General features: G+C 38.0%; 202 protein-coding genes and 2 tRNA genes (1 of these 204 cut by a window edge). 93 read left to right on the forward strand and 111 right to left on the reverse strand.

The window, feature by feature from the left end:
• A partial coding sequence (locus U0R11_RS08955) for a T9SS type B sorting domain-containing protein (protein ID WP_406751364.1) occupies nt 1-1,866 on the forward strand: 1,866 nt, incomplete at its 5' end.
• Between the two features lie 286 nt (nt 1,867-2,152).
• Nucleotides 2,153-6,202 carry a T9SS type B sorting domain-containing protein gene (locus U0R11_RS08960; RefSeq protein WP_406751365.1) on the forward strand — a complete coding sequence of 1,350 codons (4,050 nt, stop codon included), beginning with the start codon at nt 2,153-2,155 and terminating at the stop codon, nt 6,200-6,202.
• Between the two features lie 249 nt (nt 6,203-6,451).
• Here U0R11_RS08960 and U0R11_RS08965 read toward each other — a convergent pair whose 3' ends face one another.
• The 3 genes from U0R11_RS08965 to U0R11_RS08975 all read right to left on the reverse strand — a co-directional run bounded on the left by U0R11_RS08965 (nt 6,452) and on the right by U0R11_RS08975 (nt 10,075).
• Complete coding sequence (locus U0R11_RS08965; protein WP_406751366.1) at nt 6,452-7,291, reverse strand: metallophosphoesterase family protein; 840 nt, start codon at nt 7,289-7,291, stop codon at nt 6,452-6,454.
• Between the two features lie 110 nt (nt 7,292-7,401).
• On the reverse strand, nt 7,402-9,012 hold the full coding sequence (locus U0R11_RS08970; RefSeq protein WP_406751367.1) for a DUF5060 domain-containing protein: 1,611 nt from the start codon (nt 9,010-9,012) through the stop codon (nt 7,402-7,404).
• Nucleotides 9,013-10,003: 991 nt separating this feature from the next.
• Nucleotides 10,004-10,075, reverse strand: a tRNA-Arg gene (locus tag U0R11_RS08975).
• A gap of 1,280 nt (nt 10,076-11,355) precedes the next feature.
• Here U0R11_RS08975 and U0R11_RS08980 point away from each other — a divergent pair.
• From U0R11_RS08980 to U0R11_RS08990, 3 genes are all read left to right on the forward strand, one after another.
• Nucleotides 11,356-13,728 (forward strand): heavy metal translocating P-type ATPase, encoded by a 2,373-nt coding sequence (locus U0R11_RS08980; RefSeq protein WP_406751368.1) that lies wholly within the window; start codon nt 11,356-11,358, stop codon nt 13,726-13,728.
• 157 nt (nt 13,729-13,885) lie between these two features.
• Nucleotides 13,886-14,884: a virulence RhuM family protein gene (gene rhuM, locus U0R11_RS08985; RefSeq protein WP_406751369.1), complete on the forward strand. Its 999-nt coding sequence runs from the start codon at nt 13,886-13,888 to the stop codon at nt 14,882-14,884.
• A gap of 1 nt (nt 14,885) precedes the next feature.
• On the forward strand, nt 14,886-15,371 hold the full coding sequence (locus U0R11_RS08990; protein WP_406751370.1) for a dual specificity protein phosphatase family protein: 486 nt from the start codon (nt 14,886-14,888) through the stop codon (nt 15,369-15,371).
• A gap of 287 nt (nt 15,372-15,658) precedes the next feature.
• Here the strand turns inward: U0R11_RS08990 and hflX are convergent, their stop codons facing one another.
• Genes hflX through atpA form a run of 4 tightly spaced genes read right to left on the reverse strand, consistent with a single transcriptional unit; the run spans nt 15,659 to nt 20,297 of the window.
• Entirely contained in the window at nt 15,659-16,930 is a 1,272-nt protein-coding gene (gene hflX / locus U0R11_RS08995) for a GTPase HflX (RefSeq protein ID WP_406751371.1), read from the reverse strand.
• Nucleotides 16,931-16,990: 60 nt separating this feature from the next.
• Nucleotides 16,991-17,815: a DUF2911 domain-containing protein gene (locus U0R11_RS09000; protein ID WP_406751372.1), complete on the reverse strand. Its 825-nt coding sequence runs from the start codon at nt 17,813-17,815 to the stop codon at nt 16,991-16,993.
• Between the two features lie 5 nt (nt 17,816-17,820).
• Nucleotides 17,821-18,702, reverse strand: coding sequence for an ATP synthase F1 subunit gamma (gene atpG, locus U0R11_RS09005; RefSeq protein WP_406751373.1), 882 nt, complete (start codon nt 18,700-18,702; stop codon nt 17,821-17,823).
• A 14-nt stretch (nt 18,703-18,716) separates the two neighbouring features.
• Nucleotides 18,717-20,297, reverse strand: coding sequence for a F0F1 ATP synthase subunit alpha (gene atpA / locus U0R11_RS09010; protein ID WP_406751374.1), 1,581 nt, complete (start codon nt 20,295-20,297; stop codon nt 18,717-18,719).
• Between the two features lie 240 nt (nt 20,298-20,537).
• Here atpA and U0R11_RS09015 point away from each other — a divergent pair, with 240 nt between their 5' ends.
• The 10 genes from U0R11_RS09015 (at nt 20,538) to U0R11_RS09060 (ending at nt 29,531) form a co-directional block, all read left to right on the forward strand.
• Nucleotides 20,538-21,314 (forward strand): FKBP-type peptidyl-prolyl cis-trans isomerase, encoded by a 777-nt coding sequence (locus tag U0R11_RS09015; RefSeq protein WP_406751375.1) that lies wholly within the window; start codon nt 20,538-20,540, stop codon nt 21,312-21,314.
• Nucleotides 21,315-21,332: 18 nt separating this feature from the next.
• Nucleotides 21,333-23,462 carry a carboxy terminal-processing peptidase gene (locus U0R11_RS09020; protein WP_406751376.1) on the forward strand — a complete coding sequence of 710 codons (2,130 nt, stop codon included), beginning with the start codon at nt 21,333-21,335 and terminating at the stop codon, nt 23,460-23,462.
• Nucleotides 23,462-24,262, forward strand: a complete 801-nt coding sequence (locus U0R11_RS09025; protein WP_406751377.1) for an inositol monophosphatase family protein — start codon at nt 23,462-23,464, stop codon at nt 24,260-24,262. The genes U0R11_RS09020 and U0R11_RS09025 overlap by 1 nt, the downstream gene beginning before the upstream one ends.
• A gap of 7 nt (nt 24,263-24,269) precedes the next feature.
• The gene (locus U0R11_RS09030; protein WP_406751378.1) at nt 24,270-24,422 is read left to right on the forward strand and encodes a FeoB-associated Cys-rich membrane protein; all 153 of its coding nucleotides are present in this window, start codon (nt 24,270-24,272) and stop codon (nt 24,420-24,422) included.
• 3 nt (nt 24,423-24,425) lie between these two features.
• Nucleotides 24,426-26,183, forward strand: coding sequence for an ABC transporter ATP-binding protein (locus U0R11_RS09035; protein WP_406751379.1), 1,758 nt, complete (start codon nt 24,426-24,428; stop codon nt 26,181-26,183).
• Between the two features lie 39 nt (nt 26,184-26,222).
• The gene (locus U0R11_RS09040) at nt 26,223-27,113 is read left to right on the forward strand and encodes an outer membrane protein assembly factor BamD (RefSeq protein WP_406751380.1); all 891 of its coding nucleotides are present in this window, start codon (nt 26,223-26,225) and stop codon (nt 27,111-27,113) included.
• Between the two features lie 56 nt (nt 27,114-27,169).
• Nucleotides 27,170-27,487 (forward strand): DNA-directed RNA polymerase subunit omega, encoded by a 318-nt coding sequence (locus U0R11_RS09045; protein ID WP_109325079.1) that lies wholly within the window; start codon nt 27,170-27,172, stop codon nt 27,485-27,487.
• Between the two features lie 24 nt (nt 27,488-27,511).
• Nucleotides 27,512-28,420 carry a type IX secretion system protein PorD gene (gene porD, locus U0R11_RS09050; protein WP_406751381.1) on the forward strand — a complete coding sequence of 303 codons (909 nt, stop codon included), beginning with the start codon at nt 27,512-27,514 and terminating at the stop codon, nt 28,418-28,420.
• Nucleotides 28,421-28,738: 318 nt separating this feature from the next.
• Entirely contained in the window at nt 28,739-29,194 is a 456-nt protein-coding gene (locus U0R11_RS09055) for a hypothetical protein (protein ID WP_406751382.1), read from the forward strand.
• The gene (locus U0R11_RS09060; RefSeq protein WP_406751577.1) at nt 29,145-29,531 is read left to right on the forward strand and encodes a Fic family protein; all 387 of its coding nucleotides are present in this window, start codon (nt 29,145-29,147) and stop codon (nt 29,529-29,531) included. The genes U0R11_RS09055 and U0R11_RS09060 overlap by 50 nt, the downstream gene beginning before the upstream one ends.
• Before the next feature lie 807 nt (nt 29,532-30,338).
• Here the strand turns inward: U0R11_RS09060 and tilS are convergent.
• Nucleotides 30,339-31,685 (reverse strand): tRNA lysidine(34) synthetase TilS, encoded by a 1,347-nt coding sequence (gene tilS, locus U0R11_RS09065; protein ID WP_406751383.1) that lies wholly within the window; start codon nt 31,683-31,685, stop codon nt 30,339-30,341.
• Between the two features lie 52 nt (nt 31,686-31,737).
• Between tilS and U0R11_RS09070 the strand changes: the two genes are divergently transcribed.
• Complete coding sequence (locus tag U0R11_RS09070; protein ID WP_406751384.1) at nt 31,738-33,282, forward strand: OstA-like protein; 1,545 nt, start codon at nt 31,738-31,740, stop codon at nt 33,280-33,282.
• A gap of 96 nt (nt 33,283-33,378) precedes the next feature.
• Nucleotides 33,379-33,984, forward strand: coding sequence for a T9SS type A sorting domain-containing protein (locus tag U0R11_RS09075; RefSeq protein ID WP_406751385.1), 606 nt, complete (start codon nt 33,379-33,381; stop codon nt 33,982-33,984).
• A gap of 74 nt (nt 33,985-34,058) precedes the next feature.
• Here U0R11_RS09075 and htpG read toward each other — a convergent pair whose 3' ends face one another.
• Nucleotides 34,059-35,876: a molecular chaperone HtpG gene (htpG, locus tag U0R11_RS09080; RefSeq protein WP_406751578.1), complete on the reverse strand. Its 1,818-nt coding sequence runs from the start codon at nt 35,874-35,876 to the stop codon at nt 34,059-34,061.
• A gap of 94 nt (nt 35,877-35,970) precedes the next feature.
• Here htpG and U0R11_RS09085 point away from each other — a divergent pair, with 94 nt between their 5' ends.
• The 5 genes from U0R11_RS09085 (at nt 35,971) to lpdA (ending at nt 43,859) form a co-directional block, all read left to right on the forward strand.
• Nucleotides 35,971-36,915, forward strand: a complete 945-nt coding sequence (locus tag U0R11_RS09085) for a DUF3667 domain-containing protein (RefSeq protein ID WP_406751386.1) — start codon at nt 35,971-35,973, stop codon at nt 36,913-36,915.
• Between the two features lie 9 nt (nt 36,916-36,924).
• Nucleotides 36,925-37,860 (forward strand): type IX secretion system membrane protein PorP/SprF, encoded by a 936-nt coding sequence (locus U0R11_RS09090; protein ID WP_406751387.1) that lies wholly within the window; start codon nt 36,925-36,927, stop codon nt 37,858-37,860.
• A 245-nt stretch (nt 37,861-38,105) separates the two neighbouring features.
• Nucleotides 38,106-40,835 carry a 2-oxoglutarate dehydrogenase E1 component gene (locus tag U0R11_RS09095; protein WP_406751388.1) on the forward strand — a complete coding sequence of 910 codons (2,730 nt, stop codon included), beginning with the start codon at nt 38,106-38,108 and terminating at the stop codon, nt 40,833-40,835.
• A 22-nt stretch (nt 40,836-40,857) separates the two neighbouring features.
• Nucleotides 40,858-42,405, forward strand: a complete 1,548-nt coding sequence (gene odhB / locus U0R11_RS09100) for a 2-oxoglutarate dehydrogenase complex dihydrolipoyllysine-residue succinyltransferase (protein ID WP_406751389.1) — start codon at nt 40,858-40,860, stop codon at nt 42,403-42,405.
• A gap of 47 nt (nt 42,406-42,452) precedes the next feature.
• Complete coding sequence (lpdA, locus tag U0R11_RS09105) at nt 42,453-43,859, forward strand: dihydrolipoyl dehydrogenase (protein ID WP_406751390.1); 1,407 nt, start codon at nt 42,453-42,455, stop codon at nt 43,857-43,859.
• Nucleotide 43,860: 1 nt separating this feature from the next.
• Here lpdA and mscL read toward each other — a convergent pair whose 3' ends face one another.
• The gene (mscL, locus tag U0R11_RS09110; protein WP_406751391.1) at nt 43,861-44,214 is read right to left on the reverse strand and encodes a large conductance mechanosensitive channel protein MscL; all 354 of its coding nucleotides are present in this window, start codon (nt 44,212-44,214) and stop codon (nt 43,861-43,863) included.
• A 223-nt stretch (nt 44,215-44,437) separates the two neighbouring features.
• Between mscL and U0R11_RS09115 the strand changes: the two genes are divergently transcribed.
• Nucleotides 44,438-45,598 carry a sialidase family protein gene (locus U0R11_RS09115; protein WP_406751392.1) on the forward strand — a complete coding sequence of 387 codons (1,161 nt, stop codon included), beginning with the start codon at nt 44,438-44,440 and terminating at the stop codon, nt 45,596-45,598.
• Between the two features lie 159 nt (nt 45,599-45,757).
• On the opposite strand, the gene U0R11_RS09120 is transcribed toward U0R11_RS09115, so the two are convergent.
• From U0R11_RS09120 to asnS, 5 genes are read right to left on the reverse strand one after another with little or no spacing between them, the layout of a single operon-like run.
• A complete protein-coding gene (locus U0R11_RS09120) occupies nt 45,758-47,131 on the reverse strand; it encodes an MATE family efflux transporter (protein ID WP_406751393.1) in 1,374 nt (457 codons plus the stop codon).
• The gene (gene murA, locus U0R11_RS09125) at nt 47,132-48,439 is read right to left on the reverse strand and encodes a UDP-N-acetylglucosamine 1-carboxyvinyltransferase (protein ID WP_406751394.1); all 1,308 of its coding nucleotides are present in this window, start codon (nt 48,437-48,439) and stop codon (nt 47,132-47,134) included.
• 9 nt (nt 48,440-48,448) lie between these two features.
• Nucleotides 48,449-49,105 carry a DUF4290 domain-containing protein gene (locus U0R11_RS09130; RefSeq protein ID WP_275613749.1) on the reverse strand — a complete coding sequence of 219 codons (657 nt, stop codon included), beginning with the start codon at nt 49,103-49,105 and terminating at the stop codon, nt 48,449-48,451.
• 15 nt (nt 49,106-49,120) lie between these two features.
• Complete coding sequence (locus U0R11_RS09135; RefSeq protein WP_406751395.1) at nt 49,121-49,498, reverse strand: diacylglycerol kinase family protein; 378 nt, start codon at nt 49,496-49,498, stop codon at nt 49,121-49,123.
• 1 nt (nt 49,499) lies between these two features.
• Entirely contained in the window at nt 49,500-50,930 is a 1,431-nt protein-coding gene (asnS, locus tag U0R11_RS09140) for an asparagine--tRNA ligase (protein WP_406751396.1), read from the reverse strand.
• A 150-nt stretch (nt 50,931-51,080) separates the two neighbouring features.
• Between asnS and rpoN the strand changes: the two genes are divergently transcribed.
• Nucleotides 51,081-52,520 (forward strand): RNA polymerase factor sigma-54, encoded by a 1,440-nt coding sequence (rpoN, locus tag U0R11_RS09145; protein WP_406751397.1) that lies wholly within the window; start codon nt 51,081-51,083, stop codon nt 52,518-52,520.
• Between the two features lie 48 nt (nt 52,521-52,568).
• On the opposite strand, the gene U0R11_RS09150 is transcribed toward rpoN, so the two are convergent.
• Nucleotides 52,569-52,910: a four helix bundle protein gene (locus U0R11_RS09150; protein ID WP_406751398.1), complete on the reverse strand. Its 342-nt coding sequence runs from the start codon at nt 52,908-52,910 to the stop codon at nt 52,569-52,571.
• Nucleotides 52,911-53,123: 213 nt separating this feature from the next.
• Between U0R11_RS09150 and U0R11_RS09155 the strand changes: the two genes are divergently transcribed.
• Together U0R11_RS09155 and U0R11_RS09160 are read left to right on the forward strand one after the other, a co-directional pair.
• A complete protein-coding gene (locus U0R11_RS09155; RefSeq protein ID WP_406751399.1) occupies nt 53,124-53,903 on the forward strand; it encodes an enoyl-CoA hydratase/isomerase family protein in 780 nt (259 codons plus the stop codon).
• 85 nt (nt 53,904-53,988) lie between these two features.
• Nucleotides 53,989-54,062, forward strand: a tRNA-Arg gene (locus U0R11_RS09160).
• 107 nt (nt 54,063-54,169) lie between these two features.
• On the opposite strand, the gene U0R11_RS09165 is transcribed toward U0R11_RS09160, so the two are convergent.
• Together U0R11_RS09165 and U0R11_RS09170 are read right to left on the reverse strand one after the other, a co-directional pair.
• A complete protein-coding gene (locus U0R11_RS09165; RefSeq protein WP_406751400.1) occupies nt 54,170-55,363 on the reverse strand; it encodes a nucleotidyltransferase family protein in 1,194 nt (397 codons plus the stop codon).
• Nucleotides 55,363-57,126 carry an ABC transporter ATP-binding protein gene (locus tag U0R11_RS09170; protein WP_406751401.1) on the reverse strand — a complete coding sequence of 588 codons (1,764 nt, stop codon included), beginning with the start codon at nt 57,124-57,126 and terminating at the stop codon, nt 55,363-55,365. The genes U0R11_RS09165 and U0R11_RS09170 overlap by 1 nt, the downstream gene beginning before the upstream one ends.
• 125 nt (nt 57,127-57,251) lie before the next feature.
• Here U0R11_RS09170 and U0R11_RS09175 point away from each other — a divergent pair, with 125 nt between their 5' ends.
• From U0R11_RS09175 to U0R11_RS09190, 4 genes are read left to right on the forward strand one after another with little or no spacing between them, the layout of a single operon-like run.
• Nucleotides 57,252-58,169, forward strand: a complete 918-nt coding sequence (locus U0R11_RS09175) for a hypothetical protein (protein WP_406751402.1) — start codon at nt 57,252-57,254, stop codon at nt 58,167-58,169.
• Nucleotides 58,159-59,010: a sulfotransferase domain-containing protein gene (locus tag U0R11_RS09180; RefSeq protein ID WP_406751403.1), complete on the forward strand. Its 852-nt coding sequence runs from the start codon at nt 58,159-58,161 to the stop codon at nt 59,008-59,010. Before U0R11_RS09175 ends, U0R11_RS09180 begins: the two co-directional genes overlap by 11 nt.
• 23 nt (nt 59,011-59,033) lie before the next feature.
• Entirely contained in the window at nt 59,034-59,306 is a 273-nt protein-coding gene (locus tag U0R11_RS09185) for a PqqD family protein (RefSeq protein ID WP_166375088.1), read from the forward strand.
• Nucleotides 59,299-59,724: a lasso peptide biosynthesis B2 protein gene (locus tag U0R11_RS09190; protein WP_406751404.1), complete on the forward strand. Its 426-nt coding sequence runs from the start codon at nt 59,299-59,301 to the stop codon at nt 59,722-59,724. The genes U0R11_RS09185 and U0R11_RS09190 overlap by 8 nt, the downstream gene beginning before the upstream one ends.
• Before the next feature lie 51 nt (nt 59,725-59,775).
• On the opposite strand, the gene U0R11_RS09195 is transcribed toward U0R11_RS09190, so the two are convergent.
• From U0R11_RS09195 to cysC, 16 genes are all read right to left on the reverse strand, one after another.
• The gene (locus U0R11_RS09195; RefSeq protein WP_406751405.1) at nt 59,776-59,928 is read right to left on the reverse strand and encodes a hypothetical protein; all 153 of its coding nucleotides are present in this window, start codon (nt 59,926-59,928) and stop codon (nt 59,776-59,778) included.
• 67 nt (nt 59,929-59,995) lie between these two features.
• The gene (locus U0R11_RS09200; RefSeq protein ID WP_406751406.1) at nt 59,996-60,460 is read right to left on the reverse strand and encodes an SET domain-containing protein-lysine N-methyltransferase; all 465 of its coding nucleotides are present in this window, start codon (nt 60,458-60,460) and stop codon (nt 59,996-59,998) included.
• Between the two features lie 70 nt (nt 60,461-60,530).
• Entirely contained in the window at nt 60,531-62,414 is a 1,884-nt protein-coding gene (locus tag U0R11_RS09205; RefSeq protein WP_406751407.1) for an asparagine synthase-related protein, read from the reverse strand.
• A 213-nt stretch (nt 62,415-62,627) separates the two neighbouring features.
• A complete protein-coding gene (locus U0R11_RS09210; RefSeq protein ID WP_406751408.1) occupies nt 62,628-62,792 on the reverse strand; it encodes a hypothetical protein in 165 nt (54 codons plus the stop codon).
• A gap of 276 nt (nt 62,793-63,068) precedes the next feature.
• A complete protein-coding gene (locus U0R11_RS09215; RefSeq protein ID WP_406751409.1) occupies nt 63,069-63,242 on the reverse strand; it encodes a hypothetical protein in 174 nt (57 codons plus the stop codon).
• 141 nt (nt 63,243-63,383) lie between these two features.
• Complete coding sequence (locus U0R11_RS09220; protein WP_406751410.1) at nt 63,384-63,554, reverse strand: hypothetical protein; 171 nt, start codon at nt 63,552-63,554, stop codon at nt 63,384-63,386.
• A gap of 153 nt (nt 63,555-63,707) precedes the next feature.
• A complete protein-coding gene (locus U0R11_RS09225; protein ID WP_406751411.1) occupies nt 63,708-63,878 on the reverse strand; it encodes a hypothetical protein in 171 nt (56 codons plus the stop codon).
• Nucleotides 63,879-64,254: 376 nt separating this feature from the next.
• Nucleotides 64,255-64,422: a hypothetical protein gene (locus U0R11_RS09230; protein ID WP_406751412.1), complete on the reverse strand. Its 168-nt coding sequence runs from the start codon at nt 64,420-64,422 to the stop codon at nt 64,255-64,257.
• A 650-nt stretch (nt 64,423-65,072) separates the two neighbouring features.
• Nucleotides 65,073-65,225, reverse strand: coding sequence for a hypothetical protein (locus tag U0R11_RS09235; RefSeq protein WP_406751413.1), 153 nt, complete (start codon nt 65,223-65,225; stop codon nt 65,073-65,075).
• A gap of 84 nt (nt 65,226-65,309) precedes the next feature.
• Nucleotides 65,310-65,462, reverse strand: a complete 153-nt coding sequence (locus tag U0R11_RS09240) for a hypothetical protein (protein ID WP_406751414.1) — start codon at nt 65,460-65,462, stop codon at nt 65,310-65,312.
• A 78-nt stretch (nt 65,463-65,540) separates the two neighbouring features.
• Nucleotides 65,541-65,693 carry a hypothetical protein gene (locus U0R11_RS09245; protein ID WP_406751415.1) on the reverse strand — a complete coding sequence of 51 codons (153 nt, stop codon included), beginning with the start codon at nt 65,691-65,693 and terminating at the stop codon, nt 65,541-65,543.
• An 84-nt stretch (nt 65,694-65,777) separates the two neighbouring features.
• Entirely contained in the window at nt 65,778-65,936 is a 159-nt protein-coding gene (locus U0R11_RS09250; RefSeq protein WP_406751416.1) for a hypothetical protein, read from the reverse strand.
• Between the two features lie 70 nt (nt 65,937-66,006).
• The gene (locus U0R11_RS09255; RefSeq protein WP_406751417.1) at nt 66,007-66,162 is read right to left on the reverse strand and encodes a hypothetical protein; all 156 of its coding nucleotides are present in this window, start codon (nt 66,160-66,162) and stop codon (nt 66,007-66,009) included.
• Between the two features lie 435 nt (nt 66,163-66,597).
• The gene (locus U0R11_RS09260; protein ID WP_406751418.1) at nt 66,598-66,774 is read right to left on the reverse strand and encodes a hypothetical protein; all 177 of its coding nucleotides are present in this window, start codon (nt 66,772-66,774) and stop codon (nt 66,598-66,600) included.
• 778 nt (nt 66,775-67,552) lie between these two features.
• Nucleotides 67,553-67,711 carry a hypothetical protein gene (locus U0R11_RS09265; protein ID WP_406751419.1) on the reverse strand — a complete coding sequence of 53 codons (159 nt, stop codon included), beginning with the start codon at nt 67,709-67,711 and terminating at the stop codon, nt 67,553-67,555.
• 192 nt (nt 67,712-67,903) lie between these two features.
• Nucleotides 67,904-68,476, reverse strand: coding sequence for an adenylyl-sulfate kinase (cysC, locus tag U0R11_RS09270; protein WP_406751420.1), 573 nt, complete (start codon nt 68,474-68,476; stop codon nt 67,904-67,906).
• Nucleotides 68,477-68,646: 170 nt separating this feature from the next.
• On the opposite strand from cysC, the gene U0R11_RS09275 reads away from it, so the two are divergent.
• From U0R11_RS09275 to U0R11_RS09295, 5 genes are all read left to right on the forward strand, one after another.
• On the forward strand, nt 68,647-69,510 hold the full coding sequence (locus U0R11_RS09275) for a bestrophin family protein (protein WP_406751421.1): 864 nt from the start codon (nt 68,647-68,649) through the stop codon (nt 69,508-69,510).
• 451 nt (nt 69,511-69,961) lie between these two features.
• The gene (locus tag U0R11_RS09280) at nt 69,962-71,158 is read left to right on the forward strand and encodes an AraC family transcriptional regulator (protein WP_406751422.1); all 1,197 of its coding nucleotides are present in this window, start codon (nt 69,962-69,964) and stop codon (nt 71,156-71,158) included.
• 322 nt (nt 71,159-71,480) lie between these two features.
• The gene (locus U0R11_RS09285) at nt 71,481-71,789 is read left to right on the forward strand and encodes a hypothetical protein (protein ID WP_406751423.1); all 309 of its coding nucleotides are present in this window, start codon (nt 71,481-71,483) and stop codon (nt 71,787-71,789) included.
• 557 nt (nt 71,790-72,346) lie between these two features.
• The gene (locus U0R11_RS09290; protein ID WP_406751424.1) at nt 72,347-72,895 is read left to right on the forward strand and encodes an outer membrane protein; all 549 of its coding nucleotides are present in this window, start codon (nt 72,347-72,349) and stop codon (nt 72,893-72,895) included.
• A gap of 134 nt (nt 72,896-73,029) precedes the next feature.
• Nucleotides 73,030-76,248: a PAS domain S-box protein gene (locus U0R11_RS09295; RefSeq protein ID WP_406751425.1), complete on the forward strand. Its 3,219-nt coding sequence runs from the start codon at nt 73,030-73,032 to the stop codon at nt 76,246-76,248.
• 26 nt (nt 76,249-76,274) lie between these two features.
• On the opposite strand, the gene U0R11_RS09300 is transcribed toward U0R11_RS09295, so the two are convergent.
• The 9 genes from U0R11_RS09300 to U0R11_RS09340 form a co-directional block, all read right to left on the reverse strand.
• Nucleotides 76,275-76,616 (reverse strand): DUF6370 family protein, encoded by a 342-nt coding sequence (locus U0R11_RS09300; protein WP_406751426.1) that lies wholly within the window; start codon nt 76,614-76,616, stop codon nt 76,275-76,277.
• A 10-nt stretch (nt 76,617-76,626) separates the two neighbouring features.
• Complete coding sequence (locus U0R11_RS09305; RefSeq protein WP_406751427.1) at nt 76,627-77,061, reverse strand: CopD family protein; 435 nt, start codon at nt 77,059-77,061, stop codon at nt 76,627-76,629.
• A complete protein-coding gene (locus U0R11_RS09310; RefSeq protein WP_406751428.1) occupies nt 77,061-77,828 on the reverse strand; it encodes an ABC transporter permease subunit in 768 nt (255 codons plus the stop codon). The genes U0R11_RS09305 and U0R11_RS09310 overlap by 1 nt, the downstream gene beginning before the upstream one ends.
• A 6-nt stretch (nt 77,829-77,834) precedes the next feature.
• A complete protein-coding gene (locus U0R11_RS09315; RefSeq protein ID WP_406751429.1) occupies nt 77,835-78,533 on the reverse strand; it encodes an ABC transporter ATP-binding protein in 699 nt (232 codons plus the stop codon).
• Complete coding sequence (locus U0R11_RS09320; RefSeq protein WP_406751430.1) at nt 78,530-79,774, reverse strand: nitrous oxide reductase family maturation protein NosD; 1,245 nt, start codon at nt 79,772-79,774, stop codon at nt 78,530-78,532. The genes U0R11_RS09315 and U0R11_RS09320 overlap by 4 nt, the downstream gene beginning before the upstream one ends.
• Nucleotides 79,771-80,769: a nitrous oxide reductase accessory protein NosL gene (locus tag U0R11_RS09325; RefSeq protein WP_406751431.1), complete on the reverse strand. Its 999-nt coding sequence runs from the start codon at nt 80,767-80,769 to the stop codon at nt 79,771-79,773. The genes U0R11_RS09320 and U0R11_RS09325 overlap by 4 nt, the downstream gene beginning before the upstream one ends.
• A 16-nt stretch (nt 80,770-80,785) precedes the next feature.
• Nucleotides 80,786-81,346, reverse strand: coding sequence for a fasciclin domain-containing protein (locus U0R11_RS09330; protein WP_406751432.1), 561 nt, complete (start codon nt 81,344-81,346; stop codon nt 80,786-80,788).
• Between the two features lie 62 nt (nt 81,347-81,408).
• Nucleotides 81,409-83,388 (reverse strand): Sec-dependent nitrous-oxide reductase, encoded by a 1,980-nt coding sequence (gene nosZ / locus U0R11_RS09335; RefSeq protein ID WP_406751433.1) that lies wholly within the window; start codon nt 83,386-83,388, stop codon nt 81,409-81,411.
• 23 nt (nt 83,389-83,411) lie between these two features.
• On the reverse strand, nt 83,412-83,891 hold the full coding sequence (locus U0R11_RS09340; RefSeq protein WP_166375119.1) for a c-type cytochrome: 480 nt from the start codon (nt 83,889-83,891) through the stop codon (nt 83,412-83,414).
• A 241-nt stretch (nt 83,892-84,132) separates the two neighbouring features.
• On the opposite strand from U0R11_RS09340, the gene U0R11_RS09345 reads away from it, so the two are divergent.
• From U0R11_RS09345 to U0R11_RS09365, 5 genes are all read left to right on the forward strand, one after another.
• On the forward strand, nt 84,133-84,732 hold the full coding sequence (locus U0R11_RS09345; RefSeq protein ID WP_406751434.1) for a Crp/Fnr family transcriptional regulator: 600 nt from the start codon (nt 84,133-84,135) through the stop codon (nt 84,730-84,732).
• Nucleotides 84,733-84,741: 9 nt separating this feature from the next.
• Nucleotides 84,742-85,968, forward strand: a complete 1,227-nt coding sequence (locus tag U0R11_RS09350) for a hypothetical protein (RefSeq protein ID WP_406751435.1) — start codon at nt 84,742-84,744, stop codon at nt 85,966-85,968.
• A gap of 48 nt (nt 85,969-86,016) precedes the next feature.
• A complete protein-coding gene (locus U0R11_RS09355) occupies nt 86,017-86,394 on the forward strand; it encodes a hypothetical protein (protein ID WP_406751436.1) in 378 nt (125 codons plus the stop codon).
• Nucleotides 86,395-86,457: 63 nt separating this feature from the next.
• The gene (locus U0R11_RS09360; protein WP_406751437.1) at nt 86,458-88,830 is read left to right on the forward strand and encodes a TonB-dependent receptor; all 2,373 of its coding nucleotides are present in this window, start codon (nt 86,458-86,460) and stop codon (nt 88,828-88,830) included.
• Nucleotides 88,830-89,987: a hypothetical protein gene (locus U0R11_RS09365; RefSeq protein ID WP_406751438.1), complete on the forward strand. Its 1,158-nt coding sequence runs from the start codon at nt 88,830-88,832 to the stop codon at nt 89,985-89,987. The genes U0R11_RS09360 and U0R11_RS09365 overlap by 1 nt, the downstream gene beginning before the upstream one ends.
• A 68-nt stretch (nt 89,988-90,055) precedes the next feature.
• On the opposite strand, the gene U0R11_RS09370 is transcribed toward U0R11_RS09365, so the two are convergent.
• From U0R11_RS09370 to U0R11_RS09385, 4 genes are all read right to left on the reverse strand, one after another.
• Entirely contained in the window at nt 90,056-92,623 is a 2,568-nt protein-coding gene (locus U0R11_RS09370; RefSeq protein WP_406751439.1) for a TonB-dependent receptor, read from the reverse strand.
• 275 nt (nt 92,624-92,898) lie between these two features.
• Nucleotides 92,899-94,257 carry a neutral/alkaline non-lysosomal ceramidase N-terminal domain-containing protein gene (locus tag U0R11_RS09375; RefSeq protein WP_406751440.1) on the reverse strand — a complete coding sequence of 453 codons (1,359 nt, stop codon included), beginning with the start codon at nt 94,255-94,257 and terminating at the stop codon, nt 92,899-92,901.
• Complete coding sequence (locus tag U0R11_RS09380; RefSeq protein WP_406751441.1) at nt 94,254-95,549, reverse strand: hypothetical protein; 1,296 nt, start codon at nt 95,547-95,549, stop codon at nt 94,254-94,256. Before U0R11_RS09380 ends, U0R11_RS09375 begins: the two co-directional genes overlap by 4 nt.
• 11 nt (nt 95,550-95,560) lie before the next feature.
• Nucleotides 95,561-96,934 carry a DegT/DnrJ/EryC1/StrS family aminotransferase gene (locus U0R11_RS09385; RefSeq protein WP_406751442.1) on the reverse strand — a complete coding sequence of 458 codons (1,374 nt, stop codon included), beginning with the start codon at nt 96,932-96,934 and terminating at the stop codon, nt 95,561-95,563.
• Between the two features lie 367 nt (nt 96,935-97,301).
• Here U0R11_RS09385 and U0R11_RS09390 point away from each other — a divergent pair, with 367 nt between their 5' ends.
• The 3 genes from U0R11_RS09390 to U0R11_RS09400 are packed head-to-tail and all read left to right on the forward strand — an operon-like array spanning nt 97,302 to nt 100,384.
• The gene (locus U0R11_RS09390; RefSeq protein WP_406751443.1) at nt 97,302-98,606 is read left to right on the forward strand and encodes a sugar MFS transporter; all 1,305 of its coding nucleotides are present in this window, start codon (nt 97,302-97,304) and stop codon (nt 98,604-98,606) included.
• Nucleotides 98,607-98,628: 22 nt separating this feature from the next.
• Nucleotides 98,629-99,654 (forward strand): Gfo/Idh/MocA family protein, encoded by a 1,026-nt coding sequence (locus tag U0R11_RS09395; RefSeq protein ID WP_406751444.1) that lies wholly within the window; start codon nt 98,629-98,631, stop codon nt 99,652-99,654.
• A 13-nt stretch (nt 99,655-99,667) separates the two neighbouring features.
• A complete protein-coding gene (locus U0R11_RS09400) occupies nt 99,668-100,384 on the forward strand; it encodes a 3-keto-disaccharide hydrolase (RefSeq protein ID WP_406751445.1) in 717 nt (238 codons plus the stop codon).
• Here the strand turns inward: U0R11_RS09400 and nagA are convergent.
• From nagA to U0R11_RS09430, 6 genes are all read right to left on the reverse strand, one after another.
• Nucleotides 100,379-101,572: an N-acetylglucosamine-6-phosphate deacetylase gene (gene nagA, locus U0R11_RS09405; protein ID WP_406751446.1), complete on the reverse strand. Its 1,194-nt coding sequence runs from the start codon at nt 101,570-101,572 to the stop codon at nt 100,379-100,381. The genes U0R11_RS09400 and nagA overlap by 6 nt on opposite strands.
• The gene (locus U0R11_RS09410) at nt 101,572-102,336 is read right to left on the reverse strand and encodes a glucosamine-6-phosphate deaminase (RefSeq protein ID WP_406751447.1); all 765 of its coding nucleotides are present in this window, start codon (nt 102,334-102,336) and stop codon (nt 101,572-101,574) included. The genes nagA and U0R11_RS09410 overlap by 1 nt, the downstream gene beginning before the upstream one ends.
• 11 nt (nt 102,337-102,347) lie before the next feature.
• Nucleotides 102,348-103,469: an acyltransferase family protein gene (locus U0R11_RS09415; protein WP_406751448.1), complete on the reverse strand. Its 1,122-nt coding sequence runs from the start codon at nt 103,467-103,469 to the stop codon at nt 102,348-102,350.
• A 4-nt stretch (nt 103,470-103,473) separates the two neighbouring features.
• A complete protein-coding gene (locus U0R11_RS09420; RefSeq protein WP_406751449.1) occupies nt 103,474-104,817 on the reverse strand; it encodes a Gfo/Idh/MocA family protein in 1,344 nt (447 codons plus the stop codon).
• A 276-nt stretch (nt 104,818-105,093) separates the two neighbouring features.
• On the reverse strand, nt 105,094-105,351 hold the full coding sequence (locus tag U0R11_RS09425; protein WP_406751450.1) for a hypothetical protein: 258 nt from the start codon (nt 105,349-105,351) through the stop codon (nt 105,094-105,096).
• Between the two features lie 412 nt (nt 105,352-105,763).
• Nucleotides 105,764-106,021, reverse strand: coding sequence for a hypothetical protein (locus tag U0R11_RS09430; protein WP_406751451.1), 258 nt, complete (start codon nt 106,019-106,021; stop codon nt 105,764-105,766).
• A 565-nt stretch (nt 106,022-106,586) separates the two neighbouring features.
• On the opposite strand from U0R11_RS09430, the gene U0R11_RS09435 reads away from it, so the two are divergent.
• The 3 genes from U0R11_RS09435 to U0R11_RS09445 all read left to right on the forward strand — a co-directional run bounded on the left by U0R11_RS09435 (nt 106,587) and on the right by U0R11_RS09445 (nt 112,633).
• Nucleotides 106,587-108,038, forward strand: coding sequence for a Gfo/Idh/MocA family protein (locus U0R11_RS09435; protein WP_406751452.1), 1,452 nt, complete (start codon nt 106,587-106,589; stop codon nt 108,036-108,038).
• A gap of 102 nt (nt 108,039-108,140) precedes the next feature.
• On the forward strand, nt 108,141-111,299 hold the full coding sequence (locus U0R11_RS09440; protein ID WP_406751453.1) for a PVC-type heme-binding CxxCH protein: 3,159 nt from the start codon (nt 108,141-108,143) through the stop codon (nt 111,297-111,299).
• 149 nt (nt 111,300-111,448) lie between these two features.
• Nucleotides 111,449-112,633, forward strand: a complete 1,185-nt coding sequence (locus tag U0R11_RS09445) for a helix-turn-helix transcriptional regulator (protein ID WP_406751454.1) — start codon at nt 111,449-111,451, stop codon at nt 112,631-112,633.
• Between the two features lie 301 nt (nt 112,634-112,934).
• On the opposite strand, the gene U0R11_RS09450 is transcribed toward U0R11_RS09445, so the two are convergent.
• Nucleotides 112,935-114,638, reverse strand: coding sequence for a hypothetical protein (locus U0R11_RS09450; RefSeq protein ID WP_406751455.1), 1,704 nt, complete (start codon nt 114,636-114,638; stop codon nt 112,935-112,937).
• Nucleotides 114,639-114,810: 172 nt separating this feature from the next.
• Here U0R11_RS09450 and U0R11_RS09455 point away from each other — a divergent pair, with 172 nt between their 5' ends.
• From U0R11_RS09455 to U0R11_RS09465, 3 genes are all read left to right on the forward strand, one after another.
• Nucleotides 114,811-115,788, forward strand: a complete 978-nt coding sequence (locus U0R11_RS09455; protein WP_406751456.1) for a glycosyltransferase family 9 protein — start codon at nt 114,811-114,813, stop codon at nt 115,786-115,788.
• Nucleotides 115,789-115,791: 3 nt separating this feature from the next.
• On the forward strand, nt 115,792-117,090 hold the full coding sequence (locus tag U0R11_RS09460; protein WP_406751457.1) for a GntP family permease: 1,299 nt from the start codon (nt 115,792-115,794) through the stop codon (nt 117,088-117,090).
• 88 nt (nt 117,091-117,178) lie between these two features.
• Nucleotides 117,179-117,868 (forward strand): hypothetical protein, encoded by a 690-nt coding sequence (locus tag U0R11_RS09465; protein WP_406751458.1) that lies wholly within the window; start codon nt 117,179-117,181, stop codon nt 117,866-117,868.
• On the opposite strand, the gene U0R11_RS09470 is transcribed toward U0R11_RS09465, so the two are convergent.
• The 5 genes from U0R11_RS09470 to rsmA are packed head-to-tail and all read right to left on the reverse strand — an operon-like array spanning nt 117,865 to nt 121,808.
• On the reverse strand, nt 117,865-118,809 hold the full coding sequence (locus U0R11_RS09470; RefSeq protein ID WP_406751459.1) for an NAD(P)-dependent oxidoreductase: 945 nt from the start codon (nt 118,807-118,809) through the stop codon (nt 117,865-117,867). The genes U0R11_RS09465 and U0R11_RS09470 overlap by 4 nt on opposite strands.
• Entirely contained in the window at nt 118,806-119,135 is a 330-nt protein-coding gene (locus U0R11_RS09475; RefSeq protein WP_406751460.1) for a nucleotide pyrophosphohydrolase, read from the reverse strand. The genes U0R11_RS09470 and U0R11_RS09475 overlap by 4 nt, the downstream gene beginning before the upstream one ends.
• Nucleotides 119,135-119,587, reverse strand: a complete 453-nt coding sequence (gene dtd, locus U0R11_RS09480; protein WP_406751461.1) for a D-aminoacyl-tRNA deacylase — start codon at nt 119,585-119,587, stop codon at nt 119,135-119,137. Before dtd ends, U0R11_RS09475 begins: the two co-directional genes overlap by 1 nt.
• 1 nt (nt 119,588) lies before the next feature.
• The gene (gene mgtE / locus U0R11_RS09485; protein WP_406751462.1) at nt 119,589-120,965 is read right to left on the reverse strand and encodes a magnesium transporter; all 1,377 of its coding nucleotides are present in this window, start codon (nt 120,963-120,965) and stop codon (nt 119,589-119,591) included.
• Between the two features lie 60 nt (nt 120,966-121,025).
• Nucleotides 121,026-121,808 carry a 16S rRNA (adenine(1518)-N(6)/adenine(1519)-N(6))-dimethyltransferase RsmA gene (gene rsmA / locus U0R11_RS09490; protein ID WP_406751463.1) on the reverse strand — a complete coding sequence of 261 codons (783 nt, stop codon included), beginning with the start codon at nt 121,806-121,808 and terminating at the stop codon, nt 121,026-121,028.
• Nucleotides 121,809-121,868: 60 nt separating this feature from the next.
• On the opposite strand from rsmA, the gene U0R11_RS09495 reads away from it, so the two are divergent.
• Nucleotides 121,869-125,180 (forward strand): PAS domain S-box protein, encoded by a 3,312-nt coding sequence (locus U0R11_RS09495; protein ID WP_406751464.1) that lies wholly within the window; start codon nt 121,869-121,871, stop codon nt 125,178-125,180.
• A 115-nt stretch (nt 125,181-125,295) separates the two neighbouring features.
• Entirely contained in the window at nt 125,296-127,899 is a 2,604-nt protein-coding gene (clpB, locus tag U0R11_RS09500) for an ATP-dependent chaperone ClpB (RefSeq protein WP_406751465.1), read from the forward strand.
• Nucleotides 127,900-128,009: 110 nt separating this feature from the next.
• Here the strand turns inward: clpB and U0R11_RS09505 are convergent, their stop codons facing one another.
• Genes U0R11_RS09505 through U0R11_RS09515 form a run of 3 tightly spaced genes read right to left on the reverse strand, consistent with a single transcriptional unit; the run spans nt 128,010 to nt 130,948 of the window.
• Nucleotides 128,010-129,500: an aldehyde dehydrogenase (NADP(+)) gene (locus U0R11_RS09505; protein ID WP_406751466.1), complete on the reverse strand. Its 1,491-nt coding sequence runs from the start codon at nt 129,498-129,500 to the stop codon at nt 128,010-128,012.
• The gene (locus U0R11_RS09510) at nt 129,500-130,339 is read right to left on the reverse strand and encodes a fumarylacetoacetate hydrolase family protein (RefSeq protein WP_406751467.1); all 840 of its coding nucleotides are present in this window, start codon (nt 130,337-130,339) and stop codon (nt 129,500-129,502) included. Before U0R11_RS09510 ends, U0R11_RS09505 begins: the two co-directional genes overlap by 1 nt.
• 18 nt (nt 130,340-130,357) lie before the next feature.
• Complete coding sequence (locus U0R11_RS09515; RefSeq protein ID WP_406751468.1) at nt 130,358-130,948, reverse strand: IMPACT family protein; 591 nt, start codon at nt 130,946-130,948, stop codon at nt 130,358-130,360.
• Between the two features lie 26 nt (nt 130,949-130,974).
• Here U0R11_RS09515 and U0R11_RS09520 point away from each other — a divergent pair, with 26 nt between their 5' ends.
• The 5 genes from U0R11_RS09520 (at nt 130,975) to U0R11_RS09540 (ending at nt 137,072) form a co-directional block, all read left to right on the forward strand.
• Nucleotides 130,975-132,531: an NFACT RNA binding domain-containing protein gene (locus U0R11_RS09520; RefSeq protein ID WP_406751469.1), complete on the forward strand. Its 1,557-nt coding sequence runs from the start codon at nt 130,975-130,977 to the stop codon at nt 132,529-132,531.
• A 97-nt stretch (nt 132,532-132,628) separates the two neighbouring features.
• Nucleotides 132,629-134,302 (forward strand): sodium/sugar symporter, encoded by a 1,674-nt coding sequence (locus U0R11_RS09525; protein ID WP_406751470.1) that lies wholly within the window; start codon nt 132,629-132,631, stop codon nt 134,300-134,302.
• 9 nt (nt 134,303-134,311) lie between these two features.
• Nucleotides 134,312-134,962: a hypothetical protein gene (locus U0R11_RS09530; protein ID WP_406751471.1), complete on the forward strand. Its 651-nt coding sequence runs from the start codon at nt 134,312-134,314 to the stop codon at nt 134,960-134,962.
• 4 nt (nt 134,963-134,966) lie between these two features.
• Nucleotides 134,967-135,884: a tRNA (adenosine(37)-N6)-dimethylallyltransferase MiaA gene (gene miaA / locus U0R11_RS09535; RefSeq protein WP_406751472.1), complete on the forward strand. Its 918-nt coding sequence runs from the start codon at nt 134,967-134,969 to the stop codon at nt 135,882-135,884.
• A gap of 270 nt (nt 135,885-136,154) precedes the next feature.
• Nucleotides 136,155-137,072 (forward strand): alpha/beta hydrolase fold domain-containing protein, encoded by a 918-nt coding sequence (locus U0R11_RS09540; RefSeq protein WP_406751473.1) that lies wholly within the window; start codon nt 136,155-136,157, stop codon nt 137,070-137,072.
• A 287-nt stretch (nt 137,073-137,359) separates the two neighbouring features.
• On the opposite strand, the gene U0R11_RS09545 is transcribed toward U0R11_RS09540, so the two are convergent.
• From U0R11_RS09545 to U0R11_RS09590, 10 genes are all read right to left on the reverse strand, one after another.
• Nucleotides 137,360-138,424: a nucleotidyl transferase AbiEii/AbiGii toxin family protein gene (locus tag U0R11_RS09545; protein WP_406751474.1), complete on the reverse strand. Its 1,065-nt coding sequence runs from the start codon at nt 138,422-138,424 to the stop codon at nt 137,360-137,362.
• Between the two features lie 3 nt (nt 138,425-138,427).
• Nucleotides 138,428-139,204, reverse strand: a complete 777-nt coding sequence (locus tag U0R11_RS09550; RefSeq protein WP_406751579.1) for a DUF6577 family protein — start codon at nt 139,202-139,204, stop codon at nt 138,428-138,430.
• A gap of 727 nt (nt 139,205-139,931) precedes the next feature.
• A complete protein-coding gene (locus tag U0R11_RS09555; RefSeq protein WP_406751475.1) occupies nt 139,932-140,096 on the reverse strand; it encodes a hypothetical protein in 165 nt (54 codons plus the stop codon).
• Between the two features lie 453 nt (nt 140,097-140,549).
• Entirely contained in the window at nt 140,550-141,335 is a 786-nt protein-coding gene (locus U0R11_RS09560) for an MvaI/BcnI family restriction endonuclease (RefSeq protein WP_406751476.1), read from the reverse strand.
• Nucleotides 141,335-142,117: a DNA-methyltransferase gene (locus U0R11_RS09565; RefSeq protein ID WP_406751477.1), complete on the reverse strand. Its 783-nt coding sequence runs from the start codon at nt 142,115-142,117 to the stop codon at nt 141,335-141,337. The genes U0R11_RS09560 and U0R11_RS09565 overlap by 1 nt, the downstream gene beginning before the upstream one ends.
• A gap of 235 nt (nt 142,118-142,352) precedes the next feature.
• Nucleotides 142,353-142,634 carry a rhodanese-like domain-containing protein gene (locus tag U0R11_RS09570; RefSeq protein WP_269004077.1) on the reverse strand — a complete coding sequence of 94 codons (282 nt, stop codon included), beginning with the start codon at nt 142,632-142,634 and terminating at the stop codon, nt 142,353-142,355.
• 1 nt (nt 142,635) lies between these two features.
• Nucleotides 142,636-142,935, reverse strand: coding sequence for a rhodanese-like domain-containing protein (locus tag U0R11_RS09575; protein ID WP_406751478.1), 300 nt, complete (start codon nt 142,933-142,935; stop codon nt 142,636-142,638).
• 4 nt (nt 142,936-142,939) lie between these two features.
• Nucleotides 142,940-143,710, reverse strand: a complete 771-nt coding sequence (locus tag U0R11_RS09580; RefSeq protein ID WP_406751479.1) for a PASTA domain-containing protein — start codon at nt 143,708-143,710, stop codon at nt 142,940-142,942.
• A gap of 143 nt (nt 143,711-143,853) precedes the next feature.
• Nucleotides 143,854-145,188 carry a Gfo/Idh/MocA family protein gene (locus U0R11_RS09585; RefSeq protein WP_406751480.1) on the reverse strand — a complete coding sequence of 445 codons (1,335 nt, stop codon included), beginning with the start codon at nt 145,186-145,188 and terminating at the stop codon, nt 143,854-143,856.
• A gap of 29 nt (nt 145,189-145,217) precedes the next feature.
• Nucleotides 145,218-146,579, reverse strand: a complete 1,362-nt coding sequence (locus U0R11_RS09590) for a 3-keto-disaccharide hydrolase (RefSeq protein ID WP_406751481.1) — start codon at nt 146,577-146,579, stop codon at nt 145,218-145,220.
• Nucleotides 146,580-146,785: 206 nt separating this feature from the next.
• Between U0R11_RS09590 and U0R11_RS09595 the strand changes: the two genes are divergently transcribed.
• The 7 genes from U0R11_RS09595 to U0R11_RS09625 all read left to right on the forward strand — a co-directional run bounded on the left by U0R11_RS09595 (nt 146,786) and on the right by U0R11_RS09625 (nt 154,989).
• Nucleotides 146,786-147,949, forward strand: a complete 1,164-nt coding sequence (locus tag U0R11_RS09595) for a trans-sulfuration enzyme family protein (RefSeq protein ID WP_406751482.1) — start codon at nt 146,786-146,788, stop codon at nt 147,947-147,949.
• 3 nt (nt 147,950-147,952) lie between these two features.
• Nucleotides 147,953-149,041, forward strand: a complete 1,089-nt coding sequence (locus U0R11_RS09600; protein ID WP_406751483.1) for a complex I subunit 1/NuoH family protein — start codon at nt 147,953-147,955, stop codon at nt 149,039-149,041.
• Between the two features lie 61 nt (nt 149,042-149,102).
• The gene (locus U0R11_RS09605; protein ID WP_406751484.1) at nt 149,103-151,514 is read left to right on the forward strand and encodes a TonB-dependent receptor; all 2,412 of its coding nucleotides are present in this window, start codon (nt 149,103-149,105) and stop codon (nt 151,512-151,514) included.
• 2 nt (nt 151,515-151,516) lie between these two features.
• Nucleotides 151,517-152,671, forward strand: coding sequence for a DUF4249 domain-containing protein (locus tag U0R11_RS09610; RefSeq protein ID WP_406751485.1), 1,155 nt, complete (start codon nt 151,517-151,519; stop codon nt 152,669-152,671).
• Nucleotides 152,672-152,707: 36 nt separating this feature from the next.
• The gene (gene hemH, locus U0R11_RS09615; RefSeq protein ID WP_406751486.1) at nt 152,708-153,718 is read left to right on the forward strand and encodes a ferrochelatase; all 1,011 of its coding nucleotides are present in this window, start codon (nt 152,708-152,710) and stop codon (nt 153,716-153,718) included.
• A gap of 61 nt (nt 153,719-153,779) precedes the next feature.
• Nucleotides 153,780-154,589: an EamA/RhaT family transporter gene (locus U0R11_RS09620; protein WP_406751487.1), complete on the forward strand. Its 810-nt coding sequence runs from the start codon at nt 153,780-153,782 to the stop codon at nt 154,587-154,589.
• A 10-nt stretch (nt 154,590-154,599) separates the two neighbouring features.
• Complete coding sequence (locus U0R11_RS09625) at nt 154,600-154,989, forward strand: DUF6941 family protein (protein WP_406751488.1); 390 nt, start codon at nt 154,600-154,602, stop codon at nt 154,987-154,989.
• Between the two features lie 118 nt (nt 154,990-155,107).
• On the opposite strand, the gene U0R11_RS09630 is transcribed toward U0R11_RS09625, so the two are convergent.
• From U0R11_RS09630 to pdxA, 7 genes are all read right to left on the reverse strand, one after another.
• A complete protein-coding gene (locus U0R11_RS09630) occupies nt 155,108-156,274 on the reverse strand; it encodes a hypothetical protein (RefSeq protein ID WP_406751489.1) in 1,167 nt (388 codons plus the stop codon).
• Between the two features lie 363 nt (nt 156,275-156,637).
• Nucleotides 156,638-157,528: a YicC/YloC family endoribonuclease gene (locus U0R11_RS09635; RefSeq protein WP_406751490.1), complete on the reverse strand. Its 891-nt coding sequence runs from the start codon at nt 157,526-157,528 to the stop codon at nt 156,638-156,640.
• Between the two features lie 4 nt (nt 157,529-157,532).
• On the reverse strand, nt 157,533-159,968 hold the full coding sequence (locus U0R11_RS09640) for a YfhO family protein (protein WP_406751491.1): 2,436 nt from the start codon (nt 159,966-159,968) through the stop codon (nt 157,533-157,535).
• 9 nt (nt 159,969-159,977) lie between these two features.
• The gene (locus U0R11_RS09645; RefSeq protein ID WP_406751492.1) at nt 159,978-160,406 is read right to left on the reverse strand and encodes an FKBP-type peptidyl-prolyl cis-trans isomerase; all 429 of its coding nucleotides are present in this window, start codon (nt 160,404-160,406) and stop codon (nt 159,978-159,980) included.
• A gap of 83 nt (nt 160,407-160,489) precedes the next feature.
• The gene (locus U0R11_RS09650; protein WP_406751493.1) at nt 160,490-162,931 is read right to left on the reverse strand and encodes an endonuclease MutS2; all 2,442 of its coding nucleotides are present in this window, start codon (nt 162,929-162,931) and stop codon (nt 160,490-160,492) included.
• On the reverse strand, nt 162,928-163,854 hold the full coding sequence (locus U0R11_RS09655; protein ID WP_406751494.1) for an NAD(P)-dependent oxidoreductase: 927 nt from the start codon (nt 163,852-163,854) through the stop codon (nt 162,928-162,930). Before U0R11_RS09655 ends, U0R11_RS09650 begins: the two co-directional genes overlap by 4 nt.
• A 1-nt stretch (nt 163,855) precedes the next feature.
• Nucleotides 163,856-164,863, reverse strand: coding sequence for a 4-hydroxythreonine-4-phosphate dehydrogenase PdxA (pdxA, locus tag U0R11_RS09660; protein WP_406751495.1), 1,008 nt, complete (start codon nt 164,861-164,863; stop codon nt 163,856-163,858).
• A gap of 213 nt (nt 164,864-165,076) precedes the next feature.
• On the opposite strand from pdxA, the gene U0R11_RS09665 reads away from it, so the two are divergent.
• From U0R11_RS09665 to U0R11_RS09685, 5 genes are all read left to right on the forward strand, one after another.
• Nucleotides 165,077-168,937 (forward strand): pyruvate carboxylase, encoded by a 3,861-nt coding sequence (locus U0R11_RS09665; RefSeq protein ID WP_406751496.1) that lies wholly within the window; start codon nt 165,077-165,079, stop codon nt 168,935-168,937.
• Between the two features lies 1 nt (nt 168,938).
• On the forward strand, nt 168,939-169,685 hold the full coding sequence (locus U0R11_RS09670; protein WP_406751497.1) for a PI-PLC domain-containing protein: 747 nt from the start codon (nt 168,939-168,941) through the stop codon (nt 169,683-169,685).
• A gap of 40 nt (nt 169,686-169,725) precedes the next feature.
• Nucleotides 169,726-170,628 (forward strand): sugar phosphate isomerase/epimerase family protein, encoded by a 903-nt coding sequence (locus U0R11_RS09675; protein WP_406751498.1) that lies wholly within the window; start codon nt 169,726-169,728, stop codon nt 170,626-170,628.
• A gap of 19 nt (nt 170,629-170,647) precedes the next feature.
• Nucleotides 170,648-171,868: a TCR/Tet family MFS transporter gene (locus U0R11_RS09680; RefSeq protein ID WP_406751499.1), complete on the forward strand. Its 1,221-nt coding sequence runs from the start codon at nt 170,648-170,650 to the stop codon at nt 171,866-171,868.
• An 84-nt stretch (nt 171,869-171,952) separates the two neighbouring features.
• Nucleotides 171,953-172,690, forward strand: coding sequence for a LolA-like protein (locus U0R11_RS09685; RefSeq protein ID WP_406751500.1), 738 nt, complete (start codon nt 171,953-171,955; stop codon nt 172,688-172,690).
• Nucleotides 172,691-173,110: 420 nt separating this feature from the next.
• Here the strand turns inward: U0R11_RS09685 and U0R11_RS09690 are convergent, their stop codons facing one another.
• From U0R11_RS09690 to U0R11_RS09700, 3 genes are read right to left on the reverse strand one after another with little or no spacing between them, the layout of a single operon-like run.
• Nucleotides 173,111-174,031 (reverse strand): sugar phosphate isomerase/epimerase family protein, encoded by a 921-nt coding sequence (locus tag U0R11_RS09690; RefSeq protein WP_406751501.1) that lies wholly within the window; start codon nt 174,029-174,031, stop codon nt 173,111-173,113.
• 3 nt (nt 174,032-174,034) lie between these two features.
• The gene (locus U0R11_RS09695; protein WP_406751502.1) at nt 174,035-174,394 is read right to left on the reverse strand and encodes a transmembrane 220 family protein; all 360 of its coding nucleotides are present in this window, start codon (nt 174,392-174,394) and stop codon (nt 174,035-174,037) included.
• An 18-nt stretch (nt 174,395-174,412) separates the two neighbouring features.
• Nucleotides 174,413-175,144 (reverse strand): tetratricopeptide repeat protein, encoded by a 732-nt coding sequence (locus U0R11_RS09700; RefSeq protein ID WP_406751503.1) that lies wholly within the window; start codon nt 175,142-175,144, stop codon nt 174,413-174,415.
• Between the two features lie 181 nt (nt 175,145-175,325).
• On the opposite strand from U0R11_RS09700, the gene fsa reads away from it, so the two are divergent.
• Nucleotides 175,326-175,985: a fructose-6-phosphate aldolase gene (gene fsa, locus U0R11_RS09705; RefSeq protein WP_406751504.1), complete on the forward strand. Its 660-nt coding sequence runs from the start codon at nt 175,326-175,328 to the stop codon at nt 175,983-175,985.
• Between the two features lie 8 nt (nt 175,986-175,993).
• On the forward strand, nt 175,994-176,665 hold the full coding sequence (locus tag U0R11_RS09710) for a cell division ATP-binding protein FtsE (protein WP_406751505.1): 672 nt from the start codon (nt 175,994-175,996) through the stop codon (nt 176,663-176,665).
• Nucleotides 176,666-176,730: 65 nt separating this feature from the next.
• Here U0R11_RS09710 and porX read toward each other — a convergent pair whose 3' ends face one another.
• Nucleotides 176,731-178,296: a T9SS response regulator signal transducer PorX gene (porX, locus tag U0R11_RS09715; RefSeq protein ID WP_406751506.1), complete on the reverse strand. Its 1,566-nt coding sequence runs from the start codon at nt 178,294-178,296 to the stop codon at nt 176,731-176,733.
• A gap of 138 nt (nt 178,297-178,434) precedes the next feature.
• Between porX and U0R11_RS09720 the strand changes: the two genes are divergently transcribed.
• Both U0R11_RS09720 and U0R11_RS09725 read left to right on the forward strand, forming a co-directional pair.
• Nucleotides 178,435-178,731, forward strand: coding sequence for a HesB/IscA family protein (locus tag U0R11_RS09720; protein ID WP_406751507.1), 297 nt, complete (start codon nt 178,435-178,437; stop codon nt 178,729-178,731).
• Entirely contained in the window at nt 178,728-179,618 is an 891-nt protein-coding gene (locus U0R11_RS09725) for a Ppx/GppA phosphatase family protein (RefSeq protein ID WP_406751508.1), read from the forward strand. The genes U0R11_RS09720 and U0R11_RS09725 overlap by 4 nt, the downstream gene beginning before the upstream one ends.
• 182 nt (nt 179,619-179,800) lie before the next feature.
• Here the strand turns inward: U0R11_RS09725 and U0R11_RS09730 are convergent, their stop codons facing one another.
• Genes U0R11_RS09730 through U0R11_RS09755 form a run of 6 tightly spaced genes read right to left on the reverse strand, consistent with a single transcriptional unit; the run spans nt 179,801 to nt 184,301 of the window.
• Nucleotides 179,801-180,691 carry a DUF3078 domain-containing protein gene (locus U0R11_RS09730; protein ID WP_406751509.1) on the reverse strand — a complete coding sequence of 297 codons (891 nt, stop codon included), beginning with the start codon at nt 180,689-180,691 and terminating at the stop codon, nt 179,801-179,803.
• Between the two features lie 26 nt (nt 180,692-180,717).
• Entirely contained in the window at nt 180,718-181,677 is a 960-nt protein-coding gene (locus U0R11_RS09735) for an aldose 1-epimerase (RefSeq protein WP_406751510.1), read from the reverse strand.
• Nucleotides 181,668-182,450 (reverse strand): TIGR02757 family protein, encoded by a 783-nt coding sequence (locus U0R11_RS09740; RefSeq protein ID WP_406751511.1) that lies wholly within the window; start codon nt 182,448-182,450, stop codon nt 181,668-181,670. The genes U0R11_RS09735 and U0R11_RS09740 overlap by 10 nt, the downstream gene beginning before the upstream one ends.
• A 4-nt stretch (nt 182,451-182,454) precedes the next feature.
• Entirely contained in the window at nt 182,455-182,619 is a 165-nt protein-coding gene (locus U0R11_RS09745) for a hypothetical protein (protein WP_166375595.1), read from the reverse strand.
• Nucleotide 182,620: 1 nt separating this feature from the next.
• Nucleotides 182,621-183,556 (reverse strand): septal ring lytic transglycosylase RlpA family protein, encoded by a 936-nt coding sequence (locus tag U0R11_RS09750; RefSeq protein ID WP_406751512.1) that lies wholly within the window; start codon nt 183,554-183,556, stop codon nt 182,621-182,623.
• Entirely contained in the window at nt 183,546-184,301 is a 756-nt protein-coding gene (locus tag U0R11_RS09755) for a hypothetical protein (RefSeq protein ID WP_406751513.1), read from the reverse strand. The genes U0R11_RS09750 and U0R11_RS09755 overlap by 11 nt, the downstream gene beginning before the upstream one ends.
• A gap of 72 nt (nt 184,302-184,373) precedes the next feature.
• Here U0R11_RS09755 and kdsB point away from each other — a divergent pair, with 72 nt between their 5' ends.
• From kdsB to metF, 3 genes are all read left to right on the forward strand, one after another.
• Nucleotides 184,374-185,126: a 3-deoxy-manno-octulosonate cytidylyltransferase gene (kdsB, locus tag U0R11_RS09760; RefSeq protein WP_406751514.1), complete on the forward strand. Its 753-nt coding sequence runs from the start codon at nt 184,374-184,376 to the stop codon at nt 185,124-185,126.
• Nucleotides 185,127-185,226: 100 nt separating this feature from the next.
• Nucleotides 185,227-188,988, forward strand: coding sequence for a methionine synthase (gene metH, locus U0R11_RS09765; RefSeq protein ID WP_406751515.1), 3,762 nt, complete (start codon nt 185,227-185,229; stop codon nt 188,986-188,988).
• Nucleotides 188,989-188,991: 3 nt separating this feature from the next.
• Nucleotides 188,992-189,945: a methylenetetrahydrofolate reductase [NAD(P)H] gene (gene metF / locus U0R11_RS09770; RefSeq protein ID WP_406751516.1), complete on the forward strand. Its 954-nt coding sequence runs from the start codon at nt 188,992-188,994 to the stop codon at nt 189,943-189,945.
• 35 nt (nt 189,946-189,980) lie between these two features.
• On the opposite strand, the gene U0R11_RS09775 is transcribed toward metF, so the two are convergent.
• Nucleotides 189,981-190,550, reverse strand: a complete 570-nt coding sequence (locus tag U0R11_RS09775; RefSeq protein ID WP_406751517.1) for an NUMOD4 domain-containing protein — start codon at nt 190,548-190,550, stop codon at nt 189,981-189,983.
• 558 nt (nt 190,551-191,108) lie between these two features.
• Here U0R11_RS09775 and U0R11_RS09780 point away from each other — a divergent pair.
• Nucleotides 191,109-191,465 carry a CoA-binding protein gene (locus U0R11_RS09780; protein ID WP_406751518.1) on the forward strand — a complete coding sequence of 119 codons (357 nt, stop codon included), beginning with the start codon at nt 191,109-191,111 and terminating at the stop codon, nt 191,463-191,465.
• A gap of 42 nt (nt 191,466-191,507) precedes the next feature.
• Here the strand turns inward: U0R11_RS09780 and purS are convergent, their stop codons facing one another.
• The 6 genes from purS to selD are packed head-to-tail and all read right to left on the reverse strand — an operon-like array spanning nt 191,508 to nt 195,663.
• On the reverse strand, nt 191,508-191,759 hold the full coding sequence (gene purS, locus U0R11_RS09785; RefSeq protein ID WP_166375587.1) for a phosphoribosylformylglycinamidine synthase subunit PurS: 252 nt from the start codon (nt 191,757-191,759) through the stop codon (nt 191,508-191,510).
• Nucleotides 191,756-192,478, reverse strand: coding sequence for a CDP-alcohol phosphatidyltransferase family protein (locus U0R11_RS09790; RefSeq protein ID WP_406751519.1), 723 nt, complete (start codon nt 192,476-192,478; stop codon nt 191,756-191,758). The genes purS and U0R11_RS09790 overlap by 4 nt, the downstream gene beginning before the upstream one ends.
• Nucleotide 192,479: 1 nt before the next feature.
• Nucleotides 192,480-193,121, reverse strand: coding sequence for an MBL fold metallo-hydrolase (locus U0R11_RS09795; RefSeq protein ID WP_269009509.1), 642 nt, complete (start codon nt 193,119-193,121; stop codon nt 192,480-192,482).
• A 23-nt stretch (nt 193,122-193,144) separates the two neighbouring features.
• Entirely contained in the window at nt 193,145-193,867 is a 723-nt protein-coding gene (locus U0R11_RS09800; protein WP_406751520.1) for an SAM-dependent methyltransferase, read from the reverse strand.
• Nucleotides 193,864-194,625: an alpha/beta fold hydrolase gene (locus U0R11_RS09805; RefSeq protein ID WP_406751521.1), complete on the reverse strand. Its 762-nt coding sequence runs from the start codon at nt 194,623-194,625 to the stop codon at nt 193,864-193,866. Before U0R11_RS09805 ends, U0R11_RS09800 begins: the two co-directional genes overlap by 4 nt.
• Nucleotides 194,626-195,663 (reverse strand): selenide, water dikinase SelD, encoded by a 1,038-nt coding sequence (selD, locus tag U0R11_RS09810; RefSeq protein WP_406751522.1) that lies wholly within the window; start codon nt 195,661-195,663, stop codon nt 194,626-194,628.
• A 264-nt stretch (nt 195,664-195,927) separates the two neighbouring features.
• Here selD and U0R11_RS09815 point away from each other — a divergent pair, with 264 nt between their 5' ends.
• Nucleotides 195,928-199,236 (forward strand): TonB-dependent receptor, encoded by a 3,309-nt coding sequence (locus tag U0R11_RS09815; protein ID WP_406751523.1) that lies wholly within the window; start codon nt 195,928-195,930, stop codon nt 199,234-199,236.
• Between the two features lie 237 nt (nt 199,237-199,473).
• Here U0R11_RS09815 and U0R11_RS09820 read toward each other — a convergent pair whose 3' ends face one another.
• The 4 genes from U0R11_RS09820 to U0R11_RS09835 form a co-directional block, all read right to left on the reverse strand.
• The gene (locus U0R11_RS09820) at nt 199,474-200,448 is read right to left on the reverse strand and encodes a UDP-glucuronic acid decarboxylase family protein (protein WP_166375582.1); all 975 of its coding nucleotides are present in this window, start codon (nt 200,446-200,448) and stop codon (nt 199,474-199,476) included.
• A gap of 9 nt (nt 200,449-200,457) precedes the next feature.
• The gene (locus tag U0R11_RS09825; RefSeq protein WP_166375581.1) at nt 200,458-201,771 is read right to left on the reverse strand and encodes a UDP-glucose dehydrogenase family protein; all 1,314 of its coding nucleotides are present in this window, start codon (nt 201,769-201,771) and stop codon (nt 200,458-200,460) included.
• A gap of 86 nt (nt 201,772-201,857) precedes the next feature.
• Nucleotides 201,858-203,495, reverse strand: a complete 1,638-nt coding sequence (gene pafA / locus U0R11_RS09830; RefSeq protein ID WP_406751524.1) for an alkaline phosphatase PafA — start codon at nt 203,493-203,495, stop codon at nt 201,858-201,860.
• The gene (locus U0R11_RS09835) at nt 203,492-203,953 is read right to left on the reverse strand and encodes a type I restriction enzyme HsdR N-terminal domain-containing protein (protein WP_406751525.1); all 462 of its coding nucleotides are present in this window, start codon (nt 203,951-203,953) and stop codon (nt 203,492-203,494) included. Before U0R11_RS09835 ends, pafA begins: the two co-directional genes overlap by 4 nt.
• Nucleotides 203,954-204,019: 66 nt before the next feature.
• Between U0R11_RS09835 and U0R11_RS09840 the strand changes: the two genes are divergently transcribed.
• The gene (locus U0R11_RS09840) at nt 204,020-204,793 is read left to right on the forward strand and encodes an AMP nucleosidase (protein WP_109323234.1); all 774 of its coding nucleotides are present in this window, start codon (nt 204,020-204,022) and stop codon (nt 204,791-204,793) included.
• Nucleotides 204,794-204,795: 2 nt separating this feature from the next.
• On the opposite strand, the gene U0R11_RS09845 is transcribed toward U0R11_RS09840, so the two are convergent.
• From U0R11_RS09845 to argS, 4 genes are all read right to left on the reverse strand, one after another.
• A complete protein-coding gene (locus tag U0R11_RS09845) occupies nt 204,796-206,142 on the reverse strand; it encodes a tetratricopeptide repeat protein (protein ID WP_406751526.1) in 1,347 nt (448 codons plus the stop codon).
• Nucleotides 206,143-206,179: 37 nt separating this feature from the next.
• Nucleotides 206,180-207,094 carry a 1,4-dihydroxy-2-naphthoate octaprenyltransferase gene (menA, locus tag U0R11_RS09850; protein WP_406751527.1) on the reverse strand — a complete coding sequence of 305 codons (915 nt, stop codon included), beginning with the start codon at nt 207,092-207,094 and terminating at the stop codon, nt 206,180-206,182.
• 65 nt (nt 207,095-207,159) lie between these two features.
• Entirely contained in the window at nt 207,160-207,786 is a 627-nt protein-coding gene (locus tag U0R11_RS09855) for a glutathione peroxidase (protein WP_406751528.1), read from the reverse strand.
• A 1-nt stretch (nt 207,787) separates the two neighbouring features.
• Nucleotides 207,788-209,575, reverse strand: coding sequence for an arginine--tRNA ligase (gene argS, locus U0R11_RS09860; RefSeq protein ID WP_406751529.1), 1,788 nt, complete (start codon nt 209,573-209,575; stop codon nt 207,788-207,790).
• Nucleotides 209,576-209,682: 107 nt separating this feature from the next.
• On the opposite strand from argS, the gene U0R11_RS09865 reads away from it, so the two are divergent.
• Both U0R11_RS09865 and U0R11_RS09870 read left to right on the forward strand, forming a co-directional pair.
• Complete coding sequence (locus U0R11_RS09865; protein WP_406751530.1) at nt 209,683-210,249, forward strand: L-threonylcarbamoyladenylate synthase; 567 nt, start codon at nt 209,683-209,685, stop codon at nt 210,247-210,249.
• Nucleotides 210,246-211,691 (forward strand): CCA tRNA nucleotidyltransferase, encoded by a 1,446-nt coding sequence (locus U0R11_RS09870; protein ID WP_406751531.1) that lies wholly within the window; start codon nt 210,246-210,248, stop codon nt 211,689-211,691. Before U0R11_RS09865 ends, U0R11_RS09870 begins: the two co-directional genes overlap by 4 nt.
• Nucleotides 211,692-211,731: 40 nt before the next feature.
• On the opposite strand, the gene U0R11_RS09875 is transcribed toward U0R11_RS09870, so the two are convergent.
• From U0R11_RS09875 to U0R11_RS09885, 3 genes are all read right to left on the reverse strand, one after another.
• Nucleotides 211,732-212,364 (reverse strand): NAD(P)H-dependent oxidoreductase, encoded by a 633-nt coding sequence (locus U0R11_RS09875; protein ID WP_406751532.1) that lies wholly within the window; start codon nt 212,362-212,364, stop codon nt 211,732-211,734.
• A 66-nt stretch (nt 212,365-212,430) separates the two neighbouring features.
• Nucleotides 212,431-213,006, reverse strand: coding sequence for a YceI family protein (locus U0R11_RS09880; RefSeq protein WP_406751533.1), 576 nt, complete (start codon nt 213,004-213,006; stop codon nt 212,431-212,433).
• A 76-nt stretch (nt 213,007-213,082) separates the two neighbouring features.
• Nucleotides 213,083-213,532, reverse strand: coding sequence for a MarR family winged helix-turn-helix transcriptional regulator (locus U0R11_RS09885; protein WP_406751534.1), 450 nt, complete (start codon nt 213,530-213,532; stop codon nt 213,083-213,085).
• A 113-nt stretch (nt 213,533-213,645) separates the two neighbouring features.
• Between U0R11_RS09885 and U0R11_RS09890 the strand changes: the two genes are divergently transcribed.
• Nucleotides 213,646-214,257, forward strand: coding sequence for a Maf family protein (locus U0R11_RS09890; RefSeq protein ID WP_406751535.1), 612 nt, complete (start codon nt 213,646-213,648; stop codon nt 214,255-214,257).
• 7 nt (nt 214,258-214,264) lie between these two features.
• Here U0R11_RS09890 and U0R11_RS09895 read toward each other — a convergent pair whose 3' ends face one another.
• Complete coding sequence (locus U0R11_RS09895) at nt 214,265-214,591, reverse strand: HesB/IscA family protein (RefSeq protein ID WP_109323223.1); 327 nt, start codon at nt 214,589-214,591, stop codon at nt 214,265-214,267.
• 146 nt (nt 214,592-214,737) lie between these two features.
• Here U0R11_RS09895 and sufC point away from each other — a divergent pair, with 146 nt between their 5' ends.
• The 6 genes from sufC to U0R11_RS09925 are packed head-to-tail and all read left to right on the forward strand — an operon-like array spanning nt 214,738 to nt 219,209.
• Nucleotides 214,738-215,490: a Fe-S cluster assembly ATPase SufC gene (gene sufC / locus U0R11_RS09900; RefSeq protein WP_406751536.1), complete on the forward strand. Its 753-nt coding sequence runs from the start codon at nt 214,738-214,740 to the stop codon at nt 215,488-215,490.
• A 3-nt stretch (nt 215,491-215,493) separates the two neighbouring features.
• Nucleotides 215,494-216,768: a Fe-S cluster assembly protein SufD gene (gene sufD / locus U0R11_RS09905; RefSeq protein WP_406751537.1), complete on the forward strand. Its 1,275-nt coding sequence runs from the start codon at nt 215,494-215,496 to the stop codon at nt 216,766-216,768.
• Between the two features lie 4 nt (nt 216,769-216,772).
• Complete coding sequence (locus U0R11_RS09910; RefSeq protein WP_406751538.1) at nt 216,773-217,993, forward strand: aminotransferase class V-fold PLP-dependent enzyme; 1,221 nt, start codon at nt 216,773-216,775, stop codon at nt 217,991-217,993.
• Between the two features lie 7 nt (nt 217,994-218,000).
• A complete protein-coding gene (locus tag U0R11_RS09915) occupies nt 218,001-218,420 on the forward strand; it encodes a SufE family protein (protein WP_406751580.1) in 420 nt (139 codons plus the stop codon).
• Between the two features lie 3 nt (nt 218,421-218,423).
• Nucleotides 218,424-218,762 carry an iron-sulfur cluster assembly protein gene (locus tag U0R11_RS09920; protein WP_166228624.1) on the forward strand — a complete coding sequence of 113 codons (339 nt, stop codon included), beginning with the start codon at nt 218,424-218,426 and terminating at the stop codon, nt 218,760-218,762.
• A gap of 33 nt (nt 218,763-218,795) precedes the next feature.
• Nucleotides 218,796-219,209: a BrxA/BrxB family bacilliredoxin gene (locus U0R11_RS09925; protein WP_406751539.1), complete on the forward strand. Its 414-nt coding sequence runs from the start codon at nt 218,796-218,798 to the stop codon at nt 219,207-219,209.
• Between the two features lie 92 nt (nt 219,210-219,301).
• Here U0R11_RS09925 and U0R11_RS09930 read toward each other — a convergent pair whose 3' ends face one another.
• Entirely contained in the window at nt 219,302-222,157 is a 2,856-nt protein-coding gene (locus tag U0R11_RS09930; protein ID WP_406751540.1) for a M16 family metallopeptidase, read from the reverse strand.
• 98 nt (nt 222,158-222,255) lie between these two features.
• Complete coding sequence (locus tag U0R11_RS09935; RefSeq protein WP_406751541.1) at nt 222,256-223,659, reverse strand: tetratricopeptide repeat protein; 1,404 nt, start codon at nt 223,657-223,659, stop codon at nt 222,256-222,258.
• Between the two features lie 104 nt (nt 223,660-223,763).
• On the opposite strand from U0R11_RS09935, the gene U0R11_RS09940 reads away from it, so the two are divergent.
• The 6 genes from U0R11_RS09940 (at nt 223,764) to U0R11_RS09965 (ending at nt 229,913) form a co-directional block, all read left to right on the forward strand.
• The gene (locus U0R11_RS09940) at nt 223,764-224,711 is read left to right on the forward strand and encodes a Ppx/GppA phosphatase family protein (RefSeq protein ID WP_406751542.1); all 948 of its coding nucleotides are present in this window, start codon (nt 223,764-223,766) and stop codon (nt 224,709-224,711) included.
• Nucleotides 224,712-224,781: 70 nt separating this feature from the next.
• Entirely contained in the window at nt 224,782-225,528 is a 747-nt protein-coding gene (locus U0R11_RS09945; protein WP_109323214.1) for a MotA/TolQ/ExbB proton channel family protein, read from the forward strand.
• Nucleotides 225,529-225,533: 5 nt separating this feature from the next.
• A complete protein-coding gene (locus tag U0R11_RS09950; protein WP_406751543.1) occupies nt 225,534-225,935 on the forward strand; it encodes an ExbD/TolR family protein in 402 nt (133 codons plus the stop codon).
• 1 nt (nt 225,936) lies between these two features.
• Nucleotides 225,937-226,449 (forward strand): DUF421 domain-containing protein, encoded by a 513-nt coding sequence (locus U0R11_RS09955; protein WP_166375560.1) that lies wholly within the window; start codon nt 225,937-225,939, stop codon nt 226,447-226,449.
• A gap of 64 nt (nt 226,450-226,513) precedes the next feature.
• The gene (gene thrA / locus U0R11_RS09960; protein ID WP_406751544.1) at nt 226,514-228,976 is read left to right on the forward strand and encodes a bifunctional aspartate kinase/homoserine dehydrogenase I; all 2,463 of its coding nucleotides are present in this window, start codon (nt 226,514-226,516) and stop codon (nt 228,974-228,976) included.
• A 1-nt stretch (nt 228,977) separates the two neighbouring features.
• Nucleotides 228,978-229,913 carry a homoserine kinase gene (locus U0R11_RS09965; protein ID WP_406751545.1) on the forward strand — a complete coding sequence of 312 codons (936 nt, stop codon included), beginning with the start codon at nt 228,978-228,980 and terminating at the stop codon, nt 229,911-229,913.
• Here U0R11_RS09965 and U0R11_RS09970 read toward each other — a convergent pair.
• Nucleotides 229,910-230,686: the 3' portion of a tyrosine-type recombinase/integrase gene (locus tag U0R11_RS09970; RefSeq protein WP_406751546.1), read on the reverse strand. Its footprint extends 102 nt past the window's final position; the window shows 777 of its 879 coding nt (coding positions 103-879); its start codon lies off the right edge, out of view; its stop codon occupies nt 229,910-229,912. The two genes, U0R11_RS09965 and U0R11_RS09970, sit on opposite strands and share 4 nt — an antisense overlap.

Genomic DNA, 230,686 nt, shown 5'->3' on the forward strand with positions numbered 1-230,686 from the left:
GACAAGGATGGATCACCCGACTTCTTGGACTTAGATTCAGACAATGACTGCATCCGTGATGGAGTAGAAGGTGGAGCAGATTGGGATCAAGATAAATTGGCCAACTTCCGTGATACAGATTCAGACGGAGATGGAATTTTAGATATCGTTGAAGTAGGAGATTGCACTAAACCATGGGATACGGATGGGGATGGCTTGAAAAACTTTGAGGATACAGATTCGGATGGTGATGGTGTTCCAGACGCTATTGAAGCAGGAAAAGATCTATCAAAACCAGTGGATACGGATGGCGATGGCATTCCAGATATGTTAGAATTGGATGCGGATAATGACAGCATTCCAGACAAAGTGGAAGTAGGTAGCGACGTATGGAAACCTTTGGATTCGGATAAAGATGGAAAATATGACTTCCAAGATACCGATTCTGATAACGATACAGTTTCTGATAAAATGGAAGTTGGACCAAATCCAAACATGCCTAGAGATTCAGATAATGATGGTTTAGCCGATTTCCGTGATGTGGATTCAGATAATGACACCATGCCAGATGGCGTGGAAGTAGGTATCATTAACGGAGCTCCAGTGGATACAGATAAAGATGGTCTTGCGGATATGTTGGATGTCGATTCAGATAATGACACGATACCAGATAGCATAGAAGCAGGAAAAGTACCATTAGTGCCTTTGGATTCTGATGGAGATTTATTACCAGATTACCGCGACATTGATTCGGATAACGATGGTATGCTAGATCGTATTGAGGTTGGTACAGATGTGAACAATCCTTTGAATACGGATGGAGATGTACTGGCAGATGGTACTCCTAAATACGATTACCGTGATACAGATTCAGATAATGACGGTATCCCAGATTTCATGGAAGCAGGCGCTGACCCATTGAAACCACAGGATTCAGACGGTGATTTAGTGCCAGATTACCGTGAATTAGATGCTGATAACGACGGTATACCGGATAGTGTAGAAGCGGGCAAGGATCCAATGATTCCAGTGGATACTGATAAAGACGGTAAAGCAAACTATACGGATACGGACTCTGACAATGATACCATTTCGGATAAAATAGAGGCAGGTGATAGCCCTAAAGTTCCAGTAGATACCGATAAAGATGGCTTGCCAGATTACTTAGATCTAGATACCGATGGAGATACCATACCTGATAAAGTGGAGGTTGGTTCTGATCCGAATAGACCAGTAGACACGGATAAAGACGGTATGTATGATTTCCGCGATTTGGATTCTGATGCTGATGGTATTCCAGATAAGATGGAAGCAGGGCTTAATCCAAATATCCCAGATGATACCGATGGCGATGGTTTAGCCGATTACCGCGATGTAGACTCAGACAATAACGGAATCTCTGATAAAGAAGAAGTGGGTCCAGATCCATTGCGTCCAATTGATACGGATGGAGACGGAGTACCTGATTACAAAGATCCAGATGATGACGGAGATAGTATCCCAGATAAGTTGGAAGATGATTTGAACTACGGTGCATTACCAGATTGCGATAAAGATGGTATACCTAATAGTAAGGATAAGGATATTTGCGAACCGTTTGTGACGCAAGGTTTCTCTCCAAATGGGGATGGTGTCAACGATAAATTTGTGATTCCTGGCATCATGAGTATGCCAAGCCACCACTTAAGCATCTTTAACCGTTGGGGTAATATTGTTTACGAAACCGACAATTATAAAAATGATTGGGGTGGAGAAATACCTAAAGGTGTAGGTGCCGTTCAAGGTGAAGGTACAATTACCGATGGTGTTTATTTCTACATCATCGACTTCAAAGGAGCGAAACCAAATATTCAATCATTCATTTATGTGAACAGATTGGATAAATAAAGAGATTGAAATGATGTCCTATACATCAATTCAATAAGAGGGAAACCTCAAAAACATTAGAACACGGATTGCAGAAAGTCGGGACTTTTTAAGTTTCGACTTTTTTATTGGGCTAAAATTGACCTAAAAATTCCTATAAAAACGAGAACAAATTTTTAACCATTTAATAAGTATTATTCTATCAATCTTTAGATATTTGTGGAGCAATGAATAATTGCTCATTCTAACCACTAATAGCCAGACTAAACACCCAAGCATTTGGGTATTAAGTTTGTGCACATAAAAAATGTGTTCTAATCATCCTACCCATCAAAAAGCCATAGGCTTTTTAGGCCATTCGCCTAAGACAAGTTTTTCATTCTTCTTTTGTGTATGTATTCCATTGATTTTCTTAAGCCTTGGGGCTAAAGCAGAAAGGATTCATGATAATGGATCACATGCCTTAATTCCGCCAAAGGAATGGAAACAAAAAGTGGAATCCCCTAGAAATAATCTAAACACTGGCTTGTCTACTAAATATGTAAGTACGGCTACCCGCTTAAAAATAACAGGAGAAGCTCAGCAAATTGCTGGAACTAGCCAAGATATCACCATCACGGCATTAGATGATAACGGGAATGTTGATGTGAGCTATACAGGTACAAAAAACCTTTATTTTTCTGGAGCAAGTACCGTTTTTGAGGTTGATTCCAGTGAATTAATAAGGCCAGGTGGAAAGGTTATAGTATTAGCGGATCTAAAACCAACAGTGAATGAAGAAATTTTGGGATCAACGGAATTTAGCGGCATTTTTGTAAATGGAATGGCTACTTTGTCTTTAACCTTATATAAAGTTGAAAATGCAACAATAACTGTTACAGATACAAATTCGGGAATAGTATCCTCGGGATCGGATCAACTTCAAGTCAATGTGTCCCCCGATAATTTTAATAATTTTCGACTTTATATTAGTCAAGAACAGTTTAATCGAATTCCCTTTTTGGGGAGAAATTTAGTGAAGGCTGTGGATAGGTATTATAATACTATTGTAGATTTTGATGCAAGTGTGGAACCTGTATTCATAAGACTTTCCAATTTACCAGGAACATTTGTTAGAGCCTCTGGTTCAAATATATTGAACTTGAAATCAGATTTTGTCCATGGAATAGCTGATTTAACAACCATAGGAATGGTTTATGCTGGTAAAGTCGACGTTATTGGAAATTTAGTTGTTGGTTTATACAATAATCAAAATGTATACAATGCTATTCCCATGTATTATAGAGGAGGAGATGGGGCAAGTTTAAAAGTAGTAGTCTCTACTTCTGGAACTTCTATTTCTTCTCGATTTGCAGGATTAGATATTGGAATACTTATCAAAGCTATCGATTTGGATGGTAATCCAGCTGAATATTATCGAGGTAATAAATCCATCACTTTTTCTGCTAGTGCAAGTCCTGCCAATACAGGCCAGATCCCTCAAATTAATGATCGCAATATAGGTGAAGTAAATACTTTATTATTTGCCAATGCCCAGTCACCAAGTTCGGGTATTCCCTCAGTTTTTTATAAAGTAGAGGAGTTTTATATTTCTGCTACTGATGGTACAATTTCTTCAACCAATATTTCAGATAAATTATTGGTTAGAATCAACCCTAATCCTACTTTGGGCCGCTTCAAAGCCCAACTATACAGTCCTCAGACCTCAGGAGAATCATTTATTGGAGAAAATACTGTCACGGCTTTAGATATTTACGGCAATGTCATTACCAATTATAATGCTGGAACCTCAGTAAATAATGTCCGAGTTATAACCAGTTTAAACGGAACCATCACGGGTTTGTCAGGAGTCAATGTATTGAATCGAGCGGGTGATTTTGTCGGTGGTGTAGCCAATTTAACCCGATTGGGATTAAAGTTTACAGGTAAAGAAGGGTTGGGAACTTTTACCTTTACCAGAACCCTGAACAATATATCAGGCACCAGCAATGCCATTATCATGTATTCAGGCGATCGGGATCAAGATGGATTATTAGACACCTATGAAGTAGGTAATAATACCGAATTACCCAATGATACCGACCAAGATGGCTTAGTCGATTTCGTGGATAAAGATTCCGATAATGATTCGCTATTAGATGTACTTGAGGGTGGGGGAGATACGGATCATGACGGTATTCCTGATTTTCTAGATCTAGATTCAGACGGAGATTGGTTGGGTGACAGTGATGAACGAGATGGCGACAATGACCTGGACGGTAAGCCCAATTACGTAGATGATGATTCAGATAATGATGGTATTCCCGATGCTTGGGAAGGTAAAAATAAATGTACTACTTGTCTATCCAAACAAGATGATCAAGGTGATGGATGGGATGATCGAGGGCAGTTTGTAACCCTAATAGATACCGATAAAGACGGCACGCCTGATTTCCTTGATCTGGATTCAGATAATGATCAAATACCCGATCGTGTGGAATTGGGAGCGGATGTGGACGGAGATGCTACTCCTAATTTCAGAGATTTGGATTCCGACAATGACGGTATACCTGATACATTAGAAGCAGGAAATTTCGAACATCCTAGAGATAGCGATTTTGACGGAATAGCTGATTTTGAAGATGTGGATTCAGATAATGACGGTTTATCTGATCGAGTGGAAGTTGGCCCAAATCCTAACTTACCATGGGATACTGACCAAGATGGAATACCAAACTACCTCGATTTAGATGCGGATGGTGATGGAATTTCAGATGTTAGAGAACTAGGTAAAAATCCATTACAACCAGTGGATACAGATGCGGATGGTCAACCCGATTATTTGGATCAGGATGCTGATGGCGATGGTATTCCCGATGCAATAGAAAAAGGAGCCAATGCAAATCCTCAAGACTCAGATCAGGATGGTATAGCCGATTTTCAAGATACAGATTCTGATGGAGACAGTATTTCAGATAAGCTAGAAGCGGGAGCCAATCCCTTGAAACCTGTTGATACCGATACGGATGGTATAGCTGATATTTTGGATTTGGATTCAGATAATGATGCTATTACAGATCAAATCGAAGTGGGAGAAAACCCGCTTCTCCCACTCGATACTGATTTAGACGGAATCGCCAATTATCGTGATGTCGATTCCGATGCAGACAGTATTCCGGATCAAATAGAAGTAGGTCAGAACAAAGCAAAACCCCTAGATACCGATTCAGATGGGAAAGCAGATTACCTAGATGCAGATGCTGATAATGACGGAATCCCAGATCAAATCGAGGTGATTTTCAAAGGGGATAAGCCCGTGGATAGCGATGCGGATGGCAAGGCAGATTATATAGACTTAGACTCGGATGGGGATGGTATTGCTGATTTGTTGGAAGCTGGCCCTAATCCGCTCAAGCCTTTGGATACAGATCAGGATGGTTTGCCTAATTTTCAAGACGTTGATTCAGATGCGGATAGTATTTTAGATGCCCTAGAAGCAGGATTAAATCCAGAAATTCCAGCTGATTTTGATGTAGATGGTATTCCCAATTACATGGATGTAGATTCGGATAACGATACAATACCCGACAAAGTTGAAGCAAAACCGGCTTTGGCTGGCCCAGCAGATACGGATCAAGATGGATTTGCCGATTATTTGGATGTAGATTCGGATAATGATACCATTCTAGACCGTTTGGAAGTAGGAAAAGATGTGAATAATCCACTTGACACCGATCAAGATGGATTACCCGATTACCGAGATTTAGATTCAGATGGAGATAGAATTCCTGATACCGTGGAATTAGGAAAAAATCCATTAAATCCAGTTGATACGGATGGAGATGGTAAGCCAAATTATTTGGATATAGATTCTGATAATAATGGCATAATCGATACGGAGGAAGTTGGGCCAGACCCTTCAAATCCTCTAGATACGGATGCCGATGGAATGTATAATTATTTGGATGCCGATGATGATGGCGATGGCTTAGCGGATTTATTAGAAAATGACTTAAATTTTGGGGCACTTCCAGACTGTGATCAAGATGGAATCCCTAATCAATTAGATGCAGATATCTGTGATACGTATTTAACCAGTGGATTTTCTCCGAATGGCGACGGAGTGAATGATTACTTTGTCATACCCGGAATAAAGTCTTTGCCTGACCATCATTTGAGTATTTTTAATCGATGGGGTAATCTGGTATATGAAACAGATAATTACCAAAATAATTGGGATGGACAATCCCCCAATATGGAGAGTCTTATGCTTATTGACGGTAAAATTGTGGATGGTATTTATTTTTATCTGATTGACTTCAAGGGTCTTCGGCCTACGATTTCTTCCTTTTTATATGTCAATCGATTAAAAAAATAGAATCTTAAGTGGTTTATTAAATGTAGAAAGTCGAGCGGTTATACTGCTCGGCTTTTTTTTAGAACCCATACTTGTTTATTTTTCTATTTTCAGGAAATGGAATATCAATTTCTTGGACAATTTATATGAAATCTCATTCGTTAAACGGCTGATTAAACCTGCTCCCGCAACGCTGGCAGGGTTTCGAACCCTGACAGCGTTAGGAGTTTCGCTATTTTCCTGCGTGAAAACACGGTTTAATCCTGGCGTTTAGAAGCTTAATTCCTCCATTTTTACTTCAGGATTCATCATGTAAGTGATTAATGTACCATCATTCAATACTTCTCCCACACGGTAACCTTTATACGGAGTACCCCAATTCCCCCCAATATGGGAATCAAATAAAAACGGAGTATTGTTCATCATTTTTACCCCATCTTGATCATGCTCATGTCCATGAAAGGCAGCCTTCACATTCGGGTAATTTTTCAACAAATCAAAAAACTCGGGATGGTCAATCCCATGCTTGGTCCACTTGGCCTGAGGGATATGCAAAAACACTAAAACCTGCTTGTACTTTTTATGCGCATCTAATTGCTCTTTCAACCAAGTTAAATCTGGGCAAAGGTACTTGCCCTGCTCATTGGATGTGTCACCTAATAAAATTCCTACTTTTTTATGTACTACTTGGTGATTCAATGGTGTTCCCCAAATATCTTTCCAGTATTCTGGACTCACTAAATCATGGTTACCTCGGGTAACATAATAAGGCATTTTTAATCCGTCTATTTTCAGTTTGGCTTTGGGCATCCAAGTCTTATCATCGTGAACGATATCCCCGTTCATGACACAGAAATCCAATGGATTTTCTGCATGGAACTGGTTGATTTGTGCAATGGCCTTGTCCAACATTTCTTCAAAAGCGGTGTTCGGCTGACCATAATGTATGTCAGAGGCTACGATAAAACGTAATTTTACTTTCTTACGATACGCCTCGACTTCACTAGCACTTAATGCCTTTACTTGTCCAGAAAGTAAAAATATGGAGGCAAAAGAAACTTGTTGTATGAAATTTCTTCTGCTAAGGGATAGCTGTTCTTTTTTTGACATAGAGGTTTAGATTGAAAACTCAATTTATCTTTTTTTAACTAAAAAATTATCCTTGTCAAAGATTCTTAATACTTTCTTAATTACAATATGCCAAGTAATTTTCGTTTTCTTTATCGGATTTCTCTAATCCTTAATGCCAAATAGGGTTTTTCTGGTAACCTGATTTTCTTGTAATCCTTATCGAAAAAGCGGTAATCTCTTTCTTTTTCTGTTTCAAAGATCTCGGGCAAAGTCTGTATCGTCATGCCATAGGTATCAATAATATCTACCTTAAAACGAGTTCCAGCAGTCAATTTACCAAAGGCTCCGTTATTGATCGGTAAATTAAACATCCAATAATCTTGAATTTGTTTGCCAAAATAAACTAAATAATGACCCTTACCGCCCGACGATGTAACATTGTCGCGAGATACATCCGACAAACTCATAGGGCCAGGACCTTCTTCCAAGATTTGCTTTAGAAAGCCCACTCTTTTCCAACTTTCCCCGTTGAATTTCCCTCCTTTGGCCCAGAATATCGTATCTCGGTGGTCCTTGAACATATAGGATTCCCCATGAGTCACATAGGTACCCCCGACGACTCCGTTCCAGATCAAATGTGTCATCGTTTCAGGACTATAACGACCCCAGCGTGATGTAAGATTGCCCTCATAGCCAACTTCATCCAAGACGATTGGCTTATGATAAACATTTCGAAGCATAGCAGCGGAATTGGGACTTTGAACGGGCGACTCATCTTGTACGCTCACGTGGCTAAATTCAGGTTTCCAATAATCATAATAAGAGGCTGTAGCTCCATGAATGGAACATAAATGACGGTAAGGGTCTGCTTTGACCACTGTTTTTGTTAATTCATCCCAGTCCGCAATCGTTTTAGATTTGACATAATCCCACTCATTGGCCATGGACCACCAGACATTTCTAAAAGATGAGATGCGAGCCAACAGATACTGAATATAGCGAATATTGACTTCCTTGGGCATGGCATCAAATCCCCATCTACCTTTATCGTAGGGATGAAAAAGTATCAAATCCGCTTCGATTCCCATGTTTTGCAAAGCATCAATTTGTTTTTCCAATTGTTGAAAAAAGGCTGGATTAAACTGAGTATAATCCCAAATTTTCACTTCATTTCCTTGAGCATCGCGTTTGGTTTCTTGCAGGACAAAGGGGTAAAGACTGGGTTCTTCTTTGACCAAATCATAGTTTTTGGGAAAAACACACATCCGTATTTTATTGAATCCTGATTTTTGTAGGGAGTTCAACGTCAATTGTTGCAATTCAGCACCCATGTGATTCCAGGCATATGCTGTAGTTCCAAAAGGGTAATAGACCTTGCCATCAGCATAACTAAAATGTAGTGAACCATTAGTGCCTACTATACCATGATTTTTAGTCGAAGGGGCAATACATTGCACAGTACCTGTTTTTTTAGCTAATCCGGGGACATTACTTTGGGTGCTATATTTCCAAGTTCCTAATCGAGTGGGCATGAATCGTAGTTTGAAATGATTGTCGCCATCATAAAAACCAGAAACGGTTAGCGTTGTATCTTGGTGAACAAATATGGCTTTGAATTCCACATCTTGAAATCCATTTCCTTTAAATATGGTCTGAAATGATAATTCCACTCGATTCCAGCGTTCAATTTTCTCTTGAGCTATTAGTCCAAATGAAAGGCTAAATAGGACGCTAATACCAAAAAGAAATGATTTTTTCATTTAGAATTTTTTTATTTTGATAGGTTTTAGCTTAGAAAAACAAGTATTATTTTGTTCCTTTTTTACAAAAAATGAAAAGGTATTAGTATATGCTGAAACGTAGTGTTATTTTGAAACATTAAGAAAGAGGCCTACAAAATAGCTTTACTGAAGATTTAATTCATAAGGTATTTCTTTTTTTGAAAAAAAAGAAACAAAAAAAACAGAAGAAATACGGTTAATCCTAAGACGAATTCCGCTATGCGGAACCGATTGTCTCTCCGCATACGGCTTTAATCTTTGACGCTAATGCCGCACATGGCCTATGCGCAGGGTCAAATATCCGCCTTCCGCTTCGCTCAAGCTTCGTTCCAATCTTTCGTTGGGATTAACAGTTCAATGTAGAATTTAAAATGAAGAATGTAGAATTTTTGATAGAACATACCGTCGTGCAGCCCTGCGAAAGGTGATGAACGCAGCGGTAGACGAGGTTTTGACCTCAGCATTGGCGATGTGCGTTGGCGTCAAAAATATAGGCGTTAGCGAAGTGAATCACGGTTCCGCAAAGCGGAATTCGCCTTGGCTGAACGACAAAAAAAGAAGTTTTTTTCTTTCTTTTTTTTCAAAAAAAGAAAGACCTCAGTAATTGATAAAATGGTAAATGGTTAATTGTAAATTTGTTTTATTTTCTTTATTTCATTAGCATTTCTGGAATAAACATTTTCGTGGTATTTCTTTTTTTGAAAAAAAAGAAACAAAAAAAACATAAAAAATACGGTTAATACTAAGACGAATTCCGCTATGCGGAACCGATTATCTCTCCGCTTACGGCTTTAATCTTTGACTCCATCGCACATGGCCTATGCGCAGGGTCAAATATCCGCCTGCCACTTCGCTCAAGCTTCGTTCCAATCTTTCGTTGGGATTACAATGTAGAATCTAAAATGAATAAGGTAGAATTGCGAACAATACCTCATTTATAAATTATAACCTATAATTTAACATATCATAGTGGCCCCAGCGGGAATCGAACCCACATCTAACGTTTAGGAAACGTCTATTCTATCCGTTGAACTATGGCGCCAAAATTAGGCTTGCAAATTAATCATTTTAGAACAAAAATCTTGATAATATTTGATGAGGAGTTTCCTAATCTTGTAGCATTGATTAATCTTTTACTTGGGTAAAAACCTATCTCTATGAATATCCTTCCAACAAATCAAATTTATTACCTAAACGTTTGATGTGCCGGGGTCGCGTTCGACTCGATTCCCGCTGGGGCCACTATGAAATGATAAATTATAGGTTATAAATGGAGATTATTCAATTCTACATTCTACATTTTCCATTCTAAAATTTCCGGTTAATCCAACGAAAGATGGGAACGTAGCATGAGCGAAGCGGCAGGCGGATATTTGACCCCGTGCGTGGGCCTGAGTGTAAGCGTCAAAGATTAAAGCCGTATGCGGAGAGAACATCGGTTCCGCGTATGCGGAATTCGTCTTAGGATTAACCGTATTTTTTATGTTTTTTTTGTTTCTTTTTTTATGAAAAAAAGAAATTCCAAAGAACGTTAAAGTAAGAAAATGTGATTGCTTATAAAATGGAAGAGATCATCCTTTATAAGTTAAATTAATTACTAAGGCATTTCTTTTTTTGAAAAAAAAGAAACAAAAAAACTTCTTTTTTTGTCGTCCAGCCAAAGCGAATTCCGCTTTGCGGAACCGTGATTCACTTCGCTATCGCCTATATTTTTGACGCCGACGCACATCGCCCATGCTGAGGTCAAAACCTCGTCTACCGCTGCGTTCATCACATTTCGCAGGGCTGCACGACGGTATTTTCTATCAAAAAATCTACATTCTTAATTTTACATTCTACATTTTACATTCTACATTCTACATTGAGAGGTTTAACCGCATGGTCATGTCGAATGACAGATAATAGGGATTTGCAATCTCATGTTAAATGTTGGCTTCGAGAGCCTCAGCCAACTTCGAGAACCTCAGCCAACATCGAGAGCCTCAGCCAACATCGAGAACCTCAGCCAACATTATTCGCAAACAATAGCATTTTACACATGCTAAACACTAATAACAAAACCCTATTAACTAATTACTACCGCTGCTTTCATCACATTTCGCAGGGCTGCACGACGGTATTTTCTATCAAAAATTCTACATGCTACATTTTCCATACTAAATTGAACGGTTAATCCCAACGAATCTTAGGAGCCTAGATTTTTATTAATCATTTTACCGCAAAATTCTTGCTTATATTTGAATGCTTAGTACCTGAATTTTGTTTTGTTGTTTTATCCTTCATGCAAAATTCTACATTCCTAATTCTACATTCTACCCTGTCATGAAACACACCTACCCCATATCCGGAATGACTTGCCAAGGCTGCCGGAGCCACGTGGAGAAAGCACTCAACTCTGTCGAAGGAGCTGTGGCAACTGTCAACTTAGAAAAAGCAGAAGCGACCATTGAGATGGAACATCATATTTCCACGGAGGTCTTTGAAAAGGCACTGCAAGCCAGTGGAGGCAATTACCACATTGGGCAAAGTCCGCAGCCCATGATGGCTAAGCCTAAACCTGTCGCTATTCAAGGGGCTTTGTACTATTGCCCCATGCATTGTGAAGGAGATAAAACCTATGATAAACCCGGTTCTTGCCCTGTTTGTGGTATGGATTTAGTCGCTCAAGCGGGCAGCACAGAGGATGAAAATAGTACCTATCAAAAGCTACTGTTCAAACTAAAAATAGCTATCGCTTTCACCTTACCCATTTTCATCATTTCCATGACGGACATGATTCCTGGGAATCCTTTGTTCCAATGGGCTTCCATGACAACTTGGAATTGGGTGGAATTGGTCTTGTCGATTCCAGTCGTCTTTTATGCCACGTGGATGTTCTTTGAACGTGCTTGGCAATCCTTGATAAGTCGGCATTTTAATATGTTTACCCTAATTGGTATTGGTGCTGGTGCGGCCTGGTTATTTTCGGTAATTGCGCTGGTTTTTCCTTCTATTTTTCCGCATCAATTTCATTCTCACCACGGAACGGTCTATGTGTATTTTGAAGCGGCTACCGTAATTTTAACCTTGGTGCTTTTGGGACAAGTCCTAGAGGCCCGCGCCCATGGTAAGACTAATGCCGCCATTCGGGAACTATTGAAATTGGTGCCAAACGAGGCAACTCTTTTAAAGGATGGCAAGGAAATGATTGTGCCAATTGACCAAATACAAAAACTTGATTTAATTCGAGTAAAACCGGGGGAGAAGATTCCGGTCGACGGGCATATTCAGGAAGGACATGCTTCCATCGATGAGTCCATGATTTCTGGGGAGCCGATACCAGTTGACAAGCAAGTGGGAGATGTCGTGCGGGCGGGTTCTATTAATGGGAATACCAGTTTTATCATGCAAACGGATAAGGTGGGGGCTGAGACTTTATTGGCTCAAATCATCGATTTGGTCCATCAGGCTAGTAGTTCCAAAGCACCCATCCAAAAAATGGCGGATACTATTTCTTCTTATTTTGTGCCTGCAGTGGTACTTTCTTCGTTGCTTACTTTTATAGCTTGGGCTCTGTTGGCCGATGAAAACGCCTATACTTTTGCCTTTGTCAATGCCATTGCGGTCTTGATTATCGCTTGTCCATGTGCGCTGGGTTTAGCCACACCGATGTCGGTGATGGTTGGAGTAGGGAAGGGGGCTCAAAACGGGATTTTGATTAAGAATGCCGAAGCTTTGGAGAAATTGGCAGAGGTGAATGTGGTGATTATTGACAAGACAGGTACCGTGACAGAAGGGAAACCTTCCTTGGAGAAAATGTTGGTTAGTTCTGAGGAGATTATCGAGAAAGAAGTTTGGCAAAAAATCCTTTCTTTGAATGTCTTGAGCGAGCACCCTTTGGCCAAAGCCAGTGTGGTTTTTGCCAAGAATTTAGGGATAAGCCCTGTCAAAGTCAACCAATTTGAAGCCTTATTGGGCAAAGGAGTTTTGGGACAAATAGAGGGAAAGACCTATGCCATTGGCAACCAAAAACTGATGGAAGAACGAGGCATCAATATTCCTGTGGATTTATTTAAGCAAGTGATAGCGGAGCAAAAACAGGGCAAAACGATTTCCTATTTTGCGGATGAAAAGGAGGCCCAAGTAGCCTTGGTGATTAGTGATAAAATCAAAGAATCTAGTCAGGAAGCCATTCAAGACTTGCAAGCAGAAGGTTTACAGGTAATCATGCTGACGGGCGACAACCAAGAAACAGCGGATTTGGTAGGTAAGAAATTGGGTTTAGATGCTTGGAAAGCACAGATGTTGCCACAGTCAAAACTGGATGAAATCGTACGTTTACAGGCCGAAGGCAAAAAAGTAGCCATGGCAGGAGATGGAATCAATGACGCCCCGGCTTTATCTCAGGCAGATATTGGCATAGCTATGGGTACTGGTACCGACGTAGCCATAGAAAGTGCCGAAATAACCTTAATCAAGGGAGATTTACGGGATATTGCCAAAGCCAGAAAACTAAGCCAGATGGTCATCCGAAACATCAAAGAAAACTTATTCTTTGCCTTAGGTTACAATGTACTGGGTATTCCCATTGCCGCCGGAGTTCTTTACCCATTCTTTGGTACACTTTTATCCCCCATGCTCGCCGCCCTTGCTATGAGCTTCAGTTCCGTATCGGTGATTTCGAATTCACTTAGGTTGAAAGGGAAGGTGTTGTAAATAGAGTTTAGTTTTAGATGGGGTGATAAATGAACTATTTTCTATGCAACTCGCAGGCTTAAAAATGTAAATTAGAGAACTATTAAGTAAATAGAGCGAATTTTTATTATCATTTTCCGAATATCAGGAAGACGATTTAAATCAAAATACTCATGAAATGGAAGAAAGTAAAATAATCATATACCAAACCGAAGACGGGAATACCAAAATTGAAACTCGTTTGGAGGATGAAACAGTTTGGCTAACCATTGACCAAATTGCTGAATTGTTTCAAAAATCCCGTTCAACTATAAATGAGCATATTTTAAATATTTACGAAGAAAAAGAACTTGAAAGGCAATCGTCTATGAGAAAAATCGGAATTTCCGATTTTTCTACAAAACCTACCAATTATTATAATCTTGATGTGATTATTTCTGTGGGCTACCGAGTAAAAAGCCATCAGGGTACAAAGTTTCGCCAATGGGCTACGGCAAGGCTTCGTGAATACATTGTCAAAGGATTTACAATGAACGATGAATTGCTGAAACAAGCAGGTGGAGGTAACTACTTTGAAGAACTTTTGGCTCGTATTCGGGATATACGATCTTCGGAAAAAGTATTCTGGCGAAAGGTATTGGATATTTATGCAACCAGTATTGACTATGATCCTAATTTAGAAATGTCCATACAATTTTTCCAAACAGTACAAAATAAAATGCACTGGGCAGCACACGGACATACAGCAGCCGAAATTATTTTCCAACGCATTGATGCAAAAAAACCAAATTTAGGTTTAACCCACATCAAAGGAAATAAGCCAACCAAACAGGAGACTGAAATAGCCAAAAACTATTTAAAAGAAGATGAACTTAATGTGCTAAATCGAATGGTAACCGCTTATTTAGAATTGGCTGAATTGCAGGCACTCAATCGTAATCCAATGTATATGAAAGACTGGGTAGAACGACTTGACGATTTTGTGAGAATGACGGGCAACAATATTTTACAAAACGCAGGGACAGTAAGCCACCAACAAGCTTTGAAAAAAGCCAATGCTGAATATGAAAAATTTAAAGAGCAAGCAAAAAAAGAACTATCAGAAGCAGAGAAACACTTTGTAAAACAAATAGAAAGTACTGCCAAAAAACTAAACCTCAAAAAACCTCATAAATAGAATGATTCAAATAAAGGATATTTCGCTATTTGTTGGCATAAAAGAACAATACTCCATTGCCAAAAAAAAAGGAATGAAAATCGTCTGTGCCTTGAATCGAGCCAATGGTTTTGTTACTCACCAATCTGTTGTTGGATGGCAAGGTAGGGGTTGCGATCCAAGTCACCCACATTATTTGTTCAGACGTGATGAAGATGCTATTTACTTAAATATGATTGATGGAGATGACCCAAAGTATGTAAATGATGCAATGATTAATCCTGCATTGGATTTTATACACCAAAATTTGAGTAATGGCAACGAAGTTTTTGTGTATTGTAGTTTGGGAGAATCAAGAAGCCCTTCTATTGCTTTGATGTATTTATTGGAAAACAACCTGATTGAAAAATCTGCTAATACTATTAACATTTTTCAAAGTGAATATTACCCAAACTATTGGCCTAAAAGGGGAAACTTATTATACATAAAAAGAAGATGGGGGATCTAATTAATATATTTGAATGAGGTATCCCCATTGCCACCGGAGTGCTTTACCCATTCTTTGGCACGCTTTTATCCCCCATGCTCGCCGCCCTTGCCATGAGCTTCAGTTCCGTATCAGTGATTTCGAATTCCTTGAGGTTGAGGGGGAAAACGTTGTAATGTAGAATGAAGAATGTAGAAAATTTAAGACTAAAAATTCTTGCCTGTTTAATTTTTTACTGTTCCAATCAATTCACAAATTACAATTATTAATAAATTCTCCATTCCTAATTCTACATTCTACATTAATATTTACTCCGGCACATACTCATCACTATGCCCCATCAAGTGATTACCGCTTAACCAGTTCGGGAAGATTTGCATGTGCTTTTCTTTGATTAGGTTCATGACGGTTTCACGCAATTCGTTCAAATTGCTCTTTTGCTCGGCAGAGATAAAGACAGTTTTGGGCTGGTTGGTTTGCCAGTGAGTTTGTTTCAAGAACTGGGTTACTCGATCCATCTTACTCAATTCAGGTTCTCCATCCTCATTCAAGGCTGCGCCTTCAAAGAAAACGTCTTCTACCGGGAATAAATCAATCTTGTTGAACACTAAGATGGTTGGCTTATCGCCAGCTCCCATTTCATTCAAAATTCCTTGAACTATCTCAATCTGCTCCTCAAAATTCGGATGGGAAATGTCGACCACGTGCAAAAGTATATCGGCCTCTCTCACCTCATCCAAGGTGGATTTAAAGGATTCAATCAACAGGGTAGGGAGTTTGCGTATAAATCCTACGGTATCGGTTAAAAGGAAAGGAATACCTTCCCAGCTGACCTTGCGTACCGTGGAGTCTACCGTGGCAAATAATTTATTCTCGGCAAAAACATCGGCCTTGGCCAATTTCTGCATCAATGTCGATTTACCTACGTTGGTATATCCCATCAAAGATACGCGCACCATGCGGTCGCGGTTCTTACGCTGAGTATAGGTTTGTCGGTCTATAGCCTCCAACTTTTCTTTCAAAAAGGCTATGCGGTCATTGGCAATACGACGGTCAGTTTCTAATTCCTTTTCACCAGGACCACGCATACCCACACCACCTCGTTGCTTGGAAAGGTGAGACCACATGCGGGTCAAACGAGGCAACATATATTGGTACTGCGCCAGTTCCACCTGGGTTTTGGCTTGTACCGTTTTGGCTCTTTGAGCAAATATGTTCAAGATCAACAAACTACGGTCCAAAACTTTCATTTCTTTACCGCACAATGAAATCTCGTATTCAATGTTCCTAACCTGTGAGGGCGACAAATCATCGTCAAAGATGATCATATCTACATCTTTGTCAATCACATACCGAATCACATCATCCAATTTACCTTTACCCACATAGGTACGGTTATCTGGCTTGGCTAGTTTTTGAGTAAAACTTTGCAAGGTCAAAACCCCTGAGGTAGAGGCCAAAAAAGCTAGTTCGGCCAAGTACTCGGCCGTTTGCTGTGCATTTTGTTTTTGAGTAGTCACGGCCACTAAGACGGCGGTTTCTTGCTCTTTATCAGTACTATATCCCTTTTCTTCTCCCATATATAAGCTAAAAAAAGCCTTCCTGTTAAGAAAGGCTTTTTCAAATTAAGCAATTCTATTTTATAAGCTCTTAATTAATTTCTCATTAAGTGCTACGTAATCATCATTTTTTGCGGCTTTCGCCAATTCAATGGATTTCAAAGCCGTTGCTTTGGCACCCGCTTTATCTCCCATTTTCGCTTGAATCTTCGCTTTTAAATGGAATACCCAAAAAGCTGTTGGATTTGAATCCGTTGCTTTTGTAGCCCATTCCAAAGCCTTGTTTAAATCACGACCTGTCTCAAAATAGTAGGAAGCAGATTCAAAATAGGGTTTAGTATCAGCACTCATCACCTTTTCAATGGAAGCAGCAATCTTAGCATCAATCTCTGTTTCTACCGGAATAGAGACGAAAGTCTTTTCCCAAGATATCTGTATGAACATCTTATTAGCGGCAACTAGTTCAAATTGGTAGGCCAAAGATTCCACAGGATATTGCAAAGTAGCTGTTGGTACGGATACTGTCAATACATTTTCCTCCGGGTGGTAATTAAAAACACCGTCTGTTCCTTTATTCAAGATAATCTCCCAAGATTTCTCCGTAGGATTAATCATCAATTGGTAAGAGCCAGCTTTCAAGCTTTTGCCCATGATTTTCACATCTTCACCAAAAGTGATTTTGGTAGGAGCATTGGCACCCGCTCTCCATAATTTGCCAAAAGGAACAATATCACCAAAAATCTTACGGCCACGTAGGGCAGGACGAGAATAAGTAATCTCTACAGATGAAAGAGAAAACTCTTGTTTGATGGTTTGTGTAGGACTTGGAGTCGGAGTTTTGAAAGATTGCGCTTGGGCATTCATTCCTAAAACTGACAAAACCAGAAGCAATATGATCTTTTTCATTGGATTTAAGCAGATAAGGCCTCAGCTCCACCTACGATCTCAAGGATCTCGTTGGTAATTGCGGCTTGACGTGAACGGTTGTATTCTAATTTCAATGCTTTAATCAATTCACCGGCGTTGTCCGTCGCCTTATCCATGGCTGTCATACGAGCACCATGCTCAGAAGCATTGGACTCTAATAAAGCACGGAAGATGGACAATTTGATGGATTTCGGAATCAATTCGTTGATGATTTCTGCCTCTGATGGTTCAAAAATATAATCCACAGCAGAAGGTTTTACATCACCCGTATTGCTTTCTTGCAAAGGCAACAATTGTTCCGTGCGAATGATTTGAGTCGCTACGTTTTTGAATTCGTTGAAAACGATTTCTACTACGTCGTATTGTTTTTCGGCAAAGCCATTCAATACATCTTCACCAATCAAACGCACATTGCCAAAATTCAATTTGGTATAAATATCTTGGTGAGCGGCGTTCAGCTTGTAGCCTCTCCGACCTAAATATTCACCACCTTTTTTACCCAATGGCATCACGGTTACATGACCCGCTTGGTTCAAAGCCGCATATTTTTGTTGAATTAATGCGATGGTTGCTTTACCAATGTTCGCATTAAAAGCACCACATAAACCACGGTCAGATGTTACCACCAAAATCAATACGTTTTTGATTTCACGTACTTCAGTGAATGGATTCTCTTTTCCTGCATCCGTACGTCCTGATACTGTCGCAATCATTTCTGATAACTTTTTGGAATAAGGGCGCATTTGGACTATGGCATCAGTGGCACGACGCAACTTCGCTGCCGAAACCATTTTCATGGCCTTGGTGATTTGTTGCGTCGAATTAACTGAAACGATTCTATTTCTTACTTCTTTTAAGGAAGCCATACGATTCTAATTTTTTAAACTGCGTATTTAGCTGCTACTTCATTTCCTACACGCTTCAGTGTAGCTGTCAAGGTATCATCAAATTTACCTGCTCCTAAAGCATCCAATGTTGCTTTTTCAGTAGCGCGTAATACTTGAATATAATCTTTTTCAAATTCACGTACTTTATCTACAGGTACTTTATCCAAGTTACCAGTAGTAGCCAAGTAAATCATGGCTACTTGATCTTCTACACGTTGTGGAGAGAATTGAGGTTGTTTCAACATCTCTAAGTTACGACGACCACGGTCGATCGTTAATTTAGTAGAAGCATCCAAATCAGAACCGAACTTAGCAAAAGCTTCCAATTCACGGAATTGAGCTTGATCTAATTTCAGAGTACCTGCTACTTTCTTCATCGACTTAATCTGTGCGTTACCACCTACACGAGATACCGAGATACCTACGTTGATCGCTGGACGAATACCCGCGTTGAATAAGTTAGACTCTAAGAAAATCTGACCGTCCGTAATCGAAATTACGTTGGTAGGGATATAAGCAGAAACGTCACCTGCTTGTGTTTCAATAATCGGAAGAGCAGTTAAACTACCACCACCTTTAACCAAATGCTTGATGGAATCTGGTAAATCGTTCATCGAACGCGCAATAGCATCCGAAGCATTTACTTTAGCTGCACGCTCCAATAAACGAGAGTGAAGGTAGAATACGTCACCTGGATATGCTTCACGTCCTGGTGGGCGACGAAGTAATAAGGACACTTCACGGTAGGCTACAGCTTGCTTAGAAAGGTCATCATATACAACCAAGGCAGCTCGACCAGTATCACGGAAGAACTCACCAATCGCTGCACCTGTAAATGGAGCGTAGAATTGCATTGGAGCTGGATCTGCCGCACTCGCCGAAACGATTACAGTATACTCCATAGCACCTGCTTTACGCAATGTTTGTTCTACTTGTTTGATGGTAGATGCTTTCTGACCGATGGCTACATAGATACAGAAAACAGGCTCACCTTTATCGTAAAATTCTTTTTGATTAATAATCGTATCAATACAAACAGCTGTTTTACCTGTTTGACGGTCACCAATAACTAACTCACGCTGACCACGTCCTACGGGGATCATAGCATCGATCGCTTTGATACCTGTTTGAAGAGGTTCTGTTACTGGTTGACGGAAAATTACCCCTGGTGCTTTACGCTCCAATGGCATTTCGTATAAATCTCCCGTGATAGGACCATTTCCGTCGATAGGCTCACCTAAGGTGTTTACTACACGACCTAAAATGCCATCACCCACTTTAACCGAAGCAATTAACTTGGTTCTCTTTACGGTATCGCCCTCTTTCACCAACGTGGATTCGCCTAATAATACGGCTCCCACATTGTCTTCTTCTAGGTTCAATGCCAAGGCTTTCAATCCGTTTTCAAATACGATCAACTCACCTGCTTGTACATTGGATAACCCGTAAATACGAGCTACACCATCACCCACTTGGAGTACGGTACCTATTTCTTCTAATTCTGCTTGGGTCTTAGCCTGAGATAATTGCTCCCTAAGGATGGCTGAAACTTCGTCTGGTCTTACTGATGCCATGTTAAAATGGAGTTTTCTGGGATGTTAAATACTTATTTTGAACTAAATTTTCGGGTGCAAAATTAGTTATGAAATTTCAATATTCCCATAACTATTGCAAAAAATGTATGAATTCATAAGACTTTTTTTAGATACTTATCATTAGGTCAATATCTGTTCCGTTAAATGGCGTTAAAATAATTGAGAAAGAACCATTTTTCTGTATCTTAGAGGCTTTGTTTGACTATATTAATAAAATCTATGAAATTTCCATTGACACGATTAACGACTATTCTTACGCTTACTGTTCTATCTTTTTCCACTTTTGCTCAGACAAAACCTGCCGCCAAAGCTAAAGTAGTGGCTAAACCTGCTGCTTCAGCTCCTAAAGCAAAAGCCGCCATGCATGCTGGATCTCATTTTGCAAGTACGCTTGATTCTGTTTCTTATGCCGTAGGTGTATTGGTCGCTCAAAATTTCAAATCACAAAATGTTGTTTTGAAACCTGAAACCGTCGCCAAAGGTTTTGCTGCAGCCACACAAGGTAGCACTTTAAGCCTCAGCGAACAAGATTGCCAAAAAATAGTCAATAATTTCATGATGCGTAATCAGGAAAGACAAATGGCGGAAGGAGCCAAGCAGTTTTTGCCTAATAAAGAGGCTGGCGAAAAGTTTTTAGCCGAAAACAAAAAGAAAGCTGGTGTGTTAGTCACTCCAAGTGGTTTACAATATGAAATTATCAAAGCGGGTGATGGCCCTAAGCCAGCTTCCTCGGACAAGGTAAAAACCCATTATCATGGAACTCTGATCGATGGTACCGTGTTTGATTCTTCTGTGGACCGTGGAGAGCCAATCTCTTTCCCCGTTACAGGTGTAATCCCGGGTTGGGTAGAGGCTTTGCAAATGATGCCAGTAGGTTCTAAATGGAAACTGTACGTTCCTCAAGAACTAGCCTATGGTATCCGCGGTGGTGGAGCAGCCATTAAACCTTATTCTGCCTTGATTTTTGAAGTTGAATTGATTGCCATCGAAAAATAACATAACGCATTCAGGTATATGAAAAAGATACTGCCTATTTTAATCCCATTGTCACTTCTAGTGGTTTTGTTTTTACACGGCAAAAATCAGACTACTTTTCCTTCCACCAAATCCGTGGTGTATCAGGAAGGTGATTTACAACCCACCGATACCCAGCGCAAGGTGGAGCGATTGGTCTTTGGTATCTTAAGTAATTACCATTACCGCAAGATTCCGGTGAACGACTCGCTGTCGTCCAAAATCTACGATGCCTATCTCAAAGAGTTAGACCCTAATAAGGTGTTCTTCTTAGCTTCTGACATTGATGAATTGGAGAAATACCGTTTAACCATCGACAACCAATTGAACGATGGCGATTTGACTTCTGCATTCGCTATTTACAATCGTTACCAGCAACGGATGAAAGAGCGTTATGCCTATATCGATCAAATCTTGCAAAAAATACCAGATTTTACTGTCGAGGAGACCTATCAGCCTGGTAGAGAAAAAGCCAAATATGCGGCATCTAAGGAAGAGCTAAACGACTTTTGGCGCAAGGACGTGAAAAGACAATTGCTGGATTGGAGAATATCTGGAAAAGCGGATACCACAGCATTGCGTGAGTTGAAAGAGCGTTATAAGCGTTCCGAAAAATACATGGCACGTACTCGCTCAGAAGATGTGTTTCAAGTTTTTATGAATGCCTATACCGAAAGTATTGACCCGCATACCTCGTACATGATTCCGCGCACGGCTCAAGCTTTCAATACCGATATGGCGCAGAGCTTTGAGGGTATTGGTGCTACGCTTCGTTTGGAAGGAGATTATGTGACCATTCAAGATTTGATTCCAGGAGGCCCAGCCTTTAGAAGTAAGCAAATCAATCCCAAAGACCGAATTATCGGTGTGGCCCAAGGAGATGATGGAAGTTATGTGGATGTAATTGGTTGGTTTACTGATGATGCTGTCAAGCTGATTCGTGGACCGAAAAGCACCGTGGTTCGTTTAAAATTATTGCCAGCAGGAGCTGGTGCAGGTTCTCCGGGTACGGAGGTTCGTTTGGTACGTGAGAAAATTAAGTTGGAAGAACAAACAGCCAAAAAAGAGATTTTGACCTACAACCAAGGAGATAAGAAAATTAAATTAGGTTTAATCACTATTCCCATGTTTTACCGCGATTTTGAAGGAGCGCGCAAAAGAGAATCGGATTTCAAATCTACTTCAGCTGATGTGAAAAAATTCTTAACGGAGTTTAAAACAGAAGGTGTAGATGGTTTAATCATTGACCTAAGAAATAATGGAGGTGGTTCATTGATCGAAGCGGTGGATTTAACGGGTTTATTCATTCCAAAAGGTCCTGTGGTGCAAAGAAAACAATCCGATGGTAAGATTACTCAGGAAATAGACAAAGACCCGGAGCAATTTTACGACGGACCTATGGCGGTATTGATTAATCGTTTCTCGGCTTCAGCTTCGGAGATTTTTGCAGCTGCTATTCAAGATTATAAGCGCGGTATTATCGTAGGAGAACAATCGTACGGTAAAGGCACGGTACAGTCGGTGGTGGACTTGGATAATTACATGAACAACGAGAAGGAGCCTGTAGGTCAATTGAAAATTACCTTGGAGAAATTCTATCGTATCAATGGTAGCTCGACACAGCATAAAGGAGTAAGTCCAGATTTCGCTTTACCTTCTGCATTTTCTGCCGAAGAGTTTGGAGAAAGCTCACAGCCTAGCGCATTGCCTTGGGATATGATTCCAGCAACGAATTATCAAATCACATCAAATATCAATCTAGGATTAATCAATAAGATGCAATCTAGCTTTCAAGCACGTTTGAAATCGAAACCTGATTTAATCAAATTGAAAGATGATTTTGAACGTTGGAAGAAGATTAAGGAATTGAATTCTATTTCCTTGCAAATCGACAAGCGTAAGAAGGAGTTGGATGAGCAAAAGAAAAAGCCAGATGAGTCACAAGCTGTAATGGATAATATTTCAGGTTCAGCAGCTGATACTCCAGAGGGCGATAAAGACAAAAAAGCATCAACGGCAGATAAGCATGCGAAAGATGTGTATTTAAAAGAAACACAACAATTATTGGCAGACTGGGTCTTAGGTCCACTACCCACTAAAGTAGCGTCTAAGCCTTCTGCAAAGAAATAATGGCTGATTTATCAAAAATTTTAGAGCAATCATTGCCTCTGGTTCGGGAAACGGGCCAGTGGATACAATCCATGGTGAATCAGATTGCCATGGAACACATTCAATACAAAGGCAAAAACGATTTAGTTTCTTTTGTGGATCAGACGGCTGAAGTCCGATTGAAAGAAGGACTAGCTGCCATTTTTCCCGAGGCGGGTTTTATTGCTGAGGAATCTGCATCCGATTTTTCGGAAGTAGGAGATGGCTATTATTGGGTAATTGATCCTTTGGATGGAACGACCAATTTCTTGCATCAATTACCTATTTATGCAGTATCGGTTGGTTTGATTTATCAGAAACAACCCGTGTTAGGCATGATTTATGAGCCTAATCGGGACGAATTATTTTATGCCGTTCAAGGAGCTGGGGCACATTTGAATGGTTTACCTATTCGGGTTTCTTCACAGCCTACATTAGAAAAGAGCTTGTTAGCAACGGGTTTTCCTTACCATGATTTCTCTTACCAAGACAAATATTTAACCCTCTTGAAGGAACTCATGCAAAAAAGTCATGGTTTACGAAGAATGGGCGCTGCCGCCATTGACTTAGCCTATACAGCCTGCGGAAGATTTGAAGGTTTTTTTGAAGCCAATCTAAAACCTTGGGATGTAGCAGCAGGTAAAATCATCATTGAAGAAGCAGGAGGCAAAGTAAGTAACTTTTCAGGTGGTTCGGATGTGATTTTTACGGGTCAAATTATTGGAGCAGGGGCTATTTTTGAAGAATTTTTAGGAACTTTACAAACGCATTGGGAAAACTAATATGCTCATGGAAAAGATCATCATCAGTCTCGTATTTGTTGGAGCACTTTTTTATTTAGGGAGAATGGTCTATCGGATGTTTTTTTCCAAACAAGTGGGTTGTGCCAAAGGTTGCGGAACTTGTTCGGCAATGCCCACGGAAACCAGCAACCCCGTTTAAGCTTTGAAAGAGACGTCCAGCGGTAAAATAGTAGACCTACACATCATTCGCAGAATTTATGGGTTTATACAGCCGTATAAATTCCGTTTTTGGTTATTGGTATTTTTGATTCTTTGCATGGCAGGTGTTTCCCCTGTAGTTCCATTACTCATTCGTTATACCCTTGATCATTATGTAGATGTAACACACATCCAAGATCTCTTGCGCATGTTTTTTATCATGCTTGGGGTATTATTTTTACAAACAGGTTTACAATTTTCTACTAGTTATTTAGCGGGTTATTTAGGTCAAACAGTGATCCGCGATATTCGGGTAACCTTGTATCAAAAAATCATCAACCTGCGATTGGCCTTCTTTGATGCCACACCCATTGGTCGCTTGGTCACTAGAACCGTTTCCGATATAGAAACCTTGAACGATGTTTTTTCAGAGGGTTTAGCTTCCATTGCGGGGGATTTATTGCAGTTGTTTTTGATCGTTGGCGTCATGTTTTATACCGATTGGCGTTTGACCTTGATCATTTTAGCGACGGTTCCTTTCATGGTTTTGTCGACCTACATATTCAAAGAACACATCAAAAAATCCTTCAATGAGGTTCGTTTGGCAGTGGCAAATCTGAATTCCTTTGTACAAGAGCATATTTCTGGGATGATGATTGTGCAATTATTTCATGCCGAAAAAAGGGAATTAGTCAAGTTTCAAGAAATCAATAAGGACCATCGGGATGCCAATATCAAGAGTATTTGGGCTTATTCGGTCTATTTCCCAGTAGCGGATGTGATTGCTGCTGTGGGTACGGGTTTGGTAGTTTGGATGGCTTCAACCTATATTTTGAAAGAACAACAAAGTGTTGGTACTTTGACGGCTTTCATCATGTTCATCAACTTGTTCTTTAGGCCTATCCGTATGTTGGCCGACCGTTTCAATACCTTGCAAATGGGGATTGTTTCTACCGAAAGGATTTTGACTCTCTTGGATTCAACGGATTATATTCAAAATAATGGTACACATTTAGCCGATCAATTGGAAGGGAATGTGGAGTTTAAAGACGTGACTTTTGCCTATAATGAGCCAGAATGGGTGGTTCGGAATGTGAGTTTTGAAGTGGAGGCAGGTAAAACCTTGGCCATTGTAGGGGCAACAGGGGCAGGTAAATCTTCCATCATTGGTTTATTAAGTAGAATGTACGATTGTCAAGCTGGAAAAATACTGATTGATGGTATTGCTTTGACCGATTATGAAATTGGAAGTTTACGTAAAAATATTGCGGTGGTATTGCAAGACGTGTTTTTGTTCAGTTCTACGATTGCTTACAACATTAATTTGGGAGATGAATCCATCAGTCAAGAAAAGATGGAGGAGGCGGCCAAAGCCGTTGGGGTACATGATTTCATTATGTCCTTGCCAGGAGACTATCAGTATCAAGTCATGGAAAGAGGGGCAACCCTGAGTGTGGGTCAGCGACAATTGATTTCCTTCGTAAGAGCATTGGTACATGATCCTAAGATTATCATTTTGGATGAGGCGACTTCTTCGGTAGATACTGAAACAGAATTGATGATTCAAGAGGCCATCGCCACCTTAATGAAGGGGCGTACTGCTGTGGTGATTGCTCACCGATTGTCCACGATTCGACATGCCCATCAAATTTTAGTGATGGACAAAGGAGAGATAATGGAAAGAGGAAATCACGATAATTTGATTAAAAAAGACGGTTTATACGCTCAATTATATCATTTACAATTTAGTAAAGCAGTTTAATTCGGACGTACGCACAATTATGATTATCTTTGCGCTCTTATGAAGTTGAAAAATTTAGTATTGATTCTTTCGGTGGCCTTGATTGGCTTAAGTTCTTGTGGGAAATTTGAAAAATTCCGTAAGAGCGCCAATGTGCCTGCCAAATATAAGGCCGCTGTAGATTATTATAAAAAGAAGGATTTTGCGAAGGCAGGGATTCTTTTTGATGAGATTCTACCCTTGTTAAAAGGCGATTCTACTCAAGAATTAGCCACTTTTTACCAAGCATATTGTGATTTCAATACAGGTAATTATACCTTAGCCAATTCGCATTTCAAGAAATTTGCGGAAGTATTTTCTCGTAGTGAATATGCGGAAGAAGCGATATACATGTCGGCATTTGCTTTGTACAAAGACTCGCCTAATTACAATTTGGATCAAACAGGGACTTTATCGGCTATTAACGAGATTCAGAGTTATTTAAATAATTATCCAGATACCAAGTTTAAGGAAGAGTGCAGCAATATCATTCGGGAATTGCGTAAGAAATTAGAGCGTAAAGCTTATGAAAAAGCGCGTTTGTACTATAAGACATCGCCTTTCAATATTGCTACCTTGAAATCGTCAGTAATCGAAATCACCAATTTTCAGCGTGATTTCCCTGATTCAGATTATAATGAGGAAATGGCATATTTGAAGGTTTTATCTCAATTTGAGTTGGCGAATAGCACCATTGAGATGAAGCAAAAGGAACGTTATACGGATGCATCCAAGTTTTATTTAGAGCTAGTGGATAAATATCCGAACAGCAATTATTTGAAATTAGCTGAGAAGATGTACACGAAAAGTGTCGAAGAGGTAGCTCGAATCACCCATTTGGAAGAGGAGTACAAGGCAGCTGTGGAAAAGGAGAAGGCGAAAACCTCCAAATTGGCCACCAGTCCTCAATAGTTTTTACCAAAAATTTAGTCTAAATTTGCAATCTTAAATTTATAGAGATGTCTAAGATCCAAACAAACCCATCGATCATCACCCGTGATGTAGATAAAATTGCCGAAAAGACGGGAAATGTGTACGAATCAATTTCCATTATTTCGCAAAGAGCGCGTCAAATCTCTAGTAAAATGAAGGAAGAATTATCGGGTAAACTTTCTGAGTTTGCATCTTCAGTAGATAATTTAGAGGAGATATTTGAGAACCGCGAGCAAATTGAAATTTCCAAATATTACGAGCGTATGCCTAAGCCTTCGGCTTTAGCTATCGACGACTTTATGGCAGATAAAGTTGATTTTCGTATCCGTGAAGAAGGTACAGACGAAAAATAATTTTATTTCGTTTGATTTCTAACCATGAAATCTACTCCCTTTTTTCTGAGCTTAATCTTGTTGCTAACTTCCTGGGGACTTCGTGCCCAGGAGTTACAAGCAACGATAACCATCAATACCGAGCAATTACAGCTCGATCAGCAGCGCGGAAGCAATCAAATATATCCGGAATTACAAAGGACCATGCAAGAATTCTTGAATGGTAGACGTTGGTCCAATGATAATTTTGCTCCGGAGGAAAAAATTAAAGTCAATATCAATTTACTTTTGACCAAAGCTACCTCGCAGGGAGACTTTGAGGCCAATGCTCGTGTGCAAGTATTGAGACCAGTTTTTGGGACATCCTACGAAACCATCGTATTGAACATCATTGATAAGAACTTCAATTTTAAGTATTTATTGGGAATGCCTTTGACTTACAATGACAATTCCTATATCGAGAATTTAAGTGTGATGCTGGCCTACTATGCCTATTTAGCCTGTGCTTATCAATATGATTCCTTTGGTAAAATGGGAGGAGATGTATTCACTCAGAAGTTGTTTAACCTAACCAATTTGGCTCAGACATCTGGCACAGGCTGGGGAGTAGTGAGTGACGTGCGTAGTCGGGTAGCCATATCAGAAAGTTTAATGAATCAGCAATTGCAGGGTATCCGAGAAGTAAATTATACGTATCACAGATTATTATTGGATACTTATAAAGATCAGCCAGATGAAACCCGAAAAGGAATCTTAGAGTTGTTGAATCAAATTCGTCAAATCAACCAAATTCGTCCAGGTGCGGCTAACATTCGTATTTTCTTTGATGCCAAGGCTGATGAAATCTTCTCCATCATGGATGAAGCTAGTCCTAGCGAGCGCCAGCAAGCTTTTGCTTACCTCAGTTTATTGGACCCTATCCGTACGGAGACGTATAGGAAGTTGATAAGGTAGGGAGATTTTTTATGTAATCTTTTCTTGGAATTTATCAAGTCAACCTGTCAAGGTAATTTGTTAGGAGAATTGTCATGTTGATTTGGCATTGACGTTGATAATGAAATTGACGTTGGCATTGACATTGGGATTGGCATTGACATTGTCCCAGAGATTTGTCAAATCTTCAAGATTTGACAAATCTAAGCGTAAACTACGTTATTTTCAATCAAAGGAATCTCCTCGGAAATCATTATCAAGTAAATGATTTATGGTAGAACATTTATTCTTTTGGATGGTTAAATGCTTAATGTGTATTGTAATTAACTATTGAAATCGATGGAACTAATACCAATTGAAAATATTCGAATTAATGCGCGTAAAATAGCCGAAATCGATAACATAGTGAAGTCCATTTATCGCTTAATCATTTATAGCAGATACCATTTAGATGATGATTTGTTGGATATTTATGTGACAGGCGTCAATGATTTGAAAGAACAATTAAGCATTAAAAATGCTCAAATGGAAGCTCAAAATGAGGAGGAAGCAATAGAGTACGTCAAGAATTTGAAAGTTTCACTTGATTTTGTCTTTTCGGAAATAGTACTTCATCAAAACTTGTGCAAGGAGATTCAATTGTTCCAATTGCTTCGCTTAGTTTCTCCCGAAACGAATGCCCTGCATCAATCGTTATCGACATACCATGGTACAAATTGGTGCGCATATTTGTCCAGACCCTTTGATGGTACCAAGTTTTGTGTCCGAACTATTTTATCGAATTCAACACATTGATAATCCCATTATTCGAGCTATTTACTTCCATCATGAGTTAATTCGTATTCATCCATTTGCTGATGGAAATGGGAGAGTTACCCGTATTGCAAAAAATTGGATGCTTATGTATGAATTGTATCCTCCCATTTTTATAAATGATGCCTCCCAAAAAAAAGAGTATATTTCTACCTTAGCCAAGAGTTTTAGAGAATTGGAAAAATTGCCCAATCAGTGGAATAGTCATACAGAATTGTTTTTTGAACAAGAATTGGACCGGCTTCTGATTAATGCTAATTGGCTTTATGAAAGTATCAACTTGAAAGGTTTATCAAGGGAAAGTCTAAGTACAAAATAATTTAATCAAGCAAGGTTATTGATGGCTGAGGTTCTCAAATCCACAAATCCCATCCACTGGTGGCTGAGGCTCTCGATGTTACCATTTTCATTTACTCAGGTGGCTGAGGCTCTCGATGCTACCATTTTCATTTACTCGGTGGCTGAGGCTCTCGATGCTACCATTTTCATTTACTCAGGTGGCTGAGGCTCTCGAAGCTACCATTTTCATTTACTCAGGTGGCTGAGGCTCTCGATGCTACCATTTTCATTTACTCGGTGGCTGAGGCTCTCGATGCTACCATTTTCATTTACTCAGGTGGCTGAGGCTCTCGATGTTACCATTTTCATTTACTCAGGTGGCTGAGGCTCTCGAAGCCACAATGCCCATTTACTCAGGTAGCTGAGGCTCTCGAAGCTACCATTTTCATTTACTCAGGTGGCTGAGGCTCTCAAAGCCACAATTCCCCATCTTTCGGTGGCTGAGGTTCCCGAAGCCACGATTCTTCATCTTTTGGAGGCTGAGGCTCTCGAAGCCACCACATGAGGCTCTCGAAGCCACCACATGAGGCTCTCGAAGCCACAACTCCTAATTTTTTGGTGGCTGAGGTCCTCGAAGCCACCACATGAGGCTCTCGAAGCCACAACTCCTAATCTTTTGGTAGCTGAGGTTCTCGAAACCACACTATGAGGCTCTCGAAGCCACGACTCCTAATCTTTTGGTGGCTGAGGTTCTCGAAACCACACTATGAGGCTCTCGAAGCCACGACTCCTAATCTTTTGGTGGCTGAGGTCCTCGAAGCCACCACATGAGGTTCTCGAAGCCACACTATGAAGCCACGTGCTTATTTTCCAATGTCAAAATGCATAGCCCTTCTGTTTTATCTGTCACCTTATTTCGGTTATCTATTCTATACCCCATGACCCACACCACAGAACCTTTACTCAAGACCAATTGAACATTTTTCTTCAAATTCAACGGCACTTTTTTATCCGTTAAAAAATCAGAAATCAATTTCTTTTGATTCATACCCAAAGGACAAAACCAATCTCCTTCCTGGTATTTTCTGATTTCTAGTGGGAAATGCAAGGTCTCAGCATCTAAACAGGCCACGTGGGAACCTGTAGGAGGAGTGAATTCTTTTTCATTTTCTCCAAAATCAATATGCAAAATCTGATGTCCTAAATCTACTTCCTCTGCTTCTTCATCCACTAGGATAGGTTTAAATTCAGATTGATCTTTTGGACTAATTACCCATTGTTGCCGATCAATGTTCAAGATATGACTAGGTGATTCAAATATTTTACCAATTTGTTGATCTCCAGCTGCTAAAATATGCCCCATGGCATCTGCCGTAAAATGATAAGCCAATAAAAGCTGCTGCCGCATCACCAACTCTTTTTCAGCTAAACCCTGTTCACTTAATTGTATAAATAGGTTTCCTTGTGCGTCTGTTTTGCAACGTTCTTGTTTCCAGATTTGAAATTCAGCTTGCATCCATTTTTCAATGGAAGCTATGTTGGCACTACTTTGCGCAACGCTCTGCTCAAAATGTGCATTTAATTCGATGAACTTTGGAATAATCTCATGCCGAATGAAATTTCTTTGGTATTTCGTGGATGCATTGGACGAATCTTCTCGCCAAGCCAATTTGTGACTAACCACAAAATCAAAAATTTGCTCCTGATTCGCAAAAGCCATCGGGCGAATGATGTATCCATGCTTAACTGGTATCCCATGAAAGCCGGCTAGACCACTTCCTCGACTCAAATTCATTAATACAGTTTCTGCACTATCCATCTGATGATGCGCAGTGGCTATAAAATCATAGCCTTCCCTTTGACGAATCTCCTCAAACCAATCATATCTCAATATTCTGGCAGCCATCTGTGTAGAGAGTTTTTCTTTCTCAGCAAAAGCTTTTGTATCAAAACAAATGGTATCGTAAGGAACTTTTAAGGTCTTGGCCATTTTTTTGACAAATACCTCATCCGTCAGCGATTCCTCACCACGCAAACTGAAGTTGACATGCGCAATCCCAAAATTGAATTTGGCCAAAGAAAATAGTTTGGACATGATTACGGAGTCAATTCCGCCACTGACAGCCAACAATATTTTTTGATCGGCTTGGAATAAATTCTCTTTTCGGACAAATTGGATGAAATCTTCCAGCATAAAAATGGTAAATTGCGTGATAAAGCCACGAAATTAACGATTCGCTTTCAAGATGCGCTATAAATCGCCTATTTTCCTGTTTATTCTACTTCTTTTACCTGTCTTTGCTTGGAGCCAAAGTCAAGTTCAGGTGATTTCAGCAGATAGTCTGAATTTTATTCAAGTAGAATCATCCATGATTAGAAAATTAATCGGGAAAGTAGTCCTTCGTCAAGGTACCACCACATTATCTTGTGATCAAGCCATTCTTAATAGTACCACCAATAATGTAGAGGCCTACGGTCATGTGAAAATTATCCAAGCAGATACGGTGACCATCACAGGAGATTCAGCCTTGTATAATGGTGACCTCCGACAAGCCTATATGTTGGGACGCGTGAAATTAGATGACCATACCATAGTATTGAATACCAATAAGTTGGATTATGATATGAATACAAAAATGGCCGTCTATCATACTGGAGCCAGAATTTTGGATAAGAAAACCACGCTTACAAGTAAAGAAGGTTTTTATAATACAGTGACCAAAAACTTTTTGTTCAAAGAAAAAGTTCGTGTGCTTGATAAAGAGGGTGGAGCGCTTAAAGCAGATTCCTTGCGCTATAATACTGCTTCCAAAGAGGCTTTTTTCATTTGTCCGACGGAAATTATCAATAAGAAAGATACTGTTTATACCAAATCTGGCTTTTATAATACGCAAACCAAAGTCTCCAATTTTACAGGCCGATCAACGGCCAAAATGGAAGATTATACCTTAACAGCAGATACATTGTTTTACGATAGCCCTACCAAGATTGGGGTGGCCAAAGGTAATGTAGAATTTTTAAGCCAGAAGGATAAAGTTGTTTTAACGGGTAAGAATGGACGATACAACGGTAAAACAGGAATAACTCGTGTCTATGGAAATGCTTTAATGCGAAACATCATGGAAAAGGATACCTTGTATTTAACAGCCGATACCTTGGTTTCTTTTGATAATAAACAAGATTCTGTGCGCAAGTTATATGCCTACAAGCATGTGCTGATTTATAAGTCGGATTTATCCGCTCGATGCGACTCCTTGGGATATGATATGCGAGATTCTGTGATACATTTTTATCAAAAGCCCATTATTTGGACCAATGATTCCCAATCTACCGCTGATTCAATATCCTTATTTATGGTGAATCAAAAGCTCAAGGAAATGCGCCTACGCGGTCATTCTTTTGTGATTTCAGCAGATTCTGCTTCACATTTTAATCAGATCAAAGGTCGAAAGGTCTGGGTCTTCTTCAAGGACGATTCTAAACTTCGACGAGTCAATGTGGAAGGTAATGGGGAGAGTATTTATTATGTCATGGACGACAAAAAAGTAACAACAGGATTGAACCGTGTGGAGTGCAGCCGAATGAACCTGTTTTTTGAAGAAAATAAAGTCAAGCGTATTACGTTTATCACTAAGCCAGAAGCGAAGTTTGTTCCACCCAAAGAATGGAACGAAGATTTACAAGTTTTGGATGGCTACCGATGGCGAATCAATGAAAAGGTTACTTTCAAAAAGTTAATGGAGGCGGTGAATGCACCGGAATTGTCCATTCCAATTGTTAAAAATCCTTAAAATTGGGCCTTTGGTCATTCAAAATGTACCATTTGACCTATTTCCATTTTTCTAACACAATAACTGTCTTATTTTTGTTTCACCTTTGTTGAAATAATGAACCGTTTTTTACCTGTATTGATTTCTTGTGTACTTTTTTTACTCTTCGTAGAGAGTTCATGGAATGTTAGTGCTCAAGGTGAAAGTAAATCTCGCTCGCGTTTAGAAATGAAATCAAAGCCAAATCCAGTTAGATTACCTATTTTATTAGCTAAGAGAAGTTTCAAGATTAATCCCCAGTTACAAACCAATTTAAATATTCAGGAGAATACATACATCAGTCAGTTTTTGAAAAATACGTATGCGCAGGCTAGCACAACCAAATCTGCTGAACCGATTGGTATGGAGCGTAAAGTATATGAAGAGACAGGGACCAATGATAACTATTTGTTCCAGTCGGACCGCCTTGTAGTTTCCAATTTATACCCCAATCCGGCCAGTGATTATGCCGACATTGATTTTCAAATGCTTACATCTAACCAAGAGGTGAAAATTGTGATGTACAACATTTTAGGTCAAGAAATCAAGGAGTTGATTTTAGATAAAGATCAACGAAATGCGCGTATTTCCTTACGCGACTTCAATAGTGGGATGTATATGTATCAACTAATGATTGATGGTCGATCCATTGTTACCAAGAAGTTGATTGTCAGAAAGCAATAAATTCAATTTGAAATTCGTTCGTTTAAACAACGTCGGCAAGGTTTCAAACCTTGACGACGTTGTTCTCTGCATGATTAAAATCCACTCACCGTTCTCTTAATGAAAGCTGTTAAATCAGCTCCTGTAAGTAGATTTTGAGATAATAAGGCTAAATCAGCAATTTGCTTCGCTAAATTTTTCTTTTCATCTTCAGAAGGTAAATCAATCAATTTATTGATCAGTGGGTGGTTGGCATTGATGGTGATTTGATAGGTCATTGGCATATTACCAAACATCCCCATTCCTCCGCCACCTGTTTTTGACATATCACTCATACGGCGCATGAACTCATTTTGCGTTACGATAGCAGGTAATTCCTCGGGCGACATGGCTTCAACAACTACTTGTTTTTGCTTGTCATTTAACGTTTCTTCGAAAATAGCTTTCACAGCGTTCTTTTGATCATCCGTCAAAATAGCCTCTAGTTGAATCCCTGTATCGATTAATTTATCAATGGAATCCGCATCTACGCGTTTCCATTGTGTCTTTTCTATTTTTGACTCCATTTGATTGATAAAGTGAGCATCAATCATCGAATCCATTTTTAATACAGAGTAACCTTTTTGTATGGCAGATTGAATAAAGGCATCTTGTTGCTGTACATCTGTCGTATATAAATAGACTTTTTGTCCATCTTTATCCGTTTGTAATGCTTGAACTTCCTCCGCATATTCATCCAAAGTAAAGAGCTTGTTGGCAGTAGTTTCTACCAAACAAAAATCTTTTGCCTTCTCAAAGAATTTTTCATCTGAAATCATGCCATACTTGATAAATAGACCAATATTGGTAAATTTATCTTCGAATCCTGGACGGTCAGATTTGAACAATTCTTGTAATTTATCCGCCACTTTTTTGGTGATGTAGCTATTGATTTTCTTGACATTGGAATCTGCTTGTAAGAAACTACGAGATACGTTCAATGGAATATCGGGTGAATCAATAACCCCGTGCAATAGCATTAAAAATTCCGGGACGATGTCTTTGACTTCGTCGGTAATGAAAACCTGGCGACTGTACAACTGGATTTTTTCTCGTTGTAATTGAAATTCGTTTTTTACTTTTGGGAAGTACAGAATTCCCGTCAAATTAAATGGATAATCTACATTTAAGTGAATCCAAAACAAGGGTTTCTCTTGGAATGGATATAATTCCTCATAAAATGTAAGGTAGTCTTCGTCTGTTAATTCTGAAGGCGATTTAGTCCAAAGGGGAGAAGGATTGTTGATGATTTTATCTTGAAATTCAATCGGGATTGGCAAGAATTTACCATATTTCTCCAAGATGCTTTTTAAACGGAATTCATCTAAAAATTCTTCCGAATCTTCTGCAATGTGCATGATGATGTCGGTACCTCTTTCTGCTTTTTCCGTTGAATTGATGGTATATTCAGTTGATCCATCGCAAATCCATTGAGCAGCTTCTGCGCCCTCTTGGAAAGATTTTGAGATGATTTCTACTTCTGAGGCAACCATAAATGCAGAATAGAAACCTAATCCGAAATGGCCAATAATGCCTTTGTCATCCCCTTTGTCTTTATATTTCTCGACAAATTCAGTGGCCCCAGAGAAGGCAATTTGATTGATGTATTTTTTTATTTCCTCAGCCGTCATACCAATACCATTATCAGAAATAGTGATGGTTTTGGCTTCTTTGTCAAAACTTACTTTGACTTTCAATTCTCCTAATTCGCCATTGAATTCACCAATGGAGCTTAATCTCTTAATTTTCTGACTGGCATCTACGGCATTGGAGACTAATTCACGAAGAAAAATTTCGTGGTCCGAATAAAGGAATTTTTTGATGATCGGAAAAATGTTCTCGGTGTGAATGGAGATATTACCTGATTCTTTCATAATGTTCATGAGGAGTGATTAAAAATCTTTAATTTGTTGCAGAAATAACAATTTCAAGTCCAATTTTAGTTGAGGTGTCATATTGTCAGGAATTATGTCGAATATAAACTTACGAAGTGAAACAGATTGTCTCAATTGTGGAAATGAGGTGATGGAACGTTACTGTTCACATTGTGGACAAGAAAATAGAGAACCCTATGAATCCTTTTGGTCATTGCTGGTTCATTTCATCGAAGATATCACCCATTTTGATGGAGCCTTTTTTCGGACCTGCAAGACATTGTTTTTTTCACCTGGGGCATTAACTCAGGCATATTTGGCAGGGAAAAGAAATAGCTTTCTTCATCCTATACGTTTTTACTTATTTACTTCTGCCTTTTTCTTCTTGACATTGTTTTATGTTTTTCAACCATTACAGTTTAAACTGAACAAAGATCTAAAAGCCATAGAAGTTGCTTCATTTCAGGTGAAAGTGGATAAACGTGATGCCTATTTGAATTCAAACGAAATTCAATCGTACAAAAAAACTCAAATGGCTAAGCCTGAATCCGAGCGAGATTCTCCTTTGTTTCAAAACATCATTGTTCATTTTTTTGAGCTCCAAAAAAAGTATCCAGAAAGCAAGCAATTTTATGAAGCATTATATGATGGGGGCACCCATAAAATGTCGCAGGTCTTGTTTTTGACAATTCCTATTTTAGCTTTGATTTTACAATTAGTATTCATTCGAAGGAAGCATTTTTACTTCATGCACCATGGAATATTTGTATTACATGTAGCCACTAGTTGGTTTATTGTATTGTTTATAAGAAACGTATTAGATATAGTACAATTATCGTTATCATGGGAATTCGTTGATGTAATAAAAAGTTTCTTGATGCTTGCATGGATTTATTTTTATTATCGAGGCTTTAAAAACTTTTATCAATTGAAAGCAGTTAAATCTGTCGGATTGTTTTTGACTTCTTTCATTGCTCAATTGATATTAGTTTTAATCGTTTTTGTGTCTTTGGTTTTATTCTCATTTTTTAGTTTATAAATGATTCTTATGCGTCATCTTTTGCTTGGATTAATGTGTTTGGGTACTATATCTCTTTGGGCACAGCAAGAATCATTACGAATGGTCTACCCTTTTATTCCTTTGTCCATTAATCCTGCGGAAGCAGGTGGCAAAGGAGTAGCTTCTGTGACTGGTATATTTAGAAGAAAGCCCTTATTTCAGCAAACAGGTGGAGCTTCTTCTTCCCAACAGTACTTCAGTTTTGATATGCCGATTCAACAAGAGAAATGGGGAATTGGTTTTTTGGCATATAATACGGATCAATCCTATGGTCCATTAGGAGGGGGCATAGCGGCAAATTTGGGATTTGCAGGACTGTTGGCTAAGCGATTTGTCATAGGAAAAGGGCAGGGGCTACAATTGGGACTTAATTTAGGGTTGAATCAATATCCTGTTTTAGGAAGGAATGGTACTTCCGAATTTGGAGGGAGTATCGGTTTTGGTATATCTTATCAATACGATAAATTAGAATTGGGGCTGAGTCGACCAACCCAAAGTTTAAGGACTTTGGAATGGACAAACCCAAATCCAATCTATGCTAAAGTGGCTTACCAGTTAGTTCCAGGGCAAGGGAATTTATTGAAATTAGGAGCCTTGATGCGACTTCAATATTCGGAAACACGGTTTGATTTGAATGCGGTATTTTGGTGGCAAGAAAAATTTGGTATTGGTATTTGGTGGCAAAACACAGGTTCTGAATTTTCGAATGAGGCTCTCTTAGGAAGTTTGGAGGTACCTTTAGGAAGAAATTTTCGAGTAGGTTATGCCTATGATTTTTTAGGAAAAAACTCGGTGTATTTAAGTCCTGGAATGACCAATACGGGAACAAGTACAACTCAAACAGCGGTCTCCGCTTACCATCAGATTTTTATGCGTTATGAAATTGATTTAGGGAATGGGAAAATTGCGAATTTTAGACCCTAGGTATTCTGCTAAATAATTTGATTATCTATAGATATAATGATAAATTTTAAAGATTTTTTTAGGGGAATACCAAACAGTGCGAAATCCTTGGAAATTTGTGCTCCAAACGGGAAAAAACCCCAATTTTTTTGGGGATAATTATAATCCCCTTTGTAAATTGCGAAGATTTTTTAGACTAGAATAAATAAATTTTAACCAATCAATAACGTTTGAAACTTTTCTGGATTTAGGCCAGATTTTACATTATGGATTCATTTTCCTACGTTGCCAATGCTGATACACAAGTTATTTCTGACTTGTTTGATGCGTATAGAGTTGACCCCAATTCAGTAGACAGTTCTTGGAGAGATTTTTTCAAGGGATTTGAGTTTGCTCAAACTTGGCAAGGAGAAGGCACTTCGCCTTCAGGTGCCGTCTTGGACCAATCCCATATTCAGAAAGAAATGTCGGTCATCAGTTTGATCAAAGCATTCCGTTCAAGAGGACACCTACTATCCAAAACCAATCCTGTACGTGATCGTAAAGATCGTCAACCTCGCTTAGAGATCAAGGATTACTCCTTATCTGAGGCAGACTTGGATACCGTATTTCAAGCGGGAAGTTTTTTAGGTATTGGGCCGGCTTCTTTACGCAAGATTTGTGACGTATTAGAAAAAGTCTATGCTGGATCCATTGGTTTTGAGTATTCATATATTCGTGAGGTTCGCGTTAAAGAATGGTTAAGAAATAAAATTGAAAAGGAGGCATTATCTTTTACGCCTTCTATCGAAGAGAAAAAACAGATTTTGCAAAAGCTGAATGAAGCGGTTGTATTCGAAAATTTCTTAGGTACAAAATATTTAGGTCAGAAGCGTTTTGGTTTGGAAGGCGGGGAAAGCACGATAGCTGGTTTAGATGCCATTATCAATAAAGCAGCTGATTTTGGGGTGAAGCAAGCGATGATTGGAATGGCTCACCGTGGTCGTTTAAATGTGTTAGCGAACATCATGCACAAATCCTATGAAGCCATTTTTGATGGTTTTGAAGGTAATGTACCAGATCAGATTCATGGCGATGGTGATGTAAAATATCATTTAGGTTATTCAAGCCAGCATACCAGTCCTAATGGAAACGAGATTTCTTTGAAATTAGCACCCAACCCTTCTCACTTAGAGGCAGTTAATCCATTAGTTGAAGGGTTTTGTCGGGCTAGTGCCGATGCGCATTATGATGGAGATTACTCCCAAGTATTACCCATTTTAATTCATGGAGATGCTGCTTTAGCGGGTCAAGGTATAGTTTACGAAGTAACTCAAATGGCCAAATTGAAAGGTTATTCTACTGGAGGAACCATTCACTTTGTGATTAATAACCAGGTTGGTTTTACGACCGACTTTGAAGATGCTCGTTCAGCTATATATTGTACAGATGTAGCTAAAATCATTGATGCCCCTGTATTTCATGTGAATGGAGATGATCCTGAGGCAGTGGTATTTGTGTCAAGAATGGCAGCTGAGTTCCGTCAGGAGTTTGGTCGTGATGTCTTTGTGGACATGGTTTGCTACCGTAGAAATGGTCATAATGAGTCGGATGAGCCTCGTTTTACGCAACCTACTTTATATGCGAACATCACCAATCATCCAAATCCAAGAGAGATTTACACCCAAACTTTAATTAAGCGTGGTGATATAGACGCTAAATTGGCGAGTCAAATGGATTCTGAATTTAAAGCGGAATTACAGGCTCGTTTGGACATGGTAAAACAAAAAGTTAAACCTCCTTATGTTCCATTGAAATTGGATAATAAGTGGTCAAACTTACGGTTCTCTAAGGCAGAGGATTTTGCTTCTTCGCCGGACACAGCAATTAGTAAAGCTGCGATTGATATGGTAGCGAAGGCTATTACTTCATTACCAACAGGTTTTGTGGCATTGAAGCAAATTGAGAAAGTGATTTCAGACCGTAAAGGCTATTTTGAAAAAGGAGAATTGAATTGGGCTACTGCCGAACTATTAGCATATGGCTCTATTTTGGCTGAAGGAAAAATGGTTCGTTTGTCAGGGCAAGATGTACAAAGAGGTACTTTTTCTCACCGTCATGCTGTTTTGCATGATGCCAATACCAATAATAATTATTGTAATTTAGATCATATTAAAGAAGGACAAGAGAAGATGCAAATCTTTAACTCTTTGCTTTCAGAATACGGTGTTTTAGGGTTTGAGTTTGGTTATGCTTTAGCTAATCCAGATGCATTAGTGATCTGGGAAGCTCAATTTGGCGACTTTGCCAATGGTGCTCAAACCATGATTGATCAATTTGTGAGTTCTCATGAATCGAAGTGGGGAACACAAAATGGATTAGTGATGCTTTTGCCACATGGATACGAAGGTCAAGGCCCAGAACACTCCAATGCTCGTCCGGAACGTTTCTTGCAATTAGCTTCAGAGAACAATATGGTAGTCGCTAATTTGACTACTCCAGCTAATCTTTTCCATGCATTGCGCCGCCAAATGACTTGGGAATTCCGTAAGCCGTTGGTCGTCATGTCGCCAAAATCAATATTCCGTCATCCTAAGGTGGTTTCACCAATTGAAGCATTTACCAAAGGTAAATTCCAAGAAGTGATTGGTGATGCTTATGTTGAAAAAGCAAAAGTTAAAAAAGTGTTATTGTGCAGTGGAAAAGTGTATTTCGACTTATTAGAGAAACAAGAAAAAGATGTTCGTAAAGATGTAGCCATTATTCGTTTAGAACAATTGCATCCACTACCTACAGCTCAAATAGATAAGGAAATTGCCAAATACAAAAATGCCGATGTGTATTTTGTCCAAGAAGAGCCCGAAAATATGGGTTATTGGTCATACATTATTCGTGAATTTGGTTGGTCTAAATTCAAGGGATTGGTTGCACGTAAGAAGAGTGCATCTCCTGCAACAGGATTCTTAAAGGTGCATGCAGAAGAGCAAGCAGCCTTGGTTAATAAAGCATTTGAATAATTAAAATAAAAGCCGAACAACAATGGCCATAGAAATGAAAGTGCCCGCTGTGGGTGAATCGATTACGGAAGTTACCGTTGCTACTTGGAATAAGAAAGAGGGTGATGTGGTGAAGTTGGACGAAGTTCTTTGTGAATTGGAGTCAGATAAGGCAACTTTTGAATTGCCGGCAGAAGCAGAAGGTATTTTACATATCGTAGCAAAAGAGGGTGATGTTTTACCCATTGGAGCTGTAATTTGTACGATAGAGGTACTTGGTGCTCAAGCAACTACCGCCACTCCAGCACCAGCAGTCACCGTAGCTGAAAGTTCAGCACCCGCTCCAGTAGCGGTTGCACCAGAGGCACCTGTTGCTGTAAGTAAAGTATTGGAAGTAAAGGTTCCTCCAGTGGGAGAATCTATTTCTGAGGTGACAGTTTCTGTTTGGAATAAAAAATCGGGCGATACGGTTGCCTTAGATGAAGTTTTATGTGAATTAGAGTCGGATAAGGCTACGTTTGAATTACCAGCTGAATCAGCGGGTGTGTTACAAATTATAGCAGAATCAGGTGCTTTAGTACCTATTGGTGGTGTTTTGGCTACCATTACAGTCATTTCTGGTGCAAGCACAGTTGTTGCACCAGCAAGCTCAGTCGTTGCAACTGCAACGACCCTACCAGCAACTGAATCCTATGCAGCAGGACATCCATCTCCAGCAGCAGCTAAAATTTTAGATGAAAAGGGAATTGCAGCTTCGCAAGTAGCTGGAACGGGTGTTGGTGGAAGAATTACCAAAGATGATGCTCAAAATGCACAAGCAGCTGCAGTTGCTCCAGCAGCGCCTGCGCCATCAGCACCGGCAGTTGCAGCAGCTACCATTGCCTCAGATGCACGTGGCTCCCGTCGTGAAAAGATGAGTTCATTGCGCAAAACAGTCGCTCGTCGATTGGTCGCTGTGAAAAATGAAACAGCCATGTTGACTACCTTTAATGAGGTAGATATGAAGCCAGTGATGGATTTAAGATCTAAATACAAAGATAAGTTTAAAGAAAAGCATGGTGTCGGATTAGGCTTTATGTCATTCTTCACTAAGGCGGTTTGCGTAGCTTTGAAAGAGTTCCCTTCGGTGAATGCTAAGATTGATGGAGACGAAATGGTTTTCCATGATTTCTGTGATATTTCCATTGCTGTTTCTGCACCTAAAGGTTTAGTAGTACCCGTGATTCGCAACGCAGAGAATTTAAGTCTTGCTGGAATTGAATCAGAAGTGGTTCGTTTGGCTGTCAAGGCACGCGATAATAAATTGAGTTTGGAAGAAATGACAGGAGGAACTTTTACCATCACCAATGGTGGCGTATTTGGGTCTATGATGTCTACTCCTATTATCAATGCCCCTCAAGTAGCTATTTTGGGTATGCATAATATCGTGGAGCGCCCTGTAGTCGTGGATGGTCAAATTGTGATCAGACCGATGATGTACTTAGCTTTATCATACGATCACCGTATTATCGACGGTCGTGAGTCAGTAAGCTTCTTAGTACGTGTGAAGCAGTTGTTGGAAGATCCTGCTCGTTTATTATTAGATATTTAACAACGTGAATAGGCCTTAAGGGGCCTATTCCTTTTTTCCATTGCCTTATGTTAGAATTTGATGTTGTCGTTATTGGTTCAGGTCCTGGTGGTTATGTAGCAGCTATTCGTGCGGCACAATTAGGATTCAAAACTGCCATTATTGAAAAATACGCCGTTATGGGTGGAACCTGCTTAAATGTAGGTTGTATTCCTTCTAAAGCACTTTTAGATTCTTCGGAACATTATTACAATGCGATTCACCATTTTGAAGAACATGGAATAATAGGGGGAAAGCCCAAAGTAGATTTAGAAAAGATGATTGCTCGTAAGGCAGGTGTGGTGGAAAAAATGAATGGCGGGATATCCTTTTTAATGAAGAAAAACAAAGTGACTGTTTTTCATGGTTTGGGCTCATTCGAAAGCGCAAAAGTAGTGAAAGTCACTCAAGCAGATGGAAAAGAGGAATTACTAAGTGCAAAAAATATTATTGTAGCTACAGGCTCTAAGCCAACGAATTTACCATTCATTCCAATTGATAAAACACGAATCATAACTTCCACGGAAGCTTTGAAGATGAAGGAAATCCCTAAACATTTAATCGTAATAGGGGCAGGAGTGATTGGCGCTGAATTAGGTTCTGTATATGCACGTTTAGGTTCTAAAGTTAGTTTTGTTGAATATGCAGATGGCATGATTCCAACCATGGATAGAACCATGGGAAAGGAATTACAAAAATCAATTGCTAAGATGGGAGCTGATTTTTATCTCTCTCACCAAGTTACTGGTGCCGAAAACAAAGGTAAGGAAGTAGTCGTTAAAGCGAAAAATGCAGCTGGGGAAGAAGTAGAAATAAAAGGAGATTATTGTTTGGTATGTATTGGCCGTAAGCCATATACGGAAGGTTTGAACTTAGCAGCCGCAGGTTTACAAGCAGATGAGCGCGGAAGAATAGCCGTAGATGAACATACTTTACAAACTTCTGTTCCAGGAATATATGCCATTGGTGATATAATTCGTGGAGCTATGTTAGCTCATAAAGCAGAAGAAGAAGGGGTATTTGTTGCCGAAGTAATAGCAGGTCAAAAGCCACATATTAATTATAATTTAATTCCAGGCGTAGTTTATACATGGCCAGAAGTAGCTTCTGTTGGTAAAACTGAACAAGAGCTCAAGGCTGCGGGAATAGCTTATAAAGATGGGTCTTTTCCATTTAAAGCCTTAGGACGTGCCGTGGCTTCCATGGATGTAGACGGATTGGTGAAGGTTTTAGCAGATGCCAAAACAGATGAAATTTTAGGCGTTCATATCATTGGAGCTCGTGCAGCTGACATGATAGCCGAAGCGGTGGTAGCCATGGAATTCAGAGCGAGTGCGGAAGATGTGGCACGCATGTCACATGCCCATCCCACCTACACCGAAGCCATGAAAGAAGCTTGTTTAGCTGCTACCAGCAAAAGAGCTATTCACTCCTAATTTATTCGCTCGCTTTTTCTTCGGAAGATTTTAAGCGGTTGGTCATTTTAATCAGTAAAAACATCACAAATGCGACTAAAACAAAGTCGATAAAAATGGTGATGAAATTACCATATTGAATCGCATTTTCTGGAGAAAGAATTTTACCAGTTGCATCATATTGAGCTTCACTCAAGACATATTTCATGGCTTTGAAATCTACTCCTGTGGTAAGTTCTCCTACAATAGGCATGATGACGCCATCAATTAATGCGGTCGTGACTTTACCAAATGCAGCTCCCATTATAAAGGCTACCGAAATTTCGATTAGACTGCCTTTCATGGCAAATTCTTTGAACTCTTTGATCATACTCATAGTAATAAGGGTTTAATGGATTAAGGAATGGTATACAAAAGGGTAGAATTATTTCGTTGATAATGAAATGTGACAAAGTTAAAAAACTTGTCAAACACATAGTCTTACAAAATTCACCTCCAAGAACTTGATTTTTTTTTAAATTTCAATCAAAGACGGAGAATTGTTTCAAAACATATTCCTATTCAATAATTGAGTAAATTTGATTTTATCGTTCTTCGTCATGAAAACATACCTCATTTTTTCGTCTTTATTTTTATTTTCCTGTGGACTTTTAGCGCAAAAGTCGGAGAAAGTAAGCGTTTTTACAGCTGGTCAGGATTCCTATGCCAGTTTTCGTATTCCTGCTATTATTAAACTTCCTCATGGAGAATTATTGGCTTTTGCAGAAGGCAGAAAGAAGAATGCGGAAGATTTTGGTAATATAGATATCGTTTCCAAAATCAGTAAAGATGGTGGTAAAACCTGGTCTGCGATTCAGAAGGTGGTGGATGTAGATTCTTTGCAAGCTGGAAATCCAGCACCCGTGGTGGATTATTGGGATCCAGAATATCCACAAGGACGGATTTTCTTATTTTATAATACAGGTAACAATCACGAAAATTTAGTTCGACAAGGGAAAGGGCTTAGAGAGGTTTGGTACAAAACCTCCACCGATGACGGTAAGACTTGGTCAGTGCCTGTCAATATAACCCAATCAGTTCATCGTCCACCTCAGGAGCCATATAAGTTTACAGAAGATTGGCGCTCCTATGCCAATACACCTGGCCATGCCATGCAAATTAGTTCAGGAAGATACCGTGGTAGAATATATGTAGCAGCGAATCATTCTTCTGGTGCTCCCAAATCAGATTTTACTGATTATGTGTCACATGGTTTTTTTACGGATAATCATGGTCAAAGCTTTCAATTAAGTCAATCTTTGGGGCTGCTTGGAAGCAATGAAGCGACAGCCGCTGAGTTATCGGATAATCGATTGTTATTGAATGCTAGGAATCAAAAAGGAGATGTCAGGACACGTATTGCGGCTATAAGTTCAGATGGTGGAAGTACATGGGATAAAACGTATTATGAGACATCATTGCCAGATCCGGTTTGTGAAGGCTCCTTACTATCTATAGGATACAGACAAGGAAAAAGTGTATTAGCTTTTTCTAATGCCGCTGACCAAGAAAATCGGAATCATCTAACCTTGCGTATTAGCTTTGATGAAGGTTTAACTTGGCCAATCAGCCATGAAATAGATGGTACGAATGATCCTGTTAAGTATCCTGATTTTACAGCTTATTCTGATATAGTGAAATTGGATGAAGACCGAATAGGTGTTTTATATGAACGAAATGATTATACTGAAATCGTTTTTGTCAGTATCAAATGGGAGTAAAATTGCATTTTTTTGGCTAAGTCTAGCCAACGCTGTCAAGGTTTGGAACCTTGCCAGCGTTAGCTATTTAGCTCAAGAAATTTCATGGAAGGCTTTCCTTAGCCAAACGAATTAAAACTCAAAAAATGTATAGTAAGTTGAAGACTATCAAGTTCTTGATTAATCTTCCACTTGAAGTGAATCGAAATCAATCACTTTGGTGCGGGCATAAAAACGCCAGGATAACAGTGCCGCTGAACAAATCAGGCTACACGTTAATCCAATCCAGATTCCAACAGCTCCTAAGTCACCATAAATACCTAAGTAATAACTTAAAGGTATCCCAACACCCCAATAAGAAATAACGGTTATTGCAGTGGGGATTTTGACATCTTGTAGTCCTCTTAGTAAGCCTAAAGAAACAGCTTGAATACCATCAAATAGTTGAAATATGGCCCCCCAAGTAACTAATGAAACAGCAATGACGATCACATCTGCTTCCTGCGTGTATCCACGTACCAACCATGGTTTGAAAGTAAACATAATAATAGCACAAATACCCATAAATAGAATCGAAAGAAGCAAGGCGGCATTTCCTGAAATAAAAATCCCTGCTCGATTTTTCTCTCCAATATCTGTACCAACATGAATTCCTCCAGCTGCTGCTATGCCGGTGGCCATCATATACGTTAAAGATGCCATGTTGATGGCCACAATATGTGCAGCTTGGGCAGTCGAGGAAATCCAACCCATCATTACCACAGCCATACCAAAGGTAGCTATTTCAAAAAATCCTTGGAATCCAGCAGGAATACCTACTTTTAAAATGGTCTTTTCCTGTACCCAAGTATGATGCTCAGAACCCATGTGAGCAAAATATTTAGTAAAAGAGGGAGATTTGAAGATGTATAAGCCTAGAGTAAGGGCCATAAAAATACGACAAAGCAAAGTAGAAATACCTGCCCCAAATAAACCCATGGCAGGAATGGGTCCTAAGCCATTGATGCAAATATGATTGCCAATCACATTTAAAACCAAGGCTATGATCGTGATGTTCATTGCAATACTCGTCCTTTTTAAGCCATCCGAAAAGCTCTTGAATGCCGCAAATAAAAATGTTGGAATAACAGAAATGGCAATCAACACCAAATAGGGTAGGGTTAACTCCTTATTAATGGCACTTTGTTGGAAAAGGTCATAATTCCAACCAATAAGGGCAATAATAAAAATAGTTATTACTGAAAGGATTAAAGCTACTCGAATTCCTGCCCGCATTAAATTCCCACATTCAGCGTCCTTATTTTCCGCCACTGATTTAGAAATCATAGGTGAAATGATTTGTAAACAGATTAATCCAATAATGGCAATCGTAAAAAATATGGAGTTGGCCATTCCTGAAGCCCCCAAGCTTTCTGCCACTTGCGACTGCATTTGACCCACTTGGATGGTATCGGCTAAACCCATCAACATAACACCTAATTGTCCAATTACAATAGGTAAGGCTAATTTGATCGTGCTTTTAATTTTACCTCCAAGGCTGACGTCCTGCATCATTTAGATTCGAATGATTTCTGCTCCTAAGGCATTTAATCGAGTATCAATATTTTGATATCCTCGGTCGATTTGCTCAATATTATCAATGATGGACGAGCCTGTTGCAGACATAGCAGCGATTAATAAGGATACACCGGCACGAATATCGGGAGACGACATGCGTATTCCTTTTAGGTTTTGCTTTCTGTCGAAACCAACCACCGTAGCCCGGTGAGGATCACAAAGAATGATTTGAGCACCCATTTCAATTAATCGGTCAACAAAGAAAAGTCGACTTTCAAACATTTTTTGGTGTATCAATACCGTTCCTTTAGCTTGAATGGCAGTCACTAAAATAATCGATAGTAGATCTGGCGTAAAACCCGGCCATGGATGATCTGAAATGGTCAGCATAGAACCATCAATGAAGTTTTCTAATTCATAATGTTCTTGAGCCGGTACATATATATCATCTCCACGAAACTCTAGTTTGATTCCTAGTTTGCGGAAAACATCTGGAATGATTCCTAATTCAGGAATTTTACAATTTTTGATGGTGATTTCTGACTGAGTCATCGCAGCCATTCCAATGAATGAACCAATTTCGATCATGTCAGGTAACATGGTATGCTCGGTGCCTCCAAGAATTTCAACTCCTTCTATGGTCAATAGGTTGGAGCCGATACCTGAGATTTGGGCTCCCATACGGTTCAACATCTTACATAATTGTTGAATGTAAGGTTCGCAGGCGGCATGGTAAATGGTCGTGGTACCTTTTGCTAGAACGGCAGCCATCAGAATATTAGCTGTTCCAGTAACTGAAGCTTCATCCAATAACATATAGGCACCCGTTAAGTGAGAAGCATCTACTTCGTAAAACCCTCCATCTTCGGCACTATAATTGAATTTTGCACCTAATTTCATGAACCCCGTAAAGTGAGTATCCAATCTTCTACGACCAATTTTATCTCCGCCTGGTGAAGGAATACGTCCTTTTTTGAAACGGGCCAATGTCGGTCCTAATAACATCACCGATCCACGAAGGGCTGCTGCTTTAGCTTTGTATGTTTCAGATTCTAAGTAGTCAATATTGACCTGAGAGGCATCAAATTCAACGCTAGATTCACTTAAACGACGAATTTTTACACCCATGTCGCTCAATAAATCAATTAATTGATTGACATCACGGATGTTAGGAATATTATGAATGGTGACAGGTTCAGCAGTTAATACTACGGCACAAAGAATTTGTAATGCTTCGTTTTTTGCACCTTGAGGAGTAATTTCCCCTGACAATTTTCTGCCACCTGTTACTTTAAATGAGGCCATAAGGGTCAATTATTTTTTATGATTTCTTGGATTGAAATTCCGATTGTTTCTGAAGTTTTTTCTGTAATTATTTCCACCACGGTTATTACTTGGGCCGTTTGGATATTCAGGTGCATTGTATGCATTCCGGGCATTATTGGCTACTTTGGCATGACCTAAACCTTCTTGAGACAATTCATCAACAATAGAACCTAAAAGGTTTTCAGACATTTCTTTGATGTTTTGCCAAATGACCTGATCGTCTACCGTGTCTTTATTCCAAGTAACATAAAAACCTTTCATTAAACGAGCAATGTAGGCAACTAGGATTTTTTTATCCTCCATTTTTTGTTCGGCAATAGCCCGAAGAATTAACAATTCTACGTTACGACCATAATGTTTGAACTTCAAATGGTGTTGGTTGTAATTGACTTTTTTCGGTGCTTTACCTACTGATTCAGGTGAGGGAGGAGGGTAAGGTCCTTGTACATCCAATTGGAAGTTGGACATGATGTACAAGTCATCCCAAAGTTTTTTGGAATAATCCTGACTATTATCCTTCATCCCCGGATGTATCTGTTTCATGAGTTCAATCATGAGGAAAGCATATTTGGTTCTTTTCTCTCGATCTTGAATCGTCAGAATGTAGTTGACCAATTTTTGTACACTAGACCCGTATTCTTTCATAATGTTGTGTCAATCTTAATTACTAAATACCAATCGCATCCAAAGATGAGGAAAGGAAATAAGGCAAAAAACAAAGGCTGCCCAAATTGCCATGACTAAAACGGCACCAGCTGCGAAATCCTTTGCTTTTTTGGCCAAAGGATGATGTTCAGGTGCTACCATATTTGTGATATTTTCTAAGGCTGAATTAATCAATTCTGCCATCCAAACGCCCGCAATAGCTAAACTAATCCAAAGCCATTCAATGGCCATAAAGCCTAAGTTCATCCCTACGACTATGACTAAGATTGTAGAAGCGAGGTGAATTTTAGCATTGTTTTCTTCCTTAATCAAGGTAATGATACCTGACCAAGCAATGGAAATACTGCGAAAAGCTTTGGCTATATTGAACATATTAAAATTCTGCCGATTTAGGTGTTCTAGGGAATGGAATAACGTCGCGAATGTTGCTCATGCCGGTTACAAATAATACTAAACGCTCAAAACCTAAGCCGAAGCCAGCATGAGGGGCAGAGCCAAACTGCCTAGTTTGCAAGTACCACCAAATGGAATTTTCTTCGATACCCACGTCTTTCGTGCGTTGAAGTAGTTTTTCGTAATCATCTTCCCTTTGTGATCCTCCAATGATTTCACCAATACCCGGAAACAAAACGTCCATAGCACGAACCGTTTTACCGTCATCTTCTAATTTCATGTAGAAGGCTTTGATTTCTTTCGGGTAATGAGTTAATATAACCGGCTTTTTGAAATGTTTTTCTACCAAATAACGCTCATGCTCACTTTGTAAGTCGATACCCCATTCCACAGGATAATTGAATTTCCCCTGTTTGTGAGCTTTAGATTGCAATAAAATGTCAATGGCTTCGGTATAAGTTAATCGTTCAAACGTATTTTCAGATACAAATCTCAATTTCTCAGAAAGAGTCATCTCCGATTGCTCTTCTTTTTTCTTCATTTTTTCCTCATCCAACAAGCGTTTTTCAAGGAAAGCAATATCATCAGCACAATTTTCTAAGGCATAACGAATCAAACTTTTAGTGAAGTCTTCTGCCAAATTCATGTTGTCAATCAATTCAAAAAATGCCATTTCCGGCTCCACCATCCAAAATTCAGCGAGGTGACGTGTCGTATTGGAGTTTTCAGCACGGAAAGTGGGTCCAAAAGTGTAAATTTTTGAAAGCGCCATAGCACCTAATTCCCCTTCTAATTGTCCAGAAACCGTTAAATTGGTTTCTTTTCCAAAAAAGTCTTCCTTGTAATCAATTTTACCTTCTTCTGTCAAAGGAGGATTGATGGCCGGTAAAGTAGTTACTCTAAACATTTCTCCAGCTCCTTCTGCATCAGAGCCAGTAATAATAGGCGTGTGCAAATAAAAGAAACCATGATCATTGAAATATTGATGTATGGCAAAGGCTAAAGCATGACGAATACGTAAAATGGCCGAAAAAGTATTGGTTCTAGGACGAAGATGAGCAATCTCACGTAAAAATTCTAAGGAGTGTTTTTTCGGCTGTAAAGGGTATTTTTCAGGATCAGCAGTTCCGTAAACTTGGATAGAAATCACTTGAACTTCTACGGATTGGCCTTGTCCTTGCGAAGGAATCAACATTCCTGTTATAGCAATGCATGAACCGGTAGTCACTAATTTCAAGGTCTCTTCTGAAACAACACCGTCAGAAACTACAGCTTGAATATTATGAATGGTAGACCCATCGTTCATCGCGATGAATGCTACAGATGAAGATACACGTTTGGTACGAACCCAACCTTTTACCGTGACCATTTGTTGGTTCGGGGATTGAAGCAGTAATTCTTTAATTTGCATATAAATAAATGGTCAAATGGCCCCCAATTGGGGCAAACTAGTCTCAAAATTACGTACAAAAAACGGAATAATTTTATTTATTTATGAATTACAAGTATTTTTAAAAACAGGCCATCAAATCAGCGTATATTTGTTTAATAGATTATAGATATGCAGGGATTATCACTCAAAATTTCTCAGCAACAGCGCCTTTCTCCACAACAAATTCAGTTTGTTAAATTGCTTCAAATACCTACTGCAGAATTGGCAGCTAGGATCGAGGAGGAATTGGAGGAGAATCCGGCTTTGGAAGAAGGTGTAGAAATTCGGGACTCGGATGAATTCGATGAAAAGGAAAGAGAGACTGTCGAGGATTTAGAGCGGGAGGAATTGGAGATTGGCGATTATTTACAAGATGATTATGCGGGCTATAAAATGGCTGGCGATTCTTATGATTTCAATGAGGAGTCAAAGGAAAGACCTATGGCTACCGCGGCTAGTGCAGAGGAATATTTGTTGATGCAAATAGGTTTTGTGTTAAAAGATGAGCGGGAAGAAATGATTGCCCATCAATTGATAGGTTCCCTAGAAGAGGATGGTTATTTGAGAAGGAATATTGAAAGTATTGTCAATGATTTAGCTTTCACCCAGGGATTTAATACCGATTTTGTGGAGGTTGAAAATATATTGAAAAAAATCCAGGCATTAGATCCAGCGGGGATTGGGGCGAGAGATTTGCAAGAATGTTTATCCATTCAATTGCATCGACGAGAGTCAGACCACCCTACTTGTTTATTGGCTATTCGTTTGATTGATGAGTACTTTGAGGAGTTTTCAAAAAAGCATTTTGTTCAGTTGCAGCAAAAATTAGGTATAGATGAAAGTGAATTAAAAAAGGCTATTAACCTAATCAAGCGCCTAAACCCTAAACCAGGGGGGGCAGAAGGAGGAAATTTAGCGCCATATTTACAACCCGATTTTGTCGTGACCAATCAACATGGAAAATTGGATATTAAGTTGAATGGAAAAAATGCCCCTGAACTACGAGTTAGTAAATCATTCCAGGAGATGTTACAAACCTATGATCAAGGAAATAAGCAGCAAAAAGAGATTAAAGAGGCTGTCACCTTTATCAAACATAAATTAGATGCCGCTTCTTGGTTTATACAAGCCATTCAACAAAGGCAAGGGACATTGCTGAAAACGATGCATAGTATTGTGACTCAACAATACGATTTCTTTCTGACGGGAGATGATTCAAGTTTGAAGCCGATGAAGATGAAGGAAATAGCGGCATTGATTGAGATGGATGTTTCCACGGTTTCTAGGGTTGTTTCTGCGAAGTCGGTACAAACAGATTTTGGTATATACCCTTTAAAGTATTTCTTTTCTGAAGGAATTACTCATGAATCTGGGGAGGATGTTTCTACGAGAGAAGTGAAAAATATATTGAGGGATATCATTGAACAAGAACCTGCACATGAGCCTTATCCAGATGAAACCTTAGAATTACTTTTAGCGGAAAAGGGCTTTGTGGTCAAACGCCGTACCGTTGCTAAATACCGAGAGCAACTGGGTATACCGGTAGCGAGACTTAGAAAGAAATTATAATTTGTAAATTATAATTTATAAATTTTTTAGTTTTCGATTTTAGTTATCCTACCTTTCTTTGAGAGTTTTTAATATTCTTGCAATAAGGTAATAGATAGATTTTGCTTCAGCAAATACAGTAGGCTCAACATGTAAATTGATTGATTCTAGCAATTCAAGCCAATAAATGGTTTCATTTATTTCTTTTTGTGCAATACTAAGTTTATGAATAAAATCTGCTTTTGATTCAGCATGCTGAGCTTCTCGAACCATTGCTCCAACACTAGTACCAGACTTTAATAATTGATTTGTCAAAGTATATTCGCGATTTGATTCTTGAATTGCTTTGCAAACCGATATGATGGATTTAGCAAATTCAAATGTTTTAAATTTTAGGATATTGTTTTTCATGTATAATGGTTAGATTTAGTGAATTAAGGTTCAAAATACGTGTCTAATTTAAATGCACAAAAGAATGAAGCGATATTATCAAATGTCTTATATTCATATATGGAAATAAACTTTAATACTAATCAAGTATAAATGACATAAAACGGTCAACCTATATCAGGACAAGACATTTACAATTCATCATTTATAATTTATAATTCATAATTCACTCCCATGTCTTCTTACCACTTTCTCAGCCTTAGTCAATTGAATGGAGTTTGGACAATCCATTTAAAACGTCCAGAAGTGTACAATGCATTAAATGCAGGTTTGATTCATGAGATTCGAGATGTAGCTGAAAAAGCCAAGGCTTCCGAATCTGCTCGAGTTTTGGTCATTACAGGAGATGGAAAAGCATTTTGCTCTGGGGCCGATTTAAAGTCAGGAGCCAGTGATTCAGATTTAGGAGCGGTATTGCGTGCGACATATAATCCGATGATTTTGGCATTAAGAGGATTGGATAAGCCGGTCATTGGGGCAATTAATGGTCCTGCAGCTGGAGCGGGATGTTCTTTGGCATTAGCCTGTGACTACATAATAGCGAAGGAAGGAGCATATTTTGCGGAGTTATTTGTGCAGATAGGTTTGACTTTAGATGCGGGGAGTACAGCCTTTTTAATGCAGTCATTAGGTTATCATAAGGCATTTGAGTTAGCTGCAACGGCAAAAAAAATCTCAGCCAATGAAGCAAAAGTATGGGGATTAGTGGCAGAAGTGGTTTCAGAAGAAAATTGGGAGAAACGGGTCCAGACTATTGGAGATGAATTTGCCCAACGACCGACCTTGGCCTTAGCCCTGATAAAAAGAGAATTACAAAGGGCTCACCATCAGGATTTAGCAACCGTTTTAGAAATGGAAGCAGAAGCACAGCGACAAGCCGGGTATTCCAAAGATTTCAAAGAAGGTGTTACTTCATTTCTTGAGAAACGTGCGCCTAAATTTGTAGGCAAGTGAAAATTGGAATAAAATTGATTTTTTTTCAGCAAGGTCTTTTCATATTCCCAAAGAAATTCTACCTTTGCAGTCCCGAATGGGAATTGGTTGCGTAGCTCAATTGGATAGAGCATCTCACTACGGATGAGAAGGTTTGGGGTTCGAATCCCTACGCGACCACTTAAATTAGATTGGATAGCCTGTGAATCATTGATTTACAGGCTATTTTGATTTTAGGGTAACGTACAAGTTTAAGGTAGTAAAGTTTCTTCATTCTAAAGAAATTCTCATTCTTTTTTAATTAATCGTTTTAGTAACAAAAAACTAGAATTTAAAAAACCCGAGAATGAATAAGCATTTGGATAATGATCCATTCGTTTTAATGTTTTAAAATATTTTAGATAGACTATTATATGTTTGAAATAAGCGAAATCTTTATCTTGAAATTGGGTTGTTAAATATAAATGTCTTAACGTTAAAGCTCTATTACTACCCCAGTAGGAGGCTTTTTCCCATTCCTTAACGATTAAATCAATTTTAGAGCAATCAAAGTTATCCAAGTAATTATCTAAAATGGGCGGTAATTTGTAATCTAAATAAGATTTCAAGATGGATAAAGCATTTTTGAATGCTGTTGTTAATCTGTAATCATCAACTAGTGATATAACTAATTCCCAATTGATTTTTTTATCATATTGATACATGAATGCATGAAAGTCTTGAATGTGTCTTAGTCTAAACCAAGATTCTTTTCCTCCATGGTGTGCTAATAACATCCAAAATAAGCCTTCTGAATTAAGCTGTTGAGTTTCAATGCCATTAAATTTCAATTTTTCGGTTAAATCAAATACTCGATCTATTAATGGTTTTTTCTCTTGATACTTTTGATAAAAAAAGTGCTGAAATAAATCCCAATGAAAATCTAGATTTATGATTCCTTTTTGTAAATGAATTTCATTGTGTAAACTTTGATTGACAATTAACTCTTTTAAATCTTCAGGAAGAATATTTAGATGGCTAAGATTAGGTGAATTGATTCTGTAACCATCTTGAAGTAAAATTTCTAATCCTTGGATAAGATGTTTTTTTTCAATTAGAACATCTAAATCTGAAGTAGTTCGTACTTGTTTGTTTTGATATATCCCTTGAATCAAGATATTTCCCTTTAATACCAATAAGGGAATCTGATGTTCTGAAAATAGTTTTAAAAGTCGAGTTGTCTCCGCGGCATATTGCAAATTTTTAACAACTTGCTGAGCCATAAATAATTTCACCTCAGTTCGGATGCTCTCAGCCATGAATTTTTCCTTTCTTTCATAGGAAAATATAAGCGCTTGAATTCCGTGATAACGATACAATTTTGATAATCTACCCGTATCGTAGGGTAAATCAGTAAAAATAGGTGCAAATCCTTCCTGTTCAAATTGATTTGTGATTGCCTGGATAAGTATGTCTAATTCGGGGGAAAACTCTTTTTTCATCACACCAGTTGTTGGTCATATAGTTGTTTGAATAGGCCATTCTTGTTTTTTAACTCATGAAAGCTTCCCTTTTCTACAATTTTGCCTTCATCCATGACATAGATATAATCAGCTAGTTTTAGGTTGTAAAGTCGATGTGTAATAATAATGGTCGCTCTATGAGCAGCTATTTTTTTAAAATTTTGAAATATGGTTGCTTCTGAAATGGCATCCAATGCACTAGTGGGTTCATCTAAGACAATGAGATGAGCTGGTCTATAAAAAGCTCTAGCGATGGCTAATTTCTGCCATTGGCCTCCACTGATCTGTTCGCCACCTGCAAAAATTTTCCCTAATCTCGTCTCATATGATTGTGGAAGTTGTTGGATGAATTCGTCAGCGTCCGCTAATCGTGCAGCTTCTTGGATTGCCTCCATATCGATAGGCTGATCTAAATTGCCCATGGCAATAATTTCTTTGATTTGTAAAAAGTATTTTTCAAAATCTTGAAAGACAAATAGGCTGTTTTGCTTAAATTGGTCAGCATTTAATTCCTGATAGCGATGACCATTCCAAGTGATTTCACCTTGACTTGGACTATATAATCCAGCTAGTAGTTTGATTAAAGTCGTCTTTCCTGCTCCATTCATCCCTACAATAGCAATAGTTTGACCTATCTGACAGGTTAGATTAATCTGTTCTAATGTTTTTCGAGTTGATCCTGGATATTGGAAATCTACATGCTTAATTTCTAGGCCTTGTCCTGTATTTTCCATTGGTATTGTTCCATGGATAGGTTTATCCCGATCCAATGTGAGGAATTGGTTAAAATCTTGTATGAATCGACGCTGTTGGAATAACTGGAGTAATGAATTTAATAGATTTTTTAGGGTACTTTGAATTCTTTGAATACCCTGGATATATACGATGAATAAACTTATACCAATGGATTGTGTAAAAGCCATTTGAGCTAGTTCGTACAGAATATAAAACAAGATGGACAATTCAAGTAGTTCTGTCAAAAAACCTAAACTGATTAACTTCATTTGAAGCGAATTCTTTTTAAGGAAAATGAAGGTTTTTATTTCCTTTAAACGACTTAGAAGATAAGTTCCAAAATTGAGTGTTCGCAATTCTTTGGCATAAGCGCTGCCTGTCAGTAAATGTATTAAATAATAAGACTCTCTTTCTTTGCTAACTAATTGTTTATCAAGTCGATGTAAAGCAAAACCTGAATACCATTTGATCATGCTTAATGGAGCAGCGACAAATAATATTAACCACGCATAAGTTTTGATAAGGGTAAAAAAATAGAACATTAGTACGGTAAAAGTCAACAATTGCGTCAAGAATGATTTGAAGTTTTGGTAAATCAAAGGCAGATTTTGTTGTGATTGTTGCTGCGCTATATGTAAGGAGTCTTGATATTGGGCTTCTTCGTAATACGTATAGGGTATTGCGATAGCCTTGTTTAAAATTTTATAAACGATTTCATTCGTTATTTTTTGCTCTTGAATAAATGAAATGTAGTTATCTACGTTAGTTAATAATGATTGAAAAATTTGTAATACAATCAATAGTGCAATCCAAGTTAAAATAGAATTAAAACTAGTCTGAGAAAGGTGGTTAAAATGATCAAATATGTTTTTAGTTACAAATAAAAGTGCCGTTGGAATCAAAGCTGAAATCACAGCTATTAGAAACTGGAATAGCGTATTCTTCTTATTTAATCCAAATAATAGCTTATAAACCAGTAAGAAATCTCGAATGATGTTGAATTTCAATAGTGAACAGATTTGTTTGTTTTACAAAGCTATCTTATGTCATTGATTTATCTACAATCATGATAGATATTCATTCATATATTTGATATTATCATTAGTTTTGTAGAATAAATTTAACCTGTTCCATGTATAAATACGTTGCATTGGGAATGCAAATTCAATCTGAAATTGAAATTCCAGGCTTGTTTCCTTTTGACTTCCAAGAAAGTGGGGACACCGTTATTGTCAAAATAGGTACTGTACCAGAGACTCTTCAAAATGAAATATTAGAAGTAAAGCCTTTTTCTTTCTTCAACGAGCGTGAGTTTATATTTCATATTCCAGAGGCAGCAAAATTTTATATTACGAATGGGAATAAAATACTAATAGAGCCATTAACGGATAATTTGGATGAAGTGTTTTTTTATCTATACACTGGTGTATTGGCTACTGTATTATTTCAAAAAAATATACTTCCTTTTCATGTTTCAGGTGTAGTTCTTAAAAACAACACAGTTTTGCTTTTTGCAGGACACCAGAGAGCAGGGAAGTCTTCTACTTCTATCATGCTTCAAAATAGAGGTTATTTGCCATTTACAGATGATACGGCTGTATTACAAGTTAAAAATGGACTTTGTTATGCAACTTCCTCATACCCGATTATTCGGGCAATGGAACGAACTTTAGAGAAGCAATCGGTCTATTCAGATGACGAAATAACGCCGAAAATTAAAGAAGGCTTTAAGTTTGGAATAAATTTTCATAAAAAGTTTACTCCTGAGCAGTTACCCGTTAGTGGTATCGTTTTTTTAAGTGAAGATGGGGATGAGGTGGAGATTTCGCCAATGAAATCAACAGAAGCCATTAAATTGTTAAAGTTTAATATTTACAGAAAACAGTGGGTCAATGGTATGAAAAAAGAACTTCTTGAATTTCAGACGATTTCACAAATTGCTCAGAGTAAATTACATTTTTTTTCAGTTAAGCGCCCTTGGGAATCCGATAGTTTTGAGATTTTAGCACAAGCCATAGAAGATCAAGTCATTCATCAAATTGGAAAATAAAAAGAATATAGTTTGGCTTGCTTCTTATCCTAAATCTGGGAATACTTGGTTTAGGAGCTTTATTTCAGCACTTAGAAATAAAGGAGAAGTCGATATCAATGCTATTTCTACTGAAGGGATATTTTCTCAAAAAAGAGGGTTGGAAGAATGTTTGGATTTGGATGCAGATGAAATACCTGTGTCTAAAATGGATCAATTTAAGCGCATATCTTTTGTGCACCAATCAAATACTTCTGCCAAGAAGTGTTTTGTGAAAATCCATGATTTGTATTCCATGTCAAAAATTGACCATCAACCTATTGTACCAGAAGAGTCTACATTGGCTGCTATCTACTTTGTGAGAAATCCGCTGGATGTAACTATTTCAATGGCAAATCATAATGGACAAACCTTGGATGAGACCATTGCCAAAGTGGTGTGTAATGAACATGCAAATTTGGTTCGATCAGAAAAACATGCGCAAGATCAGTTTCAGCAATATTTAGGCACATGGAATATGCATGTGGAAAGTTGGAAAAAGGTCACAGCTTTTCCCGTAATTTTTATTCGATATGAAGACATGAAAAAGAATCCCCAAGATTCATTTTCACAAGCTCTGAAACAGATTGAATATGAGGCAACTGAAGAAGAAATACAATTAGCTTTAGAAGCTTCCCAATTTGAAAAATTAAAAAATCAAGAAGTTGAGTTTGGATTTAGAGAAAAACCAAAAGCCTGTAAGTCATTTTTTAATAAAGGAGAGGTTGGTCAATGGAAAGAGCAATTAAATCAAGTACAAATCAATAAAATAAGACAATTTAATGAACCTATGATGCGAGAATTCGGATATTGGGAAGAATAATAAATATGGAAAATATGGAAAACATGACATACGTTTTTAATGAAGAAAGAGTATTATTAACCCAATTAGGAGAAGAAGGAGTTTTATATGATATTCAATCCAATGAATATTTTACCTTAAATGAAACCTTGTTTTATATCGTAGATGGGATTAAAAAGGGACTAACTTTGGTAGAAATCGGCGAAATATTAATGAGCAAATACGATATCGATGAGAATTTGTGTTATCAAGAAATAGCCAAAGCTATCCAACAATTGGTAGAAAAAAATATCCTATTAGAACAAAATAATGCTTAGGGTAATTAGTCTTTTTTTAAAATTAAGTTTTCGTAACCAGAGTCTTATTTTGGGGACAATCATCCTATCTGTTTATTGTTATTTTTTATTTAAAATAAAGCCGACCTGGATTAGATTTGGCCGGATTCACCAAGTTAAATTGGAAACGGGAAAAATTGATTGGAGACTAGTTAAGGATATTCGGGAGTCAATTCGATTAGTAAGTAAAAGATTACCTCTTCATTTAGTTTGTCGCCATGAAGCTTACATTGCTAAAATATGGTTGAATTATTATAAAATCCCCTACAAGATTTATATTGGATTCAAATATGGGGATGATAAAAGCATTCTGGGACATGCTTGGACAGAAGTGCAAGGCAGACAAATCACGGGGTTTTGTGATCCCCAGGATTATGTGATTCAGGCTATATATACTTGAAATAGGAGTTTAGAGATTGAACATTGATTTCAATAATAAATCAATGATTCATTAGTAACCCAACATATGATCAGAATCAAGTAAGAATTTGAGTGGATTCAAATCGATTATTTCTTCGGTATTCCACTTTTCTAATTTAGGACTTTCCCATTTTTTGAGATCGGGAGAATTCGTGTCATCATTCAATAATACTTTCTTCTTCATTTTTCAATTGTTAGAGCTACATGGGGAAATGAAATAATAAATTATCTAACTTCTATATAATGTACATTTATTTGTATTTCAATGGACTTATTTTTTTCATTAGATTTCTGTAAAGCCAATAGTTTTCTCCATAAGAAACAAAAATTTCTTCATTTGGGGGGATATCATCTCTTGCAATAATGGTCATAGTTTCTAGACGAAAATCAAGCTTTTGTATCGTGTTGGGTTTATTAGCATGGTTGTATAATGAACCATTCCCCAACGCTAAATAAACTTTGTTTCCATGTGTATTACATACTTCGCACTTGCAACTTTGATTAGCCCAAATGTAATCTAACATGGTAGGTTCCGATAAATAGAATGAGCGCCATTTTAAAGCCAATAGTCTGGCTTCTTCAATTAACTCCCCTTGTTTGATTAGTTCATTGGAAAAAACACCAAATCCATGAATTGAAGATTGACTTAATCTAATTTTAGATGATATACCAGCTATATCATATTTAGGTTCAGAAATTTCACAAGGATTTAACACGGTAAATATTTTTTGTTTGAAGTAATAAATATACAAAAAATGAACTTTCTTTATTCAATACAAAAATCGCCTAAACAAATTTGTTTGGGTGAGATTGGATAAATAGCGCACAACTTATTGACCTTGTTAGATAAATGGAGTTATTGTATGCATTTTTGTTTCTAGGATCTTTAATGATGCTAGCAAGGCTATCTTTCATTTTTTGAATATCCAGATAATAGGTAATCGCCTTATTTTGATCGAAAGACTCTAATAATTGTTCAAACTCTTTTGCTTCATTTGCGATTCTAAGCGAAAGATCAGTAGCCTGTCTACCTTTCTTTTTTTGGTGAATTAAATCATCTAACAATCTACCTTTCATGGCTGTTTTTATTAACCACTTTGGTGTGTCATATCGGTAATAGTATTCGTTGGGAACTGATAGGCAAAATTCTACTAAATTTTTATCGGCACTCGGATCAAAGGTTTTGATATCAAAATAGTAGGAAAGGTCATGCCATACGGCTCCAATTTTACTGAATTGAGGATTAATAAATTGAATTTGTTTTTTTTCATTTGGAACTAATTGACGAAAATAGGGATCATGGCCAGATTCCAACATCCTTTTTTCTAAATCAATATCTTCAGCAAATTTGGAGTTTATGTGAGAATAAGAATCCCAAATTTTGGATTGATCAATACCCATGTATTTTTTAAATTTTTGGGACATGAGCCCAATGTAAGAGGATATTGTTAGCTTTTCATTGCTATCAAAGCCAATAAGTTGTTTAATTTTTTCTTTGACGGAATTTTTTTCTGTATAACCCGTCCAAGAAATAGTTGAGTTTCCAAATTGACCTATCAACATGGTGTCAATTCCCTCTTTTCCGGCATTTCGATAAATTTCATAGATCCAAAAAAGATTTCCTGCTGCATGCAAAGGGCTATGATGCAGATCAGTCATCTCTTTGAGATTTTGAACAATGGAAACCTGCTCACTCCGAATTAATTGTAAATCTACATTACCTAAAAATTGAGCAGTTGGTATGGTTAGGTATGATTCATTGGTGGCAGTTAGTGGATTAAATAAATCAGAAGTATCCTCTTTTGGAATGGATGTAAATGCTGTTAAAGACTTTCCTTCTTTTTTTAAGATTTCAGATGCTACCGTGGTGATGGTACTGGAATCAAATCCTGAACTTAATTGGCTTCCGATTTTATTTGCTCCTTGTATTCTATTTCTTACCGACTGTTCCAATTTTGCATTAAAGCGAGTCACATATTCCATTTCAGTATTCAGCTGTAGTACAGGAGTGTTTTCAGCTATCCAATATCTTTTGAACTCAGTTTTGCCATTAATAATTTTTAAGTAATGCGCAGGAAGTAAAAAATGAATGTCTTCAAAGGCTGTTTCATCATTTAATCTATCCCAAACTGTCAAAATGCCAGCTATATAGCTTTCGTTAATTTTTAGATGGCTTTTGTCAAAATCAAGAAGTCCTTTAAGTAAAGAAGAGAAAGCTATATAATCATGTCCTTTTCTATAATAGATCGTACCAATTCCAAATGGATCTCTGGCAAGGAATAATTCTTTAGAATTACCATTCCAAATAACTAAAGTCCATTCACCGTCAATTTTTTTTACAAAATCATCTCCTAGCAATAAATATAATTTTAGGAGAAGTATGTTGTTAGGAATAGACTCATCTATTTTCATTGACAAAAGGGTAAATAAGTCCTTTCGGTTGTCAATTCGACCAGTGGAAATAATCTGGCAATTATTTTCTGAGTATAGTAATTCTTGAGCTTGAAATTCTGTATGGAGAGATCTGGTTTGTACACCAATGTGACTACCATGGTCTACTGAATCTGATATTAGGCTAGGGGCAAATTCACTTAAGGAATTTTGTATGATGGGAAATAGATCAGAATTAGTATCTGGGTCAAATGATACTAAACCGTACAAAATATTCATTGTGGAAATAGGTTATGGATAAAAAATATCACGTTTGTGTTTGCATGATTCAATACTTGTATCTAGGCATATTTAGCAACAATTTACAAGTATTTAATACTTCTAAATTGTTTATATTTAATATAATTGAGTACAGATTTGATGTTCTTATGAATGAAACTAATACTATTTAACTCGATTCAAATGGAGCTAATGCGGGTTAAAAATCCTTTTTTATTGGTTATATGTTTTCACGCCACCGTCTACACCAACACCATATTTTAAGCCCAAATTGACATATTCCCAAATGATGATTTGAGGGTCTATCCAATTCTTTTTTTCATAGGACAATTGAGAGTCTATTTTATTTGACTGTAGGGTAAAATGTTCATTTTCCATTTTGTATTAGATTTTTTGGAATTTTGGGTCAAACTTCTAAAAGCTATATCACTAAATTTTGAATTTTTTTTTGCAAGACTTAATTGTCATCTTCAAGACCTATTGGACCAAATGCCATATTTATTGATTCCTAAGACTGAAAATAAGTAAAAATCTAATTTCTTTTATTGGTTGAGAGGAATAGACTTTATTTAAATTTTCAGAATAATGGTTGAGTTATTTTTTTTAATATTAGGTAGTTTGGAGGTGAAATTTTAGTATTTCCCAAGAATAGAATTAACCATTATTTAGATATGATTGAGCTCCAGCATCTACAAATTTTCCAGCTGCATTTTCTATTTGATCGGTAAGCCAACGAACTAATTGAGGACTAATCCAAATTTTTCGATTATCAGTTAAGTTTAACGTTTCTAAATTATTCACTCGGGATTCATTTAGCTTGTTTTTCATGACTTTCATTGGTTTAGAAATAAGTTATATAAAAACTAGGAATTAATATCAGCTAATTATGATAAATAAGTTACCCTTGCTTAGGAAAAACAACTATATCAAATGAGAAGTAAACCTCCTTGCTGTCTAAATAGTCTAATTTTAGAAATCTAAATAAGTTTTAGCTCCTCCATCTACAAATTTTCCAGCTGCATTTTCTATTTGATCGGTAAGCCAACTAACTAATTGAGGACTAATCCAAATTTTTTGATTATCAGTTAAGTTTAAATGGTCTAAATTATTCACTCGGGATTCATTTAGCTTGTTTTTCATCATGACTTTCATTGGTTTAGAAATAAGATATATAAAAACTAGGAATTAATATCAGCAAATTATGATAAATAAGTCTGTCTTTTTACCCTTGCTTAGGAAAAACAACTATATCAAATGAGAAATGAACCTCCTTGCTGTCTTAATAGTCTAATTTTAGACATCTCCATAAGTTTTAGCACCACCATCGGCTCCTACACCTTTAGCATTTTCTAATTGATCTGTAATCCAATGAACCAGCTGAGGACTAATCCAAATTTTTCGATTTTCTTTTGAAATAAATGTATCTAAATTATTTGTTTGGGATTCATTTAAGATGTTTTTCATGATTATAATCGATTTAGAAATTAGGCTTATAGTAAATTTAGTTTTAAATCATTTACATTTTTAATGAGTGTTAGTCTGTAGTTTTTTTAATTACAAATCTAATATTTAGTCAACTTAGGATTTTACTCCAACAATCTCCAAGTAATCCAAAGGAATTTTTTAAATGGCCTCTTTCTCATGTTTAGAGAAGGGACTCTTTGCAATTCTTTTATGTAATATTATATGATTTCACGCCACCGTCTGCACCAGCACCAAATGTTAAGCCAAAATTGACATTTTCCCAAATGATGATTTGAGGTTCTATCCAATTCTTTCTTTTACTAAATTAAGGTCTTACTATATTTCAAATTAGTACTGAATAAGTTGGGATAAAATATTAAACAGCATATGCTTGTGCAGAACCATCTCCACCTTTTCCTCCAAAAAGCTCGATGTTTTCAGCATTCCATATTTGTATTTCTGGCTTTATCCAATCTTTTTTAACATCAGAATATTCCAAGTTGTCAAAGTTTTTTTGAGATATTTCGTTATGATTGTCTTTCATAATGTAGTTAATGAATTAGTTAATTTGGATTTAAAATTATTGATTGAATACTTGAATTAATACCTTAAACTGATTGTTTTTTTTCTCAAATCCAATTATTTGGATGTGAAATATATTGAATTACACATGTTTAATAGGGTATTCATTCTTTAAGTTGATTAAATAATTGTTATTTACATCCATGCTTAATTTAAATAAAGAGATGGTAACTCCTGCCATCTGAACTATACTCTCTTGCAAGTTCAATTTTATCAGCACTCCAATCAGGTATTTTGGGAGAGATTTAATTTCTTTTTTCTAAAATGGCATTCGATTTCTATAGATTTATAATCAATACTTTAATTATATTGTTTACAAGTTCTACATCTGTTTGAAATCAACCTTATTTTAAATTTCTGAAAGAAATTGGGGATTTAGTTAATATCATATGCCTTAGATCCACCATCGGCTCCTATACCTACTGAATTTTTTATGATATCATTTTCCCAATTTGATATTTCTGGTGATACCCAATTCCTTTTTTCTGGAGTTTCAATCAATTTTTCTGTTTTTGATTTCTATTTATTCACAACCCCGAATTTTTCCAAATAGTATAATACTTTTATCACAGTTTGATAACCCTATTTTATGTTTTGATTGATCTTTGGGATTTAGGTAGCATATGCCTTAGATCCACCATCGGCTCCTATACCTACAGAATTTTTTATGATATCATTTTCCCAATTTGATATTTCTGGTGAAACCCAATTTCTTTTTTCTGGAGTTTCATCCGATTCTTCTGTTTTAGATATTTGTGTATTCATAACCTTGAATTTTTCTAAATTTTGGACTACTTATAAGATTGGTTGAAATCAACCATATTTTATGATTTGAATGATCTTTGGGACTTAAGCTGCATATGCCTTAGATCCACCATCGACTCCTATACCAAAGGCTATTTCTATGTTATCATTTTCCCAATTTGATATTTCCGGTGAAACCCAATTTCTTTTTTCTGGAGTTTCATTCAATTTTTCTGTTTTAGATTTCTGTGTATCCATGATTCTTTTTTTTCAAATTTTGCAAGACTTTTTTGACAGTTTGATAACCTTTTTTCGTTTTTGAATGATATTGGGAATTTAATCACCATATGCCTTAGTACCCCCATCAGCTCCTAAACCTCCAGCATTTTCTATGTTTTCATTTTCCCAGTTTGTTATTTCTGGAGAAACCCAATTCTTTTTTTCTAAATTATCATTTAACTTTTCTGATTTCAACTCCTGAGGATTCATGGCTATAATTTTTATATAGGTTTAATTGTTGAATAAATATTTGAATCCAACATGATTGTACATCCTTTGAAGGATGTTTTGAAATTAACCAGCATATGCCTTGCTTCCACCATCGGCTCCTAGTCCACCTCCATTTTCTATGTTATTATTTTCCCAGTTTGTTATTTCTGGAGAAACCCAATTCTTTTTTTCTAAATTATCATACAATTTTTCTGATTTCAGCTCCTGTAGATTCATGGCCATTTTTTTTTATTTATATGTTTTAATTGTTGAATAACTATTTGAATCCAACATGATCTTACATTTTTAGAAATTAACTAACATATGCCTTGCTTCCACCATCTGCTCCCAAGCCACCAGAATTTTCTATGTTTTCATTTTCCCAAAATGCTATTTTGGGTGAAATCCAATTCTTTTTTTCTTGTGTCACATTTGAACTACCTAAGTTGTCATTTTGAGAATCTTTCATGGAATAAAAGAGATTTAAAGGATAGATATGTATGATTGATGTCAGGAATTTACTAAAATAATTGGTCATTGTTAACCTGATTGAAAATTAAATTAGATGATTCTACAATGGATAATTGTGTTGTATTAATGGTCACCTCGACTTATTTACAATGAATAGTTATCCCTTGTAAATCACTAAATAGTAGATTTTTCACTGTTTGTTGTAAACTATTTGAATGATTTTTTCGCTGTCCTTCTTTTGATTTTAATAATTATAAAATACAATTTTTTGGAAATATGTATAAGTGATTTATTACGTAAAATATGATGACAATATTGATACTTTAATTGCTCCGCTATTACAAATATTTAACCCTCTTAAAAATTATCAACCAATGAAAAGCTTACATTTCTTGATAATCTCTTTACTAAGGGTATGAGTGATAAATTATATTTATAAATAAGTCTGTGCTCCTCCATCAGCGCCCGCACCTCCAGTATTTTCTATGTTTTCATTTTCCCAATTAACTATTTCTGGTGAAATCCAAGTTCTTTTTTCCTTGAAATTCGCGCTAGAATCTTCAACAAGAGAAGGAGATTCTGTCGGTCTGTTTTTGGGAGTATTAGTCATGATTTAGAATTTTATGGGTTGTACTAATTATCCTAAAATTAAAAAAATGTATGTATTTTCCAAATTTTCCAATAGACTCTTTTACCGAATCTAATCTTCTATCAATGACAAAATGAGCATGTTGGGGTCATCAAAAAGGGAGACTATCCCGGTGAAATTTTTGATTTGCGTTTCTTTTATTTATTGATATAAGCCCTTAGGATCTGCTTCCAAGCAAATTTCCAAAGAGTATTCACAAATACTTCTTCATATTGATTTTGTAAAATAGGCCAAAATTTCACTTGACAGCTTTAGTAGATAATTTCATAGCTATAAAGGCCCAATTATTGACTAGGGGCTAAAGTATCTTCTTGTGAGTTACTTTATTTATTTCACTTTTACCTTCTTGAATAATAGCTAGGTAAACTTCTGAACTGAATAATTTCTATCAATTTTTGTAAACTCCCTATTTAAGTAGTTCAAAACTCTTTTTAAACTTTAATCCAATTTATTATGGAGGTAAAAAAACATAAGTTTGTGCTCCTCCATCTCCGCCTGGGCCTGGTTGAAAATCTATGTTTTCATTTTTCCAATGGGTTATTTCTGGTGAAATCCAATTTCTTTTTCTGCTTACGAAATTGATTTTTCAACAGATGTTTTTTGTTCATTATTGTTCATATATGTAAATTGTATAAAACCATTATTTATTGGACAAACCACTATATACTATTCAAATCTAGTTTTATTTATCTATAGTAATATAGTTTTAGAAGCTTCTCGGCCACGTGAAAATTTGATTTTATGGGATATATGATTGAGCTCCACCATCTGCTACACCTCCAGGATAGGCACCTATATTGGCAGATGCCCAAACATTTAACTCGGGCGAAATCCAAACTCTTTTTTCTACTTTCGAATTTGATTTTTCAGCAGGATTATTTTGTTCATTATTGTTCATATATGTAAATTTTGTGAAACCATTATTTATTGGACATACCACTATAAACTATTCAAATCTAGTTTTATTTATCTTTAGTAATATAGTTTCAGAAGCTTCTCGACCACGTGAAAATTTGAGAATCTTTCATGGTACAAAAAGGGGTAATAAAGAACTATAGATGTGATTAATATCTACAAGTTACTAAAATTATCAGTTTTCAATAACCTGATTGAAAATTAATTTAGCGGATTCTTCAATAGAAAAATAGGCTGTTTCAATACTTAAATGAGCATGTTGGGGTATTTCAAAAGGGGAATCTATCCCAGTGAAATTCTTAATTTGTTTTTCTTTTACTTGTTGATACAAACCCTTAGGATCTCTTTCCATACAAACTTCAATGGGGGTGTCTATAAAGACTTCCACGTATTGATTTTGTAATATCTGGCGCGAGTTTTTTCTCATTTCTTCCATGGGAGTAATCATCGCCACGACGACCCAATAACCTTCTTCCATAAATAATTTGGCAATTTCAGCTGCCCGTCGGATATTTTCAAAACGATCCGCTTCTGTAAAACCCAAATTTGAATTAATTCCTTTTCTTAAGATGTCACCATCTAAAATAAGGCATTTTAGGCCTTTGGAAATGAACAATTCTTTTAGTTCTAAGGAAATACTACTTTTCCCAGCACCCGACAATCCTAGTAGCCAAATACATTTGTTCATACGTTTTTCAAAACTCCTTGTTCTTTGTTTGGATGAAATAAAGCAAATAAAATTATTCATGCATCATTCAATATAGGGTTTTAGGGTATTTTTTTTTCGTATTTTCATTTTGCCAAATAGTAGTAGGTCAAATGCTTGAACGAATTAGCTAACGCTATTGGATATACTATTTCGTTTAGTCTACATTTGAGTTTTATTTGCTGACTTTTATTTTATTAATTTCCCATTCCATGGTACAATACAACACAAAAGACTGGATCATATTTATATTCAGATTTCATAAATCAGATACCTTCAGACAGCTATTGCCTTTGATGATTTTTATTGGAATCTATTGTGCGATCATTCGATTTTTGGAAATCGAATATTGGAAACTAGGTGAGGAAAGCTTGGTGAGGAATGTTTCGCTGATGCATGGGATGCTGGGTTTCGTTATTTCCTTGTTATTGGCCTATCGAACCAATACTGCTTATGATCGCTGGTGGGAAGGCCGAAAATTGTGGGGGGCTTTGGTCAATAACTCTAGAAATTTGGCTATGAAATTGTCCGTCATGTTGGAGCATGAGTCCGACAAGCATTTTTTTCAGAAAGTGATTCCTGCCTATGCTTCCATTTTGTCCAAGCATTTGAGTAATGAAGAATCTGCGCTCGTTTTGTTCGAAGGGCTTGATTTACATATTGATCACCAAAAGCATAAGCCCAATCAAGTCGCTAAAATGTTGTTTACGAAAGTGAAAGATTTATACCAAAGTAAAAAACTGACTGGAGATCAACTGATTGTGATAAATAGTGAATTACAGTCTTTTACAGATATTTGTGGTGCTTGCGAAAGAATCAAAAATACCCCAATACCTTATTCCTACAGTGCCTTTATCAAGAAGTTTATCTTCTTTTATATCATGACATTACCGTTCGGTTATGTATTTAGTTTGGGCTATCTAGCTATTCCTGTAGTGGTATTTACTTTTTATGTCTTAGCCAGTTTAGAATTGATTGCTGAAGAAATTGAAGACCCGTTTGGACTTGATGCCAATGATTTACCTACAGCTAAAATTGCAGCGAATATCAAAAAACAAGTGGAAGATTTGATGTAAATGAGTCAAGATTAAAGCTTTATAAAATCTAGCGGAAAAATTGTTTGGGTCTAATAATTCAGAATAATATTTTGAAAAAGCTTATATAGCATCAGTAATATATGGATGTTGTAGGGTAAACCTCTAACATATATTTGTAATAATTTATGTAATTAGAATATTTTTGACAAAAATCATCGCTTAAAATTAGTCTAAGAAAGAATTGTCAGCTAATTTTAAGCACTATTTTAATTGGTAATTTGAAATGGGGTATTATACTCCGTGTTCTTTATAAAGCTGAAAAATGATTCTCCTGATTTTAGGATGACGTTTTATCGAATGAATTACCAAAATCTCCTGTTGTTCTAGCAATTTTTTTTGAAATAAATTTGATGAGTTTTCATCATCTACAAGCGGCTTGTACCTAGTAGTATATATTGAATGATAATTAAAAAATAATTGGCCTAAAAATTTGAATCACTTTATGGATGGCATGTTGATCTTCTTGGTCTTATTTAAATTAGTGGTTTCACTCGTTTTAGCTGTCTTTAATTTTAGAGTCAATCGTAATACCATTTACTTGTCTGGAGTTTTGGTGGTTATAGCGCTATTCGGTTTACTCCATTACAGTATCTTCGCCAGTAATTCACCTACCATGTTGATTTTCATGGGGGTATATAGTATTCCAACCTATTATTTAGTAGGCCCTTTTTTATATTTCTATTTCCGAAGTACCCTATTAGATAATTCCAAAATCTACCCCATTGATTATTTACACTATTTGCCCTTTTTCATTGCCTTAATTAATGTATTTCCAAGTTTTTTAAGACCTTGGATTGAAATGTTGGATATCTCGAATCAAATATTGGAAGACCCTAACTACCTAAAAACGTTGAATTTAGGTTGGATTTATCCCAGTAGATTTAATATGATAGGTCGGCCAATATGTATGTTGATTTACATCGCTTTGATTTTCAAAATGTACCGCGTGCATAGTAATGAATTATACCGAAATGCGCTACCAGATAGTCATCGTGTATTAATGAAGAAGTGGTTAATCTTGCTACTTACTGTGGTCACTTTTGCCGCTTTAAGTTATTTGGCAGGGGCAATCATCTTCATGAACACACCACATGTTCCCAAGCAAACGGTGATGCATTCGCCGCTTACTTTGATTGTCATGATATCCTTTTTGATGATACCTTTGCTCATTGTTATCTTTCCACAGGTATTATATGGTATCCCGATTGTCAAAAAGAAACGGAAATCGTTTGATCATTTTTTAAATGCATCTGAAATCTATAAATATGTGAATAAGTCGGACGATTCACTTAAAGAAGATGCCATACGTATTTTAGATAGTATACATGAAGAGAAATGGTTTTTAGATCCTGACTTTAATGTGGATATTTTAGCATCTAAATTAGATCTTCCCAAGCACCACATTTATTATTGTTTTAACTACATCATCAAGTCGAAGTTTACAACATTAAGAAGTCAACTTAGGATTGAGTATGCCAAAAATTTATTGAACTCTGACCAGGAATTGGATATCGATTTGATTGCGCAACAGTCAGGCTATAGTTCTGTACAAAGCTTTAACAGGGCATTTGTGGAAGAGGAGGGTCTGAATGTTTATGAGTATATCAATAAAATGAAAAAGAGATAGTTTCAGGCTTTTATAGAGCCAATTTTGAATACGGCGTTTCAAGCTGTTGTTTCTACAAATACTAAATTAAATCTGATAAAAATCAAAAAAGCCTTCACTGAGGACTTAATCTGTCCTGATTTAAGACCGCACCATCATTGAGTTTACCAAGCACAAAAAGTATAAGAGACAAACCACATGTAAATTCATTATTTAGCTTTTTGAATCTGCCTTTCACATGTTTGATTAACCTAAAAAGCAATCAATTGTACCATCGTGCCATTGGTTACCAATTTACCATTCTTTGTCGAGACATCACCTTTCGTAGGAAGTTTGACCACTCATGCCATTAGAAGCATTGGCTAGTCCTTACGAAAATGATTCGAATAGGAGAGGGGCAATATGGGTTCGGTATCTGTACCTATTTCTACAAGAAAAAGACATTCTTTTAAATCCTTATATGTTCGTTGGTTTTAGCTATGAAGTCAACGAGATAAAGCATGTTAGCTGTTCTAAGCGTGGAAACAAACTGAACTTTAGGATGTCATTACTGGATTCAGCTGCTCCATTGACCTTATTTATTTCCCAGATGAATGGTTCTAATTTGGATGGTAGCTCCTACTATTTTTTGTATCAATTATTCCTTTGGTGATATAGTTTACTATTCCCAATAAAGGGGTAAAAGCAGTCGTAAAGTGTTGAAAATATAAAACCTGACGAAAGTCATGAAAATTTATTATTAGCAGTAAAATTGAACAATTCAAGCTATTCTTGAAAGGTTTCGTCGGCATCAAAATGCTCCTTTTGACTGAATGGGCATGGTTGTCATCTTGATGATACGCATTAAATTGTAAAGCTAAATCTATATTTTAGCTATTTTCATTGATTTAATGGCTGGTTTTAGCTAGTTCTGTAAAGCAAAATTTAAATAGATGCTATTTTAGTTTCATTTTCTCACTTCAAGGAATGATTTCTAATCTCTCCAATTAAAATATTAAATAAGCGTGTAATTTTTGCATTATTCCGTTTAAATGGTAAGGCTTCAAATTTTATACATCGACTCGTAGGTACACAAATCGTGTTTTTATGATTTTTTATCCTTTATTTTTGGCATCACATTTAGAATTAAGTTTCTAAGTGAATTTCCTTTCGGTTATGTGTTGATCTACTCTCCGATTGGGTTTTTGTTAACCTATAAATTATAAAACGATGAAAATTCTAGGAATGACCGCCTTATCAAAGGCGACGATGTTGGCTTGCGCCCTAGTTTCACATGTACCATTATCCACCTCCGCTAGTTCGGACCCTTTTGTGAATGGAAGGGGGGCTCCCAAAAACAGTTTTGGAATTCGTTATTCTTATTCTTGTATGGGGCTGACTTGGAGGTATGCTTTTAATCAGTTGAACCAGTTTGAAGCATTTATTCAGCCTATGTCAACAGATGCAGTCAAGGAGTTTAATTTTTATGGTGGAAGGTTTCTACATCAATTTCCACAAACAGAATTTCCTTTTACACCTTATGTTTTTTTAGGAGTAGGATTGGCGACCTATCAAAACAATTTGCCTAATCCTACTTTGCAAGAGAGTAATAAATCGAGTAAGTGTTTGGGTTATGCTTTAGGGCAGGGAGTAGAAACAAAAATATCAGGTAATTTGAGTTTAACAGGTGATGTGGCCATCACACGATTGAATAATGAACCCGACCAAATGTTAGGTATCATTCGGCTGGGCATGGGAATGCATTATACACTAAAATAGCTCTCCATGGAGAGCTATTGATTTCTATCGAAAATATTTGATAGAAGCTTTTATCCATTTTATAGTTATAAAACTAGTTTAATGGTTAGATTAGGATATCCTTTCTCAATGTGTGTCATGAATTCACTCTTGTTATGAAAAAACAATCATTTCCAATACCTGAAAATGAAGAGGACAGGCTAAGTGCTCTTTATGAATATCAAATACTAGATACTTTAGCTGAGAAGGAATTTGATAAAATTACTTCTTTGGCTTCCTACATTTGCCAAGTACCCATTGCTATTATTTCATTGGTGGATAAAGACCGACAATGGTTTAAATCAGAAGTTGGATTAGGAGCAAAAGAAACAACTCGGGAAGTTTCTTTTTGTCAATACACCATCATGGGAGACCAAATCTTCGAAGTGCAAAACGCATTAGAAGACAGTCGATTTGTTGATAGCCCATTGGTAACAGGAAATCCACATATTCGATTTTATGCGGGAGCTCCATTGACGACTCCCGATGGATTTCAGATAGGTTCTTTATGTGTCATTGATCAAGTTCCAAGAGAATTGACCAAAGAACAGCGAGATGCATTAACTACGCTTTCCGAGCAAGTCATCCAAACCTTGGAGCTTCGGATTAAGAATCGAGAATTGAAGCAGCAAGTTAATCGCTTGACAGAGGAAAAAGTGGCCCGAGTTACCTTGGAGTTAGGGCGCTACAAAGAGGCATTGGATGAGGTGTTGGCTGTATTCATTATGGATGCGAATGGAATTATCACTTATGCCAATGAGGCAATTTGTACCTTAAGTCAGTATCCTCGAGAGGAGTTAATTGGACAACATAAACGAATTTTACATCCAGAGTTTAGTTCTTCTTCCGAATCGGATGCATTTTGGGGAACCATTCAATCGGGTGAAGTTTGGAAAGGGGAGATACAGAACCGCGCTAAGGACGGATCAGCTTATTGGTTGAATATCACGTTTGTCCCATTTAAGGGAAAGAATGGGAAAGTCACGCAGTATTTGGCCATTAGTAGTGATATCACGGAACAAAAAATTAAGTCGATAGACCTCGAATTATTTTTTGAGTTATCTCAGGATTATTTGACGGTAGCTAATATGAATGGATTTTATGAAAAGGTAAGTCCTTCATTTTATAAAGGTTTAGGTTATCCTGAATCAGAAATGTTACACCATTCAGGAGCACATTTTGTGATTCAAGAGGATTTGCCACTTAGGGATATCCTTCGAGCCAAGATGTTGAAGGGAGAGGGTGTTAGGGACTATGAATTACGGTATAAATGCAAGGATGGAAGTGTCAAGGTATTGAGTTGGAATTCATCTCCTAATGAGCAGACAGGTAAATTATATGGAATTGCCCGAGATATTACGGGAAGTAAAAAAATTATTGAGGAAAATAAAAGATTATCCTGGGTAGCTAGAGGAACAGATAATATTGTGGTGATAGCTAACCCTAAGGGTCAAATAGAGTGGGTGAATCATCCATTTGAAAAGTTGACAGAATATACGTTAGATGAAGTAATTGGTAAAACGCCTGGTAGTTTTTTACAATATGAAGGCTCGGATCCAATGACGGTCCAAGCGATGAAAGAGGCTATAGCTGAACGTAAAACGTTTAGAGGTGAGATTAGGAATCGCTCTAAATCGGGGAGAGAATATTGGTTAGAAATATTCTTGAATCCTATATTTAATGAACAGCAGGAACTTATCAACTTCATAGCGATAGAATCCGATATTACGGAAAAAAAGGAAAAAGATTTAGAGATTTCGGATTTATTAGCTACCCAAATTGCCATTTTCAATGGTGTAAGTTTGGCGATCATTTTTACCGATGTACAGGGTTATGTGAAAAAAGTGAACCAAGCTACTTTGGAGATTTTTGAATATGAATCAAATGATATTGTAGGCCAACTTTTAAGTCAGATTCCATGTTTTGATATGGATGAAATCATTCAATATAACCAGGAGTTGAGCGAGGAATATGGGGTAGATTTCGTCCCGAGTTTTGAAACTTTTGTGATGCGGACCAAGTCCTCAGGAAAACCTGAGCGTAGAGAGTGGACCCTTATTTCTAAATCAGGAAAGCGAATTCCTATTTGGCTGGGTGTTACCTGTGTGAATAATGAACGGGGTGAGATTATTGGTTATTTGGGTGTTGCGGAAGACTATACAGAGCACAAGCAAGCTCAGAATGAGTTAATTCAGGCCAAAGATGATGCTGAAATGGCTGTGAGGGCCAAAGATAGCTTTTTGACCAATATGAGCCATGAGATTCGCACTCCTTTAAATGCGATCATTGGATTCACGGAATTATTACAAAGTAGTCAATTAGTGAATCCAGAATGTGAATATGTGGACAATATTCAAAAGGCTGGGGATCATTTGCTTCTATTAATCAATGATATCTTAGACTTATCTAAAATTGATTCGGGCAAAATAGAATTGGAAGTTCAGCCTTTCCAATTAAAAGAATCGCTCAAACATGTACATGATTTACTCAAAGTTAAGGCTACCAAAAAAGCCATTGATTTTAGTTTGTTTTTAGACTCTGAATTGCCTGAGGTGATCATAGGGGATAAAGGACGCTTAAATCAAATACTCATTAATTTGGCAGGTAATGCGATAAAATTTACTGAAGAAGGGGAAGTGAGTATTTCTGTCAAAAAAGCACAAGAAACGGAAAGTAAAATTAGTTTGCGTTTTTCCGTGAAGGATACGGGTATTGGTATTTCAGAAGAAAAAATTCAAACCATTTTTGATCGATTTATCCAAGCAGAAGCCAGTACAACCCGCAAATTTGGTGGTTCAGGATTAGGCTTGAATATTGCCAAGCAATTGGTGGAATTACAAGGGGGTAAGATTGAATTAAAAAGTAAGTTAGGCCGAGGTTCTGAATTCTATTTTGTTTTGGAATTTGAAAAGGCCAAACAGCTGGAAGAGAAACGTAGTAAAAAGGAAAATATAGGATTACGTGTAGACCACTCCGTTTCTATTTTAATGTGTGAGGATAATGAAATGAATCAGCGATTGGCAAAGACGGTCATTCATAATTTTGGTTTTCAGTTGGACATTGCCAATAATGGGAAAGAGGGAATTGAGCTCTTGCAGAAAAAAGACTATGATTTAGTCCTAATGGATCTTCAAATGCCTGAAATGGACGGTTATCAAGCCACCATGTACATTCGGAATGAAATGAAATCGGATATTCCCATCATTGCTATGACGGCACATTCTTTAGTAGGAGAACAGCAAAAATGCTTTGATATAGGAATGAATGGTTATGTTTCTAAGCCTTATAAACAGCAGGAATTGCTCCAAAAAATACAAGAATTTATTCGTGAATAGTTTAGGCTATTCACGAGTAAATGAAATTAAGGTAGTAATTTGAAATAGGTCGCCACAAATTTGTCATCGACAATTTTACCTTGTACTTGGGCTTTTCTTACTACTTTACAAAAGCCATTTTTCGAGTGACTCCCGCCATAATCATTGATGTTGGGTCCCTCTACGTAGTATTTTTTGTCTTCAAGTTTGATGGCCAGTTGGCATACATCACCCGGCATATCAAAATTGCAGGAACCACAACTTGCTTCTACTGTGTACAGTGTTTGTTTTTTGTCTAGCTGCAGGTATTTAGGCTTAGTGTTGGGTACAAAGCCTAAACTAAGACCGATAAAGGTCCATGACATCAAAAAATAAATGATCTTTTTCATATGTTTATGTTTAAAGTCCTCCAAATCTAAATTGTAAGCCGAAAAACATCATCAGGAGGGCAACTAGGGTGATGAGTCGGATGTGGAATACCATCAAAGGAAGTTTCTCTAAACTTAGATTAGGAATGATGAAAATACGGGCATGAAGGGCCAGTACTAGGCTAAGTACAAGTAAACTTAATTTGATGATGATATTTCTTTGTATGGCATTATCCAAACTAAATTGAATGCCATATTGAAAAATGGCCATCCAAACCCCAGTGATAATCTGTATGATTAAACTAGGTATTCCGATGGGTTCAAATGTTTTTTCAAATTGCTGAATAAGCAGAATGTCTTTTTTGAAAAGGGCTTTGGGCACAATTTGTAAACTCAAAATGAGGTGTCCACCTACCCAGACGCAGGCACCCACCAAGTGTAACAAGAGTAAAGTGTGGTATAACATTATAAATCTTTCTTTTTAAAATAACGTAAGGAGCACATAAAGGGAATCATTACCCATAAAATCAAGGTGGTAAATGAGATGGCAATTCCACCTGAAGTGCCAAAGAAATCTTTGAAAATAGCCCCTGTATATCCCATCAAAGCCGATACGTCCATTTGCATGAGAATTAAGATGCGGGCTAAATCGATGGGGTTCAACATACTTATGAGTATCATGAATTTTTCAATAGGGTAGTCGGCCCACTGAAACAGCATGAATAAGACGATTCCATCAAAAATAATGGAATAAAATAGCCATAGGATAATGGAAAGACCGATTCCCTTGGCTTTGTCTTTGGTTAAAACTGCTGCCAACAAGGCTATGGCCGTAAAAATAAAAGTTAGTAGGAGTCCACAAATCACGAGCATTAAACCGAGAAAACTGGGTTCGAAAATGAGGATGACGATACCCGCGCCAAAAAAAAATGCGAGTCCAAGGGACGTCATTAATCCAATAAATAAGCTCCACCAAATGGTATTTCTTTGTAAGGGTTGGCTGAGTAATAGTTCAATGAATTCAGTGCTATTGTACATATAAATGGTAGAGAATATCAAACAGACCAAAGGGACAATCATGAGTATGATGTTCAGCATGCTCAATAGGCCCTTGGAAGAAGTATCTTCTAGACTAAAAACACTTAATGAGGCTAGCAATAAGATGAGGGTGTAAAACAATACAATTCGATTTCGGATGATGTCAGCGATGACATGTTTATATATCTTGTTCATAGGCTTCTAGGCAATGATTTTGGCGATCATTTTGGATAATTTCACTTCCTGGGTCTCTTGTTTTAAATCCTCTAAAGTTTTTTGAAATAAGACCTGTCCGTCTTGCATGTAAATTACTTCGGTGATCATTTCATCCAATTCACTTAGTACGTGGGATGAAATGATGGTGGATTTACCACGAGCTTTTTCTTTTAGAATTTTTTGTTTCAATATTTCAGAAGAAAGAGGATCTAATCCTGCGGTGGGTTCATCCAAAATCAACATATCAGGTTGAAATAAAAAAGCAAGGCAAGCCCCTACTTTTTGGCGCATTCCTCCAGATAGAGCCCCCATTCTTTTATGGTAAATTTCTTTTAAGTGGTATTGTTCAATCAATTCTTCATCTAAGTTTTTTAGATCTTTTCGGATATCAATCATCATGGACATGACCTCCCCGATACGCATGTTTTCTGGATAACGGGTCATTTGCGGCATAAATCCGATTTTTGCTCGGTAGGCCCATTGGCCAGTGATATCCTCTCCTTGAAAAATGACTTTCCCCGAATCAGGAATAACCATTTGTAAAATACTTTTAATCAAGGTAGTTTTTCCACTACCGTTTGGACCAATCAAGGCGATGCAAGCACCAGGGCGACATGTTATATGTATATCTTGAAGTACCTGCTGATTTCCAAAGCGTTTGCTGATATGTTCGGTAATGATCATAATTTGACCGGTTTAATGAGTGGAAATTGATCTTTTAATTGTTCCGGAGTTAAGCTTGGGATTAATTTTTCCGTCTTATCCATTAAGGCAGAAATGAAACTTCGGAACATGATAAGCGTGGTTGGGTTTTTTTCTAAAATGATGGAAAATAAACTAACAGGTCTAAAAGGGATATCTCCAACCTGATCTCGGTTTAAATCATAGCCATCGTATTTATCCCAATAATTACCATCGAAATTGTTTAGAACTAAGGTACCATTGGTACTTACATCAAAAGTATTGTTCAAGAAATTATTCTGATGGATAGTCATGTCTTGGCAGCTGGCTTGGATTTTAAGTCCCCAGCCATTATTGGAAAAGGTATTTCGGTTCATTTTAACCCGACTAACACCTTCTAGGTAAATGCCAGTGGTGTTTTTTTCAAAGTGATTTCCTTGTATGATACCATCTGAGATTTCTTTGAGTAAGATTCCATAGGAGGCGTCCCCCCAATTTTGATGAAAGGTATTGTAAAACATGTTGACATGATTGGAAAACATGACGGCTACCCCAGCACCATTGTTGGTGAATACATTGGAAATGTAGGTGTCATTATTGGAAAACATAAAATGTAAACCATAACGTAGATTACGGAAGGAACGGTTGTTCTTGATGATGGAATGAGTGACAAATTCAAAATAAATCCCGTCACGGTGACCCTTTATCACATTATTTTGAATCTGTAAGAAGCTACTATTCCAGCAGTGAATACCATTACCACTTTGTTGCTCTTCAACACCATATGCGATAATCCGGTTGTTTTTAATGGTACAATGTTTCCCATATTGAACATATATGCCAAAGAAGGAATTGGTTAATAGGTTATTGATAATCTGTACGTGCTGAGCATCATAGATTTTGATACCTGCCAAATCTTTTAAACTGGAAATGCCTGAGTTGCGAATATGAAAGCCCTGGATAGTCACATGTGAGGCTTTGATGGATAGGACTTCGTATTTACCCTCACCGTCCAATACAGGTAATCCTTGGCCTATGATGCATAAGGATTTATCAACGATGAGGTTGTGTTCATGATATACCCCTTTTTTAACCAAGATGCTATCCCCAGATTGGGCATGTTGGATGGCATGGGCTAAGGTTGTAAACCTTTCATTTTTTCCTACCTTCCAAGTACTTGCTTGGGCCGTGGGAAGAAACAAAATGATTAAAAGAAGTAATATCAGGTAAGGTTTATGAATCATTGGCGAATACTTTCCCAAGTTTTTTCTTCTCCAGCTAAAGCTTGGTTATTTTTGGTTAATTCATTTTTATCGACAAAAGCAGCAAAATTACCTGCCATAGGACTTCCCAAGGAAGGACTTGTCATGAAATAGGCTTGAGTAGCAGGGACTAACTCATGTTTCCCCGTATAAGTACTGACATAAATATCTTGGACTTGAATCTCCTTATTGATTTGTAAATAACTCAATAAGCATTTCAAATCATCAAAAGGTAAGGTCTTTCCTTGCTGGGTAAGTATGGCTGAGGCGAATCGCATATCGCTAATGCCCATTTTACAAAAATGACAATGATCCCGACCTAGTTGAATGGGTTTTACTTCAATCGTGCAAGCTTGAAAAAAGAATAACACGGGTAGGAAGAATAAAACTGATTTGGGGTTTTTGGATAAACGCCATTCCAAAATAACCCCAGTCAGTAACATCAAACCAATACCAATAAATATCCAACCACCCACATCTGGGATGGAATAAGCTCCAAAATTTAAAAGTTGTTTAAAACCTATAAGGGGAGGCTGATAAGCCATACCTGGAACTTGAATAGCGGCATTAGGATCTAAATCATGCCCATAATCGTATTCCCATTTCCAGAAATCTACCATGGCAATAATGCCAAACAATACAAAAGCTGAAAATAGAAAATAGAGTACTTTTTTACGGTTGATCCAAGCTCCAACTAAAAACAAAATGGAAAACCCCACGATAATATATGGCAATACAGTAAATTCGATGAAGTCCTCTTTGTGCATGGTCTTCATTCCTATGTAGTGGTTTAGCCCATTGATGATGTCCACGTTTCCACGGATATCATTGGCATGAATTTGAAGGCTCAATCCTTCCGGATATTGAGGTGCATCTAATTCAATTCTCCAAATGGGTAAATAAACGACAAAGGGTAATAATATGGAGGAGAGGAACAGCAGCATGCGTGCTGGTTTTCCCATTTGTTGCGTATTCATATAAAGGCAATTTAAACTATTTACTTGGAGGCAATAAGACACCATCAATCACGTGAATGATGCCATTAGAAGCAGGAACAGATGCGATGATGGTCGCTGAATTATTTAACATGATTTTACCATTTTTGATGCTCACGGTGACATTGTCGCCATTGACCATGCCCAGTACTTGCCCATCTTGTAAGTAATCCGCTTTTAATGCAGAAACCGTAACATGGTATTGAAGTATATTTTGTAAATCAGCCTTTTTTTCATCTGTCATTAAGGCGGTTAAAGTAGCTTTATCTACTTTATCAAAAGCAGCATTAGTAGGAGCAAAGACAGTAAATGGTCCTGCATTGGATAAAGATGTAACTAATTCCGCTTGTTTTAATGCGGCTACTAAGGTGCTATGATCCTTAGAACCTACGGCTACTTTCACTACATCTTGTTGAGAATCATCGTCTTTGACATTCTCTTGACCACCAGAGGAAGCTGTGGTTTCAGTCGTATTGGAAGTAGTATCCGCTTCCGAACTTGAACAGGCTGCTGTCAATAAGAACATGGCAGCTAATAAACTAATGGATAAAATTTTCATGATGGTTCACTTTTTAATGGAAGAATAAGGAGAGCATGGAAAGCCATACTCTCCCATGTTGATTAGTTTTTAGCGAGGGCTTTAGTTTTACCCAAACTATAGCTGATAGGAACCTTACTTCCTTTAGGAGATACTCGGATGTAGCCCGACATTTCTTGGTGCAAGGCACTACAGAAGTCAGTACAGTACATAGGAAAGATACCTACCTTATCAGGCTCCCATTTCATGGTTTGGGTTTCACCTGGCATAATCAATAATTCGGCATTGGTGGCACCTTTGATGGCAAATCCATGAGGAACATCCCAATCTTGCTCTAGGTTGGTCACGTGGAAATACACCACATCACCCATTTTAATGCCTTCTATGTTGTCCGGAGCAAAGTGAGAACGAATGGACGTCATGTACACATGAACGACATTTCCTTCCCTGACTACTTTGGCTTGGCCTTCTCCTTTGGTTACATACTTGTTCTCATTCTCATTGATCTTATAGAATTTGATGGAACGTTCTTTAATTAAATCAGCTGCAATAGCCTGGGCATAGTGAGGTTCTCCAATGGTAGGGAAATCCAGAATCATCTCCATTTTATCACCGCTGATGTCGTATAGTTGCGCACTTTGAGTCAACTCAGGGCCAGTAGGCAAGTAGCGATCTTTGGTGATTTTATTATAGGCGATTAGGTATTTTGCGTTTGGCTTTTTGCTATCTCCACCTGGGATACATAAGTGACCTACAGAATAGTAAGTTGGCGCACGATCAAGTACTTTCAAATCCTTGATGTTCCACTTCACCACCTCACTGGATACGAAGAAGGTTGTATAGGCATTCCCTTTTCCATCAAATTCAGTGTGCAAAGGTCCAAGTCCTGGTTTTTTCACTTCGCCATACAATGCAGCTTCGTATTTAATTACAGGAATGCCTTCAAAGCTACCGTCGAACTGTTTTCCTTCAATGGCTTTCAACATTTTGTCAAAGCTAAATACAGGAATCAAAGCCGCTAATTTTCCAGAACCTACAATGTACTCACCAGTTGGGTCTACGTCACAGCCGTGAGGAGATTTAGGGCAAGGGATGAAATAGCAGATGTCTTTCAATGCTTTAGCATCTAGTACCAAGACCTCTTTTTTCATTTCAGAAGTAGCCGTATGCGTTTTTTCGTTGTACTTATTGTGTGCATATTTGGCAGGAATACGTTTCGCTTTTCCAGCTTTGATATATTCTTCTGCTTTTTTCCAATTGACAGCCATGATGAAGTCCTTATCACGTTGTGAAGCATTTACTTCTAATAAAGTATTGGCTTGTTCTGTATTGTAGCAACTGAAGAAAAACCAACCATTGGATTTGCCTTTTCCGGCATGGCTCAAGTCAAAGTTGACCCCTGGGCATTCAATTTGGAAGGCCAAATCCATTTCACCACTTTCTTTTTTCACCGAGATGAAACTGATATATCCTTTGAAGTTTTCTTTGTAGGTGTCAATCGGGATATCGCCATTGGCATTATCTGGTGGTACAGAGAAACGTGTACCTGCCACCACATATTCGGTATTTTCTGTGATGAAAGGAGAGGAGTGATTCCCTGCGCTATTCGGTAATTCAATGATTTCAGCTGTTTTAAAACTAGCTAGATCAATACGTGCCACACGTGGGGTGTTATTGGCATTACCGAAAATCCACCGACCGTCAACTTCTCCATTGGTTTGGGAAAGCTCGGTATGGTGAAGGTCATCCCAAGGCACAAAACCATGGGAGGTGTTCAGCATAGGTTTTGTTTCTTCACTGTAGCCATAACCTTTTTCTGGGTCAACAGAAAAAACAGGTATTACGCGGAATAAACGGCCACTGGGCAGCCCATAGACACTCATTTGTCCGGAGAAACCACCGGAAACTAGATTGTAAAATTCATCATATTTACCTGGGGCAACATAGGCTTTTTCCGCAGAACCTGAGGAAGAAGCATTTCCTGCGTTTTTAGGTTTACAAGATTGGAATACCAATCCAGTAATCATCAAGAGCGCTAGGATTTTGGTTAAATTAGTCTTCATGTGCTTAATTATTTGGTTGAAATTTATTTGACGCCGTCATTTTGACGCATGTACTCATACAGGGATTTGGCCTCATCATCACTTAAGTTTTGATTGGGCATTCTTACTAGGCATATTTCAAGCTGCGCTTGAGCCACTGGATCTTTGTTAATCATTTCATCGGTATTCGTCATGAAATTCAATATCCATGCAGGTGTATGTCGACTAGTCACGCCTTTCCAACCGGGACCAACTAATTTTTCATCGGTTAATTTGTGACAGCTGCCACATTTTACATCGGAAGTCGCTTTTCCTTTTTCAGCTAAGGCTTTGTCGAGGGTAGGACTGATGACCACATCGGTGAATTTTCCTGTACCACGTTTCGGATCATAATCAGGGTTTCCTCCTGCGCTTTCAGAGGAGGCAGCTTGGGCACTTGAATCCGCGGAAGCATTGGATCCATCATTACTTCCACAGGATGTTAGCCAAAGGCTCAGGGCAAGCATCATTGTTACTGTTTTCATTGTATGAATTTTTTGTTGGGACAATGTTATAGCCCAGATTTTTTGAACTTTATGCGTGCAGTCATAAAGCAAGCGTTCTCGCCTATACGTATATATAAAAGGTGTGTTAAATTACTGAAAATCAACGTATTGAATTGATTTTGAGCCTATTTGCTTAAAGGTGATTTTAATCATAAATTGGTATGATTTCGCTCATATTTGAACTCGCCAGAATGCACTTGTTTCGCTTAAATTTTTAATCATGATCGACGAAAAATTATTGGTTTCTTGGGGAGGTACTTACCGTACTTTAGAAAAAAATGAGGTCCTATTTTCCGAGGGAACAGAGTGCCTGTTTTATTACCAAGTAGTGGACGGTCAATTGAAATGGGTGAATATATCGGTGGATGGAAAAGAGTATTTACAGCGATTGATTAATCCGGGTGAAAGTTTAGGAGAGATGCCTTTGTTTGATGATGGTCCATTTGCCGCCTCGTCTTTTGCTTTGGTCAAGTCAACCGTCATTAGGTTACCTAAGGCGGCTTTTCACGACTTATTGCGAAATCATCCAGATATCCATTTTGAAATTTCTCGGCGTTTATCCCAGCACCTTCGATTTAAGTTTTTTATGTTAAAAGAGGTGACAAGTAATGAGCCAGAAAAATTGGTGGTAGCTGTCTTGAATTATTTGAAAGACACACATCAATACGTTTCCTTGGATGATCATTTAGTGCATTTGACTCGTCAGCAAATTGCTGATTTAACTGGTTTGAGGGTAGAAACGGTCATTCGAGTTATCCGAAATTTACATTTGGAGGGCAAATTGAAAATTGAAAATCGAAAAGTTTTTTTGTTTGAATAAGGGAATAGCATGAAAGGGAAGGGAGCCGATTTTTGGGTACAAATAGCTTTATTTAATCTGGTGATAGTAGCCATGTTGGGTGTGATGCTTCGTTATAAAATAGCATTTTCATTTCCTCTCATTCATCAAAAACATCTCTTACATGGTCACTCACATTTTGCTTTTTCTGCCTGGGTGGGTCAAATGATCATGACTTTGCTCGCCTTTACTTTAAGAGAAAGAAATTCGGGTAAAGAACCATTTGAATTTAGAACTTTACTTGCTTGGAACACCTTGGTGGCATTTTTTATGCTTTTTGCTTTTGTTTATCAAGGTTATGGTCCAATTTCCATCTTTTTTTCCACGGTAAGCACAGCTATCAACTTCCTTTTTTGCTTTCGGGTATGGGCCTTTTTAGGTAAGTGTAAAGTAGTTTCCATGGGTGATTATTACATCCAAGCTAGTATCATTTTTAATATTTTATCTTCCATAGGTACCGTGTATTTGGCTTACCTAATGTCCAATAAAATCAATCATCCAGAGAAATACTTAGCCTCTGTTTATTACTATTTGCACTTTCAATACAATGGCTATTTTATCTTTTCCTGTCTAGGGCTATTTGCCTATTTTTTAGATCATTTGGGTATTAGCTTGACCCATTCCAGACGCGTTTTTTGGTTATTAGCAGGAAGCTTAGCTCCAGCATATTTACTTTCCATCATGTGGGTTAAATTGCCCTTGTTTTGGTATGTGATTTTAGTTTTAGCGGCCATCATACAGTTTGGAGCATGGTTTTATTGGTTATATCAAGTGAAAAAAAATCAATCTGAAATATACCTTGGTGTCCCAGTGATGGTTCGCTTCTTATGGATTTTGGTAGCCTTGGCAACCAGCTTAAAATTTGGTCTGCAATTACTCTCTATCATTCCTAGTCTGAGCGAGTATGCCTTTGGTTTTAGACCTGTGGTGATAGCCTATTTACATTTAGTCCTTTTGGGGGTAGTGAGTTTGTTTCTAATGGGCTTTGCCATCTGGAAGGGATATATTCAATTGAATAGCATGTTAAAGTGGGCTATTGGATTATTTGTAGGTGGTATATTTTTCAATGAATTTATATTGATGTTGCAAGGAATGAGTTTTTTGAATTTAGTTCAAATTCCGTTTAGTAATGAAATTCTGTTTGGAGTGGCTGTATTGATGTTTTTAGGAGCTCTTGGGATTTTTGTAAGTCAAAAACTCAAACAAAATTTAATTTAAAATGGACCATGATTATCCAGCCTTAATAGTATAATTTTGCGAATCACCATGAAAAGAATTATTGCCATCCTTTTACTGATTGCCATACAATTGCCTCTGATGAGTCAATGGGCATCGGTGGCATATTATCAGGTGAACAGGAATTACATTGCTAAAAACCTGTGCGAAAATCGGGATAAACCTAAGTTGAATTGTAATGGTCAATGCTATTTGGCCAAAAAATTAAAGGCCGCCGAAGACAAAGAGCAAAAAACGAACTCAGAGCGTTTAGAAAAAATGCCTCAAATTCAATTGGCGTGTCAAACAAATACTAGTTTAGCTTTTTCATTCTCATTTTCTGATTTTTCAGAGGATCATTTTCCTGCTGCCTCCATGGCAGCACAATCCACCCTTCTTTTGCCTTTTCGTCCTCCGCGGTGGAGCTAATTTCTTGGTTCTAAGGCTTGATTTAATACATCAGGCTTATTTTCTCATGTAAATTAGTTTAAAATGAAAGCTTTATATTTAGCGATCTTTTGCTTGCTGGCATTGGCAAGTAATGCGCAACAACGTGCCTACAAAATACTTAATGCAATTACACAAGAGCCCATCATTGGCGCCTCATTAAGTCATTCTAATAAAATCATCGCATTAAGTAATGAACGAGGCGAGTTTTTACTTAGTTCGATACATGCAACTGATGAATATCTAATTTCTTCTTTAGGCTTTCAATCCTTGAAATTGAAAGGGTCTGAAATTAATTCCGTCATTCAGCTAGAGGAAGCATCTTTGGATTTAGCTACCGTGGTGGTAACAGCTTCCCGACAAGCCGCAGTTCGAACAGAAACTCCCGTGGCCATTCATAAAATTAGCGCTTCTTTGATGCAAGATACCAAAGCCATCCAGCTGACGGAAATCATCAATAAAGTGCCAGGAGTAGTGATGTTGAACTACAATAATGAACAACATGCCATGGGAATTCGTCAGCCTTTTGGGACATCCCCCTATTTTTTATACATGGAAGATGGCCTTCCTTTGCGGCCATTGGGCGTATTTAACCACAATGCCCTGATTGAAGCCAATTTACAAGGCCTAAATTCAGTAGAAGTAATCAAAGGACCAGCCTCCTCCTTGTATGGACCTGAGGCTGTGGGTGGAGCGATTAATTTGATTAGTAAAATGGCACCTGGGATTCCCACGGCTTCCATAGGTTTTCAAGCTGATGAGTGGGGATATCTGAGAACCCAATTTACTGCTGGAGGTCAATTCAGTAAAAAATGGTCACTGATGACGGGAGGGTATATATCCCGACAAAAAAACGCTTGGGCTTCGAATACAGATTTTGATAAATCATCCATCAATTTCCGTGTGGATTATCAACTTTCTCCCAATACTAAATTGTGGTCTTCCTTTGCCTACAATGACTATTTTTCACAAACGGGAGGTAATATTGATAGTGTTGGCTATTATTCAAGGACTTATAAAAGTCCAGCCAATTTCACCTACCGTAGTTCATTTTCATCTCGCTCAAGAATTACGCTAGAGCATAAGGGACCCAATCATTCCTTCTCTAGTTTGACCGCTTTTTATCGGGATAATTCGCTCGGACAAAATCCTGCCTATAGCATTGCTTGGACAGCCCCATCAACTACGGCTTCTGGTCAAATCAACTCGAATAGTTTTACCAGTCTAGGCATCATGGGGCAGCACAGTCGACAATTTTCTTTGCTTGATTCTAAAATCATCGTTGGTTTTTTACTCGATCGGTCACCTAATACCTATTGGGCTTATAAAATTAATTTGACTGCGACCCTTCGTCCTGATAAAAAATCAGTTGAGAAATATGACATCGCACAAGTGTTACCGAATGTATTTTTATCTAATTATCAGGCTATAATTTGGAATAAAGCGCTATATGCCCAATGGGACATTCATCCCTTGGAACGCTTACGGATTTCCTTAGGAGGGAGATTGGACAATATGTCTTTTGATTATAGTAATTATATGGATCAAAGTACAGGAAATAAGTCCTATGCCCAGTTTTCACCCAAAATTGGTATGACCTATGAGGCTAACCAACATATGGGTTTTTATGCCAATTATTCCAAAGGTTTTTCTCCTCCTGCCTTATCTGCGGTATTTAGAGCACGCCCTGCTGCTCAAGCCATTGCTACCGGAGAAAAGTTTTATTTGAGCATTGATCCAGCTGTTTTTAATAATTACGAAGTAGGAGGCTGGGCATCTTTATTCCAATCCAAGGTGTTCTTGGATTATTCCATTTATCGTTTGAATGGTCAAAATGAATTGTTGGGTATTCGTCAACCTGATAATTCCACCGATTATCAAAGTGCTGGCAAAACCTTGCATGAAGGTATCGAATATGCCATATCCTATCGACCAGATAATCAATGGAATTTCCGATTAGGAGCTACCAATGCCCGACACATGTTTGTGGATTTTGTTTTAAGTCAAAAAGCTTCTGATGTCTTAAAAAATGTCAATAATAAAGAAATGCCGCAAGCTCCACATTTTATTGCCAATGCAGAAATCACCTACAAACCGAATTGGATGAAAGGTGCTCGAGTGGCTTTGGAATGGCAAAGAATTAGTTCTTGGTATCAAAATCAAGTAAATACTGTGTCTTATGCCGATCCAGGTTTTGGTGGATTACCGGGTGTATCTGTGTTGAACTTACGCCTAGGTTACCAGTGGAAGGCCTACCAGGTTTTCATGAATGTAATGAATTTGAGTAATGAATTATATGCCAATTCCGCTAGTCGAGGTAATAATGCGAATGATAAAAGCACCTATACTCCTGCTGCACCTAGAACCATTAATCTAGGATTGCAAGTAGATGTATTTCAATTATTTAAGTCGAAATGATGATGAAATTTTCTTTGATATTATTCATGTTTTTGATGACCAACTTGGGTGTAGGCCAATCAATCTCTGATTCAAAGCACATCGCTATGGATCCTTCTTTTACTAGAAAATCAGATGGAAGTTTAGTGCTTTCTTGGGTTGAAAAACAAGGTGATACGACCTTGTTTTTTCGAAAAGTGTGGAATAAAACACTTCAAGTTTGGTCCAACAATGAAGCTATTCATATCCATCCAAGGGCCTCTACGCATGCAGAGGGTATGCCCAAGCTGGCTTATAAAGCTGATGGTACCTGTATTTTGATGTATGAAGTAAATAAGCCCAGTGAGAAATCTCGCTTTAGTGGAGATTTGTACATTAGCATGGAAGCGAAAGGTATTTGGACTAAAGCTCAGACCATTCATCGAGACAGCACAGCAGGTTTGAGTCATTCTTTTGGAAAAATATTTCCTCTAGCAAATGGCCAAGTAGGAGCACTTTGGTTGGATATTAAACTCGGTCCCAAAGGTAGAACATTGGTGTATGCTGAGACTTTAGAAGGTATGGGATTTGGTGATATGCGGGTTTTGGATAAACAAACCTGCGAATGCTGTCGAATAGATGCTTTGGCAGATGAGCAAGGCAATGTCGATCTTATTTATCGTGATTTGAATGATCAAGGGGAAAGGGATATGGCCTATATTCATTCTAGTAATTTTGGAAAGTCATTTACTCAGCCAGTAACTTGGATGGCAGACCATTGGCAAGTTAATGCTTGTCCACATGCCGGCCCTAGTTTAGTAAGAGGGCCACATGGTTTAGAAGCTACTTGGTATACAGGAGCCAATAGTGGTTCGGGCATTAAATGGGCTTATCAAGGTAAAAAAGAATTGATTTTACATTTGAAAGGAGATAAATACCGACAGGCCCAATTAGCCACGAATCCGAAAGGAGACGTGGCCTTGGTATATGCTCAAATCAAACAAGAAGGCGAGCGTTATTATAAGCAGATCGGAATGTATGTTAAGGATAAACAAGGGAAGATGCGCCATCTGATGGTATCAAATACGGATTCAGATTGTTCGTATCCTGTCATTCAATGGACAGGAAAATCATGGCTTTTGGCCTATGAATCTTGGAAAGGAGAGGAGAGGGTTATTCAAGTGAAAGAAGTAAACTAGTGAATTATTTCCGATGAAAGCCCCAGCAACTAACATTTGCTGGGGCTTTTGTTTACTAGTATTGAAATTTAATAAGTAAAGCGAAGCGTGACTCCATACGTAGCAGGGTCACCTAATACGGCGGCATAATGACCGGCACTACCAGCAGCTGGTAATAATTGCTCAAAGTAATCACGATCTAAGATGTTTCTCCCCCAAAGTAATACAGAGAAGCCATTAGAAGCTCGGAAACCGATTCTTCCATTAAGCAGGTTATATCCTGTGATATTTAGGTATTGAGAAGGAGAAGCGCTAGAAGAGAAAGTAGAACGCGCGTAGGTATCAAGACCGATGAAATAGTTGCCTTTTAAATCTAAGAATTTACCCGAGTGAATGTATTCACCACTCAAAGAACCAGCCCATTTAGAAATACCCGGTAATTCAGCACCTGATATATCTTTGAATGCAGAGGTTCCACCAGTTTCTTCCAAAGGCACCGGTGCATTTTTGAAGGATACGTAAATGCCATCAGTATAGGAAATAGCCCCTGTCAAAGAGAAATGACTAGTTAATCGAATACTTCCATCTACTTCAAGTCCTTTTACACGTACTTTTTCAGCATTGGCTAAATATCCTCTGTTAACACCTAGCTCAGCGGTTTGAACTTGGGTCTGGTAATCCTTGATGTCGGTATTGTACAAGGTGATATTTAAGGTTGATAGAGCACTTGGCTTGGTTTTTAGTCCTATTTCATAGTGAGTCACAAACTCAGGATTTACTCTGGCTAAATCCAAAAGTACTACTCCATTGGCTGTTGGTAATCCTCCTAAATTGACACCTACTGGCTTGTAACTAGTAGCATATGTTCCAAATAAATTAAATGATTTGTTGGGTTTATAGGCTAAAGTAATTTGACCTGAAATGTTATTTTCATTCACGCTGAAATTGAAGGCTTGATTGGTATACAATCCATTTTTCAAGGCAATTAGCGCAGGATCGGTAGTTTGTAAACCACCATAGGTTTCACGTTTGTAATCCACGTCTTTTTTATCATAATTGAAACGAATACCAGGTAATACATGTAATTTATCTGAAATCTTCCAATCCACTTGGCTAAATATGGCTGCACCTAAAGTATGTAGTCTAGAAGTAGTTTTAGTACCAAAACCATCAAATAAACCTGGCGTTTTCCACAAAGCTGAGGTTGTGTTCTGGGCAAATCGCCATTGAGCAGAACCTGATTCTTCAGTTTGTACAGGATTGGAAGTTAAGATTTGGTCAATTAAGAACACACCCAATACACCACTTAATCTTTCCGAGAACTGTCCAGCATAACGAACTTCTTGCGTCCATTGGTCATGTCTTGAATTCCCTTGCGACTTAGTCAATACCGGTAAACCGATGAAGTCGCGGTCATTGGATGGATCCCATACCCAATAGCGCCAGGCAGATGTAGAGGTTAAGGTTCCTTTGCCAATTTTGGCATCCACATTCATGGAAGCACCACCAAAATCATTGTTGACTCTCCAAGGTGAATCAGCATCTGTAATTCGATCAAAAGGATTTGTTGTGGGTAGTTTATATCCTAAATCGGCGATGATGGCATTAAATTGACGATAAACAGCACGTTTTGTTGGAACTACTCCAGCTACGACAGTTGCATTTCCATCTGGTCTTTGACGGGCATTATCTCCTGCAAAAGTGATGTTCACATTTTCAGAAGGTGTATAAAGTACTTGTGCTCTGAATCCTAAATTATTTAGCGTATTAGTCGGTTTTAAGGTGGTGGTGTTGAAAATTGTACCATCTCTTTGTGTTCCTGAAAAGGAAATTCTGGCGGCTAATTTTTTGCTAATAGGTCCTGTAACAGAAGTCTTTACTTGGATGTAGTTCAAGTTTCCATAACTAGCTTCAAAGGTAGCACCTGGGGTAAAGCTTGGCGTTCTAGTGGTAATGTTAAAAGCACCAGCCGTTGTATTTTTTCCGAAAAGTGTCCCTTGTGGCCCACGCAATACCTCGATGCGGTCTACATCCACAAAGTCAATGGCCGTAGCTGCTGGTCGGGCGTAATATACCCCATCCACATAAAAACCTACTCCAGGATCAATACCATCATTGGTTAAGCCAAAGGATGAACCTAAGCCACGGATATTTAAGGTGGTATTTCGACCGTTGGAAGAATATAATTGAACGGAGGGAATTAATTCCTTTAAACGATTGGGGTTAAATGCCCCAGCATCTTCTGCCACAGCACCACGTATTACGGAAATGGGAATTGGAATATCCTGAATGGATTCTTGACGTCTTCTGGAAGTGACCACCACATCAGTCAATTCGTTATTGCTTTCTTCGATGGCAATTTCTACTTTATTGCTACTAATGACAACTTCTTTCTTTTGGTATCCAACATAGGTTACCACTAAAGTAAAGGGTAATTTTTGCGCTGTAATGATGGAAAATTCGCCATTTGCATCCGTGGATGAACCATTGGTTATACCCTTAATGTATACGGAGGCTCCAATGATGAACTCATTCGTTTTGGCATCCACAACTTTACCAGATATTTTGGCGTTGATGATCGGTTTGTCTTGTGCGGAGGCGAGGAGCGGAATAAGCAAGGCTAAAAGAATACTAATTGAGGTCGAAAATTGTTTCATGGGTCCTTAGGAGGGTTTTATTGTTAAGTAATTTAATCCATATACTTTATAGACTAATTGCAGTTAAAAAAAACTCAGCGTATAGGTCTGAGTCATGATCATTGATGAACTTGAATGCAAATGTAATAGATTACTCTATTTAATATACCTTTTTAGTATAGTAATTTTAAAAAATCAATAAATTTTTAAAATAAAACAGCGAAAAGGGTATTTTGGGAGTCTTAGAAGTCTTTTTGCCGATAGAAAAAGAAGGGGAAATAGAATAGAAAGGTGGTTTAAGGTCGGCGTCGAATGCCTACATTTTTCATTAGTTTATAAACTCCTTGCATAATTTTGTCTTCCACAGTATCTGCAAATGGCCCTGGCCATCCATAATAGATCATACTGGATTCCGCTTCATAGCCACCTTCTTGTAGTACATTCTTGGATGGGATATAACACATGACTTCTTGGCTATATCCTGCTACAAAAATATCTTGTTGGGCAAATTCTCGTTTGATTCTTAGCGAATAATCCACCACTACTTCTCCCGCTAATGCCACCAAGGTGAATTCCTTTCCAATGCGTAAAGCTTGAATGGGATATTGATATTGGCTAATATTCCAACCTTTATTGATGGCTTCCAACATCAATTTGGCTCTTCTTTGTTTGAAAATATCCTCCCCGACCAATTCTTTTTGGTAGGAATTGATATCTGTTTTTTGAAAATCAAGTGTGACTAGTTGCGCATCATAACGTAAAGAATTCCCCATGGGTTTTAATGGATTTTGAAGGACCTGATGCACGGTCTCAGCCAGTTTTTTACCGTGTTTTTCAGCTAAGGCTAAACTACCTCTCGGTTCAGGATTTTGATCTCCAGCACATCCCAATATGAACATGGCAATCGCTTGGGGGTATTTTTTTTCAATTTCAATTTGAGCAAAACCTGCATAATCGCCATTGACTAAATAATTATCACCCTGCACCGTCGTATTGTGGCAAGCATAACCCACTAAAATACCTTTCACTTGCCCTTGTCTATTTTTCACTTGTATGATAGGCACATCATGATCAATGGGTCCTGCTAATACTTGCCCAATTTTGGAGGCTGCCAATTGTCGACGATTGATCGCAATATCTACTTGTCCATGCCCAAGTGATAAAGTCATTTTCTCTTTGTTGTTTATGGATTCACCAGCTAATTCCACCAACTTATTGATTAAGCCAAGTGTATAAGTAGATACAGCCCTTTGGTCTTCCAAATGATAATCAGCTATTCCGCTTAATGCGGGCCAAATCATAGGGCCGGAGTGCGTATGGGAGGAATTAATGACGATTTGCTTTTCACTTAAGCCAAAGGTTGATGCCAATTGCTGGACTATTCCTTGATGAACTTCTCTGCTTAATCCCAATAAATCGGTACTTATGATGATGGCTTTTTCATTGGGAGAACTTTCTAAATATATTGCCTTAGCCCATAAATCATGTACAACTCCTGTAGCGGGAGTGGTTCTGCTAGCATAACCTGTTAACCAAATAGGAGGACTTGGCGTAATGCTTTTTTTTGCCAACCCAATGAACATATCTTGTCCGTTTACATCCAATCCAAGAGTAAAAAGTATAATCAGAAATAGAAAATTCAATGTAGTTCTCATGGTCGATTGAAGGAAAGGGGAGCATTAATCTGAATCAGATCACATCGTACCTGATGATTTCTTGGGATTCTAGCCAAGGCATAAACTTTTCCCTCCAAATCAATTGCAATGGAGTTAACATATTGGGGCCAATTTCCATCTTCATAAAAGATGGGCCCATGGTCCTGGTAGTGATGACTTGGAATATGATAAGTAATTAAATGTAAGTATTCAAGACCTTTGGCTGCTCCTTTTGCAATCTGCTTTTCTCCTTCCAGTCGTTTCCCATCTTGATAAATAGGGCCACCTGTTAAATAATACAATGTTTCTTGGTCTGGCCCTAATTGAAAACCTAAATAGCCATAACTAAATTGATCAAACATTCCTGACCTTTTTGATGGTATTGAAGTAAGTCGTTCCATGACTTCAATCTGCTGCGTGGAGGGGTCAAATCGAAATAAATAACCAGAATTTCCATGTACACCATAAGCTACTTGTTCTGGTTCATACCAAACAATTTGTCGCCAATTATAGCCCATGCTCCCTGGATAGGTAGGTGTATATTGACCAAAATAATCCAAACGTAAATGAGCTTTTTCTAGTCGAGATACACTTGTAGAATCTGGGTTAATTTGATAAATGTCTCCTTCTGCAGTAGAAAAATATGCGATTCCTGTGTTGGGGTTGACAAATAGTGAGCGACAAAGGGATCTAAAATCTTCTCCTGGGGTTCCGGCTTCTCCACTTCCTGAAACAGCTGGAAATAGCTGAAGTTGACCACTTTTTACATCTAGGTAAAATAGCTTGCCTGTTGGCCAAGTAATTCCAAATATATGCCCTCTTTGCGTATCCATCAACATAGAAACACATCCTTCTCCCTCTGGAAGTATCGCTAAATCTTCAAATTTTCCAGTATTGATATCATAGCTAAGGATATGACCACCAGGGTATAAGGCATAACCAGCAGGTGCTTGAACCGGCAAACGGTCCATGCCATCAATCAATTGATAATATCCAATATGTGTGGCAAAGTAGAGTTTCTGTTGATATTCATAGAAGCTTACATGGCTTTTTCCTTGTGGAATATGCGCTTGATGACCTTCTCCACAAATGTCATTTAAGTCGGCCAAATGTGTAATTCGATTTGTTTTTGGGTCAAATTCAAACATTTGTCCAGCTGCCTCCAATTGATCTGATGACAAAACGTAATAAATACGACCATTAGATGCCAACGAAATAGCATTATAACTATCATGAGCCAAGGAGAAACCAGAATCCAATGGGGTAGCCAGCAATGAATGGGGTAGAGGCATGAAGATTTGTATTAAGGCTGCAATTTCTTTTTAATGACTTCGGCTTCGCGTTGTATTTTTTGAATACTATGAAAAATCAACTCCATATCTTCCTTTGAGCCTAATAATAGATTTTGGGTAAACCAAACGGCTTCTTGGCATAATTGATCATTCAAAGGACATTGATTTTGCTCCATGTAGGTGGAATATTTCAATTCGCTACTGGAATAGAGTTTTTTGAAGTGTTTAGATTCAAAAGTCTCTTGAATAAAGGCTTGTGTATTTAATGCCGTATATCCACCCGAGCAAGGAACACCCTCTGCTTGTAAGGCTTGTAAGAAATGTGCCCGACTTAATCCTTTAAATTCAGCGGGATTATATCGGAAAGGGTATAAATGAAATGCAGCTCTGGTAACGGAAGGATAGAGTTGATAAGGTAGAATGCCCTTAATTGTCTTTAACAAGGAAGATAAATAAGCCGCACGTTCATTTCGAGTTTGAGTTTGTGACTCCAATCGAGTTAATTGTGCCAAACCTATAGCGGCTTGATATTCGGTGAATCGAACCTTAGTTCCTTGCATGAAACTCCCTGAATTAATGGAGCCTGTGGCTATTCCAAAAGGTAAACCTAGATTATGAAATGAGTAACAGCGATCCATAAAATCATGGTCATTGCTGACAATAGCTCCACCTTCACCAATAGCAATATTTTTTGAATTTTGAAAACTAAAACATCCTGCTAATCCAAAACTACCTACTTTTTGATGATTGATTTCGGCTAAAGGAGCTTGGCAGGTATCCTCAATAACGATGAGTTGATGTTTATTTGCGATGGCCATAATATGAATCATGTCGCAAGGCAATCCTAAAATGTGAACAGGTAATATGGCTTTGGTACGCTTACTAATCTTGGCCTCGATCTTGTGAGTATCCATTTGAAAGGTTTCTGGGTTTACATCCACAAAAACAGGTATACAGCCATTGGCCAAAATGGCTTGAATACTAGCGACAAAAGTGTAAGGAGTAACTAATATTTCATCCCCTGGTCCAAGCTTAGCTTGGTTGATTGCTACTATCAGTGCCTGAGTACCATTGACCGAGGTTAAACATCGTTTTGTCCCAATGGTATCAGCCCAAGCTTTCTCAAATTGATTCACCACCTGAGCTCTTGACCATACGCCACTGCGCATAACCTCCAATAAAAGCTTTTCATCTTTTTCCGCATCCCAGATGGGCCATTTTATCCAATTATTGGCTTGAATAGTGGATTTGCCTCCTAAAATGGCTGGAATTTGTTGGTTCGAGGACCTGGTTGGGAATCCTTTTTTTTGCCAGAAAGGAATCACCGCGGCGGCACTCAATATGCCAGATTGCATCAGAAACTGACGTCTTTTAGCAGATTTCATCGTATTAAATAGGTTGTTGTAAGCAAGATAAATGAATATTAATAAATATGATACGATATGTGGAAAAAGGGATGAATAATCAGGGTAAGGCAGCTTGAGATCCATGCGAGAAATCTTATTCAGGTAAATGAACAGAAGAAATTGGAAGATGGATTTATGAGGCCATTGTTCTTGTTGATTTTCATACCTTAATCAAAATACCTAAACCCTAAAAATCCTTTTTTCATTTGGCTCATCACCTATACCCATTACACAGGTTTGTTTTTCATGGGAATTCATTTAATTTAGGACAAATAAAAACCTATTTAAATCTATGATGCTTTTCTTTTCTCAATCGAAAATTTAGTCATCTATATCCTTCAAAATTATGAATAAAGCGGTTTCCGTTTCTGCTTTGAGTAGGAGAGATACCCAAATCTCCATCCTGATTATTGGATTCATGTTTTTTATCTTTGGTTTTGTTTCCTGGGTAAATGCCATCTTGATTCCTTATTTTAAAATAGGTTGCGAATTGAGCAATTTTCAGGCCTATTTCGTCACGTTTGCCTTTTACATTTCTTACTTCGTGATGTCCGTTCCTGCTTCATTTTTATTAAAGAAAGTTGGTTTCAAACGCGGAATGATGTTAGGTTTCTGGTTGATGTCCTTGGGTGCATTCATCTTTTTGCCCGCATCCATGACTCGGACCTATCCCATATTTTTACTAGGTTTATTTACTTTGGGTGCAGGATTAGCCATATTGCAAACTGCCGCTAATCCTTACATCACCGTATTGGGTCCACAAGAAAGTGCTGCTCAGCGCATCTCCATTATGGGGATATTTAATAAAGGCGCGGGCGTTTTAGCTCCCTTGGTGTTTGCCGCCGTGGTCTTAAAAGCTACGGACAGTGATTTGTTTAAAAACTTGGCATCCATGTCAGGGGAAGCCCGAAGTGCAGCCTTGGATGAATTAGTAGGACGAGTAACTATTCCATATGCTATCGTGGGTTCTGTCTTGTTTTTATTGGGTTTATTGGTACGTTTTTCACCCTTACCCGAGATCGATACAGACTCGGAGTCGGAAGAACAGGCTTTATCAAATTCAGGAAAAACCAGTATTTTTCAATTCCCTCATTTGATTTTAGGGGCTATTGCTATCTTTTTGCATGTAGGAACGCAAGTAATTGCCATTGATACCATCATTGGTTATGCTGGCTCCATGAATATCGCTTTGTTAGAAGCTAAGGTATTTCCTTCCTATACCTTACTGTCGACTATTGCAGGTTATATCTTGGGAATTATTTTCATCCCAAAATTCATTTCACAGGTGAATGCCTTTCGAATATGTACACTTTTGGGTACTATTTTCACTTTGGGAATTATTTTTGGTCATGGTGAAGTTCAATTTTTAGGACATCAAGTCGATATTTCCATTTGCTTTGTCATCTTATTGGGGCTTTCCAATTCTTTGATTTGGGCGGGTATTTGGCCTTTGGCACTGGATGGTCTCGGAAAATTCACCAAATTAGGTGCATCCATTTTGATTATGGGTTTATGTGGAAATGCCATTATGCCTCTGTTTTATGGTTATTTGGCTGATATCTATGACTTGAGATCAGCTTATTGGGTTTTATTCCCTTGTTATTTATACCTCGTTTTTTACGCTGTTTACGGCCATAAAATCAGAAAATAAATTTTCTGAATCACCTATTTATATGAAAAAATCCAACAACTCTCGAAGACAATTTTTACAACAAAGTTCCCTAGCAGGACTCGCGCTAGTAAGTGCTAATTCCTGGCCTACCTCATTTTCTTCACCACAGGTAGTACAAGCAGATCTGGGAAAAAGAATTGGTATCATCGGTCTTGATACCTCCCATGTTACGGCATTTACCAAAGCTTTAAACGCGCCAGATGCTAGTCAGTATGCCGGATATAAAATAGTGGCGGCTTATCCACGGGGGAGTAAAGATATTCTTTCCAGTACTGAAAGGATTCCAGTTTATACAACTGAAGTACAGAAATATGGGGTGGAAATTGTGAGTTCCATTCAAGACTTATTAACCAAAGTGGATGTGGTCATGCTGGAAACCAATGATGGAAGGTTACATTTAGAACAAGCTTTAGAAGTGTTGAAAGCTGGCAAAAGGATGTTCATTGATAAGCCCATTGCCGCTTCATTGAAAGATGCTGAAGCCATATTTGTCGCCTCAGAAAAATATAATGTTCCGGTATTTTCAGCTTCTTCTTTGCGCTTTTCTCCTAGTGCCCAAGAAATTAGAGCAGGTAAAGTAGGAAAGGTGATAGGAGCAGATGCTTACAGTCCCATGAAAATAGAAAAAACGCATCCTGATTTATTTTGGTATGGAATACATGGGGTGGAAACGCTATTTACCATGATGGGAACTGGATGTAAACAGGTAAATCGCTACATCAACGAAGAACAAGAAGTAGTAGTAGGTGTATGGAATGATGGGCGTATTGGGACATTTAGGGGATTGAAAAATGGGAAACAAGAATACGGTGGCACGGCTTTCGGTTCCAATTCAGTAACACATCTAGGCCCTTATGGAGGATATGATCCTTTATTGGTTAAGATTATTGAGTTTTTTCAAACAGGGATTCCTCCCGTTTCCAAAGAAGAAACCTTAGAAATATTTGCCTTTATGGAGGCAGCTGATGCTAGTAAAAACCAACAAGGGGCTAAGGTCAACTTAGCGGATATGTATTCAAAAAAATAAACCTCTTTAAACAATGAAAATTTTATATAGTTTGTTGATTATTAGTGTATTATGTTCTTGTTCTCGTGATAATTCATTAAAAAAAGGTGAAAAATCAGCTGGTTTTAACCTCATGTTTGATGGTAAAACTACGCAAGGATGGAGAGGCGCATTCATGAATGAATTTCCCAAAAAAGGTTGGGTAATTCGGGATGGTGCTTTATTCGGAGACCTAAGTGATGGGGGAGAGGCGGCCGATGGTGGGGATATTGTTAGTTTGAAAAAATACAAAAACTTTGATCTGCGTTTTGATTGGAAATTAGGTAAACTGGGTAATTCTGGAGTTAAGTATTTGGTAGAGGAAAAATTACCAAAAGCATCAGGAGGTTCGCAACCGGGCTATGAATATCAATTGATCGATGATGCTGATTTTATCTACAACGACAAGCACCTACCTGCTGAAATTAAAACGGGTTCTTTGTACCAAATTGCAGCGGCTCAGAAAGCAGATGTTGATATATCTATTTGGCACACTTCTAGAATCGTATTTAAAAATGATCAGATTGAACATTATTTAGACGGAAAATTGATTGTATCCATCAACCGAAAATCCAAAGCATTTTTAGATGGTTTTCAACAAAGTAAGTTTAAGACATTTCCTAATTACCCAACGATTCAAGAAGGCCATATCTTATTGCAAGATCATGGACATAATGTAGCCTTCAAAAATATTAAGATTAAGGAACTATAAGCTATAAACGATTCGGCCATGGACCATGGTCATTTGGATGTTGATATCCTGATCAAAAATGAGGATATCAGCATCTTTACCTTTGGTTAAACTTCCTTTTTGTGCATCAATTTTCATGATTCTCGCAGGAACATCCGAGATCATTTGAATAATTTCCAATAAGGGTGCATCCGTCATTTGAAGCATGGTTCTTACCAATCGGTCAGCTGTAGCGACACTTCCTGCAAAAGCACTACGATCGGGTAATTTAGCAACTCCATCTTCTACAATGACAGCTAAGCCTTTATCCTTATGACCCAAAATCGAATTGCTTGGAGCTAAACCTGCTGCTCGCATGGCATCGGTAATTAAAGCTGTTTTTTTAGCTCCTTTGATTTTATAAATGAGTTTCAAAAGTGGGGAAGGAAGATGAACTCCATCCGCTATGATTTCTACATCCATATCATCAATCAAATATCCTGCTTCCACCGCTCCGGCAAAACGGAAGGCATTTTTTCTGGTAACTCCCGACATGGCAGAATAAAAGTGAGTCGCTAAATGATAGCCATGAGCAAATGCTTTTTCAACTTCCTCATAAATGGCATCTGTATGTGCCAAAGCAACCAAAACCCCTTTAGAACTCACATAATCGCCAAATTCAATGGCACCGGGTAATTCGGGTGCTGCTGACCAACGTTTGATACAATCGTAATTTTCTAAGATAAATTGATATTCTTCAGGATCTGGATTTCGAATGTATTTTGGATCTTGTGCCCCTCGTTGACTCAGCGCAAAATAGGGGCCTTCTAAGTGCATACCTATAAAACTAGCCCCTTCCGTATTCAATAGAAGGGCTTGTTGGTAAGCCTCCAAGGTCAAAATCAAATCCTCTTTTTCACTGGTTAATGTGGTTGGCAACATGGAGGTAGTTCCATATCGAGCATGTGTTTTGGCAATTTCTAAAAAAGCCTCCACAGTACCATCCATAAAATCATGACCACCACCTCCGTGAATATGAATGTCAATGAAGCCTGGAGAGATGTAGCTTCCTTTTGCATCAATTTCGATGGCTCCTGGAAAATCAATATTTCCTGCTCTGACTTCCACAATTTTCCCGTTTTCAACCAAGACTGTTCCATTGGGTAAAATTTCATCTTGTAAGATGACAGCACCTCCGTGGATTTTGTATCGGGTTATATTCGGTTCCATTAGGCGTTAAAGGCTTGTTTTCTATAATCAGAAGAAAGTAATTCGGCCGAATGTTGATCTAAATACATGGAACAATCAGTATGTTTTTGGAGTATACTGGCTGGAAACCAAGGGCTCACTTCATTTTCCAAACAATTTTTCACGGCCTCTGCCTTTCTGAAATCTGGTACCGAGCAAATGATTTTTTTGGATGCCATGATATGCTGAATCGACATGCTAATGGCTTGTTGGGGTACATCCTCCAAACTTGGAAACCAACCTTCACCCATTTGTTGCTTGCGACAAGCCTCGTCCAATTGGACCACGATGTAGGGATCTTTGGTTTCAAAATTGGCCGGTGGATCGTTAAATGCTAAATGCCCATTTTCACCAATCCCAACTAATGCTACATCTATGGGATGCTGGAGAATGATCTCATTCAATCGTTGGCATTCCGCTTGAGCATCCTTTTCGCCATTAATCAGATTGACAGCTTGTAAATCCGACACCAATTGAATGAATCTTTCCGTTAAGTATTTTCTAAAACTAGCTGGATGAGAAATGGATAAACCAATGTATTCATCCAAATGAAATAAGACCACCTTGCTCCAATCGATATCTTTTTCTTGAATCAATTGATTCAAGGTTTCGAATTGACTGGTACCAGTTGCTAAAATGATATTGGCTTGACCTTTGGATTGAATGGCCTGTTTGATGTGTTCAGCAGCCAAACTGCCAGATGCTTGTCCTATATTTTTAGGATCAGAAAAAATATGTAGTTTCAATGTAATAGGCTTTAGACGCGTAAAAAGACCTTTTTTTCGTAAAGGAATCTTAAAAATACCCATTTAATTAGGATCACACAAACTAGCGAGATAATTATTGAATAGCTTTCTCCGCAAATTTTAAATAACCAAGTAAATAAGGCATTGTTGGTATAATCCCAATCGATAAAATGACCTGATAAATAAATAAGAATGGAGTTCATTCCAATGACTTGAAAGAAAAAGGCCCATTTTTGATACCCTTTTACATCCATGATATAATAGAAAAGAGCTAATAAAAGTAAGCTCAGTCCAGTGGTTTGCATCACAAACGAACTGGACCACATATTCTTATTGATTGGGAAATCAAGATCCCAAATTTGGGCTATCATGAGGGAAGCAATTCCAGCATAGACCATCCATTTAACTTTTTCAATGCCCAGATATTGCTGTTTTTTGAGAAATATTCCCGTAATGATACCTGCTAATGCGGTGCTGATAGCAGGTATATTGTTGAAAAAGCCCACGGTATCATGGATTCCTCTGGATAATCTACCAGGTAAAATACTGCGGTCAACATAAGAAGCAAAATTACCAGCTTCTGTTAAGTCGCCCATCGGAAAACCGGGTGCGGAAGTAAATTTGAGTATGAGCCAATAGCCAATGAGTAAACTGGCAAACCAAATGATTTGAACGCTTTCTTTGGTGTATAAATAAATGATGTTAGCCAACATATAAGCAACCCCAATTCTTCCTAATACACTAGAAAATCGAATTTCGGCGATGGGTTTTATTTCTAAACCTTCATTGTAAATAATACCTAAAACGACTAGGGTTAATCCTCTTTGAACCACCTTTTTCAGTACATCCGATTTACTTTTGCCTTGATCTAAGGCTCGACCAATGGAAAAAGGGGTAGAAACTCCTGCTAGAAATAAGAATAGTGGGAATATTAAATCGTATACCCGGAAGCCATCCCATTTCACATGCTTAAATTGATGGGCTAATCCCTGCCAAAAGGGCGATTGGGTATGCTCCGCCAATTTATGGAGTAATTCATCCGCTCCCATGATCCAAAACATGTCAAAACCCCTCAGCGCATCCAAAGAATGTAATCGCTGGCTGATAAATTTTTCATTTTCTGGGCTAGCCATCTGCTTAGATTTTAGGTTCCCAACCTTTTTCATAGGTTCTGCTCCAGAACTTCATGGCTTCCTTATCATGTAGAATATGACCATTTTGTGGATCAATTTGAAGGCTTCTACCCATGCGCTGAGAAATATTACCTAACTGAACCAATAAGGTACTTTGATGTCCACTCAAAATATCGGAATTAACGGCTACACCCTTTTTAATTCCATCAAATAGATTTTGAATATGTAAGGCATCTAGATTGGATGCTGGATCCGCCAAATTACGCGCATCTACTGCAAAATCGTTTTTTACTTCTTTAACAAGGTTATTCTTGAGGTCAAAGATTTTATATGAATTCCCACTTTCTATTAACATAGACCCTTGTTCGGCATAGAAAATTACACCTACACTTTGGCTTTCTACGGATTTGCCATTGCAACTACGTCCTTCCCAAGTAATGAGGGATTTGTTTTCAAATTCCAAATTAATCATTTGTGTATCAGGCGTTTCCCAATCATCTTGGTAGCGGTATCTGCCACCATTGGAACTAACCTTGGTTGGATAATGTACATTCAAACCCCAACGAGCCAAATCAACCATGTGAGTTCCATTATTTAGGGCTTCACCTGTTCCCCAATGCCAAAACCAATGCCAATTGTAGTGGATTAGATTGTCTTTGAATGCTTTTCTTGGAGCTGGGCCTTGCCATAAATCATAGTTTAACCAAGAGGGTACAGCTGTTTCTTTTCCTACTCCAATGGAAGCACGATTATTGGTATACCAAGTTTTGGCATAATAAGGTTTGCCGATAACTCCCGCATGTAATTCGGCTATGGCGGCAGCTACATTGGGCCAAGATCTTCGCTGATTACCCATTTGCAAGATACGCTTGTGTTTAGCAGCAGCTTTCACGAGTAGTTCACCTTCATTGGGATTATGGGAACAAGGTTTTTCTAAATACACATGTTTACCTGCCGAACAAGCTAATATAGCAGCTGGGGCATGCCAATGGTCCGGTGCTGTCACAATTAATACATCGACATCCTTATCTTCCAATGCATTTCGGAAGTCGGGGGTGGCTTTCGGACGTTTATGTTGAATTTTCTCAATGGCATTGATACAAATATCTGCAGCACGGGAATCTACATCGCTAACATGTAAAACTTCACAATTTTTTTGTGCCGCGAAATTCTTTCCTACGGCTAGTCCACGACTGTTCACACCCATACAGGCCACGGTAATTTTTTCGTTGGCACCTAAAATATGTCCGTAACTTTTAGCTGAGAAGCTAGGAAGAATTCCTCCGATAGATAAAACGGCTGCTCCTGTGGAAGCCTTTTTAATGAAGTTTCTGCGCGAATTTTTCATTATTTTGAGTTAAAATAGGTTTATTTGTTGAGCCATGAATGGCATTCCTTTTTCAAAGTTATCAATTGCTTCGATTTTTGCAAGCCTGACTTGAAATGTAGAATGTAGAATTTGGAATGTAGAATTGAGTGTTAAAATCAATTTGCAGTTTTCATCCCGTTCCATAGAAATAGGAAGAACCTAGCGGCAATATTAGTTATTAGGGTTTAGTTATTAGTTTTCAGAATGTAGAATGCTCCATCCATCTATAATTTATCATTCATCATTTACCATTTATTAGTGTAGCATTGTTGGAATAAACCTTTTCATTGCATTTTTTTTTGAAAAAAAAGAAACAAAAAAACTTCTTTTTTTGTCGTCCAGCCAAGGCGAATTCCGCTTTGCGGAACCGTGATTCACTTCGCTATCGCCTATATTTTTGACGCCGACGCACATCGCCCATGCTGAGGTCAAAACCTCGTCTACCGCGGCGTTCATCACATTTCGCAGGGCTGCACGACGGAGTTTTCTATCAAAAAATTCTACATTCTTCATTTTATATTCTACATTGAACGGTTAATCCCAACGAAAGATTGGAACGTAGCTTGAGCGAAGCGGCAGGAAGGAAATGGTAAATGATGAATTATAAATTGTAAATGGTAGCGGCTCATTCTACATTCTACATTTTTCATTCTAACAGCCGTAAGCGGAGAGACAATCGGTTCTGCGCAGCAGAATTCGTCTTAGGATTAACCGTATTTCTTCTGTTTTTTTTGTTTCTTTTTTTATGAAAAAAAGAAATGCCTTAAAATTCTATGCTAAAACATTCCTTATTATGGAGTACGACATGCCTCTTCGGTTAACCTCTCAATGTAGAATGTAAAAAGTAGAATCCAAAATTAATAAAACGCTCAACGTCATTCAGGCATTCACACTCAATAATCTATAATTTATCATTCATCATTTATTAGTGTAGCATTGTTGGAATAAACCTTTTCATTGCATTTTTTTTTGAAAAAAAAGAAACAAAAAAACTTCTTTTTTTGTCGTCCAGCCAAAGCGAATTCCGCTTTGCGGAACCGTGATTCACTTCGCTATCGCCTATATTTTTGACGCCGACGCACATCGCCCATGCTGAGGTCAAAACCTCGTCTACCGCGGCGTTCATCACATTTCGCAGGGCTGCACGACGGAGTTTTCTATCAAAAAATTCTACATTCTTCATTTTATATTCTACATTGAACGGTTAATCCCAACGAAAGATTGGAACGTAGCTTGAGCGAAGTGGCAGGAAGGAAATGGTAAATGATGAATTATAAATTGTAAATGGTAGCGGCTCATTCTACATTCTACATTTTTCATTCTACATTCTAACAGCCGTAAGCGGAGAGACAATCGGTTCTGCGCAGCAGAATTCGTCTTAGGATTAACCGTATTTCTTCTGTTTTTTTTGTTTCTTTTTTTATGAAAAAAAGAAATGCCTTAAAATTCTATGCTAAAACATTCCTTATTATGGAGTACGACATGCCTCTTCGGTTAACCTCTCAATGTAGAATGTAAAAAGTAGAATCCAAAATTGATAAAACGCTCAACGTCATTCAGGCATTCACACTCAAAAACTTATAACTTATAAGTTATAACTTATCATTTAAAATGTCCTCAAGCCTACAAGTCATCGTAGGATTAAAAATAGTTTAAATTGAATTGTTCAAATGCAAAATTGTTATAGCTTTGAAGATTGAATGGGTATACAAGATTTATCCATTCGAAAGACCTTTAAAATTAGACCTATGAAACTAAAAAAATCCGATGCTTCCAGAAGGGAGTTTATTAAGTCTGCCAGCTTAGCCTCTGCTGGTTTTATGATTGTTCCTCGCCATGTATTAGGCGGAAAAGGCTTTACAGCTCCCAGTGATAAAATTGTAGTTGCCGGTATCGGAGTAGGCGGAAAAGGAAAGTCTGATTTACGTTATTTTGCCCAAAGTGGTAAAGCGGATATCGGTTTTCTTTGTGATGTAGACGATCGTCAGGCGAAAGATTCAGTAGCAGCTTATCCCAAAGCAAAATATTATAAGGATTGGCGTGTGATGTTAGAAAAGGAATCAAAGAACTTTGATGCAGTATCTGTTTCCACTCCCGATCATAACCACGCAATTCAGGCTATGGCCGCCATGCAATTAGGTAAACACGTATACGTGCAAAAACCAATGACGCATGATATTTATGAAGCAAGAGCCTTAACAGAAGCGGCTAAAAAATACAAAGTAGTAACCCAAATGGGTAACCAAGGATCTTCTGGCGACGGTGTTCGTCAGTTGGTAGAATGGTTTGATGCAGGTATCATTGGAGATGTACACACGGTACAAATCTGGACAAACCGCCCTATTTGGCCACAAGGTATCCCATGGCCAAGCAATAAGCCAGCCGTTCCACAAGGTTTGGATTGGGATTTATGGTTAGGTACTGCTCCTTACAAAGATTATGTAGATAATTTAATTCCAGGAAGCTGGAGAGGTTGGTGGGATTACGGTACCGGTGCTTTAGGTGATTTAGGTTGCCACTTAATGGAAGCCCCATTCCGTGTATTGAATTTAAAATATGCATCGGATGTACAAGCTTCCGTTAGTAGTGTATTTACGGCTTTTGGAAAGCGTGGATTTTTCCCAGATAGCTGTCCTCCATCAAGTCATGCTACCTTAACATTCCCTAAAACAGACCGTACCCAAGGACCAATCACCATGCACTGGATGGACGGAGGTATTAAACCAGAAAGACCAGAAGAATTAGGACCAGATGAAATGTTTGGCGATGGTAACTCCGGTATCTTGTTTATCGGTACCAAAGGAAAAATGATGGCGAGTGAATATGCGGCTAATCCACGTTTATTGCCTTTATCTAGAAATGAAGAAGTTAAAGTACCTCGTAAATTAGAACGTGTACCAGGTAGTGCAGACGGTCACTATGCCCAGTGGGTAGAAGGCTGTATCGCTGGATATGGTAAAAAGCAATTGAGTTCTCCATTTGAAATGGCAGGTCCTTTGACAGAAGCTATTTTGATGGCGAATTTAGCTATACGTGTTGCCGATATTCCTGTTCCAAGAAAAACTGGAAATGGTATGCATTATCCTGGTTCTAACACCAAGTTGCTTTGGGATAATCAAAACATGCGCGTAACCAATTACGATGCTGCCAATGCCTTTGTCAAGAGAACTTACCGCGAAGGCTGGACATTAGGAAACTAAAACCTAACAAGATGGATCCTGTCTCAGGGTCCATCTTTTTTTTACCTTTTTTATTTCATTTGAAATTACCCATCTCCTACAAAGAACAAAAATAATCAGATTATGTCCTTTAAAATAAAATTCGGGATAGTAGGTATTGTATTAGCTATTATTGCATTTAGCTCCTTTCAGCCATCCACTTCTCCCTATTTATCCATCAAAAAGAACAGCCATATTTCTTTGATTGGAAATAACTTGGGTTCGAGAATGATCAATTTCGATCATTTTGAAACAGAATTACATTTGAGATATCCTGATAGCTTACTGACAGTCAGAAACCTTTGCGATGGAGGAGATACTCCCGGATTTAGACCTCATTCTTCTCGAAATGATCCTTGGGCTTTCCCTGGAGCAGAAAAATTTCAATTGGAGTTTGCCAAAAATTCAGGCAGTGAAGGCCATTTAGAAAAACATGACGTCTGGTTAAGCCGACTAAAAACAGATATTATAGTAGCTTTTTTTGGGTATCCTGAATCGACGGAAGGCGCTGCCAGATTAGATAATTATAAAGCGGAATTGACCGCATTCATCAAGCATACCCAAAATCAAAAGTACAATGGCTCAAAAACGCCTCAATTAGCGTTGGTTTCCCCTATCGCTTTTGAGGACATTAGTTCATTAAGAGATTTGCCTAATGGTAAAATGGAAAATGAGCGCTTGGCTATGTATACCAAAGCCATGAAAGAAGTGGCAGATCAAAATAATGTATTGTTTCTCGATGTTTTTGAAGTATCTCAAAAATGGTATGAGGAAAGTCCAGAACCTTTAACCATCGACGGTCTACAGCTGAATAATGCTGGATACCAACGATTGTCTTTATTTCTAACAGATCAATTGTTCGGAAAAAAATCAACTGAAATAGCATCTCGTAGAGCTTTAGTTCAGGCGGCCGTGGATGAAAAAAACTGGATGTGGCATAATGATTTTAAGATTCCCAATGGAGTACACGTATATGGTAGACGTTACAATCCATTTGGACCTGATAATTATCCAGCGGAAATTGAAAAGATACGTCAGATGACGCAAGTACGTCAACAGGCAATTTGGTTGGCAGCTCGTGAAGGTAAGATCTTGGATGTTGAGGCAGAAGACAAAAAAACTAGAACTTTACCTGTCGTTACTACCAATTACAATCCAGATAAAAACGGAAGTTTACGCTATTTATATGGTGAGGAGGCTTTGAAATCGATTCAAGTTCCAGCAGGATATAAATTGGAATTATTTGCTTCTGAAGAGCAGTTTCCAAATTTGGCTAAGCCTTCTCAAATGACATTTGATAATAAAGGCCGACTTTGGGTGGCGTCTATGCCTACTTATCCCCATTATAAGCCTGGTGATCCAAAGCCGAATGATAAATTATTGATTTATGAGGATACCAATGGAGATGGGAAAGCAGATCGTGAAATTGTATTTGCTGACCATTTACAATTGCCTGTAGGTTTTGAAATCACGCAAGAAGGAGTTTTTGTGAGTCAAGGAACTAATTTGGTCCTATTGAAAGATACCAATGGTGATGATAAGGCAGATAGTAAGGAAGTGATATACAGTGGTTTTGATGACCATGATTCTCATCATGAAATCCACGCCTTTGTATCAGATGAGTCAGGTGCAATTTACATGGGTGAGGGAGTATTCTTACATACCAATGTAGAAACACCTTATGGAACCGTTCGAGGAACCAATGGAGGTTTCTACCGTTTTAATCCTACGCGTCGGCATTTAGAAAGAGTAGCTCAATTGTCGATTCCAAATCCGTGGGGTATAGCTTTTGACCGCTGGGGACAGAATTTCTTTGCTGAGACATCTGGTCCAGATGTTCGTTGGATGATGCCGGGAAGTGTTTTAAGCCGATACGGTGAAGCCAACCATAAATCATATAATTTGATTGAGGAGGCACACCGAGTTAGACCTACTTCAGGTTTGGAATTTATTTCTAGCAGGCATTTTCCAGATGACGTGCAAGGAGATATGTTGATTAATAATACTATTGGATTTTTAGGTATGAAGCAACATCAAATCTGGGATGATGGTACAGGATATAAGTCCAAACATCGGGTAGATTTGGTTAAAAGTGAAGACCGTAATTTTAGACCGGTGGATATGGAATTTGCTCCAGATGGGTCATTGTATTTCATTGATTGGCATAATATCCTTATTGGTCATATGCAACACAATGCACGCGATCCTTTGAGAGATCATACCCATGGCCGTATTTATCGAATTACCTACCCATCTCGTCCATTGCTTAAACCAGCCAAGGTCTTTGGAGCTTCTATTGATGAATTATTGGAAAACTTGAAGTTACCAGAATACCGAACTAGATACAGAACTCGTCGAGAATTGAGAGGTAGAAATGTGGCTGAGGTGATTGCAAAAACCAAAGCTTGGGTAGCAAAATTGGACAAAAAAGATCCAACCTATGAGCATCATGCCTTGGAGGCGCTTTGGCTTACTTGGGGGATGAATAAAATTGATCAAGTCTTGTTGTCCCAATTGTTACAAGCTAAAGATTATCATGTTCGCGCTGCGGCTGTGAGAGCGGTTCGTTATAATGGTCATCAATTAGCTAATCAAGCAGCTTTATTAAGTCAGGCTGCTCAAGATAAGCATGGTCGAGTTCGATTAGAAGCCATCGTTGCTGCTTCTTGGATTGGTCCTGCGAAAGGTTTGCCCATTTTAGCTTTGGCAAAAACGAAGCCTTTGGATGATTGGATGATACATACTTATGAGACGGCATTGGCTCATTTGAGTGGAAAAGGTGTAGAGCGTAAAAAAGAAGTCTATGGTGCCAGGAATTTAAAGGGTGCGGATTTGGAATCTTATACGGCTGGTGGTGCCTTATTTGCTAAGGAAGGATATTGTGGAACTTGCCATCAATTGGATGGAAAAGGACTTACAGCATCTGGATTTCCTCCTTTATCGGGTTCTAAATGGGTAACAGGAAATCAAGATCGATTGATTAAATTGGTTTTGAAGGGATTAATGGGACCTATGTCAGTTAATGGAGTTAAATATTCAGGTCAAGTACCTATGACACCGTTTGGTGGTCTTATGAATGATAAAGAAGTAGCCGATGTGCTAACTTATATCCGTAATGCATTTGGAAATAAAGGTTCTGTCGTTAGTCCACAAAAGGTCAAGGAAGTAAGAGCCAATATTTTGAGTAAAAAGGATTTTTATCAAGTGGATAAGCTCCTTTCTGAACACCCTTTGGAAGATTAATGATTATTTTCCTAAAAAGCAGCCTAAATTTTAGGCTGCTTTTTCTTTTTACCAAGTATAATTTGCCATTTTGTTCCTTATTCAATTAAACTCTAATCTTAATCAACCTTAAACCTTAGGAGCACATCATCCTGGGGACTATCTCTTTTATGGAAAAAATTACCATAAACTATTATCTGTATTTTTTAGGATTCTTATTTTTTGCTTTTGGTGCCAGCCTATTGTTAAAGAAGGGCTTATTGGCAACTCGCCTACTTGGGCTGCAGTTTTTACAATTAGGTATTCAGCTCTATTGTAGTTATTACATTCAACTGCCTATTATATTTGAGCATCCGCATTATTTTAGAGTTATTTCTCCTTTGTTTTATTTAATTGGGCCTTTATCTTATCTCTTTCAGCATTTTTTGTTGTATCCAGAAAGAAAATTCAAGAATAGCTATTTTTTACACTTTTTACCATTTGCCTTTCATTTTCTTGAGTTTTTACCATTTTATTTCAGTTCAGAAACCATCAAAATAGCTGAAATCAATCAAGTAATCAAAGAAAACACCTACAATACCCAACAATCTAATTTTGGACTGATCTCGATGAAATACCATCTGTATTTTAAGAGTTTATCATACATTTTATATATGACTTGGACATCATATGAATTATTCAAATATTATCAGTCAGTATCCAAGTCCTTCTTGTTAAAAAATCGCCTCATTGTTTTTTGGTTAACGGGGGATCTCTTTCTAAAAATCATTGCATTAGCTTGTCATATTACCTTTAGTATCATTTATCCAGATCAAGTACAAATGCTGGCTCGGGATTTTCTCTATGCTGGTGAATTCGCCATCATGGCATTATTTCTTTTTCTAAATCCACGATTATTGGATGGTCCTTATTTAAAAGGCCTAATTTTTCAACATTCTTTCAGAGAAATTCAAGAAAATTCAGAGAATCTGAAGGACTTTGAATATGAAAAGTCAAGAATTAATGTAAAGAATAAATCAATTTTAGAAAAAATGGACCGATATTTTGAATCAGAATTTATTTTTTTAAAATCCAACGTCTCCCTGAATTTAGTAGCCCTGAGTTTGAAAATTAAACCAAGATTGATACGTATATCCTTGCAAGAAGAGCTTAACTTTTCCTTTACAGACTATGTGAATTCGTGGAGAATTCAATATGCAGAGGAACAATGCCGTGATAATCCTCGCTGGAAATCCTATAAAATCGAGGTTATAGCCACAGAATCGGGCTTTGGTACGCGACAAAGCTTCAATGCAGCCGTTAAGAAGCTTAAGGGCGTTTCCCCTGGTCAGTACTTTGCTAAGTACACGAACTAATGTTCTCTTGTTTAAATTTGAATTAAAATTTTAACGAATGATTTGTTCTCTTTTTAAAATTAGTAAAGATAATTTTGTAGTTAATTTTTCTTTACATATACTATGAATGAACTGTTTGTGATTGTAAATAAATCACGTACCTTTGAAGTGTTATAAAAATGAAAATTCTCTTTAGACGGTCAGTGTTGTTTCTGTAAGAGTTTTCTTATAACCCCAAAATTGATATAATTTAGAACACGGAGTAATGTAAATCCAAGATTCAATGAATCTTGGATTTTTTTTGTGCCTTATAAGATGTGGATTATTTTAGTTGCAGTGTATGCAAACTCGAGTCAACTTGAATCATTTGCTTTAGTACATATAAATGATTTCTCGCCGTGGATCCTTGACTATCTAAATTCCATAGATAGAGGTTGTAATTCCCTGTTTTGAGTGATTCGTGGTTGATTTTTATTGATCCGTGGTTTGCGCGATAGTTTTCCATGTTCAGGAAGTTCTTTTTGCCATTTAAAGCAAATTGAATCGGAAGGATGTAGCAATTTTTCATTTTATCTATAGGCTTAAGAATCATAAACCATGGCTTTGTGAATGCTGTACTAAATGGAAAATGTTGAAATTCTAACCAATAATAATGATTGATCCAGGTAGCATGCTTTTGATGCATGATTTTTATGTTTTCTCTAGCTTGTAATGACATGGAACCTGGTTGTGGTGGAATAGCATTTGACCCTTGAAAAGGATTGTCCCAAGGATAGTTTAAGGTATAGATACCATTATTTTCTGCTTCTTGAAGTATTGGTCTGGCATTTATGAAAAACCCTGAACTGACTGATTGGATGCTTTGATTGTTTTTCCAGTTGATTCTGTCTGCCACGAAACTCATTTTTTGGTATTGTTGAGCTATACTATGGTTGAAAAAAGAAAGAAAATAAAATGGAATACTATAACATAGCATTCCTGCTAATAGGAACTTGTGGTAGCGTTTAGGGCTATGCAGCAGCACATGTAAATACACAATAATGATCGATAAAGCAGCATATAATTGAAAACGGCTGTATATCGTATATTGTTCTGCGGAACGAACTAAAGCAATTAAACCCGCTGAAAATAGAATAAAGGTTAAGATTCCTAAATACGTCCCTTGGTCTTTATTTTTTAAATTGAATTTACCGTGGTCTATACTATAATAGGTAAATAAACAGACCACGGTTAAGCCTATGAACCAGGAGAGAGTGAGTCCTATTTTAGGGAATTCTACAGCACTTGCCCCAATGAATCCAAAAAATGATAAAAGGATATGCTTGATATTCCAATGGAATATAGCGGCTTGTCCCATGTGATATATTTGTAAATAGCATACAAAGAATAGTAAAAGGCAAATGCCTACAATGAGGGCATTTTTCCAATTTCTTTGTAACAAATAGACATAGGCAAGAGCGATAAAGACAATAAAGCCATTTCCAAAAGTAAAGGAAGCAAAGTAAGCCAGTACAATGGCCCAAACTAAGGCATAAGCTTTGTCTTCAGTAATTAAATAAAGACTAATAAGTAAAAATAACGTAACATGACCATGTTGCAGCCCAGTAATGGCCCAATTGGAAACTTCGTGGTATTGTGGTTGTAACCACATGAAAGCCACAGGAATAAAATAGACCAAATGGATTTGTTGTCTTTTAAACAATCGAAATAGTAAATACAGGATGATAAGTAACTCGCATAAATTGAGCCATATCAAATGTTGAAAATTAACTTGGCCAAATATCAGATAGTCAATCCAAGTAATAATTCTTGGAATGACAATGGCATGATCATTATCTACACGAAAAAGGGAAGAAAAAAATTGGGACCAATTCCAAGGAGTATTTTTAGTGGTATTAATAAATTCCAGTAATGTTACATCATCTTGAAAGGGGAAATCAAAGCTAAAATATTGTATGTAGCATACAAATATTCCAATCAAAGTAAAGATGACTATGGCTGAAATATAAGAAAGTGCTTTGGGCATAGGATAAATTAATCTTCAAATTTAGGCAAAATTTAAAGAATAGACTCGAAGGAATTTGAGCCATATTTGAGTAGATATGCTAGGTTATGATTTTTTAGTTTTATTTTTGAAAACCTATACAGATCTGGAAGAAATTTCCAGTTCTTTTAAACCTATTTAAATTTTATAAATCATGTTTCATCAAGTGACCTATGCGATAGGTTCATTGGCGTATTTTTTAAGCCTCAGTTGCCGTATTCTTTTCAAACGTATTTTTCAACCTACTAAAGTGCATATTGGTATTCTCATGGATGGGGATCTAGGAGATATAGTAGCCTCCGAACCTATTTTAGGAGCCTTGCAACAGAAATATGGCGATGTAGCTATTTATTGGATTACCGAAAAGCGCTACTTCCCTTTGTTTTCTCAGCACCCCTTGGTGACAGAATTGTTGGATGAATATTCTTTGTTGGTCGCTCGGTGTCTTTTGTCATGGAATCCATTTTCGCATTTTTATTTTTTACAATTAAGTGATTTTAGAAAAGATCCAGTATTTCAGATTTCTTTACAAAATAAGAAAGCTGACGATTTGGGAATTCGATTGAATAATTATTACCACCAGTTTAATTTATTGGAAATATCATCCCAATTAGCCGATTTAGGTATGATGAAAGGCCAACCTCATTTGTATGTAGATGATCAGCCATTACAAATTGACTTACCCACATCATATTGGCTGGTTCATTGTAAATCCAATGCCGGGTTACGAGATTGGAAGGATGAGCATTGGCATCGACTCATTTTGAATGCTATATCGACATGGGGAGTTCATGTGGTGGAAATAGGTATGAAGCATCCATTGAAATTGGAACACCCTCAATTCACCTCTTTGGTGGGTCAATGTAATTTGATGGATACTATGAAAATCATACGAGGGGCATCCTTCTTCATCGGATTAGATTCTGGCCCTACCCATATGGCGAATGCATTTAAAGTGCCTGGATTGGTGATTTGTGGAGAATTTACTTACTTTAAAAAATATATGTCTTATTCAGGTTTTTATCAGGAAAGTAAGCAAACAAAAGTAATGTTTAATCCAGAGGGTAAGGCAGACGGATTAGGATATGATGAAGTTTGGCAGCAATTAGTTGCCCTACAAGAAAATAAATAGCCTATGCTATTTCTGATTACATTAGGAGCAATCGTTTTTTTGGTTTTAGCTATGACTTGGCTAAAATTACCTCCATTTGTAGCTTTTATGGGGGTTAGTATCTTAGCTGGTGTCGCCTTTCAATTAAGTCCGGAATTTATATTTAAAGCTATCCAAGAGGGGATGGGTAGTACTTTAGGTTCCATTGCAGGAATACTTGCTTTTGGATCTATTTTGGGGAAGTGGGTCGGGATCAGTGGTGCTGCGCAAAAAATGACCGAAGTCTTATTGAAGCTTTCAGGTACTCGATACGCCCGGATTGCTTTTATGTTGGCTGGTTTTTTGGTGGGTCTTCCTCTTTTTTATTCAGTAGCCTTTATGTTGTTGGCGCCACTGGTGATTACAGCTGCAGCTAAATTAAAACAACCTGCTACTTTTTTGGCATTGCCCATGCTGGCCTCATTAACGGTTACCCAGGGCTATCTACCTCCGCATCCAGCACCCTTGGCGATTATGCAGGAGTTTGGTGCCGACTTGTCCAAAACGATGTTGTATGGTGTGACTATAGCCATTCCGGCCATTTTAGTATCAGGTTTGTGGTTTGGAATGACTACTAAAAATATGACAACACCGGCTAATCAGGCATTTGTATTTGTAGAAAATGAAACCGCTGGTCCTCAGTTATCTACGATTTCCAGTTTCTTGATGGTTTTATTTCCTATCATTTTATTAGCACTTGGCTCTTTTGGTTCCAATGCTTTTCCTTCCATAGCGACGTATTTATCTAATCCTGTATTTTCCTTATTTCTGTCTGTTTTGTTGGCTGGTATTTTATTAAAACGTATCGGATTTAGTTCAGATACTTTATTGAGTACTTCCATCATTTCCATTAAAGATATCGCAGGGATATTGTTGATTTTTGGGGGTGCTGGGGCATTGAAACAGGTTTTAGTTGTAGCTGGGGTCAGTCAGGCTGTAGCAGATAGTTTAGGTTCTTCTACCTGGAATGTCTATGCATTAGGTTGGACTATGGCTGCTATCATTCGCGTTTGTGTTGGTTCTTCTACGGTGGCGGGTATCACTGCTGCAGGTTTTATGAAAGTGATTTTAGTGAATTCTACTGCGGACCCCAACCTCATGGTATTAGCTCTAGGTGCAGGGAGTATGATGTTTTCACATGTGAATGATACAGGATTTTGGTTATTCAGAGAATATTTTTCCTTGAATTTTAAGGATACCATACGATCCTGGACCATGATGGATACTTTAGTCTCCATCACTGGACTAATAGGAGTGTTGGTTTTGGATCAAATTCTATTTTAGCGATGCTGTTAGATTCTCTACAGACTGACCTAAGTCATTGTTTCCTCGAGTAGATTTGTCTAATTTAGTTCGAACATCCCTAATTTGTATGAAAAATTACTTATACTCCCTTGTTCTACTAGCCGTATTTTCATGTCAATCTTCCCAATCTGAAAATGAGGAAGTGCTAGTTCCTAATTTGATCTTAAATGATGTGCTGGCTTGTAAAGATCTGGCGGGTTTGCAAGCTCAGTATGGAAAAGAATCCCTCGTGGCAGATACTACTTGGATTTTGAATGAAGATACTTTACGAGGTTCGATTCTGTATCCTAACACCAACAAGCAAGTCTATATCATGTATCATCAAGGGCAAATATTGGATGTTTCCGTGTTAGGAAAGCAGTCATTGTGGAAAACAAATTCGGGTTTATACTTGGGTTTAAAAGTACTTGATGTGGAGAAATTGAATCAAAAGAATTTTACTATATCGGGTTTCGATTGGGTTAATGGAGGCATGGTGGTTAGTTGGGAAGGAGGAAAACTAGGAGGGGATAATTTGACGCATGTGGTTCAGTTTAGTAATGCTGATAACCAACATGAAGGACTTTCCGATATGGAGTACGGTCAAATATCTGGAGAAGCAGAGTTTGATATTCGCCATCCATTGATTCAAAAACTAAATCCCAGTGTAGATCAATTAGCCCTTGTGAAACCTTATGTACCTTCCAAATCAGAAGGTCAATCCATGGGTAAACATATTACCAAATCTCAGATGCCCAAGATAAAGAAAAAGCATTAATTGACCTGATTGATTGCTTTTCCTGCTAAAAATCCAGCTAACGTAGTGATGAGGCTTTGAATAACGCGTGTTCTTGCCTCAAAGCTTAACCAGGCATTATGTGGCGTGATATAAGCATTTCTAATACCCAATAAGGGATGATGGCTATTGGGTGGTTCTTGATCTAATACATCCAATAAAGCCGCGGCAATTTGTTTTTCTTGTAAGGCTTTGGCCAATGCCAAAGAATCGACCAATCCACCCCGGGAGCTATTGATTAATATCGCATGCGGTGGCATCCAAGCTAAAAATTCAGCATTGATGAGCTGATCCGTTTGTGGGTTTAATGGGCAATGTAAACTGATTACATCACAGGTTTGAGCTAATTCCTTTTTGGATAAATAGATCTTGTTTTTAAGGTGTAAATCACGTGTATGGTGATAATATACCTGCATTCCCAGGCTTTCGGCCATGTTGGCAAAACATTGTCCAATGTTCCCCATACCGATAATCCCTAGTTTTTTGTCAGCTAGTTCGGTCAAAGGACTCAATGAATATGACCAATCATTTTTACTCCATTCTCCAGCCTGTACGGATTGATTGTGTAGTTCCACTCGATTACACCAAGCCAATAAGAGGGCCAAGGTATGCTGAGCCACCGAATAGGTGCCATAGGCAGGAACATTGGATACTTGAATACCTCTGTCTTTGCAAGCTTGAATGTCGACTGAATTATAACCCGTGGCGGCTACGAGGACTAATTTCAATTGAGTAAAATGGGACAATGCTTTTTCATTGACCAAGCATTTGTTAGTTACTAGTACGGTTGCGCTAGGGTCTCGTAAGCTAATATCATCTTCATGGGTTTTTTCATAGAAATCCACTACTCCATAAGCACTCAATGAAGTTCTTGAAATATCTTGTTGAAATAAGGCTAAGCCATCTAAAATTACAATTTTCATGCTTTTAGTTTCGGATTATTGTGATGCCGATCTTGGTCTCTGATCGTTTTTTTAGCTAAATTTTGCTCGAGTGCTTTTTCTAAATCAATGCCCGTTTGGTTAGCTAAACAAATTAGAACAAACAAAACATCGGCCATTTCATCCCCCAAATCTTTTTGTTTGTCGGACTCCTTTTCTGATTGTTCTCCATACCTTCTGGCGATAATGCGCGCCACTTCTCCCACTTCTTCCGTTAGCATAGCCATGTTAGTCAGTTCATTGAAATAACGGACACCTACGGTTTTAATCCATTGGTCAACTTGTTCTTGTGCTTCTTGTATCGTCATTAGTTTGGGTGTTGAGAATCTATGATGATGGTTACTGGGCCGTCATTGATCAGACTAACTTGCATGTCGGCTCCAAATTTGCCTGTTTGTATAGGGGATCCAAGCTTGTTTTCTAATTGTTCTATGAGGTGATGGTACAAAGGAATGGCTTGTTCGGGTCTTGCCGCTTCGATAAAACTTGGTCTATTTCCCTTTTTTGTTTGGGCATGTAGCGTGAATTGACTCACCAAAATGATTTGGCCATGGATGGCTTTGATGTCTAAATTCATTTTGCCATCGGAATCTGAAAAAATTCGCAGGGCACTAATTTTATTGGCTAAATATTGACTATCTGCCTCGGTATCATGCTGATGAATCCCTACTAAAATTAAAAAGCCTTGTTTTATTTGAGCATTGATTTGACCATCAATTTCAACCTTAGCTTCCGAAACGCGTTGAATGACCGCCAGCATGTTAGAGCAATAAATAGACGATTAAGAAGTATACCCCATAACCCAGAATGTCATTGGTTGTCGTTATGAATGGTCCACTGGCTACCGCAGGATTGATGTTTAATTTATTTAATACCAAAGGTGTAATGGTTCCCATCAGCGAGGCTAACATCACCACGGCAAACAAGGAAATAGAAACTGTTACTGAGAGCATGATTTCACCATGATCCACTAACATGGAGCATCCAAATGCAAATGCCGCTGCAATTAACGCATTGATCAAGGCAACAATCAATACTTTTTGAAGACGTTTCCAAAGTGTGGTATCCAAACCACTTTTATCTGCTAAACTTTGTACAATAAGCGAAGAAGATTGAATTCCTACATTGCCTCCCGTGGAACCTATTAAGGGGATAAAGGCCGAAATAGCCGGCATGATGGAAATAGAACTATCGAAACGGTCAATGATTTTAGCGGCTAAAAAGCTACCAACCATACCTCCGATTAACCATGGTAAACGAGAACGAACTAATAACCAAATGGAGTCATCTTCCTCTACATCTTCCGAAATACCGGCCATGACCTGAATATCTTCTTGCGCGGATTCGGTGATGAAATCGACCATGTCATCGATGGTAATTCGACCTAATAAACGTCCTTGGATATTAACTACAGGGATAGCTTCTAAGTCATATTTTTGCATTAAGTCGGCTACTTCCTCTCCAGAAATATAGGTTTGTACCGAAACGATTCCATCAGCATCAAATACATCTTGGATTTTGGAACCTCTTTTGGCCAAAATGATTTTTTTCAGGGAAACGGTTCCCATCAATAAACCATCGTCATCAACTACATAAACGGCATATACTTTTTCAACGTCTTCGGCTTGTCGACGAATCTCTTCTACACACTCGGTAACCGTTTGTTTGACATTGATTTTGATTAACTCTTTTTGCATTAAACCACCGGCACAATCTTCATCGTAATGCATTAAATCAATGATGAAACGGGCTTGCTCCCGGTCTTTTAATAGGGCAATCACCTCTTCGCGGACGCGTACGGGTTGCTCATTTAATATATCCACCGCATCATCGGAATCGATGACATTGATGTAACTGGCAATTTCTTTGGAATTGAAATTTTTCAGAAACTTTTTACGGTCATCAGAGTCCAAGGTTGAAATAATTTCAGCGGCTAATTTGGTATCGAGTAAAAGAACAAAGTATTTGGCTTCTTCTCCACTTAATTCATCCAAAATACTGGTAATGTCCGCTGCAAATAAATCTTCGATTTTGGCTAGTATAGCCTCGTTGGATTGCTCAGCGATAAGTAATTTGATTTCCTCTAAAAACTCTTTGGTGAGTTCAAACGGAAGGTGTTGTGGGTTGACTACTTCCATGGATTTCGCTGAGGTTTGAAAATTTCGTATCTAAATTAAGAAATATTTGCTGGATTTCGGCTATGCGCCTACATAACCATTGGCTTTCCACAATTCGGTTAGTTCCGTAAATTCAGCTACGCTCAATTGTTCGGCCCGTTTAGTTAATAATGGGTGATCAGGTAACTGCATGGCTCTTAGTGCATTTCTTAATGTTTTTCGGCGTTGGTTGAAGGCCATTTTGACTACTTGTTTGAATTTTTGGGGATCACATTCTAATTTTTTGTCCCAATTTCTCACGACCCGAATAACACCAGAATTTACTTTTGGTGGTGGAGTGAATACCTCTGGCCCAAGGGTAAATAAGTATTCCACATCAAAATAAGCTTGAAGCAAAACACTTAGAATGCCATAATCTTTATTTCCGGGTTTAGCGGCTAGCCGCTCGGCTACTTCTTTTTGCAACATCCCAACCACTTCCACGCATTGATCCTTATATTCTAGGATTCTAAAAAATATTTGGGTCGAGATGAAATAGGGGAAATTGCCCACAACGGCGAATTTTTCATCCCCAAAGATGTTTTCAAGTGGGTATCTCAAAAAGTCCCCATCAATTAAGCGAGGTCCGGTGAATTCTAAATAATTCTTTCTTAGATAGGCGACAGACTCTTGGTCAATCTCAATGAGATAGGTTTCATAGTCTTTCTTTTTGACTAAATATTGAGTCAAAACACCCATTCCAGGCCCAATCTCCAATACCTTTTGATAGGCGCCTTGCGGATTCAGTCCATTGACGATACGCTGGGCGGCGTCTAAATCCTTTAAAAAATGTTGTCCTAAACTCTTTTTTGCTCTTACTTGCACGTGCTGATGGGGCTTTAAGAAGTAAAATTACGCCCTTTTTTGTACATTGTAAGCAAAATTTTGAATAAAGCCATGGCAGGTTGGGCACAGAAATCCAAAGACGAATTAATTCAGGAAATTAGACAACTAAAAAATCAGTTGGATGTAATCGAAATGACAGAATCCTCCTTTACTGGAACATCTGCCAAAGAGAATCTAATTCGGACTTTAGAAAGTTTAAAGCTTTTTGGAATCATCATGGCCTTGGATGGAACCATCACCCATGCCAATGTCTACACGCATAAATTGTTAGGTTATGAGCCTAATGAGTTAAATGGGAAAGATTTTTTTACCACCTTATTGCCTATCGAAGAAAGGCAGGGTCGTCGCTCAGCTTTTAATCAAGCTGTAGCCAATGGTGGATTATTTGAAGAACGCGAAAGAATTTATGTAACGAAATCAGGGGATATTAAGTGGGTGGAAGTAAATTCCACCATAGTTAGTGAGCTGGATGAACAGACCTATTTAAGTATCATTGGTGAAGATATCAGTGAACGAAAAAAAGTTAGTGAAGCATTAAGTCGATCGAATGCGCAGTTGCAGGATTTGATTAACAATACGACCGACTTAATCCAAATTACGGGAATTACAGGTCGTTTTCTCTTTGTTAACCGGGCCTGGTTAGAAACCATGGGTTATGCAGAGGATGAGGCGAGAGATTTGAAGTTACAGGATGTATTGCACCCAGAATTTGCTTCCAATACCTTAAATCAGCTGGATCTGCTCAGTAAAGGCAAGGAGATACCTGAATTTACTGCTGTATTTAGAAGAAAGGACGGTCGCCGCTTATATGTCAGTGGATCAGCCACTTGTCGGTTTGAAAAAGGTGTACCCACAGCTTTTCGTTGTATTTTACATAACTCCACTGCCAAAGTCCGTGCCGAACGGGCCAGTAAATTATATTCCTCCATTGCCCAGGTGACGATTAACTCGTCCAATTTGGATGATCTATATTCCAATATCCACAAGCAATTAGGGGAAGTGATTGATGTGAAGAATTTCTTCATTGCCCAATATGACCCTGCCAAAAGCTTCTTGTATTTTCCTTATTATGTGGATGAATATTTTAATTCTAGGGTTCATTTTACCAAAAGGAAATTAGGTAATGGCTTGACAGAATATGCCATCATGGCCAATAAGCCTTTGATATTGCACGATGATGATATTCATCAATTAGCGAATGAAAAGAAAATTTACTTGTATGGGGTTGTTCCTAAGGTGATGCTTTGCGTGCCGCTTCGTATTGGTGATCGGGTGACGGGAATTATCGGAGTAAAATCCTATGAGCGTTCCAATAAATATGAAAATCGAGATTTAGAATTACTGGACTTTATTTCAGGTCAGGTGGCATTGGCCATTGCTAGAAAACAAGCAGAAGAGGCTTTAGCACGTGAAACGGCTCGATTGAATGCCATTTTTGAAGGTAGTTCCCATTTAATGTGGTCGGTGAATAAACGCTTGTTTTTGACCAGTTTTAACCACGAATATTCGGATTTATTGGTCGAGCAAATTAGTATTAGTCCTCAGATTAATATCAGTGCCGAAAAAATGGGATTTCAGCTTTTAGCACCACCCGAACGCAGAAGGATGGAAGAAGGTTATAAAATGGCCTTTAGGGGGCAAAAACAACATTTTGAATTGGAGCTGTTAACCAAAAATAGGGAAGAGAAATGGCTCGAAATTTATTTGAATCCCATCTTTTTGGAGCATGGGACAATCGAAGAAGTATCGGGTATTGCCCGTGATATTACGGATTTAAAGAAGTACCAACATGCCTTGGTGGATGCTCGTGAACAGGCAGAACGCTCTTTAAAAGTGAAGGAGCAATTTCTGGCCAATATGAGCCATGAGATTCGTACGCCCATGAATGGGGTGATTGGCATGGTGGATTTATTGAGCGATACCCCTTTGAATGAGGATCAAGTTGATTATGTGCAAACGATTAAAAAATCATCGGAGACCTTACTGCATATCTTAAATGATATTTTGGATTTAGCCAAAATAGAAGCGGGTAAGATGGTCTTGCACCCAAGTGATTTAGTCTTGGATGATGTGCTAGATCGTTTGATGGCATTATTTTCCCAAGTGGCTTGTCAAAAAGGAAATACCTTGGAATATCATTTGTCCAAAGATTTACCTGAAGTGGTGGTCGCAGATGAGACACGATTATTACAAATTCTATCCAATTTGACCTCCAATGCCTTGAAATTCACAGAGCATGGAAAAGTGAGCATTGATGTTTCAGGAGAAAATATCACCCAAGAATCATTGGATTTAGTAGTGAAAGTACAGGATACAGGTATTGGTATCAGTGCTGAAAATTTAAAAATATTGTTTAGTGCTTTTCAACAACTGGATAATTCCACCTCTAAAGTTTATGGAGGAACAGGTTTAGGATTAGCCATTTCCCGCGAATTCTGTAAAATGATGCAAGGGGATATTGGAGTAGAATCCATATTGGGCAAGGGTAGTACATTTTGGTTTAAAGTCCATTTGAAAGTAGGAAAACAAGAATTAGTTCAAAGAAATAAGGAAGCAGATAAGTTTGTCATTCAAGGTAAATTAGAAGATATACAGCCCCATATTTTGTTGGTTGATGACAATTCCACCAATCGAAAAGTGGCCTCTCAAATATTAGCTAAGGCCGGATGTATCGTTCAAACCGCCTCTAGTGGGAAGGATGCTATTGGTTTATTGAGTAAAACCCATGAGTTTGATTTGATATTGATGGACATACAAATGCCAGAAATGGATGGTATGCAGACTACCCAACATTTGAAACAATTGGGCCTAGCAAGTTTACCACCCATCGTGGCCATGACGGCCTATGCCATGAAGGAAGATCGCGAGCGTTTTTTAGCCGTGGGAATGGATGATTATTTGGCGAAACCGATTCGCGCTCAACAGTTAATTCAAATGGTTAACCATTGGGTAACTAAGGGGGAGAGAACTCATGTGAAACAAGATACCCTTATTAAAGAGCATTCGGTAAATCCCATTGATCAAGAGGCGTTGGATTCCTTATTAGAAGCCACGGGAGGGGATATGGATTTTGTGAAAAGTATGTTGTGTGATTTTATTCAAGAGGCCAAACAGCAAATACAGGATGCCGAAAGTTCATATCAGAAGAATGATTGCAAGGGTGTACAATCGGAATTACATACTTTAAAAGGTAATTCAGGAACCTTGGGTGCTGCCGAGGTGTATACGATTTGTCGGAAAATAGAGGGCAAGGCAAAGCTCTGTGATTTCAAAGAATTTGAATTAGAAATCGAATTATTGAAACAGTCCTTGCACCGTTTTGAAGAGGCGGTTCAAGTACAATATGCCTGATTTTCGGACAAAATGGCTTATTTTGAAATTTAAATAAAAGACAAATAGGTCATTTTTTCCGATTTTTTTACACTGGATTCAAATTTGAAAGGGAGATGTCAAATTGAAAAAACAGATGAATCCTAAAAATTACACTTCCCAAGCGAGTATTGTGATTCAAAATTCAGTGGAATTGGCTACCAATGCGGGCCAGCAAGCCATTGAAACGGGTCACTTGTTGGCCGCGATCTTGCAAGATGATACCCAAACGGTTTCATTTTTGCTGAAAAAGTTGGGCGTATCATCCCAACAAATTCAAGAAAAGCTAAGTAAAATTATTAGTTCTTATCCTAAGGTTTCAGGAGAGCCCTTTTTGAGTAATGGATTGCAACAATCCCTTCAGAAGGCAGAAAAATGGAAAGAAACCATGGGGGATTCGTACATCAGCGTGGAAGTATTGTTTATTTCTTTGCTGGATGGTAATGACGTCGTTTCGGATGCTTTGAAATCCTTAGGCCTCAGTACCACTTCGTTAAAAAATGCCATTGTAGAACTTAGAGGAAATAGAAAAGTGAACGATCCACATGCAGAGGGTACTTACCAATCCTTAGAAAAATACGGTAAGAATTTGAATGATTTGGCCAAGGCTGGGAAAATTGATCCCGTGATTGGTCGGGATGAGGAGATTCGACGTGTCTTGCAGATTTTATCGCGTAGAACTAAGAATAACCCTATCTTATTAGGTGAACCTGGTGTTGGTAAAACCGCTATTGTAGAAGGTTTGGCTCAAAGAATTGTATCAGGAGATGTCCCAGAAAACTTAAAATCCAAGATTGTCATGTCGTTGGATATGGGATTATTGGTTGCAGGAGCTAAATACAAAGGAGAGTTTGAGGAAAGATTAAAAGCGGTCATCAAAGAAGTAACAGATTCCAATGGGGAGATTGTTTTATTCATTGATGAGATTCATACCTTGATAGGTGCGGGTGGAGGAGGAGAGGGAGCAATGGATGCGGCCAATTTATTGAAACCAGCTTTGGCTCGTGGAGAACTGCATGCCATAGGTGCTACCACTTTGAAAGAATATCAAAAGTATATTGAAAAAGATAAGGCTTTAGAGCGTCGTTTCCAGGCGGTCATGGTGGAAGAACCCGATGTGGCTGATGCGATTTCCATATTACGTGGTATTAAAGATAAATATGAGTTACACCACGGGGTAAGAATCCAAGACGATGCGGTTATTGCAGCCGTGGAATTATCGAATCGTTATATTTCTGATCGTTTCTTGCCAGATAAGGCTATTGACTTGATAGATGAGGCTGCTGCAAAAATGCGCTTAGAGATAGATTCTGTGCCAGAGGAAATTGATGATATCCAACGCAAAATCATGCAATTGGAGATTGAACGAGAAGCGATTCGCCGAGAGAATAATAAGGAAAAAGAAACGATTTTATCCAGAGATTTAGCTGATTTATCTGAAAAAAGAGATGCCTTAAAGGCCCGTTGGCAAGCAGAAAAATCCGTTTTAGATACGATTCGTTCAGAGAAAGAGAAAATTGATAAGTTGAAATTAGAGGCTGAGCAAGCGGAACGCCAAGGAGATTATGGCAAAGTAGCGGAGATTCGTTACGGCCGTTTAGTGGAGTCAGAACAAAAGTTGAAAGATTTGCAATCAGCGTCTGCAGGAGAGAATACCATGTTGCAAGAAGAGGTAACAGCTGAGAATGTAGCGGAAGTAGTAGCTAAGTGGACAGGTATACCGGTGAGCAAAATGTTACAAACTGAGATAGATAAATTGCTGCATTTAGAAGATGAGTTGCACAAACGTGTAGCAGGGCAGGATCAAGCCATTGAATTGGTTTCTGATGCGGTTCGTCGCTCCCGAGCAGGTTTACAAGACCCTCGTCGCCCGATTGGATCCTTTATATTCTTAGGTACCACGGGCGTGGGTAAAACAGAATTAGCTAAGTCGCTGGCGGCCTATTTATTCAATGATGAGAATGCGATTGTTCGTATTGATATGTCGGAATACCAAGAGCGTCACGCGGTAAGTCGCTTGATTGGAGCGCCCCCAGGATATGTGGGATATGATGAGGGAGGACAATTGACAGAGGCGGTGCGGAGAAAACCTTATTCGGTGGTATTGTTGGATGAGATTGAAAAGGCGCATCCAGATGTTTGGAATATCTTATTACAAGTACTTGATGAAGGTCGGTTGACGGATAATAAAGGTAGAACAGCCAATTTCAAAAATACCATTATCATCATGACCTCCAATATTGGTAGTCATTTGATTCAGGAAAAAATGGGACAAATGGAGGGTTGGAATAATCAAATCATCCTGGATGAGACCAAGGAAGAGGTAATGACTTTGTTGAAGCAGGTGGTTCGTCCGGAGTTTTTGAATCGTGTGGATGAGGTGGTATTATTTGAACCATTATCTGAAGAACATGCTCGTAAGATTTTGGGTATTCAGTTCAAAGAAATCCAGCGTCGATTAGCTGAACAGCAAATTACCTTAGAAGCAACGGATGAGGCTTTAGCTAAATTGGCCAAAGATGGGTATGATCCTAATTATGGAGGTAGACCGATGAAGCGAGTACTTCAACGAGCTGTTTTGAATGAATTATCGAAAGAGATTCTATCCGGTAACGTGAAAAAAGATTCAGCTGTTTTGATGGATTTAGATACGGATGGAAATGTGATTTTTGATAATGTTCCGAATCCAGAAGTAGTATAAATTGAGGTAATTTAGGAAAAGCCTGAGGATAATTTCTCAGGCTTTTTTTTGTAACGTTGTCAAGGTTTGGAACCTTGCCAACGTTGGGAAAATCGGGTTTATTGTATCAGTTAACTGATTAACTCTGCGGGGAAGTTTTGGTAGCAAATTGGACGAGTAAAACGGTATATGGCTTGTGTGCCTACCGATGTTCCTCTGGAATCACTCGTGGCAGGGAATGGACCTCCATGAACCATTGCTGGAGATACTTCTACACCTGTAGGGAAACCGTTCAACAAAATCCGGCCCACGCGTAAACTTAAAGCTTCAATAAGTTCGGGAAATGCTTTGATCTCATCGATGGTTCCATGAATGGTACCCGTTAATTGACCGGGTAATGACTCTATAAAGGCAATCAATTCCGCTTGATTTTCCACTACCACCGCCAAGGTACTTGGTCCAAAAACTTCATCCAAAATTTCTTGATCTTTCATAGCAGCCTGAGCTGAAGTAACGAACAAGCTTGGTGATGGAATGGCTTGGGTGGTGAATCGCTTTACATCAGGATGTTGGTCTAATTTTTCACATCCTTTGGTAAATGCTTGCGCAATCCCTTGTGTTAAAAACGCATTCAAAGACATCGAGTCCAATTGCTTGGCCAAATCCTGAAGAAATGCTTCATCCGATTTTTGAATGACAATTAAACCAGGGTTGGTACAGAATTGTCCTTGACCTAAACAAACCGACTGACTGAAATTTGCCGCAAGACTAGCTCCATTGGCGGCAAGTCCTTCCGATAAAAGTACCACCGGGTTAATACTTCCCATTTCAGCATACACAGGGATTGGGATAGGACGTCTAACAGCTAAATCATACAAAGCTTTTCCTCCTCGGTATGATCCTGTAAATGCCACGGCTTGAATATCGGGATGCTGCACTAAATAGCCTCCTATTTTATGGGAGGTAGTATGAACCAAAGAAAAAATACCTTCTGGCATCTCTGTTTTTTGTGCCGCTTTTTGTATCGCTCTTCCAACCATTTCACAGGTATTCGGATGGGCAGGGTGAGCTTTGAAAACGACAGGGCAACCAGCAGCTAAAGCTGCCATGGTATCTCCACCAGCCACAGAAAAGGCCAAAGGGAAGTTACTCGCGCCAAATACAGCCACAGGTCCTAATGGAATCTGCTTTTGGAATAAACTGGGTTTAGGTAAGGGTTGACGATCAGGCATAGCAGGATCATCAATGGGATTAACCCAAGCTTTGTTTTTAATAAAATTAGCAAAGGCCATAACCTGTCCTGTGGTACGTCCACGCTCACCTTGAATACGAGCTGTTGGCAGTCCTGCCTCTAAACAAGCCATTTCAATTAATGGATCTCCGATGGCAATGATTTCTTCTGCAATGGCTTCTAAAAACAAGACTCTTTTTTCGTCGGATATTTTTCTTAAGCTTGCAAATGCAGTTTTCGCTTTAGCAATGGCTAAGTCTATTTCTGCGGTTGTTGCTTCATAATATGGCGTAGAAATGGCAATGCCTGAATCTGCTTGCATGCCTTGAAAAGTACTTGTACCTAGTTTGGAAAATGAATTTCCTATGATTTGTTCACCTGTAAGGTTCATTATGCTACAATTTGAATTAAAGTTCCGATGGGTTCAATTTGAATTTCGATGCGATCGCCTGATTGCAAGGTAAAAGGATGATCGGGTACCACGCAGGTGCCTGTCATTAGGAATGTACCTTTAGAAAAGGTCATTTCACGAGTCAGGTATTCCACCAATTCAGCGTGAGTTCTCTTCATTTGGGATATTTGAGTATCTCCTTGGAAAACTTCATTCCCGTCACGGAAGATACGCATGTCAATCACCGTTTCTGGTGCCAAAGGTTTGTCTGTCACCAATAAACAAGGTCCAATGCCCGCAGCTCCATCATATACTTTGGCCTGAGGTAAATACAATGGGTTTTCCCCTTCAATATCCCTTGAACTCATGTCATTGCCAATGGTATAACCTGCTAATTGACCTTGAGCATTAACGAAAAGGGTTAATTCAGGTTCTGGGACATTCCAAGCTGAATCTTTACGAATTCTCACTTGGCCACCTTGCCCAACGGCTCTGTGGCTATTTCCTTTATAAAAAATTTCTGGTCTAGGTGCCGAATATACTTTGTCGTAAAATGTATCTCCTCCCGACTCCTTGGATTCTTCCATTCTGGCCACTTTGGAGCGCAAATAAGTAACACCTGCCGCCCAAATCTCTTGTTGGTCTACAGGATGCAACAAATGGATATCCCCAAAATTCACTTCTGTACCGTGTGCAAAGGCGCTGGCACAGGCTTCAAATAAATTTTCTTGATTGATGAAATCATCCCAAGAAGTAGCTTGATGAAAAATGGATTTATCCGATTGATTGGATTGAATGACATGTCCGTGAGGCGTACGGTACAGTTTAAAATAGTTCATTTGAAATAGGTTTATGTATTAATGTCGGCTAATCTTCTCCAATGCTTTCATTACTTCTGTTGCATTTCTTTGTGTAAAGGAAAGATTGAAAGTACAAAGATTGTCAATTTTTTGATTTAGTATTCGAATTGGTAATTTTTTGCAGATTTTCATGACCTCATTCAGCTCAGAATACGCAAATTGAATTGCTTCTTCCACCAAAGGTTCATATTCAATGATTTCTGCCTGGGTCAAAGCATCTAAACTCGCTTCTTTGTAAGCATGAATTAATCCTGGAACACCTAACAAGGTACCACCAAAATAACGAATGACCGCAATGAACACATAATGCAATTGCTGTGATAATATGGTATTCAAAATCGGTTTACCCGCACTTCCTGAGGGCTCTCCATGGTCATTGGAGCGGGCGTCTTCCGGACTGAAACCCAATCGGTAGGCATAACAAATATGTCGGGCTTTGGGATGTAATATGGCTAACTCTTGTAGTCGACTTTTAATTTCTTCCAGATCTTTCACAGGATAGGCCATGCCGATGAACTTACTTCCTTTATCTTTGTACAGACCTTCCGAAGGTGAAGCAATGGTTAAATATGAATCTTGCTTGGACATGAAGAGAATTAAATTCCCCGCAATTTATGCACAATAATTATTATTTCTTGCGAGTACTTGCCTCAACCTTACGTCAAAAATTGATGTATGCCCGTTTGAAGCAATGTTTTTCTCAGGAAAAGGATGAATTAGTCTTGGGTTTTGAAAGTCAAAATGGAGATGAGTTTTGGATGAAATGCTGTTTGGGACCCCAATTTTCTTGTTTGCAATTTCCTGATAACTTTCATCGGGCAGGGAGGAATTCAGTGGACTTGTTTTCAGATGTCTTGTTGGCTGAGGTTCAAGAGGTAGAAATGTACGAGAACGAACGTGCTTTTAGCCTTCATTTTTTAGGGGATTTTGTGCTTCTTTTCAAAATGTATGGCAATAGAGCCAACATCATTTTGTTTCGTGATGGAGAATTTCAAAGTCTTTTTCAGTCTAGATTAAAGAAGGATGCCGAAATTTCTCTTTCCCTATTACATCGACCTATAGATCAAAGCTGGGAGGCGTTCCAGGCACATGACGGGAATTATTCTGCCTTGTTTCCCACCTTTGGAAAAGAGATAAAAGGTCATCTGTTGAATTTAGGGTATGAAAATGCCCTTTTGAAAGGTCGTTGGGAGATACTTCAAACAATTAAAAAAGAGGTAGAAAACCCAACATTTTATGTTTACCATCGAGAAGTTGGGGTCTATCTAAGTTTACTAAAATCCGAGGGAGAAGCTTTGTATGTAGGACATGATCCTTTGGAAGCATTAAATGCACTCTATAAGTTTCATTATTCCATTGGGGAGTTTCTTAAAGAGAAAAATCAATTACTGAATTTTTTTCAAAGAGCTCAAGACAAGACCCGTCTTTATCTTCATGACTTATTGAATCAAGGGAGCAAGCGAGGAGCTAGTGTACCTTATGAAGAGATTGCCAATATCATCATGGCACATTTGCATTTGATTCCTGCGAATGTCACTTCCGTGGAATTGCCTGATTTTTATCGAGATAGTACGATAAAAGTCAAGTTGAATGCCAGTTTAAGTGCGACTCAAAATGCAGAAAACTATTACCGTAAGTCGAAAAATTATGCCAAAGAACTAGCCCATTGGCAAGAGCAAGTGGATCGTAAAAAGGAAGAAATCAAGCTATGGGAGGAACGTTGGGAACAAGTGCATCAAGCCACCCAAAGAAAGCAATTAAAAGCTTTTATTCCCTTATTAACAAAAGATACTTCCGCCAAAGCTGTGGAAGAAATTCCATTTAAGGTATTTGATGTACAAGGTTGGACGGTTTGGGTTGGTAGAAATGCTAAAAACAATGATTTGTTGACGATGAAGTACACCAAACGTCAGGATGTTTGGTTGCATGCTCGGGATGTTCCTGGGTCTCATGTTGTAATTCGAAATCCTCAGCAAAAAGTAGTCCCTAAGCAGGTCATCGAGGAGGCCGCAAGCTTGGCTGCGCATTTTTCCAAAAGACAGCATGAAAGTTTATGTCCGGTGATTATCAGTTCAAAAAAGTACATTAGAAAGACGAAAGATTTATTAGCTGGTCAGGTGATTGTAGACCGCGAAGAAGTGATCCTTGTGCCACCAGCAAGAATAGATTAAATCACATTTTGTCTAACTATTCTGCAATAATTTTTTATTTTCCTTCGGATTCCTCTAAATTAGTAAACTTTTGACCCATTCACTTTTATAAAAAACTATGCAATCTCAAGGTTTACAATTACTCGATTACCTCGTGTTCCTCTTTTATTTTATTGTTGTTTCCGGATATGGTTACTGGATTTACAAACAAAGACAATCTAAAATTTCTAACTCCAACGACTTCTTTTTAGCGGAAGGATCATTGACATGGTGGGCTATTGGAGCTTCATTAATCGCCTCTAATATCTCGGCAGAGCAGTTTATTGGTACTTCGGGTGATGGTTTTAGATTAGGTTTAGCCATTGCCACCTATGAGTGGATGGCAGCAGCTACCTTGTTAATTGTAGCTATTTTCTTCATGCCGATTTATTTGAAGAATAAGATTTTTACCATGCCTCAGTTCTTGACTCAACGCTACAGTCCTACGGTGAGTTTGATCATGGCGGTATTCTGGTTGATGTTGTACATTACCGTTAACTTAACATCTATTTTGTATTTAGGGGCTTTGGCAGTTACGACCATCTCGGGTGTCGACTTTACCGTATGTATGATAGGCATGTCGGTATTTGCTATTTTCATCACCTTGGGAGGTATGAAAGTGATTGGATATACGGATGTTATTCAAGTGGTGTTCTTAGTGTTAGGAGGTCTAGCTACTTCTTATTTAGCGTTGAACATGGTGACGGATCGTTTCGGTGGTTCAGGTGTTGTAGATGGTGTGAATCACTTATTAACCAAGGCGCCGGAGCATTTCCACATGATTTTACAGAAAGGAAATCCTAATTACCCAAGTTTACCAGGTTTAGCCGTGTTAGTTGGGGGTATGTGGATTATCAATTTGAACTATTGGGGATGTAATCAATACATCACTCAACGAGCTTTGGGAGCAGATTTAAAAACAGCTAGAAATGGTATTTTATTTGCTGCATTCTTGAAGTTGATGATGCCGATCATTGTGGTATTGCCAGGTATTGCGGCGTATTTGTTATATAAGGATGGCATGTTCCAAACAGAGATGTTGAAAGATGGTGTATTGAACAAAGACAATGCCTATCCCGTATTATTGAATTTATTACCTACTGGTTTGAAAGGACTTTCTTTTGCCGCATTAACCGCAGCCGTTGTAGCTTCTATGGCAGGAAAAGCCAATTCCATTTCAACCATTTTTACGCTCGATATTTACAAGAAATACATCAATCCAAACGCCTCTGAAAAGAAATTGGTGAATGTGGGTCGTTTTGCCGTAGTAGGAGCTATGGTTACTTCCGTGATTGTTGCCCCGATGATGGGTATTGATAAAAAAGGAGGATTTGAGTTTATCCAAGAGTACACAGGTTATGTTTCTCCGGGTATTTTTGCCTTGTTTACCTTAGGTTTCTTCTGGAAAAGAGCTACTTCCAAGGCTGCTTTAGTGGCTTTATTGGGCGGGGTAACCTTTTCGATTATGACCAAATACATTCCTACTTGGACTGGAGTGACTGAATGTATGTTTTACTCCTCTTTCCCAGATGAAACAGGCCGCATGATGATACCATTTATGGATCGAATGGCTTGGGTATTTATATTCTGTGTGACATGTATGGTGGTTATTTCATTGGCTGATCCAGAAAGCAAAAACAATCCTAAGGGATTAGAAATTGACGCAAGTATGTTCAAAATGTCCCCTTCATTCATCGTTGGATCGGTGGTGATTTGTACTGTTTTGACATTCTTATATACCTATTTCTGGTAATCTCGAAGCATGAAAGAAGTCTTTTTTATTCTTTTGTGTTTACATATTGCGGGAGGAGGCCTAGGCTTGTTGGTGGGGACTTTGATACTCTTTTTACGAAAAGGGGATCGCAACCATCGAAAACTAGGCCTTCTTTTTTATGGGGGCATGTGCCTAGCTGGCGCCACTTCCTTGGTGATGGCTATGCTTCACCCTAATTACTTTTTGTTCATTGTCGGGATTTTTACCTTGTACATGAATCTGAGTGCCAAACGCTACCTTCGATTTAAGAAGAATGGGCAGGAGGCGATAGCGATGGATTATGTGATTTCAATATTCATGTTGGTCTTTGGAATTATTTTCATCGCCTTTGGAATCTACCTGCTTATTCAAGCTAAGAATTTCGGTATCGTATTTTTGGTCTTTGGGGGTATCGGACTTCGATTTGTTTGGCAGGATTATCAATTTCAGCAGTCGGGTTACAGTATCCGTTTGGCTTGGCTTTCCAATCATATTCAACGCATGATGGGGACTTATATAGCCTCATTAACCGCATTTTTAGTGGTTAATAGTTCCATTTTCCCTCAATTTATTCCTTCCTTTGTTTTTTGGTTATTACCTGGCTTCATCGTGGGTCCATTGATTGGACGCTTTGTCAAGAAATATACCCGAAAAGCCTAAATTCATGAAGGAAAAATTACCTACTTTATTGGTCATTGCTGGTCCCACAGCGGTGGGAAAAACCGCTCTTTGTGTTGAACTGGCCCAAAAGCTACATACAGAGATCATTTCGGCTGATTCCCGACAGTTTTATCGAGAATTGTCGATTGGTACCGCCAAGCCTACTCTAGAGGAGCAAGGGGGCATCAAACATCATTTCATTGACTCTCATTCCATCCAAGAATATTTCTCGCCGGGGGATTTTGAGCGAGAAGTTTTAATTCTTTTAGAGAAGCTATTCCAAAAGCATGAAGTGGTCATTTTAACGGGTGGTTCTGGATTATACATCAAAGCCTTATTGGAAGGTTTGGATGAAATGCCCGACGTAGATTTGGCACTAAGAGAACAATTGATGCAACAATTGTCAAGCGAGGGAATTGGACCATTGTGGGAGCAATTGCAGCGATTAGATCCAGCTTATGCTGCTCAAGTAGATCAACAGAATCCTCAGCGTATCGTGAGAGCCTTGGAAGTATGTTTATCTACGGGCAAACCATATTCCGATTTTAGAAAAAAACAATCTGCAGACCGACCCTTCCAAGCCATTAAAATCTGCTTGGATCGACCAAGAGATGAGTTGTATGCACGCATCGATCAGCGCATGGATCAGATGTTAGCCCAAGGTCTAGTACAAGAAGCTATCCAATACCAAGATTTCCAGCATCTGTATGCCCTGAAAACCCTTGGCTACAAGGAAGTTTATGGGTATTTGAGGGGAGAATATGATGAAGCAGAAATGATTCGCTTATTGAAGCGAAATAGTCGGCATTATGCCAAAAAACAATTGACCTGGTTCAGACATCAGGGGGAGTTTCGGTTTATGCATCCGGAGGAGGCGAGGGGGGAGCTGATTGGGAATGTAGTTTGGAACTTCAGCACTTAGTGACATGGTGCATATTTCCATCACTAATTATAAGGACGATGTTCAGGTTACTTGGTTAGATCCCGTATCTGACGAGGAATATGATTTAGCGCATCTTGATTCATAGATTTCGGGTCAAAATGATTTCAATGAAATTCTGATTCCATGAACATGAGCTTATCTGTGCGTGTATAATTAGAAATAAATGAGTATTTGTTTTGATGGCATTATACAGTTCAAAATATTGGAGGTTTTAAGTAAGAACATATATTTTAACCCATAATAAACAACATGAATAAATTAAGAATTATCCTGCTGGTACTTTTCACCTCGGCATTTAGTTATGCCCAACCACCATCACCCAGTCAAATTCAAGGCCGTTTACCCAAAGGGACAATCATCCACGGCAATATTCCCTACCATAATGATACCCTCAGGAAACATTTATTGGATATTTACCAGCCTGCCCAGGTTCAAGGAAAGACGCCTTTGAGCGGCAATCCCTTGGTGGTATTTATTCATGGTGGAGGATGGATTGGTAATGATAAATATGCCGATATGGGCTACATGACTGAAACCATCAACGCCATGTTGGAGCATGGTTTTACGATTGCATCGATTGATTACCGTTTTGCCCAACATGCTGTTTTTCCTGGCATTTTACAAGATTGCAATAAGGCTGTTTCATTTCTTTATGACAATGCCGACAAGTACCAAATAGATAAAACCAAAATTGCCCTAATGGGCTTTTCAGCGGGTGGTCATTTAGCCGCTTTGATGGGTACTTCTCATAATAATAAATTGTCAAATTTATATTCTCCCAATGCGTATCGATCGTTTCGATACAAGGCTGTTGTGGATTATTATGGTCCAACAGATCTGACCATTTTTCCGGGAGCAGAAGATCCAAAATCGCCAGAAAGTATTTTGATAGGAGCGACGCCAGTGGACCGTCCTGATTTGGCAAAGGCCGCAAGTCCCTTAACTTATATTGATAAAAGTGACCCTCCATTTCTGATTTTTCATGGCGAAAAAGACAATATGGTTTCTAGTAGAAATTCTAAGCTATTAAGCTCATGGTTAAATCATTATGGCGTAAAAAATGAGCTAACCATTGTGAAAGATGCCCCGCATTTTGGTAAGATGTATGATGTGGAGGAGCTAAGAAAAAAGGTGATTGATTTTCTAAGCAGGGAGTTTAAAAAATGATCACATTGATTCGCTTTTATCGGAAAAATAATCATTGACCGACCAAGATCGAATAGGGAATGATAAACCAAATCATTTTATCCCCATAAATTCTAGTATTACCTAAATATCGCCAGAGCATCTAAGAAGAAGGTGTTTTGGCGATATTTTTTAGGATTGTTGGTGGGTTAGCCTAGGCTTTCTAAAAGAGTGTGTGGCGTGGTGTTTTTTGAGATTCTAAAAACCAATCCATTCGGATTAATTTACATGTAGAGGTAGGTGGTTCAAGACAGCCAAACTAATTTGGCCTATTTTGATAGTTCAAAAATTTTATACCAATAGAAAAATGCTTCTGGATTGGATTTTTTCAATTTATTCAGTTTAGTGTTCATTGGTTCAGTAATTACCCAATCCTTCACCTCTAATGGATTATTGAATTTTATCATGGTTTTCGCATCATTTGAAATTAATACGGATAAATATGCTGCTTTAGAAGCATGTAAGATTGCTTTTTCAATGTGGTAGCTTTCGGAAAATATAAAGCCACTTACTCGTTGAGTTCCCAGTTGTAATTGTTCAAATTCTCCTTTTCCATCGGTACCTCGAGTAACTATGCAAAGTGAGGTTTGTATAATGTCTTCTAGCACGTCTTCTACAGTCAATTCATTTTGATTACGATAGGTTAATTCAGTAGCTGCAAAATGGCGAAAAGTAGATTTAATTATTTCAATTTCACTAGTTACGTTAAATAAATTACCAATATCATAGAGTTGTTTCATAATTTCCATACCCATGCTGTCCTCTTTTTTGAAGTATGGAATTCCACTTGTATTTGGAGCAAATGCTGTTAGTTTATCACCTAGTAAGCCTTCTAAACAAGGTACATCTACTAAAAGTGCTTCGTCTTTAATTGGGACAAATAGAGATTGAATGGGAATTTTTATAACTCTTTGGTAAGTTATTTCTTCAAATAATATATCCAGCAATACATATTCTTCCTCTTTTTTTGATTTATGGGTAGGTATGTAGAAAAATTTATAATGTTCTTTTTTAATATGTGATGAAGTACTTCTGTGCTGCAATTCTTTGCGGATAAAGCCTTGTTCTTTTGAAACACTGTCAAGGATATCTTCTAAATTTATTGGCGCATGGGGTAAAACAATATCGATATCAATGGATAATCTCTTGGTGGAATTCATATGTAGCATTAATGCTGTACCACCTTTAAAAACAAATGGTAGTTTCATTTTTACAAGTCCTTCTAATAAAAGCAAAGCGCGAATTACTTTCTCTACAAGGATTTTGTCCGCATTGCGGTTTTCTTTAGAAACCTTATTAATCCAGTCTATTGAAATCTCTTTCTGGCTAATCATTTTCTATAAATTGGCAGCCAATTTTATATTTTGCCGTAAATTTGAAATTGAATTTAAGTATTTGGAAAAGCTTTCTTTCTTTCCTCTTCTACTTGCATAGCGCAACATTCTATTTTCATTTACTGAATATTTATTAAACGCTTCCAAAAAAAGTGTACGCATTTCAGCACCTTGTTGCGAAGGGAAAATTACATCATCACAAAAGACATCAACTAGCATTTTTTCTAAAGATGCGGTATTTATTCCTTTTATGCTTTGAAGTGGAGCTTCTGAAACAAGAGAACGTATAATCAATGACTCCTTTTCCCTTGGAGCATATTTTTCCAATAAGTCACTTGTAGGTTCAATAAAAACAGAATATTGGGCATCCTTTAAAAAATAGAATACGGACTGTGTTGCTTCTTTTTCCACTTCAATAAGCAAATAAAAGCGTCCTGGTTGATGTAGCATAAATTCATTTAGCGCCGAGGTATTCCAAATACATATTTTCAGGTAGGGAAATGATTTTATAAGTTTATGATGAATCGTTTTCATTTTTGGCGAAACGTCGGGAATGAAGTTTCCCTTTTTTCCAATAATAAATTTTCCTCTCCCAATACGGTTTATTAAGCCCATTTGAACTAATGAATATACCCTCCAATTTACGGTAGTTTGCTTAATGTCTGAATCAAGTTCTTGGTAAAATGCAACAATATCCTTTGTGTCAAAGCTTTTTCCGCTTCTAAAATTGTTCCTGATTTTGTCGATATTTAATTTATCTGTTGCGATGGTCGTATGAATTTTTCACAAATATACGAAAAACTATAATACGGCAGTAAATGTAAAAAATTGCCGATAATTAGAAATAGTAAAAAGGGTGGAGAATATCAAAACTAACACTAACTAGCTATTCGAAATGACCCTTCGGAACATGTCGAATTTCCTATAATAATAATTTTACTTAGCATAGAATACTAAGGCATTTCTTTTTTTTCATAAAAAAAGAAACAAAAAAAAACAGAAGAAATACGGTTAATCCTAAGACGAATTCTGCTGCGCAGAACCGATTGTCTCTCCGAATTGGGCTGTTAGAATGTAGAATGGAAAAGTAGAATGCAGAATCCAAAAATTGATAAGAAGATCAAAGTCATTCAAGCATTCATAATTTATCATTTACAATTTCCTTCTCGCTTGCCGCTTCGCTCAAGCTTCGTTCCAATCTTTCGTTGGGATTAACCTTTCAATGTAGAATACAAAAAAAGGCCTTATTTAATGATTTAATAAAATGAATGCTTAAAATGGATTGTATTGTCCATAAACAAATTGACCGTTGGGGAAATAAACCTTTATCTTTCTTAAGAAATGTCCCCAGGTAACATTTACTCTATGGTAAGGGTGATTTTCCTTCCTAGACCCACTTCTAGAATCGTATATCAAGTTGAATTTGAATATCAAATTGACCATCTCCAATCCTGGAGATAAAACTTTATTTTGTTCCTGTTTTTTCAGCCAATTGTTCCTGCGTCATTCAACATAAACATCGTTCTTCTTTTAAGACTTCACCAATGGTAAAAGCATGGGCTTTTATTTCGAAATCGATTCTTTTTACAGAACCAGTTTTACCATATCGATTTTCAAGATGTTCTTCAAAAGTCGTGAAGCCTGGGTTATTCTCTTTTTTAGTGGTTACCATTTTCGTGATTTTATTTATTCAACTTATTTGGCTATAATTTTTAATGCTCTTTCAATTTCTGCTAGTGGTGGTTTTTGAGAATTTTTCTTGTGCTATTTAAAAAGTCGAGAATTAATCATTGTATTAGTTGATTCGACTTAACTTTTCCATTTAACATTTAAAGCACTCGCCAATTTAACTTAGAAAGAAACAAATTTGCAAGCATTGTGGCACTGTCTTGTTCCATCAGTAATTTGATTTTATTTGGAATGATAAATTCCTTTTATTTGTTGTTTGATGTGGACTTGCTTAAGATTTTGAAGAATTTATAGGTTTAAACTGCAAACGAAAGGAAAAACCTTGTAATGTTAGTGCAGATTTATAATTTTTAGGCATTTCAATACCAATGTTTACGATGAGCACGAAACCCTGCCTATTGCAAAGTTGGTTTCAGACGCTGTCCTTTCTACAATTTTATACGATTATCGTCGCTTTTTGATAAAGTTCGGGTAAGCAATTTTGTCGCATTCGGAATTTAGTCCCGTGATTATGTCCAGTTCTTGCGTCAAAGTCAACAAGAATATTTCCTTTTTCAATTTGGGCTAAGAAGCCATCAAAGTTGAATTTTTGTAACATTGTTACTTTACTATATTTATAAAATTCTTTGTCGCCGTCTTTTTTAACTTCAGCCTGAACGTAAAAACAGTTTAATAATTTTGTTCCAGCTTTATTTGAGAGGTCGTCAAAACCCCAATATGGTTGCGGTTCAAGTTGACCTAAACCAATTTTTTTCTGAACTTGTATTAGCCATTCGCTGTGTTTCTCCACTACTTTGCTACTATCAAATGAAATTAAAACCTTACTGTTTATTCTGTCAATAATAACTTGAAAACCTCTGTCGCTTGGAGAAAGTCCATGAATAGTTTGGCGAAAACTCATTTCATTTTCAGTGTATTTTTTGCCAGCTTCTTGGTGCTTCCAGCCATAATTTAAAAGTAAAATTTGAGGTACAAATTTTACTGCTCTTGGTGAAGGTTCAATATGAAATAATGTTGTCAACGAACTTGTGTTTATTCGTTGAGACTTTAATTCCCATTCAGCTGCATTAGGAATAGGTAAATTATTTTCTGTGATGCCTAATAAGTCCTCTAATGTGTTACCAATGCCACCGTGGTTTCCGTGTCTTGCATTGTCTATCCAACCTCTGTCTGCAATACTTTGTAATTCTTTTATTAAGTTGTCCTTTGTATATATTATCATTATGTTTCTTGAAATAATGTAGCTGTTTTGAACTTCAAAAGTTCACTTTGTTTTTTGTTACGTTCAATTCTTCTTTCTGACATTTCACAATAGTCCGGTGAAAGGTCTATGCCGATATAATTTCTTTTAAGTCCCAATGCTACAATGGCTGTAGTGCCACTACCCAAAAATGGGTCTAAAATGGTCTTGGCGTTTGTTGAAGAAATAATTCTGTCAATTAGAGCAACAGGAAATGGTGCAGGATGTTCATTATTCATCTCTTGCGTAAACTCCCATACATCACCATAAGCATTAGCCTTTGGTACAAGTTTGAAGTCTGGTTTTGGTATCATATAAATTACTTCATAGGTGGGTAGAAAATATCCTGGATTAAAGTTTATTCCACCTTTTCGTTTCCAAATAATTATTTGTCTAACTGGTAAGTCTCTAATAATATCGTTACGATTTTGGATAAGTCCATCTTGAACACGCCATTTGTGATTATAAAAAATTGCACCGTCATTTTTTATTAATCGATACATTTCTTTTAGGCAGTTGTGTTGCCAGTCAGCATACTCGTCATTTGGAATGTTGTCGTTGTAATGGCTATAACCATTTTGTAATGCGTTGCCTGCCCATTTTCCACTAGTTGTATTGGCTTTCATTCCATTGCCTGTTGAGTTTTTCAAGTTGTATGGAGGAGAAGTAACTGCAAGGTCAATACAGTTATCAGGCATTTGTCGCATAATAGTTAAACTGTCTCCACAAATTATATTATTAATGTAGTCGTCTGGGAATGTCATTTGTCAAATTTCGTGTTTCCAAAGTTACATTTTTTTGTCGGTTTGGATGTAGCAATGTTGGATTTTTAGGGTAGAATAAAATTGTTTATACCAATTATAAACCTACCTTATTTTACCTTAAAAAACTTTATATTTTGTGATAATATATCAACATTTTTTTCCAGCATTTTATCTGACTAATATGTGTTTAAAAGCAAATAAATCCATTCTGAAATTATAATCTATCGTCAAATCCCTAAACCCCCAAATACCCCTCCAATCCCCCTTCCAGGTTCTGACATGCTATACCTTTCGCCAATAGCAATCGACAAGCGATGTAGCTCTGCGTACCATTATAACAAAGGACGGTGATGGGTTGAGGGATCTGTTGGACCTCTTCGATACGGTCCAATAATTGATCAAGGGGAATATGAACACCTCCCAGATTAAAGTCGTCCCATTCGCGAGGCGTACGTATATCCAGGAGGTGTAAGTGGCTGATTTGTTCTTTGAAAGAAACAGCCGAAATGGATTGCATCTTAATAGCCAGCAGCCTGCCAAGCGAGCATTCCGCCTAGTAGATTACGGACATTGCCGTAGCCTTCACTGCTCAAATACTGTTGCGCACGGCCAGAACGTGCTCCTGAGCGACAATGCACGATGATTTCCGCATCTTTATCTGCTTTAATTTCATCCAATCTTTCAGGTAATTCTCCCAAGGGAATTAATTGAGCTCCAATGTTGAACTCATCATATTCATTTTCTTCACGGACGTCAATGATGTACATTGCCTCATTTTTGTCCATTCTTTCCTTTAATTCTTCTACTGTAATATCCATGTGATTATTGATTTTCTCCACCGCCTACTACCCAAAGATCAATCGTATCTCCTGGGTGAATGCTTGTTCCTGTGCATGTGGCACAAACTTGTTTAAATACGACTCCCGGTTGGTAGGCATCATTGGCTTCGTAATAAATTTTACCTACGGTCAGGTTCATCCCTGCCAAAATGATGTTGACCTCATCCAAGGGTTTACCCACTAAATCGGGTAATTCCATTTCCACATTCGCCGTACCATTACCAATGAATAAATCCACCATAGTTCCTTTTGGAATCGTAGCTCCAGCCTCGATCTTACGTCCATTCACTTGCATTTCAATCACCTCCTTCACTCTTGGATCATTGATTTCATGCACAATTCCTTTTCTCAATCCAGAAATCAACAATTGCTGCTCGGCACTTCGCACCGATAAGCCTATCAAGCCGGGCATTTTGATGGTAGGAGGGGTTTCAGAATTGATGGTGATGTAAATTTTTCTTCCCGACTTCACCAAGGCATTGGGTAAAGGGTATTGAGAAAGTATGGTCAAAGGAGGTTTATCTGCGGTAAAAGTGCAATCGGAAATTTCATAGGTGAGGTCATTGGATTCTACCAATTCCTCCATTTTCTCCATGCTCATTCCCTTCAAATTAGGCACTTTGATGGTTTCCCCATGATGGGTGCTCCAAGGCAAATACACAAAAAAGAACCCGAAAAATAAAACCAGAAATAAGGAGATCAGAATCGCGATGTGCGTGTACAGATCTTTTTTGGTTTGGGTAGGGATTTTCATCATGAGGGATGCGTTCAAATATTGGATGCAAGTTAGGGAATTGTCGGGAAAACAAAAACCCATTTTGTCAACCGATTCCTTTGTTTGGACATAAAAAAACCGGGTAGTCTTTCAACCACCCGGTCCATATACTCAGCTGATTCTTAGTATTTGAATACTTTTGAACCTGCCATTACTTCTTGTGTTTTCTCGTTGAAGGTAACACGCTCTCCTGTACGATATGCGGCATTGGCCATGATCGTTGCAATGGAGTGTTGGTAACCTGCTTCAATCGGAGCATTGGGAGTTTTGCGTGAACGTACGCATTGCATCCAGTTTTTAATGTGCTCAAATGTTAAGCTATCACCACCCGTGTTAGATCCTGTCTCTACTTTAGGACCTTCAATTTTCAAAGTTGGCAATAAATTTGCCTGCATGCCCATACCTCTTGCTTCTCCTTCTGTCAATCCACCATTGGGTGAAATCATGTTGGTATCTAAGTTCAACTCACCACCGTTGGAGTAGTAAATTTCTTTAGTACCACCGGCTGAGTTAGAGAAACGAGACGTAAAGCTTACTTGGAAGCCTTTGTTCGGTTGATCTGCTGGGCCGTAATCAAACACCGTGGTCATGGTATCAGGATTTTTGCGTCCGTCGTTCCATTGGTAAATTCCTCCATTTGAAACGGCAGAACGTGGATGCGCTAAGCCAGAGAACCAGTGTACGGTATCAATTTGGTGCGACATCCATTGACCTGGAATTCCAGAAGAATATGGCCAGAATAAACGGTATTCTAAATATTTACGAGGATCAAAGGAGTCTTTAGGACGGTTCATTAAGAATCGGTTCCAATCAATATCTGATTCCTTTAAGTCTTTGCAAAGGTTGACTCTTCTCCAGCGACCTGGTTGGTTGACGTTCCACATCAATTCCACCATTTTGATATCACCGAACTTGCCCGACTTGATGAACTCATCAGCTGCCCAGTAGTTGGCACCACTACGACGCTGAGATCCGATCTGAACAATTTTACTGGATTCCTTTACGGCTTTTAATACAGCACGAGCATCTTCCATGGTTTCAGCCAATGGCTTTTCTGCATACACGTCACAACCCGCTTTCACGGCTTCAATCGTGTGCAATGCATGTTGGAAATCGGCTGTTGAGATAAATACAGCATCTACGCCTTTGGCGGCATATAACTCGTCGTTGTTACGGTATGTCGTGATTTTGCTTCCTAATTGGGATTCCAAATAAGCCTTTCCTTCTTCGCGTCTACGGTTCCAAAGGTCAGAAACTCCCACCATTTCAAAATTCATTTCTTTTTGTAAAATTTTGAATGGAGGAACGTGTGAAGAACGGTGACGGTCAGAAAAACCTACACAGGCTACACGAACACGGTCATTTGCTCCAATAATCTTGCTATAAGATTTAGGACTGAAGGCAAATGTTCCTAGGGAGGCAACAGCGCTCTTTTGGATGAAATCTCTTCTTTTCATGTTAAAATTATTTTTTGAGGTATCGGTTATTAGTTAATTTCTCTGATTTTGATGTTCTTATAAAAAACAGAATCTCCATGTTCTTGCAACAAGATAGGTCCTTTCGCTTTCATACCAAAACCAGGCCATTTACTGTATTTACTATGGGCTACTAAAACTTTGTAAATATTGCTTCCACGAACATATTCGATCACTTTGAAGCCATTTAGCCAGTGCTGAACCACATTGTTAGGATAAACCACCACACGACCACGATTCCAATCACCAATCTTTTTGATAGCACGTTTGTCTTTGTCGGAAGGAATCAAATCATATAAACTAGACAAAGTTCTATTGCCTACTGTTCCTAATTTAGCATCTGGGTGCTTATCGTCATCCAATACTTGGAACTCTAAACCGATGGCCGACATGCCTGAGTTATAGGATTCATCCACAAAGTATTTCACACCAGAATTAGCTCCTTCGGTTAATTTGAAATCAAATACCAATTCAAAAGCACCGAATTGATCATTGGTTAAAATATCACCACCATTTCCTGATTCTTTACCACCTTTACTATTCACATGTAAAGTACCATCAGATTCTACCGTCCAAACCGACGGAGGTGCCGTAGTTTTGAAAGCCGAACGCCAGCCGCTTAAATCTTTACCATTAAACAATAATTTATAACCTTGTGCTTCTTCTTGTGGCGAAAGGGTATTTAAGGTATAATTTTCAACAGGTGTCGTTTTGTCCAAAGGACGAGGGCGCATTTGGCTTCCTGTCTGAATCTTGATGTTTTTCCACATCACCTGTGTTCCTTCTTTTTGATCTTTACCAATGGCATGAACTTGGAAAGCAATGAATCCTTTGGCCGTCATATCATCCACCAAATAAGTGACTGGGATGTTATTCACCCAAGTGCGGATGGTCGTTCCGATAGCCTCTATACGATAGTGATTCCACTCGCCTTTTTTGAAAGCTTTTTTGGCAGCTACATTTTCTTCAACAGGATATAACCAGCCACGACGAGCCTCATCGTATAGGCCACCTGACCAAGCACGGTCCGAAGGGTCAATTTCCACTTGATATCCATGAACACGTCCATTCATGACATCAGGAGAGGATAGGCTACGGATTTGTATACCTGAGTTCATGGAGTTATCCACTTTCAAGTCCACTTCTAAGATAAAATCACCATATTCTTTTTCGGTTGCCATGAATGAATTGGGAGTATTGGCTACGGTAGTTCCTACCATGACACCATTTTTCACTTCGTATTTGGCTTGTCCGTTGAGTTGTTTGAATCCTTTGAACGTTTTACCATCGAAAAGATTGGCCCATTGTTCATTTTGTGCCAGAGCAGGCAACAATACCCCTAAACTAAGGAGTAGGGTAAATAATTTTTTCATAGTTTCTTTTAATTGTATTAATTACTCGTAAAAGTCCAAAAAAGAATTGATTTACTCAAATTATCCTGATTAATCCTCGAATTTTTCTATAGGGTCTTGACCTTTTTATTAAAAAGGATGAATTGGGCAGAGAATCCATTCAGCTGAAATATTAAATTTGATTTTCGGGCTATTCCATTAAATTTGTAGATTAAATTTTCGCCTATATGAAGAAACAAACCCAAGCTATCCGAATTCAAGCCAAGCGATCACATAACCGTGAGCACTCGGTGCCTTTGTACCTTACTTCAAGTTTTACCTTTGATGATTCAGAGCAGGGAAGAGCTATTTTTGCAGAAGAGATTCCTGGTAATATCTATTCTCGTTACCAAAATCCCAACGTAGATGAGTTTGTGGAGAAGATGTGTATGTTGGAAAATGCGGAAGCTGGTTTAGCTTTTTCTACCGGGATGGCGGCTATTTTTTCTTCCATAGCTGGTTTATTGAAGCAAGGAGATCATGTGGTAGCATCCAATGCGCTATTTGGATCTGCGATTCAAATCTTAACTAAAATCACCGCAAAATGGGGCATAGAATGCACTTTTGTGGATGGTCACGACATCAAAGCTTGGGAAGCAGCGATTAAGGACAATACAAAATTCTTTTTCTGTGAAAGTCCTTCCAATCCTGGTTTGGATTTAATTGATATTGCGGAATTAGCTGAATTGAGAAAGGGAAAGAATATCATTTTAGCGGTCGACAACTGTTTTGCTACGCCTATTTTGCAAACACCTTTGGATCTTGGAGCTGATTTAGTTATTCACTCGGCTACGAAATACATTGATGGACAAGGACGTGTGCTAGGAGGGGTAGTTTGTGGAAAAGCAGAATACATCACTGAAATTCGTTTTTTTGCTCGTCATACCGGTCCATCTTTATCTCCTTTCAATGCTTGGGTATTGTCGAAAAGCTTAGAATTATTGGATTTACGCATGCAAAAACACTCGGAAAATGCCTTGGCATTAGCAGAGGCTTTACAAGGTCATCCAGCCATACAAGCAGTTAAATATCCTTTCTTAGCGAGTCATCCACAGTTTGAGTTGGCGAAAAAGCAAATGAAATATGGAGGAGGAATTCTGACTTTGGACATCAAAGGTGGTTTTGCTCAAGTACAAAAATTAAGTCAATTGCTTCAAATCGTTTCTATTTCACCCAATTTAGGAGATACCCGTACTATTTTAACGCACCCAGCATCAACCACCCACTCGAAACTATCTGCAGAAGATCGTGCGGCAGTGGGAATTACGGACGGACTTGTGCGTGTAGCAGTAGGTTTGGAAGCGATTGAGGATTTAAAAGAAGATTTCTTAAACGCGTTAAATCAACTCTAATCCATGTGGATAGCCCTAGTGGTCTGTTTGGTTTTATTGACGATCAATGTGGTGGTGGGTGTTTACGTGGAGCGTAAATTATCTGCCTTCATGCAGGACCGACTAGGGCCTATGGAAGTCGGTAAATGGGGCTTACTTCAGGTTTTTGCAGATTTATTGAAATTGTTCCAAAAGGAAGATATTGTTCCCGCATCGGCTCAAAAGCAATTGTTTTTATTTGCTCCTTGGATTATATTTTTAGCTGTATTTGGTTCCTTTTCTGTGATTCCATTGAGTTCGGGTAATTTTCTGCAAGGTAGCCAAACCGAAATGGGCATTATGTTACTGATGGGAATCGTGTCCTTGGACTCCTTGGGAATTTTATTGGCAGGGTGGACTTCCAATAATAAATATTCCCTATTAGGGGCTATCCGATCTGCCGCACAGCTGATTTCTTATGAGATTCCCATGGGATTAAGCATACTTTGTGTGGTATTAATCTCCTCTAGCTTAAATTTACAAGAGATTGCTTTGCAGCAAGGAATCTTTAGTCAACAGACCAATTACCTTTTTGGTTTGTCTTTTTTGAATTGGGATGTAACGCAGGTAGGAGGGATATTGACCTGGAATGTAGTTCGTGTACCTTTCTTTTTCTTCTTGTTCATTTTGTTTTTTATCACCAGTTTGGCAGAAGCCAATCGAGCGCCATTTGATATACCAGAAGCAGAATCTGAATTGGTAGGTGGTTTTCATACAGAATACGCAGGTATGCGCTGGGCCTTATTGTTCTTGTCGGAATACGGCATGATGCTCTTGGTCAGTGTATTAGGTGTCATACTTTTCTGGGGGGCTTGGTATTCGCCATTTCCAAATATAGGAAGTTTACGACTAGCAGATTGGACCAATGGTACGCCTGGGACCATTACGGCCACCATCTTGGGATTTATCTGGTTGATGTTAAAGACCTATGTATTGATTGCCATTCAAATGTGGGTTCGTTGGACTTTACCTCGTTTACGTGTGGATCAATTGATGTATTTATGCTGGAAAGTATTAACTCCAGCTGCTTTGGCTTTCGTCGCAATATCTTCGATTTGGTCGATGTTCATGTAATTTCATTTCTACTTATCAGGTATTATACGTATCATTGGTTTTATTACCTCAAACCAACTGTATGATAAAACTCTTTACTAGAGTCTTTTGTGTCTTATGTTGCCTAGTCATTTTTCATAAAAGCTATTCACAATCCACCACTACTACCTTACCTTATTTAGAAGGAAAAGTTACTGATGCTCAAACAGGGGAGCCACTTCGTGGAGCTGATATTTCTGTTGACTTTAAGAAATCAGGAACAACAACGGACTCCTTAGGTCAATATCGTATTTACTTACCATACGGTGAATTTGTGGTTAAAATTAGCCATGTAGGATATAATCCATTTCGGGCAAAGATTTACATTAAAACGAATACCACACTTAATGCCCAATTAAACGATGTCACGAAGCAATTGGAAGAAGTGATTGTATCTAGTGCGGCGACCAAGCGGGATATTCAAACTCCATCTTTGGGAGTTACTGTGCTGAGTTTAAAAGGAATTAAAAAGCTTCCTACCATGATGGGGGAGGTTGATGTGATTCGAAGTTTACAAACTCTTCCTGGGGTTTCTTCCGTGGGTGAAGGAGCGAATGGTTTAAATATTCGTGGTTCCAATGTGGATCAAAACTTGATTTTCATTGATAATACGCCCATTTTCAACCCAACTCACATGTTTGGCTTGTTTTCCGTGTTTGCCTCAGATGCCATTAGGGATTTAGAATTATATAAAGGAGGCGTTCCTTCGCGTTTTGGAGGAAGAACGGCGGCGGTTTTGGACATCAAAATGATCGAACCCAATACGGAAAAGTTTAAAATGCAGGGAGGAATTGGTTTGGTTTCCAACCGTGTGATGGCAGAGATTCCTATCATCAAGGAGAAATTATCCATATTGGTTGCTGGTCGACTTTCCGTCAATGATTTTATGTTTAAATGGTTTGCGCCTACGGAATTAAAGAATATCAGGGCCAATTTCATGGATGTGGCGACTAAAGTATACTATCGTCCTAATAAAAAGAACACGATCTCCATTTCCAATTATTTGAGTCAGGATTACTATCGAGTAGACTCTTTATTTAGTATTGAAAACGTCATTGCTAAGCGGACATCCTTTGATTATGGGCATAATAACTTGGCCATACATTGGAATCATTATTTTTCAGATAAACTGAATATGATGTTAAGTGCTACTAGCACCTTATATAAAACGAAAACCTATTCTGCTGATACGGTCAACACCATTGATTTACAAAGTTCCATTGATTACAAAAATGTACACATGAGCTTTGACTATCAGCCGAGAGAAAGCCATAAAATGAATTTTGGCGCCATGGCTACGCGCTATTATGTGAAGCCAGGATCTTTGAATGATGGGGTGGTTTCTCGTGTAGCCAGAGTGGTTTTACCCGATGAACAGTCTGTTGAAGCAGCTATTTATGCAGATGATGAATGGACAATTAGTCCTAAGTTTACTATTCAAGCTGGATTACGATATGCTCAATATTGGCGTTTAGGTGCAGGTATTGTCAATGAATACGCACCAGGTAGGATGCCTTCTACCAATTCCATCATTGGGAAAAAAGTGTATGGTGATGAGGAAGTGATGGCTTCTTACGGTGGCTTAGAGCCCCGTTTGACCATGAAGTATTCCTTAGCGGAGAACACCACCATGAAATTCGGGTATAATCGTATGCAGCAATTCTTCCAATTGCTTTCCAATAATACCACACCATTACCTACCTCTCGTTGGAAAACGGCTGATTCATTCATCAAGCCCCAGCAATCGGATTTTTATTCCTTAGGATTTTTTAAAACCTATAATGAGAATGTGTACGAAGCATCCTTGGAAACCTATTACCGAGATGTTAGAAACACACTTGATTTTGTTTCTGGGGCCAATTTACAATTGAATCCAACGATAGAAACTCAATTGATTACTGGGAAAAGCAAGGCTTATGGGGTCGAGTTAATGGTTCAAAAGAAGAAGGGGGAAGTTTCAGGTTGGGTGAGTTATACCTATGCTCGTGCTTTCAATCAAATGATTGGGGATTTTCCAGAGATTCAAGCGATCAATGGAGGGGAATGGTTTGCTACCAATTATGACAAGCCTCATACCTTTAATATGATGTTGAATATTCAACCAACCACACACCATAGTTTCTCGTTTACATTTGCTTACAATACGGGTCGTCCATTCTCTTCTCCATCAGGAAGTTATGAGATAGGAGGAAAGCGATATCCTGTTTTTGCTTCACGTAACAATGACCGAATTCGAGATTACCATCGTTTGGATTTCTCTTGGACCATCAGTAACCCATCCATGGTAAAAAAGAGATGGGAGGGAAGTTGGGTCTTTACCGTGTATAATTTATATGGTAGACAAAACCCTTATTCGGTATTCTTTAAATCGAATAAGCAAGCACTACAAGCCTATGAGCTAAGTGTATTTGCAGCTCCATTTGTTTCTTTGACCTATAATTTTAAATTTTTATAGAAATGCCTACTAAGTTAACTAGCTATATTTTCTTGAGTTTTGCCTTGGTTTTTATGACTTGGGCCTGCATTAATCCCATCAAGGATTTTGCACAAATAGACTCGACTTCCTACATGACCATTGAGGCGGACATTGTTAATGACCCAAGCCTTTGTAAAATTCGCTTGACCAGTTCTGCCAATAAAATCATGTCTGTACTTTCTTTACCTGTGACGAAAGCCGATGTGTACATTGTTGATCAAGCAGGTACTAAAACTACCTTTAAAGAAGTGACAGGTGTTGCAGCAGGTACGTATTTACCACCAACAGGTTTCGCAGGTAAAGTAGGTTCTACCTATCAATTATACATCAAAACCTTGGATGGACGACAGTACCAAAGTAGTCCAGAAGAAATGAATCCTGTACCTGAGATTGAAAATATTGTTACTCAATTTGAAGTCTTGGATCAATATTCCCAAGGGGATGTTCGTCGTGCTGGATATACCGTTTATCTTGATTTCAAAGACAGCCCCAAAGAAGGAGATTACTATATGTGGAATTGGAAACATTATGAGCCCATTTCTATATGCGCTTCCTGTGGAGGGGGTGGAACTTGGAATTTCAGACAAAATACGTGTATTACACCTGCGGTAGCTACGGATCAAATCTTGAACTATACCTGTGATGGTAAATGTTGGGATATCATGACCAATAATGATTTGAATGTATTTTCTGATGTATTGACCAATGGTCAACGAATTGTAGGACGTCAGGTAGCTCGTGCTCCTTTTGATAATTATACGCCTTATTACTTTCGTTTAGAGCAAAGGGGTATTTCCAAAAATGCATTTACATTTTATCAAAGTTTGATTGCTCAAGTACAATCTAGCGGTTCATTGTTTGATGTTCCTGCCGAAACTCGGTTTAGTGTCAATGTGAAATCGGTAACGAATCCTACGGAAAAGATTTTAGGAATCTTTAATGTTTTCTCTGTCAGTAAGAAAATCTTTTATATTGATCGTACCAAGGGTATTCCTCCAGGAGAAAGGGCATTTATTCCTCAAGTTCCAGGTGAAATGTTTTTCTGTCCAGGAGCTTCTCCGGGTTGTCAAGACCGAGTTCCTTGCTTTGAAGGGCCTACAAGAACAAAGATTACACCTGAAGGGTGGACTTTATAAAATTTTTGCATCATCTTTGCGGCAAATTAGGTATATATGATAGGAGTTTTATTGGTTAATTTAGGCACTCCGGATGCTCCGGATACAGCTTCTGTACGTCGATATTTGAGGGAATTTTTGATGGATAGCCGGGTAATAGATATTCCATATCCCTTCAGGTTTCTATTGGTTAATGGCATCATTGCTCCCTTTCGTGCCCCTAAATCAGCCAAGATTTATCAGCAGTTATGGGAAGAACGAGGTTCTCCATTAAAGTTTTACGGAGAGGATGTGCGGGATGAATTACAAAAGAGTCTAGGTTCGGAATATATGGTTAAATTAGCCATGCGCTATCAAAATCCCGATTTACCTTCGGTTTTGAAGGAAATGGAAAGGATGCAATTGGATAAGTTGATCATCATTCCTTTGTTTCCTCAGTACGCCTCAGCCACTACGGGTTCTGTGTATGAACGAGTGATGGAACTCATGAGTTCATGGCAAATCATGCCCAATATTTCCTTGGTGAGTTATTTTTATCAACGCCCGGGTTTTGCTGCATATTTTGCTGAAAAAGCTAAGAAGTATCAAGCTGAACATGACTTTGATTATTACTTGTTCTCGTATCATGGGGTTCCTGAACGTCACATTCGAAATGGAGATATCACAAAAAATACCTGTGTATTTGGTCCTTGTTGTGAGCAAATCACCGAGAAGAATCATGGATGTTATCGTGCCCAATGTTTTGAAACCACTCGTTTGATTGCCAAGGAGATGGGATTGAAAGATGGGACATTTGGTACGGCCTTTCAAAGTCGATTAGGAAGAGACCCTTGGCTTCAACCTTATACCGATGAAACTATTAAAAAATTAGTGAAAGAAGGGAAAAAGAAGATTTTGGCTTTTTCTCCAGCCTTTGTGGCTGATTGCTTGGAAACGACCATTGAAGTAGGGGAAGAATACAAGGAATTATTTGAAGAAGCAGGAGGGGAACATTGGCAATTGGTGGAAAGTTTGAATAATTCTCCTGAATGGGTAAGTTTCTTGAAGGATTTGGTGCAACAATCATAAGGTCATGATATACTTTGTTTTAAGTGTTTTCTTTGCCATTTTATTATTAGTTAATTTTCGTATGCACGCCAAATTTGGGGTGGATACTAGTTTGACCATTCTATTAAATTATCCCATTTGTTTTTTAACGGGCTGGGCAGTTCAGCCCAACGCCTTGCCATTCCATTGGCCTGATATGTCCTATTCCATGGGTATGTTGGCCTTAGGTTTGGGTTTTGTAGTGACATTCTTACTAACAGGTTTTTCTACCCAGAAAAACGGGATGGCCACAACCTCACTGGCTAACAATATCTCTTTGGTCATACCTGTGTTATTTAATTTATTAATTTGGAATCGGGGAGGGGCTGATTGGACTTGGCAAATCATAGTAGGTTTATTATTAGCTTTTGGGGCCATTTATTTTTGTAGTCCTCAAATAGATGGAAAGGGGCAAAATAAATCATTGACTGCCTTATTATTGGTTTTTGTTGGTTATGGGATTACCAACACCGCCTTTAATTTTTTAAATGCGGAGGTTGCGACAGAAGCAGGAGGAACCATTCCTTTTATGTTGATGATTGTCGCTGGTGCGATTGGTGCATCGGTGTTGGAATTAATTCGAGGAACGATACTTGGGAAATTTACTTGGAATAAAGCTTCTGTATTAGCTGCTTTGCCTCTAGGGTTGCCAAATTTCTTCTCCTTTTATTTTTTATTGAAAACCTTGGATTACTTTGGAAACAATGGGGCGATTGTTTTACCCATTTTCAATATTGGTGTTATTGTTGGCTCCACGGCCGTTGCTTATTTGTTTTTTAAGGAGAAAATTAGTGGTCGACAGAGCATTGGAATTAGTTTAGGCTGCATCGCCATTGTGCTATTATTGCTTTAAAGAAATATATATGGAAGTAGAAATATTCACTTTGGCGGATTTTGCTGCCGACTATGGACAGGGTAAATTGGTGATCAATGGAACCTTTGACAATATCACCGCCAAAGAGTTTCCGGCCATACATCCATCTTGTGCCATTGTAGCACGTATTCGTATAGCGAATAAAGAGGCAGGATTGCATTATTTTCAAATAGATGCCTTAAATCCGGAAGGAGATAATTTCCATGAGCCTTTCAAAGGCGAGTTCACTGTTGTAAAGAATCCCAATGCGGATCATACCACCTTGAATATCATTTGGAATTTAGTTCATTCCAAATTAGATATGCCTGGCAAATACGCTTTTGAATTTTACTATGACGGGGAATTCAGAACAGGTCTGAGCTTGACGGTGGGGAGGTAGAATGTATAATGTAGAATGTAAAATGTAGAATTAGGAATGTAGAATTATATTGAATCAGTTTTTGGCTATAGTTTGAAAAAATAGACCGAATTTGAACTAAAATAAAATCTGCTGTTTTCTACTTCTCCCTATTGATTAATTCCCAGACTTTCACATTGAAATTGGTTCTATTTATCCCAATGATTTTTTCCATAGTTTTAAAATAATCATTGTTATTTTGGTTGTATTTTCCGCTTTTTAATAGTGTTAAAACTTCAGAAAAACCTTTTTCTTTTTCAATTTTTTGCACAATTAAGGCATTAATTACATACTCAGGCATTAAATATGCTTCTTTACTTTTTCCGAAGTCCTCAAATTTTCCATAATATTCTAACCAATTGGTCTGTGGCTTATTTGAGACCTTTTCTTTGAATGTCTGAAAGATTTCTTTCCAACTAATGCCCCAACTTCCCCCGTATAAATAAGCACAGCCTTCATCAACGGCTTTGTTGGTAGTACTTCTAAGAATGACATTGTTGAGCCTGTCATGCCATAAGTCATGAGCATCAAATTTGTCAAAATGGGCATTATTGGTAGCACTAATTTGTAATAGCGTACCATTTTCATTGGAGGTAAATGTATTAGAAATCATGCCGTTATAATCCATTTTATACAGCACACCAATATTGCGTAACCCTTCTTGCAAATCATTAAATCCATACCATTCTATTTTGCTACTTTTGGCATGTAGCTTTTTGTCAAAATCGTTTACCTTTTCTGCGTAAGCTTTTGCCGTTTTTTTATTTATTGTGCTTTTATAATGGAACAATGAGTTGCTAATCTTTTTCGTTTTCCATGTTGTTGTATTGTGTTTTAAGGGGGAGCAAAAATAGAATTGACCATTCTTTTGCTTGCCTAAAATTTCATAGCTAGCTTTCAAAATAGGCGTAATTTCATTAATTCCAAGGTATGAAAATTGAATTTGGAATGTAGAATCGTCAAGTGCAGTAACATTATTCAGATAGCATTTATAAAAATTGTTGTTATTAAATCGCCCAATTTTTTCTACTCCTTTTATTTCGTCTAACAAAACAGATGTTTCTAAGAGGTCTTCATTTAAAACATAGGTGTTTTCATTGTTCGGTTTTTCCTTTAGGTTTAGAAATCCATTTATAGATTCAAGTAGCAGTTTTTTTACAATGGTATCTTTCGGAAGATTAATGTTATTAGGTACAATAATTTGGTTGTTTTGCCCAAAGGCAGTAATGGAAAATAAAAGAAAGATATACGTTAGTGTCTTTATCATGAAAACATCATTTTTTGAATGGGGTATAATTTTCGAAATAAATAAATAGTACCGGAAAGTATAAGGGTTATTTCTTTAATCTAAATTTGATATGAGAGGATGATATTTTTCAATTTTTTTTAATTGTTTCATTTATAGCCCCAAATACCTATTTTAATATCCTACGTTATCTACAGTAAAAATTTGCTTGTTTTTCAGGTATTTTCGAATCTTTCCATTGTGGTTTTAAATCAGATTCAACGAGTAAATGACCTTAAGAATAAAGTGCGGAAAGTCAACAAAGACGGTGGGGAGGTAGAATTTAGTTATTAGTGTTTAGTTATTAGATTCTTCAATTACTAATAACTAAACACTAATCCCTACTTAAAGCACATTCGCTGTTTGCTCCTTGATTTTTTCCAATTCGTCTTTCATGTTAACCACGATACGCTGGATGTGCGAATCATTGGCTTTGGAACCAATGGTATTGATTTCACGGCCAATTTCTTGAGCCATGAAGTTTAATTTTTTACCATTGCCTTCTTTCAATACCTCTAAGAAATACTCTAGGTGAGTCGCTAAGCGAACTTTTTCTTCTGATATATCAAATTTCTCAATGTAGTAAACCACCTCTTGTTCAAAACGATTTTGATCAAAATCCTCATTCAATCCTAAGTCTAATAATGACTTTTTCATCCGTTCACGGATATTGGGCATACGGATCAAATCTTGCTCTTTTACGGCATCCAAGCCCAATTTGATGGCTGCGATGTACTCCTTGAACTTCTCCTCTACCACATTCCCTTCGCGTAAACGGAAAGATTTACATTCTTGTGTCGCTTCTTGTATGATCTCAAAGATGGATTGCCAAAGTGCCTCGACCTCTTCCTCCGTTTCTTGCGTTTGTTCTGCTTGAATGGTATTAGGCATGGATAAAGCATGCAAATACAAGGCGGTTTCATTGACAGACTCTACTCCAACTTGCTTAGCTACTCGCTTTAATTCACTGAATAGTTCTTCAATATGTTTTTCAGGCAATAAGCTGGTAGAAACCGATTCATTGGCTCTCTGCATGCTCAAAGACAACTCTATTTTACCTCGTTCTAATTGCTGAGTGAGGTAATTTCTTACTTCAATTTCTCTGGCAGAAAGCGACTTAGGTAAGCGGCAAAATAAATCGGTGAACTTGGAATTCAAACTCTTGACCTCTACTTTGATTTGAAGATCTTGTATTTCTTTTTGGGCCTTCCCAAAACCGGTCATCGAATAAATCATATACTTAAACTTTCTTTTTTCTATACTCTAATCCCAAGGACAATCCTAAGAATATAATCAATCCTATGGAAGCTAATCCATCTATTTTGCCTCCAGTTTCCACAGATTGAGGGGCAAATTTGAATTCAATTTGATGCTTGCCGGCAGGAACTACCAAAGCACGTAATACATAATTAGCACGTACATGTGGCACTTCTTTGCCATCAATGTAGGCTTTCCAATCTTGATTTCCTCGATAATAAATTTCTGAAAATACCACTAAGCCCGAAGCACTTAATTGGCTTTGATAGCTTAATTTATTGGGGGCATATTGACTTAAAGAAACTTGTCCAGCGCTAGGAAGAGGCTGGAAATTGCCTAGGTATTTTTTGTCTTGAATTTCCAAAATGGCTTCTTGTGCTGGGTTAATTTTCTCAATAGCATTCAATGCCTCATCAGCATTATTGGCCCATTTTATTTGAGATACTACCCAGGCATTACCTAAGGCTGTTGGATTAGTTTGAGCAATGGCTTGGTTAGTAGAATCCATACCAATCACATATTTGGTATTCAACATATTCAACACCGTCATTTGCGCAGGACTTCCTGCAAAATATTTCTCAACCAATTCTTGGTATCGACGAAGCTTAGCCCCATGATATCCACCTATTGAATGGTGGTAATAACTGGTAGTGGCATCATTCATGAATGACACCGTTGAATTCAATACTCGGAATTGACTTTTGTCGGATAATATTTGTTGATCGGCCGGACTAGGTTCAATTTGTTCTTCTAATGTGCTTTTAGAAACAAAAAAATCTTTTCCAAAATAGCGTTTAGCAACAGGCGCCACATCCAAGACTAATAAAAATACTAAACCAAAAACCCAGATACTTTTTTTGACTTTTTCTAAAGTGCTGACAAATACCAAAGCCGCAGCAAACAAGATGAAGAAAAAGCTTCTCCAAGCATCAGATGTAAATAGAGCAATACGGTCCAGGCGAATGCTATTCCAAATGGCAGAGTTCAGATTGGTATCTTGTATTAATTGCATACCATCTTGAGGTCCTTTGAACGAAAGAAATAAATCCGGCAAGATGGCTAAAATCAAACATAAACCTGCGGTTAATCCAAAGGAGATGAATAAAGGTTGCTTGATCTGTTGAAAACTGGGTTTCTCTTTGGATAATTGAATCAAGCCCAACATGGCTAGGGCGACCAATCCAAATTGGACAAAAGACAAGACCATGGTAATGGCTCTGAACTTATTGAAAAGTGGAAAATAGTCGAACAAAAAGCCATTAAAGCCAAAGTTTTTCCCCCATGAAAAGGTGGTAAATAATACCGTGATGAAGATGATCCACCATTTTTCTTTACTTTTTACATAGAGCGCTGCAAACAAAAATAAGAAGATGATTACAGCCCCAGCATATGCTGGTCCTGCCGTATAACTTTGCTCTCCCCAATAGGTAAACCCTTTTTCTACAAAACCCAATGTTTGTTCTTCTGGAATACCAGCATCCGTCATGGTTTTAAAGGTGTTGGATTTTGTTCCTCCCAAATCGCCCTGAGAAGCGCCACCCATGAAATTAGGTATTAATAAAGTCCCTGTTTCTGCTATTCCATAAGACCAATCAAAGGCATATCCTTTATCCAGTCCATCTCCACGAGACGCGTTTGCTTTTAATTCGGAAGGTCCTCTTGTCGTTTCTTTACTATACTCATAGTTATTCCATAAACGCATGGTATGAGTGCCTAAAGCCAAAACCAAACCTAAAGCCATCAGCAGTCCATTAATCAGCCAGCGTTTAAACTGGCCTGTTTTAATGGCTTCACTCAATAAGTATAGCTTGATGGCGCCTATGATGAAAAATAAATAATAGGTAATTTGAATGTGGTTGGCATATAATTCAAGGGCCATTCCTAGGGTAAAAATGGCTAATCCCAGCCATTTTCTTTGTCCCCAGCACAATCGTAAACCTGCTAAAACCACAGGAGCATAAGCCAAGGCTAAAACTTTAGACGTATGTCCTGCTGGAATGATAACCATGTTGTAGGTGGCAAAAGCATAGGCAACAGCACCAGCAAATCCTAAGATAGGAGAGATGCCCATGGCCCATAAAAACAGGTACATGCCAAGCAGTTGTAAGAAAATAAGGTTAACTGGGTTAGGTAGGATATTAGTAATCCAGCTACCTAAGTAGCTGGAAATACTGTTTGGATAAGATCCTGAAATCTGGTAAGACGGCATTCCACTAAACATGGAATTGGTCCACCAAGCGTCTTGTCCCGTTTCATTTTTAAATTGAACACTTTCCCTTGCCGCAGCTTGCGCCTGCTGTATGTCGTGCTGGATTAAAACTTTTCCCTCCAATACGGGACCGCAGTATATAAATGCAATGATGACAAAGCCTAGAATGACTAAACCATGAGGCAAAAAGGAACGAAAATCAATTTTCATAATTGGGAATTATTTAATCGCGACTAATTCTAATTCAAACGTTAAATCTTTTCCAGCCATAGGATGATTCGCATCCAAAGTCACATGTGTATCTGTCAAATCAGTAACTGTTACTTCCATGACATGTCCACCATCTTGGTGCATGTTTAAAGTAACACCTAATTCTACTGGAATATGTGATGGAATTTGGTTTCTCTCAATAGTCAAGGTGTTTTCTGGAGAATGCTCACCATATGCTTCAGCTGCTGGAATTGTAATGGTTTTTTTCTCACCAATGGCCATACCCGTTACACCATCATCAAAACCTTTGATAACCATGCCTGAACCTAATTGGAATTCTAATGGGTTACTTCCTACGGATGAATCAAAGATACTGCCATCGGTATGTTTTCCTGTGTAATGAACGGCAACCTGGTCGCCAGTTTTTGCAATAGACATAATGTATTGTTAAGTGTAAAAAATCAGGGACAAAGGTCAGTATTTTTTTATTAATCGAGGCATGAATGAAGGAAGATTTTCGGCTATTTCATGGTAATGACACTGATACCAGCACCTCCACGGTCAGCATGCTCATCTTGAACCTGCTTAATTTGAGCGTAGCGTTTTAATTGTTCTCTGACCAAACTCCGTAAAATACCATCTCCTTTGCCATGCAATATGCGCACTTCGGGAGCTCCTAATAATAGCACATCATTGATGTATTGGTCCAAAGTTACCCAGACTTCCTCACCTCTTTTACCTCGTAAATCTAGCGTTAAGCTAAATTGCGCCATCCGATCATTGATGTCAATGCCTTTTAATGGAGAAGTTTTTGTTTTCTCCGATTTAGGCGCTAGTACTTTTTGTAAGCGCTTTAACTTGATCGTTGAGCTAATGGAACCCAATGCCAGTAAAGCATCTTTTCCTTTGATTTCCAACACTTGTCCTACGGTGGGTTCACTTCCCCCATCTTGAATCGCCACCCAATCACCTACGGTAATGGGACCGCTAATGACCTTGACCACAGGATTCGAAGAGGGTTTTGGTTTTACGGGGGCTTCAATCAGTGATTTTTGCGCAAAATCATCCAACTTTTCTCGAATTACTTTGGTTGCTTCCTTGCCTGCCGCCTTTTCTTTGATTTCTCGAATGGTTTGCTCAATCCGTTGATTGGCTTCTTTGACCAATTGCTTGGCTTCAGCTTTGGCCTTATTAATGATGTTTTTTTGCTCATCTTGCAAATGATTTTTCAAGTGCTCATACTGTTGCTTGATGGCATCTACTTGTTCATTTTGAAGACTAAGGCTATTGTTTTTACTTTGCCAAATCTGCTTTTCAGTTTCAGTTTCTAATAATAATTTATCAAAATCGACCTGCTTTTTGCCCAATTTTTTCCGGGCATTTTCTATGATACTTGATGGTAAACCTATTTTTTGGGCAATTTCAAAGGCGAATGAACTACCCGGTTTTCCCATATCGAGTATAAACATGGGTTCCAAATGGGCGGTATCATAGCGCATAGCGGCATTGAACAATCCTTCTTTGCGATCGGCTAAACTTTTTAGATTACCAAAGTGTGTATTGATGGCACCATAGCAACCTTTATCTGCCAATTTCTCCAGAATAGCCTCGGCAATAGCTCCTCCCAAGGATGGTTCTGTACCTGTTCCAAATTCATCCACCAAAACCAAGGTTTTAGTATTGGCATGTTGAAGGAAGTAGCGCATATTACTCAAGTGAGAACTATAGGTACTTAGTTCATTTTCTAAATTCTGTTCATCCCCCATATCTAGGAAAATTTGCTGAAAGAAACCCATGCTAGAACCTTCTTCAATAGGAACCAAACATCCCGATTGGTATAGGTATTGTAACAGTCCAACTGTACTTAGTGTCACTGATTTACCTCCTGCATTCGGGCCAGAAACCACCATGAGGCGCTTTTTTTCGTCCAAATGAATCGACAATGGCTTGATTTTCTTGCCTATTTTCTCCAAAGATTGTTCTAACAATGGATGACGGGCATTTCGCCAATCTAAATTGGGGATCTCTTGTAGATGAGGTAAAATGGCACGATGTTCTTGTGCCCACATGGCTTTGGCACGTATAAAATCAATCAATCCTAACCACTGTAACCATTGAGCCAGCATAGGCACCATGGGTCTAACTCGGTCCGACAAACGTGAAAGTATTTGAATGATCTCTCTTTTTTCAGCGGACTCCAATGATTTAATTTCATTATTGGCCGTTAGGGCATCGGCTGGTTCTAGAAAGACCGTTTTACCAGTGTCGGATTCATCTTGGACAAAGCCTTTAATTTTACGTTTATGTTCGGCGGCTAAAGGAATCACCATCCGTCCATTCCGAAGCGTCAAGGAGAAATCCTTGGAAATCCAGCCTTGTTGTTGAGCTTGATTCAATAAGCTATCCAACTTCTTTCTCAGACCTTGCTCTTCCGCATTTTTTTTCCGACGGATCTCACCCAATTCGGAAGAAGCATTTTCTTTAATTTGCCCATTGGCATCAAATACTCGCCCTAATTCCTGAAGTACAGGCAATAATTGCATGTAATCTTGATCGGATATTTCAGCAATTTTCTGGGAATACTGACGGGTTAATTGATGTAATTCTGGGTAGCTTTCAGCATCTAATAAATGAAAGAAGCGAATGCATTGATATAGTACTTCTAATCCTCTTTGCCAATCTCTCCATTGGTCGGCTGATAAGTAATTGCCTTCCAATGTTAAGGGGGCGAGCCATGGACGTAAATCATAGTAATCTACTTGTGGCCATTCACCTCCACGCTCAGCCATCAATTGCTTCATTTCATGCACTTGATTTACCCATTGTTTCACCAAAGGGAATCGGTTCGAAAAGCGCATTTTCTCCGCAAATTCTACTCCCATCTGGCTGAGACATGCCGCTTTGATATCGGCCTGAACATGGCTAAAGCCAATTTTGTCGGCTAATCCTTCTGGGTAATTCATGCAGTATAAAAGGCTTTAATTTTGGCAAGAAGTACCTCATTGATTTTGCGGTAACTTTCGTTTGTCCATCCAGCTACGTGTGGACTGAATAGGGTAGCAGGAAACGAACTGATTTTGTTAAAGAGTGCTTTATCTTCTTCTGACCAGGTGATGATTTTTTCATTGGGCAACACATCGAGAATCAATCCTTGAATTTGCCCCTTTTCTAATCCTATTAATAAAGCAGGCAATGGGCTTATAGCGCCACGTGAACTATTAATGAATACAATAGGCTTTTTAAATTGAGAAAGCCATTGTTCGTTGACCATGCCACGCGTTTCGTCTGTTAAAGGAATATGCAATGAAACGATATCGGCCTGATTGAAAATATCAAGCATTTCGGCACTATATTGACTAACAGGCTGGTATTTGTCATAAGCTAAAATGGTTGATCCAAAGGAGCTCAATCGACTGGCTACCGATTGCCCCATGTGGCCATAACCAATGATGCCAATGGTTTTACCAGAAATCTCCCAACCTCTATTTCCTTCTCTATCCCAAATACCTTGTCGCACTTCTCTGTCGGATTTATGCAAACGATGAGCTAAGCTTAACAATTGACCAATGACATGTTCGGCCACAGCTTCTTTATTTCCTTCATTTGCGGCAAATACTTCGATATTTCTCTGGCTCGCCGCTTCTAAATCAATCAAATCCAAACCTGCGCCAGCTCGGGCGATAAATCGAAGGGAATGGGCTTTTGCTAGAAATGAAGCATCTATTTTGAGTTTACTCCGAACCACCAAACCTTCAAATATTGGAATTTGCTGGATGATTTCCTCTTTACTCCAAGTACTTCCATCCACCACAGAAAAATGCATAGCCTCCAAGCCTTGTGGCATGGATTCATGTACTTCATCAATGATTAGGACTTGGGCGGACATCTTATGCTTGCATTCTGTTTTTTACTAAATCGAGTGCCAAAAAGATGGCATGCATGAAAGAACTTGGGTCTGCTTCATTTTTACCTGCAATATCATACGCAGTTCCATGATCAGGGGATGTTCTAATGATAGGAAGTCCCGCTGTGAAGTTGACACCTGTATCAAAAGCAATGTATTTGAATGGAATCAATCCTTGGTCATGATACATCCCTAAAACGCCGTCAAATTCTTTGAATTGTGCTTTACCAAAAAAACCATCTGCAGGATAGGGACCAAACACTAAATTCCCTTTGCTCCTAAACTCATCGATGACGGGTTGAATGATTTCTAATTCCTCTTTTCCTAATAAGCCTGATTCTCCAGCATGTGGGTTTAGTCCTAAAACAGCTAATTTGGGCTTATCGATGGAGAAATCTTCCTTTAAACTCTTTAAAAACAAGTTGATTTTATCTTTCAGCAATGCAGCATTCAGGGCATTACTTACTTCTTGCAAAGGCATATGTCCCGTAGCAACTCCCATGCGCAGGTTGTCACTCACCATCATCATCAAGGATGATTTGGCATCAAAACGTTCAGTTAAATATTCTGTATGTCCAGGGAAGGAGAATTCCTCCGATTGGATGTTGTGTTTGTTAATTGGTGCAGTCACTAAAGCAGACAACGAACCGCGATCTAAATCTTTGATAGCCAATTCTAAACAATCAAAAGCCGCTTTTCCTGCTTCTGGTGTTACTTTGCCCGGTTCAACCACCGTGTCCTTGTCGTCCCAAGCCGTCATTAAATAACTCTGACCCTCTTGAACCTGATTTAAATTATCTATGATTTTAATGGACCAATCTTTCAGTTCTAATTTTTGACGATAAAAATCCAAGACCTTTTTGGAACCATAAATGACAGGGGTACACCATTTCAAAATTCTTGGGCTACCCAATGCTTTTAAAATGATCTCTGGACCTATGCCATTATAATCACCTAGGCTAATACCAATCAAAGGTTTATTTGTGTTCATGCTTCAAAAATTCAGCCTGCAAGTTAAGAAATTTCGAGGGAAGAGAACTTGATTTTTTTTATGGTCCCTTTTTCAAAAAATAATCTACCGCCAAATTGGTAACGAACCCTACAATTATTGTAAATTTTTAATATTTGGCAAATAAAATGGGTCAATAAATGCAAAAATGCCAATTATTTTAGCATTTTTGTTAGAATGCAATAATTGAAGATAATGCCAAAGTCATACGTAAGAAAAATTTCTAGTCTCCTTATCGCCAATCGTGGTGAAATCGCTATTCGTATCATGCGTGCTGCTTCCGAGTTGGGGATTCGGACCGTCGCTGTTTATACCTTTGAAGATCGATATTCTTTACACCGTTATAAAGCGGATGAAGCTTATCAAATTGGTAAGGACGATGAGCCTTTAAAACCATATTTAGATTACGAGGGATTGATTGCCTTGTGTAAAAGTAAAAATATTGATGCGATACATCCGGGATATGGATTTTTATCAGAGAATGTCAATTTAGCTCGCAGATGTAGGGAAGAAGGAATTGTCTTTGTAGGTCCTTCACCTGAGGCGATGAATGCCTTAGGTGATAAGGTAGCAGCGAAAGTAGCAGCTATGAAGGCCAATGTTCCCATGATTCAAGATTCCAAAGGAGATTTATCTGATTATTCTTTGGCTTTGTCCGAAGCCAAACGTATCGGCTTTCCTGTGATGGTGAAAGCGGCAGCAGGTGGAGGTGGACGTGGTATGCGGGTGGTTCGACTGGAAGAAGATTTAGAAAAGGCATACAGTGAGGCACGTAATGAGGCTAAGAATGCCTTTGGTGATGAAACAATATTTATTGAAAAATTCATTGATCAGCCTAAACATATAGAGGTACAGTTATTAGGTGACCAACATGGAAATTTGGTACACTTATATGAACGTGATTGCTCTGTTCAGCGTCGATTCCAAAAAGTGGTTGAAATAGCTCCTTCTTTTGGTCTTAAAGATGAAACAAAAAAGAAATTATACCAATATGCTTTGTCCATCGGTAAAGCAGTCAATTACTACAATGCAGGTACGGTTGAGTTTTTAGTAGACCGTGATGAGAATATCTATTTCATTGAAGTTAACCCTCGTGTTCAAGTAGAGCACACGATTACAGAAGAGGTTACTGGAATAGACATTGTTCGTACTCAGATATTAATTGCCCAAAATTACAAACTTTCAGATCCGGGTATTTATATACTGTCGCAGGAAGATATTCCATTAAGAGGATTCGCTATCCAGTGTCGTATTACGACCGAGGATCCAACGAATGGCTTCAAGCCTGATTTTGGAACCATCATTGCCTACCGTAATGCAGCAGGTTTTGGTATCCGTTTAGATGAAGGATCTTCTTATCCTGGAGTAAAAATATCTCCATATTTTGATTCCATGTTGGTGAAGGTTTCTGCCAAAGGCCGTACTTTATTGGGTGCTGCCGAACGTTTAAATCGTGCATTAACAGAGTTTCGTATTCGTGGGGTGAAAACCAACATTCCTTTTTTAAGAAATGTGATTTCTCATCCAATCTTTCAAAATGGGCAGTGTACTGTTCAATTCATTGATACACATCCTGAATTATTTAAGTTTACCCCAACCAGAGACCGTTCTACCAAAGCCTTACGTTATTTAGGAGAGGTAATTGTCAACGGAAACCCTGACGTAAAGGTTAAACCTACGGCGAGTTTCAGACCACCCATTATTCCTTACTCGGATGCCTTGTCGGAATTTCCAAAAGGCAACAAGCAGTTATTGATGGAATTGGGACCCGAGAAATTTGCGAAGCATATTCGTGAAACAAAACAGGTTTTGTTTACAGACACGACGTTCCGAGATGGACATCAGTCTTTATTAGCGACGCGTGTTAGAACACAAGATATGTTGGCTGTAGCATCTGGCTTTGCCAAATCTTTTCCTCAATTATTTTCCATGGAAGTTTGGGGGGGAGCTACCTTCGACGTAGCTATGCGATTCTTACAGGAATCACCTTGGAAGCGTTTGCAAGAATTCCGTCAGGCTATGCCTAACATGCTCCTTCAGATGTTGTTCCGCGGGTCTAATGCCGTAGGATATTCGGCTTATCCTGATAATTTGATTGAGAAGTTTGTGGAGAAATCTTCAGAAGCAGGTATCGATGTTTTTAGGATTTTTGATTCTTTGAACTGGGTGGAGGCGATGAAAGTGTCTATTCGTGCCGTGCGTGAAAGAACGCCAGGTATTGCCGAAGCTGCTATTTGCTATACGGGCGATGTGTTCACCAACGAGAAGTATAATTTACAATATTACTTGGATTTAGCTCGTCAATTGGAAGATGAAGGAGCTCACATGTTGGCCATAAAAGATATGGCAGGTTTATTGAGACCTTTCCAAGCAGAGTTATTAGTTAAAGAACTTAAAAAAGCAGTGGATATTCCTATCCATTTGCACACGCATGATACGGCTTCCATTCAATCTGCCACCTATTTAAAGGCGATTGAAGCAGGAGTGGATGTTGTTGATGGAGCATTAGCTGCTATGTCAGGTCTTACTTCACAGCCGAATTTAAATTCATTAGTTGCTATGATGCAAGGTCAAGCCAACCAAGATTTGCTGGATTTGGATGAGATGAACAAATATTCCAACTATTGGGAAGCAGTTAGAACTTGGTATACACCATTTGAATCAGAACTAAAAGCCGGTACTGCTGAGGTATATGATAATGAGATTCCAGGTGGACAGTATACTAACTTGCGTGGACAGGCTGTGGCTTTAGGTGTAGGGGATAAGTTTGAATTATTGAAAGACAATTATACGGAAGCGAATAAGTTGTTTGGCGATATTGTTAAAGTTACACCTTCTTCCAAAGTAGTAGGAGATATGGCTATTTTTATGACAGCCAATTCTTTAACTGCGGAAGATGTTTATGCCAAAGGAGCAACCCTTTCTTTCCCGGAATCAGTAAAAGATTTCTTCAAAGGAGGACTAGGTCAGCCTTATCAAGGATTCCCTAAACAATTACAGGAAATTATCTTAAAAGGAGAGACCCCAATGGAAGGAAGACCGAACGACCATTTGGCTCCCATTGACTTCGATAAGGATTTTGCGGCTTTTCAAGCGAAATTCCCAGATAATGAAGGTGGGTTCTATGACTATTTGTCGTACATGATGTATCCGAAAGTATATGAGGATTACTACAAGAATCACCAAATTTTTGGCGATCTAACGGCCATGCCAACACCTGCTTTCTTCTATGGCTTAAAACAAGATGAGGAAATCATGATTACCATTGAGCCAGGAAAAACGATCATCGTGAAGTTCTTGCACATGTCTGAACCTGATGAATCAGGCTTGCGCAATGTGACTTTTGAATTGAACGGTCAGGCTCGTAGAATCAAGGTATTAGATAAAAACATTAAGGTAGAACGCCCACAACATGTGAAGGCTTCTCAAAAAGGAGATATTGGGGCGCCATTGCAAGGTCGACTTAGCCGTATTTTGGTGAAACCAGGAGAAGAGGTTAAGAAAAATGCACCTTTGTATGTCATTGAAGCCATGAAAATGGAATCCATTGTTTCAGCACCTTTTGAAGGGATCATTGGTAATGTTGTATTACATGAGGGAACCGTAGTAGAGCAAGATGATTTAGTATTAACCTTAGAGGAGGCTAAATTACCAGAACCTAATGTGGAGGAATACTTATTTGTATATGGTACGCTTCGTCGTGATTGTGGTAATGACTTACATCGTTTATTGGCTCGGAATTCTGATTATGTAGGTATGGCTACTTACCAAGGTCGTATGTATCAAGTAGCGGATTATCCAGGTATTATAGCTTCTGATGATCAGAAAGATCATGTAATCGGGGAGTTGTATTTATTATCGAATACAATTAAACTCCTGAGTGTCTTAGATGAGTATGAGGAGTTTGATGCCGATAAGCCTGATAAGAGTTTGTTTGTTAGAACCAAAGTTCAGGTCCAATTGAATGGACAGGCAGTAGAAAGTTATGCTTATTTGTACAACAGACCTACCCAAGCCAATACGCTAATTAGTTCAGGGGATTATTTAAAGAAGTAAGATGAAAGTATTTTTTGGTATTTTATTATACTTTGTTTCCTGTAATTTATGGGCACAAAAAGCCTTGCTGAAAGCACATGCTCACAATGATTATGAGCATACAAAGCCATTCTATGAAGCATTTAACCTAGGCTTTGGCTCTATTGAAGCAGATGTTTATTCCATCAAAGGGGAATTGCTGGTGGCTCATGATGTGAAAGATGTCAAAGCAGATAGAACGCTAAAGACTTTGTACATTGATCCCATTGTGAAGGTTTTGTCGGAAAATAAACAAGGTAATTTTCATCAGTTTCTCATTGATTTTAAAACAAGTGCGGATTCTACTTTACCAGTTTTAATAAAGGCCTTGGAACCTCATAAAGATTTGTTTATTCAAAGAGGACTAAGAATTGTGATATCAGGCAACCGGCCAGCGATTAAGAATTATGTCTTGTATCCTACTTGGATCACATTTGATGGTCGGTCTACAGAAATATATCCAGCAGGCTTAGGGAATCGCATAGTATTAGAAAGTGAATCCTTATACAAATTTGGCGCATGGAGTGGTCAAGGTCCCATGAGTCCTGAATTGAAAGAGAAATTGAAAGCTTATGTAGACCGAGTACATACTCAAGGCAGGAAATTACGCTTATGGGCTACACCTGATAGTTTGCTGGGTTATCAAACTTTATATGATTTAGGAGTGGATTATATTGGAACAGACCATTTAAGTGAATTAGCCGATTTCTTGCGATTAGCTGTTAAGTAGAATATACAAAACCTTACCTTTACTTTATAAACCTACAACTATGATTAAGCGTCGGGAGTTTCTCCAGCAAAGTTCTTTATTAGCCATGATGGCTTCTTTTCCTGCTTCAGCGGCAAATTCGTCCTTCAAAATGGGTTATTCTGCCATTACTTGGGGAGGAAAAGATGATCAAGCCATTTTGGATATAGCTTCATTGGGATTTAAAGGGATTCAGTTGAGAGCCAATTCTTATACCAAATACAAAGATAATCCTCAGGAATTAAAGGCTTTATTGGATGCTTCTAAGCTTCAATTAGTGATGTTCTCTAGTGGGAATGTGGAGATTGATCCAGCTAAAGTTCCTGCTTCGATTGAGCAACATGTAAATCATGCCAAGTTTGTCAAAGCTTTAGGTGGGGATTCCATACAGTTAACGAATAGTTTACGTAAGAAAGGCGAGGTCCCTAGTCAAGAGGATTTATTGAAATTAGCTGAGGTGATGAATGAAATTGGCCGAAGAACCCAAGAAGTGGGTGTTCAAGCGACTTACCATAATCATATGAATCAGTTTGGAGAGACGCCTGAAGAAGTAGACACTTTGGTTAAGCATATGAATCCAGCATATTTACGTTTATTATTAGATGTGGCTCATTATCATCAAGGTGGAGGCAAGCCAGCTGATGCTGTTTTGAAATATAAGAAGATCATTCATTCGTTTCACATTAAGGATGTAGAGAGTCCAATCAAAGGGCAAGAAACTAATCCAGCTTCCTACAAATTTGTGGAGTTAGGTCAAGGGGTGGTGGATATGAAAGGAATTTTTACCAATATTCGAAAAATCAAGTTTAAAGGATGGGCCATTGTTGAATTGGATAGCGTCCCAGATAAAGCGAAAAGTCCATTGCAATGCGGTACTATCAGTCGAGATTTTTTACGCGATACCATCAACTATAAGTTTGTGTAAATGCCTCAATTAGTAAAAAATGGCTCGTAAAAATGGTTCGGCAAGTATGTTATTCATTTTCATTACATTGGTTATCGATGTTTTGGGAATAGGCTTGATAGTGCCTATTATGCCAACCTTAATTTCAAGTTTTACAGGTGGAGATTTAAGTTCAGCTTCCCAATATTCGGGCTGGATGATGGCATCTTATGCTATCATGCAGTTTTTGTTTTCACCGGTTTTAGGAGGTTTATCTGACCAATTTGGACGAAGGCCCATTATATTAATTTCCTTATTAGGCTTTAGTTTAAACTATTTGATTTCGGCCTTGGCACCCGATTTGATTTGGTTGTTCTTAGCCCGCATTTTTTCTGGAATAACTGGGGCAAGCTTTACCACAGCCCAAGCTTACATTGCTGATATTTCTAAGCCAGAGGATCGTGCCAAGAATTTCGGTATGGTGGGGGCAGCTTTTGGAATAGGATTTATTATTGGACCTGCTGTGGGAGGCTTTTTAGGTAGTTATGGTGTGGCAGTACCCTTTTATGCTTCAGCCATATTGACTTTGTTGAATGCCATGTACGGATATTTTGTTTTACCAGAATCCTTGGCCAAAGAAAACCGTAGAAAATTTGATATCAGACGTGCAAATCCATTAGGTTCTTTGAAAATCTTTACGCGCTATCCCTTGATTTCGGGATTAGTTGGAGGCTATTTCTGTTTACAATTAGCGGGTCAAGCACATCCAAGTACTTGGTCCTATTTTACCATGAAAGTATTCTCTTGGACACCTACAGAAGTGGGGTATTCCTTGGCTTTTGTCGGTGCTATCGTTGCCATCGTTCAAGGGGGATTATCTCGTTTTATCATGCCAAAATTGGGGGATAAAAGAGCTATTTTATACGGATTAATGATGTATGGACTAGGTTTTTTCTTGTTTGCCTATGCATCAAAATCCTGGATGATGTATGTATTTATGGTTCCTTTTGGGTTAGGAGGAATAGCCGGGCCTGCCTTACAAAGTATGATTACTCAGCAAGTAGGTCCAGATGCACAAGGAGAGTTGCAGGGTGGATTAACAAGTTTACAATCCATCACGACCATTTTAGGACCTTTAGTGGCGTCTAATTTGTTTGCTTATTTTACTTCATCTGCCGCTCCAATTCAATTTCCTGGAGCAGCATTTTTCATTGCAGGAATTCTCGTATTTATTGGTTTAGCCATCGTATTGTCTTCCATTTCCTCCCGAAAAAGGATTTAATTGATAATTGGTGGATTCTAAGGATGAATGATTTTTAAGTTCTACCTAATTCCTATAATTTCGAATTCATATAAATCCCTAATCATGAGAAAAATCGTTTATTTATTGGCTTTTATAGCTTTCTGTAGTAGTTCATTTGTTCTTACCGCTCAAACTGTTGATGAAATTTTAGCCAAACACCTAGAGGTCATGGGTGGTGCCGAAAAGTGGAGTAAAGTTAAGTCTGTGGTTCAAAACACCAAGTTTACCATTCAAGGAATGGAGATACAATCCAAATCCTCCATTTTAGTGGGTAAGGCATTTCGTTCTGATATCGAAGTCATGGGTAATAAAATGGTGCAAGTGGTGGAGGGTGAAAATGGCTGGTGGATTCGTCCTCAAATGATGGGTGGTTCAGGTGAGCCAGAAGACATGCCTAAGGAAATGGTTAAAGTGAGTAAAAACCAAGAGTCTGTGGGTTCTTTATTATTGACAGCTAAAATGGAAGGTAGTAAAATCGACTTGGTCAATAAAGAGAAGTTGGATGGAGCTGATGTTTTTGTATGTCAAATTACCAAGAAGGATGGAGACGTAGGTACGGTTTATTTATCAGCAAGTACCTATTTAATTCTGAAATTTGCAGCCAAGGTGAATCTTGGAGGACAGGCAGTTGATACGGAATTGAAATTTTCTAATTATAAAGCTGTAGATGGTTTGTATTTTCCTTTTTCTATGGAAACAGCTAATCCAATGGGTGGGGGAACCATGCAAGTGGATACCACATCGATTGAAATTAACCCAACTTTAGAAGCAGCGATATTTGTTAAGCCGGTGAAAAAATAGATTTCGGTATAAAATGAGTTAATTTGAAGAAGCCGAGGATTTAAATCCTCGGCTTTTTGATGTAAAAACATGTCAACCAATAGATGGATATTTCCGGTGTACGAGCCGAGGATTTAAATCCTTGGCTTTTTGTTTGAAAAACATGTCAATCAATAGATGGATATTTCCGGTGTACGAGCCGAGGATTTAAATCCTTGGCTTTTTGTTTGAAAAACATGTCAATCAATAGAGGATTATTTCCGTTGTACGAGCCGAGGATTTAAATCCTCGGCTTTTGTCTTGTGAAACCAATAAAATTTTGATTCAATTTTCTTTGATATATTTCCGAGGATTTAAATCCTCGGCTTTGAATAGTGAAACCAATTCAATTTTTTTTTGATAAATGTCCGAGGATTTAAATCCTCGGCATCCTATCCTCCATTAAGGCAAATACTGCTTAATATGATTTCTCGCACTTAATATGGCCATTTCAATATCTTCATCAGATCCTTCATAGGCCTTATCTTCCACTTCAATGACGATCGGACCGCGATATCTTACATCATTTAAGGCCGAAATGAATTTGCCCCAATGAATATCGCCTAAACCTGGAATTTTAGGAGAATGATATTCCAATGGATTGGCCAATATTCCAACTCGATTCAATTTTTCCGGATAAACCTTGACATCCTTTAAGTGTACATGATGCAATTTTTCCGCATAATGATAGATAGGATAAGTATAATCCATCATCTGGAAGACCATGTGGGAAGGGTCATAATTTAATCCAAAGTTTTTAGATGGAATGATGCTAAATAATTGGTCCCAAATTTTAGGTGTCGTCATGAGATTTTTTCCACCAGGCCACTCATCATCTGTAAAGAACATGGGGCAGTTTTCGATACCAATTTTAATATCCAATGAATCAGCCAAGGCAATTATCTCTGGCCAAACTTCGGTAAACTTGTCAATGTTATAGGCTACGTTTTTGGTATAATCTCGACCAACAAAGGTATTAACTGTGCCTATTCCTAAAACAGCAGCAGCTTTGATAATTTTTTTGATATGTTCCCGATAATACAATGCCTTCTCTTCATTGGGATCCATGGGGTTGGGATAATATCCCAAGGCTGAAATCTTAACTGGATGAAGCGCTAATTGCGCTTTAAGGGCCAATAAATCCTCGTGGGAAAGCTTATCTACCGCGATATGACTTACACCCGCGTATCGACGAGTATCTACATTGCTCGTTGGCCAACACATGATTTCTACACAAGCAAATTGTTGTAGATGAGCAAAATCCAATACCTCCCACAAGGTTTTATTGGGAAGTATAGCTGAAACAAATCCTAAATCAAGCATGTATTAATTGTATTTTTTATCAAGAAAATAAAATGTCGCAAATGAAAATGTGGTAATCCATAATCCAACTGCCTCACGGGCTAATTCTTGATTCATGGTTTTCATACTCAATCCATCGGTGATGAAACCTTCCCAAGCGGTCATTTCTACCCAAGTTTGAAGCCCAGCCACTCCCGAAAGTATAAATAGTACCACCATCAATTCGGAGTTTACTTTACCTGTTATTGCTCGGAAAGCAGTATAGGATGGAATCAAGTAAACGGGTACCCATAAGATTGGATCAGGGTCATTCAATTGCCAATAGGCAAACAAGATGAAAATAATTGTAAATGAGATACCTGAAATTAGAAAAGCTTTGTTCATGTTGGTATGGTTTAGGTGTTATTCACAGAGTTTATGGACAGCCTCTTTGGCCCCTGGATAATTCATTTTTTTGGCTTGCTGAAATGCTAGACAAGCCTTTTCGCTCAATTTTTGTTGGTATAAACTTAATCCTAAGGCATAATAACCTTTGCCAAATGTAGGATTAATTTCAACAGTTTTTTCAAAGTCCTTGGCTGCCTCTGTTAGGTTTCCCCCTTGATAGTAAATATTTCCGCGATTGTACAAGGCATTGATTTCCTGGGGGTTCTTAGCCAAGCAAGTCGTGAAATCCGTCAATGCAAGTTTAGGTTTAGCCAAAGCTGCCCAAACAATTCCTCTTTGTAAATATGCCGAAGCCGAATCTGGAGCATTTTTAATGGCAATTTCTAATGGAGCCAATGCTTTTTCCCATTCAGATTTCTCCATTCTTACTGCCGCTAAATTTAATTGAGCTTGATATAAAGAGGGCTTTAATTCCGTAGCTTTGAGATAATTACTTTCTGCTTCTACGAATTTTTTCTCTTGAAAATCAATTACTCCCAACATATTATAAGCTTCGGCTGAACCAGGGTTTTTCTCAATGGATTTTTTTAAAGCTTCTCGGGCAGATACTAATTCACCCTTTTTTAAGCGAGTTTTAGCTTCTTCTAGCCAAGCATCGGATGAAGATGAACAAGAAGATAACAGGGCTACGAGGAGACAGGCAACTAAGGGCCAGGTTTTTAGGATACGCATGTTAATTAATAGCATCATCAAAGTTAATGCCTAGCGCTAAAATATCGGTATGTATTTTGAAAAAAGGGGCATTTTTTATTATATTTGCAATGGCAAATTACCAGCTCCCGCTGAATCCCCCAGGTCTTGATCGAAGCAAGGGTAAGTTGGTTGTAGCGGTGAATTTGCCATTTTTTTGTTTTAACCAATCCTACTCATGAAATTTTTTATCGATACAGCCAATTTAGAACACATTAAAGAGGCACAAGATCTAGGTATTTTAGATGGTGTTACTACCAATCCATCCTTGATGGCCAAAGAGGGCATCAGTGGAAAAGATCAAGTTTTAAAGCATTATAAAGCTATATGTGATATCGTTGATGGAGATGTTTCCGCCGAAGTTATTGCTACTGACTTCGCTGGAATGATTCGTGAGGGTGAGGAATTAGCAGAATTAGATGATAAAATCGTGGTTAAAATACCGATCATCAAAGACGGTGTAAAAGCCCTTAAATATTTTTCTGATCGCGGTATCAAAACCAATTGTACTTTAGTATTTTCTGCTGGTCAAGCTTTGTTAGCTGCCAAAGCAGGTGCTACTTATGTATCTCCATTCATTGGACGCTTGGATGATATTTCTTATGATGGAATTCAATTGATCGAACAAATTCGATTAATTTATGATAATTATGAATTTGAAACGGAAATCTTAGCCGCTTCTGTTCGTCACCCGATGCACATTATTAATTGTGCCGAAGTCGGAGCAGATGTGATGACTGGTCCATTATCTGCTATTCTAGCTTTATTAAAACATCCCTTGACAGATAGCGGTTTAGCTACTTTCTTGGCTGATTACGAAAAAGCAAAGAATAAATAAGCAATCTTATGGCCGTTCTATCTTTTGAAAATGTCACTATTTTGCAAGATGGTATTCCTACCTTGCAAAATATCAATTTGGAGATGAATGAGGGGGATTTTGCCTATTTAATTGGCAAAACAGGAAGTGGGAAAAGTACACTTTTTCGCTCCATCTACGCCGAATTACCCATTGAATTAGGTCTTGCCCATGTGGCAGGCTATTCATTGAATGATATTAAAAGTAGCGATGTGCCTTTCCTACGTCGTAAACTTGGATTTGTTTTTCAAGACTTCCAATTGTTGACTGACCGTAATGTTGAAAAGAACCTATCCTTTGTTTTGGAGGCTACCGGTCACTCCAATCCAGATGAAATTCGTTACCGTATTGAGCAAGTTTTAGCTCAAGTAGGTATGAGCAATGCGATTCAGAAACGGGTACATCGACTTTCCGGAGGAGAGCAGCAACGTATCTGTATCGCTAGAGCCATATTAAATAATCCAGTACTTTTATTAGCGGATGAACCTACTGGGCATCTAGATCCAGAAGTCTCCTTAGAAATTATGCAATTGTTTAAGCAATTAAACCAACAAGGAACTGCTATTTTGATGGCAAGTCATGATTACAATACCATGCGCCAAGTTACCGGTAAATTTCTCAAATGCGAAGGAGGGAATATCTTTCCTGTAGATAGCATATAGAGTCGAAGCACTGCCTCAGCTTTTCATCATCTTTCCCCGTTTAACCCCATAGCGCGGCTTCAGCTTTACTTGCCCGTTAGGTACACCACAGGTATGATACATTCCTCCAGCGATATGCCACCATGTTGGAAGGTATTTCGGTAGTGATTCACATAATGGTTGTAATTATTAGGATAGGCAAACATATAATCTTCTTTACTAAACACATAGGTAGTAGACACATTGGGCTTTGGTAAAAACAATTGCTCAGGTCTTCGAGAAACCATCATTTTATTGGTATTATCCCAATTCAAATTTTTTCCCTGCTTATAGCGTAAATTGGTATTCGTCGATCTATCCCCCACAATTTTAATGGGATTTTGGACCCGAATCATCCCATGGTCGGTGGTGATAATCACGCGACCTTTCTTATCCGAAATTCTTTTTAATAGGTCAAAAAGGGGAGAGTGCAAAAACCAACTAGCTGTTAAGCTTCGATAAGCTGATTCATCTGGTGCTAATTCTTTAATCATAGCCATATCTGTTCTCGCATGGGAAAGCATATCCACAAAATTGTAAACGATCACATTTAAGTCATTCGTCAATAATTTACTGAAATTATCTACTAAATTTTTCCCTTGGTATTGATGTATAATCTTATGATAAGATGCTTTGGCATTAATTCTCAATCGCTTCAATTGCTCTTGTAAAAAGAATTCTTCGTATTGATTAAAGCCTTCCTCATCTTCGGAATCTCCCAAATCAAATATCCATTTATCTGGATAGTTTTTTTGTATTTCTAAAGGCATCATGCCCGCAAAAATGGCATTTCGTGCGTAGGCTGTTGTGGTAGGTAAGATGGAATAATACGTTTCTTCCTGCTCCAATTGGAAATAATCTTGTATAAATCCTTCCAATATTTTCCATTGGTCAAAACGTAAATTATCCACCAGAATAAAGAAAAGAGGACTTTTCTCTTTCAGTTTAGGAAATACATACTTGCGCATCATTAAATGAGAAAGTATAGGCGTTTCAGTATCAGGCTTTTGTAGCCAGTTTTCATATGAATTCTCAATGAATTTACTAAAATGTACGTTGGCCTCTGATTTTTGACTACTTAAAACCTCCGCCATTGATTTGTTTTCCGTTTTGTCAATTTCAAGTTCCCAATACAGTAATTTTTTGTAAATATCAGCCCATTCTTTGGCACTCAATTGGTCTTGATATTGTAAGGATAATGCCCTAAACTCTTGTTGGTAACTGATATTGGTTTTTTCCTCTTCCAGACGCTTTTTGTCAAAAATACGTTTAACGGAAAGTAGTAACTGATTGGGATTGAGTGGCTTAATTAAGTAATCAGCAATTTTAGATCCAATGGCATCTTCCATCAGTTCTTCTTCCTCTGATTTGGTAATCATGATTACTGGAAGATTCGGTCTAATTTGTTTGATGGAAATCAATACTTCTAAGCCCGACATGCCAGGCATATTCTCATCTAAAAAAAGCACATCAAATTTTTGCTTCTCTACCAATTCCAAGGCATCAGCCCCTGAATTCACAGTTGTCACCTGATAGCCCTTGTTTTCAAGGAAAAGTATATAAGGAGTTAATAAATCAATTTCGTCGTCAGCCCAAAGTATCGAATACGTCATGTTGTATTATTTTATTCTTTCTTAACCCATCTGTGTAGTAAATATTGTTCATCCAAAAATTTAATTTTTGTTAAATGAACAATCTAGATTTTGGTCACCTAAAATTAGCTAATTTTGTTTTGCTAATCGTTTTTTTCCATGGCTAATACAGAAGCTCCTGTTCGATTTACTGAAAGTGCCAAGGCCAATTTATTGCCCTTGGTTCAAGAAGGTAAAATGCCTGAGCCTTTTATTCGAGTTGGGATGAAAGGAGGTACCTGTGGTGGCACCTATGTTTTAGGTTTTGATTCCAAAACTGAGTTTGATGAAGAATATGTGATTGATGAAATTCCTTTGTTAATTGATCGTCGGCAATTGCTTTTTGTTTTGGGGACAGAAATAGATTTTGAAGCTCGTGCCAATGGTTTTTACTTACACAAACCCCTTACCGTATGAAATTTGCTGCTATTGATATAGGTTCCAATGCTGCCCGACTACAAATTTCCAGTGTATTGGAAAATGACGGAGTCATTAGCTTTAAACGTATAGAATATGTGCGTTTCGCCTTACGTTTAGGCCACGACGTATTCATTGATGGGATCATTTCGCCTGATTCAGAAGTCCGTATTTTTAAGCTGTTACATGCCTATAAATTACTCATGGATTTACATGAAGTAAAGGATTATGCCATTTGTGCTACTTCTGCCATGAGGGAAGCCTCCAATGCTACTGATATCATTACTCGTATCCATAAAATTTTAGATATGAAGATCAATGTGATTGATGGTAGTAGAGAAGCGGAGTTGATCAATGATGTGGTAGTTCAATCTTTGCATCCCAAGAAAAACTACTTACATATCGATGTAGGTGGAGGTTCTACCGAATTAAACATTTACCACAATCGCCAAAAATTGGCCTCAAAATCCTTTAAAATAGGATCCGTTCGTCTACTAGAAGGTAAAGAGAAAGAGGGTGATTGGGAAAAGATGCAAAAATGGATAACCCAACAAAAAATGGAAATCCCGGGGGAAATGATTGCCGTTGGTACCGGAGGGAACATTAGTAAATTGTATAATATCTCAGAAAAGGTAAATGAGTCTAAAATGATGCAATTCATTGAATTACAACGCATTTCAGATTATGTCGCATCATTTACTTACGAAGAGCGAGTGCACAAATTGCGCTTGAATACGGACCGTGCAGATGTCATTGTTCCCGCTGCGTCTATTTATTTGGCTGCTATGAAAACCGCTGAGTGTGAAGAAATTTTTGTGCCCGACTTAGGACTAAAAGACGGAATCATCCAACTATTGTATGATCGTTATTTACAAAGAAAAAAGTAAGGGATTTTTAGGGATTAGTTATTAGTTATTAGTAGTTTTCAGTTCTTAGGTATTAGTTATTAGGGTTTAGTTTTTAGGGAATAGTAGTGTTCAGTTCATAGGGATTAGTTATTAGTTTTATCTACATTCTTCATTCTACATTCTACATTCTTCTGATAACTAATCACTAATACCTAAATTACCTACTTCGTGATTTTATACAACAAGCCCATTGACAATATCTGAGAAAACTGCCAATTGGGGTCCTGGTCATAATCTCGAAATAAGACTGCTTGCACATTAGTGCTCAGGTATTTGTTCACCTTCATGGTTAAATTAGCATCAAATCGATGCACAATACCATTGGAAACACCGAATCGGAAATAGTCCATCAAAGCAGAATATCGAGCTTTTAAATTTACATTTTCAAAAATGTTTTTATCCACGTTGGCCAAAAACTGAAATACAAACTGATTACGGATATTATCTCCTGGTTTTTGTAAACCATATAGCCCCGCACGTGAAATTCGTTCATCCAAAACAAAGGTTTGACGTAAACTACCTATACCAAATCGCGTGTAAAATGCCTTTTGAGGATGGTATTCAAAACCCATCGATGTAGTTAAATAAGCAGGCGCAAAAATGGATGAAGTAATGGAATCAATGGGTATGCCAACACTATTTTTTTTGTTGTATTCAAAACCTTGAAAAAACTGGGTTTGAAAGTTGGTCGAACCATAGTAGTCCCATTTAGGACTAATCCGATAACCTGCTTTAAATTCATAAAAAATACGGTCTACGTTTTTACGTAAACTTTGTGTCCTATTTTGTAAAAAACCGACCTGCATTTGTAAATCACTCGCTAAGCGCCATGAATTATTTTGCACATTAGCCGAATGGTTTAAATACCAGCCTGTCGCGAATGTATTAGTTCCCCCACCTTTCCAGTTATCACTAAAGCTTGATTGATTTAGGTTTATACCCGTGGTGAATTCCTGCTTCCATTTTCTTACGACACTGTCAGGTTTCATCGAGCCCATCGACTGAAAAGCAATAAAAATGCCAGCGAAAATTAGGAAAAAATGGACCTTCATGAGACAAATGTACAAAAATGATTGTTCTACCTTGTGTGCTCTAACGGATTTCCTACCCAAATTTGTACATTTCCTTGAAAAAAATCTTTCGATTTTAACTGAATTAGTCCGTCCAACGTATTCATCGCATCCGTATTGGCTGTCATGGGTTCAATCGCTACACACTGCTCATTGGCTGGAGCAAAAACTACCAGAAATGGGAACAATTGACTTGATTGCTGCACAAAAAGCGCCCTTTTTAGTTTGGTATCAACTAACTCAGTCACATGAATTTCGCTAGGATTTAATCGGAAAACATGGTCAATTTGTTGAGTTCTAAAGGATAATCCGTCTTTCATTTCCAGCAATTCCTCTTTCATAGGAATCATTTGTGAATCAGATAAAAATCGACTTTTTCCTTGAAAGAAAATGTGGTAATCAACCAAATCTGTTCCTGGTATTTGAAAATAGGGATGCCAGCCACAGGCAAATGGCATTTCGCCTTCTCCCGTATTTTGACATTTCATCGAAACATCCAATTTCCCATGGGAGTACAACGTGAATTCCCAGGTATATTGAAATGGGAAGGGATAACCCTCAAAATCACCGGTGTAGGTATAAATTAGTTCTATTCGGGCATATTCCTGATTGCATTCTTGATGGCCTAATTCGAAGTTTCTTCTCGCCAAAAATCCATGAATGGCATTACCCAAAGCCTTTTCATTGATGGGTAATTGGTAGTTTTTTCCTAAAAAAGAATAATTTCCATTTCTTACTCGGTTAACCCAGGGACAAAGTAAGGCACTTGGATATAAGTCATTTTCTGTCATGGAATATTGACCTTCCTGTGGAATAGTAATAATATTTTCAAGCTTTCCTTGTATCAATACATGGAGGCTTTTTAATGCACCACCTACATCTTGTAAAATCTCTGCGGATTCACCAGTTTGTGGATTTTTTAATTGAACAACTCGGCCATCGGCAGAATCAAAAAAGTTTATTTCCATCGTGTTTTATCTTCTATTCCCATGCCATATAAAGCAAAATCATATTTCACAGGATCTGTTGCATCAACTTGTTTTAATACATGGGTTAGCTCTAAGGCCTTCTTCCAAGTAGTGGGGCCAGTCTTTACTAAGCCTAATTTTTCTGCTGTTCTTTGCGAATGCACATCTAAAGGACAAATTAATTGTTTGGGAGATATTTTTGACCAAATTCCAAAATCTACTCCTGCCTCATCTTTCCTTACCATCCACCTTAAAAACATGCATAATCTTTTGCATGCAGAGTTTTTTAATGGAGCTGACACATGTTTTTTCGTCCTTTTGGGAGCCCATTCACAATCAAAAAAATAGCCGTAAAACCCATTCAAGGCTTGTTCTATACTTTCATTTTCCGAATTAAATTCACCTTGGGTAAAAGCCATTTCTAAACTAGGATGCTGCTGATAATGTCTTTGAAAAAATGAAAGAAAATACAAGGTATCGGTACTATTAAAAGTTCGATGTTTGAAGGATTCAAACCTTTGGAGATCTTTAGATTGATGGTTCATGACAAAATCATAAGGTGCTCCATCCATTAAGTCAATTAACTCTCTTCCTTTTTGCAAGATGGTTTTTCGCTGCCCCCAAGCTAACATCGCAACCCAAAATCCCATAATTTCTATATCCTGCTGTTGACTAAATAAATGCGGGATAGAAATGGGATCATGTTCAATGAATCTAGGATGATTGAAAAATGCCACTTTATTATTCAGTAGCTCAGCCAGTTCCTGCTGCATCGTCCTATTTTTTTGAACCAAAGAAGGCTATGATTTTGGAAGGTAAGGAGAAAATCCAAACCAAAATGGTTACTAAAACCGAAAATGTAGCAATGAAAGGGTAGGATAAGATAAAAAATATCTCAAATACTACATTTCCTGCGGTAATGGGTCTTTTACGTTTCGCCATCTTATTGAACTAAATAACTAATTTCAGCTCGAATACGTTTATCAATGGCATTTAATCGCTCAAATGCTTTAGGGGATAATTTGATAATAACTTTATTGTCGGTATTCGGTAATCTTCCAATCACCTTAACCCATATACTTTGATTGTTGGCCAAATTTTTCACTAATACCAATGTTCCAATAGGAGCAGATTTATGTAAAGCCAAATACTTTCCTGAATTATCTGGAACATCGATTAGTTCAGCAATTCCAGTCTCAATGGTCTTACGAATTCCTTCTTGGCTTGTACTTCCTTCTGGTGTAGTGCTAGCCGCTGCTGGGTTTTCTTTGGCGACGGGTAAAGTCATGTCAATTTTTGCTTCTGTACTTGTAGTAGTCTTTTCCATTTTGCTAGGCAAAAGACCTGTCTTGTCAATACTCGTAGCAGCACTAGGTTCAGCAATAATCAATCGTTGACCTTCTTGTAATCGATCAGAAGTTAAGTTATTCCACTTTCTGATTTGAGCCATAGTCACCTGATGCATATTGGCGATAGTCAATAAACCTTGTCTTCTAGCTACTATATGTATCCCTTTATCTGACTTGTTTCCATCTTCCACCATTTTTTCATTGGCTACCGGTGCCACACTTGCTTCATTTGGCTTGTCAATGGTTTTCAAAATACTCGGACTTTCCTCCAAATAATGCAGTGGAATAAATACCAATTCTCCTGTTTTTACTGGAATGGCAATTTCTGGATTAACCTGTTTAAATTCTGTTAAGGATAAATTATATCGACGAAGTATAGAAAACAAGGATTGTTTAGCACCTACTTTAAATACGATATATGTTTTATTGTTTTCTTTTTTTAAGCCAAGTGAATCTACCGTAATGGCGTTTATTTGTAAGGAAATACCCACACAAATAAATAGGAAGAGTATAAATGATTTAAAATTCATAGATTTCTAGTTGTAGCTTTTGTTGAATAAATAAAAGGTGATTTTGGAAAATTTGAAAGGTATGATATCCCATTAATTCACCCTCCTCCAGTAATTCATGCAGTAAAATTTGGAAGTTAAGGTCACAGACCAGCAGGTAATTTTTCCAAGCACCATCGTAAAGATAATAAGAAAAAATTAGCTTATCCTCGCCTTCCCAATAATCCAAACCCTTTGCAATCTGTAAACTGAATTTTAAACTAAAAAATTGTTTGAAGGCACTAAATTGTTCCTGACTTTCTTCAATATGATGCGGACTTTCAAAAGAAAAACTTGCCAAATCAGGTGAGGTTTTTTGTTCACTCAATATTGTTCCAGTATCCAAATCCAATAGCAATACAGAATTCCCCTGTTGGATAATCAGCTGATCTTCGCTTAATTCTTTGGCTTGTTGGCTTTCAATCACATATTGGCATTTCCCCTGTTGTAAATCATAGGCTTCTATGGCTTCAATTCCTGGATTCTTTCCTGATTGTAAACGAACAAAAATCCCTAGTTTTTCTCTGCCTTTTAACCATTGCAAATGACTACTATGCGATGGAATCGATGAAATAACGCTGATTTCATTGTTTTCAAAATCGTAGGAATACCAATTTCCTTGCTGAGCATCTTTCGCCTCAATCCAAAGCTTGGGAGTATCTTTTGATCCCCAATAGCCTAGGCTCCAGATATGTTGTGGAAAACGGTAATGGAATTTTTTTTTCAAGACAGACGAAAGGTTTCTAGGCAAATAATGTGCAAATTTGGCAATATTCTATCAATTAACGTACATCTGAATATGATGCAAGGCAAAAAAGTCGTAGCCGTAATCCCAGCTAGGTATGCTTCTACTCGCTTTCCAGGAAAACCATTGGTTGATTTGGGAGGGAAACCCATGATCCAACGGACCTATGATCAAGTTGCATCCGTTCCCGGATGGGAACGAATCATCATTGCTACTGATGATGAACGTATTTTTTCGGTAGCCAAGAAATTTGGTGCGGAAGTCATGATGACAGATGAGTCACATCAATCAGGTACCGACCGCTGTGCCGAAATATTAAGTTATTTAGATAGTCCAGTGGATTATTTAGTGAATATACAAGGAGATGAACCTTTCATTAACCCCGATCAATTGCTAGAGCTTAGCTCTGGATTTGCAAGTAATGCACCAATTCTGACTTTGGTAAAAGAAATTCACGACGAACTAACCTTGTTCAATACCAATGTACCTAAGGTGGTCATGGATGATCAACATAATGCTTTGTATTTTTCTCGTCAAACCATTCCTTATTTACGCGGTGTTGCTACCGAGGATTGGTTTGATCACCATCACTTTTTTAAGCACATTGGATTATATGCCTATCGCACAGATGTTTTACCCATCTTAAGTCAATTACCCGTTTCTAGTTTAGAAAAGGCTGAAATGTTGGAACAGCTTCGTTGGTTGCAGCATGGATTTCAAATTAAACTCATCGAAACCCAACATGAAACGGTTGGAATTGATAGTCCTTCTGATTTAGAAAAAATCAAGAAATTAGGCTTCCTTTAAATTAAATTCCCTTTATCTAAACCTGCAAAAGGTGTATCTTTATCAGATTTTTATGTGAATATTCGAATTTTTGTACGATTCGGAGAAGGTTTATATCTATATGCAGAAACAAAATATTTTGGATCGTTTGAAAGATCGAATCTTGGTGCTAGATGGTGCCATGGGTTCCTTAATTCAACAATATCAATTAACAGATGCCGATTACCGCGGAGAAAGATTTAAAGACTTTCCTCACGAGGTAAAAGGAAATAATGACTTGTTGTCCATTACACGGCCAGATGTCATTAAGGAAATTCATGCTAAATATTTTGAGGCTGGGGCAGATATTGCTGAAACCAATACCTTCTCAGGTACTTCCATTGCCATGGCAGATTACCATATGGAAGATTTGGTTTATGAATTGAATTTTGAATCAGCCAAGATAGCCAAGGAAGTCGCTGATGAGTATAGTCTGAAAAATCCAGATCAACCACGTTATGTGGCAGGTTCCATTGGGCCTACCAACCGGACTTTGTCTTTATCTCCTGATGTCAACGATCCAGGATTTAGAGCTGTTTCATTCGACGAACTGGTTGAGGCCTATCAAGAGCAAGTAAAGGGATTGGTGGATGGTGGTGTTGATTTGCTTTTGGTTGAAACGGTATTTGATACCTTAAACGCCAAAGCAGCACTTTTTGCTATTGATCAGTATTTCAATCAAAATCCAGATAAACCTTATTTGCCAGTAATGGTATCTGGGACTATTACGGATGCTTCTGGAAGAACGCTTTCTGGTCAAACCACGGAGGCATTTTTGACTTCCATTGCGCACATGCCTTTATTGTCGGTAGGTTTAAATTGTGCTTTGGGAGCAGATTTAATGCGCCCATACATCAAGACACTTTCTGATAAATCACCCTTTTTAGTTTCAGCTCACCCCAATGCAGGTCTACCGAACGAAATGGGTGAATATGATCAAAGTCCAGAAGAAATGGCTTTGGTCATTGAGGATTATTTACAAAATGGCTTTATTAATATCATTGGTGGATGTTGTGGAACCACTCCAGAACACATTCGCTTAATAGCTGAAACGGCAGCCAAGTATCCTCCTCATCAATTACCAAGCGATAATTCAAACCAAAAACTGTCTGGTTTAGAGCCGCTGGAGATTACAGAATTAACCAATTTTGTCAACATCGGGGAGCGTTGTAATGTGACGGGTTCTAAGAAATTTGCCCGTTTAATTCGTGAGGAGAATTTTGAAGAAGCTATAGCCATAGCCAGAGAACAAGCAGATGGGGGCGCTCAAATATTGGATGTCAACCTCGATGAAGGGATGATTGACGGGGTCAAAATGATGCCTCAATTCTTGAATTTATTGATGTCTGAACCTGATATTTCTCGTTTGCCTATCATGATTGACTCTTCCAAATGGGAGGTCATCGAGGCAGGTTTGAAGTGCGTTCAAGGTAAATCAGTCGTGAATTCGATCTCTTTGAAAGAAGGCGAAGATCGGTTCATCGAATTAGCTAAAAAAGTAAAAAGATACGGGGCTTCTGTGGTGGTTATGGCTTTTGATGAACAAGGTCAAGCGGACTCTTACCAACGTCGTATCGAAATTTGTCAAAGAGCCTATGATATTTTAGTCAATGAAGTGGCATTCCCACCTCAGGATATCATCTTTGACCCGAATATTTTGACTGTAGCTACAGGAATGGAAGAGCATAATAATTATGCCAATGATTTCATTCAAGCCACAGCCTGGATCAAGAAAAATCTTCCTCATGCCAAAGTATCAGGCGGAGTCTCTAATATTTCATTTTCTTTCCGAGGAAACGAAGTAGTTCGTGAAGCCATGCACACGGTATTTTTATACTACGCCATCCAAGCGGGTATGGACATGGGTATCGTTAATGCCAGTCAGTTAGGTGTTTACGATGAAATTTCTCAACCATTACGGGATTTGTGTGAAGACGTACTTCTCAATAGAAACCCAGATGCAACGGAGAAATTAGTGGCTTTTGCCGATACGGTTAAGTCCTCCGGAAAAGAACAAGTATTTGATGATGCGTGGAGGAAAATGCCTGTCAATAAGCGCCTTGAACATGCGTTAATCAAGGGTTTGACGGAGTTTATTGATGAGGATACCGAAGAAGCTAGAAAGCTAGTTGAACGCCCAATCCAAGTGATTGAAGGTCCTTTGATGGATGGAATGAATGTGGTGGGTGATTTGTTTGGTGCGGGAAAAATGTTTTTACCACAGGTGGTAAAATCTGCCCGTGTCATGAAAAAGGCGGTAGCCTATTTGTTGCCTTATATTGAAGCAGAAAAACAAGTAGGAGAGAGCTCTTCTGCTGGAAAAATATTATTAGCCACGGTTAAAGGTGATGTGCATGATATCGGTAAAAATATTGTAGGTGTCGTGTTAGCATGTAATAACTATGAAGTTATTGACCTAGGTGTTATGGTATCTTGCGAAAAGATTTTGGCAGCTGCCAAAGAGCACCAAGTGGATATTTTAGGTTTGTCAGGGTTAATTACCCCTAGTTTAGATGAGATGGTTTACGTAGCCAAAGAAATGAAGCGTATGGGCTTTACCATACCTTTGTTAATTGGAGGAGCTACAACCTCTCGCTTACACACTGCAGTAAAAATTGATCCACATTACGATGGACCTGTTATTCACGTATTGGATGCTTCACGCTCTGTACCTGTGGCGGGTAGATTATTGCAGAGTGAATTATCTCAGAAGGAAATATTCAACGAAATCAAAGTGGAATATGCTCAAATACGGGTGCAACATGCCGCGCGTCAACAAGAGAAAAACTATTTGACAATTGATCAAGCCAGACAAAAATCACGAGGAATTGATTGGACAGATTTTAAATCCCATCAACCTAATTTCTTGGGTGTCAAGTATTTTGAAGATTATTCTTTGGCTGAAATTGCTAAATACATTGATTGGACGCCTTTCTTTGCTACTTGGCAATTGAGTGGTAAATACCCTCGCATATTTGATGATGCAGTAGTTGGTCATGAAGCCAAGAAACTATTCCAAGATGCACAAGATTTACTGGCTGAAATTATTCGAGATAAATCCTTGCAGGCGAAAGCTGCACTTGGATTTTTCCCAGCAAATGCTTTTGGAGACGACATTATTTTACATGAAATTAAAGTCAATGAAAATAAAGTAGCCTGTGAAAAGCATGGAGAGCATATCCATGTTCAATATGAGATTCAGAAAAATGATTCAACTTCTGATTCGAGTCAATGGCTGCATCATTTACGTCAGCAAAATGTAAAAGCGGCCAATTTAGCGAATCACTGTTTAAGTGATTTTGTGGCGCCTTTAGAAACAGGGGAGACTGATTATGTAGGAGCATTTGCTGTAACTGCCGGTATTGGTATTGAGGCCCTACTTGAAAAGTATGACAAAGCACACGATGATTATAATTCCATCATGGTGAAAGCTTTAGCTGACCGTTTGGCGGAAGCTTTGGCAGAATTATTGCATGAACGTGTGCGTAAGGAATTTTGGGGATATGAACGTGGTGAAGATTTATCCAATGAAGATCTTATTGCAGAGAAATACAAGGGTATACGACCTGCACCTGGTTATCCAGCTTGTCCAGACCATACAGAAAAGAAGCGACTGTTTGAATTGTTAGATGCCGAAGATAAAATTGGGATACAATTAACAGAAAGTTATGCCATGTATCCTGCATCTTCTGTTTCAGGTTTTTACTTTTCGCATCCTAAATCAACATATTATGGATTAGGTAAAATTACCAAAGACCAAGTGGTGGATTACGCCCAGCGCAAGCAGATGCCAGTAGAGGAGATTGAACGCTGGTTAAGTCCTGTATTAAATTACGATGCATAACATATGACTAAAATTACCGAGTATTTTAAGAATTCAGGAGGCAAAACCTTATTTTCCATCGAAATTATCCCTCCCGTCAAAGGACAACATTTAGGGGAATTAATGAGGCATATAGAGCCATTGATGGAATTTAAGCCACCCTTTATTGAAGTTACTTACCATCGTGAAGAATTTATAGAGAAATTGGTCAATGGGGAGTTAAAGCGAATTCCTATAAGAAAACGCCCAGGCACCTTAGGTATCTGCGCGGCATTGATGCAAAAATTCAAGGTGGAAGCTGTTCCTCACGTTATTTGTGGAGGATTTACGCAGGAAGAAACAGAAGATTTTTTGATTGATTTACATTATTTAGGCATTGAAAATGTGCTTGCCCTTCGTGGTGATCAAGAAAAAGGGGAGGATCGATTTATTCCTAAATTGGGTGGACATGCCTATGCCAATGAATTGGTGGAACAAATTAGTCGAATGAATAAGGGACATTTGTTGTACGAAGAAACCGAATCATTCCCTACGAATTTTTGTGTGGGAGTAGCTGCTTATCCTGAGAAGCATTTCGAAGCAGTTTCTTTAGATACCGACCTACACTATTTAAAACAAAAAGTAGATGCTGGGGCTGATTATGTTGTTACCCAAATGTTTTTTGATAACCAAAAGTACTTTGATTTTGTAAAAGCTTGTCGAAGCATAGGTATTCAAGTACCTATTATACCAGGGATTAAACCACTTGCTACAGCAAAACAATTGGAAGTATTGCCAGCTATTTTTCATTTGGAAATTCCACAAGAACTAGCTAAATCCGTGTTATCTGCTTCTAATCCTGCAGGGATTAAACAAGCAGGAATTGAATGGGCTATTCAACAAGGTAAAGAATTGATCCAAGCGGGTGTTCCAGCTTTGCATTTTTATACCATGAGCAAATCAGATAGTGTCCGATCAATAGCATCGGCATTATTTTAATAAAAAAAGGAGCGATTATTTAATCGCTCCTTTTTTTACATGACTCCTGATTCTTCTAGTTTAACATGTTTCCAGTTTTCGCCCGAACGAATGCGGTTTAGCTGTGTATGGGTGATACCAAATTGCTTGGCAATCATTTTAAAACGGCTTTTTTCTGATTTTAGCATCTTTTTAATCATCAAAACTTTGCTTTCCGTCAGCTTATAATTTTTGGTTCTTTTCGGAATTTGACGATTAATGACACTGGGGTTATTTTTATTGTGAGAGGTGACCAAACTACGATTTCCCCAAGCTAAATTTTCTGCTCGGTTATTCATTTTGTCATGATCCATATGCAATACAAAATTGTCGGATTCCTCTTTTTTATCAATAAAACACTGCGCCACTAATTTGTGGATGTAGCGATTAGCTGATTTTTGCTGAAAGCGAATGTTGAGTGAACGATATCCTTGAATCATTGAACCTTGAATCAGATCACCCTCTGGATTATTCTGAAAGCTTTTTACTCGGCCATAATTAGAGATTTCATAGTGAATTTGATTATCAAATTCAGGGAACGGAATGCGCTTCCATTGCTCATTCCAATAGTTTTTTAAGGCGGTCATAGTATTAATTGTACGTATTATAGAACGGTAGTAATCGCAATTTAATTGTTGTTTCGAATTGCAATAGTTTAGGTCAAAACGAAAAACAATGGCTAAAATTGTTAAACATTTTGATTCTTTACTTGAAAAAAAGGATGAGTGGTTTTAAATTGATTTGACTCAGTTTTACTTCTTTGACATGCATCGTCAAAGCGAGGAATCATACTTAATATGCGTGATGAATATATCTGGTGATATAATTTTGCCAATTGCCTTTTTATCATCTTTGATATTTCTTGTAAGGATGGTCGTCAAATTGTTTTCATTGCGTCAATGTCCATATTTATAAATACATTTCATTTCTTTCTTGTATTTGTGTACTACATACTTCTTAAAGTCTTCTATTGTGTCAAAGGCCATAGGGAATTTGTTTTTATTAGCTTCAAATAAGCTTATGGATATATTTTAAAGTGGAAGTTCCTTTTGAAATGATTAGACTAATTATTCATTAATACCTCCAAGGCCACTCGAATCGAAAAAGAATAAGTATTTTTGCTTGTCAATTTGATCCTTAATTTCATGAAAGTTTTAATCTACGGAGCCTCACTAAATCCCCAACGTTATTCTTATTTAGCGGCCCAAATGTTGCACCAAAAGGGGCATGAAATTATTTTGGTAGGGATCAAAAAAGGAGAATTGTTGGGATTAATAATCCATCCCAATGATTGGATCGAGGATAACGTAGATACGGTCACTTTGTATGTAGGTCCACAAAATCAAGATGGACTATTGGACTACCTACGAAAACTAAAACCTAGAAGGGTGATATTTAATCCTGGCACCGAAAATGAAAAGCTAAGGAAGAGCCTAGAAATGGAGGGAATATTGACAGATGAAGCCTGTACCTTGGTCTTATTGCAAACAGGTCAATTTTAAAAGGAATCTGTCGGAAATGACTCCAACAGATTCCCTTAATATTTAGATTGCTTTCAATACGAAGTCAAATTCCTCCATAATCAAGTTCGCTAATAATTTCTTGCAAGCATTGGTGACAATTTCGTTGGCTTCAGCCTCCGAACTAGCTTCTATTTGTAGCTGGATATGTTTGCCAATACGCACATCAGCCACCTGATGAATATCTAAGTTTTGTAAACCTATACGCACAGCTTTACCTTGTGGATCAAGGATTTCTTTTTGAGGCATTACATTAATTTCAGCTAAAAATTTCATTTTTTTTGGGTATTTAGTATGTAAAGAACTCCTGAAAGGAGAATATAGGATGCAACTAACAGTGGCAATGCTACAAATTTAAGGAAAATCAGTCCAGCAACACAAAAAACTAGGAAAATGAATTTAATTTGATTGCTTTTCCAATCCCAAGTTTTAAACTTAAAGGCCATTAAGGGCAACTCACACACGAGTAAATAACTCATGATCACAGAGTAGATCAATAAACCTTTAAAATTAAGTACATAGTCACTAAACTCCGGTTGAAACTCTAAAATGAGAGGCAAAGCTGTAATCACGATTCCATTAGCAGGAGTCGGTACGCCAATAAACTGATCACTTTGTCGGGTATCTACATTGAACTTTGCCAATCGATAAGCAGAAAAAATGGCCAAAGAAAAAACGATAAATGGTTTATAAAAGCCGAATAGGCCCACAGAACATTGTGTTCCACAGCTGGCTTCAACCAAATGAAAAAGCATGAATGTAGGTAATACACCAAAGGATACCATGTCGGCCAAGGAATCCAGCTCTTTGCCTAAATCTGAATATGCATGCAATAACCTAGCTAGAAAACCATCCAAGAAATCACATATCAATGCAATAATGATGCAATAGGATGCCCATAAAATATGTCCTTGCATGACAAAATAGATGCCAAAACAGCCAGCCAATAAATTGCCTAAGGTTAAGGTATTGGGTATTTCTTTTTTTATGGACATATTATGCTCTTACAAATGGATTTTGAATCATTTCTACGCCAATAGTTGTACTTCCTCCATGACCCGGAAAAACTTCCGTTTCTTCAGGTAATACATACAATTGATTCTGAATACTATTTACCAAGTCTGCGTGATTGCAAAGTGGGAAATCAGTTCGGCCAATACTTCGCCTAAAAAGTACATCTCCATCCAATAGCCAGCCTTGCTCTTCCAGATAAAAGGCTACATGTCCTGGTGCATGTCCTGGAACAAACAATACCTTTAACTTCATTTCTCCAATTTCAATGACTTCATCGTCTTCCAAAAAACGGTCTACTTCCACAGCTTGGAAAGCAGGAAAGCCATAAACCGCCGCCCGATTCGCCGCATCTTTCAATAAAGGTAAATCTTTAGGATGTAAAGCAAAAGGAATCTTGAAATGCTCTTTAAAGTAATGCACCCCCAAGACATGATCAATGTGGGCATGGGTATTGAGGCAATACTTCAATTGAATGTTGTTGGATTCAATGAAGTCGGTGATAATTTTTCTTTCTTCGTAATTGTGGCAGCCTGGATCAAAAATGATTCCATTCCCAGCATCATCCCAAAGTAAATAGGTGTTTTCTTGAAATGGATTACAGGTAAAAACTTCTTTATATACCACGAATGATTTGTTTTGGATGCAAATTACTTATTTCCTGTAAATTGATGTTGCCCTATTAAGAATAAACAGGGTTTTTTATGCAAATCGGGAAGTGATTTCCCCCAAGCTTCTACCGTTTTGGTTTGAATAAAACCTGTTGGTGATTGAATATCACAGCCAATGCAAATTAATTGATGCTTGGGGCAGCTTAGCAATAAATCGGACAATAGGGCATTATTACGATAGGGTGTTTCAATGAATAATTGAGTTTGCCCTGATTTCTCTACTTCTTTTTGTAATTGTTCTATCTTTTTGATGCGGGCATTTTTGTCTATGGGTAAATAACCATGAAAACAAAAACTTTGACCCGAAAATCCAGAACCCATTAAGGCCAGTAGGATAGAAGAAGGGCCAACCAAGGAGACAACTTCTATTTGTAATTTATGCGCAATGGATACAGCTAAAGCACCAGGATCGGCAATTCCAGGACAACCTGCCTCGGATATGATACCAATCGAATGATTAGCTTGGGCTTGCGTTTGAATGAACTTTTCTACAAGCGATTCGCTACTGTCTTTATCTAATATTTCAAAAACTAAGTCTTCGATCTTGATGCCTAATTTTAATTCACTGATAAATCTGCGTGCTGTACGTACATTTTCAACCAAAAAATGCTGGCAAGCTAAAATGGCTTGACTGACTTCAGGTGCCAATACTTGAGTCGCAGTATTTTCAGCGATAGGACAAGGAATCAAATAGATTTTCATAAAAGACTTCGTAAAACCTCGACAAATTCTTCAGGTTGGTCTGCCTGTACCCAGTGACCTGCATGAGGGATTTCTATCAGCTCAAAATTGGGAAAAATTTCAGCAATATAACGCTCATCTTCCGCTTGGATATAATGAGATTCAGCACCTTTGATGAAATAGGCAGGAATATCCACGGAGTCTTTAACCCAAAGTTCATGACCCACTACATCAATGTTCTTGGTGATTACAGGCACATTTATTCGCCAAGCAAATTTTTGCTGATCATTTCGGTAAAGATTTTTCAATAAAAATTGACGAACTCCTTCTTTTTCCTCAAATCGTTTTAAATGTTCATTGGCTTCGGTTCTACTTCCAAGATTTGTTAAATCCAAGCTATTTAAACCTTCCAAAATGGCCGTATGATGTACAGGGTAATATTTAGGTGCGATGTCAACGACCACCATTTTTTGTGCTAGATCTGGATGATTTAAGGCAAATTGCATCACAACTTTTCCGCCCATGGAATGACCCATGATGATGGGTTTGTTCAATGCATGCTCTTGTATGAATTCCAATAAATCTTCCGACATGACTTGGTAGTCAAACTCATCTGACCAGGGAGATTGCCCATGATTTCTTTGATCTACTAAATACACTTGGAATTTATCTGAAAGGACTTTGGCTATGCCCAACCAATTGTCTGATGAACCAAATATACCATGTAGAATGATGATGGCAGGGCCTTGATCTCCTACTTTTCTGAAGTATAGTTTCATTTATTGAATATAAATTGCTTTTTCTTTCTTAGGAAGAGTTTTTCCGATTACTTGTAGGTTAAATCCTTGGCTTTGTGCGAAAGATTCAAATTCGGCTTGAGATGTGGCTTCTACAGCAATCAATAAACCACCAGATGTTTGTGGATCAGCACCTATAAGTTGTTGGATTTCCGATATGCCATCTTCTACACGGTGTCCATAACTTGCCCAATTTCGAGAAGTACCACCTGGGAAACATTTTTGTTCCAAATAAAAATTAATCTGTGGAAGGGCCGGAATTTTATCAAAATATAATTGAGCACTGACTCCAGATCCATCACACATTTCGACTAAATGACCTAATAAACCGAAACCTGTCACATCAGTCAAGGATTTAACATAGTCTAAGGGCCCTAAATTTTCCCCAAATTGATTGAGTGTACTCATTTGCTTGACTGCGATGGCTAGGTCCTCAGGACTAACAATACCTCTTTTTTGAGCTGTAGTTAAAATACCTACACCCAATGGCTTGGTTAAATATAACAAGCAAGATTCGGTAGCCTGATCATTTTGTTTTAGATGTTCCTTTTTGACTTTACCCGTAACGGCTAAACCAAATATAGGTTCAGGGGAATCAATGGAATGTCCACCTGCCAAAGGAATTCCAGCTTCGGCACAGGCAGCACGCCCTCCCTCCAATACTTTTTTGGCAATTTCTGGAGCTAATTTATCAATGGGCCATCCTAAAATGGCGATGGCCATGAGGGGCGAACCACCCATAGCATAGATATCTGAAATGGCATTGGTCGCAGCAATTTTTCCAAAATCAAAAGGATCATCCACGATGGGCATGAAAAAGTCTGTAGTAGAAATAACCGCTTCTCCATTTTGCCAATCAAATACGGCAGCATCGTCTCTACTTTCATTTCCTACCAAAAGTAATGGATGGTTTTTTTTAGGGGTATCCGTATGTAAAATTTGATCTAAAATTTGAGGTGAAATTTTACATCCACAACCCGCTCCATGGGAAAACGAGGTCAGTTTTATGCTAGTGTCCAAGATCGATAAATTTAATTCAGTGATACAAAAATATTCTTTAAATAATTAAAAATTAAGTTTGTGTTAAGATTTAAGGCAAAATAGTACAATTAGATGAGCCTATACATGTAAATATTTACAGAAAATGCTTTATAAGTTCTAATTATCAGTTGATTAGTACAATTTTACTTTATATGACTTTTATCAAACAGTTGTAGTATTTGATTTTTTACATTTATTTTGTGTAAATATCTTTCAACTCAATTATAACTAAATTCCAAATTTATGCAGAAAAGATTTATTACTCATTCTGTGTTATTGGGGGCGTTTTTTGCGCTTTTGATGGCATTGCCGATTGGGCAGCTATTTGCTCAAGTTACAAGCTCCTCTTTTACTGGTACAGTTACCGATGCTAAAGGAGAAGTTTTGCCAGGTGCTAGCGTTTTAGCTGTACACACTCCATCAGGTACCAAGTATGGAGTAGCTACCAATGCCGCTGGTCGCTATACGCTAATTGGTGTTCGTGTGGGTGGACCATTCGTGTTAAAAGTAACTTTTGTTGGTTACAAAGATCAGGTAAAAGATAACTTATTCACTAGTTTGGGAACTTCGACAAACGTAAGTTTTAAATTAGAAGAAGAAGGTCAACAATTACAAGAAGTGGTGGTTAAGTCATCTCGTTCAGATTTGTTTAGTTCAAACAGAACTGGAGCGGCTACTTCATTTTCTACAGAAACGATCAACGGATTGCCGACTATCGGACGTACTATCGATGATATTACTAAATATAATGCGTATAGTAACGGACGTTCATTTGCTGGACAAGATTCACGTTTCAATAACTTCACGATTGACGGATCTGTATTTAATAATGGTTTTGGATTAGGTAGTTCATCTCAAGCAGGTGGTCGTACAGGAACCACAGCGGTATCTTTGGATGCGATTGAGCAAATTCAAATTAACATTGCTCCCTTTGACGTTCGTCAGTCGGGTTTTGCAGGTGCCGGTATCAACGCCGTTACTCGCTCTGGAACCAACGATTTTACAGGTTCGGCATATCATATATTTAGAAATAGTGATTTAGTAGGAAAGAAAGCAGATGGGAGAGATTTACCTTCCATTAATATTTCTGAAAAAACAACTGGTTTCCGTGTAGGTGGACCTTTAATTAAGGATAAATTATTCTTCTTTGCTAACTACGAAGAATTCAAGAGTTCTACACCAGCTTTAAACTGGTCAGCTAACCGTTCAGGTGCTACGGGTAACGTTTCTCGTGTGTTGGCTTCTGATATCGAAGATTTAGGAAATTTCATGAAGACTAATTTCAACTATGAAATTGGTGCTATCGATAACTTCAACAATGAGGTTACTTCTAAGAAAGGTTTGTTGCGTTTGGATTATAACATCAATAACAACAACAAATTGACGATTCGTTATTCCCAACACGACTCTCAATCAGGATCCATCATTTCCAATTCAAACAGTAGTAATACGGCTGGAAATGGTAATCGTACTAACTCAGCTTTAGCCTTGTCGCCACAAAATACAGGTTATATTATTCAAGATAACACGCGTTCCATTGTAGCAGAATTAAACTCTACGATTAATTCGAAGTTTGCGAACAACTTTATTGCGACATATAATAAGCAAATTGAAGATAGAGCTCAAACAGCTTTGTTTCCAACCATTGATATCTTAAAAGATGGTTCTACTTATACCGCTTTAGGTATGGATCCATTTACTCCGAATAACAAGTTGAATTATTCGACTTTGAATTTTACGAACAATTTGACTTATTTCAGTGATAAGCACACATTCACATTCGGATTAAGCTATGAGTATTTTGTGTCAAATAACGTATTCTTCCCTTCATCGAATGGTGTTTATGTATTTAACTCAATCAACGATTTTAAAACGGCGGCTTTAGCTTATAAAGCCAATCCAAATTTGGCAATTTCTCCAGTAGTGATGCCTCGTTTTAACTACCGTTACTCTTTATTGCCTGATGGTGCTGAGCCTTTACAACAATTGAAGATTTCGACTTACTCAGCTTATGTACAGGATGAATTCCAAGTTTCAGAGAAATTCAAAGTTACAGGTGGTATTCGTTTTGATTTGTTCTCTTATGACAATTCTACTTCTGCTGATTTTTACAATCCAATCGTAGCAGGTTTAACTTACAAAGATGAGAAAGGTCAAGATTTGAAAGTAAATACGGGAGCTTTTCCTCCAGCGAAATTATTAGTTTCACCACGTATCGGTTTTAACTATGATGTGAATGGAGATAAATCGCTACAAATTCGTGGTGGTACTGGTTTCTTCGTATCTAGAATTCCTCAAGTATTGGTGTCTAACCAATTGGGTAATAATGGTGTGAATACAGCAGTTATTTCAGCTACTAACACAACAGCATATCCATTTACATTGAATCCGACTGTTTATAAGCCAGCTACTACTGACATCAATAAATTGCCAGCTTATGTAGTGAATGCTTCTACGGAGGATTTGAAAAACCCAATGATTTGGAAAACTAACTTTGCCATCGACAAGAAATTGCCATGGGGCTTAGTAGGAACATTGGAGGCTATCTACAATAAGAACATTAATTCTTTACGTTACATTGATGCCAACTTAAAAGCACCCGCGGCTAATTTTGTTGGTCCAGATAACCGTAATCGTTTCAATACTGCTGGTCGTTTCATTAACTCGGCAACTACTAACGTATTTGTGTTAACTAATACAGATAAAGGTGAGTCTTATTCATTCACAGCCAAATTAGAGAAACCAACAGTTGATGGATTTGGTGGTATGTTAGGTTATACTTATGCTGTAGCTAAAGATATTCAATCGGTAGGATCTACGGTACAAGCCAATATTGCTACTGAATATGGTCAAAACTATTTGGGAACTTCATTCTCAGATAACGACTTGCGTCACCGTTTTGTAGGATTTGTTAATTATCGTTTAAATTATGGTGGTAAATTAGGTGGTTCTACCATGTTTACTTTAGGTGCGGTGTCTTCTAGTGGTTACCGTCAGTCCTATACTTTTGGAACAGACTTCAATGGAGATGGTCAAACCAATGACTTAATCTTTGTTCCTTACAAAGCTTCGGATTTAACTTTCACACCATTGACAGTAAGTGGTCGTACGTATACTCCAGCCGAACAAGCTGCTGCATTTGATTTTTTCATCGATGGAAACGAGTACTTGAAAAACCGTCGTGGTATGTATGCTGAGCGTAATGGTGCTTATTCACCTTGGTTAACTCGTTTTGACTTTACTGTGGAACAAGATTTCCACATTAAGACTGGTAAGAACAAGAGAAATATCATCCGTTTACGTGCCGATATTTTGAACGTGGGTAACTTAATTGATAATACTTGGGGTGTAGGTTGGGTTCCAACAAACGCTAACCCATTGCGCTTCACTGCAGCGTCTAACGGAACAGTTACTTATCAAATTGGTACTCAGGTTATTCAAAATGCTTCAGGAGCTAATGAAACCATCTTATTACGTGATTCATTTGTAAAATCAATCAATGTAAATAACGTTTGGCAAGCTCAATTAGGAATTCGTTATATCTTCGAATAATCGAAAATCACGATTTCAATATGTTAAAACAGGCGGCCCATTCGGGCCGCCTGTTTTGTTTTCAACGCATATTTTTCACGCTGGCAAGGTTCTAAACCTTGACAGCGTTGTGCGTTGATAACGATTTTGAAAATAATTTTATTTTAAATCATATTTCTTTATCAAGTCTTTGATAATGTTGGGACAATAAAAAAGGCCAGCGATAGCTGGCCTTTAAATTTCAAGATATTATGAGTTTTATTTAAACTCCTTATGATGCGCTAATCGATGTAAGTCGTCCTGACTCAATGATTTGAAATATTCATAGGTAATCTTTAATCCCTCTGCTCTAGTAACCTTTGGTTCCCAGCCTAAAATGGCTTTAGCTTTTGTAATATCGGGTTTTCTTTGTTTCGGATCATCCGTTGGTAAGGGCAGTGAGATTAACTTCTGGCTTGTTCCAGTCAATTTGATGATTTCTTCTCCAAACTCCTTGATGGTGATTTCATCGGGATTTCCAATGTTCACGGGTTGGGCATAATCACTTAAAAGCAAGCGATAAATTCCTTCTACCAAATCATCTACATAGCAAAAAGCTCTGGTTTGAGAACCATCTCCAAACATCGTTAAATCTTCTCCGCGTAAAGCTTGCCCTATAAATGCTGGTAAAACACGACCGTCATTCAAGCGCATTCTAGGACCGTAGGTATTGAATATGCGGACAATACGAGTTTCTACCCCATGATAGGTATGATAAGCCATGGTCATAGCCTCCTGGAAGCGTTTAGCTTCATCATAAACTCCTCTTGGACCTACCGGATTTACATTTCCCCAATATTCTTCTGTTTGCGGATGAACCAATGGATCTCCATAAACTTCCGAGGTCGAGGCAATCAGTACACGCGCATTTTTAACACGTGCTAATCCCAAACAATTATGAATTCCTAAGGATCCAACTTTTAAGGTTTGTATCGGTATTTTTAAATAATCAATCGGGGAAGCAGGGGAAGCAAAATGTAAAATATAATCTAATTCACCAGGTACATGAATGAACTTGGATACATCATGGTGATAAAATTCAAAATTGGGAAGCTTAAAAAGGTGCTCAATGTTCTTTAAATCGCCCGTGATTAAATTATCCATGGCAATTACATGAAACCCTTCTTTGATAAAACGATCACAAAGATGTGACCCTAAAAATCCTGCACCTCCTGTTATTAATACTCTTTTCATTTCTATGATTTATGATAATACGGTTTGACGGCCAATCGAGTAATACGTATATCCCAATTCTTTCATTTGAGATAATTCATATAAATTTCTACCATCAAAAATAACTTTATTTTTAAGCAACGAGTCCATTTTATCGAAATCAGGTGTACGGAATTGTGGCCACTCTGTAACAATTAATAAGGCATCAGCATCTTCTAATGCCTCATATGGATTCTTGCAAAATTGAACACTGTCTCCTAATAAAGCCTGTACATTTGGCATCGCCTCTGGATCATAGGCCTTGATAGTACATCCAGCCTCTAATAATGCTTCAATATTATACAAAGCAGGGGCTTCACGAATATCATCCGTATATGGCTTAAATGCTAATCCCCAAATTGCGATGGTTTTTCCTGCTAAATCTTCATTAAAATACTGTCGAACCTGCGGCAACAATTTCGTCTTTTGATTTTCATTCACGCGCATCACGCTATCCAAAATATGGAACTTGTAATTATTCTCTTCGGAGGTTTTAGCCAATGCTTGAACATCTTTTGGGAAACAACTTCCACCATAACCAATTCCTGCAAATAAAAAGCGTTTGCCAATGCGTGAATCGGTACCAATACCACGACGGATATCATCTACATTCGCACCCACCAATTCACATAAATTGGCTATTTCATTCATAAAGGTAATCTTCGTTGCTAAAAATGCATTAGCTGCATATTTCGTCATTTCAGCCGAGCGCTCATCCATGAAAATGATCGGATTTCCTTGACGAACCAAGGGAGCATATAATTTGCTCATTAATTCTTTAGCTCTTTCTGATTCAGTTCCAATCACTACTCGATCTGGTTTCATGAAATCCTCTACGGCCACACCTTCACGTAAAAATTCAGGATTCGATACGACATCAAATGGGACCTTGGCATGTTGAGCAATGGCATTTTTGACCAATTCTGAAGTACCTACTGGAACCGTACTTTTATCGATGATAACCGTGTATTCTTTCAATAAAGGACCTAAATCATTAGCTACTTGCAATATGTATTTCAAATCGGCCGAACCATCTTCCCCTGGAGGCGTTGGAAGAGCTAAAAAGATAACTTTAGCCCCTTCAATTCCTTCTATCAAGGAAGTCGTAAAGTTTAAACGACCTTCTCCCACATTGCGGTGAAATAAATCTTCTAAACCCGGTTCATAAATGGGTACAACACCCGCTTTCATTTGATTTATCTTAGCCTCATTGATATCAACACATGTGACGTGATTACCTGTTTCTGAAAAACATGTTCCTGTAACAAGGCCAACATATCCCGTTCCTACTACCGCAATTTTCATAGGTTAATCTTTATTTAGTTCAAAAATTTGGCTCAAAAATAGCCATTTTTCTTTTAATATTTATAAATGAATTGGATTATCAATACTTATTTAGCCATCGGTATAATTTTACCAATACTTCCCGATGGTTCCATACAACCTAACCAATTTGCTAAGGTAGTTGAAATGTCACTAATGCTAGTTCTACTGCTTATTTCTTGAGGTTTTACCTTCCAACCATAAAACAGTAAAGGTACATGTGTGTCATACGCATATAAAGTACTATGCGTAGTTCCAGTTTTTCCTCCCATAAACCATTGTGGTTTTAATAGAATCATGAAATCTCCACTTCGTGCTGGATGATAGCCATTCGATACCAATTCTTTATATGGTTGAATTAAGGTACTATTAGCAATATCTTGCATGTCCACAATGGTGGATGTACCCTCTATTTTGGAATAAGCCGTTGAAATTACTTGATGTAATTTTTTACGATTGATGGCTAATTTCTCTAGCAAAGCATGATCAATGTACAATTGGGAGTTTTCACTTCCCACAATTAATTTATCTGATCCAAATTCCTTCTGCAATGCAATTTTGGCTTCAGTTAAAGCTTTACCAGCTTCAAATACTCCACCAGGCATTTTCTTCGAATGTAAATATCCTGGTACCTCGGCTACAGCATGGTCAGCTGTTAAAAATACCAACACACGATCTTTACCAAATTTTTTGTCCAAATAAGTTAATAGCTCGGCAATATCCCGGTCCAAACGCAAATAGGTATCTTCTAATTCAATGGATTGAGGACCAAAAGCATGACCCACATAATCGGTGGATGAAAAACTTACTGCTAAAAAATCAGTCGAATTACTCTGTCCCAATTTTTCTTCTTCAATCGCCTTTAAAGCAAAATCCTTGGTGATGGAATTTCCATAAGGAGTCGAACGGATGATTTCTAAGGGATTTGGTCCTTCTAATGCATGTGGGAAAGTAGGCGTTTTTTCTGAAGGTAATTTGCCCTCAAAAGGTAAATTGTCTTCCGCACTTTGAACATATGTTTCAATAGGATATAAGGTGTTCCAACCTTGTTTGACATAGGTAAGTGCTTTTTCTTCTGCATTAAACTTCTGAACCCATGCCGGTAATTCTTTCATGTAAAATGTAGAAGTAATCCAGCGACCTTCTTTTGAATCATACCAATATGCGCCATTCGCTGTATGCCCTCCTGGCAAAATAGCTCCCCGGTCTTTTAGGGCAATGGCAATCGTTTTTGAGTGAAAATTTTGTGCCATTCTTAATTGATCCGTAATGGTACTCGTCCAAAGATTCTTGGGTGACATAAATCCGGTTTTACCCGTAGTTCCAACCGTAGTAACGGTACTGTCATCTGTACAATATACCTTCTTACTTGAAGCCACATCTGTCCAATCATTGCCAACAATACCATGAACTGCAGGTACAGTTCCCGTGTACACACTGGCATGTCCTGCTGCAGTAACGGTAGGAGCATAGTTGTAATGATTATCCTGGCAATTTAAACCTTCTCGCATCAATCGCTTAAAGCCATTGTCGCTATAACGATCTTGGTATTTATATAAATAATCATATCGCATTTGATCTACCACAATACCTACAACTAAGGCGGGTCTTTTGGCTAATGTTTTAGTCTTGTTTTGAGCCCAAGCTGTACTAATACTTAGCACACTGATGATCAAATAGGCAAATACTTGTGTCGTTTTTTTCATGAATAAATAGGAAATTGTGTTAATGTATTCGTTTTTTGGTGTAATAAATCTATTTCTAAAAATCTAGTTTCCAGACCATTCGTGAGAACTAAATACTTGGAATTAATTTGCTTCTGATACTGACTAATCTGTTGCCAGGTAACATCCGTTAACTTTACATGAGGAGCTTTACATTCAATGATCATAAACACCGTTCCATCTGTAGCGAAAATCTGAATATCACTTCTTCTTTGTAATTGATTGACGCTGATACCTCCTTCAATTTGAATCATTCCACTAGGATAATGTAAATGTTGCGTAATGTACTGTAAACAGTGTTGACGAACCCATTCTTCTGGAGAAAGCAATCTATATTTTTTTGCGATGGAGTCAAAAATATAGAGTTTTCCATCCTTTTTTTTTAATTTGTAATCATAAGGGGGAAACTGGAGCGTCAGGTCAGCTATAGGTTGCATCATAGGCCATTACACAAACTCTAAATTAATCTATTTGTAGATTAATTTCATCACGAACTTTATCTTTTCATGAAAACTAAAGAAGAAATTGTACAAAATTGGCTACCTCGCTACACCGGTACGCCATTGGAAAAATTTGGTCAATATATTTTATTAACCAATTTCAAGAACTATGTGGATATGTTTGCCCAAAAATTTGATGTAGAAATATTAGGACAAGATCGCCCCATGCAGACGGCTACAGCAGATAATATTACCATCATCAATTTTGGAATGGGATCACCCATGGCTGCTACGGTGATGGATATTCTCTCGGCCATTTCACCTAAAGCTGTTTTGTTTTTAGGTAAATGTGGCGGACTTAAAAAGAATCTTGCTTTAGGAGATTTAATCCTGCCTATCGCGGCTGTTAGGGGAGAAGGTACATCAGATGAATATATGCCCAAAGAAATCCCAGCATTACCCTCTTTCCGCTTGCAACGTTCTGTATCTTCTATGATTAAGAAGCACGAAAAGGATTATTGGACAGGGTTGATATATACGACCAATCGTCGAGTATGGGAGCACGATGAAGAATTTAAAAAGTATTTATCTGATATTCGGGCCATGTGTATCGATATGGAAACGGCTACCATTTTTACCGTGGGATTTGTCAATAAAATCCCACGTGGGGCCCTATTGTTAGTTTCGGATAATCCCATGACTCCCGATGGAGTAAAAACGGATGTTAGCGATAAGAAAGTAACCGATAATTACGTCAATCTTCATTTACAAATTGGCATAGATGCCTTAGAAGAATTAGCTTCTTCTGGCGAGTCAGTTAAACACTTACGTTTCGAGTAATTTTAGTTACAGAAATCTCGGATAACTTGGAAGGAGGGATTATAACCCAATTCACCTGCTTTGCTTAAGTCCAAACAGCCTGTGGTATCAGCTAAAGCTAATTTGATGATACCTCGAACAAAATAGGCTTCAGCGTATTTGGCATTCAATTTTATCGCGTTACTACAATCTTGAATGGCACTGCGCTGATCTCCTACATTGGATTTGGCCATGGCTCTCATGAAATAAGCATCCGCATAAATAGGATTAAACGAAATGGCCCGATTATAATCTTCCATAGCTTGTTTTGGATCTCCTGATTTGGATTTCGCTAATCCTCTGTTAAAATAAATTTCAGCCCTTTCGGTGGAGAATTCAGCGATTTTGATTTTATCCTGAACAGAATTACGTAATTCATCCAATACCGCCTTATTCATTTTTGCTGTGTAAAGAATCTTCGTATTTTCAAAATTCCCCATATCCACAGCTTTGGTATAATCCTCAATAGCCCCCCGCTGATCGCCTAATTTAGACTTAACAAAACCTCTACCATAGAATGCTTCTACTTTGGAAGGCTCTAGTTCTAATGCTTTATTGAAATCTTCTAATGCTCCTTTTTCGCCATTTTCTCCTCTGAAATTTTCCAATTGAGTTTTACAAAATCCAGCATAATACCAATCATTGGCTTCATCTGGACTGATTTTTAAGGCCTCATTAAAATCCTTTAATGCATTGGCAAAATCATTCAATTTCATTTTGGCAAACCCTCTACCAGAATAGTAGGTAGATCTTTTAGGACTAATTTCAATGGCCTTGCTATAATCTTCAATGCTGCTAGCATATTCACCTAATTTAACTTTGCAATCTCCTCTAGCAGCCAAACATGGGGCATATTCAGGGTTTAGTTCTAATGACTTATTGAAGTCAGATAAACCACCACGGTAGTTTTCTAATTTACTTTTCGACAATCCTCTGGAATAATAAGCCGTAGCTTCTAATGGATTTAAGCGAATGGCTTCATTGTAGTCTTGAATGGCAATTTTATGATTGTCTTGCTTGCTATAACTTTGCCCACGAGCTATGAATGCCTCATAATAAGTGGATTTTAATTCAATCGCTTTTTCGAAATCCAAAATAGCTCCCCGAAAATCCTTCAAATTATACTTCGCAAAACCACGGTTATAAAAGGCTGTGGGATTTGGATTAGCCGTATTTTTTTCAATTTCTATACTGAAGTTTCGTAAGGCCTCGGCATAATTCCCCGTTTTATTCTGAGTTAAACCTAGTTCCATGTAATTGACAGCATCTTGTGCCATCATAGAATTAGAAAATAATAGCAAGCAGGCAAAAGCCAGAGAAGTCCACTTCATGATAAAATGTTAATTTGTTACGTAAAAATAAGGGAAATCACTCGCTAAGAAAAATTTGGGTAAAGCCAAATACCAAAATAAGCCACAAGGTAATTAAAGCTGTTTTTTTCAAATAGGGATCTATTTGAGCTGGAGTTAAATGAGGTTGTAATTTATTGGCTAATAAAGCGATGGGAATATATGCTGCCAACATGGTTGAGTTTTGAAAGAAAGTAGGAGGGACCCCAAGATTTACCATGGGATATATTCCAAAACTTAGGATAGTCAAAATGTATAAAAATTTTTGATATAAAAACCCAGCTGATTTACCTATACGCACAGGAATCGATAGCTTTCCTTGTTTTTTATCATTGTCCAAATCCCGTAAATTATTCAAATTTAATACGGCTACCGACATGAATCCACAACCTGCGGCGGGTAAAAATGTGGCTAATTTGAATTCCAGTGTTTGTAAGAAATAGACTCCTACGGTACCAACTAAACCGAAGAAAATAAAGACGGAAAGGTCTCCTAATCCCATATAGCCATAGGGTCTTTTTCCAACTGTATAGGCAATAGCAGCACCAATAGCCAATATGCCTAAAACTAAAAAGCCTAGAATGATTTCAATGGAAGCCGATTGTAGGCTGATGTACAATAAACCGAGACCTGAAATAAATGCTAAAAGTGCACTTAGATAAACGGCATTTTTCATCTCAGATGGACTGATTGCTCCGGTCTGAACAGCCCGTAGCGCTACTTTTCTATCCGCATTGTCGATACCGTTTTGAGTGTCGCCTAGATCGTTGGCAAAATTAGATAAAATTTGAAGTAGGAGGGTAGTAAGAATAGCTAAAGCACCAATAGTCCATTGAAAATGACCATCTACAAAGGCCAAAATATTTCCTAAAATGGTGCTGGCAATAGCCAGAGGTAATGTCCTAGGCCTCGCGGCTTCTACCCAACGATTCATATGTTGTTGTATTTACTATAAACAAACATCCCTGAATTTTTGGATTCAGGGATGTAAGAAATTAATTATTTAGCTAAAGCTTGCAGAAACTCTGGGCTCGAAGGTTTGATTGCCGAGGCGAAAAAATTGACTAGTTCGCCTTTTTCATTAATGACATATTTACAAAAATTCCAGCTAGGCTCTTTTTCATTCCAACCATTGCCTTTTTTATCTGTTAGCCACTGGTATAGGTCACACTTTCCTTCACCTTTTACCACGACCTTCTCCATCATTTGGAAACTAACACCGTAATTTTTTTGGCAAAAGCTTGCAATTTCTTCGTTGCTACCTGGCTCTTGACCACCAAATTCATTGGCAGGAAAACCTAAAATAACAATGTCCTTATTTGCTTGGTGGAATTTCTCCCAATCCGCATACTGTGGTGTATAACCACATTTAGAGGCAGTATTTAATACGACCACTTTCTTTCCTTTGAATTGGCTAAAGTCAATAACTTTTCCATCAATACCTTTCATTTTGAAATTATGAAAGTTCGGTGCTGCAACAACAGTTTCCACGTTTTCTGGGCGATTTAAAATGGTGTTTTGTGTAAACGGCAAGGTAAGCGCCGTTAGTAAGGATCCAATTTTTACAATATTTACTAGCATAACGACAGTGATTAATATAAGTGAGAAAGTTAATATTCGTTTCATGTTACATTCGTTCAGGTGAAACTATTCCTAATAACGAAGTTGCGTGCTGAATTGTTTTGCCTGTTAGGTCCGCCAAGGTAAGTCGAATTGTTCTAATCTCCTCGTTTTCTTCATTTAAGATGGTCAATTCATTGTAAAATTTATTGAATTGTTTTGCTAAATCAAAGGAATATTGCGCAATTATCGATGGAGAGAAACTCTCACAAGCTTCCGCTAGTTTCGTTTTATAAGTTCCTAACAAATATATTAATTCTCTTTCTGATTCTGCAAACGATATTTTCGATTGAGTTTCTCCTTTAAGTGGAAAACCTTTTTCTATGGCTTTTCTACGGATGGAGCAAATTCTTGTATGCGTATATTGAATAAAAGGACCTGTATTTCCTTGGAAATCAATGGATTCCTCAGGATTGAATAACATGCGTTTTTTAGGGTCAACTTTCAATAAAAAGTATTTTAATGCTCCCATACCCAATTGTTGAAATAATTGATTGGATTCCTCTTCAGAGAAGCCTTCTATTTTTCCTAATTCCAAGGTTCTTTCTTGAGCAGTATCCACCATTTCCTGCATCAAATCATCTGCATCTACCACCGTTCCTTCTCTTGATTTCATTTTACCGCTAGGTAAATCTACCATACCATAGGACAAGTGATAATTCCCTAAAGAGAATGGTTTATGGAGTTTCTTTAATATATGAAACAAGACCTCAAAATGGTAATCTTGCTCATTTCCAACTACATATATGGACTTTTTGGCTCCAAAGTCCTCAAATTTCAACTGGGCAGTACCCATATCTTGAGTGATGTAAACAGATGTTCCATCCTTTCTCAATACCAATTTTTCATCCAATCCTTCTTCTTCCAAATTAATCCATACTGATCCATCTGGTTTTTGGTAAAATACTCCTTGAGCCAATCCTTCATCAACCAGTTTTTTACCTAATAAATAGGTATTGGATTCACGGTAAATTTTATCGAAATCAACACCCATTTGTTTATAACTCGCTTCAAAACCATCCAATACCCATGCATTCATGGTTTCCCACAATTGAATAACGGACGTTTCTCCTTGCTCCCAAGCCAATAACATGGCCTGAGCTTGTAAGATCATTGGGGCCTGTGCTTTCGCTTTTTCTGGATCAATTCCAGTTGCCACCAATTGTTCTATTTCTGATTTATATGCCTTATCAAAGGCTACATAATATTTGCCCACCAAGTGGTCACCCTTCAAGCCACTAGATGCGGGAGTTTCTCCATTTCCAAATAATTGATAAGCCAACATCGACTTGCAAATATGTATGCCTCGGTCATTGACTAAATTAGTTTTTATGACTTCATAACCACCAGCTTTTAATATTTGAGCTACTGAATAACCCAGAAAGTTATTTCTTAAATGGCCTAAATGAAGAGGTTTATTGGTATTAGGAGAGGAATATTCAATGACAATTTTTTCGTTTTTAGGCGCCAATTGAAAGGCCAATTTATCTTGAGCCATTTCTTGTAATAATCCACACCAAACAGAATCGTGGAGGGAAATATTTAAGAATCCTTGCACAACCTGATAAGCTTTAACGAGTTGTGGATTATTTTCAATTAAATAATCACCCAAGGCTTGAGCAATTTGCGCCGGTGCTTTTCCTGCTCTTTTAGTATATGGAAAGACAACAAAAGTATAGGCCCCTTCAAATTCCTTTTTCGTTTCTTGAAGGCTGAGCTCATTTTCTTCTATTTGAAATAAAGAACTTAAACCAGCTTGAATACTTGCAATGAGTTGTACTTGTATACTCGACATACCAAAGACGAAGAAATTGTGATTAAAATGTTTGCAAAGGTAGCCAATTCAAGCTAAACATTGATTCTCGACTTAATAAAAGAGGAATTAATCTTTACCTTTGTGTTATGATACAGTCCATTTACGACGACGCATTAAAATCATTAAAATCAGGAGGAGTCCTCCTATATCCAAGTGATACCATCTGGGGATTAGGTTGTGATGCCCGAATGGATGCGTCCATTGAGAAATTGTTTGACATCAAACAAAGACCGGAAAATAAGGGTCTGATTTTGCTTATATCCAAGATAGAGCAATTAAACGAGTATGTAGAACAGGTGCCAGATATAGCTTGGGATTTAGTTGATTTTGCAGAAGATCCATTGACTGTTATATATCCCCAAGGTAAAAACGTTAGTAAGCATGTTTTAGGACCAGAAGGGACCATTGCCATTCGTTTAGTGAAAGATGAGTTTTGTAAAGGTCTTGTTTATCGATACCAAAGAGCGATTGTTTCCACCTCAGCAAATATATCTGGAGAACCATCACCCGAAAATTTTGAAATGATTTCACCCATCATTAAAGAAGGGGTGGATTATATTTTACAAAACCCCCATCCTCCCAAAGGAAAGGTCAAGGCCTCTAAAATTGTCAAATTAGGCCTTAATGGTGACTATACAATGATTCGCCCATGATAAAAACGGGAAAGGAAATTATTGAAAATCCAATTTTTATCAAGATTGGAGCTGCTGCTGACCGTTTGGGCTTAGATGCCTATGTCATTGGAGGATATGTACGAGATGCCATTTTAGGTCGAGATAGTAAGAAAGACATTGATGTGGTTTGCATAGGTTCAGGAATCGCTTTGGCGGAAGAGGTAGCCCGTGAATTCAATTTGCCTGAGCACCAAGTTGCTGTTTTTAAGAATTTTGGTACGGCCATGTTGAAAGTGGACGATTGGGATTTAGAATTTGTTGGGGCAAGAAAAGAATCTTACCAGCGAGATTCCCGGAAACCCATCGTAGAGGAAGGCAGCTTGGAAGATGATCAAAATCGAAGAGATTTTACCATCAATGCCATGGCTGTTCAGCTTAATTCAGCAAATTGGGGAAAATTGTTGGATCCATTTGATGGATTAAAAGACTTGGAAGCTCGGATTTTAAGAACACCTTTAGAGCCAGGAATTACTTTTTCAGACGATCCATTGCGCATGATGCGGGCTATTCGTTTTGCAGCTCAGTTAGGCTTTGATATATACCCAACTACCTTTGAGGCACTTCAGGTAGAGAATGTTCGCTTGGAGATTATTTCTATGGAACGGATCTCAGAGGAACTAAACAAGATAATTCTATGTAAAAAACCTTCCTATGGATTTTTGCTGTTAGATGCCTGTGGCATTTTGCCCATCATTTTTCCTGAATTTGTCAAACTAAAAGGGGTAGATACCGAAGAAGGTAAAGGTCACAAAGATAATTTTTATCATACCCTTCAAGTTTTAGATAATATTTCTCAACACACTGACGATTTGTGGTGGCGCTGGGCGGCTATTTTACACGATATTGCTAAACCTGCTACCAAACGCTTTGACCCGAAAAAAGGATGGACATTTCATGGACATGAAGAAATGGGAGCAAGGCAAGTACCCGCTATTTTCAAGCGATTGAAGTTGCCCTTGAATGAGAAAATGAAACTGGTTCAGAAGCTAGTCCGACTGCATTTGAGGCCCATCGCTTTATCGAAAGAAGAAATAACCGATGCCGCTTTACGCCGACTTTTATTTGAAGCAGGCGAGGAATTAGAGGCATTGATGACACTTTGTCGGGCTGATATTACTTCCAAAAACGGGGATAAAGTCAAGCGCTATTTAAAGAATTTCGATAAAGTAGATGAGAAATTAAAGGAGGTAGAGGAAAAGGACTCATTGAGAAATTTTCAACCAATCATTTCTGGGGAGATTATCATGCAAGTCTTTGACATCGGTCCGGGAAAAGAAATTGGACTAATCAAGGTCGCTATTCGGGAAGCTATTTTAGAAGGCCAAGTCAAAAACGATTTAGCTTCGGCCTGGGAATTTATGGTGGAAGAAGGAAAGAAACTCGGATTGAGTCCTAAAATTAGCCTTACGGATTTGGCATAAAAAAAGGTCTCGAAGGAGACCTTTTTCTTTTTTATACAAATTAAACAATATGCACAAATAATTCTTCTTTTGGCCAGCGTACCTTTTTGGCATTCACCATAAAGTCGGAAACTTCATCGCGTTCACCAACTGCCATCATTAAAACAGCATGTAGACCTTTTTCTTTGAGATTTAAAATAGCATCTACTTCAGTAGGTTTAAAACCTTCCATCGGAGTACTGTCAATCTCAAGTTTGGCTGCTGCAGCTAAGGCAGTACCCATGGCTAAATACACTTGTTTGTCCATCCATTTCACTTGGTCTTCTACTGGTCTACTAAGCAAAGCGCCAGCAATGGCATCTTTATATGCTTTTAAATCAGCTAAGTCGACATTTCTCGTTTTGGATACTAATTGGATGAAAGCATCAATTTTTTCAGCTGTTACCTCATTCCAAGCAGCAAATACTAGCAAATGAGATGATTCAACAATCTGAGGTTGATTAAAAGCGGCAGGTTGAATTTTCGCTTTTAAATCTTCATTTTCAATCACTAGAATGTGATAGGGTTGTAAACCAAATCCTGATGCAGATAATTGAATAGCGGATAACAGAGATTCTATCTTAGATGCATCCACCTTTTTTCCATTCATCCTTTTGGCGGCATAGCGCCACTGTAAAGCATCTACTAATGACATAATTCTTAGGGTATATGATGTTGAACAAAGCTTAGCCCTTGTAACAGGCTAAGCTTGTAAATTGTTTTATTCAGAAACTAAAGTCACCGCTAAATTGAAATCATCAAAGATGGCTTTGTCTCCAATTGATTCAAAGAATTTTTTAGAACCAAATTTGATATCATAATCCGTACGGTCAATCGTGATGTTCGCTTTTGCACTCACTTTGCCTTTGTTTAATGCAATTTGAGCAGGGAAAGAGATTGCTTTCGTGATACCTTTAATGGTCAAATTACCACTAATTTGATTGCCTACTACCTTGGTGATGACAAATTGAGCAGTTGGGAATTTTTCAATCTCAAAAAAGTCACCAGAAGAAATATGGCCTACAAATTTCTTGTTGTACTCTGGATCAGTAATATCTTTACATACAATGGACTTCATATCAATAGTGAAATTGCCACCTGTGATCTGATTTTTGTTAACTACTAATTTACCAGCTGAAATACCGATAGTACCAGTGTGTTCTCCAGTTACTTTTTTAGCATTCCAAACAATGCTACTAGCTTTTGTAGAAACGGGACTTGTGCTTGGTGCAGCAACTGTTTGATTTGTAAAAGCCATGAAGGCTAAGGCGGAAAGAATAAAGCTTACTTTTTTCATTGTTGTTTAATTTTAAAAGGGTTGTAATTGATTGTTAAAGAGAAATATAAAAATGTGGATGAATTGTAATGCGTATCTAATTTCTAAACAAGTCTAACAGTTCATTTAGCTTGATTAAATCGTCTTGATTCATGTGACTGAAACGTTTTGCCCATTGATTTTGAACTTCATCTAATTGTTGAAGTAGGGCTAATCCTTCCGGAAGTATAAGTACGTCCACGGCCCTGCGGTCATTGGGACATTCCCTTCGTAAGACCCATTTTTTTTCTACTAATTTGTCGACTAGTCGAGAGGCATTGGATGTGCGGTCCAACATGCGTTCAATGATGGCTAGCACAGTCATGGGTTTTCCATTTTGACCTCTTAAAATACGCAGTACATTGTACTGTTGCATGGAGAGGTCATAGGGTTTCAATAATTCCTGTTGCTGGTAAGCCACCCAGTTGCCCGTAAAAATCACATTGACAATGGCTTTGGCCTCATCAGAGACAAAGTTGCTTTGTTGTAATTCGCTTGCAATTTCCATATTAGTATAAATTGATGTTGCAAAATTAAATGTAATTACATTAAATACAAATGTTTTTAAATATTTTTTTTCAAAATAGGCCTGAATGAATCAAAATCATGTATTTTTGAAACATGTCAAGCTCACTTTCTTTACAATATCCCCTCATTTTAGCGTCTAATTCTCCTCGTCGGAAGGAAATTTTATCGCAAGCTGGTTTTGATTTTTCGATTTTACCAGCAGATATCGATGAATCGATTGATGCAACTTGGCCGATCGAGGAGGTCCCCGGTATATTGGCTGAGAAGAAAGCGAAAGTCTTAGCAACAGCTTGTCCAAATCAATTAATACTAGCAGCCGATACCATAGTAGTGGTAGATGGTCAAATTTTGAATAAGCCAGCAGACAAGCAAGAGGCCCGAGAAATGTTATTATTGCTTTCTGGAAAAGATCATGAAGTATACACAGGAATATCCTTAATTGGCCCTGGAGGAATCAATACCCAAGTAGATCGAGCTATTGTATCTTTTAGGGATTTATTGGATTGGGAAATAGAATGGTATGTCAAAGGAGGATCATCCTTGGATAAAGCAGGCGCCTATGGTGTACAAGATTTTATTGGAATGGTAGGTATTAGCCGTTTAGAAGGCTCTTTCTATACCGTCATGGGTTTACCTATACATCGCGTGTACCACATGATGCAGCCTTATATATTAGAAGGCCGACAGTCGATTTTGCCTTTCTAGTTGATATTTAGATTGAAAAACTCTCCCCACAACCGCAAGTACGGGATGCATTCGGGTTTTTGAATTGGAATCCTTTGCCATTTAAGCCATCTGAAAAATCCAATTCTGTACCTGCTAGGTAAAGGATGGATTTTTTGTCGACCATCACTTTAACTCCTTTATCTTCAAAAATCATATCGCTACTTTGTGGCTCCGCCGCAAAATCCAATTGATACATTAGACCAGAACATCCACCGCCTTCTACTGCGACACGGATATTGTATTCCTCCGTTAAACCTTCTTTAGATCTTAACTCTTTAATGCGGTCGGCTGCTAAATCAGATATAGTTATCATAGTGATGATATTTTGTATTTGATGCAAAATTATAAAAAAAATGGAGAATAATCGCTATTGTTTAGAGTGAATCTAAATAAGCTATGGTTTTTCCAAGGTATAGGTTATAATTTTGTGGTTCAAAGCAAGAATCAAATACAAACATTATGCTGTCAATTAAAAATTTACATGCTTCTATTGGTGAAAAAGAAATTTTAAGGGGAATTGATTTAGAAGTAAAAGCTGGTGAAGTACATGCCATCATGGGACCTAATGGTTCAGGTAAATCTACCTTAGCATCCGTATTAGCGGGTCGCGAGGATTATGAAGTTACGAATGGTTCAGTACAATTTTTAGGAAAAGACTTACTGGATTTAGCTCCAGAAGCTAGAGCTGCTGAAGGCATTTTCTTAGCATTTCAATATCCTATAGAAATCCCTGGTGTATCTACCACTAATTTTTTGAAGTCTGCCGTTAATGAAATTCGCAAATACCGGGGAGAAGATCCCATGGATGCGGTTCAGTTTTTAAAGATGTTCAAAGAAAAAATGGCTTATGTCAATATTGATCAATCGCTTTTGAGTAGAGCTTTGAACGAGGGTTTTTCAGGTGGGGAGAAGAAGCGTAACGAAATTTTCCAAATGGCTGTTTTAGATCCTAAATTAGCTATTCTGGATGAGACAGATTCAGGTTTGGATATTGATGCTTTACGCATTGTAGCGGAGGGTGTTAATAAATTGAAAAGCCCAAATAATGCAACCATTGTAGTTACCCACTACCAACGATTATTGGATTACATCATTCCAGATTATGTACATGTGCTTTATAAGGGACGTATTGTGAAATCGGGAACCAAAGAATTGGCTTTGGAATTAGAAGAAAGAGGTTATGATTGGATTAAATCTGAAGTAGATCAATAAGATATGTTATCAGCTGAATTAAGTACAACATTACAAAATATTGCCCAAACGCTAGATGTAGAATCTGTGCAAGGCAAAGCTCTGAGTCAATTTATGGACAAAGGTTTTCCTACATCAAAATGGGAAGAGTGGAAATACACTTCATTGAAGGATTTTAATGGAATTGACAGAAATTGGTTTCCCAAAGGAAATTCAAATCTGCCTGTTTCAGCCGATTGGGCAGAATTGATTATTCGTTCATCCGATGCTTATCTAAGCATAGACAAGGCTAGTTCAAATGAAGGAATTGAGGTATTGAGTTTTGATGAATTTATTCAAAAATGTCCAGAATTTCAGGAAATTTGGTCAAATAAAAAACCCATTTTAGATCAAAATTCATTATACGATTTGAATGTGGCACTTACTCCACAGCATACCGTATTATGGATTAAAAAAGATGTGGAAATTTCGAATGCAATTCTGCATCAATACCAAGTAAATTCTACAGAAAAAGCATCTTCTGTTCAATCTAGATTATTAATTTACGTAGAGGAAGGAGCAAAGGTTAGCTTAATCGAGCAACAAACGTCAACGGGGACGGCAGATATTTTATCTAATTTTGTCCAAGAGATATTTGTTTCCAAAGGAGCACAATTTACCTATTTGAAAGATCAAGATTTCCAACAGGGTGTGAGCCATATTGACCATACCTTTATTTATCAAGCAGAAGGTAGCCAAGTTGATACCTATACTTTTTCATTGAATGCATCTTTGATTAGGAATAATTTGCATTTCTACATTGAAGGTTCACAGGTAGTTTCCAATTTGAATGGTTTATACATTCCTGGCGAAAATCAATTGATGGATTCCCATACCGTAGTGGATCACCGAATGCCCCATGCTGAATCCAACGAATTGTACAAAGGAGTATTAATGGGAAATGCCACTGGCGTGTTTAATGGGAAGATTTTTGTGCGTCAAGACGCTCAAAAAACCAATGCTTTTCAATCTTGCCGGAACGTATTGGCTTCTACTAGAGCCACCATGAATACAAAACCTCAATTGGAAATTTGGGCAGATGATGTGAAGTGTTCACATGGTACTACAACAGGCCAATTGAATGAAGAGGCATTGTTTTATATGCGTTCCAGAGGGATATCCTTACCAGCTGCAAGAACTTTATTACTATTGGCATTTGTTCAAGAAGTAATCAATAAAGTAGAGCATCCGGTGTTGAGAGAATCTCTTACCGAGAAAATTATTACTAAAATTCAACAATCCGTCGATTTGTCAAATTAGTACCATGGCCAGCATTGAACAAATTCGCTTAGATTTCCCAGTGTTAGACCAACAAGTCAATGGTTCTCCATTGATCTATTTTGATAATGCCGCTACCACCCAAAAGCCGAAAGTAGTATTGGATGCATTGAATAAGTATTATTCTGAAGACAATGCCAATATTCACCGAGGAATACATGCTTTAGCTGAAAGAGCGACAGCAGCTTTTGAATTGACGCGTAAAAAGATTCAATCTTTTTTGCATGCGGAATCAAGTGATCAAATCATATTTACATCTGGGACAACAGCCAGTATCAATTTAGTGGCTCAAACTTTTGGTAGAGCCAATTTTAAAGCTGGAGATAAAATTCTTGTTTCCAATTTGGAGCACCACTCCAACATTGTGCCTTGGCAAATGATTGCATTGGAAAAGGGTGCCGAGGTTTTGGTTATTCCAGTGCTCGATTCAGGGGTATTGGATTTGGGTGAATATCAGAAATTATTGCAAGAAAATACAGTTAAACTAGTGGCAGTAAACCATGTTTCCAATGCCATAGGAACAATAAACCCCATTCAAGAGATGATCGCATTAGCCCATGCCCATGGAGCTAAGATATTGATTGATGGCGCACAATCGGTGGCGCATATGGAAATGGACGTGCAACGTTTTGATATGGACTTTTTTGCCTTTTCGGCCCATAAATTATTTGGACCAACAGGGGTAGGAGTATTATATGGCAAACGTGACTTATTGGAATCTATGCCACCTTATCAAGGAGGAGGGGAGATGATTAAAGAAGTGAGTTTTGCGGGAACTTCTTACAATGAATTACCCTATAAATTTGAAGCAGGTACGCCTAATATTGCAGATGTGATTGCTTTTTCTTCATCTTTTGATTACTTAAACTCACTTGAAAAGGGGTGGGTGGAAAAACAAGAAAATGCATTATTAAGCTATGCGACAGAACAATTAGGACAAATCGATGGTTTAAAAATCATTGGAACGGCACCTAATAAAATTGCAGTTGTGAGTTTTTTGATTGAAGGAACCCATCCTCAAGATATAGGAGTTTTATTAGACAAATTTGGGATTGCTATTCGAACAGGGCACCATTGTGCTCAACCTTTGATGCAACGATTTGATATACCCGGAACTTGTCGGGCTTCTTTCTCGTTCTACAATACCAAAGAGGAAATTGACCGATTTGTAGTTTGTTTGAAACGAGTAGTTATAATGTTATTATAATATGGCTTTGAGTATAAACGATACACAAGAAGAATTGATTGAAGAGTTTGGTCTCTTTGATGATTGGGCTGATAAATATGAGTATTTGATAGACCTAGGTAAGAAATTACCTGGATTATCAGATGAATTTAAGACGGAAGATAACGTTATAAAAGGCTGCCAGAGTCGAGTTTGGCTTCATGCTTTTATGCAAGAAGGGAAATTGATTTTTCAAGCAGATTCAGAAGCAGTCATTGTTAAAGGTTTAATCAGTATGCTGATAAGAGTGCTTTCTGAACATACTCCCTCGGAAATTATGAAAGCAGATTTATACTTCATCGATCGAATTGGAATGAGTCAACATTTAGCTCAAACTCGTTCGAATGGACTGTTATCCATGGTGAAACAAATGAAAAATTATGCACTTGCCTATTCTTCACAAGCTTAAGATATGGAAAATACGACACCAAGTTCAGTGCTAACTGAAGCGGATTTAAAGGAAAAGGTTGTACAGGCCATTAAAACAGTTTACGATCCAGAGATTCCTGTGGATGTATATGAACTAGGTCTGATTTATGAAATCAAGATATTTCCAATCAATAATGTATATGTACTGATGACTTTGACTTCACCATCTTGTCCTTCGGCAGAAAGTATTCCCGTGGATATTGAAAAGGCAATTCGGGAGATTGAAGGTGTGGCAGAGGTTTCCGTGGAATTAACTTTTGATCCGCCATATTCTCAAGATATGATGTCGGAAGTAGCCAAATTAGAACTTGGCTTTATGTAAATAATTATCACATTCAAATTTAAATAGATTAATATGTATCCAGAACATTTAGTACATCCTATGAGGATGGATATCGTAGAGGGTGGATTTCAAGAATTGAAACAAGCCTCAGAAGTGGAAGAAGTGTTAGCGAAACCAGGTACAACTTTATTGTTCATCAATTCAGTTTGTGGTTGTTCTGCTCGCACGGCTCGTCCAGGTGTGAAAGAAGCAGTAGCTGTGTCAACAAAAAAACCAGATACCTTGGTAACAGTTTTTGCTGGTGTTGATCAAGAAGCTACACAAAAAGCAAGAGAGTATACTTTGCCATATCCTCCTTCTTCTCCTTCTATCGCATTATTCAAAGATGGTGAATTGGTTCACTTTGTTGAGCGTCACCATATTGAAGGCCGATCTGCTGAATTGATTTCAGCTCATTTAGAAGGAGTTTTTGAGGAATTCTGCTAGTATAAAAAAAGCCGAAGTATATAGCTTCGGCTTTTTTTTTGGTTTAGCCCTAGCATTGCTAGGGCTTTTGTTTTGATTTAGCCGTAGCAGTGCTAGGGCTTTGGAGCACCACCTACGGCTCCTGTATTACTTGGGGCATTTTCTGCTTTAGCTGCTTTTTTCTTAGCTGCACCTTCATAATCACCAGCCTTAATCAAGGACATTTTCAACAAGTCCAACGTTTTACGAGTAGCTTGTAAAATTTGATCGGATGTCAATGCATTGACTTTTTTGTCTAATTCTTCAGAGAACTTTAAGCTACGATTCAAGAATAAATTGTTATTCAAGGAGTTGCTTAATGCATTATCCTGTGAGCGTGAAACTTGTCTTCCTTGTAACCAAGATTTTTTTGCTTCCTCAATCTCTTTTTCTGTATAACCATCTTTTAAAACCTTTTCAATTTCTTCTTTGAAAGCGGCTTCTAGTTTAGCCAAATTCTCAGGTGCATAAATCGCATAAGTCAAGAAACTCCCAGATTTATCAATTGGGTGTGCACTAAATTGAGATCCAACACCATAAGACAAACCTTCTTTTTGACGAATACGACCCATTAAACGATTAGCAAGTCCTGGACTTCCGCCTAAAATGTAATTACTGATTTCCATAGCCGCATAATCTGGATCTGTATCAGAAATTTTCAAAGGTTGATAAGCTACAAAAAATGCATTGGCCTTGTCAGGAGTTTCAATGGATTTAATGACAGGTTTAACATCTGCCACGATTTCTGGAATTCTTGTATATGGTTTTGAAGACTTCCAAGTTGAAAATTCAGTTTTAATCAAGTCTTTTACTTCATTTTCATCAAAATCTCCAACCGCAGAGAAAGTAGCTGAACTTGCACCATAAAAATTCTTATAGAATGAAACAGCATCCTCTAATTTTGCTGCACTATAAAGAGCCGTTTGCTCAGCTAAAGTTGGGTTATACCGTACATCATTTTTGGCATAATGTCCTGTTCTAACTTGATTCAAAGCTTCAATGGCTTTCGCTTGAGGATCACTTTTTTGAGCATCAATTTGAGTTAAATTTTCTTGTTTTAATTTCTCAAATTCATCAACTGGGAAAACCGGAGTTTTAAGTGCTTCTGCTACTAATTTTAATGCAGGAACTAAGTTTTCACGAGTCGTTTCAACGGAAACATTGGCTTGAGTAGCCCCACCTGTTATTGAAACTCGAGCTTTTAATTTATCTAATTCATCTTGGAATTGCTGGCGAGAATGCTTGGAAGTACCTTTGGTTAACATATCAGCAGCTAAATCAGCTGCGGTAGCTGTTCCCAATAAGGATTTTTCATCACCAAATCTCAGCGTCATGCGTGCATAAACTGAATTACCTCTTGTTTTCTTGGCTAATAAGGCAACTTTAACGGAACCTATAGTTTCCTTTTTAGTTCTGGAATCAATGTTGCTTGGAGAAGGGTCAAATGCTTCTCCTTCTGCCACGGCAGCTCTACCTTTGAAATCTTTTAAGATATCATCTGCTTCTTTCGCATCTGGAATTTCGGCACGATCAGGTTTTTCTGTTGGATAGAATATTCCAGATGTACGATTGGAGGCTTTGAAATATTTTTGCGCCACACGTTGCACATCTTCCGCAGTGATTTTCTCGACTAAATTTCTAGTATGAAATAACAATCTCCAATCTCCCTGAGCAATGTATTCAGATAAACCAACACCTACTCGTTGGGCATTGTTTAATAATAATTCAATGTTTTTAATGTTTTTCTGCTTAATACGATCTACATCAGCTTGGGTTGGAGGAGTCTTAGCAAATTGTTCAATAGTCTCCAACATAATGGTACGTACCGAATCAGCTGATTTATCCTTTGGTACCTCTGCTCCAAAATACACCAAACCAGGTTCTTTTAATTGGAAACTATATCCAAATTGAGACGCCGCTTTTTTCGTATCAATCAATGCTTTGTAAAGTCTTCCTGATGGAGCATCCGTCAATAAATCTACGAATACATCACAAGCAATATAATCAGGATGTAATCCAGATGGAATGTGGTAAGCTGCACCTACGGCTTGAACATCTCCTACACGTCGAAGTGTTACTTGACGCTCTCCATCCTGTGTGGGTTCTCCCGTAAAAGTCTTCGTTAATACACGTTCGGGTTTAGGGATTACACCAAATTTTTGATTGATTAAATTCAACGTCTTTACTGGATCAAATTTTCCAGCTACTAACAATACCGCATTATCAGGTTGATAATATTTCTTATAATATGCCTGCAAGTTCTCAATAGGCACTTTTTCGATATCTGATCGAGCACCAATAGTGGAATTACCATAATTGTGCCACAAGAATGCGGTAGATACAATACGATCACTTAATACCGAACCTGGGTCATTTTCACCCATTTCAAATTCATTCCGAACTACCGTCATTTCTGTCTCCAATTCACTTTTGGCTATTCTAGAATTGATCATACGATCAGCTTCCATATCCAAAGCCCAATCCAAATTTTCATCAGTAGAGGCAAATGTTTCAAAATAATTGGTGCGATCTAACCAAGTGGTTCCATTAAATTGAGCGCCATGGTCCGTAATCTCTTTGGCTACATCTTTATGTTTTTCTTTGGTACCCTTGAATACCATATGTTCCAATAAATGGGACATACCTGTTTCTCCATAACCCTCATGGCGTGAACCCACCAAATAAGTGATGTTGACAGTAACCGTTTGTTTAGATGGATCAGGAAATAATAATACTTTCAAACCATTCCCTAAACGATATTCCGTGATACCTTCCGCAGAAGTGATTTTCTCGGGAATACTTAAGGAACTTGATTTGGCCGAAACGGTCGTTGTTTTTGGCGCTGAGCTTACTGTTTTGGATTTTTGTTGAGCTTGTAGGCCACTAATACCAATGACATACAAGAGTGCAATGATACATGTTCTTTTCATAAAAATTAGGGTTGGAATTTGATAAGTATGGAAAATGCCAAAATGTAGAGAAATAGAAAAGTAATTAGGTATAAGTGGTTTCAAAACTACATGTAAGGTTATTTCTTATACTGCTGGATCAGTTTAAAAATAGCCTTTTGTGTTTCTAAATTTGGGAAAAATTCAAAAATGACTTCATGTTTATCGTAATCCAAAAGAAGACCCGATTCTAGAAAATGAAATGCATCTTTGAATTGACCTGCTTTAATTAGGTAGACAGCAGAGCGATAATATAATTCGGCTTCTTCAGGCAGTTCATCGATGGCCGATAACATAATGTCAGCAGATTTCTCATAATCCTCCAATTCAAAATGCAATTGAGCCCATTTTATCCAAGTAGGAGCAAAAAAAGAATCTAATTCAATCGATTTTTGATATGCTTCATCAGCTGAAAGTGTATTACCTAAATAAGCTTCTACATCCGCTAAACCAGTCCAATAAAGTGGATTGCTTTCATTGAGCTTCAGCGATTTTTTTAAAAAGTGCAAGGCTTCAAACCATTTGTCTAATTCAGTCAAACAAACAGCTAAACCATAATATCCTTCATCCCAAAGTGGATCAATTTTAATGGCTTCTTTGTAGAATTCAATCGCCTCTTTGAATTTCTTTTGTCTTTCTAAACTTGCCCCCAAGCAACAATATAATTCGGGATTGGGCTCATCGTATTTCAAGCATTGACGATAATTTTCTTCCGCTTGCACATAATCTTGTAAGTTCATGTGCGTATTCCCAAGATTGAACAAAGATGAACCGAAATTGGGCTCAATGGCCAAGGAATACTCATACGAATCAATCGCTTTTTCGTATTGCTTGAGTTTAGAATAGGCAATGCCTAAATTATACCAAGCTGTGTAGGAAAAAGGGTCCTCGTCAATGAACTGTTTATAGAAAGGAATACTTTCTTCAATTTTACCAATATCATCCAATGAATTGGCTAATTCTACTAAAGCATTTTCATTTTCTGGATTGATTTCTAAAGCCTTTTTAAACATATCCACCGCCTCCCTAGGCTTAGACCAAGCATGATACGTTAAACCCAATCTAAAATATACTTCGTCTTTTTCATCAGCAATTTCCAATGCAGCCAAAAACACCTCAACGGCCGCTTCATGCTGTTGCATTTGACTGAGCAACGAGCCTTTCACCAACATGATTTCTAAATCTGTTGGGAATAATAGAATAGCATTTTCAATTAATTCCATTCCTTCCTCTGGCTTTTGCATATCGCCAAGAATTTGCGCTTTCAAGGAAATTAATTCTAAGGTATAGGGAAAATGAGTCAAGCCTAAATCACAGGCTTTTAAAGCTTCATCGAATTTGGCATGAACAAAATAGTACTCGGCAATATTTTCTAAAGTCTCAACATCAAAAAAAGAATTTTCATGCTGATAAATCATTTTTTCGAAACGCTGAACAGAAGAATGTATATCTTCCTTGTTTTCATCATAGTTTGGATCCAGCATAAATTTTTGTTGAGATGGAGGAAGCGAACGTTTCCTCTAAAATAAAGAAAATAATTCAGGACTTTAACCTCAATTGGGATTAATTTTGTTCCAAAATAGAAATAATGATGAAGCCTTGTGCAATTATCGACTTAGGTACAAATACCTTCCAATTATTGATTGCACAAAAGCATGTATCCAATGGCGAAATGGAAATTTTAGCCCATGAACAAAGGCCAGTTTCTTTGGGTAAAGGTGCCATGGATTCCAACCTATTGCAAGATGATGCGATGGGAAGAGCCTTTGAAGCATTGAAGGAATTCAAACAAATAGCACTATCATATCAATGTTCAGGAAATCAGGTGATTGCTTTAGGTACCAGTATTTTAAGAAGGGCTAAAAATACGCCTGAATTCGTAGCAAGAGTACAAAGCCAATTGGGGATTCAGGTAGAGATCATTTCCGGGATTAGAGAGGCTGAATTAATCTATCAAGGAATTCAGTCGTCTTTACCTAAACCTTGGCATGCCACAAGCTTAGTCATGGATATTGGTGGAGGAAGTGTGGAATTTATTTTATTTCAAGAAAATCAGGTGCTGGGGAAAATGAGTCTCGAAATAGGTGGACTACAATTACAATCCTTATTTCATGTCCACGGAGAGTATGATCAAAGTCTCGATAGTTCCCTATTAAGTTTCATTCAGCAAGCTTTGGAGCCTTTAGATCAATTATGTCAAAATAATAAGCCTCAAGTTTTGATTGGCGCTGCTGGAGCGTTTGAAACCCTGCTTGACTTAGAATTGGCTCAAATGGAGAAGAAGATGTCCATCTCTAGTTCTTGCCCCTTGTCAATCAATCAATTTCAAAAGAATAAAGACCTCATTGATCAAATATCCTATGAAGAAAGAGTCAAACTACCCGGTATGAAAATGTTCAGGGCTAGTATCTTGCCCTATGCCAATGCCTTAATTTCTCAAGTTTTAGACCGATACCATATACCTGAAATGTGGATTTCTACGTTTAGCCTAAAAGAAGGATATTGGTTTTTTATGCAATCTCAGGCGGATAAATAGAACTAGAGATTTTGAAAAAAAAATCGTAAACTTGTAAACAATTGTAAACCTTATTTAAGACTTATCTTTTATGGCTTTATCGCTAGCTTCCATTCTACTTCAAGCAGGTTCGACTCTCGATTCAGTGTCCGCTGCAGTTTCCGATTCCATAGTCAATGCCCAGCCGGTTCAACAAGCTACCAAAGTAGTGGAAGAGTTCTCTGTACTAGATCTTTTAGGAAAAGGAGGATATGTGATGTATCCCATCGGATTCTTATTTGCAGGAGCAGTTTTCTTGTTTATTGAGCGGTATTTATACATTCGTAAAACAGCCAAGTTGGATGAGAATTTCTTGCATACGATTAACGATATGCTCGTGAATGGGAATGTTCAAGGGGCCATTACCTATTGTAAAACTTCTCAATATCCTATTGCTAAATTATTAGAGAAAGGATTAAGCCGACTAGGTTCTCCTATTCGCGATATAGAGACAGCCATTGAAAATAAAGCCAAAGTGGAAATTTATAACATGGAAAAGAATTTAGGAATCTTGAGCGCTATTGCGCGTATAGCTCCTATGTTTGGATTCTTAGGTACAGTCACGGGTATGATTCGTACCTTTCATAACATTTCTATTTCTAATAAAATTGATATTTCAACCATCGCAGGAGGTATTTATGAGAAAATGGTGACCTCTGCTTCAGGATTAATTGTCGGTATCATCGCCTATGTATTATATACCTTATTAATGACCATGATTGATCGTACAATCAATAAAATGGAAATTACGGCAATTGATTTCTTAGATATCCTACATAAACCAGCTAATAAAGTTTAATAGGTATGAATTTTAGAAAACGAAATAGAGAAGCCTCGGAAGTTGAAACAGGAGCATTAGCAGATATTTTATTCTTCTTGCTCATGTTCTTCTTGATGATTTCCACCTTAGCTTCACCAGATGCTATTAAGCTTCTGCTTCCTGAAACAGCTAAACCAGCGCCAACTCCTGCTAATGAGGTGGTTCGCTTAACTGTTGATGAGAATAGGAATTACTTCATCGATGACAATCCGGTTGATTTTGCCAATTTAGAAACAGCGTTGACGCAAGCAGTATCCGCCAAGAAAGCAGCTACTTTAATTGTACGCATGGATCGCAATCAAACGGTTCAGGAATTGACGAACGTATATGATTTAGCTGCCAAATTGAACCTATCTATGGTGATGGCAGCAGAAAAGAAAAAATAACATGGAGGGCTATATCCTTATTGCCCTAAAATCAATAGCCGTCTACGTATTCATCGTGGCGGCTATTCGTCTTTTTGGAAAGCGAGAATTTGCCCAATTATCCGTGGTGGATGTCGTTTTTATCTTACTAATATCTAATTCTGTTCAAACTGCTATGGTTGGAAACGACACTACTTTGATAGGTGGTTTGGTAGCTGCTTTGGCTTTATTTATCATGAATTTTACCTTAAAAAAGGTCATGATTTCCAACAAAATATTTTCCAAAGTGATCGATGGTGAACCTATTTTGCTGATTTATCAAGGTGCATTAAAAACTGCTGGATTGAAAGAAGCTAACTTAACGAAGGAAGAATTAGAGGCGGCTATTCGAGAGCACGGCGTAGAAAAAATGGAAGATGTGAATCTGGCTGTTTTTGAAGTAGATGGAAATATATCCGTTCTTTCCGAAAACTATCAAAAAATATCGAAAAGACGCCATGGAGGTCATCGAATTATAGGAAAAAATACCGCCTAATCTCGTATATTTGTCGAATTCTTGCCTGTTTGTAGAGGCAAGTATCATTTTCTCTTCTTTATTAATGGAAAAAATTTTAAAATTCGGAGGGACCAGTTGTGGAAGCGTCGAGAGTATCCAATCCGTCTTATCCGTCATTGAATCCAATTGGAAATCATCAAAACAGTTTGCCGTGGTATTTTCCGCAATGAGCGGAGTTACCAACTCGTTGTTGGAGGCAGGTAAATTAGCATCACAAGGTAAAGAACCTTATTTGCCATTGATTGAATCCATCGAAACAAGGCATTTCGAAGTCATTAAGCACTTCATTCCCTTAAAAGGACAATCCCAAGTTATAGCCCAAATTCGTACCCTAGTGAATGAATTAAGGGACGTATTAAAGGGTATTGCTTTAGTCAAAGAAAATTCCCCAAAAACCTCGGATTTATTGGTCAGTTTTGGGGAGCGATTATCCACCTCTTTGATTACGGCCATCTTAAAAGAAAAAGGCTTGCCTGTTTTCTTTGTTGATGCTCGTCAGTTCATAAAAACCAATGATACCTTTGGGAAATCAGAGGTTGACTTTGCTCAAACCAATACCTTGATTCAAGCTTTTTTTGAGCAACATGCTCAGGAAATCTGTTTGATCACAGGATTTATTGGTTCGAATGCTCTTGGAGAAACAACGACACTCGGTCGTGGGGGCTCAGATTATACCGCTTCGGTCATTGGGGCTGCTTTAGGCGTTAAAGAAATTGAAATTTGGACGGACGTAGATGGTATGATGACTGCCGATCCACGTAAAGTGACTAATGCCTTTACCATTCCTTCCATCAGTTATGCGGAAGCCATGGAATTGACACACTTTGGTGCCAAAGTGATATACCCACCTTCTTTACAGCCAGCTTTCGCAAAAAATATCCCCATTCGAGTGTTGAATACCTTTAACTTGAACTTTAAAGGGACAGTTGTTAGTAAGGAACAAAAACCCAATCCATACATTATTACGGGTATTAGTTCCATTGATTCCTTGGCCCTAGTTAATTTACAAGGATCAGGAATGATAGGCGTAGCTGGGGTTTCGGCTAAATTATTTACTGTGTTAGCTCGAGAAAAAATATCAGTCATATTAATTTCTCAGGCTTCTTCCGAACACTCGATTTGTTTTGCCATAGAACCGCAAAATGCGGTTCGAGTGAGAGAAATTTTGGAAGCAGAATTCGCACAAGAGATGCTAATCGGTGATATTGAGGGCATTGATATTCAATCCAATTTGTCCGTTATAGCCGTGGTAGGAGAGGGTATGCGCAAGCACACAGGTGTAAGTGGTAAATTGTTTTCTGTTTTAGGTAAAAACGGGATTAACATTGTGGCAACCGCCCAAGGTTCTTCCGAATTAAATATATCCGTAGTCATTGAGCAGAAGGATTTATCCAAAGCTCTGAATGTCATCCATGAAACCTTCTTCTTTTCGAAGTTAAAAACATTGCATTTGTTTTTAGTGGGCACGGGATTAATTGGTAAGACTCTATTGGATCAATTAGCTGGACAAGAACGCTATTTGGCCAAATATCGTGGACTGAAAGTCAAATTGGTGGGTATTGCTAATTCAAGACAACAGCTCATTCAAGAAAAAGGAATTGATGTAAAATCGGCCTTAGATCAATTGGCACAACAGGGGAAATCTCAAGATTTGCCTGCCTTTATTGAAAAAATAAAAGCCCTTAATTTACCAAATTCCATTTTTGCGGATTGTACTGCAGATAAACAAATTTATTCCCATTATTTAGGATTATTTAAGTCGAATATTTCCGTTGTAACTCCCAATAAAGTGGCCAATTCTGGCCCTTATCCTTTGTATGCGGAGTTACACCAAACAGCTTTAGAAAAAGGAGTCAAATTTTTATACGAAACCAATGTAGGAGCAGGTTTGCCTGTTATTAATACCTTACAAGGATTAATTGCCTCAGGTGATCGATTTGAAAAAATTGAGGGTATTTTATCAGGTACTTTATCCTATATCTTCAATCAATTTAAACCCGGGCGCTCATTTGCAGAAGTGTTGAGGGAAGCCAAGGCTAAAGGATATACCGAACCTGATCCTAGAGAAGATTTGAGCGGTATGGATGTAGCTCGGAAAATTTTGATTTTAAGTCGTGAAATTGGTCTCAAACTGGAGTTTACAGATATCACCATAGAAAAAATTATTCCTTCAGCTTGTGAACATGCTGCTACGGTCGATGATTTCTTTTTGGAATTAGAAAAGGCTAACGATTATTTTGAAAAAATGGTCGCCTCAGCATCTGAAAGAGGTCATGTTTTACGTTATATAGCAGCTTTAGAAAATCAAAAAATCACGATTGGTTTGCGTGAAATCGATGCACAACACCCTTTCTATCAAATGGATGGAGCTGATAATGTTATTGCTTTTACCACCAAACGATACCACGATCGCCCATTAGTAATTAAAGGACCAGGGGCAGGTGCTGAGGTGACAGCTTCTGGTGTATTTGCCGATATTGTTTCAATGGGTAGCTATTTAGCATAATATGGAAAAGATACGTGTTTATGCCCCTGCAACAGTTGCCAATGTCGCTTGTGGATTTGATATTTTCGGATTTGCGGTCAATCGACCTGGAGATGAAATTGTCTTAGAGAAAAGAGCTGAACCTGGAATTAGCATCATTGAAATAACGGGTGATGATGGTCGTTTGCCAAGGGAAGTTGAAAAAAATACCGCTGGCATAGCCATACAAAAATACTTGGCGCATATCGGCCGTGAAGATCAAGGATTTAATTTATCCTTGCACAAAGACATGCCATTAGGTTCGGGATTGGGATCTTCGGCTGCTTCGGCCGTGGCAGGAGTTTTTGCCGCCAATGAATTGATGGCTAAGCCTTTGACCCAGAAAGAATTACTTCCATTCGCTATGGAAGGAGAACGTGTAGCTTGTGGTTCTGCTCATGCTGACAATGTTGGACCTAGTTTATTGGGTGGATTCATCATCATTCGAAGTTACGATCCATTGGATATTATTCAAATTGCGACACCCTCTGATTTATATGCCAGTATTGTGCATCCGCACATTGAAGTCAATACCAAAGATGCGCGAGGTATTTTAGATAAAGAGATTTCTTTGTCGACCACTATAACACAAATGGGAAATGTCGCTGGTTTGGTTGCAGGATTAATGCTTCCTGATTACGCCTTGATTGGTCGTTCCCTCGTGGATGTCATTATTGAACCTTCTCGGGCTATTTTAATTCCTCAATTTGCTGAGGTGAAAGCGGCTGCTTTACAAGCAGGGGCCTTGGGTTGTTCCATTTCGGGTTCTGGTCCTTCTTTGTTTGCCTTATCAAAAGGAGAAGAAGTAGCAAAGCAAGTAGCAGAAGCTATGCGGGATCAGTTTGCTCTAGTAGGCATTGGTTCGGATATATTCGTCTCTCCGATTAACCAACAAGGCCCCATGATATTGCCTAATTAGGCTTTGGGGTGAGCTTGAGAATAAATTTCCTTTATTTTTTCCATGGAATTATGGGTGTAGACCTGGGTTGCCGCTAAGTTAGCATGTCCAAGTAGCTCCTTAATCGCATTTAAATCAGCTCCATTGTTCAATAAATGGGTAGCATAGGTATGTCGTAGCACATGGGGAGAAAGTTTCTCTAAGGTGCTAATCTCGCCTAATTGTTTTTTGACTAGCCTTTGTACCATCATGGGATATACTGGCTTCCCTTTATTGTCGACAATAAAATACAAACTTTCAAAGGGACAAACGGTCAAATATCGCTGAATGAGTTGTAAAAGAAATGCAGGAATAGGGATAATTCTTTCTTTATTTCTTTTCCCCAAAACACGTAATGTCGCTTGAGGTAGATTAATATGGCTTTTTTGAAGGGAAATAAGTTCTGCCAAACGCATACCTGTCCCATACAATAAGTATAAAATCAATTGATCTCTGATGGTTCCGAAGTCTTGATTTGTATCATCAATTTTAGGGATTTCAGCCATTTCACTTTCGCGTAGAAACTGAGGAAGTTTTTTCCTAGTTTTAATGGTTCGAATGGATAAAAGGGGGTTTTCTTGGATACGACCTTTTTGCAGTAGAAATTTATAAAAGGTACGTAGACTCGCTAATTTTCGATTTATACTACGATTTTCTAGGGAATTTTCAGACAAATGAACTAACCAAAGTCGGATTTGACTGGACGATACTTCGGTCAAAGGAAGGAATTGATGCTGCTCTTCAAGAAAGAGGCT

The sequence above is a fragment of the Aquirufa salirivi genome, from assembly GCF_045310485.1.
GTDB lineage: Bacteria > Bacteroidota > Bacteroidia > Cytophagales > Spirosomataceae > Aquirufa > Aquirufa salirivi.

What these genes read in the sequence shown, in the direction of transcription:
- U0R11_RS09945 (WP_109323214.1), top strand. Translation starts at nt 224,782, where the DNA reads ATGGCTTTATCGCTAGCTTCCATTCTACTTCAAGCAGGTTCGACTCTC.
- U0R11_RS09595 (WP_406751482.1), top strand. Translation starts at nt 146,786, where the DNA reads ATGAAGAAACAAACCCAAGCTATCCGAATTCAAGCCAAGCGATCACAT.
- U0R11_RS09260 (WP_406751418.1), bottom strand. Translation starts at nt 66,774, where the DNA reads ATGACTAATACTCCCAAAAACAGACCGACAGAATCTCCTTCTCTTGTT.
- U0R11_RS09060 (WP_406751577.1), top strand. Translation starts at nt 29,145, where the DNA reads ATGGTACCAAGTTTTGTGTCCGAACTATTTTATCGAATTCAACACATT.
- sufC (WP_406751536.1), top strand. Translation starts at nt 214,738, where the DNA reads ATGCTGTCAATTAAAAATTTACATGCTTCTATTGGTGAAAAAGAAATT.
- miaA (WP_406751472.1), top strand. Translation starts at nt 134,967, where the DNA reads ATGAAGGAAAAATTACCTACTTTATTGGTCATTGCTGGTCCCACAGCG.
- U0R11_RS09090 (WP_406751387.1), top strand. Translation starts at nt 36,925, where the DNA reads ATGCGTCATCTTTTGCTTGGATTAATGTGTTTGGGTACTATATCTCTT.
- U0R11_RS09210 (WP_406751408.1), bottom strand. Translation starts at nt 62,792, where the DNA reads ATGGAAAATGAACATTTTACCCTACAGTCAAATAAAATAGACTCTCAA.
- U0R11_RS09220 (WP_406751410.1), bottom strand. Translation starts at nt 63,554, where the DNA reads ATGAAAAACAAGCTAAATGAATCCCGAGTGAATAATTTAGACCATTTA.
- U0R11_RS09165 (WP_406751400.1), bottom strand. Translation starts at nt 55,363, where the DNA reads ATGAAAAAAGAGTTTTCCCCCGAATTAGACATACTTATCCAGGCAATC.
- U0R11_RS09070 (WP_406751384.1), top strand. Translation starts at nt 31,738, where the DNA reads ATGCGCTATAAATCGCCTATTTTCCTGTTTATTCTACTTCTTTTACCT.
- rpoN (WP_406751397.1), top strand. Translation starts at nt 51,081, where the DNA reads ATGCAGGGATTATCACTCAAAATTTCTCAGCAACAGCGCCTTTCTCCA.
- metH (WP_406751515.1), top strand. Translation starts at nt 185,227, where the DNA reads ATGCAGAAACAAAATATTTTGGATCGTTTGAAAGATCGAATCTTGGTG.
- tilS (WP_406751383.1), bottom strand. Translation starts at nt 31,685, where the DNA reads ATGCTGGAAGATTTCATCCAATTTGTCCGAAAAGAGAATTTATTCCAA.
- U0R11_RS09645 (WP_406751492.1), bottom strand. Translation starts at nt 160,406, where the DNA reads ATGTCTATTGCAAAAACTGGCGACCAGGTTGCCGTTCATTACACAGGA.
- U0R11_RS09780 (WP_406751518.1), top strand. Translation starts at nt 191,109, where the DNA reads ATGAAAGTTTTAATCTACGGAGCCTCACTAAATCCCCAACGTTATTCT.
- U0R11_RS09925 (WP_406751539.1), top strand. Translation starts at nt 218,796, where the DNA reads ATGTATCCAGAACATTTAGTACATCCTATGAGGATGGATATCGTAGAG.
- U0R11_RS09955 (WP_166375560.1), top strand. Translation starts at nt 225,937, where the DNA reads ATGGAGGGCTATATCCTTATTGCCCTAAAATCAATAGCCGTCTACGTA.
- U0R11_RS09510 (WP_406751467.1), bottom strand. Translation starts at nt 130,339, where the DNA reads ATGAACTATTTTAAACTGTACCGTACGCCTCACGGACATGTCATTCAA.
- U0R11_RS09130 (WP_275613749.1), bottom strand. Translation starts at nt 49,105, where the DNA reads ATGAAAGAATACGGGTCTAGTGTACAAAAATTGGTCAACTACATTCTG.
- mscL (WP_406751391.1), bottom strand. Translation starts at nt 44,214, where the DNA reads ATGAGTATGATCAAAGAGTTCAAAGAATTTGCCATGAAAGGCAGTCTA.
- U0R11_RS09325 (WP_406751431.1), bottom strand. Translation starts at nt 80,769, where the DNA reads ATGAATACGCAACAAATGGGAAAACCAGCACGCATGCTGCTGTTCCTC.
- U0R11_RS09720 (WP_406751507.1), top strand. Translation starts at nt 178,435, where the DNA reads ATGGCTAATACAGAAGCTCCTGTTCGATTTACTGAAAGTGCCAAGGCC.
- U0R11_RS09505 (WP_406751466.1), bottom strand. Translation starts at nt 129,500, where the DNA reads ATGAACCTTACAGGTGAACAAATCATAGGAAATTCATTTTCCAAACTA.
- pdxA (WP_406751495.1), bottom strand. Translation starts at nt 164,863, where the DNA reads ATGAACACAAATAAACCTTTGATTGGTATTAGCCTAGGTGATTATAAT.
- nosZ (WP_406751433.1), bottom strand. Translation starts at nt 83,388, where the DNA reads ATGAAGACTAATTTAACCAAAATCCTAGCGCTCTTGATGATTACTGGA.
- U0R11_RS09185 (WP_166375088.1), top strand. Translation starts at nt 59,034, where the DNA reads ATGACATACGTTTTTAATGAAGAAAGAGTATTATTAACCCAATTAGGA.
- U0R11_RS09625 (WP_406751488.1), top strand. Translation starts at nt 154,600, where the DNA reads ATGGAAGTAGAAATATTCACTTTGGCGGATTTTGCTGCCGACTATGGA.
- U0R11_RS09245 (WP_406751415.1), bottom strand. Translation starts at nt 65,693, where the DNA reads ATGAATCCTCAGGAGTTGAAATCAGAAAAGTTAAATGATAATTTAGAA.
- U0R11_RS09360 (WP_406751437.1), top strand. Translation starts at nt 86,458, where the DNA reads ATGAAAGCTTTATATTTAGCGATCTTTTGCTTGCTGGCATTGGCAAGT.
- U0R11_RS09865 (WP_406751530.1), top strand. Translation starts at nt 209,683, where the DNA reads ATGATACAGTCCATTTACGACGACGCATTAAAATCATTAAAATCAGGA.
- U0R11_RS09835 (WP_406751525.1), bottom strand. Translation starts at nt 203,953, where the DNA reads ATGATGCAACCTATAGCTGACCTGACGCTCCAGTTTCCCCCTTATGAT.
- U0R11_RS09415 (WP_406751448.1), bottom strand. Translation starts at nt 103,469, where the DNA reads ATGGCTAGCCCAGAAAATGAAAAATTTATCAGCCAGCGATTACATTCT.
- U0R11_RS09120 (WP_406751393.1), bottom strand. Translation starts at nt 47,131, where the DNA reads ATGATGCAGGACGTCAGCCTTGGAGGTAAAATTAAAAGCACGATCAAA.
- lpdA (WP_406751390.1), top strand. Translation starts at nt 42,453, where the DNA reads ATGTTAGAATTTGATGTTGTCGTTATTGGTTCAGGTCCTGGTGGTTAT.
- U0R11_RS09740 (WP_406751511.1), bottom strand. Translation starts at nt 182,450, where the DNA reads ATGCAGCAGGAACTGGCTGAGCTACTGAATAATAAAGTGGCATTTTTC.
- U0R11_RS09675 (WP_406751498.1), top strand. Translation starts at nt 169,726, where the DNA reads ATGATTAAGCGTCGGGAGTTTCTCCAGCAAAGTTCTTTATTAGCCATG.
- U0R11_RS09400 (WP_406751445.1), top strand. Translation starts at nt 99,668, where the DNA reads ATGAAAATTTTATATAGTTTGTTGATTATTAGTGTATTATGTTCTTGT.
- U0R11_RS09345 (WP_406751434.1), top strand. Translation starts at nt 84,133, where the DNA reads ATGATCGACGAAAAATTATTGGTTTCTTGGGGAGGTACTTACCGTACT.
- U0R11_RS09460 (WP_406751457.1), top strand. Translation starts at nt 115,792, where the DNA reads ATGCTATTTCTGATTACATTAGGAGCAATCGTTTTTTTGGTTTTAGCT.
- U0R11_RS09650 (WP_406751493.1), bottom strand. Translation starts at nt 162,931, where the DNA reads ATGAATTACCCAGAAGGATTAGCCGACAAAATTGGCTTTAGCCATGTT.
- U0R11_RS09205 (WP_406751407.1), bottom strand. Translation starts at nt 62,414, where the DNA reads ATGAATATTTTGTACGGTTTAGTATCATTTGACCCAGATACTAATTCT.
- U0R11_RS09790 (WP_406751519.1), bottom strand. Translation starts at nt 192,478, where the DNA reads ATGTCCATAAAAAAAGAAATACCCAATACCTTAACCTTAGGCAATTTA.
- U0R11_RS09435 (WP_406751452.1), top strand. Translation starts at nt 106,587, where the DNA reads ATGAAACTAAAAAAATCCGATGCTTCCAGAAGGGAGTTTATTAAGTCT.
- porX (WP_406751506.1), bottom strand. Translation starts at nt 178,296, where the DNA reads ATGACGTATTCGATACTTTGGGCTGACGACGAAATTGATTTATTAACT.
- U0R11_RS09470 (WP_406751459.1), bottom strand. Translation starts at nt 118,809, where the DNA reads ATGAAAATTGTAATTTTAGATGGCTTAGCCTTATTTCAACAAGATATT.
- U0R11_RS09935 (WP_406751541.1), bottom strand. Translation starts at nt 223,659, where the DNA reads ATGCTGGATCCAAACTATGATGAAAACAAGGAAGATATACATTCTTCT.
- pafA (WP_406751524.1), bottom strand. Translation starts at nt 203,495, where the DNA reads ATGAAAAAAACGACACAAGTATTTGCCTATTTGATCATCAGTGTGCTA.
- kdsB (WP_406751514.1), top strand. Translation starts at nt 184,374, where the DNA reads ATGATGCAAGGCAAAAAAGTCGTAGCCGTAATCCCAGCTAGGTATGCT.
- U0R11_RS09775 (WP_406751517.1), bottom strand. Translation starts at nt 190,550, where the DNA reads ATGACCGCCTTAAAAAACTATTGGAATGAGCAATGGAAGCGCATTCCG.
- U0R11_RS09175 (WP_406751402.1), top strand. Translation starts at nt 57,252, where the DNA reads ATGTATAAATACGTTGCATTGGGAATGCAAATTCAATCTGAAATTGAA.
- U0R11_RS09020 (WP_406751376.1), top strand. Translation starts at nt 21,333, where the DNA reads ATGAAAAAGATACTGCCTATTTTAATCCCATTGTCACTTCTAGTGGTT.
- U0R11_RS09015 (WP_406751375.1), top strand. Translation starts at nt 20,538, where the DNA reads ATGAAATTTCCATTGACACGATTAACGACTATTCTTACGCTTACTGTT.
- U0R11_RS09805 (WP_406751521.1), bottom strand. Translation starts at nt 194,625, where the DNA reads ATGAAACTATACTTCAGAAAAGTAGGAGATCAAGGCCCTGCCATCATC.
- htpG (WP_406751578.1), bottom strand. Translation starts at nt 35,876, where the DNA reads ATGAAAGAATCAGGTAATATCTCCATTCACACCGAGAACATTTTTCCG.
- U0R11_RS09315 (WP_406751429.1), bottom strand. Translation starts at nt 78,533, where the DNA reads ATGATCATTACCGAACATATCAGCAAACGCTTTGGAAATCAGCAGGTA.
- U0R11_RS09055 (WP_406751382.1), top strand. Translation starts at nt 28,739, where the DNA reads ATGGAACTAATACCAATTGAAAATATTCGAATTAATGCGCGTAAAATA.
- U0R11_RS09520 (WP_406751469.1), top strand. Translation starts at nt 130,975, where the DNA reads ATGCACAATAATTATTATTTCTTGCGAGTACTTGCCTCAACCTTACGT.
- U0R11_RS09680 (WP_406751499.1), top strand. Translation starts at nt 170,648, where the DNA reads ATGGCTCGTAAAAATGGTTCGGCAAGTATGTTATTCATTTTCATTACA.
- U0R11_RS09700 (WP_406751503.1), bottom strand. Translation starts at nt 175,144, where the DNA reads ATGCTATTAATTAACATGCGTATCCTAAAAACCTGGCCCTTAGTTGCC.
- U0R11_RS09655 (WP_406751494.1), bottom strand. Translation starts at nt 163,854, where the DNA reads ATGTCCGCCCAAGTCCTAATCATTGATGAAGTACATGAATCCATGCCA.
- U0R11_RS09910 (WP_406751538.1), top strand. Translation starts at nt 216,773, where the DNA reads ATGGCCAGCATTGAACAAATTCGCTTAGATTTCCCAGTGTTAGACCAA.
- U0R11_RS09635 (WP_406751490.1), bottom strand. Translation starts at nt 157,528, where the DNA reads ATGATTTATTCGATGACCGGTTTTGGGAAGGCCCAAAAAGAAATACAA.
- U0R11_RS09420 (WP_406751449.1), bottom strand. Translation starts at nt 104,817, where the DNA reads ATGAAAAATTCGCGCAGAAACTTCATTAAAAAGGCTTCCACAGGAGCA.
- U0R11_RS09605 (WP_406751484.1), top strand. Translation starts at nt 149,103, where the DNA reads ATGATAAAACTCTTTACTAGAGTCTTTTGTGTCTTATGTTGCCTAGTC.
- U0R11_RS09310 (WP_406751428.1), bottom strand. Translation starts at nt 77,828, where the DNA reads ATGAACAAGATATATAAACATGTCATCGCTGACATCATCCGAAATCGA.
- U0R11_RS08965 (WP_406751366.1), bottom strand. Translation starts at nt 7,291, where the DNA reads ATGTCAAAAAAAGAACAGCTATCCCTTAGCAGAAGAAATTTCATACAA.
- U0R11_RS09265 (WP_406751419.1), bottom strand. Translation starts at nt 67,711, where the DNA reads ATGAACAATAATGAACAAAATAATCCTGCTGAAAAATCAAATTCGAAA.
- U0R11_RS09375 (WP_406751440.1), bottom strand. Translation starts at nt 94,257, where the DNA reads ATGAGAACTACATTGAATTTTCTATTTCTGATTATACTTTTTACTCTT.
- U0R11_RS08960 (WP_406751365.1), top strand. Translation starts at nt 2,153, where the DNA reads ATGTGTTCTAATCATCCTACCCATCAAAAAGCCATAGGCTTTTTAGGC.
- U0R11_RS09365 (WP_406751438.1), top strand. Translation starts at nt 88,830, where the DNA reads ATGATGAAATTTTCTTTGATATTATTCATGTTTTTGATGACCAACTTG.
- U0R11_RS09710 (WP_406751505.1), top strand. Translation starts at nt 175,994, where the DNA reads ATGGCCGTTCTATCTTTTGAAAATGTCACTATTTTGCAAGATGGTATT.
- nagA (WP_406751446.1), bottom strand. Translation starts at nt 101,572, where the DNA reads ATGGAACCGAATATAACCCGATACAAAATCCACGGAGGTGCTGTCATC.
- murA (WP_406751394.1), bottom strand. Translation starts at nt 48,439, where the DNA reads ATGGCCTCATTTAAAGTAACAGGTGGCAGAAAATTGTCAGGGGAAATT.
- U0R11_RS09305 (WP_406751427.1), bottom strand. Translation starts at nt 77,061, where the DNA reads ATGTTATACCACACTTTACTCTTGTTACACTTGGTGGGTGCCTGCGTC.
- U0R11_RS09195 (WP_406751405.1), bottom strand. Translation starts at nt 59,928, where the DNA reads ATGAAGAAGAAAGTATTATTGAATGATGACACGAATTCTCCCGATCTC.
- cysC (WP_406751420.1), bottom strand. Translation starts at nt 68,476, where the DNA reads ATGAATAATTTTATTTGCTTTATTTCATCCAAACAAAGAACAAGGAGT.
- U0R11_RS09390 (WP_406751443.1), top strand. Translation starts at nt 97,302, where the DNA reads ATGAATAAAGCGGTTTCCGTTTCTGCTTTGAGTAGGAGAGATACCCAA.
- U0R11_RS09690 (WP_406751501.1), bottom strand. Translation starts at nt 174,031, where the DNA reads ATGCTTGATTTAGGATTTGTTTCAGCTATACTTCCCAATAAAACCTTG.
- U0R11_RS09940 (WP_406751542.1), top strand. Translation starts at nt 223,764, where the DNA reads ATGATGAAGCCTTGTGCAATTATCGACTTAGGTACAAATACCTTCCAA.
- U0R11_RS09570 (WP_269004077.1), bottom strand. Translation starts at nt 142,634, where the DNA reads ATGCAATCCATTTCGGCTGTTTCTTTCAAAGAACAAATCAGCCACTTA.
- U0R11_RS09695 (WP_406751502.1), bottom strand. Translation starts at nt 174,394, where the DNA reads ATGAACAAAGCTTTTCTAATTTCAGGTATCTCATTTACAATTATTTTC.
- U0R11_RS09880 (WP_406751533.1), bottom strand. Translation starts at nt 213,006, where the DNA reads ATGAAAAAAGTAAGCTTTATTCTTTCCGCCTTAGCCTTCATGGCTTTT.
- U0R11_RS09025 (WP_406751377.1), top strand. Translation starts at nt 23,462, where the DNA reads ATGGCTGATTTATCAAAAATTTTAGAGCAATCATTGCCTCTGGTTCGG.
- U0R11_RS09275 (WP_406751421.1), top strand. Translation starts at nt 68,647, where the DNA reads ATGGTACAATACAACACAAAAGACTGGATCATATTTATATTCAGATTT.
- U0R11_RS09095 (WP_406751388.1), top strand. Translation starts at nt 38,106, where the DNA reads ATGGATTCATTTTCCTACGTTGCCAATGCTGATACACAAGTTATTTCT.
- U0R11_RS09000 (WP_406751372.1), bottom strand. Translation starts at nt 17,815, where the DNA reads ATGAAAAAGATCATATTGCTTCTGGTTTTGTCAGTTTTAGGAATGAAT.
- U0R11_RS09330 (WP_406751432.1), bottom strand. Translation starts at nt 81,346, where the DNA reads ATGAAAATTTTATCCATTAGTTTATTAGCTGCCATGTTCTTATTGACA.
- U0R11_RS09230 (WP_406751412.1), bottom strand. Translation starts at nt 64,422, where the DNA reads ATGAAAGACAATCATAACGAAATATCTCAAAAAAACTTTGACAACTTG.
- U0R11_RS09440 (WP_406751453.1), top strand. Translation starts at nt 108,141, where the DNA reads ATGTCCTTTAAAATAAAATTCGGGATAGTAGGTATTGTATTAGCTATT.
- U0R11_RS09450 (WP_406751455.1), bottom strand. Translation starts at nt 114,638, where the DNA reads ATGCCCAAAGCACTTTCTTATATTTCAGCCATAGTCATCTTTACTTTG.
- U0R11_RS09890 (WP_406751535.1), top strand. Translation starts at nt 213,646, where the DNA reads ATGTCAAGCTCACTTTCTTTACAATATCCCCTCATTTTAGCGTCTAAT.
- U0R11_RS08990 (WP_406751370.1), top strand. Translation starts at nt 14,886, where the DNA reads ATGATTCAAATAAAGGATATTTCGCTATTTGTTGGCATAAAAGAACAA.
- U0R11_RS09580 (WP_406751479.1), bottom strand. Translation starts at nt 143,710, where the DNA reads ATGAAAATCCCTACCCAAACCAAAAAAGATCTGTACACGCACATCGCG.
- U0R11_RS09235 (WP_406751413.1), bottom strand. Translation starts at nt 65,225, where the DNA reads ATGAATACACAAATATCTAAAACAGAAGAATCGGATGAAACTCCAGAA.
- U0R11_RS09515 (WP_406751468.1), bottom strand. Translation starts at nt 130,948, where the DNA reads ATGTCCAAGCAAGATTCATATTTAACCATTGCTTCACCTTCGGAAGGT.
- U0R11_RS09640 (WP_406751491.1), bottom strand. Translation starts at nt 159,968, where the DNA reads ATGAAAATTGATTTTCGTTCCTTTTTGCCTCATGGTTTAGTCATTCTA.
- U0R11_RS09630 (WP_406751489.1), bottom strand. Translation starts at nt 156,274, where the DNA reads ATGATAAAGACACTAACGTATATCTTTCTTTTATTTTCCATTACTGCC.
- U0R11_RS09285 (WP_406751423.1), top strand. Translation starts at nt 71,481, where the DNA reads ATGCCATTAGAAGCATTGGCTAGTCCTTACGAAAATGATTCGAATAGG.
- asnS (WP_406751396.1), bottom strand. Translation starts at nt 50,930, where the DNA reads ATGCAAATTAAAGAATTACTGCTTCAATCCCCGAACCAACAAATGGTC.
- hemH (WP_406751486.1), top strand. Translation starts at nt 152,708, where the DNA reads ATGATAGGAGTTTTATTGGTTAATTTAGGCACTCCGGATGCTCCGGAT.
- U0R11_RS09750 (WP_406751512.1), bottom strand. Translation starts at nt 183,556, where the DNA reads ATGAATTTTAAATCATTTATACTCTTCCTATTTATTTGTGTGGGTATT.
- U0R11_RS09855 (WP_406751528.1), bottom strand. Translation starts at nt 207,786, where the DNA reads ATGAAACGAATATTAACTTTCTCACTTATATTAATCACTGTCGTTATG.
- U0R11_RS09190 (WP_406751404.1), top strand. Translation starts at nt 59,299, where the DNA reads ATGCTTAGGGTAATTAGTCTTTTTTTAAAATTAAGTTTTCGTAACCAG.
- U0R11_RS09115 (WP_406751392.1), top strand. Translation starts at nt 44,438, where the DNA reads ATGAAAACATACCTCATTTTTTCGTCTTTATTTTTATTTTCCTGTGGA.
- U0R11_RS09950 (WP_406751543.1), top strand. Translation starts at nt 225,534, where the DNA reads ATGAATTTTAGAAAACGAAATAGAGAAGCCTCGGAAGTTGAAACAGGA.
- U0R11_RS09475 (WP_406751460.1), bottom strand. Translation starts at nt 119,135, where the DNA reads ATGACGATACAAGAAGCACAAGAACAAGTTGACCAATGGATTAAAACC.
- metF (WP_406751516.1), top strand. Translation starts at nt 188,992, where the DNA reads ATGACTAAAATTACCGAGTATTTTAAGAATTCAGGAGGCAAAACCTTA.
- U0R11_RS09560 (WP_406751476.1), bottom strand. Translation starts at nt 141,335, where the DNA reads ATGATAATATATACAAAGGACAACTTAATAAAAGAATTACAAAGTATT.
- U0R11_RS09530 (WP_406751471.1), top strand. Translation starts at nt 134,312, where the DNA reads ATGAAAGAAGTCTTTTTTATTCTTTTGTGTTTACATATTGCGGGAGGA.
- U0R11_RS09350 (WP_406751435.1), top strand. Translation starts at nt 84,742, where the DNA reads ATGAAAGGGAAGGGAGCCGATTTTTGGGTACAAATAGCTTTATTTAAT.
- hflX (WP_406751371.1), bottom strand. Translation starts at nt 16,930, where the DNA reads ATGGGAGAAGAAAAGGGATATAGTACTGATAAAGAGCAAGAAACCGCC.
- U0R11_RS09845 (WP_406751526.1), bottom strand. Translation starts at nt 206,142, where the DNA reads ATGAAGTGGACTTCTCTGGCTTTTGCCTGCTTGCTATTATTTTCTAAT.
- U0R11_RS09875 (WP_406751532.1), bottom strand. Translation starts at nt 212,364, where the DNA reads ATGTCATTAGTAGATGCTTTACAGTGGCGCTATGCCGCCAAAAGGATG.
- U0R11_RS09590 (WP_406751481.1), bottom strand. Translation starts at nt 146,579, where the DNA reads ATGAAAAAATTATTTACCCTACTCCTTAGTTTAGGGGTATTGTTGCCT.
- U0R11_RS09665 (WP_406751496.1), top strand. Translation starts at nt 165,077, where the DNA reads ATGCCAAAGTCATACGTAAGAAAAATTTCTAGTCTCCTTATCGCCAAT.
- U0R11_RS09920 (WP_166228624.1), top strand. Translation starts at nt 218,424, where the DNA reads ATGGAAAATACGACACCAAGTTCAGTGCTAACTGAAGCGGATTTAAAG.
- U0R11_RS09725 (WP_406751508.1), top strand. Translation starts at nt 178,728, where the DNA reads ATGAAATTTGCTGCTATTGATATAGGTTCCAATGCTGCCCGACTACAA.
- mgtE (WP_406751462.1), bottom strand. Translation starts at nt 120,965, where the DNA reads ATGGAAGTAGTCAACCCACAACACCTTCCGTTTGAACTCACCAAAGAG.
- U0R11_RS09455 (WP_406751456.1), top strand. Translation starts at nt 114,811, where the DNA reads ATGTTTCATCAAGTGACCTATGCGATAGGTTCATTGGCGTATTTTTTA.
- U0R11_RS09730 (WP_406751509.1), bottom strand. Translation starts at nt 180,691, where the DNA reads ATGAAGGTCCATTTTTTCCTAATTTTCGCTGGCATTTTTATTGCTTTT.
- U0R11_RS09150 (WP_406751398.1), bottom strand. Translation starts at nt 52,910, where the DNA reads ATGAAAAACAATATCCTAAAATTTAAAACATTTGAATTTGCTAAATCC.
- U0R11_RS09965 (WP_406751545.1), top strand. Translation starts at nt 228,978, where the DNA reads ATGGAAAAGATACGTGTTTATGCCCCTGCAACAGTTGCCAATGTCGCT.
- U0R11_RS09085 (WP_406751386.1), top strand. Translation starts at nt 35,971, where the DNA reads ATGTCGAATATAAACTTACGAAGTGAAACAGATTGTCTCAATTGTGGA.
- U0R11_RS09745 (WP_166375595.1), bottom strand. Translation starts at nt 182,619, where the DNA reads ATGGCGAAACGTAAAAGACCCATTACCGCAGGAAATGTAGTATTTGAG.
- thrA (WP_406751544.1), top strand. Translation starts at nt 226,514, where the DNA reads ATGGAAAAAATTTTAAAATTCGGAGGGACCAGTTGTGGAAGCGTCGAG.
- U0R11_RS09610 (WP_406751485.1), top strand. Translation starts at nt 151,517, where the DNA reads ATGCCTACTAAGTTAACTAGCTATATTTTCTTGAGTTTTGCCTTGGTT.
- U0R11_RS09300 (WP_406751426.1), bottom strand. Translation starts at nt 76,616, where the DNA reads ATGAAAAAGATCATTTATTTTTTGATGTCATGGACCTTTATCGGTCTT.
- U0R11_RS09545 (WP_406751474.1), bottom strand. Translation starts at nt 138,424, where the DNA reads ATGATTAGCCAGAAAGAGATTTCAATAGACTGGATTAATAAGGTTTCT.
- U0R11_RS09575 (WP_406751478.1), bottom strand. Translation starts at nt 142,935, where the DNA reads ATGGATATTACAGTAGAAGAATTAAAGGAAAGAATGGACAAAAATGAG.
- U0R11_RS09670 (WP_406751497.1), top strand. Translation starts at nt 168,939, where the DNA reads ATGAAAGTATTTTTTGGTATTTTATTATACTTTGTTTCCTGTAATTTA.
- U0R11_RS09030 (WP_406751378.1), top strand. Translation starts at nt 24,270, where the DNA reads ATGGAAAAGATCATCATCAGTCTCGTATTTGTTGGAGCACTTTTTTAT.
- U0R11_RS08980 (WP_406751368.1), top strand. Translation starts at nt 11,356, where the DNA reads ATGAAACACACCTACCCCATATCCGGAATGACTTGCCAAGGCTGCCGG.
- U0R11_RS09445 (WP_406751454.1), top strand. Translation starts at nt 111,449, where the DNA reads ATGGAAAAAATTACCATAAACTATTATCTGTATTTTTTAGGATTCTTA.
- U0R11_RS09620 (WP_406751487.1), top strand. Translation starts at nt 153,780, where the DNA reads ATGCACGCCAAATTTGGGGTGGATACTAGTTTGACCATTCTATTAAAT.
- menA (WP_406751527.1), bottom strand. Translation starts at nt 207,094, where the DNA reads ATGAATCGTTGGGTAGAAGCCGCGAGGCCTAGGACATTACCTCTGGCT.
- U0R11_RS09815 (WP_406751523.1), top strand. Translation starts at nt 195,928, where the DNA reads ATGCAGAAAAGATTTATTACTCATTCTGTGTTATTGGGGGCGTTTTTT.
- dtd (WP_406751461.1), bottom strand. Translation starts at nt 119,587, where the DNA reads ATGCTGGCGGTCATTCAACGCGTTTCGGAAGCTAAGGTTGAAATTGAT.
- sufD (WP_406751537.1), top strand. Translation starts at nt 215,494, where the DNA reads ATGTTATCAGCTGAATTAAGTACAACATTACAAAATATTGCCCAAACG.
- argS (WP_406751529.1), bottom strand. Translation starts at nt 209,575, where the DNA reads ATGTCGAGTATACAAGTACAACTCATTGCAAGTATTCAAGCTGGTTTA.
- U0R11_RS09155 (WP_406751399.1), top strand. Translation starts at nt 53,124, where the DNA reads ATGTCTTCTTACCACTTTCTCAGCCTTAGTCAATTGAATGGAGTTTGG.
- U0R11_RS09525 (WP_406751470.1), top strand. Translation starts at nt 132,629, where the DNA reads ATGCAATCTCAAGGTTTACAATTACTCGATTACCTCGTGTTCCTCTTT.
- U0R11_RS09380 (WP_406751441.1), bottom strand. Translation starts at nt 95,549, where the DNA reads ATGCCTCTACCCCATTCATTGCTGGCTACCCCATTGGATTCTGGTTTC.
- U0R11_RS09870 (WP_406751531.1), top strand. Translation starts at nt 210,246, where the DNA reads ATGATAAAAACGGGAAAGGAAATTATTGAAAATCCAATTTTTATCAAG.
- U0R11_RS09295 (WP_406751425.1), top strand. Translation starts at nt 73,030, where the DNA reads ATGAAAAAACAATCATTTCCAATACCTGAAAATGAAGAGGACAGGCTA.
- U0R11_RS09385 (WP_406751442.1), bottom strand. Translation starts at nt 96,934, where the DNA reads ATGAAATCTGCTAAAAGACGTCAGTTTCTGATGCAATCTGGCATATTG.
- U0R11_RS09425 (WP_406751450.1), bottom strand. Translation starts at nt 105,351, where the DNA reads ATGAAGAATGTAGAATTTTTTGATAGAAAACTCCGTCGTGCAGCCCTG.
- U0R11_RS09465 (WP_406751458.1), top strand. Translation starts at nt 117,179, where the DNA reads ATGAAAAATTACTTATACTCCCTTGTTCTACTAGCCGTATTTTCATGT.
- purS (WP_166375587.1), bottom strand. Translation starts at nt 191,759, where the DNA reads ATGAAATTTTTAGCTGAAATTAATGTAATGCCTCAAAAAGAAATCCTT.
- rhuM (WP_406751369.1), top strand. Translation starts at nt 13,886, where the DNA reads ATGGAAGAAAGTAAAATAATCATATACCAAACCGAAGACGGGAATACC.
- U0R11_RS09930 (WP_406751540.1), bottom strand. Translation starts at nt 222,157, where the DNA reads ATGAAAAGAACATGTATCATTGCACTCTTGTATGTCATTGGTATTAGT.
- U0R11_RS09225 (WP_406751411.1), bottom strand. Translation starts at nt 63,878, where the DNA reads ATGAAAAACATCTTAAATGAATCCCAAACAAATAATTTAGATACATTT.
- odhB (WP_406751389.1), top strand. Translation starts at nt 40,858, where the DNA reads ATGGCCATAGAAATGAAAGTGCCCGCTGTGGGTGAATCGATTACGGAA.
- U0R11_RS09735 (WP_406751510.1), bottom strand. Translation starts at nt 181,677, where the DNA reads ATGGAAATAAACTTTTTTGATTCTGCCGATGGCCGAGTTGTTCAATTA.
- U0R11_RS09215 (WP_406751409.1), bottom strand. Translation starts at nt 63,242, where the DNA reads ATGAAAAACAAGCTAAATGAATCCCGAGTGAATAATTTAGAAACGTTA.
- U0R11_RS09555 (WP_406751475.1), bottom strand. Translation starts at nt 140,096, where the DNA reads ATGGTAACCACTAAAAAAGAGAATAACCCAGGCTTCACGACTTTTGAA.
- U0R11_RS09355 (WP_406751436.1), top strand. Translation starts at nt 86,017, where the DNA reads ATGAAAAGAATTATTGCCATCCTTTTACTGATTGCCATACAATTGCCT.
- U0R11_RS09240 (WP_406751414.1), bottom strand. Translation starts at nt 65,462, where the DNA reads ATGGATACACAGAAATCTAAAACAGAAAAATTGAATGAAACTCCAGAA.
- U0R11_RS08970 (WP_406751367.1), bottom strand. Translation starts at nt 9,012, where the DNA reads ATGAAAAAATCATTTCTTTTTGGTATTAGCGTCCTATTTAGCCTTTCA.
- U0R11_RS09565 (WP_406751477.1), bottom strand. Translation starts at nt 142,117, where the DNA reads ATGACATTCCCAGACGACTACATTAATAATATAATTTGTGGAGACAGT.
- U0R11_RS09290 (WP_406751424.1), top strand. Translation starts at nt 72,347, where the DNA reads ATGAAAATTCTAGGAATGACCGCCTTATCAAAGGCGACGATGTTGGCT.
- U0R11_RS09885 (WP_406751534.1), bottom strand. Translation starts at nt 213,532, where the DNA reads ATGGAAATTGCAAGCGAATTACAACAAAGCAACTTTGTCTCTGATGAG.
- U0R11_RS09135 (WP_406751395.1), bottom strand. Translation starts at nt 49,498, where the DNA reads ATGTTCAATATAGCCAAAGCTTTTCGCAGTATTTCCATTGCTTGGTCA.
- U0R11_RS09075 (WP_406751385.1), top strand. Translation starts at nt 33,379, where the DNA reads ATGAACCGTTTTTTACCTGTATTGATTTCTTGTGTACTTTTTTTACTC.
- fsa (WP_406751504.1), top strand. Translation starts at nt 175,326, where the DNA reads ATGAAATTTTTTATCGATACAGCCAATTTAGAACACATTAAAGAGGCA.
- U0R11_RS09040 (WP_406751380.1), top strand. Translation starts at nt 26,223, where the DNA reads ATGAAGTTGAAAAATTTAGTATTGATTCTTTCGGTGGCCTTGATTGGC.
- U0R11_RS09600 (WP_406751483.1), top strand. Translation starts at nt 147,953, where the DNA reads ATGTGGATAGCCCTAGTGGTCTGTTTGGTTTTATTGACGATCAATGTG.
- U0R11_RS09800 (WP_406751520.1), bottom strand. Translation starts at nt 193,867, where the DNA reads ATGAAAATCTATTTGATTCCTTGTCCTATCGCTGAAAATACTGCGACT.
- atpG (WP_406751373.1), bottom strand. Translation starts at nt 18,702, where the DNA reads ATGGCTTCCTTAAAAGAAGTAAGAAATAGAATCGTTTCAGTTAATTCG.
- U0R11_RS09685 (WP_406751500.1), top strand. Translation starts at nt 171,953, where the DNA reads ATGAGAAAAATCGTTTATTTATTGGCTTTTATAGCTTTCTGTAGTAGT.
- U0R11_RS09540 (WP_406751473.1), top strand. Translation starts at nt 136,155, where the DNA reads ATGAATAAATTAAGAATTATCCTGCTGGTACTTTTCACCTCGGCATTT.
- atpA (WP_406751374.1), bottom strand. Translation starts at nt 20,297, where the DNA reads ATGGCATCAGTAAGACCAGACGAAGTTTCAGCCATCCTTAGGGAGCAA.
- U0R11_RS09395 (WP_406751444.1), top strand. Translation starts at nt 98,629, where the DNA reads ATGAAAAAATCCAACAACTCTCGAAGACAATTTTTACAACAAAGTTCC.
- U0R11_RS09585 (WP_406751480.1), bottom strand. Translation starts at nt 145,188, where the DNA reads ATGAAAAGAAGAGATTTCATCCAAAAGAGCGCTGTTGCCTCCCTAGGA.
- porD (WP_406751381.1), top strand. Translation starts at nt 27,512, where the DNA reads ATGAAATCTACTCCCTTTTTTCTGAGCTTAATCTTGTTGCTAACTTCC.
- U0R11_RS09840 (WP_109323234.1), top strand. Translation starts at nt 204,020, where the DNA reads ATGAAAACTAAAGAAGAAATTGTACAAAATTGGCTACCTCGCTACACC.
- U0R11_RS09430 (WP_406751451.1), bottom strand. Translation starts at nt 106,021, where the DNA reads ATGAAGAATGTAGAATTTTTTGATAGAAAACTCCGTCGTGCAGCCCTG.
- U0R11_RS09895 (WP_109323223.1), bottom strand. Translation starts at nt 214,591, where the DNA reads ATGATAACTATATCTGATTTAGCAGCCGACCGCATTAAAGAGTTAAGA.
- U0R11_RS09820 (WP_166375582.1), bottom strand. Translation starts at nt 200,448, where the DNA reads ATGAAAAGAGTATTAATAACAGGAGGTGCAGGATTTTTAGGGTCACAT.
- U0R11_RS09255 (WP_406751417.1), bottom strand. Translation starts at nt 66,162, where the DNA reads ATGAAAGATTCTCAAAATGACAACTTAGGTAGTTCAAATGTGACACAA.
- U0R11_RS09250 (WP_406751416.1), bottom strand. Translation starts at nt 65,936, where the DNA reads ATGGCCATGAATCTACAGGAGCTGAAATCAGAAAAATTGTATGATAAT.
- clpB (WP_406751465.1), top strand. Translation starts at nt 125,296, where the DNA reads ATGAATCCTAAAAATTACACTTCCCAAGCGAGTATTGTGATTCAAAAT.
- U0R11_RS09825 (WP_166375581.1), bottom strand. Translation starts at nt 201,771, where the DNA reads ATGAAAATTGCGGTAGTAGGAACGGGATATGTTGGCCTTGTTACAGGA.
- U0R11_RS09340 (WP_166375119.1), bottom strand. Translation starts at nt 83,891, where the DNA reads ATGAAAACAGTAACAATGATGCTTGCCCTGAGCCTTTGGCTAACATCC.
- U0R11_RS09370 (WP_406751439.1), bottom strand. Translation starts at nt 92,623, where the DNA reads ATGAAACAATTTTCGACCTCAATTAGTATTCTTTTAGCCTTGCTTATT.
- U0R11_RS09320 (WP_406751430.1), bottom strand. Translation starts at nt 79,774, where the DNA reads ATGATTCATAAACCTTACCTGATATTACTTCTTTTAATCATTTTGTTT.